General features: G+C 68.9%; 217 protein-coding genes, 5 tRNA genes and 2 pseudogenes (2 of these 224 cut by a window edge). 99 read left to right on the forward strand and 125 right to left on the reverse strand.

Going from position 1 to position 230686, the window contains the following annotated elements; translation table 11 throughout:
• Positions 1–2522, reverse strand: the 5' portion of a protein-coding gene (locus IT184_01325) for a c-type cytochrome (GenBank protein MCC7007436.1). Its footprint begins 184 nt before the window's first position; 2522 of the gene's 2706 nt are visible here — the first part of the coding sequence; it begins with the start codon at positions 2520–2522; the stop codon falls past the left edge of the window.
• A gap of 126 nt (positions 2523–2648) precedes the next feature.
• On the opposite strand from IT184_01325, the gene IT184_01330 reads away from it, so the two are divergent.
• The 7 genes from IT184_01330 (at position 2649) to IT184_01360 (ending at position 11604) form a co-directional block, all read left to right on the forward strand.
• The gene (locus tag IT184_01330; protein MCC7007437.1) at positions 2649–3548 is read left to right on the forward strand and encodes a sugar phosphate isomerase/epimerase; all 900 of its coding nucleotides are present in this window, start codon (positions 2649–2651) and stop codon (positions 3546–3548) included.
• A gap of 261 nt (positions 3549–3809) precedes the next feature.
• Positions 3810–5354 carry an aspartyl protease family protein gene (locus IT184_01335; GenBank protein MCC7007438.1) on the forward strand — a complete coding sequence of 515 codons (1545 nt, stop codon included), beginning with the start codon at positions 3810–3812 and terminating at the stop codon, positions 5352–5354.
• A 351-nt stretch (positions 5355–5705) separates the two neighbouring features.
• The gene (locus IT184_01340) at positions 5706–6689 is read left to right on the forward strand and encodes a DmsE family decaheme c-type cytochrome (GenBank protein ID MCC7007439.1); all 984 of its coding nucleotides are present in this window, start codon (positions 5706–5708) and stop codon (positions 6687–6689) included.
• Positions 6690–6700: 11 nt separating this feature from the next.
• Entirely contained in the window at positions 6701–8962 is a 2262-nt protein-coding gene (locus IT184_01345) for an MtrB/PioB family outer membrane beta-barrel protein (protein MCC7007440.1), read from the forward strand.
• A gap of 16 nt (positions 8963–8978) precedes the next feature.
• Entirely contained in the window at positions 8979–9341 is a 363-nt protein-coding gene (locus IT184_01350; GenBank protein ID MCC7007441.1) for a cytochrome c, read from the forward strand.
• Positions 9342–9359: 18 nt separating this feature from the next.
• Positions 9360–10685 (forward strand): NapC/NirT family cytochrome c, encoded by a 1326-nt coding sequence (locus tag IT184_01355; GenBank protein MCC7007442.1) that lies wholly within the window; start codon positions 9360–9362, stop codon positions 10683–10685.
• Between the two features lie 79 nt (positions 10686–10764).
• Positions 10765–11604 carry a hypothetical protein gene (locus tag IT184_01360; protein ID MCC7007443.1) on the forward strand — a complete coding sequence of 280 codons (840 nt, stop codon included), beginning with the start codon at positions 10765–10767 and terminating at the stop codon, positions 11602–11604.
• On the opposite strand, the gene sthA is transcribed toward IT184_01360, so the two are convergent.
• A complete protein-coding gene (gene sthA / locus IT184_01365; protein MCC7007444.1) occupies positions 11594–13042 on the reverse strand; it encodes a Si-specific NAD(P)(+) transhydrogenase in 1449 nt (482 codons plus the stop codon). The two genes, IT184_01360 and sthA, sit on opposite strands and share 11 nt — an antisense overlap.
• 73 nt (positions 13043–13115) lie before the next feature.
• Here sthA and IT184_01370 point away from each other — a divergent pair, with 73 nt between their 5' ends.
• Positions 13116–13994 (forward strand): cycloisomerase, encoded by an 879-nt coding sequence (locus tag IT184_01370; protein ID MCC7007445.1) that lies wholly within the window; start codon positions 13116–13118, stop codon positions 13992–13994.
• 115 nt (positions 13995–14109) lie between these two features.
• Here the strand turns inward: IT184_01370 and IT184_01375 are convergent.
• The 3 genes from IT184_01375 to der form a co-directional block, all read right to left on the reverse strand.
• Positions 14110–14186 (reverse strand) — tRNA-Pro (locus IT184_01375).
• A 66-nt stretch (positions 14187–14252) separates the two neighbouring features.
• Positions 14253–14762, reverse strand: coding sequence for a MerR family transcriptional regulator (locus IT184_01380; protein MCC7007446.1), 510 nt, complete (start codon positions 14760–14762; stop codon positions 14253–14255).
• A gap of 27 nt (positions 14763–14789) precedes the next feature.
• Positions 14790–16142: a ribosome biogenesis GTPase Der gene (gene der / locus IT184_01385; GenBank protein ID MCC7007447.1), complete on the reverse strand. Its 1353-nt coding sequence runs from the start codon at positions 16140–16142 to the stop codon at positions 14790–14792.
• Between the two features lie 95 nt (positions 16143–16237).
• Between der and IT184_01390 the strand changes: the two genes are divergently transcribed.
• Together IT184_01390 and IT184_01395 are read left to right on the forward strand one after the other, a co-directional pair.
• Positions 16238–16519, forward strand: a complete 282-nt coding sequence (locus tag IT184_01390) for an integration host factor subunit beta (GenBank protein MCC7007448.1) — start codon at positions 16238–16240, stop codon at positions 16517–16519.
• A 68-nt stretch (positions 16520–16587) separates the two neighbouring features.
• Positions 16588–17487 carry a site-2 protease family protein gene (locus IT184_01395; protein ID MCC7007449.1) on the forward strand — a complete coding sequence of 300 codons (900 nt, stop codon included), beginning with the start codon at positions 16588–16590 and terminating at the stop codon, positions 17485–17487.
• Positions 17488–17586: 99 nt separating this feature from the next.
• Here the strand turns inward: IT184_01395 and priA are convergent, their stop codons facing one another.
• The 9 genes from priA to IT184_01440 are packed head-to-tail and all read right to left on the reverse strand — an operon-like array spanning position 17587 to position 27638.
• Complete coding sequence (gene priA / locus IT184_01400) at positions 17587–19818, reverse strand: primosomal protein N' (GenBank protein ID MCC7007450.1); 2232 nt, start codon at positions 19816–19818, stop codon at positions 17587–17589.
• A complete protein-coding gene (locus tag IT184_01405) occupies positions 19796–20548 on the reverse strand; it encodes a uracil-DNA glycosylase (protein MCC7007451.1) in 753 nt (250 codons plus the stop codon). Before IT184_01405 ends, priA begins: the two co-directional genes overlap by 23 nt.
• The gene (gene coaBC / locus IT184_01410) at positions 20545–21759 is read right to left on the reverse strand and encodes a bifunctional phosphopantothenoylcysteine decarboxylase/phosphopantothenate--cysteine ligase CoaBC (protein MCC7007452.1); all 1215 of its coding nucleotides are present in this window, start codon (positions 21757–21759) and stop codon (positions 20545–20547) included. Before coaBC ends, IT184_01405 begins: the two co-directional genes overlap by 4 nt.
• Before the next feature lie 2 nt (positions 21760–21761).
• Positions 21762–21956, reverse strand: coding sequence for a DNA-directed RNA polymerase subunit omega (locus tag IT184_01415; GenBank protein MCC7007453.1), 195 nt, complete (start codon positions 21954–21956; stop codon positions 21762–21764).
• Positions 21957–21958: 2 nt separating this feature from the next.
• Positions 21959–22627, reverse strand: a complete 669-nt coding sequence (gene gmk, locus IT184_01420) for a guanylate kinase (GenBank protein ID MCC7007454.1) — start codon at positions 22625–22627, stop codon at positions 21959–21961.
• Positions 22617–23495 (reverse strand): YicC family protein, encoded by an 879-nt coding sequence (locus IT184_01425; protein MCC7007455.1) that lies wholly within the window; start codon positions 23493–23495, stop codon positions 22617–22619. Before IT184_01425 ends, gmk begins: the two co-directional genes overlap by 11 nt.
• Before the next feature lie 37 nt (positions 23496–23532).
• Complete coding sequence (locus tag IT184_01430; protein MCC7007456.1) at positions 23533–25293, reverse strand: ATP-binding cassette domain-containing protein; 1761 nt, start codon at positions 25291–25293, stop codon at positions 23533–23535.
• Positions 25294–25308: 15 nt separating this feature from the next.
• A complete protein-coding gene (gene galE / locus IT184_01435) occupies positions 25309–26337 on the reverse strand; it encodes a UDP-glucose 4-epimerase GalE (protein ID MCC7007457.1) in 1029 nt (342 codons plus the stop codon).
• Positions 26334–27638 (reverse strand): UDP-glucose/GDP-mannose dehydrogenase family protein, encoded by a 1305-nt coding sequence (locus tag IT184_01440; GenBank protein MCC7007458.1) that lies wholly within the window; start codon positions 27636–27638, stop codon positions 26334–26336. Before IT184_01440 ends, galE begins: the two co-directional genes overlap by 4 nt.
• 137 nt (positions 27639–27775) lie before the next feature.
• Between IT184_01440 and IT184_01445 the strand changes: the two genes are divergently transcribed.
• Genes IT184_01445 through IT184_01475 form a run of 7 tightly spaced genes read left to right on the forward strand, consistent with a single transcriptional unit; the run spans position 27776 to position 35456 of the window.
• Positions 27776–28891 (forward strand): glycosyltransferase family 4 protein, encoded by a 1116-nt coding sequence (locus IT184_01445; GenBank protein MCC7007459.1) that lies wholly within the window; start codon positions 27776–27778, stop codon positions 28889–28891.
• Positions 28884–29981, forward strand: a complete 1098-nt coding sequence (locus IT184_01450; protein MCC7007460.1) for a glycosyltransferase family 4 protein — start codon at positions 28884–28886, stop codon at positions 29979–29981. Before IT184_01445 ends, IT184_01450 begins: the two co-directional genes overlap by 8 nt.
• Positions 29978–30784: a glycosyltransferase family 2 protein gene (locus IT184_01455; GenBank protein MCC7007461.1), complete on the forward strand. Its 807-nt coding sequence runs from the start codon at positions 29978–29980 to the stop codon at positions 30782–30784. The genes IT184_01450 and IT184_01455 overlap by 4 nt, the downstream gene beginning before the upstream one ends.
• A 33-nt stretch (positions 30785–30817) precedes the next feature.
• A complete protein-coding gene (locus tag IT184_01460) occupies positions 30818–31936 on the forward strand; it encodes a glycosyltransferase family 4 protein (GenBank protein MCC7007462.1) in 1119 nt (372 codons plus the stop codon).
• A complete protein-coding gene (locus IT184_01465) occupies positions 31929–33074 on the forward strand; it encodes a glycosyltransferase (GenBank protein MCC7007463.1) in 1146 nt (381 codons plus the stop codon). The genes IT184_01460 and IT184_01465 overlap by 8 nt, the downstream gene beginning before the upstream one ends.
• Positions 33068–34504 (forward strand): undecaprenyl-phosphate glucose phosphotransferase, encoded by a 1437-nt coding sequence (locus tag IT184_01470; protein MCC7007464.1) that lies wholly within the window; start codon positions 33068–33070, stop codon positions 34502–34504. Before IT184_01465 ends, IT184_01470 begins: the two co-directional genes overlap by 7 nt.
• Positions 34505–34523: 19 nt before the next feature.
• The gene (locus IT184_01475) at positions 34524–35456 is read left to right on the forward strand and encodes an SDR family oxidoreductase (GenBank protein MCC7007465.1); all 933 of its coding nucleotides are present in this window, start codon (positions 34524–34526) and stop codon (positions 35454–35456) included.
• 33 nt (positions 35457–35489) lie between these two features.
• Here IT184_01475 and IT184_01480 read toward each other — a convergent pair whose 3' ends face one another.
• From IT184_01480 to IT184_01510, 7 genes are all read right to left on the reverse strand, one after another.
• Positions 35490–36062, reverse strand: coding sequence for a CDP-alcohol phosphatidyltransferase family protein (locus IT184_01480; GenBank protein MCC7007466.1), 573 nt, complete (start codon positions 36060–36062; stop codon positions 35490–35492).
• A gap of 9 nt (positions 36063–36071) precedes the next feature.
• Complete coding sequence (locus IT184_01485) at positions 36072–37427, reverse strand: tetratricopeptide repeat protein (protein ID MCC7007467.1); 1356 nt, start codon at positions 37425–37427, stop codon at positions 36072–36074.
• Positions 37424–38710, reverse strand: a complete 1287-nt coding sequence (hflX, locus tag IT184_01490) for a GTPase HflX (GenBank protein MCC7007468.1) — start codon at positions 38708–38710, stop codon at positions 37424–37426. Before hflX ends, IT184_01485 begins: the two co-directional genes overlap by 4 nt.
• Positions 38707–39306 (reverse strand): threonylcarbamoyl-AMP synthase, encoded by a 600-nt coding sequence (locus IT184_01495; protein ID MCC7007469.1) that lies wholly within the window; start codon positions 39304–39306, stop codon positions 38707–38709. The genes hflX and IT184_01495 overlap by 4 nt, the downstream gene beginning before the upstream one ends.
• A gap of 14 nt (positions 39307–39320) precedes the next feature.
• Positions 39321–40121, reverse strand: coding sequence for an SAM-dependent chlorinase/fluorinase (locus tag IT184_01500; protein MCC7007470.1), 801 nt, complete (start codon positions 40119–40121; stop codon positions 39321–39323).
• 47 nt (positions 40122–40168) lie between these two features.
• Complete coding sequence (locus IT184_01505; GenBank protein ID MCC7007471.1) at positions 40169–40729, reverse strand: hypothetical protein; 561 nt, start codon at positions 40727–40729, stop codon at positions 40169–40171.
• A gap of 107 nt (positions 40730–40836) precedes the next feature.
• Complete coding sequence (locus IT184_01510; protein ID MCC7007472.1) at positions 40837–41343, reverse strand: polymer-forming cytoskeletal protein; 507 nt, start codon at positions 41341–41343, stop codon at positions 40837–40839.
• Positions 41344–41478: 135 nt separating this feature from the next.
• Between IT184_01510 and IT184_01515 the strand changes: the two genes are divergently transcribed.
• A complete protein-coding gene (locus tag IT184_01515) occupies positions 41479–42642 on the forward strand; it encodes a cysteine desulfurase (protein MCC7007473.1) in 1164 nt (387 codons plus the stop codon).
• A 1-nt stretch (position 42643) separates the two neighbouring features.
• Positions 42644–43708 carry a tRNA 2-thiouridine(34) synthase MnmA gene (gene mnmA / locus IT184_01520; protein MCC7007474.1) on the forward strand — a complete coding sequence of 355 codons (1065 nt, stop codon included), beginning with the start codon at positions 42644–42646 and terminating at the stop codon, positions 43706–43708.
• Positions 43709–43762: 54 nt separating this feature from the next.
• Here mnmA and trxB read toward each other — a convergent pair whose 3' ends face one another.
• The 4 genes from trxB to IT184_01540 all read right to left on the reverse strand — a co-directional run bounded on the left by trxB (position 43763) and on the right by IT184_01540 (position 47636).
• The gene (trxB, locus tag IT184_01525; protein MCC7007475.1) at positions 43763–44686 is read right to left on the reverse strand and encodes a thioredoxin-disulfide reductase; all 924 of its coding nucleotides are present in this window, start codon (positions 44684–44686) and stop codon (positions 43763–43765) included.
• An 18-nt stretch (positions 44687–44704) separates the two neighbouring features.
• A complete protein-coding gene (gene trxA, locus IT184_01530; GenBank protein ID MCC7007476.1) occupies positions 44705–45034 on the reverse strand; it encodes a thioredoxin in 330 nt (109 codons plus the stop codon).
• Positions 45035–45063: 29 nt separating this feature from the next.
• Complete coding sequence (glgA, locus tag IT184_01535; GenBank protein MCC7007477.1) at positions 45064–46533, reverse strand: glycogen synthase GlgA; 1470 nt, start codon at positions 46531–46533, stop codon at positions 45064–45066.
• A gap of 92 nt (positions 46534–46625) precedes the next feature.
• Positions 46626–47636, reverse strand: a complete 1011-nt coding sequence (locus IT184_01540) for a D-alanyl-D-alanine carboxypeptidase (GenBank protein MCC7007478.1) — start codon at positions 47634–47636, stop codon at positions 46626–46628.
• 464 nt (positions 47637–48100) lie between these two features.
• On the opposite strand from IT184_01540, the gene IT184_01545 reads away from it, so the two are divergent.
• Positions 48101–48310, forward strand: a complete 210-nt coding sequence (locus IT184_01545; protein MCC7007479.1) for a hypothetical protein — start codon at positions 48101–48103, stop codon at positions 48308–48310.
• 83 nt (positions 48311–48393) lie between these two features.
• Positions 48394–49296, forward strand: coding sequence for a site-specific DNA-methyltransferase (locus IT184_01550; protein ID MCC7007480.1), 903 nt, complete (start codon positions 48394–48396; stop codon positions 49294–49296).
• Between the two features lie 91 nt (positions 49297–49387).
• Here IT184_01550 and IT184_01555 read toward each other — a convergent pair whose 3' ends face one another.
• Genes IT184_01555 through IT184_01565 form a run of 3 tightly spaced genes read right to left on the reverse strand, consistent with a single transcriptional unit; the run spans position 49388 to position 52006 of the window.
• A complete protein-coding gene (locus IT184_01555; GenBank protein MCC7007481.1) occupies positions 49388–50716 on the reverse strand; it encodes a VWA domain-containing protein in 1329 nt (442 codons plus the stop codon).
• On the reverse strand, positions 50604–51365 hold the full coding sequence (locus tag IT184_01560) for a hypothetical protein (GenBank protein ID MCC7007482.1): 762 nt from the start codon (positions 51363–51365) through the stop codon (positions 50604–50606). The genes IT184_01555 and IT184_01560 overlap by 113 nt, the downstream gene beginning before the upstream one ends.
• 2 nt (positions 51366–51367) lie before the next feature.
• Positions 51368–52006, reverse strand: coding sequence for a hypothetical protein (locus IT184_01565; GenBank protein MCC7007483.1), 639 nt, complete (start codon positions 52004–52006; stop codon positions 51368–51370).
• Positions 52007–52149: 143 nt separating this feature from the next.
• On the opposite strand from IT184_01565, the gene rocF reads away from it, so the two are divergent.
• Entirely contained in the window at positions 52150–53073 is a 924-nt protein-coding gene (gene rocF, locus IT184_01570) for an arginase (GenBank protein ID MCC7007484.1), read from the forward strand.
• 179 nt (positions 53074–53252) lie between these two features.
• On the opposite strand, the gene IT184_01575 is transcribed toward rocF, so the two are convergent.
• Together IT184_01575 and IT184_01580 are read right to left on the reverse strand one after the other, a co-directional pair.
• Positions 53253–53327: transfer RNA gene (locus IT184_01575), tRNA-Lys, on the reverse strand.
• 42 nt (positions 53328–53369) lie between these two features.
• The gene (locus IT184_01580; GenBank protein ID MCC7007485.1) at positions 53370–54131 is read right to left on the reverse strand and encodes a DUF4159 domain-containing protein; all 762 of its coding nucleotides are present in this window, start codon (positions 54129–54131) and stop codon (positions 53370–53372) included.
• Positions 54132–54260: 129 nt separating this feature from the next.
• Between IT184_01580 and IT184_01585 the strand changes: the two genes are divergently transcribed.
• The 4 genes from IT184_01585 (at position 54261) to IT184_01600 (ending at position 58878) form a co-directional block, all read left to right on the forward strand.
• A complete protein-coding gene (locus IT184_01585) occupies positions 54261–54935 on the forward strand; it encodes a response regulator transcription factor (protein MCC7007486.1) in 675 nt (224 codons plus the stop codon).
• 85 nt (positions 54936–55020) lie between these two features.
• Positions 55021–56448, forward strand: coding sequence for an HD domain-containing protein (locus IT184_01590; GenBank protein MCC7007487.1), 1428 nt, complete (start codon positions 55021–55023; stop codon positions 56446–56448).
• Entirely contained in the window at positions 56445–58544 is a 2100-nt protein-coding gene (gene ppk1 / locus IT184_01595) for a polyphosphate kinase 1 (GenBank protein ID MCC7007488.1), read from the forward strand. Before IT184_01590 ends, ppk1 begins: the two co-directional genes overlap by 4 nt.
• Positions 58545–58686: 142 nt before the next feature.
• Positions 58687–58878 (forward strand): hypothetical protein, encoded by a 192-nt coding sequence (locus IT184_01600; GenBank protein MCC7007489.1) that lies wholly within the window; start codon positions 58687–58689, stop codon positions 58876–58878.
• Between the two features lie 120 nt (positions 58879–58998).
• Here the strand turns inward: IT184_01600 and IT184_01605 are convergent, their stop codons facing one another.
• From IT184_01605 to IT184_01630, 6 genes are all read right to left on the reverse strand, one after another.
• Positions 58999–62361: a TonB-dependent receptor gene (locus IT184_01605; GenBank protein MCC7007490.1), complete on the reverse strand. Its 3363-nt coding sequence runs from the start codon at positions 62359–62361 to the stop codon at positions 58999–59001.
• A gap of 168 nt (positions 62362–62529) precedes the next feature.
• Positions 62530–65799: a TonB-dependent receptor gene (locus IT184_01610; protein ID MCC7007491.1), complete on the reverse strand. Its 3270-nt coding sequence runs from the start codon at positions 65797–65799 to the stop codon at positions 62530–62532.
• A 100-nt stretch (positions 65800–65899) separates the two neighbouring features.
• Entirely contained in the window at positions 65900–68287 is a 2388-nt protein-coding gene (locus IT184_01615; protein ID MCC7007492.1) for a TonB-dependent receptor, read from the reverse strand.
• Between the two features lie 320 nt (positions 68288–68607).
• Complete coding sequence (locus IT184_01620) at positions 68608–68850, reverse strand: DUF4926 domain-containing protein (protein ID MCC7007493.1); 243 nt, start codon at positions 68848–68850, stop codon at positions 68608–68610.
• Between the two features lie 3 nt (positions 68851–68853).
• A complete protein-coding gene (locus tag IT184_01625) occupies positions 68854–69186 on the reverse strand; it encodes a hypothetical protein (protein MCC7007494.1) in 333 nt (110 codons plus the stop codon).
• Between the two features lie 7 nt (positions 69187–69193).
• Positions 69194–69442, reverse strand: a complete 249-nt coding sequence (locus tag IT184_01630) for a type II toxin-antitoxin system ParD family antitoxin (GenBank protein MCC7007495.1) — start codon at positions 69440–69442, stop codon at positions 69194–69196.
• A gap of 427 nt (positions 69443–69869) precedes the next feature.
• Here IT184_01630 and IT184_01635 point away from each other — a divergent pair, with 427 nt between their 5' ends.
• The 5 genes and pseudogenes from IT184_01635 (at position 69870) to IT184_01655 (ending at position 76593) form a co-directional block, all read left to right on the forward strand.
• Positions 69870–71423: an ankyrin repeat domain-containing protein gene (locus IT184_01635; protein MCC7007496.1), complete on the forward strand. Its 1554-nt coding sequence runs from the start codon at positions 69870–69872 to the stop codon at positions 71421–71423.
• 450 nt (positions 71424–71873) lie between these two features.
• Positions 71874–72743 (forward strand): hypothetical protein, encoded by an 870-nt coding sequence (locus IT184_01640; GenBank protein MCC7007497.1) that lies wholly within the window; start codon positions 71874–71876, stop codon positions 72741–72743.
• A gap of 50 nt (positions 72744–72793) precedes the next feature.
• Positions 72794–73897: a hypothetical protein gene (locus IT184_01645; GenBank protein MCC7007498.1), complete on the forward strand. Its 1104-nt coding sequence runs from the start codon at positions 72794–72796 to the stop codon at positions 73895–73897.
• Between the two features lie 1070 nt (positions 73898–74967).
• Positions 74968–75528 (forward strand): annotated as a pseudogene (locus IT184_01650) (recombinase family protein).
• Positions 75529–75756: 228 nt separating this feature from the next.
• Positions 75757–76593: a zinc ribbon domain-containing protein gene (locus IT184_01655; GenBank protein ID MCC7007499.1), complete on the forward strand. Its 837-nt coding sequence runs from the start codon at positions 75757–75759 to the stop codon at positions 76591–76593.
• Here the strand turns inward: IT184_01655 and IT184_01660 are convergent.
• A tRNA-Glu gene (locus IT184_01660) sits at positions 76553–76627 on the reverse strand. The two genes, IT184_01655 and IT184_01660, sit on opposite strands and share 41 nt — an antisense overlap.
• A 268-nt stretch (positions 76628–76895) precedes the next feature.
• Here IT184_01660 and pstS point away from each other — a divergent pair.
• The 4 genes from pstS (at position 76896) to IT184_01680 (ending at position 80164) form a co-directional block, all read left to right on the forward strand.
• Positions 76896–77933 (forward strand): phosphate ABC transporter substrate-binding protein PstS, encoded by a 1038-nt coding sequence (gene pstS, locus IT184_01665; GenBank protein MCC7007500.1) that lies wholly within the window; start codon positions 76896–76898, stop codon positions 77931–77933.
• Positions 77934–77940: 7 nt separating this feature from the next.
• Positions 77941–78891 carry a phosphate ABC transporter permease subunit PstC gene (gene pstC, locus IT184_01670; protein MCC7007501.1) on the forward strand — a complete coding sequence of 317 codons (951 nt, stop codon included), beginning with the start codon at positions 77941–77943 and terminating at the stop codon, positions 78889–78891.
• Between the two features lie 35 nt (positions 78892–78926).
• Complete coding sequence (pstA, locus tag IT184_01675; protein ID MCC7007502.1) at positions 78927–79763, forward strand: phosphate ABC transporter permease PstA; 837 nt, start codon at positions 78927–78929, stop codon at positions 79761–79763.
• Between the two features lie 116 nt (positions 79764–79879).
• Positions 79880–80164 (forward strand): hypothetical protein, encoded by a 285-nt coding sequence (locus tag IT184_01680; protein MCC7007503.1) that lies wholly within the window; start codon positions 79880–79882, stop codon positions 80162–80164.
• A gap of 40 nt (positions 80165–80204) precedes the next feature.
• Here IT184_01680 and IT184_01685 read toward each other — a convergent pair whose 3' ends face one another.
• Entirely contained in the window at positions 80205–80789 is a 585-nt protein-coding gene (locus IT184_01685; GenBank protein ID MCC7007504.1) for a hypothetical protein, read from the reverse strand.
• 64 nt (positions 80790–80853) lie between these two features.
• Between IT184_01685 and IT184_01690 the strand changes: the two genes are divergently transcribed.
• Positions 80854–81288 carry a BrxA/BrxB family bacilliredoxin gene (locus IT184_01690; GenBank protein MCC7007505.1) on the forward strand — a complete coding sequence of 145 codons (435 nt, stop codon included), beginning with the start codon at positions 80854–80856 and terminating at the stop codon, positions 81286–81288.
• Positions 81289–81383: 95 nt separating this feature from the next.
• Here the strand turns inward: IT184_01690 and IT184_01695 are convergent, their stop codons facing one another.
• Positions 81384–82745 carry an adenylosuccinate synthase gene (locus IT184_01695; GenBank protein MCC7007506.1) on the reverse strand — a complete coding sequence of 454 codons (1362 nt, stop codon included), beginning with the start codon at positions 82743–82745 and terminating at the stop codon, positions 81384–81386.
• A 137-nt stretch (positions 82746–82882) separates the two neighbouring features.
• On the opposite strand from IT184_01695, the gene IT184_01700 reads away from it, so the two are divergent.
• Positions 82883–84016, forward strand: a complete 1134-nt coding sequence (locus IT184_01700; protein MCC7007507.1) for a hypothetical protein — start codon at positions 82883–82885, stop codon at positions 84014–84016.
• Positions 84017–84043: 27 nt separating this feature from the next.
• Here the strand turns inward: IT184_01700 and rnc are convergent, their stop codons facing one another.
• Positions 84044–85033 (reverse strand): ribonuclease III, encoded by a 990-nt coding sequence (gene rnc / locus IT184_01705; protein MCC7007508.1) that lies wholly within the window; start codon positions 85031–85033, stop codon positions 84044–84046.
• Positions 85026–87128: a SpoIIE family protein phosphatase gene (locus IT184_01710; GenBank protein MCC7007509.1), complete on the reverse strand. Its 2103-nt coding sequence runs from the start codon at positions 87126–87128 to the stop codon at positions 85026–85028. The genes rnc and IT184_01710 overlap by 8 nt, the downstream gene beginning before the upstream one ends.
• A gap of 56 nt (positions 87129–87184) precedes the next feature.
• Between IT184_01710 and IT184_01715 the strand changes: the two genes are divergently transcribed.
• The gene (locus tag IT184_01715) at positions 87185–88339 is read left to right on the forward strand and encodes a PLP-dependent transferase (protein ID MCC7007510.1); all 1155 of its coding nucleotides are present in this window, start codon (positions 87185–87187) and stop codon (positions 88337–88339) included.
• 44 nt (positions 88340–88383) lie between these two features.
• Here the strand turns inward: IT184_01715 and IT184_01720 are convergent, their stop codons facing one another.
• On the reverse strand, positions 88384–88716 hold the full coding sequence (locus IT184_01720) for a divalent-cation tolerance protein CutA (protein MCC7007511.1): 333 nt from the start codon (positions 88714–88716) through the stop codon (positions 88384–88386).
• 56 nt (positions 88717–88772) lie between these two features.
• Here IT184_01720 and IT184_01725 point away from each other — a divergent pair, with 56 nt between their 5' ends.
• The 10 genes from IT184_01725 (at position 88773) to IT184_01770 (ending at position 99418) form a co-directional block, all read left to right on the forward strand.
• On the forward strand, positions 88773–89171 hold the full coding sequence (locus IT184_01725; protein MCC7007512.1) for a septum formation initiator family protein: 399 nt from the start codon (positions 88773–88775) through the stop codon (positions 89169–89171).
• Positions 89172–89188: 17 nt separating this feature from the next.
• Entirely contained in the window at positions 89189–89848 is a 660-nt protein-coding gene (locus IT184_01730) for a DedA family protein (protein ID MCC7007513.1), read from the forward strand.
• Between the two features lie 76 nt (positions 89849–89924).
• On the forward strand, positions 89925–90404 hold the full coding sequence (locus tag IT184_01735) for an Rrf2 family transcriptional regulator (protein MCC7007514.1): 480 nt from the start codon (positions 89925–89927) through the stop codon (positions 90402–90404).
• A gap of 240 nt (positions 90405–90644) precedes the next feature.
• Positions 90645–91898 (forward strand): hypothetical protein, encoded by a 1254-nt coding sequence (locus IT184_01740; GenBank protein MCC7007515.1) that lies wholly within the window; start codon positions 90645–90647, stop codon positions 91896–91898.
• A 31-nt stretch (positions 91899–91929) separates the two neighbouring features.
• The gene (locus IT184_01745; GenBank protein MCC7007516.1) at positions 91930–92940 is read left to right on the forward strand and encodes a sulfate ABC transporter substrate-binding protein; all 1011 of its coding nucleotides are present in this window, start codon (positions 91930–91932) and stop codon (positions 92938–92940) included.
• Positions 92941–92984: 44 nt separating this feature from the next.
• A complete protein-coding gene (gene cysT / locus IT184_01750) occupies positions 92985–93767 on the forward strand; it encodes a sulfate ABC transporter permease subunit CysT (GenBank protein ID MCC7007517.1) in 783 nt (260 codons plus the stop codon).
• A gap of 5 nt (positions 93768–93772) precedes the next feature.
• Positions 93773–94669: a sulfate ABC transporter permease subunit CysW gene (cysW, locus tag IT184_01755; GenBank protein ID MCC7007518.1), complete on the forward strand. Its 897-nt coding sequence runs from the start codon at positions 93773–93775 to the stop codon at positions 94667–94669.
• Positions 94669–95727 (forward strand): sulfate ABC transporter ATP-binding protein, encoded by a 1059-nt coding sequence (locus IT184_01760; protein MCC7007519.1) that lies wholly within the window; start codon positions 94669–94671, stop codon positions 95725–95727. Before cysW ends, IT184_01760 begins: the two co-directional genes overlap by 1 nt.
• Positions 95728–95957: 230 nt before the next feature.
• Positions 95958–98564, forward strand: coding sequence for a TonB-dependent receptor (locus IT184_01765; GenBank protein ID MCC7007520.1), 2607 nt, complete (start codon positions 95958–95960; stop codon positions 98562–98564).
• Positions 98565–98641: 77 nt separating this feature from the next.
• Entirely contained in the window at positions 98642–99418 is a 777-nt protein-coding gene (locus IT184_01770; protein MCC7007521.1) for a metallophosphoesterase, read from the forward strand.
• Positions 99419–99451: 33 nt separating this feature from the next.
• Here IT184_01770 and IT184_01775 read toward each other — a convergent pair whose 3' ends face one another.
• The 6 genes from IT184_01775 to IT184_01800 form a co-directional block, all read right to left on the reverse strand.
• A complete protein-coding gene (locus tag IT184_01775; GenBank protein MCC7007522.1) occupies positions 99452–100156 on the reverse strand; it encodes an ABC transporter ATP-binding protein in 705 nt (234 codons plus the stop codon).
• 16 nt (positions 100157–100172) lie between these two features.
• Entirely contained in the window at positions 100173–100949 is a 777-nt protein-coding gene (locus tag IT184_01780) for an ABC transporter ATP-binding protein (protein MCC7007523.1), read from the reverse strand.
• Positions 100946–102055 carry a branched-chain amino acid ABC transporter permease gene (locus IT184_01785; protein MCC7007524.1) on the reverse strand — a complete coding sequence of 370 codons (1110 nt, stop codon included), beginning with the start codon at positions 102053–102055 and terminating at the stop codon, positions 100946–100948. The genes IT184_01780 and IT184_01785 overlap by 4 nt, the downstream gene beginning before the upstream one ends.
• Before the next feature lie 7 nt (positions 102056–102062).
• Positions 102063–102962, reverse strand: coding sequence for a branched-chain amino acid ABC transporter permease (locus tag IT184_01790; protein MCC7007525.1), 900 nt, complete (start codon positions 102960–102962; stop codon positions 102063–102065).
• Positions 102963–102971: 9 nt separating this feature from the next.
• Complete coding sequence (locus IT184_01795) at positions 102972–104144, reverse strand: ABC transporter substrate-binding protein (GenBank protein ID MCC7007526.1); 1173 nt, start codon at positions 104142–104144, stop codon at positions 102972–102974.
• 82 nt (positions 104145–104226) lie between these two features.
• Positions 104227–106659, reverse strand: a complete 2433-nt coding sequence (locus IT184_01800) for a hypothetical protein (GenBank protein ID MCC7007527.1) — start codon at positions 106657–106659, stop codon at positions 104227–104229.
• A 254-nt stretch (positions 106660–106913) separates the two neighbouring features.
• Here IT184_01800 and IT184_01805 point away from each other — a divergent pair, with 254 nt between their 5' ends.
• From IT184_01805 to IT184_01815, 3 genes are all read left to right on the forward strand, one after another.
• Entirely contained in the window at positions 106914–108608 is a 1695-nt protein-coding gene (locus tag IT184_01805; protein ID MCC7007528.1) for a lactate permease LctP family transporter, read from the forward strand.
• A gap of 40 nt (positions 108609–108648) precedes the next feature.
• The gene (locus tag IT184_01810) at positions 108649–110298 is read left to right on the forward strand and encodes a hypothetical protein (GenBank protein ID MCC7007529.1); all 1650 of its coding nucleotides are present in this window, start codon (positions 108649–108651) and stop codon (positions 110296–110298) included.
• 211 nt (positions 110299–110509) lie between these two features.
• A complete protein-coding gene (locus tag IT184_01815; protein ID MCC7007530.1) occupies positions 110510–111448 on the forward strand; it encodes a VWA domain-containing protein in 939 nt (312 codons plus the stop codon).
• Positions 111449–111562: 114 nt separating this feature from the next.
• Here the strand turns inward: IT184_01815 and IT184_01820 are convergent, their stop codons facing one another.
• From IT184_01820 to IT184_01830, 3 genes are all read right to left on the reverse strand, one after another.
• Positions 111563–111712 carry a lmo0937 family membrane protein gene (locus IT184_01820; protein ID MCC7007531.1) on the reverse strand — a complete coding sequence of 50 codons (150 nt, stop codon included), beginning with the start codon at positions 111710–111712 and terminating at the stop codon, positions 111563–111565.
• A gap of 133 nt (positions 111713–111845) precedes the next feature.
• A complete protein-coding gene (locus tag IT184_01825; protein MCC7007532.1) occupies positions 111846–113210 on the reverse strand; it encodes a M23 family metallopeptidase in 1365 nt (454 codons plus the stop codon).
• Between the two features lie 75 nt (positions 113211–113285).
• Complete coding sequence (locus IT184_01830) at positions 113286–113942, reverse strand: hypothetical protein (protein MCC7007533.1); 657 nt, start codon at positions 113940–113942, stop codon at positions 113286–113288.
• 20 nt (positions 113943–113962) lie between these two features.
• On the opposite strand from IT184_01830, the gene IT184_01835 reads away from it, so the two are divergent.
• Positions 113963–114388 carry a hypothetical protein gene (locus tag IT184_01835; protein MCC7007534.1) on the forward strand — a complete coding sequence of 142 codons (426 nt, stop codon included), beginning with the start codon at positions 113963–113965 and terminating at the stop codon, positions 114386–114388.
• Positions 114389–114411: 23 nt separating this feature from the next.
• Positions 114412–115386, forward strand: a complete 975-nt coding sequence (locus tag IT184_01840; protein MCC7007535.1) for a TIM barrel protein — start codon at positions 114412–114414, stop codon at positions 115384–115386.
• Positions 115387–115742: 356 nt separating this feature from the next.
• Here IT184_01840 and IT184_01845 read toward each other — a convergent pair whose 3' ends face one another.
• From IT184_01845 to IT184_01865, 5 genes and pseudogenes are all read right to left on the reverse strand, one after another.
• Entirely contained in the window at positions 115743–116165 is a 423-nt protein-coding gene (locus IT184_01845; GenBank protein ID MCC7007536.1) for a LysM peptidoglycan-binding domain-containing protein, read from the reverse strand.
• Positions 116166–116203: 38 nt separating this feature from the next.
• Positions 116204–116752, reverse strand: a complete 549-nt coding sequence (locus tag IT184_01850) for a DUF937 domain-containing protein (GenBank protein ID MCC7007537.1) — start codon at positions 116750–116752, stop codon at positions 116204–116206.
• Between the two features lie 506 nt (positions 116753–117258).
• Positions 117259–117536, reverse strand: a pseudogene (locus IT184_01855) (HigA family addiction module antidote protein).
• Positions 117537–117935: 399 nt separating this feature from the next.
• A tRNA-Met gene (locus tag IT184_01860) sits at positions 117936–118012 on the reverse strand.
• 100 nt (positions 118013–118112) lie between these two features.
• The gene (locus IT184_01865; protein MCC7007538.1) at positions 118113–118286 is read right to left on the reverse strand and encodes a hypothetical protein; all 174 of its coding nucleotides are present in this window, start codon (positions 118284–118286) and stop codon (positions 118113–118115) included.
• A 143-nt stretch (positions 118287–118429) separates the two neighbouring features.
• Here IT184_01865 and IT184_01870 point away from each other — a divergent pair, with 143 nt between their 5' ends.
• The 5 genes from IT184_01870 to IT184_01890 all read left to right on the forward strand — a co-directional run bounded on the left by IT184_01870 (position 118430) and on the right by IT184_01890 (position 126904).
• On the forward strand, positions 118430–118645 hold the full coding sequence (locus IT184_01870) for a hypothetical protein (protein ID MCC7007539.1): 216 nt from the start codon (positions 118430–118432) through the stop codon (positions 118643–118645).
• 250 nt (positions 118646–118895) lie between these two features.
• Positions 118896–119702, forward strand: coding sequence for a DUF1194 domain-containing protein (locus IT184_01875; GenBank protein MCC7007540.1), 807 nt, complete (start codon positions 118896–118898; stop codon positions 119700–119702).
• Positions 119703–119819: 117 nt separating this feature from the next.
• Positions 119820–121409 carry a hypothetical protein gene (locus IT184_01880; GenBank protein ID MCC7007541.1) on the forward strand — a complete coding sequence of 530 codons (1590 nt, stop codon included), beginning with the start codon at positions 119820–119822 and terminating at the stop codon, positions 121407–121409.
• A gap of 191 nt (positions 121410–121600) precedes the next feature.
• Positions 121601–126001 (forward strand): hypothetical protein, encoded by a 4401-nt coding sequence (locus tag IT184_01885; GenBank protein ID MCC7007542.1) that lies wholly within the window; start codon positions 121601–121603, stop codon positions 125999–126001.
• 102 nt (positions 126002–126103) lie between these two features.
• Positions 126104–126904, forward strand: coding sequence for a hypothetical protein (locus IT184_01890; GenBank protein ID MCC7007543.1), 801 nt, complete (start codon positions 126104–126106; stop codon positions 126902–126904).
• Positions 126905–126991: 87 nt separating this feature from the next.
• Here the strand turns inward: IT184_01890 and IT184_01895 are convergent, their stop codons facing one another.
• From IT184_01895 to icd, 9 genes are all read right to left on the reverse strand, one after another.
• Positions 126992–127546 (reverse strand): dCTP deaminase, encoded by a 555-nt coding sequence (locus IT184_01895; GenBank protein MCC7007544.1) that lies wholly within the window; start codon positions 127544–127546, stop codon positions 126992–126994.
• 3 nt (positions 127547–127549) lie between these two features.
• Positions 127550–127744 (reverse strand): DUF2905 domain-containing protein, encoded by a 195-nt coding sequence (locus tag IT184_01900; protein MCC7007545.1) that lies wholly within the window; start codon positions 127742–127744, stop codon positions 127550–127552.
• A gap of 14 nt (positions 127745–127758) precedes the next feature.
• On the reverse strand, positions 127759–128175 hold the full coding sequence (gene ndk / locus IT184_01905) for a nucleoside-diphosphate kinase (GenBank protein MCC7007546.1): 417 nt from the start codon (positions 128173–128175) through the stop codon (positions 127759–127761).
• Between the two features lie 67 nt (positions 128176–128242).
• Positions 128243–129283 (reverse strand): 2-oxoacid:ferredoxin oxidoreductase subunit beta, encoded by a 1041-nt coding sequence (locus tag IT184_01910; protein MCC7007547.1) that lies wholly within the window; start codon positions 129281–129283, stop codon positions 128243–128245.
• A gap of 2 nt (positions 129284–129285) precedes the next feature.
• Positions 129286–131124: a 2-oxoacid:acceptor oxidoreductase subunit alpha gene (locus tag IT184_01915; GenBank protein MCC7007548.1), complete on the reverse strand. Its 1839-nt coding sequence runs from the start codon at positions 131122–131124 to the stop codon at positions 129286–129288.
• Between the two features lie 57 nt (positions 131125–131181).
• A complete protein-coding gene (gene sucD / locus IT184_01920; protein ID MCC7007549.1) occupies positions 131182–132060 on the reverse strand; it encodes a succinate--CoA ligase subunit alpha in 879 nt (292 codons plus the stop codon).
• An 85-nt stretch (positions 132061–132145) separates the two neighbouring features.
• Positions 132146–133306, reverse strand: a complete 1161-nt coding sequence (sucC, locus tag IT184_01925; GenBank protein MCC7007550.1) for an ADP-forming succinate--CoA ligase subunit beta — start codon at positions 133304–133306, stop codon at positions 132146–132148.
• 386 nt (positions 133307–133692) lie between these two features.
• The gene (mdh, locus tag IT184_01930; GenBank protein ID MCC7007551.1) at positions 133693–134634 is read right to left on the reverse strand and encodes a malate dehydrogenase; all 942 of its coding nucleotides are present in this window, start codon (positions 134632–134634) and stop codon (positions 133693–133695) included.
• Positions 134635–134668: 34 nt separating this feature from the next.
• Entirely contained in the window at positions 134669–135886 is a 1218-nt protein-coding gene (icd, locus tag IT184_01935; protein ID MCC7007552.1) for an NADP-dependent isocitrate dehydrogenase, read from the reverse strand.
• Positions 135887–136102: 216 nt separating this feature from the next.
• Between icd and kdsB the strand changes: the two genes are divergently transcribed.
• The 7 genes from kdsB to IT184_01970 all read left to right on the forward strand — a co-directional run bounded on the left by kdsB (position 136103) and on the right by IT184_01970 (position 142964).
• Positions 136103–136900: a 3-deoxy-manno-octulosonate cytidylyltransferase gene (gene kdsB, locus IT184_01940; protein ID MCC7007553.1), complete on the forward strand. Its 798-nt coding sequence runs from the start codon at positions 136103–136105 to the stop codon at positions 136898–136900.
• A gap of 4 nt (positions 136901–136904) precedes the next feature.
• Complete coding sequence (locus tag IT184_01945; protein ID MCC7007554.1) at positions 136905–138581, forward strand: CTP synthase; 1677 nt, start codon at positions 136905–136907, stop codon at positions 138579–138581.
• Positions 138578–139417, forward strand: coding sequence for a 3-deoxy-8-phosphooctulonate synthase (gene kdsA / locus IT184_01950; GenBank protein ID MCC7007555.1), 840 nt, complete (start codon positions 138578–138580; stop codon positions 139415–139417). The genes IT184_01945 and kdsA overlap by 4 nt, the downstream gene beginning before the upstream one ends.
• A 2-nt stretch (positions 139418–139419) precedes the next feature.
• Positions 139420–140391: a KpsF/GutQ family sugar-phosphate isomerase gene (locus IT184_01955; GenBank protein ID MCC7007556.1), complete on the forward strand. Its 972-nt coding sequence runs from the start codon at positions 139420–139422 to the stop codon at positions 140389–140391.
• A 144-nt stretch (positions 140392–140535) separates the two neighbouring features.
• A complete protein-coding gene (locus IT184_01960) occupies positions 140536–141084 on the forward strand; it encodes an HAD hydrolase family protein (GenBank protein ID MCC7007557.1) in 549 nt (182 codons plus the stop codon).
• Positions 141085–141088: 4 nt separating this feature from the next.
• The gene (locus IT184_01965; protein ID MCC7007558.1) at positions 141089–142324 is read left to right on the forward strand and encodes a tetratricopeptide repeat protein; all 1236 of its coding nucleotides are present in this window, start codon (positions 141089–141091) and stop codon (positions 142322–142324) included.
• Between the two features lie 16 nt (positions 142325–142340).
• Entirely contained in the window at positions 142341–142964 is a 624-nt protein-coding gene (locus IT184_01970) for a dephospho-CoA kinase (protein MCC7007559.1), read from the forward strand.
• Between the two features lie 85 nt (positions 142965–143049).
• Here the strand turns inward: IT184_01970 and IT184_01975 are convergent, their stop codons facing one another.
• Genes IT184_01975 through pilM form a run of 13 tightly spaced genes read right to left on the reverse strand, consistent with a single transcriptional unit; the run spans position 143050 to position 155460 of the window.
• Positions 143050–144009: a bifunctional 5,10-methylenetetrahydrofolate dehydrogenase/5,10-methenyltetrahydrofolate cyclohydrolase gene (locus IT184_01975; protein ID MCC7007560.1), complete on the reverse strand. Its 960-nt coding sequence runs from the start codon at positions 144007–144009 to the stop codon at positions 143050–143052.
• A 9-nt stretch (positions 144010–144018) separates the two neighbouring features.
• Positions 144019–144660, reverse strand: a complete 642-nt coding sequence (thiE, locus tag IT184_01980; protein MCC7007561.1) for a thiamine phosphate synthase — start codon at positions 144658–144660, stop codon at positions 144019–144021.
• 3 nt (positions 144661–144663) lie between these two features.
• Positions 144664–146043, reverse strand: a complete 1380-nt coding sequence (gene accC, locus IT184_01985; protein MCC7007562.1) for an acetyl-CoA carboxylase biotin carboxylase subunit — start codon at positions 146041–146043, stop codon at positions 144664–144666.
• A gap of 3 nt (positions 146044–146046) precedes the next feature.
• On the reverse strand, positions 146047–146529 hold the full coding sequence (gene accB / locus IT184_01990; GenBank protein MCC7007563.1) for an acetyl-CoA carboxylase biotin carboxyl carrier protein: 483 nt from the start codon (positions 146527–146529) through the stop codon (positions 146047–146049).
• Positions 146530–146532: 3 nt separating this feature from the next.
• Complete coding sequence (locus tag IT184_01995; GenBank protein MCC7007564.1) at positions 146533–147648, reverse strand: aminopeptidase P family protein; 1116 nt, start codon at positions 147646–147648, stop codon at positions 146533–146535.
• Positions 147649–147656: 8 nt separating this feature from the next.
• Positions 147657–149303: a tetratricopeptide repeat protein gene (locus IT184_02000; protein ID MCC7007565.1), complete on the reverse strand. Its 1647-nt coding sequence runs from the start codon at positions 149301–149303 to the stop codon at positions 147657–147659.
• A gap of 32 nt (positions 149304–149335) precedes the next feature.
• Positions 149336–150601, reverse strand: coding sequence for a PKD domain-containing protein (locus tag IT184_02005; protein MCC7007566.1), 1266 nt, complete (start codon positions 150599–150601; stop codon positions 149336–149338).
• Between the two features lie 32 nt (positions 150602–150633).
• Positions 150634–151293, reverse strand: coding sequence for a hypothetical protein (locus IT184_02010; protein ID MCC7007567.1), 660 nt, complete (start codon positions 151291–151293; stop codon positions 150634–150636).
• A 2-nt stretch (positions 151294–151295) separates the two neighbouring features.
• Complete coding sequence (pilQ, locus tag IT184_02015; protein ID MCC7007568.1) at positions 151296–152711, reverse strand: type IV pilus secretin PilQ; 1416 nt, start codon at positions 152709–152711, stop codon at positions 151296–151298.
• Complete coding sequence (locus IT184_02020; GenBank protein ID MCC7007569.1) at positions 152708–153175, reverse strand: hypothetical protein; 468 nt, start codon at positions 153173–153175, stop codon at positions 152708–152710. The genes pilQ and IT184_02020 overlap by 4 nt, the downstream gene beginning before the upstream one ends.
• Entirely contained in the window at positions 153172–153759 is a 588-nt protein-coding gene (gene pilO / locus IT184_02025; GenBank protein MCC7007570.1) for a type 4a pilus biogenesis protein PilO, read from the reverse strand. The genes IT184_02020 and pilO overlap by 4 nt, the downstream gene beginning before the upstream one ends.
• Positions 153760–153763: 4 nt before the next feature.
• Positions 153764–154399 carry a PilN domain-containing protein gene (locus IT184_02030; GenBank protein ID MCC7007571.1) on the reverse strand — a complete coding sequence of 212 codons (636 nt, stop codon included), beginning with the start codon at positions 154397–154399 and terminating at the stop codon, positions 153764–153766.
• Positions 154396–155460 (reverse strand): type IV pilus assembly protein PilM, encoded by a 1065-nt coding sequence (pilM, locus tag IT184_02035; protein ID MCC7007572.1) that lies wholly within the window; start codon positions 155458–155460, stop codon positions 154396–154398. Before pilM ends, IT184_02030 begins: the two co-directional genes overlap by 4 nt.
• 265 nt (positions 155461–155725) lie before the next feature.
• Here pilM and rplM point away from each other — a divergent pair, with 265 nt between their 5' ends.
• The 10 genes from rplM (at position 155726) to IT184_02085 (ending at position 161751) form a co-directional block, all read left to right on the forward strand.
• Positions 155726–156160, forward strand: a complete 435-nt coding sequence (gene rplM, locus IT184_02040) for a 50S ribosomal protein L13 (protein ID MCC7007573.1) — start codon at positions 155726–155728, stop codon at positions 156158–156160.
• 1 nt (position 156161) lies between these two features.
• The gene (rpsI, locus tag IT184_02045; protein ID MCC7007574.1) at positions 156162–156554 is read left to right on the forward strand and encodes a 30S ribosomal protein S9; all 393 of its coding nucleotides are present in this window, start codon (positions 156162–156164) and stop codon (positions 156552–156554) included.
• Between the two features lie 71 nt (positions 156555–156625).
• The gene (gene rpsB, locus IT184_02050) at positions 156626–157399 is read left to right on the forward strand and encodes a 30S ribosomal protein S2 (GenBank protein MCC7007575.1); all 774 of its coding nucleotides are present in this window, start codon (positions 156626–156628) and stop codon (positions 157397–157399) included.
• Between the two features lie 165 nt (positions 157400–157564).
• The gene (gene tsf / locus IT184_02055; GenBank protein ID MCC7007576.1) at positions 157565–158167 is read left to right on the forward strand and encodes a translation elongation factor Ts; all 603 of its coding nucleotides are present in this window, start codon (positions 157565–157567) and stop codon (positions 158165–158167) included.
• Between the two features lie 128 nt (positions 158168–158295).
• On the forward strand, positions 158296–159015 hold the full coding sequence (locus IT184_02060; GenBank protein ID MCC7007577.1) for a UMP kinase: 720 nt from the start codon (positions 158296–158298) through the stop codon (positions 159013–159015).
• A gap of 39 nt (positions 159016–159054) precedes the next feature.
• On the forward strand, positions 159055–159624 hold the full coding sequence (gene frr / locus IT184_02065) for a ribosome recycling factor (GenBank protein ID MCC7007578.1): 570 nt from the start codon (positions 159055–159057) through the stop codon (positions 159622–159624).
• On the forward strand, positions 159521–160816 hold the full coding sequence (locus IT184_02070) for a threonine synthase (GenBank protein MCC7007579.1): 1296 nt from the start codon (positions 159521–159523) through the stop codon (positions 160814–160816). The genes frr and IT184_02070 overlap by 104 nt, the downstream gene beginning before the upstream one ends.
• 77 nt (positions 160817–160893) lie before the next feature.
• Positions 160894–160969: transfer RNA gene (locus IT184_02075), tRNA-Ala, on the forward strand.
• Positions 160970–161111: 142 nt separating this feature from the next.
• Positions 161112–161423, forward strand: coding sequence for a nucleotidyltransferase family protein (locus IT184_02080; GenBank protein ID MCC7007580.1), 312 nt, complete (start codon positions 161112–161114; stop codon positions 161421–161423).
• Positions 161410–161751 carry a DUF86 domain-containing protein gene (locus tag IT184_02085; GenBank protein ID MCC7007581.1) on the forward strand — a complete coding sequence of 114 codons (342 nt, stop codon included), beginning with the start codon at positions 161410–161412 and terminating at the stop codon, positions 161749–161751. Before IT184_02080 ends, IT184_02085 begins: the two co-directional genes overlap by 14 nt.
• Positions 161752–162102: 351 nt before the next feature.
• Here the strand turns inward: IT184_02085 and IT184_02090 are convergent, their stop codons facing one another.
• Together IT184_02090 and IT184_02095 are read right to left on the reverse strand one after the other, a co-directional pair.
• A complete protein-coding gene (locus IT184_02090) occupies positions 162103–162399 on the reverse strand; it encodes a hypothetical protein (protein MCC7007582.1) in 297 nt (98 codons plus the stop codon).
• Between the two features lie 292 nt (positions 162400–162691).
• A complete protein-coding gene (locus IT184_02095; protein MCC7007583.1) occupies positions 162692–162892 on the reverse strand; it encodes a hypothetical protein in 201 nt (66 codons plus the stop codon).
• Between the two features lie 81 nt (positions 162893–162973).
• On the opposite strand from IT184_02095, the gene lolA reads away from it, so the two are divergent.
• Positions 162974–163660, forward strand: a complete 687-nt coding sequence (gene lolA, locus IT184_02100; protein ID MCC7007584.1) for an outer membrane lipoprotein chaperone LolA — start codon at positions 162974–162976, stop codon at positions 163658–163660.
• Here the strand turns inward: lolA and murA are convergent.
• The 5 genes from murA to nagZ are packed head-to-tail and all read right to left on the reverse strand — an operon-like array spanning position 163648 to position 169280.
• On the reverse strand, positions 163648–164910 hold the full coding sequence (gene murA, locus IT184_02105) for a UDP-N-acetylglucosamine 1-carboxyvinyltransferase (protein MCC7007585.1): 1263 nt from the start codon (positions 164908–164910) through the stop codon (positions 163648–163650). The two genes, lolA and murA, sit on opposite strands and share 13 nt — an antisense overlap.
• The gene (murB, locus tag IT184_02110; GenBank protein MCC7007586.1) at positions 164910–165851 is read right to left on the reverse strand and encodes a UDP-N-acetylmuramate dehydrogenase; all 942 of its coding nucleotides are present in this window, start codon (positions 165849–165851) and stop codon (positions 164910–164912) included. The genes murA and murB overlap by 1 nt, the downstream gene beginning before the upstream one ends.
• A gap of 3 nt (positions 165852–165854) precedes the next feature.
• On the reverse strand, positions 165855–167252 hold the full coding sequence (gene mpl, locus IT184_02115) for a UDP-N-acetylmuramate:L-alanyl-gamma-D-glutamyl-meso-diaminopimelate ligase (GenBank protein ID MCC7007587.1): 1398 nt from the start codon (positions 167250–167252) through the stop codon (positions 165855–165857).
• Position 167253: 1 nt separating this feature from the next.
• Positions 167254–168207: an LD-carboxypeptidase gene (locus tag IT184_02120; protein ID MCC7007588.1), complete on the reverse strand. Its 954-nt coding sequence runs from the start codon at positions 168205–168207 to the stop codon at positions 167254–167256.
• A complete protein-coding gene (gene nagZ, locus IT184_02125; GenBank protein MCC7007589.1) occupies positions 168198–169280 on the reverse strand; it encodes a beta-N-acetylhexosaminidase in 1083 nt (360 codons plus the stop codon). The genes IT184_02120 and nagZ overlap by 10 nt, the downstream gene beginning before the upstream one ends.
• Positions 169281–169325: 45 nt before the next feature.
• Between nagZ and IT184_02130 the strand changes: the two genes are divergently transcribed.
• Positions 169326–169532 (forward strand): hypothetical protein, encoded by a 207-nt coding sequence (locus IT184_02130; GenBank protein ID MCC7007590.1) that lies wholly within the window; start codon positions 169326–169328, stop codon positions 169530–169532.
• On the opposite strand, the gene IT184_02135 is transcribed toward IT184_02130, so the two are convergent.
• The gene (locus tag IT184_02135; protein ID MCC7007591.1) at positions 169495–169896 is read right to left on the reverse strand and encodes a helix-turn-helix domain-containing protein; all 402 of its coding nucleotides are present in this window, start codon (positions 169894–169896) and stop codon (positions 169495–169497) included. The two genes, IT184_02130 and IT184_02135, sit on opposite strands and share 38 nt — an antisense overlap.
• 13 nt (positions 169897–169909) lie before the next feature.
• Positions 169910–170605: a thiamine phosphate synthase gene (locus tag IT184_02140; protein MCC7007592.1), complete on the reverse strand. Its 696-nt coding sequence runs from the start codon at positions 170603–170605 to the stop codon at positions 169910–169912.
• Positions 170606–170664: 59 nt separating this feature from the next.
• Between IT184_02140 and IT184_02145 the strand changes: the two genes are divergently transcribed.
• Complete coding sequence (locus IT184_02145; GenBank protein ID MCC7007593.1) at positions 170665–170811, forward strand: hypothetical protein; 147 nt, start codon at positions 170665–170667, stop codon at positions 170809–170811.
• A 58-nt stretch (positions 170812–170869) separates the two neighbouring features.
• Here the strand turns inward: IT184_02145 and IT184_02150 are convergent, their stop codons facing one another.
• From IT184_02150 to IT184_02220, 15 genes are all read right to left on the reverse strand, one after another.
• Positions 170870–171469 carry a ribonuclease HII gene (locus tag IT184_02150; protein ID MCC7007594.1) on the reverse strand — a complete coding sequence of 200 codons (600 nt, stop codon included), beginning with the start codon at positions 171467–171469 and terminating at the stop codon, positions 170870–170872.
• A gap of 33 nt (positions 171470–171502) precedes the next feature.
• Positions 171503–171847: a 50S ribosomal protein L19 gene (gene rplS, locus IT184_02155; protein MCC7007595.1), complete on the reverse strand. Its 345-nt coding sequence runs from the start codon at positions 171845–171847 to the stop codon at positions 171503–171505.
• 5 nt (positions 171848–171852) lie between these two features.
• The gene (gene trmD / locus IT184_02160) at positions 171853–172605 is read right to left on the reverse strand and encodes a tRNA (guanosine(37)-N1)-methyltransferase TrmD (GenBank protein ID MCC7007596.1); all 753 of its coding nucleotides are present in this window, start codon (positions 172603–172605) and stop codon (positions 171853–171855) included.
• A 5-nt stretch (positions 172606–172610) separates the two neighbouring features.
• On the reverse strand, positions 172611–173141 hold the full coding sequence (gene rimM, locus IT184_02165; protein ID MCC7007597.1) for a 16S rRNA processing protein RimM: 531 nt from the start codon (positions 173139–173141) through the stop codon (positions 172611–172613).
• A 10-nt stretch (positions 173142–173151) separates the two neighbouring features.
• Positions 173152–173394 (reverse strand): KH domain-containing protein, encoded by a 243-nt coding sequence (locus IT184_02170; GenBank protein MCC7007598.1) that lies wholly within the window; start codon positions 173392–173394, stop codon positions 173152–173154.
• On the reverse strand, positions 173391–173663 hold the full coding sequence (rpsP, locus tag IT184_02175) for a 30S ribosomal protein S16 (protein ID MCC7007599.1): 273 nt from the start codon (positions 173661–173663) through the stop codon (positions 173391–173393). Before rpsP ends, IT184_02170 begins: the two co-directional genes overlap by 4 nt.
• Before the next feature lie 18 nt (positions 173664–173681).
• Entirely contained in the window at positions 173682–175037 is a 1356-nt protein-coding gene (gene ffh, locus IT184_02180; protein MCC7007600.1) for a signal recognition particle protein, read from the reverse strand.
• Positions 175038–175285: 248 nt separating this feature from the next.
• Positions 175286–176530, reverse strand: a complete 1245-nt coding sequence (locus IT184_02185) for a bifunctional 3,4-dihydroxy-2-butanone-4-phosphate synthase/GTP cyclohydrolase II (protein MCC7007601.1) — start codon at positions 176528–176530, stop codon at positions 175286–175288.
• Entirely contained in the window at positions 176527–177156 is a 630-nt protein-coding gene (locus tag IT184_02190) for a riboflavin synthase (protein ID MCC7007602.1), read from the reverse strand. Before IT184_02190 ends, IT184_02185 begins: the two co-directional genes overlap by 4 nt.
• Positions 177137–178207 carry a bifunctional diaminohydroxyphosphoribosylaminopyrimidine deaminase/5-amino-6-(5-phosphoribosylamino)uracil reductase RibD gene (gene ribD, locus IT184_02195; protein ID MCC7007603.1) on the reverse strand — a complete coding sequence of 357 codons (1071 nt, stop codon included), beginning with the start codon at positions 178205–178207 and terminating at the stop codon, positions 177137–177139. The genes IT184_02190 and ribD overlap by 20 nt, the downstream gene beginning before the upstream one ends.
• Entirely contained in the window at positions 178204–179142 is a 939-nt protein-coding gene (ftsY, locus tag IT184_02200; GenBank protein ID MCC7007604.1) for a signal recognition particle-docking protein FtsY, read from the reverse strand. Before ftsY ends, ribD begins: the two co-directional genes overlap by 4 nt.
• Positions 179142–180164 (reverse strand): NAD(P)-dependent glycerol-3-phosphate dehydrogenase, encoded by a 1023-nt coding sequence (locus tag IT184_02205; protein ID MCC7007605.1) that lies wholly within the window; start codon positions 180162–180164, stop codon positions 179142–179144. The genes ftsY and IT184_02205 overlap by 1 nt, the downstream gene beginning before the upstream one ends.
• Before the next feature lie 27 nt (positions 180165–180191).
• Positions 180192–181460, reverse strand: a complete 1269-nt coding sequence (locus tag IT184_02210) for a competence/damage-inducible protein A (GenBank protein MCC7007606.1) — start codon at positions 181458–181460, stop codon at positions 180192–180194.
• Positions 181460–181918, reverse strand: coding sequence for a phosphatidylglycerophosphatase A (locus IT184_02215; GenBank protein ID MCC7007607.1), 459 nt, complete (start codon positions 181916–181918; stop codon positions 181460–181462). Before IT184_02215 ends, IT184_02210 begins: the two co-directional genes overlap by 1 nt.
• Positions 181915–182898 (reverse strand): RDD family protein, encoded by a 984-nt coding sequence (locus tag IT184_02220; GenBank protein MCC7007608.1) that lies wholly within the window; start codon positions 182896–182898, stop codon positions 181915–181917. The genes IT184_02215 and IT184_02220 overlap by 4 nt, the downstream gene beginning before the upstream one ends.
• Between IT184_02220 and ftcD the strand changes: the two genes are divergently transcribed.
• The gene (ftcD, locus tag IT184_02225; GenBank protein ID MCC7007609.1) at positions 182897–184705 is read left to right on the forward strand and encodes a glutamate formimidoyltransferase; all 1809 of its coding nucleotides are present in this window, start codon (positions 182897–182899) and stop codon (positions 184703–184705) included. The genes IT184_02220 and ftcD overlap by 2 nt on opposite strands.
• Positions 184706–184742: 37 nt before the next feature.
• Here ftcD and IT184_02230 read toward each other — a convergent pair whose 3' ends face one another.
• From IT184_02230 to IT184_02250, 5 genes are read right to left on the reverse strand one after another with little or no spacing between them, the layout of a single operon-like run.
• Entirely contained in the window at positions 184743–186116 is a 1374-nt protein-coding gene (locus IT184_02230; protein MCC7007610.1) for a sigma-54-dependent Fis family transcriptional regulator, read from the reverse strand.
• A 9-nt stretch (positions 186117–186125) separates the two neighbouring features.
• The gene (locus IT184_02235; GenBank protein ID MCC7007611.1) at positions 186126–188414 is read right to left on the reverse strand and encodes a HAMP domain-containing protein; all 2289 of its coding nucleotides are present in this window, start codon (positions 188412–188414) and stop codon (positions 186126–186128) included.
• A gap of 4 nt (positions 188415–188418) precedes the next feature.
• Positions 188419–188964 carry a DUF4390 domain-containing protein gene (locus IT184_02240; protein ID MCC7007612.1) on the reverse strand — a complete coding sequence of 182 codons (546 nt, stop codon included), beginning with the start codon at positions 188962–188964 and terminating at the stop codon, positions 188419–188421.
• Positions 188961–189419 carry a transcriptional repressor NrdR gene (nrdR, locus tag IT184_02245; GenBank protein ID MCC7007613.1) on the reverse strand — a complete coding sequence of 153 codons (459 nt, stop codon included), beginning with the start codon at positions 189417–189419 and terminating at the stop codon, positions 188961–188963. The genes IT184_02240 and nrdR overlap by 4 nt, the downstream gene beginning before the upstream one ends.
• The gene (locus tag IT184_02250; protein MCC7007614.1) at positions 189416–190474 is read right to left on the reverse strand and encodes a flippase-like domain-containing protein; all 1059 of its coding nucleotides are present in this window, start codon (positions 190472–190474) and stop codon (positions 189416–189418) included. Before IT184_02250 ends, nrdR begins: the two co-directional genes overlap by 4 nt.
• Before the next feature lie 68 nt (positions 190475–190542).
• Here IT184_02250 and IT184_02255 point away from each other — a divergent pair, with 68 nt between their 5' ends.
• From IT184_02255 to groL, 5 genes are all read left to right on the forward strand, one after another.
• The gene (locus IT184_02255; protein MCC7007615.1) at positions 190543–191628 is read left to right on the forward strand and encodes a hypothetical protein; all 1086 of its coding nucleotides are present in this window, start codon (positions 190543–190545) and stop codon (positions 191626–191628) included.
• 30 nt (positions 191629–191658) lie between these two features.
• Positions 191659–192552: a phosphoribosylaminoimidazolesuccinocarboxamide synthase gene (locus tag IT184_02260; GenBank protein ID MCC7007616.1), complete on the forward strand. Its 894-nt coding sequence runs from the start codon at positions 191659–191661 to the stop codon at positions 192550–192552.
• Positions 192553–192564: 12 nt separating this feature from the next.
• The gene (locus IT184_02265) at positions 192565–192777 is read left to right on the forward strand and encodes a histidine kinase (GenBank protein ID MCC7007617.1); all 213 of its coding nucleotides are present in this window, start codon (positions 192565–192567) and stop codon (positions 192775–192777) included.
• A gap of 170 nt (positions 192778–192947) precedes the next feature.
• A complete protein-coding gene (groES, locus tag IT184_02270) occupies positions 192948–193238 on the forward strand; it encodes a co-chaperone GroES (protein ID MCC7007618.1) in 291 nt (96 codons plus the stop codon).
• 38 nt (positions 193239–193276) lie between these two features.
• Positions 193277–194899, forward strand: coding sequence for a chaperonin GroEL (groL, locus tag IT184_02275; protein MCC7007619.1), 1623 nt, complete (start codon positions 193277–193279; stop codon positions 194897–194899).
• A 177-nt stretch (positions 194900–195076) separates the two neighbouring features.
• Here groL and IT184_02280 read toward each other — a convergent pair whose 3' ends face one another.
• Complete coding sequence (locus IT184_02280) at positions 195077–195928, reverse strand: energy transducer TonB (GenBank protein MCC7007620.1); 852 nt, start codon at positions 195926–195928, stop codon at positions 195077–195079.
• Between the two features lie 181 nt (positions 195929–196109).
• On the opposite strand from IT184_02280, the gene IT184_02285 reads away from it, so the two are divergent.
• Positions 196110–196262 (forward strand): twin-arginine translocase TatA/TatE family subunit, encoded by a 153-nt coding sequence (locus IT184_02285; GenBank protein ID MCC7007621.1) that lies wholly within the window; start codon positions 196110–196112, stop codon positions 196260–196262.
• A gap of 6 nt (positions 196263–196268) precedes the next feature.
• On the opposite strand, the gene rnr is transcribed toward IT184_02285, so the two are convergent.
• The 5 genes from rnr to gatB form a co-directional block, all read right to left on the reverse strand.
• Entirely contained in the window at positions 196269–198539 is a 2271-nt protein-coding gene (rnr, locus tag IT184_02290) for a ribonuclease R (protein MCC7007622.1), read from the reverse strand.
• A 98-nt stretch (positions 198540–198637) separates the two neighbouring features.
• A complete protein-coding gene (locus IT184_02295; GenBank protein ID MCC7007623.1) occupies positions 198638–199042 on the reverse strand; it encodes a hypothetical protein in 405 nt (134 codons plus the stop codon).
• Between the two features lie 57 nt (positions 199043–199099).
• Positions 199100–200335 carry a DUF4147 domain-containing protein gene (locus IT184_02300; protein ID MCC7007624.1) on the reverse strand — a complete coding sequence of 412 codons (1236 nt, stop codon included), beginning with the start codon at positions 200333–200335 and terminating at the stop codon, positions 199100–199102.
• Positions 200336–200387: 52 nt separating this feature from the next.
• Positions 200388–200714: a hypothetical protein gene (locus IT184_02305; GenBank protein ID MCC7007625.1), complete on the reverse strand. Its 327-nt coding sequence runs from the start codon at positions 200712–200714 to the stop codon at positions 200388–200390.
• Between the two features lie 55 nt (positions 200715–200769).
• Positions 200770–202212: an Asp-tRNA(Asn)/Glu-tRNA(Gln) amidotransferase subunit GatB gene (gene gatB / locus IT184_02310; GenBank protein MCC7007626.1), complete on the reverse strand. Its 1443-nt coding sequence runs from the start codon at positions 202210–202212 to the stop codon at positions 200770–200772.
• 90 nt (positions 202213–202302) lie between these two features.
• Here gatB and IT184_02315 point away from each other — a divergent pair, with 90 nt between their 5' ends.
• The 12 genes from IT184_02315 to IT184_02370 all read left to right on the forward strand — a co-directional run bounded on the left by IT184_02315 (position 202303) and on the right by IT184_02370 (position 217078).
• Positions 202303–203319: a SpoIID/LytB domain-containing protein gene (locus IT184_02315; protein MCC7007627.1), complete on the forward strand. Its 1017-nt coding sequence runs from the start codon at positions 202303–202305 to the stop codon at positions 203317–203319.
• 40 nt (positions 203320–203359) lie between these two features.
• Positions 203360–204007 carry a sigma-70 family RNA polymerase sigma factor gene (locus IT184_02320; GenBank protein MCC7007628.1) on the forward strand — a complete coding sequence of 216 codons (648 nt, stop codon included), beginning with the start codon at positions 203360–203362 and terminating at the stop codon, positions 204005–204007.
• Entirely contained in the window at positions 203994–204599 is a 606-nt protein-coding gene (locus tag IT184_02325) for a hypothetical protein (GenBank protein ID MCC7007629.1), read from the forward strand. The genes IT184_02320 and IT184_02325 overlap by 14 nt, the downstream gene beginning before the upstream one ends.
• 37 nt (positions 204600–204636) lie before the next feature.
• On the forward strand, positions 204637–205827 hold the full coding sequence (locus IT184_02330) for a 4-hydroxy-3-methylbut-2-enyl diphosphate reductase (GenBank protein ID MCC7007630.1): 1191 nt from the start codon (positions 204637–204639) through the stop codon (positions 205825–205827).
• Between the two features lie 83 nt (positions 205828–205910).
• Complete coding sequence (locus IT184_02335) at positions 205911–206396, forward strand: hypothetical protein (protein MCC7007631.1); 486 nt, start codon at positions 205911–205913, stop codon at positions 206394–206396.
• Between the two features lie 64 nt (positions 206397–206460).
• The gene (locus IT184_02340) at positions 206461–208044 is read left to right on the forward strand and encodes a TolC family protein (protein MCC7007632.1); all 1584 of its coding nucleotides are present in this window, start codon (positions 206461–206463) and stop codon (positions 208042–208044) included.
• 21 nt (positions 208045–208065) lie between these two features.
• Positions 208066–209433: an efflux RND transporter periplasmic adaptor subunit gene (locus IT184_02345; GenBank protein ID MCC7007633.1), complete on the forward strand. Its 1368-nt coding sequence runs from the start codon at positions 208066–208068 to the stop codon at positions 209431–209433.
• A 57-nt stretch (positions 209434–209490) separates the two neighbouring features.
• Complete coding sequence (locus IT184_02350; protein ID MCC7007634.1) at positions 209491–212619, forward strand: efflux RND transporter permease subunit; 3129 nt, start codon at positions 209491–209493, stop codon at positions 212617–212619.
• Positions 212620–212627: 8 nt separating this feature from the next.
• Positions 212628–214460 carry an efflux RND transporter periplasmic adaptor subunit gene (locus IT184_02355; GenBank protein ID MCC7007635.1) on the forward strand — a complete coding sequence of 611 codons (1833 nt, stop codon included), beginning with the start codon at positions 212628–212630 and terminating at the stop codon, positions 214458–214460.
• A gap of 39 nt (positions 214461–214499) precedes the next feature.
• Positions 214500–215297, forward strand: a complete 798-nt coding sequence (locus IT184_02360) for an ABC transporter ATP-binding protein (GenBank protein ID MCC7007636.1) — start codon at positions 214500–214502, stop codon at positions 215295–215297.
• Between the two features lie 17 nt (positions 215298–215314).
• A complete protein-coding gene (locus IT184_02365; GenBank protein ID MCC7007637.1) occupies positions 215315–216529 on the forward strand; it encodes an ABC transporter permease in 1215 nt (404 codons plus the stop codon).
• A 108-nt stretch (positions 216530–216637) separates the two neighbouring features.
• Complete coding sequence (locus tag IT184_02370; GenBank protein MCC7007638.1) at positions 216638–217078, forward strand: hypothetical protein; 441 nt, start codon at positions 216638–216640, stop codon at positions 217076–217078.
• A 45-nt stretch (positions 217079–217123) separates the two neighbouring features.
• On the opposite strand, the gene folK is transcribed toward IT184_02370, so the two are convergent.
• The 9 genes from folK to IT184_02415 all read right to left on the reverse strand — a co-directional run bounded on the left by folK (position 217124) and on the right by IT184_02415 (position 224558).
• Positions 217124–217669, reverse strand: coding sequence for a 2-amino-4-hydroxy-6-hydroxymethyldihydropteridine diphosphokinase (gene folK, locus IT184_02375; GenBank protein ID MCC7007639.1), 546 nt, complete (start codon positions 217667–217669; stop codon positions 217124–217126).
• Positions 217670–217732: 63 nt separating this feature from the next.
• Positions 217733–218230 (reverse strand): hypothetical protein, encoded by a 498-nt coding sequence (locus IT184_02380; GenBank protein ID MCC7007640.1) that lies wholly within the window; start codon positions 218228–218230, stop codon positions 217733–217735.
• On the reverse strand, positions 218227–218589 hold the full coding sequence (locus IT184_02385; GenBank protein MCC7007641.1) for a TraR/DksA family transcriptional regulator: 363 nt from the start codon (positions 218587–218589) through the stop codon (positions 218227–218229). The genes IT184_02380 and IT184_02385 overlap by 4 nt, the downstream gene beginning before the upstream one ends.
• 77 nt (positions 218590–218666) lie before the next feature.
• Positions 218667–221222, reverse strand: coding sequence for an ABC transporter permease (locus tag IT184_02390; GenBank protein MCC7007642.1), 2556 nt, complete (start codon positions 221220–221222; stop codon positions 218667–218669).
• Positions 221219–221911, reverse strand: a complete 693-nt coding sequence (locus IT184_02395; GenBank protein MCC7007643.1) for an ABC transporter ATP-binding protein — start codon at positions 221909–221911, stop codon at positions 221219–221221. The genes IT184_02390 and IT184_02395 overlap by 4 nt, the downstream gene beginning before the upstream one ends.
• Before the next feature lie 46 nt (positions 221912–221957).
• A complete protein-coding gene (locus tag IT184_02400) occupies positions 221958–222683 on the reverse strand; it encodes an arylesterase (protein ID MCC7007644.1) in 726 nt (241 codons plus the stop codon).
• 9 nt (positions 222684–222692) lie between these two features.
• Entirely contained in the window at positions 222693–223622 is a 930-nt protein-coding gene (locus IT184_02405) for a paraslipin (GenBank protein MCC7007645.1), read from the reverse strand.
• Entirely contained in the window at positions 223619–224062 is a 444-nt protein-coding gene (locus IT184_02410; protein MCC7007646.1) for an NfeD family protein, read from the reverse strand. Before IT184_02410 ends, IT184_02405 begins: the two co-directional genes overlap by 4 nt.
• A 1-nt stretch (position 224063) precedes the next feature.
• Positions 224064–224558: a DinB family protein gene (locus IT184_02415; protein ID MCC7007647.1), complete on the reverse strand. Its 495-nt coding sequence runs from the start codon at positions 224556–224558 to the stop codon at positions 224064–224066.
• 134 nt (positions 224559–224692) lie between these two features.
• Between IT184_02415 and IT184_02420 the strand changes: the two genes are divergently transcribed.
• Both IT184_02420 and IT184_02425 read left to right on the forward strand, forming a co-directional pair.
• Positions 224693–226690: a DUF1080 domain-containing protein gene (locus tag IT184_02420; GenBank protein ID MCC7007648.1), complete on the forward strand. Its 1998-nt coding sequence runs from the start codon at positions 224693–224695 to the stop codon at positions 226688–226690.
• Between the two features lie 100 nt (positions 226691–226790).
• On the forward strand, positions 226791–227327 hold the full coding sequence (locus IT184_02425) for a cytochrome c3 family protein (GenBank protein ID MCC7007649.1): 537 nt from the start codon (positions 226791–226793) through the stop codon (positions 227325–227327).
• A 15-nt stretch (positions 227328–227342) separates the two neighbouring features.
• Here IT184_02425 and IT184_02430 read toward each other — a convergent pair whose 3' ends face one another.
• The 3 genes in view from IT184_02430 to IT184_02440 are tightly spaced (each overlapping or abutting the next) and all read right to left on the reverse strand, a layout consistent with a single transcriptional unit that may run on beyond the window.
• Positions 227343–228557 (reverse strand): alpha-hydroxy-acid oxidizing protein, encoded by a 1215-nt coding sequence (locus IT184_02430; protein ID MCC7007650.1) that lies wholly within the window; start codon positions 228555–228557, stop codon positions 227343–227345.
• Positions 228554–229609 (reverse strand): alpha-hydroxy-acid oxidizing protein, encoded by a 1056-nt coding sequence (locus IT184_02435; protein ID MCC7007651.1) that lies wholly within the window; start codon positions 229607–229609, stop codon positions 228554–228556. The genes IT184_02430 and IT184_02435 overlap by 4 nt, the downstream gene beginning before the upstream one ends.
• Positions 229606–230686, reverse strand: the 3' portion of a protein-coding gene (locus IT184_02440) for a hypothetical protein (GenBank protein MCC7007652.1). 20 nt of this gene lie beyond the right edge of the window; 1081 of the gene's 1101 nt are visible here — the last part of the coding sequence; the start codon falls outside the window, past its right edge; it ends in the stop codon at positions 229606–229608. The genes IT184_02435 and IT184_02440 overlap by 4 nt, the downstream gene beginning before the upstream one ends.

The raw sequence follows: 230686 nt of genomic DNA on the forward strand, positions 1-230686 counted from the left end.
CCGAGAGGTGGCATCAGACCGATCGCTCCCTCTTTGCCGTTCAACAAGACCCGAACCGGGATCCGGGAATCGGCGAAGGCGATCGCCGATCCGACGAGCGGCGGCGCGAGGCGATCCTGACCGCGCCCGTCAGGCTGATGGCAGGCCTGGCAGGCGTTCCGGTAAACCTCACGGCCGCGTTCGAATCGGGCCTGTTCGACGGCCGTCAACGGGCGACCGGCGACGGACGATGGCCCGCCGGCGAGCTTGCCGGGCCATTCGACACGGCCGAGAAGCGCCGCGGCCCTCGGCGCCAGCGGATCCGGAGACTCGATGGCGAGCGTCGTCAACGATTGAGGCGCGGCCCGCAGGCGCAGCGGTGCGCTGCCGCGTCCGGCCGCCGGAGCGGACGTCGCGGCCTGCTGCGCTTCGCGGACGCCGGGAAACGCGTACGACCCGCCCGGACCGCCTCGTGCGCCGGGGCAGGTCGGGCACGGCGGAGCGGGCGCCGGCGGTCCACCACGCCGGGCCGCGGTGCCCGGCAAGGCGCCACCGATGAGCGCGACCTCGGCACCGCGCAGCAGCGCCGTCCGCGACCACGACGTCAGCGACGCGCTGGCGATCCGATCGAACAGCCGCGTCACGTCCTCCTCCCGGCCGCTTCGCGCCACCGTCGCGGCGAGCATCGTCACGGCGGCCGATCGTGCCGGCGTGTCGCTGCCGGCCAGCAGCTCATCGGCGATCGCCAGCTCGCTGCCGGCGGCTCCGCTGAGCGCGACGTCCACGATGATGGGATCGGTGCCATAGCGCGACAGCACGTCCGCGAGCGCGCGCGCCTTGTCGGCGCCCGGCATGGCGCCGAGCGAGGCGGCCACCTGCTGCCGCACCATCCAGTCGTCATCGGCGACGCGGCGCCGTACGGCGTCGCGCACCCGCGTCTCTCGAGGATCGGCGAGCCAGCGCTCGGCCAGGCGCAGCGCCGATGCCCGCACCTCGCGAGACCGATCGTCGAGCGCGCGGACCACGACGTCCGGCGCGAGACGATCGAGTCCTTCCAACGTCCACAGCGCGTGCAGGCGCGTGCGCCAGTCGCCGGCCGTCGACGCAAGTGCCGCAAGATCCGACGCCACCGCAACGGCCCGCCGCTCGACAATCAGACGCTGGGCGGTTTCGCGCCACCACGCGTTCGGATGCGACAGCATCTTCACCAGCGCCGAGGCCGACGCCGTCGCCAGGCCGGTCGGCTCGGCGCGGCGCGTCGTGTCGTGGACGACGCGATAGATGCGCCCCAGGCCGATCGGGGTGTCGAGCTGCTTGCGCACGATGTAGTCGCGCAGGTAGGTCGTCGTGGACGACTTGTCCTGAATGACGCCGCGATACATGTCCACGACGTAGAGCGTGCCGTCCGGCGCGTTCGCGAGGTACACGGGCCGGAATCGCTCGTCGGTCGACGCGATGAACTCGGCGCGCGCGTACGCCTTCTCGGCGCGCAGCAACGCGCCGGTGTCGCTCAGCACCAGGCGGCTCACCAGGTTGGCCGCCGGCTCGGCGACGAACGCGTTCCCGTACAGCTCGGCCGGCAGCCGATCGCCGCGGTAGATGAGCGGCGCGCAGACGGCGGTGAAGCGCGCGAGGGTGCCGTCCGGCCGGTCGATGCCGAGCTGGTACGCGCGGTTCGTGCCGGGGGTCGGCCGCACGGGCCACACGTCGTTCAGCGCGTCGTTGTCGATCGCGAGCGACTCGTAGAGGCCTCGCGTGCGGAGCAGCGACGCGTGGCGCGCGTAGTACTCGGCGGGAACGACGTCGACGTGCAGGGCCGACTCGTTCGTGTTCCGGTACATGCGGCCGGCGTCGTCCTGCGTGACGCCCCATTCGCCGCGCAGCGGAATCCTTCGAATCTCGAACCGCCCGTTGCGCCGGCGCAGATCGATCTCGGCGCCCGACGTGTGCAGCCAGTTGTCGAGGCCCCAATAGAGGCCGTTGGCGTTTCCTTCGACGCTGCCTTCACGGCGGCCGTACTCACGCGTGACGATGTCCTTCACGTCGGCGCGCAGATCGTGATTCGTGTCGCGCATCCACCAGAGGATGCCCGGTTCGGCGACGAGCACGCCGTCGTCGAGCACCTTCACGCCGCGCGGCACCGCCAGTCCATCGGCGAACACCGTGCGCCGATCCATCCGGCCGTCGTGATTCGTGTCTTCGAGCACGACAACGCGTCCGATCGGGTCGAGGTTGGGTTCCGGCGCGTCGAGCGTCCGGACGAACCCGGTCATCTCGACGACCCACAGCCGGCCTTCGAGGTCCCAGTCGATGACGGTCGGATCCTGGACGAGCGGCTCGGCCGCGACGAGCTCGAGACGATAGCCCGGCGGAAGGGAGAACGTCTTCAGCGCGTCGGCGGGCGACAAGGCCGGCGAGGCCTCGCCGACGGGCTGCACGCCGGGCGGCCAGGTGCGTGCCGGCGAGGCGTCCTGCCCGATACCTCGCGCGAAGGTGCTCGTGACGAAGACGGCGACGGCGAACAGTCGAACGGAGAGCCTCACGGCATGGCACCTCGCGGAACGGGCAGCCTGGAGTCCAGAGAATACCAATTCTCGCGCCGATGGCGGCGGGCGGACGGTGTAGCATCATTTCCGCCGGATCGTCCGCCGGCCGTCGAGGAGAGCGCTATGACACGCCGATGGTTTCTCACCGCCGCTGGCACGGCCGTGGCCGCTACCGCCGTCGGGCCGCGCGCCCAGAGCGCATTGCCGCCGGCGCGCACGGCGCGGTTCCGCACGGGGCTCGTCGCCTACTCCTTTCAGCGAGCGCTCCAGTCCGGACAGATGACGTACGAAGACTTGATCCGGCTCGCGGTCGACACCGACATCGACGGCATCGACATGACCGTGTACTGGCTGCCGAGCCTCGACGACAAGTACCTGCTGTCGCTTCGCCAGCTCGCGTATCGCAATCGCGTGGAGATCTACAGCATCGGCACGCGCGTGCAGCTCTCGCAGCCGACGCCAGACCAGCAGGCCAAGCAGCTCGCCGACCTCGCGAAATGGGTCGACGTCGCCCAGAAGCTCGGCGCGAGCCACATCCGCGTGTTCGGCGGACAGAAGCCCGCCGGTGCCACGCTCGAGCAGGCGATCGCGTTCGCGGCCGACACCTTGCGGAAAGGCGCCGAGCACGCGGGCTCGCGCGGCATCACGCTCGGCGTCGAAGACGATGGCGGGATCACGGAGTACGCGAAGGAGACGATCGCGATCGTCACGGGGGCGGGATCGCCCTGGGCCGGCATGAACCTCGACATCGGCAACTTCCGGCCGCCGCGCGTCTACGAACAGATCGAGCTGTCGATCCCGCACGCCGTGAGCACGCACATCAAGACGACCGTCGCGCTCGACGACGGCAGCGGGCGCGCGCCGTTCGACCTGGATCGCGTGTACCGCATGTTCGCCGCGCACGGCTACCGCGGCTACATGGGGCTCGAATACGAGGCCGGCGGAGAGGACCCGGCGACGGCCGTACCGCGCCATCTCGGCCAGCTCAGGGCGCTGGCGGCGAAGTACTCCCGGGCGTCCTGATACCTGCTCGGCGCCTGCTCCGCCCGGCACGACCGGGCGGGCCGCCTCGGGCACCGCGATGTGCCGGCGTGGCCAGCCTGCCGCGGGCACGCTGGCGAGGAGACGTTTGCCTCCCGGCAGACGGCAGGCCAGGCCCACGACAGCGCGGAGCCTCCGCCGCGCATCATCGCTCGAAGCTCGAGATGGGCCGCCCCGCGACGGCGGCGATGCGCACAAGACCGGGGCAACGCGCCGCCAGGCGCGGGTATACTGCTCGCTATCATGAAAGCTGCCCAAACGTTCGCGTCCGTCACTGGACGTCTGCGGCGTCGAGGCGTCGGCCCGCGCGCCTTGATCGTTCTGGCCGTGCTCGCCGCCGCGGTCGCGGTTCCGGTGGCGCAGACGCCCTTGGAACGCGCGCAGCAGGATAGCGAACGCGGCGACCGCATGTTCGCCGATGCGAAGTACCGCGAAGCGTTCGACGCCTACAGCAAAGCGGTCACGACGACCGATCGTCCGGCGGCGATTCGGGCGCTCAAAGGCATGATCAAGGCCGCGTTGCGGCTCTCCAGTTTCCGGCTCGCCCGGTCGCAGGCGGAGGTGCTCCGGGCATCGACGGGCGACGCCGAGTCGCTCACGCTCTACGGCGATGCGCTCTGGGCGGATGGGCTGTTCGACGAAGCCGAAGGCGCGTACGACACCGCGCTCGAGCGGTTCCCTTCGTCGTCGCGCGCGCACTTCGGCCTGGCACGATCGCTCGCGGCCCGCGGCCGGCTCGCCGAAGCGCTCGCGGAAGCGGAGCGTGCGATGGTGATGGATCCCGTCGACTCCGATCCCGTCGTGCTCGCCGGCGAGCTGTACGAGCGGCTGTACCGGTTCGACGATGCGGCGCGGATGTACGAGCGGTACGTGGCGATGCTGCCCAAGCGCCTTCGCAACGACAACAACGTCGCGGCGATGAAGATCAAGCTCCTGCGGAGCTTCGACGGCCGCGTGCCGGCGCGGATCGACGACGAAGCGACGGCCCCGCTCCACACGGTGCCGTTCACGCTCAAGAACAAGAAGATCATCCTGCGGGGCACCTTGAACGGCAAACAGGTCGAGATGGTGCTCGACACCGGCGCCGAGCGAACGGCCATCACCCGCGCGATGGCGAACCGCACGAACATCCATGGCATCGCCGAGACGATGATCACGGGCGTCGGCGCGCCCGGCGTGCGGCGGTTGTCGGTGGCGCGCGTCGACGCGCTGACGTTCGGCACCCTCACCGTGCGCGACTTCCCGGTGTCGATTCGCAAGGACAACATGCCGGGCGTACCCGACTGGCAGAACGAGACGTTCTCGCCGATGTCGCTCGGCCTGTCGATGGTGATCGACTACCGCCGCCAGGAGGTCACCTTCGGCCGGCGGCTGCCGGACGACTCGGCGGAGTTCACGCTGCCGATGCGCGTCTATCGTCTCCCCATGATCCGCGGGATGCTCAACGACAAGCAGCCGGCCTACTTCATCGTGGACACCGGCGGCGAGCTGATGTCGATCAGCACCGATGTCGCGACAGCGCTCGCGATGGCGCCGCGCCGCAAGATCCCGTTGAAGGTCTGGGGTGTGACCGGTCTGGATCGCGACGCGTTCCTGCTGCCCGGCGTGGACCTGGACTTCCAGGACATCGCGTATCGCCAGCAGGGCGTCGCCGTGTTGAACCTGCGCGCCCCGAGCGTGCTGCTCGGGTTCCAGGTCGGCGGCATCCTCGGGCACCGCTTCCTCAGCGGCTATCGCGTCGCCATGGACATCCAGCGCGGCGAGCTCCGCCTGCAGCGGTCGAACTGACGCGTCGCGTGCGGAACGATGAGTCGCGGACCGGCTAGAGTTCGCAACGCGAATCTCACGCGCCGGTTCGTTCGCGCTTCCGGTACTTCATTGCCGACCAACGTCGTCGCCATTTACAGGGTGGCGAGGGCATCGTCTACACTGCTGCGAGTGACGCGCCGCCTCCGGACGAAGGCGCCGGACGCTTCGCGTTTCTCGTTTGGACTCCCCCTCCAGTCCACGTCGGGCCGCGTCGCGCGATGACGCGCGTCGATCGGTCGCGAGGATCTGGCCGGGGCACGGGTCTTGCTCTTTGCGTCGAGCGGCGTGCTCGAAGCTGCCCGAAAGCCGACAGGGGCGGGAAGGGACGGTATGAGCAACAAGCTCGTCAGACTCAGCAGGAAGGCGTGGTGGGCGTGCGCGATTCTCGTCTGGCTCGCCGCGCTCGTGAGCGTGCAGGCGGACGATCGGGCCCCACGAGGGCCGGAAAAGTCCGCAGCCGCCCAGAATCCTCCTCAGCAATCACCGGCCGCCGCCGGCCCCGACCAGTACGTGGGCAACGAGTCCTGTCTCGGCTGCCACGACGAGGCGCGTGAAGGGTACGAGCGCAGCCTGCATCACTTCGGCAACGATCGGCGCACTCCTGCAGCGGATCGTGGCTGCGAGACGTGCCATGGGCCGAACAGCCGGCACGCCGACGATCCGGACCACGTGCCGCCGACGCGGGATCTCAAGACGCTCCCGGCCGACGACCTCAACGCGATCTGCACCACGTGCCATAGCCGCGGCGAGCACGCGCTCTGGGACGGCAGCGAGCACGAGCGTCGCGACGTGGCGTGCACGGCCTGCCACAGCATGCACAGCGCCAAATCGGAAGAGGGCTTCCTCAAGGGACGGACCGAGATGGAGACCTGTGCCACCTGCCATCGCGACAAGGTCGCGCGGCAGGATCGGTCGGGGCACATGCCGCTGCGCGAGGGCAAGCTGGCGTGCTCGAGCTGCCACAACCCGCACGGGTCGACGAACGTGCGGCTGCTCCGCACGGGGGACTCGATCGCCGAGACCTGCACCTCCTGTCATGCCGACAAGCGCGGGCCGTTCCTGTACGAGCACGCGCCGAGCCGTGACGGCTGCGTCACCTGTCACGATCCGCACGGTTCGTCCAACGAACGGATGCTCGTCGTGAAGACGCCGATGCTGTGCCAGCGCTGCCACGTCGCGACGCGGCATCCAAGCACGATCTACGACCAGGCCCTCATCAACACCAGCGTGCGCGTCTACGCGCGATCGTGCGTCACCTGCCACGCGAACATTCACGGCTCGAATCACCCTGCCGGGCGATTCTTCATCCGGTGACGGGAGGTCGTATGCGCATCCGTGCTCTGCTCCTCACCATCCCGATCGCGCTCGTGCCCGCCGTTCTCGTGGCGCAGGCCCCCACCCAACCGCAGCCCGCGGCGCCGGCCGGGCCAAGCGCGCAGGCGCCCGGCGGCGCTGCCGCGGCGGCGGAGGAAGTCGACGAAGACGCCCTGCCGACGACGTACGGCACGGTCGACTTCGGCGTGCGAACGACGAGCCTGTCGGGTCCGGACCGTGGCGCGCGCTATGAGCGCTATCGCGATCTCGGCGATGGGCTCTTCCTCGACCGCGGCCGGTACAGCACGCAGCAACGCGGCTGGCTCGTCGATCTCGGCACCGACCACCTCGGGCGCAGCGATCAGCGGTTCACCGGCCGCATCGTCCGCCCGGGCCAGGTGAAGATCTGGGCCGGCTGGGATCAGATTCCCATGCTGATGAGCCGGACGACCCGGACGCTCTTCACGGCGAGCTCGCCGGCCGGCGTCCTCGAGATCCCGAACGAGATCCAGTCGGCCGTGCAGGCCCAGCCCGCGTCGCTCGCCGGATTCGTCCAGAACGCCAGGCAGTTCGATCTGAAGTCGCAGCGGCACATCTTCACCGGCGGCGGCCAGTACATCGCCACGAGCGGCATCACGATCACCGGCAACGTCCGCCAGATCAACCGCGACGGCGCCGTCCCGTTCGGCGGCTCGTTCGGCCACAGCCAGGTCGTCGAGACGCTGGCGCCGGTCAAGCACCAGACGACCGACTTCGACTCGAACGCCGAGTACCAGCGCGGCAGCCTGCTCGTGCGCGGCGGCTACACCGGATCGTGGTTCCGCAACGACGTGACGTCGCTCACGTTCGACAACCCGTTCCGCGTGACCGACATCTCGACGGCCGGCTCACGAGGACGGGCCGCGCTGGCGCCGAGCAACTCCTTCGTCGGCGTGAACGGGATGGTGTCGTACAAGCTGCCGCGGCGCTCCCGCGTCACCGCCACCCTCTCGGCCGGGAGCCTGACCGACTCCGGCGCCGCGTTGCTGCCGATGACCGTGAACACCACGCTCGCGACGGTCGCGCTCGCTCGGCCGACCACCGAAGGCAAGGCCAACACCTCGTCGGTCAACCTGGCGTTCACCTCGCGACCGACGCGCACGGTCGACGTGGACGTGCGGTACCGCACGTACGACTACGACAACCGCACGCCGGAATTCCTCGTGACGCAGCGCGTCGGGTTCGACTCGGGCATCTCGAGCGTCACGAATCCGGCGCTGCAGCTCACCGAGCCGTTCGGCGTGAAGCGCGAGACGTTCGACGCCGACGTCCGGCTGGTGCCGATTCGCGCCTTCTCCGCCGGCGTCGGGTTCTCGCATCAGCGCGAGGAGCGCACGCACCGCATCTTCGAGCGGACGGACGACAACACGATCCGCTTCTCGGTCGACTCGATCGGCAATCGGTGGGTGACGCTGCGGTCGAAGTACGAGCACTCGCAGAAGCGCGGCGAAGGCAACGTGGCCGAGATCGCCGCCGAGCTGCTCGCCATCGGCGAGCAGCCGGGCCTGCGGCACTTCGACATCGCGTCGCGCAATCGCGACCGGGGCACGATTCAGCTCGCGCTCACACCGCTCAGCACCATGTCGGTCAACGCGTCGGTGGCCGCCGGCAAGGACGACTACCTCGAGAGCCTGTTCGGCCTCCGCGACAACAGCCATCGGGTGTACACGACCGGTGTCGACTTCGCGCCGTCGGAGTACGTCACGGCAGGCCTGTCGTATTCGTTCGAGCAGTACAAGTCGCTGTCCCGATCGCGGCAGGCGAACCCGGGGGTGCAGTTCGACGACCCGTCGCGCAACTGGGCCACGAACACGACGGACCGGGCACACTCGGTCATCGCGCATCTCGAGCTGCTGCAACTGGTGCAGAATCTCGACGTGCAGGTGTGGGCCGACCACAGCCGGACCCGCGGGCTCTATCGCTACACGACCGGGGCCGTCGTCGATCGGACGCTGCCGGAAGAGGTGGTCGTGCCGACGTCGCTCCCCGATCCGACGCAGCTTCCCCCGGTCACGAGCGGCCTGACGCGAGGTACTATCGATGTGACGTACGCGCTCTCGGAGCGATGGAGCGTGGGGCTGTCCACCTGGTACGAGCGGTATCGCGTGCGGGATTTCAGTCTCGACGCGGAAGCGCTGTCGCGGCTCGATCCGGCAGGCGCCCTCTTGCTCGGCTACCAGTACCTGCCCTACACCGCGACGACCCTCTGGGGGCGCGCCATCTACAAGTTCTGACGGAGGAGCGAACGACATGACGCGAACACTGGGAGCAGTTGCGGTGGCCGTGGCCCTGACCGGCGGCACGGTCTTCGGCCAGGCGCCCGATCCGAAGCTCGTCGATCAGGGCAAGAAGCTGTACGCCACGTACAAGTGCGACAAGTGCCACATGATCGGCGGCAAGGGCAGCAAGAAGGGCCCGCTCGACGGCGTCGGCGCCAAGCTCTCTCCCACGGAGATCCGGCAGTGGCTCACGCATCCAGCCGAGATGGAGGCGAAGCTCGAGAAGCCGCCCAAGGGCACCGACTCGATGGCCAACGCGCTGAAGACGAAGAACATCGAGCCGGCCGAAGTCGACGCGCTGGTCGCCTACCTGCGCACGTTGACGAAGAAGTAGCGGCCAGACGAGGACGCGATGACGCCAGACGACGCCCGAGACTCGGTGCCGAGGCTCGCCCGCAATCCGGTCTCGATCGCCGGCGCGTGGCTCACGACGCTGAGCGTCATCGCGTTCTGCGCCTACGTGGCGCTCGAGCAGTTCGGCCTGCTGGCGTCGCCCTACGCCGGGCTGTTCGGCTTCGTGTTCGCTCCGGCGTGCTTTCTCTTCGGTCTGCTGCTGATCCCGATTGGCATCGGGATCGAAGGACGCCGCCGGCGCCGCGGGCGCGCCGCCTGGCGATGGCCCGCGATCGATCTTTCGGACGCCCGCACGCGCACGGTGCTCGTGGCGATCGCAGGATTGACGATCATCAATCTCGCCATCGTGTCGGTGGCGGGCGTCGGTCTCGTCCACTACTCCGAGTCCAACGAGTTCTGCGGGGGACTCTGCCACGTGCCCATGGAGCCCGAGGCCACCGCGCACGAGCAGAACGCCCACTCGCGGGTGGACTGCGTCGCGTGCCACGTCGGCCCCGGCGTGAGCGGCGCCGTGACGGCGAAGATGAACGGCACCAGGCAGCTCTGGGGCGTGATCACCGGCAACTATCACCGGCCCATCCCGTCGCCGCGCGAGCGGATGCCGGTGCCTGGCCAGACCTGCAACCGTTGTCATGCGCCCGTGGCGCCGGACCGCACCGTGCAGCGCGTCTTCCGCGAGCACAAAGACAACGAGACCAGCAGCGAGATCACCACCACGCTCCTGATGTACACGGGCAAGAACCACTGGCACGCCAGGCCGGACGTCGTCGTCGAGTTCGCCGCTGAAGCCGACGACCTGAAGACCATTCCGTACGTCAAGGTCACCGAGAACGGCAAGGTGACCGAGTACTTCGCGGAGGGCGTCACGGCGCCCCCGCAGGGTCGGCCGCTCGTCCGCATGGACTGCGTCGACTGCCACAACAGGCCGGCACACACGCTGGCCCAGACGCCGGCCCAGGTCGTCGACCAGGCGATCGTGCGCCGCGAGATCGACACGGCCCTGCCGTTCGCCCGGAGCGAGATGGTCGAGGCGCTCGGCGCGGAGTACCCCGCCGGCACGGACGCGAGGCAGGCCATCGCCGCCAGGCTCACCGAGAAGTTCGGCACGAGCCCCGCGGCGAAGCAGGCGGTGGCGGTGGCGATCCGGCTCTACTCCGAGCACGTGTTCCCTCGCATGAACGTCACGTGGGACACGTACACGAACCAGCTCTTCCACATCGACGACACGGGCTGCTTCCGCTGTCATACCGACGAGCACAAGACGAAGGACGCCGAGCCCAAGGTGGTGCGACAGGATTGCGATCTCTGCCATCTCGAGCAGTAGCGGGCGCACGCATCGCCGCACGCGCGCCTCGCAGAGGCCGCATGGTCACCGGGCGTAGGGAACGTCGTTCGCGCGCCCTATGCACGCCGTAATCGGAGGCCTCGGCAAGTCCGGGACGACGGCCCTCTTCTACGCGGTTCGTGCAGGCATGCCGCCCGGCACGCGCTATCTCTTCGAGCCGACGACGTATCGTCCGACATCGGCCACGCACGTGCTGGCCAAGATCCTCGCGCAGCGCGGCGTGAACTGGCGCTCGTTTCGTGGCTTCGACCGCAAGGTCGTCATCCTCAGGGATCCTCGCGACCAGCTCGTCAGCTTCGTGCTGTACGCCGTGTACAACCACCCGAGGCCGCTGACCGACGCGGAGGCCACCTCCCTGCTCGATCTGCTGGCGCAGAAGGAGCGGGACGGCCGGAGCGTGCCGTTTCGGCGCATCTCCGAGGCGGTCGAGCGCATCACCCGCGCGGACCATCGCGCCGTGCTCGGCGAGCGGTACGCCCTCTGTTGCCGTCATCTCGAGGAGGACCCCGGCTTCTTCAGGGTCCGCTACGACGACTTCCTGGCGGGCCGCACCGAGGCCCTCGCCGACTACCTCGGTGTCTCCGTCGCCCATCGAGTCACGGTGCCGCCCTCGCTCCGGCGCGTGGAACGCACGAAGGGCACGGGCGACTGGCGCAACTGGTTCACGCCGGAAGACGTCGCGCACTTCCGCCCGGACCTTGCCGGCGTGATGCGGACGTTCGGGTTCGAGGATGCCTGGGACCTGCCCGGCACGCCCGCCGTGTCGCCGCAACACGGCAGCGACTATCTCCGGCGCTTGATCGACGCCCAACGAGAGCGCACGCGGTGGTCGTCCCGCTGGAAGCGCGGCATGGCGAGGCTCGCGCGATGGGCGCAGGACCGGATCGTCAGCTCGTAGCAGGCGCGGCCGCGTCCCGCGCACGTTCGGCAAGGCTCCGCCGTTGCTCTTCGGCCAGCGCCTTGAGCGCGGCATGCCGGTACATGTCCGACAGCGTCGGGTAGTTGTACGGCATCTCCGCGATGTCGTGAGCCGACGCCCCTGACCTCAGAAACGCCTCGCCGATGTGCACGAGCTCGCTCGCGCCGCTCCCCACGAGGTGCGTGCCGGCCAGCTTGAGCGCCGGCCGCTCGAAGATCAGCTTGAGCATGCCGCCCGATTCTCCGAGGATCTGCCCGCGCGGGTTCTTCTCGTACTGAGCCCGGCCGATGACGTGGTCGGTCCCGTTCGCGATCATCGCTTCCTCCGTCTCCCCGATGTAGGCCACTTCGGGGATCGAGTAGATCGCGAACGGCAGCACCTTGCTGCGGCCCTTTGGCCCGGGAATGCCGAGCGCGTGCCGCATGGCCTGCCGTCCCTGCTCCATCGAGGTGCTGGCGAGCGCCGGGTAGCCGATTACGTCTCCGACGGCGTAGATGTGCGGGTGCGTGGTCTGGTAGTGCTCGTTCACCGTCAGCAGCCCGTACTTGCCCGGCACGATGCCCAACGTGCCAAGGCCCAGGTCGTTCGTATTGCCGTCACGGCCGACGCAGTACAGCAGCACGTCCGCCTCGAGCTCGCGGCCGGACTGGGTCGAACACCGCACGCGCGGGGGTGTGCCGCCGATCCGATCGATGCGCGCGTAGCGATCCGACGAGATGAACGTGATGCCGAGCCGTTGCAGCTCGGTCGTCAGCGCGCCGACGATCTCGCGGTCGAGGTATGGCAGCAGCCGATCGCGCGTATCGACGAGCGTGACCGCGATGCCCAGCGCCGCGAAGATGCTCGCGTACTCGACGCCGACCACGCCCGCGCCGAGAACCGTCATCGTCCTCGGCATGCGCGGCAGGTGCAAGATGGTTTCGGAGTCGAACACGGTCTCGCCGTCGAACGGCACGTCGTCGGGCCGGTTCGGACGGGAGCCGGTCGCGATGACGAAGACACCGGCGGTGACCGAGCGCGTCTCGGCGCCGCCCGGCGGCGTGACGGCGATGGCGCCGGGACCGGCGAACCGGCCATGGCCCTTGATCACCTCGACGCCGTATCGCCGGAGCGATTCGTTGATCGACTCGAGCTCCTGCTGCACGACGGTGCGCTCGCGGAACATGAAGTCCGCCACCGTCAGCTCGGGCCCGACGTCGTAGCGGATGCCGTGAAGCCGGTGCCTCGTGAGCTGATAGAAGAAGACTGCGCTCTCACGAAGGGTCTTGGACGGCAAGGTGCCCCAGTTGACCCGGTTTCCGCCGACGGCGTGCGCACGCTCGATCACGGCGACGCGCTTCTGCGCCCGCGCCGCCTGGATGGCGGCTCTCTCTCCCGCCGGCCCGCACCCGAGCACGACGACGTCGTAGTGCGACATCGATGGTCCCTCGCGCCCTGCATTGTATCGGGCTCTGGCGATCGCCTGGCGCAGTACAATCGCCGCGCCCACGATGATGCGCCGGTCTCTCGCCGCGTCGCTTCTCGCCGTCGCGTGTCCAGCGCTCGCGCTGCTGGCCGTCGGCCAGCCGCCCGCTCGCGCGCAAGCCGCGTCCTTCACGCTGGTCGCCGAATTCGCCGCGCCGGAGGCAGGACAGGGCGTCGCGGTCGATCGCGATTCGTTCTACGCGGTGGACAGCCGCGCGATCGCGAGGTACGACAAGCGGACGGGGACCCGCCGCGCGCGCTGGCAGGAAGAAGCCGACGGGCCGATCACGCACTTGGACGGCGCGGTCGTTCTGGATGGGCGGCTGTATGCGGCCCACTCGAACTACCCGCAGTGGCCGATGACGAGCTCGCTCGAGATCTGGGACGCGGCCAGCCTGGCCCACATCGGAAGCCGTAGTTTCGGCATCAACTGGGGCTCGCTCACCTGGGCCGACTTCCACGACGGTGCCTGGTGGATGACGTTCGCGAACTACGATCAGCCGGTCGGGCCCGACGGCGCGCCGTACGGCCGCACGGCGGCGACGCAGTTGATCAAGTTCACGTCCGACTTCCGCATGCTCGAAGGCTGGGTCCTGCCGAAGGCCGTGCTGAGCCGTCTCGGCGTGATGAGCAATTCGGGGGGCTCGTGGGGTCCGGACGGGTGGCTCTACCTGACGGGTCACGATCCGGCGGAGGTCTACCGGATGCGCCTGCCCAAGGCCGGCTCCGTGCTCGAGCTGGCGGACATCGTGCCGCTGCCGATTCGCGGACAGGGACTGGCCTGGGATCGCACGTCGCCCGGCGTGTTGTACACGACGTTCCGGGCGACCGCGGAGGAGCGCCGCGCGGGAGGCGGCAACAAGGTCCGCGTGTTTCGAATGACGAAGGCCGCGCCGGGTTCCTGACGCGACGCTGTACCCAGGCTCGCCGTACGGCTGAAACCCAGGGCGCTTGGACCCACATCGGGGCCGATGAACGACAACGGCCCGATCGACGACGTCGAATCAGGCCCGTGTTTATTGGTCGGGATGCCGAGATTCGAACTCGGGACCCCTTGACCCCCAGTCAAGTGCGCTACCAGGCTGCGCTACATCCCGACCCACGAACCCATTGATCTTATCCCACGCGTGGACGGATCGCATCCGACGTCGGGCACATCGGGCTCATCGGCGCGACACCTTGGCCTTCGCTGTTCGGCTGGCAGGCTTGGCTTTCGCGTGAGGTCTGACCCGCCCGCGCTCAGCGGAGCGCGCCGGCCGGGGTTCGCTGGCATCCGGCGCATCGCCGGCGAGCCCGGCACCGCCGGACAGCACGTTCAGCATCCAGTGCAGATCGCGGCGCACCTGCTGCAGTTCCTGCCGGAGCGCTTCGTCGGCGAGCGCCGACATGTCGGCGTCGGCGTCGGGCGCCGCCTGCGGCAGCAGCCCTTCCTCGGCCATGCGGCGGCGCGCGCCGGCGAGCGTCAGCCCGTCCACGAACAGCAGCCGCTTGATGAGCAGGACGCGTTCGACGTCGCCGCGTCGATAGAGACGCGGCCCCTGGGACGTCTTCGACACGCCGAGGTCGGGGAACTCGGCTTCCCAGGTGCGCAACACGTACGGCTGCAGCCCGGCGAGCTCGCAAACTTCCTGCGCTCTGAAGACCGGTCGGTTCGGAATCTCGACGCCGTCCACGTGCGCGGCCGAGTATAACAAGCCGGACTACGCCTTCGTGCGGGTTCTGCGGCGGACTTTCAGCCGGATCGGCGTCCCGACGAAGCCGAAGGCCTCCCTGAGCTGGTTGACGAGGAAGCGTTCGTACGAGAAATGGAACTCCGTGGCGACGTTCGTGAAGAGCACGAACGTCGGCGGTTCGGTGCCCGTCTGCGCGCCGTAGAGGATGCGCACTTCCCTGCTGCCCTTGCTCGTCGGAGGGTGCGCCGTGGTGACGGTCTCGAGGAACCGGTTCAGGTCGGCCGTCGAGACGCGCCGTTTTCGGGCCTCCGCCACCTCGTCGACGAGCTCCATGAGCCGCGGCGTGTGCTCGCCGGTCAGCGCCGAGATGTGCACGATCGGCGCGTACTCGAGGAACTTCAACTGGAACCGCAGCCGGTCGTCGAAGGCGCGCACCCAGTCCTGCCCGCGGCCTCGCACGAGGTCCCACTTGTTGACGGCGATGACGATCCCGCAACCGGCCGCTTCGGCCTCGCCCGCGATGGCACCGTCACGATCGCTCGCCCCTTCGGTCGCGTCGATGACGAGCACGACGACGTCGGCCGCCGCCATGGCGCGCCTGGAGAGCACGACGCTGACCGCCTCGACCTGACCGGCAGCGGCCACGCGCCCTGGGCGGCGGATGCCCGCCGTGTCGAGCACGCGGAACTGACGTTTCCGCCAGCGCAGCACCGACTCGACGGCGTCCCTGGTCGTGCCGGGCAGGTCGCTGACCATCATCCGCTGTTCGCGCAGCAGGCGGTTCACGAGCGATGACTTGCCAACGTTCGGACGGCCGACGATGGCGATCGCCGTGTCGTCGGGCGCCGCCTCGGCGGCATGCCGGGACGCCGCCGGGAGGCGGCTTCCGACCTCATCGAGCAGTTCGTACACGCCGTGGCCGTGCTCGGCGGAGATCTCGAACGCCGGCTCGAATCCCATCCGGTAGAAGTCGACCACGTTCCCCTGCGAGCGCCGGTCGTCGGTCTTGTTGATCGCCAGGAGCACCGGCTTACCTTCCGCACGCAGCCGGCGGGCGATCTCCTCGTCGCCCGGTACGAGGCCCTCGCGCGCATCGAGCACGAAGACGACCAGGTCCGCCGCAGCCAGCGCCTTGAGACCGTGCTCGACGACCTGGTCGTGAAGCGGGTCGGTGGTCGCACCGAACAGCCCGCCGGTGTCGACGAGCGTGAACGGACGGTCCTTCCAGGCGGCCGCCGCTTCGATGACGTCCCGCGTCGTGCCCGCGACCGGCGCCACGATCGAGCGGCGCCTGCCGGTAATCCGGTTGAAGAGCGTAGATTTGCCGACGTTCGGTCGGCCGACCAGCACCACGCTGGGGCCCTGCGGGCGGCGCGCCATCGCCCGCAGTGTACGCCACAAGCGAGAGGGGCGCGACTTGACAGGCTAAGTATGTTTCTTTATCGTCACTTACAAGGATTCCGGCGTCCTGGCTCATGATCAAGGTCGATATCGTCAACGAAGTGTCGCGGCTCGCCGACATCACCAAAGTCAAGGCTGAACTGGCGGTCGACGCGGTGTTCGACGCCATGCGCGCGTCCATGATGCGCGGCGAGCGGATCGAGCTGCGCGGCTTCGGCGTGTTCCAGGTCAAACCTCGCAAGCGCGGCATCGGCCGAAATCCACGGACCGGGAAGGAAGTGCGGATTCCCCCTGGACGGACGATCCGGTTCAAGCCGGGCAAGGAGCTCCAGAACATCGGCGGTCCACCGGAGTGACGGACTTCAGGCAGTCCGAGCCCGAACGTCGCCTTCCGTCGTGGGACGGTTCCCCAGGATCGCCCGGCGTGCCCGACCCCTTCGCCTGGATTCCAGTGCGCCGGCGGAAGTTCCAGCACCCGTACGGCCGGCATCTCGTCTTCTTCCTGCTCACGCTGTTCACGACGTCGTTCACGCCCGCCTGGATGGCGCTGTTCGCCGGCCTCAACCCGTTGCCGCTGTTCACGTGGCCGGTCTTCCTCAACGGCCTCTGGTACTCCATCCCGGTCCTGCTGATCCTCAGCGCGCACGAGTTCGGGCACTACTTCGCGTGCCGGCATCACGACGTCGACGCGACGTTGCCCTACTTCCTGCCGGCCCCGCTGCCGTTGACGGGGACCTTCGGCGCCGTGATTCGGATTCGCGAGGCGTTCCCATCGAAGCGGGCGCTCTTCGACATCGGCGTCGCCGGGCCGCTCGGCGGCTTCGTCGTGCTGGTCCCGCTGCTCTATTGGGGCATCACGATGTCGCACGTCGGCCCGGCTGGCGACGGCGGCCTCACCCTCGGCGAACCGCTGCTCTGGAAGTGCCTCGAGTGGTTACATTTCGGGGTGCTGCCCGACGGTCAGGACGTGTACGTCCATCCCGTCGGGTTGGCCGCATGGTGGGGCATGCTCGCGACGGCGCTCAACCTGCTGCCGTTCGGTCAGCTCGACGGCGGTCACATCATGTACGCGAGCGTCGGCCGCCGGGCCACGCTCCTCTCGGCGCTGACGCTCGGCGGCGTGGTGGCGCTGGCCTTCGGTTCCTCGAGCTGGGTCTCGATGGCCGTGATGATGACGGTGATGGCCTTCATCTTCGGCTTCCGCCATCCACGCATCGTGGACGAGCACGAGCCGCTCGATCGCCGCCGGCAGGTGGTCGCGCTCCTCGCGGCGTTCGTCTTCGTCATCTGCTTCACGCCCGTCCCGATCGAGATACTCCAGTAGCGGCCCTTCGCTTGGGCCTGTCGGCATGCCGCACGCGCCGACTCCGGCCGTCGAGCCCTCACAGCGCAATGCCCAAGGGACCCAGGGTCCACGCAAGCATCAGAGCACGGAGACCGGATCGACGTCGACGACGACGCGCCGGCGGAGATCGGCGCGCGCGTCGAGAGCGGTCTGGACCGCCCGTCGCATCGCGGCCCGGTGGGTGCCCTTCACGAAGAACTGCACACGGTACTCGTCTTTCACCTTCGACACGGGCGCGGGCGCCGGACCGAGCACCCGCGCGCCGGCCTGCCGCGTGCGGTTCGCCACGTCCGCCGCATCGCGCATCGCGGCGTCGAGCGTCCGCCCCTTGACCACCACGTTGATGAGCGACACCGCCGGCGGGTACTCGAGCGCCCGGCGGAACTCGAGCTCACGCTCCAGAAACGCAGCGTAGTCCTGATGCGCCGCTGCGACGACGCTGTAGTGCTCCGGATAGAGCGTCTGCACGATGGCTTCGCCGGCGATCTCGCCGCGGCCGGCGCGGCCGACCACCTGCGTGAGCAGTTGAAACGTCCGCTCGCTCGCGCGGAAATCGGCGAGCCCGAGGCCGACGTCGGCCGAGACGACGCCGACGAGCGTGACCGCCGGGAAGTCGTGCCCCTTGGCGATCATCTGCGTGCCGATGAGGATGTCGACCTCGCCGAGCGCGACCGAGCGCAGCACGCGCGCGACGGCGCCACGGCGCCGAATCGTGTCCCGATCGACGCGCACGATGCGCGTGCCCGGGAACTGCGCCTGCAGGTCGGCGTGCAGACGCTCCGTGCCGAACCCGGAGTGCTCGAGGAACTCGCCGCCGCACTGCCCGCAGTTTGTCGGAACGGCCGCGCCGTAGTTGCAGTAGTGGCACCGCGCGCGGCGCGCGGCGCGGTGATACGTGAGGTTCACGCTGCAGTGCGGGCACTCGAGCGAGGCGCCGCACTGGCGGCAGAAGATCACCGTGGCGAACCCGCGCCGGTTCAAGAGCACGAGCGACTGCTCGCGCCGCGCCAACCTGGCGGCGAGCCCGTCCAACAGCGCCTGGCTGAACGTGACCATCGTCCCCTGCCGGGCGACCTCGCGGCGCATGTCCACCACGCGGACCGCCGCGAGCGGCCGGTCCAGGACGCGGCGCGTCAGACGCACGATCGCGTACCGTCCAGCGCGGACGTTGGCCATCGACTCGAGCGACGGCGTCGCCGAGCCGAGCACGACGAGCGTGCGCTCCATCCTGGCGCGGACGACGGCGACGTCGCGAGCGTGATAGCGCGGCACCTCGTCCTGCTTGTACGAGCCTTCGTGCTCCTCGTCGACGACGATCGCGCCGAGCCGATCGAGCGGCGCGAACACGGCCGACCGGGTGCCGACCACGATGTCGACATCGCCGCGCCGGATCCGGTGCCACTGATCGTGGCGTTCGCCGCTGGAGAGCCCGCTGTGCTGGATCGCGACGCGCGGGCCGAAGCGCGTGCGAAAGAGGCCGGCGAGCGCAGGGGTCAGCGCAATCTCGGGCACCAGCACGAGCACGCGGCGGCCGCCGGCGAGCAGGTGGGCCGCGAGACGGACGTAGATCTCGGTCTTGCCGCTGCCCGTCACGCCGTGGAGGACCGACACGTGGAACGCGCGGCGATCGGCCGCGGCGGTCAACTCGGCGAGCGCGCCAGCCTGCTCCTCCGTCAGCCGGCGGTTGGAATCGACGTCCGCGCGAATGGCCCACGGGCCGTCGTCTTCCGCTGAGGCGGCCTGGAACGGGTCGCGTTCCACGACCTCGGAACGGACGGACGCGAGCCCGCGACGCACGAGCGTGCGAATCGTCGCCGATGTCACACCCGCGCGTGCCAGCGCGGCCAGTGATAGTCCTGCCGGCTGTTGCCGCAGGATGTCGATCGCCTGACGCTGTCGCGCGCCGGCGAGCGGACCGTCGGCATCGCCGTGGAGCGTGACGATGGAGGCCGTGCGGAACGCGCGGCCGCCCTCACGCCGCGCCGCGGGTGGCATCGCCACGGCCAGCGCATCACCGGGCCCGGACGCGTAGTACTCCCCGACCCACAGCGCGAGGTCGACGATGGACTCGGGGAGGAATGCGCCGGCGTCGAGCACGGCGCGCACGTCGCGGAGCGCGGCTTCTGCGGGCGGCGCCGCGGCAGCATCGACAACGCACCCGACGACCCGCCGGCCGCCGATCGGCACCTCGACCCTGGCGCCCTTGACCGGCATGGCGGCGTCCTCGGGCACGCGATAGCTGAGCAGCCCGAGCCCCGGCACCGGCACCGCGACCGCGATGACGCGGTCAGTCTGCGGCGAGGAGCGCACGCACCTGCTTCATGTCCTCCCAGACGTCCCGTTTCCTGTCCGGGCTGCGCAGCAGGAAGGCCGGGTGGAACGTCGGGATGAGCTTCGAGCCGCCGCGGTAGTCGTACATCCGTCCTCGCAGCCGCGAGATCGGCGCGTCGGTCTGCAGCAGCGTGTGCGCCGCGAACGTGCCGAGCGCGACGATGACCTTGGGCTGCACGATGTCGATCTGCCGGAACAGGAATGGCTGGCAGGTCGCGACCTCGACCGGCTCGGGGTTCCGATTGCCGGGCGGACGGCACTTGATGACGTTCGCGATGTACACGTCACCGCGCGACAGGCCGATCGCCTCGATGATCTTCGTGAGCAGTTGACCGGCCCGTCCGACGAACGGCTCGCCCTGGATGTCTTCGTCGGCTCCCGGCGCTTCGCCGACGAACATCAGCCGCGCGCCGGGATTGCCGGTGCCGAACACGACCTGCCGCCGGCCGAGCCGGTGGAGCACGCAGCGCGTGCAGTCGCCGAGATCGTCGCGGACGGCCTTCAGCGCGAGCGCCTTGTCCACGTCCGCGGCCGTCGCTCCAGGCGCACCGGTCCCAGCCGACGAGCCGGCGTCGTCATCCTGCTCCTGATGACCGGTGGTCGTCTCGACCTCCGCTCGTTCGCGCCATGTGCGATCGCGTGAGAACCCGGCCACGCCGAGGTCGGCGCACCAGCGCAGATGTTCTGCCAGCACGTGCCGATCGTTCATCGGGTCAGCACGGCAGCCGGCGAGCCAGCCAGCAGCCTCTCGAGACGATCCATGAGAGCGCGGGCCACGTCCATCTTGCTCATCAACGGCAGCGCCTCGATGTGATCGGGCGCCACGAGCGTCACCTGGTTGGTCTCGACCTCGAATCCGGATCCAGGCGCCGTCACGTCGTTGGCGACGATGAGATCGACCCGCTTCGAGAGGAGCTTGCGACGAGCCGCCTCGACGGGGTCGCCCGTCTGCGCGGCGAACCCGACGAGAACCGGCCGCCGGGCGTCGCCGCGCTGGCGGCTCACATCGGCCAGGATGTCGGGCGTCCCGCGCAACTCGATCGTGAGGGTGTCCGTCTTCTCGATCTTCGAGGTCGATGGTGTCACGGGCGTGAAATCGGCGACGGCGGCTGCCATGATCACGGCATCCACGGCGCCGGCTCTCGCCATCACGGCCTCGTGCATCTCGTGGGCGCTGCGCACGCGAACGACCTCGCCGGCTTCCGGCAGAGCCATCGCCGTCGGACCGGCCACGAGCACGACCTCGGCGCCGCGCTCCTGCGCCGCCTTCGCGAGCGCGATGCCCATCCGGCCGCTCGACCGGTTGCCGATGAAGCGCACCGGGTCGAGATCCTCGACCGTTGGGCCGGCCGTGACGAGCACGCGTCGTCCTTCCAGGGATCGGCGCGTCGCGAGCACACGGTCCACGGCGGCGACGATGTCCTGAGGCTCAGCCAGCCGGCCTTGGCCGATCCAGCCGCACGCCAGGTAGCCCTCGCCGGGCTCGACGAACCGCACGCCGCGCGCCTGCAAGGTCTCGACGTTGGCTCGCACGGCCGGGTGCTGCCACATGTTCGTGTTCATCGCCGGGGCCACGACGACAGGCGCGCGGGTGGCGAGAAAGAACGCCGACAGGAAGTCGTCGGCCAGGCCGGTCGCGAACCGGGCGAGGGTGTGCGCCGTGGCGGGGGCGACGAGCAGCAGGTCGGCGGCCGACGCCAGCGCGATGTGTTCGATCGCCGCGTTCGCGCCCGGCGCGAACTGATTGGTGATCACCGGCTCGCGCGTGATGGCTTCGAACGTCAGCGGACCGACGAACTTCCGCGCCGAGCGCGTGAGGATCGCCTGCACGCGATGTCCGCGCTTCTGCAGCAGCCGCGCGACCTCGACCGACTTGTACGCGCCGATGCCGCCGGTGACGCCCAGCGCGACGAAGGCCATGGCTACGCCGACGGCGATGGAGGCTCGACCTTCGTCACCCTGCCGGCGGCCACTTCCTGGAGAGCGCGACGGGCCGGCTTGGGCGACCCTTCGATCTTCGGCACGCAGCCTTCCAGCAACTGCCGCGCACGGGCGGACGCCACGGTGACGAACTCGAACGAATTCCTCGGACGGGTGGTCGGACGCGAACTCTCCATCTTCACTGCTCCTCGGACGTGCCAGGGGCCGGCGGCTCCAGCACGCCAAATGTCTGCACGATGCGGCGAATCACGTCGATCCGGCGCGACCGCCGCGCGCGCTCCGCGGTGACGATGGCGTCGATCTCGGCCACGCACCGCTCCAGATCGTCGTTGACGACGACGTAGTCGTACTCGTCGACGGCGCCCACTTCGGCCCGGGCCGCGGCGAGCCGGCACTCGATCGCGGTCTCCGAGTCCTGATTCCGGCCGCGCAGGCGCCGCGTGAGCACTGCGTAGGACGGCGGCAGGACGAAGACGGCGACCGCTTCGGCCGCCCGGCTCCGCACCTGCCGGGCGCCCTGAACGTCGATGACGAGCACGAGGTCGTTGCCGGCCGCCAGCGCGGCTTCGGTGTCGCGCCGGGACGTGCCGTACAAATTCCCGAAGATGTCCGCCCATTCGAGGAACTCGTCGCGGCGGATCATCTCCTCGAACGCGTGCCGGCTCACGAAATTATAGTCGACGCCCTCGACCTCTCCAGGGCGCGGCGCCCTCGACGTGTAAGAGCGCGACCGGTGCAGCCGCGGAAACCTCTCGACCAGCCGGGCGACCACCGTCGTCTTCCCGGTGCCGGACGGCGCCGAGATGACGAACAGCAGCCCGCGTGCGGCCGGCGGCTCATTCGACATTCTGGACCTGCTCGCGCACGCGCTCCAGCTCCGCCTTGGCGGCGACGACCGTCTGGGTTGCGGACGCGCCCTCGACCTTGGAGCCGATCGTGTTGAGCTCGCGGTTCATCTCCTGCACGAGGAAATCCAGCTTGCGGCCGCAGGGCTCGTCGGCGCCGACGAGGGCGCGCCAATGATCGAAGTGGCTCCCCATCCGGACGAGCTCCTCGTCGATGTCGGAGCGCGCGACGAACCGGACGATCTCGCGGGCGGTCGCGCTGCTGTCGCCGGTCAGATCGGGAGGCAGCGCGGCGAGCCGCTCCCTCAGCTTCAGCTCCAGGTGCTGCTGCGCCACCTTGGCGTCCGACGCGATCTGGCTCACGAACGTCTGGAGCGTCTCGAGCCGCGCCGCGAGATCGGCCGCAAGGTACGCCCCCTCCTGCTCGCGCATCCTGACGAGCGCGTCGACGGCTTCGATGACGGCCGCCTCGAGGAGCGCAGTGAGCGCGGCCGAGACTCCCCCGGCGGCATCGGCCCGGACGCGCACCTCCACGGCGTGAGGAATCCGCAGCACGTCGCTCGCCGTCAGCGGGCCGACCGCTACCCCGCGCGACCGCGCACGCTCGAACGCCGCGGCAGCGCGCTCCACGAGCCGCTCGTCGAGCACCAGCTCGCGCTCGACCGGCGTCGACGTCTCGGCCGCGACGCTCAGCTCGACCCGGCCGCGCGCCAGCTTCTGCTGGACGAGGGCTTTCAACGTCGGCTCGATCGACGCCAGCGCCGACGGCGCCTTGATCAAGGCATCGAGGAATCGGTGGTTCACCGACTTGATCGTCACCTGCACGGCGTCCTGTGGAGTCTCGCGCCGCACGGCTGCAAACCCTGTCATCGATCGAATCACGTCCGCTTGCTCCTCCCGTGCCGCTTCAGCGCACGTCGCTCACGACCACCCGGTCCGCATCGTCGAAGGTCTGCAGCGCGTGGAGCTTCGCGTAGACCCCGCCGTCTCGCGCTACCAGCTTCTCATGGGTCCCGGATTCGACGATGAACCCGCCCTCGATCACCAGGATGAGATCGGCGCGCCGAACGGTGGACAGCCGGTGCGCGATCACGAACGTAGTGCGGCTGCGCATCAGGTTCGCGAGCGCGTCCTGGACGAGCAGCTCGGACTCGGCGTCGAGCGAGGACGTCGCTTCGTCGAGGATCAGCAGCGGGCAATCCTTGAGGATCGCGCGCGCGATCGCGAGCCGCTGACGCTGTCCGCCAGACAGCCGCTGCCCGCGCTCGCCGATCCGTGCCTCGTAGCCGTCCGGAAGCTGCTGGATGAACTCGTGCGCGTGGGCGGCGCGCGCCGCCGCTTCGACGGCCGCGCGCGGTGCCTCCGGCCGGCCGTACGCGATGTTGGCGGCGACCGTGTCGTCGAAGAGCACGGTTTCCTGCGTGACGAGCGCAATCTGGCCGCGGAGCGAGGCCAGCGTGACGTCGCGGATGTCGATGCCGTCGATGAGGATCGCGCCCTCGATCACGTCGTAGAACCTCGGAATCAGGTTCACGAGCGTGGTCTTGCCGGCACCGCTCAGCCCGACGAGCGCCACGACCTGGCCGCCGCGGACGACGAACGACGCGTGCTGGAGCGCGAACCCGTCCGGGCGATCGCCGTACGCGAACCCGACGTCGCGGAACTCGACGCTGCGCTGCATGCGCGGCAGCACGAGCGCGCCCGGCTTCTCGTGCACCTCGGTGTGCGTGTCGAGCATCCCGAAGATGCGCTCGGACGCCGCGATCGCCTGCTGGATGCTCGCGTTCACGCGGCTCAGCTTCTTGACCGGCTGGTACATCATGAACGCCGCCGCGAGAAAGGCCCCGAATTCCCCGCCGGTGAGCGAGCCCTCGTTCACCCGGCTCGTTCCGTACCAGAGCGCGCCGACCGCCGCGATCCCGCCGATGAACTCCATGAGCGGCGGAAGCCCGGCCAGCGAGGCCGTGATCCGCAGGCTCGTGTGGTAGAGCCGCTCGGTCGCGGCGGCGAAGCGGGTCGACTCGCGCCCTTCCGCGCCGAACGCCTTGACGATGCGGTGGCCGGCGAAGCTCTCCATCGCGAGGTGCGTCACGGCTTCCAGATCCTGCTGCCCCCGCCGTGTCGTTCGCCGGACCCGTTGCCCGAGACGCACGAGCGGATAGACGACGAGCGGCGCGGCGACGAGCACGACGAGCGCCAGTCGCCAGTCGAGCACGAACAGCAAGCCGGCGAACCCCACGACGGCCAGCGACTCGCGCGCGAGGTCCGCCAACGTCTCCGAGACCGTCGTCTGCACCTGGTTGACGTCGTTCGTGATCAGCGAGACGAGCTGGCCGGACGAACGGCCGGAGAAGAACGCGGCCGACTGGCCCAGGATGTGGCGATGCAGCGCGTTGCGGAGATCGCGCACGACGCGCTGGCCGACGTCCGCCATGAGAAACGTCGAGCCGTAGCTGCCGACGCCCTTGAGGAAGTACGCGAGCACGACCTGGCTGCCGACGAGGGCGACGGCCTGCACGTGGCCTTCGTTCAGGCTGTCGAGGACGTCCTTGATGAGCCAGGCCGTGTAGGCGGAGCCGACCGCGTACACCGCCATGGCGAGAAGCGCGATCGCCGTCCGGCCCCGGTACGGCCGCGCGTAACGAAGCAGCCGGAGGAGCGAGGTCACTCCCGGCTCGTGCGCTCAGCGCGTCGCGTCAGACGTCGTCGCATACCCATCGGGATGTGTCGCGTGCCAGCGCCAGGCGGTACCGACGATCTCGTCGAGGTCGAACCTCGGGCGCCACGCCAGCTCTCGCGCGGCCCGATCGCTCGCCGCGACGAGCCGCGCCGGATCGCCCGGCCGCCGAGGCCCATGATCGTGCGGGACGGGCCGGCCCGCCGCCTTCTCGACGGCCTTCAGCACCTCGAGCACGGACATCCCCGTTCCGCTGCCGAGATTGTAGGCCCTGGACGGCTCGCCCGCATCCAGGCGCCGGAGGGCGGCGACGTGGGCCTCCGCCAGGTCGGTCACGTGGACGTAGTCACGGACGCAGGTGCCGTCCGGCGTCGGGTAGTCCTCGCCGAACACGGTGAGCCGCTCGCCGCCGTGCACGGCGGCAATGGCTCGCGGAATGAGGTGCTCTTCCGGCTGGTGATCCTCGCCAAGATAGCCATCGGGGTCGGCGCCGGCGGCATTGAAGTATCGCAGGGCGGTCCACCGGATGCCCGCCGCGCGCTCGATGTGCGGCAGCGCGTGCTCGACGGCGAGCTTGGTCTGGCCGTAGGCGTTGATGGGCCGCTGCGGGTGCTCCTCGTCGAGCGTTTCGTGCAGCGGCTCCCCAAACGTGGCGCAGGTCGATGAGAAGACGAACCTCGAGACGGCCGCCCGGGCCATGGCCTCGAGGACGTTGAGCGTACCGCCGACGTTCGTCCGGTAGTACTTGAAGGGCTCCCGCACCGACTCGCCGACGAGCAGCCTGGCGGCGAAGTGCATCACCGCTTCGGGCCGCGAGGCGGCGATCGCGCGATCCAGCGCCCCGGCGTCGAGGATGTCGCCCTGGACGAACGAGACGGATCGCGCTGGATATTGATCGGCGATGCGTTCAATCGCCTGCTCGTGGCCGGCCGACAGGTCGTCGTACACCACGACCTGATAGCCGTCGGCGACGAGGAGCTTCACTGCATGGCTGCCGACGTATCCGGCGCCGCCCGTGACGAGGACCACACTCATGGACGTCCAATCGAAGCGTAGGTGAACCCGAGTGCTCGGATCTGCTGCGGATCGAAGATATTGCGCCCGTCGAAAATGACCGGCGTCCGGAGCAACCGCTTCATCTTCGAGAAGTCAGGCTCGCGAAACTCGTTCCACTCGGTCACGACCAGCAGGGCGTCGGCGCCCGCGAGCGCGTCGTAGGCGTTCTTCGCGTAGGCAATCCGGTTCTTGAAAATGCGCCGGGCGACGGGCATCGCCTCCGGGTCGAACGCGCGGACCTTCGCCCCGCGAGCCAACAGCCCCTCGATGATCGGCACGGCCGGCGCTTCGCGCATGTCGTCGGTGCGCGGTTTGAACGACAGGCCCCAGACGCCGACGGTCTTGCCCCTCAGGCGCTTCTTCCCGAAATGCTGGTCCACCCACTCGAGCAGCTTCAGCTTCTGCTGCTTGTTGACGCCCTCGACGGCTTCGAGGATGCGGAACCGGTACTTCCGGTCCGACGCGAACTTGACGATCGCCTGCACGTCCTTCGGGAAGCAACTGCCGCCGTAGCCGACGCCCGGAAACAGGAACGCGGGACCGATGCGCTTGTCCGACGCGATGGCCTGCCGCACCTTGTCCACATCGGCGCCGAACCGTTCGCAGACGTTGGCGATCTCGTTCATGAACGAGATGCGCGTCGCCAGCATGGCGTTCGCCGCGTACTTGCAGAGCTCGGCGCTCGCCGGATCCATCACCATGATCGGAGCACCGGTCCGCGTGAACGGCCGGTAGAGGTCGCGCATGGCCTCGGCCGCCTTGGGGTCGGTCGTGCCGATGACCACGCGGTCGGGCTTGAGGAAGTCTTCGACCGCCGCTCCCTGCTTGAGGAACTCCGGGTTGCTGACCACCGCGCATGCGTGAGTGCTCTCACGCGTGATGGTCTCGTGCACCAGCTCGGACGTGCCGACCGGCACCGTGCTCTTGTCCACCACGATCTTGTAGCCGTTCATGGCCCGCCCGATATCGCGAGCCGCGGCCAGCACGTGCTGCAGATCGGCGGATCCGTCTTCCCCCATCGGCGTGCCGACCGCGAGGAACACGACGTCCGCGCGCCTCACGGCATCCGGGAGCGACGTCGAGAACGCCAGCCGCCGTTCGGCGTAGTTCTTCCGAACCAGCTCTTCGAGACCCGGCTCGTAGATCGGAATCTTTCCCCGCTTGAGCAGACGAATCTTCGCGGCATCCTTGTCGACGCAGACGACGTCGTTTCCGGTTTCCGCGAAACATGCGCCGACGACCAACCCGACGTACCCCGTGCCGATGACCGCTATCTTCATGCAGCGACGCCCTCCGCGTCGAAAAACTCCTCACCGTAGCATGCGTCAAAAAATCCTGTCAATCGATTGAACGGCAAGGAGTTGCAGTGTGCAGCGATGGGCATCGGTGCTGCGTGATAGCATCCGCGGAGCCTGCCGTGCGCATCCTCGTCGACTACCGACCCGCGCTCCGGGAGCGGACCGGCGTCGGCGAATACATCCATCAGGTGGCGACCGCGCTCGTCGCAACGGCTCCGGCCGGCGAAGAGCTCGTGCTCTTCTCGTCCTCGTGGAAGGATCGCGTGCCGCCGGATGCGCTTCCCGGCGCACGCATCATCGATCGGCGGGTGCCGGTTCGTGTCCTCAATACCCTCTGGCATCGCGCCGAATGGCCGCCCGTCGAATGGCTCGGCGCCTCGGCGATCGACGTGTGCCAGTCGGCCCACCCGCTGCTGATGCCGGCCAAACGCGCGGCGCAGGCCGTGATGGTGCACGATCTGGACTTCCTCGACCACCCGGAGCGCACGCGCGCGGAGATCCGCCGCGACTACCCCGCGCTCGCGCGTCGGCACGCCCATCGCGCCGACAGGGTCGTCGTCGTCTCCGAGCACACCGCCGGCGAGGTGGAGCGCCGGCTCGGCGTGCCGCGATCGCACATCACCGTGTGCCAACCCGGTACTCCCGGGTGGCGACGACGCGATCGGGAGCCGGCAGAGGGCGGGTACATCCTCTTCCTCGGCACGCTCGAGCCGCGAAAGAACGTCCGCGTCCTGCTCGACGCGTACGAACGCCTGCTGGCGCGATGGCCTGCGGCACCACCTCTCGTGCTGGCGGGACGGGCTCGACCCGACGCCGCGCCGCTCGTCGCGCGGGCGACGGCCGGTCCGCTGGCCGGCCACGTCGAGCTGCCGGGGTACGTGCAGCCGGACAGGCGCCTGGCGCTCTATGCCGGCGCTCTCGTCTTCGTCCTTCCCTCGCATACGGAAGGGTTCGGGCTCCCGGCGGCCGAGGCGATGATGGCAGGCGTGCCGGTCATCGCGGCCGATCGAGGCGCGCTCCGCGAGTCGGTCGGCTCGGCAGGCTGGCTCGTGGATCCGGACGACCCGGACGCGCTCGCGCACGCGCTCCACACGGTGCTGACCGACGCGAGCCGGCGACGTGTCATGAGCGATGACGGACGCCGGCATGCCGAGCAATTCACGTGGGAGCGCACCGCCCGTCATCTTCGCGAGGCGTGGCAGCTCGCCCTCGAGCACCGGCGACGGCGTGGCTGAGCGCCGGCTGCACCTCGCCGTGGATGGACGCGAGCTCGTCGGCTATCCGACGGGAGTCGGACGGTATCTCTGGAACGTCCTGCATCAGTGGACGGTGGCGGCGCCGATCCGCCACCGCATCAGCGTCATCCTGCCGCGGGAACCCGGAGACGCCCCGCGGCGCGAACTGCCAACGGTGGATTGGCACGTCGCGGCCGGAACGGGGGGCACGCTCTGGGAGCAGACCAGCCTCCGGCGAGTCCTGAAGCGCATCGACGCGGACGTGCTCTTCGCCGTCGGCTACACTGCGCCGCTCCTGACCGTTTGTCCATTCGTCGTCGTCACGCACGACGTGTCGTTCATGGCGCATCCGGAATGGTTCGGGTGGCGGGAAGGGCTGCGCCGGCGGCTGTTGACCTCGGCGTCGGCACGGGCCGCCCGCACGGTCTTGACCGTCTCGGAGTTCTCGGCTGCCGAGATCGTGCGGCACATCGGCATTCCACGCGCGAGGCTGCGCCTGGCGTCGCCGGGCGCGCCGGCGATCGTCCAGGCTCCGCCGCTTCCTTCGCGCGAGCGCATCGTCCTCTTCGTCGGGTCGATCTTCAATCGCCGGCGGGTCCCGACGCTGATCGACGCGTTCGCAAAGGTCTCGTCTGCCGTGCCGGACGCCCGGCTCGTGCTGGTCGGCGACAACCGCACCATGCCGGCCATCGACGTGCGCGCACATGCGGCCCTCCGCGGCGTCGCGCCACGCGTCGACTGGCGCCAGTACGTGACCGACGACGACCTGCAGCGCCTCTACGCGAGCGCGCGCGTGTTCGCCTTCCTGTCGGAGTACGAGGGCTTCGCGATGACGCCCATGGAAGCGATCGCGCACGGCGTGCCCGCGGTGCTGCTCGACACGCCGGTCGCGCGCGAGATCTACGGGCCGGGCGCGTGCCTCGTGCCCGACGATCTCGATCGCATCAGCGACGCGCTGATCTCGCTCCTGACCGATGACGCCGCGCACGCCGCGGCGCTCCAGGCCGGCCGTCAGCGGTTGACGCGCTACTCGTGGGCAACGACGGCGGCGGTCGTCCTCGACGCGCTGGAACAGGCGGCCGCCGGATGACGCCCACCGCCGACGTGCTCATCGTCAGCTACAACACGCGCGAGGACCTCGGCCGCTGCCTCGCGTCGCTCCACGAGCACCCGCCGCGCCATCTGGCGCGGACGATCGTGATCGACAACGCGTCCACTGACGGCAGCGTCGAGGACGTCGGGCAACGATGGCCGGACGTCGAGATCATCGCGCTCGAGCGCAACGCCGGGTTCGCGGCGGCGAACAACGCCGGCATCCGCCGCGCGACGGCGCCGCTCGTGCTGCTGCTCAACAGCGACACCGTGGTGGCCGCCGGGGCCATCGACCGGCTCGTCGAGCGGCTGGAGGCGACGAGAGCCGTCGCGGCCGGTCCCCGGCTGATCGACGGTCGCGGACGTCCCGAGGTGTCGTTCGGGCCGATGCTCTCGCCATGGGGTGAAGCGCTCCAGATGCTGCGCGTCCGGCTGGCGCGCGCCGGCTCGCCGGCCGCGCAGCGCTACATCGATCGGCTCGTGGCTCGCGAACGTGTCGTGGACTGGGTGAGCGGCGCGTGCCTGCTCGTGCGGCGCGCCGCGGCGATCGACGCCGGCCTGCTCGACGAGCGGTACTTCATGTACGAAGAAGACGTCGACTTCTGCGCGGCTCTCCGCGCCCGCGGCGGCAGCGTGCTCTTCACCCCCGCGTCGGAGATCGTGCACCTCCGGGGTCGATCCGCGGCGCGCGCCGGCGCCGCGATGCGCCGCGTGTACGATCGCAGCCATCTCGCCTTCTACGAAAAGCACCTGCCGGCCTGGGCGCCGATCCTGCGCCTCTGGCTGCGAATAAAAGGGTGAGCGCTCGAACCGCCCCCGGTACAATCAGGCGACGTGCGGATCGCCATCGACGCCCGCAAACTCCACGACTACGGCATCGGCACGTACGTCAGGAACCTGCTGCACTGTCTCGCGCGGCAGAACTACGACGACGAGTACCTGCTGCTCTGCCGGGAACCCGACGTCGGGTACCTGCGGGCGCTCGCACCGCAGTTCAACCCGGTTCCCGAATGGGCCGGCAACTACTCGGTGCGCGAGCAGTTCAGCATCCCGATGGCGCTCCGGCGCCTGAAGGTCGACCTGTTCCATGCGCCGCACTACGTGGTCTCGCCGCTCACGCCCACGCCGTTCGTCGTCACGATCCACGACTGCATCCACCTGCGTTTCCCGCAGTATCTGCCGAACCGCGTCGCCCCCGTGTACGCGCGCGGAATGATGACGATGGCCGCGCGCCGCGCGCGGCGGGTGTTGACCGTCTCGAACGCGTCGAAACAGGACATCCTCCACTACCTGCGGATTCCTGCCGACAAGGTCGAGGTCGTCTACAACGCGCTCGACACCCGGCTGGCCACGCCACCGACCGGCGACGACATCACGCGCGTGCGCGAGCGGTTCCAGTTGACGGCGCCGTTCGTGCTCTACGCCGGCAACATCAAGCCGCACAAGAACGTCGACCGGCTCATCGAGGCGTACTCGATCCTGCGACGCCGCGGCGTGACCGACGTCCGGCTGCTCATCATCGGCGACGAGATCTCCAAGTACCCGAACCTCAGGCGGCTCGTGCACCGGTTTCAACTGCACCAGCACGTGCGGTTCCTCGGCTTCGTGCCGGAGGCGACGCTCGCGGTGCTGTACCGGCTCGCCGCCGTCTTCGTCTTTCCGTCGCTCTACGAAGGCTTCGGTCTGCCGCCGCTCGAGGCGATGGCGGCGGGCGCCCCGGTCATCACGTCGAACGTCTCGTCGTTGCCGGAGGTCGTGGGAGACGCCGCGCTGCTGATCGATCCGATGGACGCCGGAGCGCTCGCCGACGCGATGGCCCGCGTGCTCAACGAACCGGGGTTGCGCGCCGATCTCATCCGGCGGGGCCACGATCGCGTGCGCACGTTCTCGTGGGACCGGTCGGTGAGCCGCATTCATCAGGTCTACGAGGAACTGGCGGGCGCGCGTGCCTGACGCGGCGGCCGACGCGAGCGTCCCTTCCGTGGCGGGCCGTGTCGTGCTCGTGCACGACTGGCTGACCGGCATGCGCGGCGGGGAGAAGGTGCTCGAGTCGCTCTGCCGGATCTTTCCCGAGGCGGACCTTCTGACCCTCGTGCACGTCAAGGGCGCCGTCTCACCGCTCATCGAGGCTCGCCGGGTCCGAACGTCGCTCGTGCAGCGGCTGCCTTGGTCGGCGCGGCTCTACCGCCAGTACCTGCCGGTCTTCCCTACCGCCATCGAGTGCTTCGATCTGGACGATGTGGCGCTCGTGATCTCGACCAGCCATTGCGCGGCCAAGGCCGTCGTGCCGACCGGCCGCGCGCGCCATCTCTGCTACTGCCATTCGCCGATGCGCTATGCCTGGGACCAGTTCGACGCGTACTTCGGGCCCGACCGCCTGGGACGGGCCGGCTCGGCGCTCGCCCGCCCGGTGCTCGCCTGGCTCGCCCGCTGGGACCGCGCGACGGCGCCGCGCGTCGACCGGTTCGTGGCCAACTCCCGGTTCGTTGCGGGGCGGATCCGCCGGTACTATAATCGTGCGGCGTCGATCCTCCATCCGCCCGTGGACGTGGCGTTCTTCACGCCGGGCGCGGCGCCGCCGGAGTCGTATTTCCTTGTGGTCTCGGCCCTCGTGCCCTACAAGCGCATCGACGTCGCCATCCAGGCGGCCGGCCGTCTGGGGGCGCGCCTGAAGATCGTCGGCAGCGGCCCCGATCTCTTGCGCCTTCGCGCAATCGCCGGCCCGACGGTGGAGTTCATGGGCCCGGTCGACGACGCCACGCTGCGGGATCTCTACCGCCAGGCGCTGGCCCTCGTGCTGCCCGCCGAGGAGGACTTCGGCATCGCGCCGGTGGAATCGCTGGCCTGCGGCCGGCCGGTCATCGCGCTCGGCCGGGGCGGCGCGACGGAGACCATCGATCCGGGCGTGACCGGCCTGCTCGTCGCAGACCAGACGGCCGGCGCGTTCGCCGAGGCGATGCAGCGGGCCGCCGCCCAGGAGTGGCCGGCCGACCGGCTCGCCGCGCGCGCCCGGGCGTACGCGCCCGATCGCTTCGAGAGCGGGTTCCGGCTGGCCGTCGCCGACATGCTCGCCGCGCCGCGCCCATGTTGAGACGGCACAATCGCCTGCTCGTCGCCATCTACGTGGTGGCGGATCTCATCGCGGCGTTCGTCGCGTTCACGGCCGCCTATCTCGTCAGGTTCGTGAGCGGCCTGATGGCCGTGACGCAGCCGCCGCCCCCGTTTCTTCGCTACGTCGGGTTCGCCGCCTTCGCGGCGCCGCTCGTGGTCCTGGCGTTCCAGGTCCAGGGGCTCTATCGGCTCCGCCGCGGCCGGACGCGGATCGACGACTTCTTCGGCGTGCTGGTCGGCACGCTGCTCGCGACGCTGCTCGGCGTGGCCGGCACGCTCTACGTGAACACGTACCACCTCAGCCAGGCGCTGAAGGCGCAGGGCTTCCTCGAGGTCTCACGGCCGGTCTGGGCGCTCTTCGTGCTCTTCACCGTGGTGTTCACGTACGCGTCGCGCGAGATCGTGCGCGATCTGCTCCAGCGCCGGTGGCGGGCCGGGATCGGCCTCCGGCGCGTGCTCATCGTCGGCGCGGGGGATCTCGGCGCGATGGTGGCGGATCGCATCCTCGAGCACCGCGAGCTGGGGTTCGTGCTCGTCGGCTTCGCGGACGACCGCTTCGGCACGGGCGACCTGGTCGGCTGCCGCGGGCTGCCGCTGCTCGGGGCGGTGCAGGACATCGGCGAGATCTGCGCGCGCGAGCACGTGGACGACATCTACGTCGCGCTGCCGATCGAAGAACACGTCAAGATGCTCGGCGTCGTGGAGGTCGCCTCCCGCGAGTGCATCAACGTGCACGTCGTCCCCGACCTGCTGCAGTTCATCGCGCTGCGCGCGCGGCTCGAAGACCTGGACGGGCTGCCGCTCATCAGCGTCAACGACGTCCCGCTGCGCGGGATGAACAGCGTGCTGAAGCGGATCGTGGACGTCACGTTGTCGCTGACCGTGCTGGCGACCTGCCTCGTTCCCGCCCTCTTCATCGCCTGGCTCATCCGCCGCAGTTCTCCCGGGCCGGCCTTCTACAAGCAGATCCGGATGGGGCTCGACGGCAAGCCCTTCGCCGTCTACAAGTTCCGATCGATGCCGGTCGACGCCGAGGACGCGAGCGGCCCGATCTGGGCCCGCGAAAACGATCCGCGCGCCACGCGCATCGGCCGCTGGTTGCGCCGCCACGACTTCGACGAGCTGCCGCAGTTCTGGAACGTGCTCAAGGGCGACATGTCGATCGTCGGGCCGCGGCCGGAGCGGCCGTTCTTCGTCGAACAGTTCAAGCACCGCATTCCGCAGTACATGCTGCGCCACAAGGTCAAGGCCGGCATCACCGGCTGGGCCCAGGTCAACGGCTGGCGCGGCAACACCTCGCTCGAGAAGCGGATCGAATTCGACCTGTACTACATCGAGAACTGGTCGCTGAGGCTCGACTTCAAGATCATGTGGCTGACCCTCCTCCGAGGGCTTCATCGCCTGGCCTAGCCAGCCGGAACAGGACGTCATGAGAATCGTCATCACGGGAGCCGCTGGCTTCATCGGATCGCACCTCACCGAGACGCTCCTCGACCAGGGCCACTCGGTCATCGGCATCGACAACCTGCTGACCGGCGACATCGCCAACATCGCGCACCTGTTCGGACGCGAGTTCATCTTCATCAAGCACGACGTCACGAACTACATCTCCATCGACGGCCCCGTGGACGTCGTGTTCCACTGGGCGAGCCCCGCCAGCCCGATCGACTACCTCGAGTGGCCGATTCCGACGCTGAAAGTGGGCGCGCTCGGCACGCACAACGCCCTCGGGCTGGCGAAGGCGAAGCGCGCCAAGTTCGTCATCGCGTCGACGTCGGAGGTGTACGGCGATCCGCTCGAACATCCGCAGAAGGAGACCTACTGGGGCAACGTCAACCCGGTCGGCCCCCGCGGTGTGTACGACGAGGCCAAGCGGTTCGCGGAGGCCATCACGATGGCCTACCACCGCTATCACGGCCTCGACACGAAGATCGTCCGGATCTTTAACACCTACGGGCCCAGGATGCGCATCAAGGACGGACGTGCCGTGCCGAACTTCATCGCGCAGGCGCTCCGCGGAGAAGACGTCACGGTGTTCGGCAGCGGCGCGCAGACGCGCAGCTTCTGCTACATCACGGATCTGGTGGACGGCATCCTGCGGTTGATGGCGTCGAAGGAGAACGATCCGGTGAACATCGGCAACCCGCACGAGATGTCCATCGAGGCGATGGCGCGCCTCATCATCGAGATGACCGGATCGTCGAGCCGTCTCGTGTTCAAGGACCTGCCAACCGACGACCCGAAGGTGCGGCAGCCCGACATCACGCGCGCGCGCACGCTGCTCGGCTGGGAACCGCGGGTGCCGCTCGAGGAAGGGCTGACGTCGACGATCGAGTACTTCAGGAAGAAGATGGCCGTCTGAGAAGACGGCCGCCCGATCGAACGCGTGGCCGCGTCACTGCCGTGGCTCTTGCTCCGCGCTCGCCAGTTCCCGCGCCACGCGCACGACGTACTCGCCGCCGGAGGCCAGCGTCAGCGCGAGCGACAGATAGACGCCGACGGTCACGAGCAGCGATCGCTCGCCGAGATAGTTCGCCCAGAGCGTGACGACGCCGGTCATCACGAACACGACGGTCGCGCTCTTGCCGAGCATCGACGGGCGGAACGTGCGGCGCTTGACCGCGAGGTTCACCACCGCGACCGTCATCACGATCGCGATGTCGCGGCTGAGCACCAGGATCGTCAACCACACCGGCAGGCGGTTCGCGAACCCGAATCCCGGCAGCGTCAGCATCACGAACATGGCCGTCAGGAGCAGCTTGTCGGCCATCGGATCGAGCCAGGCGCCGAGCGTGGTCGGCTGGCCGAGTTTGCGCGCGAGCAGCCCGTCGAACGCGTCGGTCGCGCCCGCGACCGCGAACGTGAGCAGTGCCCATCCAGGCCAGCCGTAGAACATGAAGAGCACGAAGACCGGCACGAGCAGCAGCCGCAGCAGCGTGAGCTGGTTGGCTGCGGTGAGAACCGCCATACGGAGGAGCTACCTGCCCTGCGCCAGTTGGAGGATGCGATCCACGGCGCCGACCAGCTCCGCGCCGGTCGCGGGCCGAGTGGACTGGAACCGCCCGGCGTCCGATGTCAGCGTCCCCGCCGTCACGGCCAGCGCTGCAGGCCGATAGAAGACGTGGGTCACCGGCAGGTCGGCGAACCTCGGGCGCGCCGCGCGCCACCGCGTGAGATCGGCGGGCCGCCCGGCAGCGGCCAGCTCGACGAGACTCGCGACGACCTGGGCCAAGTCGCCGCGCCGCACGATCGCACGCGGCTGGAAGGTGTGGTTCTCGTAGATGCGCATGACGCCGGCACGCGTCACCGGCGGGATCCAACGTGCGGCCCAATGGTCGCGGACGTCGGTGGCGACCTGCGGCGGACGCTGCGGCGCGTGCTCGAGCAGCGCGGCCAGCTTCACGCCGACGTAGGCCGCCACATCGCCTCTCGTGATCGTCGCAGCCGACGCCATCGTCCTCACGGGCTCCGGCAGATCGGCGGCCGCCGCCTTCTCGCGGAGGCTCGCCGCCTTGGACCGCCAGCCCTCGCGAGGATCGATGGCCGCCGCGCGGCCGTAATAGGTCGCCGCTTCGCCGAGCTTGCCACGGCCCTCGAGCACGCCGGCGAGCAGCGCGAGCGAATCGGCGGCGCCCGGATCGAGCTGGACCAGGCGCCGGGCGTGCTGCTCGGCGCGGTCGAGCGCGTCGGTCTGCTGCTCGAGCTGGACCAGCTCGGCAAGGATCACCGTGCTCGATGGCGAGAGGGCGAGCGCTTCCTCGAGCGTACGCTGCGCGTCGTCGGATCGGCCGGCGAGCCGCGCCGCGCGGCCGCGTTCGATGAGCGTCTGCACGTGCCGGAACCGCACGAGATCGAGGCGGGCCTTCACGCCTTCGCGCCGAGGATCGAGATCGAGGATTCGCTCCAGCGCGGCAATCGCCGCGGCGTCGTCGCCGAGCGCGATCTCGGCTTCCGCCCGGCCAGTCCAGGCCGGAAGGTAGGCGGCATCTGCCGTGATGGCCTCGGCGAACTGCGTGGCCGCCGCCTTGTAGTTCCGTTCGGCCAGCGCGACGTAGCCGAGCCCCGTGATCGAAGGGAAGAACCCCGGCGCGCCCTTCAGCACGGCCTGGAATTCGCGCGCCGCGCGTCGCTCGTCGCCGGCCTGCAGCCACTGCCAGGCCAGGTCGTGCCGCTGCCGCAACGCCGGCGAAACGCGGAGACGCTGGGGCACGACCGGCTCGACGTAGCCGGGATAGCGAGGCGTCAGCGACGCCGGCGGCCGCTTCGGAGCCGATGCGCAGCCGGCGGCGACCAGCACGCTCAGGATGCACGCCGCGCCGAGCCGGCCGCTCATGCCGGCATCCTCGCACGCGTGAATCGCCGCAACAACCTCCGCGGCACGTCAGCCTCGATGGAGATCCGATGGGCATCGGCCACGTGGCTCACGACGCGGGCATGCCGGTACAGCTCGGCGACGAGGTGCCGGTCCTCCTCGCGCCGATCGTCGAACTCGAACTGCACGCGTGCCGCGTTCATCGCGAGCCGCTCGCCGATCGCTTCGATCAGCGGATCGCGACCGATGTCGCACGCGGCCGACACGAAGACGGCCGACGGATGTGCGGCCCGGAGCGCACGCAATGCGTCGTCGTCCACGAGGTCGATCTTGTTGAAGACGTCGAGCACCGGCACGAGATCCGCGCCGACCTCGGCGAGGACGGCCTCGACCGCCGCCGCCCGGCGCTCCCGATCCGGCGCCGACGCGTCGCGGACGTGCACCAGCAGGTCGGCGCGAGAGACCTCCTCGAGCGTCGCATGGAACGCGGCGACGAGCTGGTGCGGCAGCCGGTCGATGAACCCGACGGTGTCGGCGAGCAGGATCTGCCGCGCATCGGCCAGCTTCATCCGGCGCAGCAGCGGATCGAGCGTCACGAAGAGCGCGTTGGAGGCGACGGCCGCTGCGCCCGTCAGCCAGTTGAAGAGCGTCGTCTTGCCGGCGTTCGTGTAGCCGACGAGCGCGACGGTCGGCACATCCGCGCGCCGCCGGCGCGCGCCGAGATAGCCGCGCCGCCGCCGCACTTCGGCGATCTCGCGCTTCAGGCTCGCGATGCGCTGGCGAATGCGGCGCCGGTCGGTTTCGAGCTTGGTTTCGCCGGGGCCTCTCGTGCCGATGCCGCCGCCGAGCCGCGACAGCGCCGCGCCGCTGCCGGCGAGCCGCGGCAGCGTGTACTGGAGCTGCGCGAGCTCCACCTGCAGCTTGCCCTCGTGCGTCCGGGCGCGTTGGGCGAAGATGTCGAGGATGAGCTCCGTGCGATCGATCACGCGCCGGCCGCAGATGGCTTCGAGGTTCCGAGCCTGCGCCGGCGTGATGACGTTGTCGACGATCACCAGACCCGCGTCGTGCTCGTCGCAGGCGCGCGCCAGCATCTCGGCCTTGCCGCGGCCGATGAGCGTCGCGGCGTCTGGCTGATCCCGGTCCTGCGCCATGCGCAGCACCACCGCGGCTCCGGCCGCGCGCGCGAGGCCGGCGAGCTCGTCGAGCGCGACGTCGGGATCCTCGCGGCGGCCGCGCACGCCTAGGCTGACGAGGGCGGCGCGTTCGCTTGGCCGCTCGCCTGACGTCGTGACGTTGCGGGTCATCCCTCGAGAAATGTTAGCACGCGGTCCCAGGCGATCGCGCCCGTCCGAACGAGTTGCGCGGGCGTCATCCGCGCGTCGACGATCGTCGACGGCGCCCCGCCCGCCGTCTCGCCCGCGTCGAGCACGAACACACGCGCATCACGGCCAACCGCGTCCAGATCCGCCGCACGCCGGACCGGCGGCGCGCCGGTGCGATTCGCGCTCGTCGCCGTCACGGGGAAGCCGAACCGCTCGGCCAGCGCGCACGCCGGCGCCGACGCCGGCACTCGGACCGCGACGCTGCGCCGGCCACCGTGGACGAGGCCGCTCACGAGCACCGGTGCATCCACCACGACCGAGAGCGGGCCCGGCCAGAACGCGTCCGCCAGCCGCGCCGTCGCGCGATCGAAGCGGCCGAGGCACGCCTCCGCCTGCGCTCGTGACGCAGCGATCAGCGGCACCGCCATCGCCGGATCCCGGCCCTTGAGATCGAACAGCGCCTGCACCGCCGCCTCCTGCCGCGGATCGACGGCCAAACCGTAGAACGTGTCGGTAGGGTACGCGACGATCCCGCCGGCCCGCAGCCAGTCGACGGCTCGGTCCAGCGCGGACGGCACCGGTGCCGCGCCGCTCACGACGACGTGCGGCGCAGCTCGACGGGGTCGCCGATCCGCACGCCCAGATGCTCGGAGGCATCGGCGGCATTGGCGGCGCACTCGAGGTGATCCGTGCTGCCGAAGAGCGCCGCCACGTCGCCAGGCGCGATGTCCGCGTACGTCGAGACGATGCGCGCAATCGATCGCCCGCCGACCGTCAACCGGAGCGTGCCGACGCCGTCGGTGAGCCTCTCGCACGACCGCCGATCGAGATTCGTGATCACGTTGCCGAACCGATCGATCCGCACGACCACGCCGTGGAGCACCGCGTCGGCCAGCACCGGCCGAGGCAAGTCGAGCATCACGTAGTCGCTGATCGGCCGGCCGAGCGCCGAGAGGTGCACGCCCTTCGACAACCAGGCCGCCGCGGGGGCGAAGCGGTCGCGGCCTTCGAACGTGCGGCTGACCGTCGGGCGCGCGTACCGCCGCTCGGTCAGCTCGACCACCTTCTTCGGCGGCGCCTCCTGGAACACCGCCGTCAAGACACCGTTGTCCGGCGCCACGAATCGCCAGTCGCCGACGTCGGCCGCCATGCCCCGGCGCGACGATCCGACCCCGGGATCCACGACCACGACGAAGATCGTGCCGGCTGGGTAGTACTTGTAGGTGGCGGCGAGCTCGTGCGCGGCGAAGGGCACGTCGTGCACCGGGAGATCGTGCGAGATGTCGACGAGCACGGCGTCGGGGTTGATCGACAGCACCACGCCCTTCAGCACACCGGCGTAGTGATCGCGCGTTCCGAAGTCGGTCAGGAACGCGATCAGCGGCTTGGCCATAGCTGAGGAGATTAGCAGAGCCGCGCTCGGCGGCGCCGTGCCGCCCGCTACGCCGCTTTGCGGAACAGCGTCTCGCGCGTGGCGGTCTTCAGCAGGATCGACTCGGCGACCGACAGCCCTTCGAAGATCTTGTTCAGGTCGCGGTTGACGAGCACGTGACGCTTCAGCGTCGGCGCCGGCGCCGGCCGAAGCCGCAGCGCATCCGGCGCCTCGACAATGAACCGGGTGTGCTGCGAGACGTCGGTCGCCTGCGTGCCGAAGAAGCCGTAGAGCACGCCGCCAGGACGCAGCAACGTCACCAGCCGAGACGCCAGCCGCTGGCTCGTCGGCTTGTCGAGGAAATCGAACACGTCCCAGCAGAGGATGCCGTCGAACACAGCCGGCTCCGTCGGCAGCCGGGTCTCGAAGGTGTCGGCCAGGCTGACCGAGAGCCGACCCGTCGCCTGCTCGTCGATCGGCACGAACAGATCTTCGATCGAGATCCTGCAAGCCAGCCGGTCACCGAAGAACGCGATGTTCTGCCCGATGACCGGCCCGAGATTGAGCAGCGTCGGCCCTTCCACCGGCGCGAGAGCCGAGAGCAGACGCGGCAGGACTTTGCTGGTCATCCTGGGATCGGCGGCAGGCTCCACAGCCGGCGCGGCGAGTGCCGTCGTCCGCCGCGTCGCCCACCCGAACAGCCCCGCCACGGTGCCCTCGTCCTGGAACGAGCGGGCTAGCGTCCCGCCGCAGCCGACACCGGCATCGCCGCCGGCACGGGCTTCGACTCGGCCTTCGGCTCCGCCGGCTTGGCGCCCTTCTGCATGTCGATGCTTCCGCGGAAGTGCGCGCCGTCGGCGATCGCGATCCGCGGTGCCGACAGATCCCCGTCGACCGAGCCGGCATCGCGGATGTCGACGCGCTCGGTTGCCGTGACGTTGCCCTGCACCTCGCCCTGCACGATCACGGCTTTGGCGAAGATCGTCGCCTTGATCTTGCCGTTGGGGCCGATGGTCAGCACGTTCTGACGCAACTCGATCTTGCCTTCGACCTGCCCTTCGATCGTCAGATCCTCGCTGCCGCTGAGATCGCCTTTGATGATGACGCTCTTGCCGATGTTCACGACTTCTCTCTCCTGGTGGCGGGTGGGTTCGACCCGGGGCGCGGCCTCGGGAGTGCTGACCGGATGGGCAGGCGGCGTTGGCTGTGCTGCTGGCCGCACGGACTCGTCACGCTTCCACATGAGTGTTCTCCAAGCGAAAAAACTCCTGGAGGCAGCGGGCCGGGGGACGAACTGGCCAGCCGGGGGAGTTGAACCGCGAGTATACGAAGTGCTGTGGCATGTGTCTAGGCTTGGATCGCGGTGCTACGATGGGAAATCGTGGCGATTTATCTGGACCATAACGCGACCACACGCCCGCATCCGGACGTCGTGGCCGCCATGACCGAGCATCTCGCCTCCACCTACGGCAACGCGTCCTCGATACACAGTTTCGGTCAGCGCGCGAAGTCCGTTATGGACGACGCGCGTTCGGCGCTCGCATCGCTCCTGCAGGCCGAGCCCACCGAGGTCGTGTTCACGAGCGGCGGCACGGAAGCCGATAACCTGGCGATCCGAGGGGCCGCCGACGCGCTCGACGCCACGGGCCGCCGGCACATCGTGACGACGGCCATCGAGCACGAGGCCGTGCTCAATACCGTCAAGGCGCTCGAGCGTCGCGGCTGGACCGCCACCTACCTCAAGCCGGGTGCGGACGGCATCGTGCCGGCGGACGCCGTCCGCGACGCGATGACGCCGGCGACCGCGCTCGTCTCCGTCATGCACGCCAACAACGAGATCGGCACGCTGCAGCCGATTGCCGAGATCGCGCCGCTCGTGCGCTCGCACGGCGCGCTGCTCCACACCGACGCGGTCCAGACCGTCGGCCGGATCCCAGTATCCGTCAGGCGTCTCGGCGCCGACCTGGTGTCGCTCTCCGGCCACAAGTTCGGCGGACCGAAGGGCGTCGGCGCGCTGTGGGTCCGCCGCGGTGTCCGCCTCGTGCCGCAGATGACAGGAGGCCGCCACGAGCGATCGCGGCGCGCCGGCACGGAGAGCGTTCCCGCGCTTGCCGGCCTTGGCGTCGCCGCCGCGCGCGCGGCCGCAGGAGTGGAGCGCTGGTCGCACGTCGCCGCGCTGCGGGATCGTCTCGAGGCTGGCATCATCGCCGCCGTGCCGGGCACGACGATCAACGGCGACGCCGGACGCCGGCTGCCGAACACGACCAACATCAGCTTCGACGGCGTCGAGGCCGAGGCGCTGCTGATCGCGCTCGACCTCGAGGGCATCGCGGTCTCCACCGGATCCGCGTGCTCGTCGGGATCGCTCGAGCCGTCCCACGTCCTGCGCGCGATGAACCTGCCGCTCGCTCGTGCGACCAACGCCCTCCGGTTCAGCCTCGGCCCAGAGAACACGGACGAGGAGGTCGCCGTCGTACTGCGGGTGCTCCCTGGTCTCGTGAGCCGGCTGCGGCGCATCGGCCGCCCTGCACTGGTGCGCTGACATGCGCATCGTCGTGGCGATGTCGGGCGGCGTGGACTCCTCGGTCGCCGCGCAGCTGCTGGTCGAAGCCGGCCACGACGTCGTCGGGCTGTCCATGCAGCTCTACGACCAGCGCGACGGACAGGAGACGTTCGGCAGTTGCTGCAGCCTGGACGATCTGCACGATGCCAGGCGCGTGGCGGCCGCGCTCGGGATTCCCCACTACATCGTCAATTTCGAGGAGCGGTTCCGGCAGACGGTCGTCCGCAACTTCGTCGACGAATACGCCGCCGGACGGACGCCGATTCCCTGCGTACACTGCAACGTCGACCTGAAGTTCTCCACGCTCGTCGAACGTGCGGCCGGCCTCGAGGCGGCGGCAGTCGCGACCGGCCACTACGCGCGCATCGAGTACGACGAAGATCGGCGGCGATACCGGCTGCTCCGCAGCGCGGATCCCGAGAAGGACCAGACCTACTTTCTCTTCGGGCTGACACAGGACCAGCTCGCCCGCGCGCTGTTTCCGGTCGGCCACCTCACGAAGGCCGAGGTGCGCGCCCACGCTGCGCGCGCTCGGCTGCTCGTCGCCGAGAAGCGCGACAGCCACGAAATCTGCTTCGTGCCCGATGGGGATGCGGCCGCATTCGTCGGCCGGCATCTGCCGGAGCCGGCGGTCGAAGGCGCCATCGTCGACTCAGGTGGCCGCACGCTCGGCCGGCACCGCGGCCTCCATCGGTACACCGTCGGCCAGCGAAAGGGGCTCGGACTGTCGGGGGCAGTGCCGCTCTACGTGCTGAAGCTCGACCGCGGCGAGGGACGCGTGGTCGTCGGACCTCGCGAGGAACTCGGCAGCACGACGCTGGAGGCGACCGGCGTCAACTGGATCGCCGGGGAGCCGCCGGCCGGTCCGTGCCAGGTCACCGCCAGAATCCGCCATCGTCACCAGGACGCGCCCGCGACGGTCATCGCAACAGGCGGCGATCGAGCGACCGTGCAGTTCGACACGCCACAGGTCGCAATCACCCCGGGCCAGGCCGTTGTCTTCTACGACGGCAGCGAGGTGCTCGGAGGCGGCTGGATCGCGTGAGAGGGCTCGCGGCGCGACCGCTCGCAGCGGCCACCTGACGCCGCGGGCGGCGATTCAGTGGCCGTGGTGCTCGAGGAAACGTTCGGCGTCGAGCGCGGCCATGCAGCCGGATCCGGCCGCGGTGATCGCCTGGCGATAGATCCGATCCTGCACGTCGCCGCAGGCGAACACGCCGGGGATGTTCGTCTTGGCGCCGCCGTAGGTGAGCAGGTATCCGTCGGGATCCATGTCGAGCTGTCCGACGAAGAGCGACGTGTTCGGCCGATGACCGATCGCGACGAACACCCCCTCGATCGGCAGCGTCTTCTCCGCGCCGGTCGCCACGTCGCGAAGCGTGACCGCCGACACGGCTCCGGCGGCCGCGTCGCTGATCGCCACGACCTCCGCGTTCCACTCGAAGCGGATCTTCGGATTGGCCCTCGCTTTGTCCTGCATGATCTTCGACCCGCGCAGGGCGTCGCGCCTATGCACGAGCGTCACGCTGGACGCGAAGCGCGTGAGGAACGTGGCCTCTTCGAGGGCGGAATCTCCCCCGCCGACGACGGCAATCGGCCGGCCACGGAAGAAGAACCCGTCGCAGGTCGCGCACGTGGACACGCCGTGGCCCATGAGCGCACGCTCTTCGGGCAGCCCGAGCAGCTTGGCCGAGGCGCCGGTCGAGATGATGACCGTTCTCGCCTCGATGACCGCGTCATCGGTGGTGACCCGGAACGGCCGCACCGAGAAATCGACGGTCGTCGCCATGCCGGCGCGCAGCTCGGCGCCGAACCGCGCCGCCTGGTTCCGCATCGCCGACATCAGCTCGGGCCCCATGATGCCCTGCTCGAAGCCGGGGAAATTCTCGACCTCGGTGGTCATCATCAACTGACCACCGGCGTCCAGCCCTTCGATGACGAGCGGAGACAGGTTCGCGCGCGCCGTGTAGAGCGCCGCGGTCAGCCCTGCCGGCCCCGAGCCGATGACGACAACGTTGCGAATGGAGTCGGACACGCGCGGTTAGAGGTGTCGATCGAGCATCTGCTTCAGCGCGCTCTTGTCGACGAGCCCGACGACCTGATCGACGATCTGGCCGCCCTTGAAGAGCATGACGGTGGGAATGCCCCGGACCATGTAGCGCATGGTGATGCTCGGGTTGTCGTCGACGTTGAGTTTGCCGATGCTGACCTTGCCCACGTAGTCGCTGGCGAGCGTGTTGATGGACGGCTCCATGGCCCGGCACGGCCCGCACCACTCGGCCCAGAAATCCACCAGGACCGGCGTGGACGCTTTGAGGACGTCGCTCTCGAAGTTGCCGTCAGTAAACGTCAGGACGTGCTCGGATGCCATGCGACTGTTGTCCTTTCCTTTCGTGCTGATCAGCGCCCGCTCCGGCTCTCCACCGCCAGCCGCGCTCGTCTGTACACTTTGACATATTCCCGGGCGGAGGTCGCCCACGAGTGGTCTGCTCCCATGCCGTTCCGAACGAGCGGCAGCCAGGCCTCTTTGTCGCGAAAGAGGCGCACGGCCTGCCGGACCGCTCGCACGAGCGCCTCCGGCGTCGCGTCCTTGAACTTGAAGCCATTCGCACCGATGGCGCGCGCGGTGTAGGGCTGGATCGTATCGTCCAGGCCGCCGACGGCGCGGACGATCGGAACCGCGCCGTAGCGGAGGCTGTACATCTGGTTGAGCCCGCATGGCTCGAACGTCGAGGGCATCAGGAACATGTCGGCGCCGGCCTCGACGAGGTGCGCGAGCGGCTCGCTGAACCCGATGTGCACGCCGACGCGCGCGGGTTGGCGCGCGGCCCAGTCGCGGAGGAACTGCTCGTACCGAGCCTCCCCGGTACCGAGGAACACCCAGGTCGCGTCGCACTCGGCCAGCCGTTCGCTCGCCTGCTCGATGAGCTCCATTCCCTTCTGCTCGACGAGGCGCGACACCATGCCGATGAGCGGCCGCGCCATCCGGTCGTCCCCCTGGGCGAACCCGAAACGCTCGAGCAGTGCGCGTTTACACGCGGCCTTGCCCTCCAGGTGGTCGGCATCGAACGGCGCCGGAAGGTACGGATCGGTCTGCGGGTTCCAGGCGGCCGTGTCGATCCCGTTCAGGATCCCGACGTAGCGGTCGCGGCGGGCCTGCAGCGCGCCTTCGAGACCGGCGCCGAACTCCGGCTCGAGCGTCTCGCGCGCGTACGACGGGCTCACCGTCGTCACGTAGTCGCTGTACATGATGCCGGCCTTCAGGTAGCTGAGCTGGCTGTAGAACTCGCCGGTATCGATCGTGAACACCGACCATGGCAGTTCCAGCCTCGGCACGACATCGCGGGGAAACAGCCCCTGGTACGCCAAGTTGTGGATCGTGAACACGATGCCGGCGCGGCGTAGCCGCGGGAACCGTTCCGGCAGCACACGGAGGAGCGCGGGCGCGAGGCCGCCCTGCCAATCGTGCGCATGGACGACGTCCACCGGCGTGCCCATCTCGTACTCCGCGAAGTCGAGCGCCGCGGCGCACAGCAGCGCGAAGCGTTCAGCGTTGTCCGGGTAGTCGCGGCCGCCCTGGGTGTAGAACCCTTCGCGATCGAAATAGCGCGGCGCATCGACCATGACGATGCGCCGGTGGCGGTCCGGCTCGGCGACGAGGAACGTGACGTCTTCGGAGACGCTGCCGATCCTGACGTGCCGATGACGTTCGGCGGCGCCGGGCAAGGACACACCGCGATAGCGTGGCAGGACGATGGTGACGTCGTGGCCGAGGTCGCCGAGCGCGGCCGGCAGCGCACCGGTGACGTCGGCGAGCCCGCCCGTCTTGGCGTAGGGCGACACCTCCGACGCCACCATGACGATGCCCAAGCGCGGGGCACGACCTGCGAGACGACGATCAGCCAAGGAACGGAGCCGGGGATCCGGCAGGGGCCCGTCAGCGGCGCGAGGCGCGGCGACGATCAGTCGCGGTTCTGGACGAGCGGCGAGCTGGCCGCATTCAGCAGGTTCGGCACGGTCGCGGCGCGGTTCAGCAGGCCCGACGTCTTCTCCACGGCCCAGTTGAACAGATGGCGCGCCTCGGCGAACCGCAGCGTGCTGTTGGCGGCGCCGAGGACGACGACGGCCAGCGGCGCGCCCTGCGGCACCTGCAGCAACGTCGCCAGGCAGTAGCCCGCCTTCGAAATGAAGCCGGTCTTCCCGCCGATGACGTTGACGCCCTCCGTCCCCAGCAGCCGGTTCGTGTTGTGAATGGCGACGACGCCGCGATTGGTCCGGGCTTCGTACGCCTGCGTGCGCATGATCGGCCCGAGGCGCTCGTCAGACGTGGCGAACGCGATCAGGTGCGACAGGTCGTAGGCTGACGAGACGTTGCGCGCATCCAGGCCCGACGGATCCGCATAGCGCGTGTTGGTCAAGCCGAGGTGCGCGGCCATCTGATTCATTCGGCCGACGAACGCCTCGGTGCCGCCTTCGGACGTGCGGGCGAGCACGCGCGCGGCCGCATTGTCCGACGCGATGAGCGTCAAGTGCAGCAGATCCGAGTACGTCAGCACGTCGCCGGCGCGCAGGTGCGTCGTGGACGCACGCATCACGTCGGCCCGCGTCACCTTCACCGTCTGGGTGAGGTCGGGATCGTCGGCGATGAAGGTCACCGCCGTCATGATCTTCGTGAGGCTGGCGATCGAGCGCTGGTCGTGCGAATTCGCTTCCCAAAGGATGTCACCCGTCTCGGGGTTGTAGATGATCGCTGCCGCGGCCCGGACGTCAGGCACCAAATTGCCGGCGTCGTCGGTCTTGAAGCGCGGCTGTCTCGCTTCCTCGGCCAGACGGGCGGCCGCGGCGCGGCGTGCCCTGGCGAGCGCTGCCGCGCGTGCCAGGCTGGTGCGCTGCGCGCGCTTGGCCGCCGTGACCTTCGCGCCCGACTTCGCGGTCTGCGCTGACGCGGCCGCCGGCACGATCCCGACCAACATCCCCAGAACGCCGGAGACAACCAAGCGATGAAGTCGACGCTGCGCGATCACGACACCTCCAGACGCCTCTTGCTACGTGTCACGGCGTTCTGCCGTCCGCGTGTGCGAAAATCGAGCGAGAAACCCGCGGCTGGATGGTAGCACGCAAGTCCAGCATGCTCAACGAGAAACGGACGCTCACCTCGAGCCGGCAGCGCGCCGGGTTTCAGCTCCGTAATGGCGCCGACAATCCCGGCGCGAAGGATGCCGGCAGGACGCCACGCGAGCCGCCGCGACGGCATCGATCCAAGCGGTTGGTCTCGTCCATCCAAGCCAGGCCCACCCAACCCGCTCCAGCCAGAAATCGGCCGCGCGCCGAAGACTTGATTCGCACTGAACTGCGCGCGAATTCGATCGCGTCGACTCATCGGTCGACGCCAGCCCCAATGGCACTTCGCTTGCAGGACGCTTGCGCGCGAGGCGCTATGAGTCTGGTGAAGCTGCTCGGGTTCACGACGCTGACATGCGGATGCGTGTCGGGACGGTATCGTGAAGTCGGCTCCGAGCGAGAGATTACGTACATCGAAGAAAAGGGCACGTCCTGCGCGCAGACCGGCCACACCCGCAATCAGCCGGTCAGCGCGAACCGCGTCGCTCACGGGTTCACCAACCCGTCGGTCGGCCGGGCTTCCTGAAACCGGGCCGACGGCCGACGCCGTCGTCCGGTCACATCGACCCTCTGTACTTTCGGGCCCCGACGTCCGACAATGGATGACGTATGGCCCTCGTTGCCGTTTCATCGCGCCAGCCTCGTCCTCGGGTCGAGCTCTCCCTCGGCCGCTCGCGCCTCCGGTTCTTCCTTGGCGATTGCCTGGACGTCCTGCCCGACCTCGACGCGCGATCCATCGGCGTCGTCGTGACCTCCCCTCCCTACAACCTGGGCATCCGGTATCGGTCGTACCGGGACGACCTGCCGCGAACCGAGTACCTGAACTGGACCGACCGCTGGCTGCGTGCGCTCTCGCGGGTCATGCAGGAGCAGGGGTCGCTGTTCCTCAACGTCGGCGCCAAGCCGACCGACCCGTGGATCCCCCTGGAGGTCGCACAGGTCGCGAGGCGGTGCTTCAGCCTTCAGAACACGATTCACTGGGTGAAGTCGATCGCGATCGACCGCGAGGCCACGGGCGACGGGATCGCGCTCGATCGGGACGTCGCGGTCGGCCACTACAAACCGATCAACAGCGACCGGTTCGTCAACGACTGCCACGAGTTCATCTTTCATTTCTCGCCGAGCGGCCGGACGCCGCTCGACCGCCGGGCCGTCGGCGTCCCCTACCAAGACCCTTCCAATGCGAAGCGGTGGGCATCGGGCGGCACGGGCCGGCGATGCCGGGGGAACACCTGGTTCATTCCCTACGAGACGATTCAGAGTCGCGATCGCGATCGGCCCCACCCCGCTTCGTTCCCTCCGAAGGTGCCGGAGCAGTGTCTGCGGCTGCACGGGGTGTCGAGGGCCGGCACCGTGCTCGACCCGTTCCTCGGCCTGGGCAACACGGCGATCGCCGCCGCGAAGCTCGGCCTGGATTTCGTGGGGATCGAGCTCGATCCGCAATACCTGGACGAAGCCGCGCGCCGCGTGAAGGCCGCCCTCGACCGGCCGTCCACCCACGCCCAAGGCTGACGCGGCGAACGCGCGGCGGCCTGGCGCGACGATACGGCGGAACTGCTGGGGGAGGCGCGCCCTGACCGCCCGCCAAGCCGGCGCCGGCGGGCTAGCGGCCCTTCGGCCTCGGAATCGTGTACGAGTCGCGGTAGATGAGCTCGCTCACCTCGGGCCGGCTCACCGCGATCTTGATCTGCCGCCGAATCTTGAACGGATCCGGGTTCGACGACGTGTAGCCGATCATGTAGTAGTCGCTGGTCTCGGCGTCGATCCGCTGCAGGCCCTTCTTGTAGTCGTTCGTCTGGCAGATGCAGAACCCGCCGGTTTCTTCGCCGAGCACCCGCAGCGAGTTGGTCTGCGTGGTGATGTAGTCGCGCCAGTCGGCCGGCGTCTGCAGCCCGAGCACGTCGATCGGAATGGAAGACGTCGTCAAGCCGCGCGGGTCGAGCGTGTAGAACACGACGTTGGCCCGGCGCGCCTCCCGCGTGAGCTGCGCGATCTCGTGGACTAGATCGGACTCGGCGAACTCTGTTTTCTGCATGTAGTACTGATCGGCGAGCGGCGTGTCCACGTCGTAGGCCGAGCTGATCGGCCTGTTGATGTAGAGGCCCTGTTCATCGGTGAACTCGGTCGGCGTGTCGGCCGCGCGCTGATACTCGGCCTGGATGCGGGCGTAGCGCCCCTCGCGGAACGGATCGAACGTGTAGCCGCTGCTCACGTAGATGAACGACTTGCGCCGATCGTTGATCTTCGCCAGCTCTTCCATCATGCGGTAGGCCGTCAGGAACGCCGTGTGCGCGTTCTGACGCATCCCTGGCGGACCGGAGTTGCCGTTGCTGCCCTCGTACTTCACCGAGTCGAGGATCTCGTTGATCTTCATGCCGGCGCCGATGACCTTGTTGATCGCTTCGTCGAACCGCCGGCGGCCGAAGTCGTAGGTCGGGTTGATCTCGATGCCCGACGGGCCGGTCGAGACGAACCCGACCAGATCGTTGTCGTGGATCAGCGTGTCGCGGATTTCCTTGAGCGCCTGTTTGATGCGCGGCGTGTCGCTCGTCTGCAGGTGCAGATCGTCGATCAGGATCATGAAGATCCGGCCCGAGACATCGTTCGTCTGCCGCACCTTCGGCAGGATCAGCCCTTCCGAGGCGCGCATCGTCGGCGCGGGTGCGGCGATTTCCGTGAACGTGCGCCCGCCGATCATGCGGATGAACCGCTCGATCTTCTGGGGCACCCCGTCTTCCGTAACGGTGACCTCGGCGGCTCGCAGATCGGGGATGAACTTCCCTTCGCGGTCGCGGACGACGACGTCCGTGGACACGTAGTTAGTGGTCGCCCTGAAGACCGTCCCCGCCTGCTGGGCCGACAGGATGGCCGTCGCCAGCAGCACCGGCATCACGAACAGGCCGATCCCCCTGGCCATCGTCCGAAACTTCATTGACGTCTCCCTCACCGGAGATTATGGCAGACGTTCCCTGCGCCTGGCCCGGCGTTTCCTCGCGGCGCCGCCCGCCCCGCCGGCCGCGGCGACGCTGCGGCAAGGCGGCAAGGATGGCGTCCCAATCGGCGTCGATCGTCGCCGCGGCGGCAGCGGCGGCCCGTTCATCCGGCCAATCGTCAGGGTTGAGACGCGCCAGGCGCGCAATCAGTTCTTGACGCTCTTCCGGCGTCCGCGCCCGGCGTTCCACGCGGTCGCGCAATTCGGCGTACCGGCCGCGCAACCGGGCCGCGCGCTCCGCGCCGAGCGCCCGGCCGAGCGTGGACGTGTCGTCCGAAGGCCTCGGGCGCGGCGGCTCCGCGCGGGCGGCTCGGGGCCCGCGCTCCCGCCAGACGCGCGGGGCAGGCTCGCGCGAGCTCGCCACGTCGCGGCTGAGCCCCTGCCAGTCGAACGAGATGTCAGGATGGGTGTGTTCGAGCGCCACGCGCGACTCGTCGTCCAACGGCCGACGGCCGACGGTCACATGGGCCGGCGTGCGGAAGAGGTACAGGACGCGGGTCGGCCCCGGGCCGCCGCTGCCGCGATACTGGTGCACGACGCAGGTCGTCTCGTAGCCCCGCTTGTCGCGCGCATAGCGGATGGACGGCACGCCTACCTCTTACGTTTGGCGGCCGGCTTGGCTTTCGCCTTGGCCGGCGTCCGGCCCTTGACCGCGGCCTTCGCCCGGGCAGCCGGACGGGTCGCCGGCCGCGGCCTGGCGGCGACGGGCCGCCGCTTCTTCGACGCAGGCGCAGCCTTGGCTGGCTTCTCTTTCTCTACCGCGCCGTTCGGCGCTCTGCGGGGCGCGGCGCTCTGCCGTGCCGCCGACGGGCTCTCGTTGTAGACCTTCACGAGGTCGAACCCGTCGCTCGCGGGACGGTACGTCCAGATCTCGCTGACGCGGGCCTGATTGGCTTCACACAGCCGCTTGGCGGCCTCGTAGAACGAGACCGGGATGTACAGATGGAACGGCACGCGGGCGCGCGAAAAGTGGACCCACTGGTAGAGCGCCTCGAGGTTGTTCGTCGACTCGCCGCTCTCGACTTCCACGATGAGCGCCAGCTTCCGTCCGTCCGTGAGCACGAGGTCGGGATAGAGCGTCTGGGGCCCGATCTTGACGGGGGCCAGTTGCTCGTCGCCCACGTTCACCGCGACGTTGAATTTTCGCTTGCCTTTGTACCGGGCCTGAAGGTGTCGGATGAGGCGGTCGTGCTCGAGCTGCTCACGCACGGGCCGGACGAGAATGGACACGCAGCCTCCAGGTGGTTAGGTCGACCGCCCGATCATATGTCAAGCTACCTCCGGACAGTGACATACGAGCGACGGTATCCTAACACTATCTCTGACGTCTACATACTGTCCGCGGCCCCCGTTTCACGCCATAATTTCGCTCCGTGACCACGAATCTTCGCCGCACGGTCCACGTCCACGGCGTCCCGCTCGACCTCGGCAGCGGCCGGCGCGGGGTCGACATGGGGCCGTCGGCCGTCCGCATCGCCGGGTTGGGCGACCGGCTCGCCGCCCTCGGGTTCGTCGTCCAGGATCACGGCGACCTCTTGACGCCGATCCCTGAAACGCAGGCGGAAGAGGACCCGCGGAAGAAGTACGTCCATCAGATTGCCGCCGTCTGCCGCGACCTGTACCGCGCGGTGCAGCGAAGCCACGAGGCCGGGGCCCTGCCGATCGTGATCGGCGGCGACCACTCCCTCGCCGCCGGCTCGGTCGCCGCCTCGGCCGATGCGCACGCCGGACCGGCGTCGTCCATCGGCGTGCTCTGGATCGACGCCCATGGCGACATGAACACCCCGGCCACGACCCTGAGCGGCAACGTCCACGGGATGCCGCTCGCCGCGCTCGTCGGGGGTGAGCCAGCCGAGCTGTCGGGCATCGGACGCCGCTCGCCCGCCGTCTCTCCGGATCGGGTCGCCATCGTCGGCCTGCGCAACCTGGACGAGCAGGAGAAGCAGCGGATCCGCGACTCGGGCATCCATGTGTTCACGATGAAGGACATCGACCGGCACGGCATCGCTTCGGTCATGGAACGCGCCATCGATCTCACGTCAGCCGGCGGCGCCGGCCTGCACGTCTCGCTCGACCTCGACGTGTGCGATCCGACGATTGCGCCCGGCGTCGGCACGCCGGTCAAGGGCGGCCTGTCGTATCGCGAAGCGCATCTGGCGCTCGAAATGGTCGCCGATGCCGGCCTGCTCCTTGCGCTCGACATCGTCGAGATCAATCCGATTCTCGACGTCCGCAATCAGACCGCGATTCTCGGCACCGAACTGGCACTCTCGGCGCTCGGCGCGAAGATCCTCTGACCCGGTCGCCATCCGTGCCAAGGGCGATCGGGCGAGACCGAGTCGCACCCGCAGTCGAGGTGGGCCACAGCTCGCAGTGTGCCGACCTGCGCCCGGCGCCGCCGGCCGGTCGTGTGCCTATCGTGTGCCTGCGGTAGGGTGCCGGGAGTGGCGCGTCGCGAGATGAGGCCGTCTGTTGTTGGTGGGCCGCGCAGGGATCGAACCTGCGACCCTCTGGTTAAAAGCCAGGTGCTCTACCACTGAGCTAGCGGCCCCGCCGACGCGCTCATTGTACTCGGGACCGACATCACGTCCGGTCAGTGCAGCATCGCGTAGACGAAGTAGTTCACGCCGAGCTTGTAGGCATCGTTCGTCGTGTCGACCGGGAACATACCTGAGCCGGACCACTCCCAGTACTCGGCGATGTCGTTGTTGTAGTTGACGAGCGCGAGCATCCGCTTCGACGGGTCGTTGTCCTCGAACACGCCGTAGTACTCCGGGCGCACGTTCACCGTCGGGTGCGGCAGCGTGACGGCCGGCAGCTCGAAGAACGCGTGGAAGATCGGGTGGGAATGGTCGAGCGGGATGAACTGCGCGTCGGGCAGCACCCGCAGGAACTGCTGCTCGAAGTTCGTCCACTGCTCCGCCTCGAAGTCGTCGAAGACGATGAAGCCCCCTTTGAGCAGGTAGCTGCGGAGCTGCTCGGCGCCGGCGTCGGTGATCCGCCAGAAACCCGGCTCCCACAGGTACAGGATCGGATTGCGGAAGATCTCCGGATCCTCGAGGTCGAAGACGTTGCTCGTGTGGAGGTTCGGCGCGAGCGAGGTCAGCGCGTCGAGGATCAGCGGAAGGTGCGTGTCGGCTTGCGGATAGTCGTGGTTCCACGCCGACGACCAGCCGCGGCCGAAGCCGCCGAGCGCCCCGCCGTACCGGATGCGCGTGAACGTGAAGCGGCCGTTGTACGGCTGGTTGACACCGACCGCCGACGGACGCACGCCGCCACGCTGCGCGAGGACGTCGGCGGCGGCGAGCACGAGGCAGAGTGCCGCCACCCAGGGCACGCGCCGGCGGGAGGTCATGCGTCAGCGTCGCACGGCCGGGCCCCCAGGCTCAACCGTCGCGTTACGCAGATTTAACGGGGTCGTGATGGCCGGGAAACCCGTGCGCGTCAGACTACGGGCGTGACGACGGAGACACCCCGGGCCCGCGTGCTCGTGGTCGAAGACGAACAGGACATCGCGCAGCTCATCAAGCACACGCTCGAGCGCCAGGTGATGGCGGACGTCGACATCGCGTCCACCGGCGAGGCGGCGCTCGCCCACGTGCGGACGCAGCCGCCGGATCTGATGATCCTCGACCTGAACCTGCCGGTCATCGACGGCACGGAGGTCTGCCGCCTCGTCAAGACCCGGCCCGCGACCGCGCACGTTCCGATCATCATGCTGACGGCGCGCTCGTCGGAAGCCGATCAGGTGGCCGGGCTGGATCTCGGTGCCGACGACTACGTGACCAAGCCCTTCAGCCTGCGCGAGCTCGCGGCCCGCGTCCGCGCCGCGCTGCGCCGCCGGCACACGAAGGCGTCCGGTGCCGCGGCCAGCTATCACGGCCGGCACCTGCAGGCGGACTTCGATGCCGTCCGCGTGGCTGTCGACGGCGCGCCCATTCGGCTGACGCGGCGCGAGTTCGAGCTGCTCCGCTGCCTCATCGAGAACAAGGACCGCGTGTTGTCACGCGACCGCCTGCTCGAGCGCGTGTGGGGATACAGCCACTTCGTCGAGACGCGCTCGGTCGACGTCCACGTCGGGCGGCTTCGCGCCAAGCTCGGCGCGGCCGCCGGCCAGATCGAAACGGTCGTCGGCCTCGGCTACCGTTTCGTCGAGTAGTCCGGTTCCCGATACAATCGCCTGGGTCCGTTCGCCGACCCTCGGCCGGCCAGGGTCGGCGCCTGATACTCGCACCGGTCGCGACATGACGTCACCTTCCAGTCCGGTTCCCGTGGCGGTCCTCGACATGGGCGCCAGCGCCATCCGGTTGATCATCGGCGAAGCGGGGCCGAAAGGGCTCGTCCGGGTGCTCGAAGACGCGTCGCGCGGCGTCCTGCTCGGACGCGACGCGTTCTCGACCGGCGTCATCCGATCCGAGACCGCCGACGCGGCGCTCTCGGCGCTCGAAGGGTTCCGGACGCTGCTCGGCGATTACGGCGTCGAGCGCGTGCGCGCCGTGGCCACGAGCGCCGTGCGTGAAGCCCGCAACGGCGACGTCTTCCTCGATCGCGTGAAGGCGCGGACGGGCCTCGTCTTCGAGGTGATCAACGAAGCCGAGGAGAGCCGGCTCGTCTACCTCGCGGTGCGCGATCGGCTCGCGAAGCACGGCGCGTTCAAGGGCGCGTGGACGCTGCTCGCGGAAGTCGGCGGCGGCAACACCGACCTGACGCTGCTGCGCCGCGGGCGCCCGAACCGATCCGGTGTGTACGCGCTCGGCGCGATCCGGCTGCGGCAGCAGCTCGGCCTGTCGCGGCACACGCCCGATCTTCGCGCCAGCATGCTCAACCGCTACATCGCGCACATCGTCGACGAAATCCGGGTCGACATCCCGCTGCACCGCGTCACGCACGTCGTGGCGATCGGCGGCGACGTGCGGTTCGCCGCCGTCCACGTGCTCGACCGCGACTTCACCGACGGCGCGCCGCTCGACGTGCCGCGCGACCGGTTCCTCGCCTCGCTCGTCGTGTGCGACGCGTCACTGCGGCTCGGCGCGCTCATCGATCTCGCCGTGCCGGGCGGACGGCTCGGCGCCGAGGACTTCGAACGCCAGGTGCTCGCGAGCGCCGATGCCGTCGGCCAGAAGTACAAATACGACCGCGCCCACGGCATGCACGTGGCTCGGCTCGCCGTCCAACTCTTCGATCAGCTCGGCGAGGAGCACGGGCTGACGCCGCGCGACCGGCTGCTGCTCGAGGTGGCGGCGCTGCTCCACGACGTCGGGCTCTTCATCGGGCTGCGCGGACACCACCGGCACTCGCAGTACGTCCTCTCGGCGTCGCAGATCTTCGGGCTGTCCGACATCGAAACGCAAATCGTCGCCAACGTCGCCCGCTACCACCGGCGCGGGCTGCCCGACAAGAGCCACCAGGCCTACATGGCGCTCGATCGCGAGGATCGGATCATCGTCGGCAAGCTGGCGGCGATCCTTCGCGTCGCCAACGGCCTCGACGCCGAGCACCTCCAGAAGGTCCGCAGCGTGACGCTCACGCGGCGCGATCACACGTGGCTGCTGGACCTCGAGAGCACGGGCGACACGACGCTGGAGCGCCTCGCCTCGACGGCCAGGACCGATCTGTTCGTCGAGACGTTCGGCCGCCGGCTGCTGGTACAGGAGCGTGGGGTGGCGGGATGACGTCGACGAATGGTCGCAACGCCAGCCTGTTCATCAATCGGGAGCTGTCCTGGCTGGCCTTCGACGAGCGTGTGCTCGGCGAGGCTGAAGACGAGACGGTGCCGCTGCTCGAGCGCCTGAAGTTCGCGTCGATTGCCGCGGCCAACCTGGACGAGTTCTTCATGGTCCGGGTCGCGAAGCTCAAACGCGCCATCGAGGACGACGACGTCCGGCCCGATCTGGCCGGCATGACGCCCGCCGAGCAGCTCGCCGCGGTACGCAACCGCGCGCGGACGCTGATGGCGCGGATCTACACGCTCACGAGTGACGTCTTGCTGCCGGCTCTCGCCAGCGAGGGCATCCGCATCGTCGCGTGGGACACCGTTGCGCCGCCCGAGCAGGCGGCCCTGACGTCGTTCTTCCGCGACGCCGTGCTGCCGGTCCTCACGCCGTTGGCGGTCGATGCGTCGCGCCCCTTCCCGCTGCTGTCGTCGCTGAGCCTGAACCTGGTGCTGCTGCTCGAACCGGGAGCGGACGACACGCAGCCGCGGCTGGCGGTCGTACAGGTGCCCGCGGGGCTCGCGCGGCTCGTGCGCGTGCCCGGCGCCGACGGCCCGACGTTCGTGCTGCTCGAAGACATCGTGCGGGCATCGCTCGCTCACCTGTTTCCCGGACAGCCGATCCGCGAGGTGCGGTGCATCCGCTTGAGCCGCGACGCAGAGCTGGAGCTCGACGACGAGGGGGGCCGCACCCAGCTCGAACAGGTCGAACGCGAGCTCCGCCGGCGGCGGCGCAGCGACATCACGCGGCTCGAAGTCGATGCCGACGTGTCGGTCGAGATGCGGGACATCCTCGAAGACCGCCTGGACATCGAGGCCGAGGAAGTGTTCCTCATGCCCGGGCCGCTGGACATGCGGCTGCTCATGGGCCTCGTCGACCTTCCCGGATGCGACCGGCTGCGCGAGCCCGCCTTCGTGCCGGTGAACCCGCTCGAAGACGACGCCGATGTGTTCACGGTGCTGGACCAGCGCGACGTGCTCCTGCACCACCCGTACGAGTCCTTCGATCCGGTGTTGGCGTTCGTCGCGCAGGCGGCACAGGACCCGGACGTGCTAGCGATCAAGCAGACGCTGTACCGCGCCACGCCGGGCTCCTCGCTCATCGAGAGCCTCCGACGGGCCGCCGAGCGCAACAAGCAGGTGACCGTCGTCGTCGAGTTGACCGCCCGCTTCGACGAAGAGCGCAACATCCAATGGGCGCGCGCGCTCGAGGAGGCCGGCGCGCACGTCGTGTACGGCGTCCGCGGCTACAAGACCCACGCGAAGATGTGCCTCGTCGTTCGCCGGACGCCCACCGGGCTTCGCCGCTATCTCCATCTCGGGACCGGCAATTACAACGAGCGGACGGCCAGGGTGTACACGGATTTCGGGCTGATGACGAGCCGGCCGGCGTTCTGTGAGGACGCGTCCGCGGTGTTCAACGCGCTCACCGGGTATTCGGATCCGCCGCAACTGCACAAGCTCGCGATGGCGCCGACCGGACTCCGCCAGCGGCTGCTCAGGCTGATCCGGCGCGAACAGCGGTTCGCGGAGAGCGGCCGCCCGGCCGCGATTGCGGCCAAGGTGAACGCGCTCGTGGACGAGCAGGTGATCCTGGCCCTGTACGAAGCGTCAACGGCCGGTGTCGACATCCTGCTATGCGTGCGCGGCATCTGCGCGCTGCGTCCCGGCGTGCCCGGCGTGAGCGAGCGGGTCCGCGTCGTGTCGCTCGTCGATCGGTTCCTCGAACACTCGCGCATCTACCGCTTCGAGAACGGCGGCGATCAGGAGGTCTACCTGGCGAGCGCCGACTGGATGACGCGGAACTTCGACCACCGGATCGAGTTGATGTTCCCGATCGAGCATTCGGACCACCGCCGTACGGTCACGGCCGCGCTCGACGCGATGTTCCGGGACAACGTCAAGGCCTATCACCTCGATGCGGACGGCACGTACCGTCGCCGGGCTCGCGCGCGGGATCAGCCGCCGTTTCGCGTGCAACAGGCGTTGCTCGAGGACATCAGCCGCATGGCGGACACCGCGCGGCAGCGGGCGGGCGTCTCGCTCCAGCCGCGCTGACGCGCACGGCCGCGTGATCACCGGGACGTTACATTCGCGTTGCACGCGGATGCTATTGATCCGTCCGACGCCAATGACTGCTCAACACAAGCACCGTGAGGCCTGGCTGCGCCGAACCGCGCGATCCCGCGGCTATCGGGTCGTGCCTTCCCCACGTCCGGCAGAAACTGGTCAGCTCGGCTACCTCGTCATCGATGTCGAGCACGACCGGATCGTGCTGGGCGCCAGCCCCACGCTGTTCTCCGCGAGCCTCGATCACGTCGAGCACTTCCTCATGGACGGCCCGGCGCCCCGCAAACGCCGCCGGATCTTGCCGCCCGACGACGCCGCTTAGCTGACGGATCGCGCAACCGGCCGCCACCTCGCGGCACGGCCTTACCTCCCCACTTCACGGCGCGTACAAAGCATGGGGCGTCCCGAAGGACGCCCCACCGGAGTCGCCGGATCTTCCTGACTAGAAGTTGAGACGGAACGCGAACTGCCCCTGTCGCGGCGTGCCGAGCCCGACCGTACGGCCGACCGTTCCGGTCAACTTGCCGAACGTCCCGGCGGCGGCCGGTGTGTACGCCTGGCCGGGCTGCAGCCGATTGGCCTCCGTCAGCGAATCGTTCGGAATCGCCTGAGGCAGCGTGCCGACCGGGTTCGAGAAGTTGACGGTGTTCAGCACGTTGAAGATCTCGGCCCGGAACTCCACGCTGCGCCCGCCGCCGAGCGAGACGCGCTTGGCGAACACCAGATCGAGCTGCGAGAAGCTCGGACCGTGAATCGAGTTGCGCTCCAGGTTGCCGAACTCGCCCGGCGCGGGCGTCGCGAAGGCCGCCGGATTCAGGAACAGCGTGCCGCCGTCCTCGATGAACGGGTCGACGCCGGGCACGAGGTCGGGACGACGCACGTTGCGCGACGATCCGCCGCGGGGCGTGTTGATGATGGCCACGCGCCCCGCCGCCGGGTTCGCGAAGACGTTGCCCTTCGCGTCCCGGTAGACGACATCGGGGCGAACGATCTGCACGGGCACTGGCAGCCCGCTGCGGGCGTTCATGATCCAGCCGACTTCCCAGTCGCCGAGCAGGGTGCGGAGCAGCGGGCTCGCGTTCTGCCCGAACGCCTTGCCCGTCCCATACGGCAGCTCGTAGAGCACGCTGAAGTTGAACGTGTGCCGCACGTCGAAGTTGTTGTAGCCGATGTCGTAGTCGAACTCCTCGAGCGTGCGCGCGTTGTTCGCCGCGGTCTGTGCCTCGTTCGATCCGGCGGTGTTGCCCCGGCTGCGGCCGAACGTGTACTGCACGTTGGCGGAGAGCCCCTTCTGAGCGCGCTTCACCAGCGAGAACTGGAGCGCCTGGTAGCTGTCGCGGCCGCCGCTGGTCTTGTAGTCGATCTCGGCGTACGGGTTCTGCACCGAGACGATCGTCCCGTTCGCGTCGCGCACCGGAATCGAGAATTCGCGGACGACCAGCGCCGCCTTCGTCGGATCGGGGTTCGTGATCACGTCGACGATGTTGTTCGCGACGCTCCGGAGGAACAGGTTCCGGCCCTGGCTGCCCACGAACGCCGCGGTCACCGCCATCCGGCCCGGCAGCTCGCGTTGCACCGAGGCCGTGTACTGGTAGACCGTTTCCGGGATCGAGTACTCGTTCGCGTAGGCGCGCGGCTGGTACGACCGCGTGTTCACGTTCTTCTCGAAGTTGGCCGCGATGGCCGCCGTGTCGACCGGAAACGATGCGTTGCTCACCGTCGAGCTGACGCGGTCGCTTTCGACCGGTTGAATCTGATCCTCCGTCTGGCCCGGGCCGACGAACACGCCGATGCCCGACCTGAAGACCGTCTGCTCGTTCAGCGCGTAGGTGAACCCCACGCGCGGCTGGAACGCGTTCTTCTTGGTCTTGAACAGGGGCGTCGTCGGCGAATCGATCGCGCCGGTGTCGATGTTGAACTTGACCACGAGGTCGCGCGTTTCCCGGAGCGGCGTGTAGTAGTCGTACCGCAGACCGTAGTTGAGCGTCGCCTTTCGGCCGACGCGCCACTCGTCCTGCGCGTACGCGATGTAGTACTCCTGCCGGACGTTGCGTGCCCCCGCCGCACCCTTGTTGAACGGGCTCGGCGCGCTCACGTCGCCGAGGTACTGCACGCTCGACGCCTGGTTGTTGAGGAACGCGGAGAGGTTCTGAAAGGTGTAGGTCGTGCCGCCCAGCCGGTCCGTCGACATTCGAATGGCGCGGAACTCGCCGCCCACCTTCAGCAGATGCGCGCCGCGCGCCGTCGTCAGCGCGTCGATGATCGAGACCGTGTACGGATCGTACGGCTGCCCGCGGCCGTTGGTCGCACTGTTGGCCCGGACGAGGCCGCCCGGTACCGCGATGCCGGAGCTGGCGCCCTGCCCCGCGATGCCGGTGTTCGCCACCGAGCCGCTGAGGTTGAGCACGAGGCTCCCGAAGTCGATGCCGTTCACCACCGGCGCGATGCCGTTGATGCGCGTCGGCGCCGCGTTGTAGCCGACCTTGAACTCGTTCGTCGCGACGTTCGAGAGCGTGCCGTTCAGGCTGAACACGGCGTTCGTGGGATTGGCGGTGATCTCGACGCGCCGGCCGGTCACGCCTTCGGGCTGCACGTTCCGTCCCTGATCGTGGAAGACGCGCACGTAGGCGAGCCATCGGTCGCTCAGCTTGACGTCGAGCCGCGCGCTCGTCGCGTGCTCCCTGACGTCCTGCACGCCCTGCAGTTGCGCGATGTCGAAGTCGGGATTGGCCGATGCTCCTGGCAGAATCACGGCGTCGGGCGCGAGGAAACCCGGCCGGAGCTGGCGGATCGCCGGCACCGCGCGGTTCCAGGCCGCATCGCTCGGCACGGCTTCCACGAAGTTCACGCCCGCGCGAAGGCGGTATTCCTCGTAGCTCACGAAGAAGAAGGCGCGGTTGCGGGCGAGCGGTCCGCCCATCGACGCGCCGAACTGGTGCTGGTTCAGCAGCGACTTCGGAAGGCCCGCGGCCGTATCGAAGTAGTTGGGCGCGTCGAACCGATCGTTGCGGTAGTACTCGAAGAGCGATCCGCGGAGCGCGTTGCTGCCCGACTTGGTGATGACCGTGACCTGCCCGCCGGTGCCGGTGCCGTACTCGGCCGGGTAGTTGCTGGATTCGACGCGGAACTCCTGGACGTTCTCGAGACTGGCCTGCAGCTTGAACGGCGTCGGCACCTCGCCGTTGAGGTTGCCCGGCGCCGCGTCGATGATCGACGACCCTTCGACGCCGTCGTACCGGATGGCGTTCTGCTCGAGCGCGCGGCCGCTGAATCGCACGTCCTGCCAGGTACCGGTGCCGGAGTTCACGGCTCCCGGGGCCTGAAGCGTCAATTGCGACATCTGCCGACCGTTGATCGGCAGGTTCTGGACGTCCCGCTCGTTCACGTTCACGCCGAGACGGGCCGAGCTGAGATCGATGGGCGCGATGTCGGCGGTGACGGTCACGGACTCCTTCACGCCTTTCGGCTGCATCGTCAGATCCAGCGCGAACTCCTGCGCGGCCGACAGCGGCATGCCGTGGTACTCGAGCGGCTCGAAGCTGCCGAAGGTGACCTTCAACGTGTAGACCGACGGCCTGAGATTCGCGAGCACGTAGCGGCCCTTCTCGTTCGAGGTCGTCGTGCGCACCTCGCCTGTCTTCTCGTTCGTCGCGGCGACGGTGGCGCCGGCCACGGCGGACCCGGAGCTGTCGAACACGGAACCGGTGAACCGGGCATCGGACTGGGCTCCAAGTTGCGGGGCCACGGCGAGCCAGCCAACCGTGGCCAGCATCACGGACACCGCGAGCCGCAGGTGTCGTCGCATTGTCGTTCTCATGGAATGGCGTTCTCCTCGATGACGGTGAGTCAGCATCGAGAAGCACTGTAGGAAGACCGTGTAACGAGGGTGCGACGCGGGCGGGTACGTACCGTTAATTGTGAACGTCCGTGAAGAACGTCGCGTGCGTCGTCACCGATCCATCCGCGATGGAGGCTAGAAGAGAAACCGCAACGCGCCCTGCATCTCGCGGGCGTTCTTCGCGCTCAGGATGCGCCCGAACGTCGAACTGCCGAAGACCCGGTTGGGCAGATCGAAGTTCGTTCGATTGAGGAGGTTGTAGGTCTCCCAGCGCCATTCGATCGTGCCGTGGCGCGTCCGCCAGCTCTTCGCGACGACCAGATCCACGTTGGCATAGCCGGGGCCCGTGACGCTGTTGCGCGGCGCCGAGCCGAACGTGTACAGCGCGGGCAACGCGAACGCGTCGGTGTCGAACCACCGCTCGGGCGTCCGCTGACCGCCGGGCAGATCGGGGTCGCGCAACTGGTCCGGGCGCTGTGCCGGACCGGCGCCGACGTTCGCTCGGTCGACGCCGAGGTTCACGGTGAACGGTGCGCCAGAAAGCGCCGTCGCCGCCGCGCTCACCCGCCAGTTTCCCAGGACGGCCTCGCGCCATGTCCCCCGCGCGGGGGACGGCAGCTCCACCGTGGCCGTCGCAATCAACTGATGACGGCGATCGAAGCTCGATCGCGCCCACTCGCCGCCCGTCCCGAACACGTTGCGGACGTCCTGCGGCACGTTCGCTTCCGCTTCCGTTGCCCCCGGGCTCGACGCGTCGTCTTTCGACGATGACCACGTGTAGCCGACGGTGAAGGCGAACCCGCGCCGGAGGGGCCGTTCCGCCTTGACCGTGACGCCGTGATAGATCGACTTGCCGTCGAAGCGGATCGCGGTGATCCGGCTCAGCGCGGGAATCGGCCGGCGCGCCTGGATCGGTCCGGGGCCGGGTTCCGGGACGTTGCGGACCGTCGCGTTGTCGGCGCCGAGCGTCCAGGTGCCCATGTAGAAGACTTCCGTCAAGAGGCCGGGCCGCCACTCGTACTGCACGCCGCCGCTCCACGTCTGGCTGTACTCGACGTTGTAGTCGTAGTCCATGATGGACGCGCCGATCGTGCCGGTGGCGTTCGCGGTGAGGATGTCGCGGGTGCGATAGAGCGGCACCTTGGCATCGGCCGGCACGTCCACTTGCTTCGTGAAGAAGAACGGCAGATTGCGGGCGAACGCGGCCTGCACCGAGTACGCCCACTGATTCAGGAACACGCCGTAGCCGCCGCGCACGACGCCGCGGCCGTCGTCGAGGCTGAGCGCGAACCCCGTGCGAGGCGCCAGGCGCACGGCGCTCGGATCGAGCAGTCCCCTGCCCCATCCGAGCGCAGCGGTCGTCGTCGCCGGAATCGGAACGAGCGGCATGAGGGCGGCGCCGCTCTGGTGAACCGTGCCGGCGTCGTCGCTCGCGACGACGAATCGGCCACCCGGCACCGACAGATCCACCGTGGACAGCCGGTTGTTCACGTCGTACATGTGCTGGTTGAACTCGTACCGCAGGCCTAGATTGACGGTCAGGTTCGGCCGGACCTGCCAGTCGTCCTGGGCATAGGCGTGGAACCAGTTCGTGCGGCCGTCCTCGTCGCCACGCCCGATCCCGGACGTCGCGGACGCCGGGTAGCCGAGCAAGAAATCCGCGAGCGCGTTGCCGCTGAACTGCCCCGTGTAGGTGAAGGCACCGCGAGCGGCGTCCGGCTGTTCAGGCCGCAGCCACAACCGGAAGAAGTAGGCGCCGACCTTGAGCCGGTGACGGCCGCGATCGAACGAGAGATTGTCGTAGAGCTCGACGTGCTGGTTGTTCCGGGCGACGAACGACGTCGGATCGCCCATCGTGCTGTACAGCCCGGCGGTCGAGATCTGCGGGTAACCGACGTCCCGGGGATCGCGCGTGACGCCGATGAGCCCAGTGCCGCCCGCGAAGTCCACGCCGCGGTTCACGCTCTGCTGACCGCCGCGCACGCGCATCCAGCCGAATCGCGCCTCGTTCAGCATCGCGCCGCCGATCACCCGTGCGTGGCTGACCGCCAGGTTCCGGGTACGCGTCGTCAGCGTCCGGCCGAATCCCGGCACGAGCGCCTCCTGGAGCACGCTCGTGCCGAACGGCTGCCGCTCGTCTGCATCGAACGTGCTGAACCGGACGAAGAGCGAGTCCGCGTCGGATATCCGATGATCGATCCGGCCGCTGATCTGATGGACGTCACGCTCCAGCGCCTCGACCGCCGCGAGGTTCTGGCTCTCGCCCGCGGCCGTGGGCAGGGGCACGTCACGGAGGAAGGTTCGCGCGATCGGATCGAGGCGATCGAGCGGAATCCGGTTGCCGGCGAACGGCAGGCAACTGCCGCCCGCAACGATCGTCTCCGGATCGCAGATGGGCGCGCTGCCCGCGAAGTTGCCGTCGCGCGCGGCCAGCGACGGCACCGAGAACGTTCGCGTCAGGGAGCGCTGCAGGTGCTGGCCTTCATAGCTGCCGAAAAAGAACGTGCGGCTTCGCACGATGGGCCCGCCGAAGGAACCGCCGAACTGGTGCTGCCGCAGCGGCGGCACGGCCTGGCCGGCCGGCAGAAAGAAGTTCGGCGCGTCGAACGCATCATTCCGGTAGAACTCGAACAGGGTGCCGCCGATCGTGTTCGTGCCGGCCTTCGTCGCAACGTTGATCAACGCCGACGCCTTGCCGCCGAACTCCGCCGGGTACATGGACTTCTGGATCTTGAACTCCTCGATGGAATCGACCGAGGGACTGATCACCAGGTTGTTGAACAGCTCGTCGGTGACCTTGAGGCCGTCCAGCAGGTAGATGTTGTGTCCCGAGCGCTGCCCGCCGACATTGGGGAGAGGGCCCGCCTGCTGCAGCGCGTCGCCGCGCGTCCCGCTCGGCGGCAGCACGACCGAATCGCTGAGCTGCGCCAACGCGAGGAAGTTGCGGCCGCTGATCGGCAGATGCAGGACCTCGCGCGTGCCGATGACGTCGCTGATCTCGGCATTGGCGGTCTGGAGGAGCGGGACGTCCGATGCCGTCACGGTGACGTCTTCCGCTCTCGCTGCAGCGGCCAGCACGATCTCGAGCTGGAGGGTGCGGCCGATCTCGAGCGGCACACGTGTCGTGCGCGGCTGAAACCCGCTCATCGAAACCGTCAGCTCCCATGCCCCGATTCTGAGGGCCGGAAGGAAGAAGCGCCCGTCGCGATCGGTCGTGCGCGACGCGACGGTGCCGCTCGCCGCATGCGTGGCGGTCACGATCGCGCCGGGGACGACGCCTCCCGTCGCGTCGCGCACCAGCCCGCTGATCTCGCCGGTGTTCGTCTGCGCGGCTGCGCCGGCGAGCCCGTTCAACCACAGCACGAACAGGGCGCAGAGCCCGCGAGAAACTCTTCGATGCCCCATCGTCGGACGCCTCGGTGTGTCGGGCAGAACGCCCGGACATTCTACGCCACGAGTGCGAAGACCAACCACACCGCGCCGGGTTGCGCGACGGCAGCGACGCTCAGAACTGCAGGCGCAACACGGCTCGCACGGTCCTGGGCAGCGTCGGATGCGTGTGGATGTCGTCGACGCCGGCGGCCGGCTCTCCCCTGAGACGCGACGTGTAGAAGTAGTCCACGTCGCTGGCCCTTGCGTTCAGCACGTTGAACGCGTCGAAGACGACATGGACGCGCGGCGTCAGGTGATAGCCGATCTGCGCGTTCACGAGACTGGTGGCCTTCGATCGCACGCTGTCGTCCTCGATCAAGGGCCGCGGTCCGAAGTAGCGGAGCCGGGCGCTGCCGAAAGCGCCGCGCGTCGTCTCGACCGTCACGCCGAGCGACGCCACGACGCGCGCCGCGCCGGGAATCCGAATCCCCGCCGGGTCGTCGTCCGTGAATCGCGCGTCCGACCAGGCAAGATCGGCGTCCGCGGTCAACACAGAAGACAGCCGGAGGTAATTGGTCCACTCGATACCGTGACGACGGCTGGGCCGACTCGCTTCGGTGGTGCCGGCGTCGCCGATGAAGAGCAGCTCCGATGCGAGGTCGAGCCGCCAGATCGCGACGGTGGACTGGAGCCGCGGGATCGCGATCGTCCGAATGCCCACCTCGCTTCCCGTGGCACGAACCAGGGGCGTCACGGGCTCGACCGCGTCACCCGACGACGGGTCGCGCGTGATCGTCGCGCCTCGTGCATCGTTGCTGTGGTGTCCTGTGCCCGCGCTCACGTAGAGCTCCGTCTTCCGCCAGGGCCCCAGGATGACGCCGCCCTTCGGGCTCACGAGCGTGGAGGCGGCCGTCCCGGAATTCGCCGGATCGTCGGCATCGACGCGAAAACGATACGCGTCCAGCCTGAGGCCCGCCGTGGTGCGCAGCCAGGGCAGCCAGCGCAGCTCGTTCGTGACGAATGCACCGGCCGATGTCTGCGCGACCGCGTCCTGCCGCGTGACGCCGATACGCCGGCGTGCTGCGGTTCGGAACAGGCCGACGAGAGGAACGTCGTCGTGGCGGATCTGAACGCCGTACGTGCTTTCGCCGGTACGCCCGGCCCAGCGCACGCGGCGCGTCTGCGTGACGCGCCCGCCGGTCACCCATCGCCGGTCGGCCTGCTCGAACTGATCGCCGCGATCGAGATCCTCGAGGAAGTAGGTGAAGTTGGAGAACAGGTTCAGCCGATAACGTGACGCGTAGGCGGTCGCGCGAGTGAGCGTGGTCGCTGACGTGCGCTGGAACTCCGCCACCGCCGCGTAGCGCGCCGTTTCTCCGCCATCCGTCGTATCGACGGTCCCGAACCGCGAGAGCGTCCCATCGGCAATCGCGCGATCCGGCACCTGGTCGGTCGAGTTCCAGCGGCTGCGGTAGGCCATGCCGGTGAGCGAGAACGCATTCTGCCCATTCCCCTGGCTGTAACGCAGCACTGCGTTGACCTTGCGATAGTCATCGGGCAGCGCCCACGGACCGTCGTGGTGATTCACTTCCAGCGCGCCGAGCAACGTGCCGCGGCCGACGCGCGGAGACGCGGCCAGCAGCGCTCTAGACCAGCCGTCCTGACCCGCGCTCATGCTGGCAAGAGCGTGCGGCAGGACGTTCGCGTAGTTGATGTTCGCCGAACCGGCGGCCGCGAAGTCGCCGTCCTGCGCGTCGTAGGGCCCCTTGCGGAATTGCACGCCGGTGACGAGCTCGGGAATCAGGAAGTTGAGGTCCGAATAGCCCTGGCCATGGGCATGCGTCGGCAGGTTGATCGGGAGGCCGGCCACGGTCGTCGCGAAGTCCGTCCCGTGATCCAAGTTGAAGCCACGCAGGTAGTACTGGTTGGCTTTGCCCTCCCCGCTGTGCTGGCTGATGATGACGCCCGGCACGGCCTCGAGCACCTCACCGGCGCGCATGATCGGCCGTGCGGCGATCTGCCTCGCCGTCACCGCTCCCTCGCTCGCGGCCGTGGCGATGCCGACGAGGCTCTCTTCCGGATGCGGCAGATCCGCGAGATTGCGAAACGTGTCGGCCGCCGTGACGACGACCGCCGCGTCGAGCGCGAGCAGCATCGTCACGTCCACACGGGCGGGAGCCGTCGCGGAGACCGCGACGCCGCGTCGCCGCACGTCCGCGAAGTTCAGGAACTGGAAGGTGACGACGTATTGCCCGGCCGGCACTCCGGCGAACGCGTAGCGGCCGGACGCGTCGGTCACCGTGACCTGCGTCGTCCTCCGGTCGGTCGAGGTGACCTGCACCGAGACTCCGGATAGGACGGCGCCGCTCTGGTCGAGCACCTGGCCCGACAGCGGTGGAACGACCGCCTGCGCCGCGGCCGCCGTCACGACGACAGCACTCAGGAGGACGAAGACGAAGGCACGGAGAGCTGAGCGGTCCCTGCGAAGGAACGGCACCGCATCCAGACGATCGATCACCATCACACTCACTCCGGCGGCTATCGTCTCACGAGCATCAGCCAGACGATGCCGTGCGGAAGCACTTCTGCCGACGGTGCTGGGCGAAACAGCGTCCTCGAGGCGATCAGGCATGCTGCGCGCCGAAGCGAGCGTTACGTTTGAGCAGCAGTAATCGGCATTGCGGCTGGCGGATCAGTGGGCGCACCGCTTACGGCACGCTGCTCTCAGGGTTGGTTGGTGCAGTATGGTGGCGTCCCCAATTTGCGTGAGTTGGAACCAGCTCCGCTGGTGGTTGAGGGCGGTTGACGGCCTGAGACGCGCGGCGTGACGGCTTCGGTGGCTCAGGCAGAGAGCTGCCGGACGGCTGGCCGATCCGCTGCCGTCGGCTGGCGAAGGGCGCTCGCGGGAAGCGTGGCCACGGCCACGGTGTTGCCCGCCATGTCGAAGAACTCCACCGAGTAGCCCTCCTCGCTGACGCCCGGCACGGTGTGGCGCTCCACAACCGTGCCGATGTCGCCGGCGCGCACGCCGTGCTCGGGGACGTCCAGGGTCAGAACTACGTCGCCGTACATGTCGAAGGGCATCGGCTACCTCGGGTACATGGTAATGAATCGGGGCACGTCGGCTCCAGTGTCGATCTGCCAGACCGAGCAGAAGAGCACCGCCCTGCCTCTGGGCGTCGTGATCGGCCCCTCAATCTCGTAGACGACACCGTAGGCGTTCGTCGAAGTGCCGGTCACGTCAAGGGACAAGTGCTGCGTTCGCAGGTCGGCTTCGAGCGCCTGCGGATTCTCGGATCGATATCCGAAGCTCAGGAGGAGCCTGGCCTTCGCGGCACCTCGCCTGTGCGACAGGTTGAGAAGGTACCCGGTGAGCTTGTCCGCTGCGATGACCGCTCTCTCAGCATTCGGTACCTTCACTGCGACCTCACAGGCCGGCGAACAAGGCGTCGATCTCGTCCTCGGTCTCGAGTTCAATCACGCGCCCGGCAGCGACATCCTCGTAGCCGCGGTCCAGAGCATCCTTGAGCCGCTCACACTTAACAGCCACGACCTCGTCTCGCACCTGCATGAGGCGCAGGGCATCGGCGACGACCTCCACCTCGGTGCTGTAGTGGCCTTCCTCGGCCTTGCGGCGAACGAGAGCTTCGAGGCTCTTGGGAATTGCGATGTCCATTGTGCGGCTCTCCACGCACTACGCCCCAGTCCGAGGCTGTTGCCCCTCAAGGCGTGAACCTGACCATTATGGACCCGTCTGCCGGGCTTGCAGATGTCGGAGACCACGCCCGGCACGATTCAGTTGTGGAACGGGATCCGAACGAGGCGGGCTCTGATCTGGACGCACCGGCAGGGCCGGACATGCGGTCGACACTTTCGGTAGGACGGGCGCTTGGTGCCGGCCGATATGCAGTGACGCTTGGCCACCACGCATCAGTGCTTGACAGCGTCAGCGACCGTCCCGGACACTGTCGGGAGCGCGCTCTGGGGCGCCTCCTGTCCGCGGCAAGCGAGTTTGCTCCCACCCAACGTGTTTCTTCACAACTCGAACCTTCTTCCGGCCTGAAGGTAAGCGGACGCCAGGCATCTCACGGAAGGAAGGTCTCATGAGCACTCTCGAAAACCTCAGGAAGTCTGCGAGGCGATGGCTGAAGGCGTTGCGCGCGGATGATGCCGACGCGCATGCTCGCCTTGAACGTGCACATCCGAATGCCCCTTCCCCTCCTGCTCTGCGCGAGGTTCAGCACGCGCTCGCACGGGAGCACGGCCACGAAAGCTGGGTCGATCTTCGGCGGGCTCTCGATGACGGCCGGCGCCGCGGGGCCGCCACACCCGATGCCGATCAGTACGACGCTGTAGCCAAGGATGTCTTGGCGGTGTACCAGACCGGTGACGGTGCAGCGATTCAGCGCCTACAGGAGCGATTCCGAAGACCCGTAACCTGGGAAACCTTGCGCGCCGAAGTCGATCATCAACTCGAGCAGTTGCCCGATTCGTTGAGACCCAGCGCCGGACTGTCCCTGGCGGACATCAGGCACTTCATGGCCCGGTCCGCCGGATTCCAGAACTGGGCATCGTTCTTGGACGCGTTGAGGCTTGACGGTGAAGAGTCAGAGGCCAACGCACGAGCGGCTGTCGTCGTGCCGCGACAATCCGATCCGGGACCGTCCGGCATCCTCCAGCCTGTCGAGCTCCGAATTACGCTGCCGATGGAACTTCAAGGTGGCAAGTACACGATGACGACCGACGTGTGGAACATGCTTGCGGCAAGCCGCGCGGGTGATCTCGAAAGGGTCAAGTTGCTTGTAGCTGCTACGCCGGGGCTGGTTCGCTGCGAGCACAACTACATGCCTCCGCTTCACCTGGCGGTTCGCGAAGGTCATAAAGATCTCGTGGGGTTTCTACTGGAAAGAGGTGCGTTCGACCCCGAACACGTGACGTATCCGTACAACGAGAAGCTGCTCACAATCGCCGAGGATCGGGACTACGCCGAGATCGCCCGGCTGTTGTGCCAGTATGCAGGCACACCATCAACAGCCGACGGTGAGGCCGTTCACGGCGTTGGCACGATTCAGTTCCCAGCCGACGACGACGTGAATCGGCTTGAGAAGCTCGTTGCTGCGAACGCGCTCAGCGCGGTTGAGAAGCTCCTGGAGCGTCGGCCCGAACTCGTTCACTACGAACTTGCGTGTTGGGCGGAGGGAGTTCTGAGCACGCCGGCGAACCGCGCGTTTCGACAGATGCTCGAGCTGCTGCTTCGCCTCGGAGCCCGCGTGCCGGATGTCGCCAAGTGGGGCCGGGCATACTACTTCAAGCACTATGACATCGCAGCGTTTCTCTTGGAGCGAGGCATGAATCCGAACCATATGAACTGGCATCGCACGACGTTGCTGCACGACATGGCTTGGGAAGGAGACGTCCGCAAGGCGGTGTTGCTGCTGGATAGCGGTGCGAATATCGATGCCGTCGATGACGAGTTCCGATCAACACCGTTGGGCATTGCTGCGCGAGGGGGCCGACTCGAGGTTGTCAGGCTGCTGCTGGACCGCGGAGCCGATCCCAACACAGCTGGCGCGTCATGGGCGACGCCATTGGCTTGGGCGGTGAAGAAGAAGCACTCCGACATCGCCGCGGTGCTACGCTCGGCTGGAGCTCGGTGATGAGGTCAGGTGGGCAGGCTGTGAGTCTGCCCACCTACAGCGGTTGCCGCCCGCGTCTTGTCGGTTCGGCACGGGCAATTTGCGGCATGGCCTTGCGCTGAACCGCGGGGAATCGATAAGTGGTCCTCGCCGGCTCGTCGCCGGGCACTTGCCGTGCCCGCGAGTTGGGCGTATAAGATTCGAAGCAGTCTGCTGGTCGGCTGCGGCCCGTCACGGTGCTGATGGCACGCGGGCCGAACTCATCGCTCGGTCGCCCCAGCGGTCCCGAGCCCGGGTTCCACAGACCACGCCCTGAACGTCGCGCGGCGCAACGCCCCGAACGCTCAGCGCCTTCTTGAATCGCCCCGCGCCGTCACGGCCCGGACGCCTTCACGGACAACTCAGCGTAACGCCTTGCTCGCTTGCCGAGCCGTATCTCGGCGAAGCCGAGCGAAGGCTGGGAGGACAGCCATGTTCGACGCGCGAGATGACGCACGCGACCGTGATGCGCCGGAGGACCGCCGCGAGCGTGTGTACGACGAACGGGACCGCGACGATGACCCGCGCGAGACCCTGATGCGCGACCTCGATCTGCCGCGCGGCGAGGAGCGCGAGCTGGTCGCGGTCCGTGACCGCGTCTACGAGCTGGGCGGCGAGGACAGCCGCACGCTGGCCACTGTCGGCGCCTTCCGCGTCGTGCCCGAACACGACCTCGACATCGACCACGAGACGTTCGAACACCTGCACGACGAGGGCCTCGTCGAGCCGGTCGAACTCGGTGACGACGCGCGCGGCTTGACGCTCACACGGGAGGGCTGCGAAGTGCTCGACTCGCATTCACTCGATCGCGGGGACGAGCCGACACAGGACTTCTACGCGGGCATCAGCCGGGAACGCGAACTCGACCACGACTCGAACCTCTATGCGACGTACCGCCAGGAGGAAGCCCGGCTCCGCGACGAGCACGGCGGGCTCGATATCCGCCGCGTCGTCCTCGAGCAGGACCTAAAGCGCGAATACCAGGAGTTCCTGCAGGAACACAACCTCGGCCGCTCCGACGGCGATGGCCGCCCTGATCGCGACGAGCACGAGATTCGCGAGTGGGCACGCGACCACGACTTGCCGTACTTCGGCGGGCAGGTCCACTTCCCGGACTACCGCATCGAGTACGAAGTGGACGGGCGCGAGCACCACCAGGACGTCGAGCTGTTCACGGAGCATTACCGCGGCGCCCATGCCGCGAGCCACGCGCAGACCGGCTTCCGCATCTATGTTGTCGGTTCGCGCGGTGGCGGTGGGCGTTCCGGGCCGCATCCGCGTCTGATGGAGGAATTCCTGTGACACACGAATATCCTCGTCACGACATCGACGACAGCGTCACCCGGACACGGGTGAACGCGCTGGCCGGCCTCGGATTCACCGAGCGACAGCGCGAGTTCCTCGTGACCGTGATGGTCCACTCCGGCTGCTTCCTGGAACGGCAGTACTGCGCGTTCACGGGCACGGTGCGCGGCCAGAACAGCCGCGAGTTCATGGCGCGCCTCGTGGCCCGCGGTTTCGTCCGTGCCATCGAGCCGGGACCGGTTCGGCGAGGGCGGCTGTACCACGTCCACCACAAGCCGCTCTACGAAGCGGTCGGCCAGGCCGACAACCGGAATCGACGACTTCGAACCATCGGCCGCATGGTCGAGCGCGTAATGATCCTCGACGCGATTCTGGGCGACCGGCGCTGCTGGTGGCTGAGCCCCGCCGATGACAAGTGGAAGTTCTTCTGTCTGAGACGCGATAACCACCTGCGCCCGGAGGACTACCCGCACATCGCCTTCGGGACGGGCCGGCAGCGGACGATCCGCTGCTTCCCCGACAAGCTGCCTATCGGCGTCGATAAGAACGACGGCGACCGTCTGGTCTGCGTGTACCTCGTGAACCGGCGCCTGTCGGTGGACTTCCGTCAGTTCCTGATTCGACACCTCGCCCTGTTGCGTTTCGTGCGCACGTGGACGATGCGGCTGCTCGTCCCACGCCGCTTCAGGAAGGCCGTCGCCCTCTACAAAGCCGCCCTCCGCGAAGAACTCTGGACGCCGATGAATCCCAGCGTCAGCAAGATGCTGGAGACCTACTTTCCCGAACGTCAGGCGCGGGGAGAACACCTTAGCGATCCGGACGATCGCTACATCCGGGACGAGTTCCGAAAGCAGGGGATGATGAAGATCCAGGCGCTCTATCGAGCGTGGAACCGACAGGGCGACGGCGTTCTCTGGCAGGCCCACTCGACCACCCTGCGCGACGATCACTCGCACGGCTGTTCGGCAATCGAAGTCGAACTGTTGAACCGCCAATATCTCCAGCTCACCGGCACGATGGACCGTGACGTGTGGGCCAAACGGGGGGCCAAGCGAAAATCGCGTCAGCTCGGCCCCCCGGTTTCGGCGCCGTCTCCAAGCTCTCTCTCACCTCTGGTTGGCGATGAACACGAACCGCAGGCAACTGCTTGACACGGCGTCCGTTGCCGCGAGTCAGGTAGCGAGGCGGCGCTCTGTGCCGGCTCGCCCGAGAACGTCGGTGCCGATGTCACAGCACCAACGATGGCGTGAACGACCCCGCCGCCGTGCCCGGCACCTGACCCCAGCGCACCCTGACGGGGTCGTTCACGCCATCGTTGGTGGTGTCCCGTGTCGCTGTCCGCATGTCCAGTTCGTGCAGGAGAACCGCGCCGCCCGCGTGTCCCCTCTCTTGCCCAGATGCGAGCGTAGAAGTGAGTATGCGCCTAGCGCCGCGATCGGTTCGCGCACCGGCCTGGTTCTTCAGCAGAACACGGGCTCGTCTTGTGCTCAGATCGAGCCGCGCCACCATCGCGCAGATGATGCTGGTGCCGTGCTCGGCGTCGTCAATGCTCTCCGCTTCGCTTCGACCCGACCTGTGGGCCGGGCCTTCGGGCATTGACGACGCCTGTGCGCGGCACGGATCGGCAATGGCGCGATGGTGACCACTGCGACGGTCGCTCACACGAGGTTGACGAAGACCGCACGCAGGCGTATGGTGGGCTCATCACTCCAGTGCAGCCAGGCACTCCTCCGGTTCGCCACAACGGCATCCGGAGCGCACATTCGGCCGACGCTCCCAGGGCACGGTTTCGAGCGCACCATCACGACATCGCAGTCCGTAGTCACGCTCTTGGTGGCGCCGCGTTCCCAGGACCGCGCGTCGTCAGGAAGCCGCGTTCATCAGCGGCATGATCGAGCCCTGGTTCGACTGAACGCACGATAGACGGTCACGTCATCGACGCCACCGTCGCCGCTCGGAGCGCAGCTCCCGCGGATCGATGCCGGCACAGCCCGCATCCGCGCTCACCACAACGGCGCGTCGACCGCCACATCGACGCATCGGGCGCGCCACTCACCCAATCACCAATCGCGTGCGAGTGGGGGACGCCATGGAAGTGCCCGAAGGTGCGGAACTCGTTCCGGAACCGATCTCGATTGCGCACTGCCGCGAACTGCTCGGCGACGAAGCCGACGCACTGACCGACGACGAGGTGCGCGACGTCGCGCGCCACGCGGAAGCGATGGCGCGCGTGCTGATTGCCCTGGCCCTGCAGGACGCCGGATTCACTGACCGCGATGCCGCGCAGACGTACCTTGCCGCCGGCGGGCGATGGACTACGCTGACCGAGATGATCGGCGCGGTGATCTACGTTCGCGTCAGCACGAAGGAGCAGACCGAGAACCTCAGTCTGCCGACCCAGCTCAAGGCGTGTGAGGAATACTGCCGGCGGAACGGCCGCGAGATCCGCGAGCGCTTCCACGAAGAGGGCGAGAGCGCCAAGACCACGGACCGCAGCCAGCTCCAGGCGCTGCTGAAGTACTGCCGAACGCACAAGGGCCGGGTCCACTTCGTGGTCGTCTACAACCTCACGCGCTTCGCGCGCGAGAAGTACGACCACTTCGCGCTCCGAGCGCACCTGCAGTCCCTGGGGATTTCTCTACGGTCAGCCACTGAGCCGATCGACGACACCTCCACCGGCAAGCTGATGGAAGGTGTGCTCGCCGCGTTCGCGCAGTTCGACAACGACGTGCGCTCAGAACGCACGCTGGCCGGCATGAAGGCTGCGCTGTCGCTTGGGCGCTGGACCTTCCAGGCGCCACTCGGCTACCTGAACGCGCCGAAGTGGTCCAAGAGCAGTCTCGTGCATGATCCCGTGCGCGGTCCGCTGGTGCAGCAGGCGTTCCGCGATCTGGCTTCGGGACAGTTCACCGCACAGGAAGTGATTCGCCGCGCCACGGACGCGGGTCTACGAACGCGGCGCGACCGTCCGCTCTCACCGCAGACCTTCGGCAACATGCTGCGGAACCGCATCTACGTCGGCCACATCGAGAGTCCTGAGATCGCCGTGAGCGCACGGGGCGACTTCGAGCCCCTCATCGACGAGGCGATCTTCTACCGGGCGCAGGCCGTCCTCGATGGTCGCGTGCCGGTGGCTGCGGCACGCCGGCGAAATCATCCTGACTTTCCGTTGCGCGGCTTCGTGCGCTGCGAAACCTGCGGGCGCCCGCTCACCGGCAGCTGGTCGAAGGGGCGGAACGGCCGCTACGCCTACTACCACTGCCCGCGCCGATGCCGTGCGGTCAACGTCAGCAAGGCCGCACTCGAAGGCGCCTTCGTGGACGAACTTGCACTGCTACAGCCGACGCCTGGCTACATGCGGCTCGTCAAGGATCGCGTGCTTTGCGTGTGGGAGCAGGAGTGCGCCGCCGCCCGAGACCGAACCGCTGAACAGGATCGGCGGCTCAAGGCCGTCCGGTTGAAGCTCGATCGACTCGACGAGGCGATCCTGTACTCGGAATCGATCGACCTCGACACCTACGGCCGCCAGCGCGACAAGCTCCGCGAGGAGTTGACGTTGTCGAAGATCGATTACCACACCGAGGCCGTCGAGGAACTCGACGTAGAAGGCATCCTGGCCTTCGCAGAACGCATCCTGCCGCGTGCCGCGGACCTCTGGGTCCAGGCGTCGCTCGACTACCGCCAGCGATTGCAGCAGCTGTTCTTTCCTGAGGGGATTGCGTACGACGGAAGTCGATTCAATCGAACCGGCGTAACCGCGCCGCTTTTCAGATACTTGGAGCCCGACGAACAGGCCGAATCAAGTTTGGCGTCCCCATCGGGAATCGAACCCGAGTCTCGGCCTTGAAAGGGCCGCGTCCTGACCGCTGGACGATGGGGACGCTCGTCGATCGCGCGCCAGCCCGTTAGCGTACCACAGCCCTTCGCGCCGCCGCGCCCGCCAAGCTCCATCGCGCTGCCGACGCGCGGCGACGATTTAACGCAGCCGTAACAGCGGAGACTCGCTCGCGAAACGTGCTCCGCCTACGCTCCTTCCGTAGGCTCGTGCCTCTCATGAGCCGGCCGAAGTTCCGATGGACGCGAAGACAACGGCGTGGCCCGCCTGCACGATGCCGCCGTCGACGACCGACAGCTCCGAAGGACACTGACATGCTCAGGCTCATCACCAGACAGCGATGGCGAGCGGCGCTAGCCGCTTCGGTCGCCGCGCTGTCGGGCATCGCGCTCGCCGCCCAGCGCGTGCAGATCAACGGCGCCGGCGCGACCTTTCCGTACCCGCTCTACTCGAAGTGGTTCAGCGAGTACAACAAGATCGCGCCGAACGTGCTGATCAACTACCAGTCGATCGGGTCGGGCGGCGGTATCCGCCAGCTCACGAATCAGACGGTGTTCTTCGGCGCCACCGACGGCCCGATGACCGACGAACAGCTCCTTGCCGCCCCCGGCCGCGTGCTGCACTTTCCCACCGCCCTGGGAGCGGTCGTTCCGGCGTACAACCTGCCCGGCATCTCGCACGAGCTGACGTTCACCGGTGCCGTGCTCGCCGACATCTTCCTCGGGAAGATCGCGAAGTGGAACGACGCGGCCATCCGAACCTTGAATCCGGGCGTGGCGCTGCCCCCCACCGACATCACCGTCGTCCACCGCTCGGATGGCAGCGGCACGACGTACGTCTGGGTGGACTACCTGTCGAAGGTTTCTCCTGAGTGGAAGAAGCGCGTCGGAACGGCGACGGCCGTCAACTGGCCGGTCGGCCTCGGCGGCAAGGGCAACGAGGGCGTCGCCGGGCTCGTCAAGCAGACGCCAGGAGCGATCGGCTACATGGAGCCGGTGTACGCGACGCAGAACAAGCTGGCGTTCGGCGCCGTGCAGAATGCGGCGGGCGTTCCGGTGAGGGCGTCCGCGCCATCGGTGACCGCCGCTGCGGCCGTCGCCAAGATGCCGGCGGACTTCCGCGTTTCGATCACGAATGCGCCCGGCAAGGATGCCTACCCGATCGCGTCGTTCACGTGGCTGCTGCTGTTCGAGAGCCCGAAGGATCGGGTCCAGGCGAACGCGATGGTGGACTTCATGCGCTGGGCGCTGACCGACGGTCAGAAGTTCGCCGCCGGCCTCGGCTACGCGCCGTTGCCCACGGCCGTCGTCGCGCTCGAGCTGGAGGCGCTGAAGAAGATCGCGACCCGGTGAGCCCTCGATGCCGCGACTGCACCGCATGAGCGATCGCGCCTTCCAGACGACGACCGGCGCGTTCGCGCTCGCCATCATCGCCATCGTCGCCGGCATCGGTTACGTCCTCTGGACCGAGTCTGCCCTCTCGATCCGGGCATTCGGGTTCGCGTTCTGGCGCACGAGCCTCTGGGATCCGGTGTCGGGCGAGTTCGGCGCGCTCCCGTTCATCTGGGGCACGTTGTACTCGTCGACCCTTGCGCTGTTGATTGCGGCGCCCGTCGCGCTGGGCATCGCGATCTTCCTCACCGAGCTCTGCCCGGCGCCGCTGCGCGGTCCCCTGGTCTTCCTCACGGAGCTGCTCGCCTCCATCCCCTCCATCGTCTATGGCCTCTGGGGCGTCTTCGTCCTGGTCCCTGCGGTTCGGGCCGTGCAGCTCGCGTTGCCGGATGGGATCCGGACCTTGCCGCTTTTCAGCGGGCCGCCGGTCGGCGTGAGCATGCTGGCGGCCAGCCTCGTGCTCGCCATCATGGTCGTGCCCTACACCTCGTCGGTGGCGCGCGAAGTCCTCAGAGCGGTGCCTGCCGCGCAGCGAGAGGCGGCCTTCGCCCTCGGGGCGACGCGCTGGGAGGCGACGCTCGTGGCCCTCCGCTACGCGCGGATCGGCATTGTCGGCGCGATCATGCTCGGGTTCGGACGGGCGCTCGGCGAGACCATGGCGGTCACGATGGTGATCGGCAACAACCCGCAGGCGGTGTGGTCGCTGTTCGCTCCGCAGTACACCATGGCGGCCGTGATCGCGAACGAGTTCACCGAAGCGGCGGACGACCTCCACCTGCACGCGCTCGTCGAGATCGGCCTCGTGCTCTTCGCGATCACGCTGATGGTGAACGTCGCCTCGCGGGTGCTGATCTGGCGCATGACGCGCGAGCAGGTCCGGCGACCACCAGCGATTGTGCCCGTCGAGGCGCGGCCGTGATCACCCGCGACCAGCGGCGGCGGGCCCTGTCGGCGATGATGTCCGTCTTCTGCCTCGTGGCCGTGCTCGTCGCGCTGGCGCCGCTCGCGATGATTCTGTTCTTCGTCGTGAGCCAGGGCGTGGGCGCGATCGACGTCGCATTCTTCACCGAGACGCCCCAGCCAGTCGGCGAACCGGGCGGCGGCATGGCGAATGCAATCGTCGGCACGCTCATTCTGTGCGGGCTCGGCGCGCTCTTGGCGATTCCGGTCGGCGTGCTGAGCGCGGTCTACATCGTCGAGTCGGGCGGATCGCGCGTGGCGTCGGCGGCACGCTTCGCGGCCGATACGCTCAACGGCGTGCCGTCGATCGTGATCGGCATCTTCGTGTACGCGATCGCGGTGCTGCCGGCCAAGCCCTGGCCGTTCGAGGACATGAAGTTCTCCGCGCTCGCCGGCGGCCTCGCGCTCGGCGTGATGATGATCCCGATCATCACGCGCACGACGGAAGAGCTCCTCCGCCTGGTGCCCGCGGCGCTGCGGGAAGGCGCGCTGGCGCTCGGCGCCTCACGGGCGCGCACGGTGTTCACCGTCGTGCTGCCCGCCGCTCTGCCAGGCATTCTGACCGGCATTCTCCTGGCGCTCGCGCGCATCGCGGGCGAGACGGCGCCGCTCCTGTTCACGTCGTTCAACAACCGGTTCTGGTCGACCGACGTCACCCAGCCGATTGGCTCGCTCACCGTGCAGGTCTACACGTACGCCATCTCGCCGTACGACGACTGGCATCGGCAGGCCTGGGCCGGCGCGCTCGTGCTCGTCGGGCTCGTGCTGTGCTGCTCGGTCTTCGCCCGCGCCGCGACGCGCCGCCTCGAACGCATGCACGTGGGGCGATAGGCTCGGCAGCAGGTTCGCGATCCGGCGGCCGGACGAGCGCCTCGAGGATGGTTGCCGACGCTCGGGATGCGCTATCGTGTGGGGCTGTATGTTGCTCACAAGGAGTGTCTGCCGACATGTCCGCGCGCACCGCGCCAGCACTTGCCGCCCTCGATAGGTTCTTGCCCCAGATTGCCGTCCTGTCACCCGGCAGCGCGCGAGACCGGCTCCAGCAGGAGACCGAGGCCCTGCGCCGTGCCGTTGCCGCGTTTCACATGGAAGCGATTCGATTCCGGATGTACAACGTCGATCGGCTCGTCCGCGCGCTGGGCGACGGCGTCGACCTCCGCGGTCTGTTCGACGACGTCCGTCGCGAGCTCGAGCACGCGGGATTCCATACGCGGTCTCACGCCGCGCCATAGGTGACTGAGCCGGCGGCCGCGTCATCCGCGCGGTCCGTCCCTACAAATTCAGCGTGATGTCGAACGTGCCGCCGTCCGGACGGCCAATCATGAGCAGCTCCGGCCGGAAGCGCGGGTCTCGGGCGTTCAGCGGCTGGTTGGGAAAGAAGATCGCCGTCCAGAAATCCGACTTCCCCGGGATCCGAACGCGCACGCCGATGTGCGGCGCCCGCCCGGATGTCGCGCCGGGCACGATCGTCGTCAACCGGTAGCGCCCATCGGCATCGGTCAACTGACGACCGCGAAACCGAGAGCCGACGGCGTCGTATCGCCCCTGCGGATCGGCGTGCCAGAAGTGGAGCTCTGCCCCTTTGATGCGCCCGCACGTGGTGCCGCTGACCGTTCCCTGCAGCGTCAAGGGCGTGCCGTTCACCCCGGCCTCGAGCAGCGACGTCCGGAGCGGTGCCCCCTCGCGATACGTGTTGTCGCGCGGCACGGCCGGCGTGAGCCGGGCGTCCGGCGCGCACGGTGGGGCGGACGAGCCGAACTGGTCGAGCCCCTGGCCGGTCAGCGGGGCGACGCGACCTGCCACCAGGCACGCCATGGCCGTTCCGAGCCGGGCCACGAAGTCACGACGGGTGCGCATGTAGAATTGCATAGTAGCAGGGGCGGGACTGGCATCCGCCAGCCGGCCCCCTGGAGGTCATCACATGCCGTATCCGGAGTATCTGATTGCGCCCATGCGTCACGAACTGACCCAGCTCGGGTTCCAGGAGTGTCGGACCGCAGCCGACGTGGACAACGTCGTCAAACAGCCGGGCGTCGTCATGATGGTCGTCAACTCGGTGTGCGGGTGCGCGGCCGGCAAGGCGCGGCCGGGCATCGCGATGGCGCTGCAGCATCAGCCTCGGCCGGATCACGTCGCGACCGTGTTCGCCGGCGCCGACATGGAGGCCACGGATCGGGCGCGCGGCTACTTCACCGGGTTCGCGCCGTCGTCGCCATCGATCGCGCTGCTGAAGGACGGCAAGCTCGTCTACATGGTCGAGCGGCGGGACATCGAGATGCGATCGGCCGACGCGATCGCCGACCTGCTCACGCTCGCGTTCGACGAACACTGCGGCGCGCCGGCCGGCGCCCGCTGACGCTCGGAACTGGTGAGTGGTGAGCCGCGACTCACCACTCACCCCATCTCTCGCGACTCGCCGCTGCTTCGAGAGCTTCCTCTCGAGTTTCGCGACTACTCCGTCCCGTCTCCGCTTCCCAACCCGAACCCGACCGTGTCCTCGGGCACGCCTTCTTTGACCGACCACTCTGCGGCGATCGAGCCCTCCCGGAGAATCGTCTCGGAGCGTTCCGAGCCGGTCGAGATGATGGCCGCCGGCACCTCGCTGATCTCCTCGAGCCTGCGGACGTAGTCGCGCGCTTCGGCCGGCAGATCGGAGAACTTGGTGATCCCGCGCGTGCTCGCACGCCAGCCCGGCATGGTCTCGTAGACGGGCGTGCAGGCGGCGAGCTGCGCGGAATCGCCGGGCATCTCGGTGACGATCTGCCCGGCGCATTGGTAGGCCGTGCAGACCTTCAGCTCCTCGAACTCGTCGAGCACGTCGAGCTTCGTGAGGGCCAGCGCGCTGAGGCCGTTGACGCGCGCCGCGTAGCGGACGGCCACGGCGTCGAACCAGCCGCAGCGCCGCGGCCGCCCGGTCGAGGCGCCGTACTCCTGACCGGTTTCGCGGAGCCGTTCTCCGACGGCGTCGGAAAGCTCGGTGGGCAACGGCCCGCCGCCGACGCGCGTCGTGTAGGCCTTGGCGACGCCGAGCACGGTGCCGACCGCGCGCGGACCGATCCCCAGGCCCGTGCAGACGCCGCCGGCCACGGCGTTCGACGAGGTGACGAACGGGTAGGTCCCGTGATCGATGTCGAGGAGCGTGCCCTGCGCGCCCTCGAACATCATGCGACGGCCATCGAGCATCGCTCGGTGCAGATACAGCGACGTATCGGCGACGAGCGGCCGCAGCCGGGGCCAGACCGTCTCGCACAACATCGCGAACACGTCCTCCCAGCGCAGCGCCACGCCGCCGACGAGCCGGTTGCGCGCCTCCACGTTCTCGCGGATGGCGCTGGCGAGCGGGCCTCCGGCGCTCTGGTCGCGGAGATCGCCGACGCGCACGCCGCGCCGCGCGACCTTGTCTTCGTAGGCCGGGCCGATGCCTCGCGACGTCGTGCCGATCTTCCGCTCACCCCGCCGCGCCTCGGCGAGCAGTTCGATGTCGCGGTGATACGGCAGGATCAGGTGGGCCTTGTCGCTGACGAGCAGCCGGTCGCGCCACTCGATGCCCATGCCGGTCAGCTCGTCGAGCTCCTTGAACAAGGCGACGGGATCGACGACGACCCCGTTGCCGATGACGCAGGTCACGGACGAATGGAGGATGCCGGACGGGATCAGGTGGAGCACGAACTTCCGGCGGCCGACGTAGACGGTATGGCCGGCGTTGTGCCCTCCTTGATAGCGCGCGACGATCGCGAAGTGCGGCGTGAGCAGGTCGACGATCTTGCCCTTGCCTTCATCGCCCCACTGGGCGCCGAGTACACACAGGTTCATGCGGCTAGCATGATACCGTGACGCCGCTGGATCATTGACACCCCTCCCCGCGGTTCTTTAGAGTGGCACTTCGCTCGGCCGCGTGCCCCGATCGGCGCGGCCCTTCCCAACACGCGCGACACTCGAAGGATGCCTGCGTGATCGTCGAACGCCCAGCGCTCGAACGGAGAGTGGCGACGTCGCTCGACGCCGACCGCATCCCGGTGCTGCTCGGCGGCTGCGGCAGCGGCCGCACGTCGCTGCTGCTTCGGCTCGAGCACGAGCTCGGCGCGGCCCGCAGCCAGTACTTCGACATCGCCGCGGCCGCCACGACGCCCGAGCGCGCGCTGCGCGCCGTCAGCGCGTCGGTCCGCTGGCGCCGCGCGGGGAGCGCGGCCGGCGATCCGGCGAGCTCGGCGCGCGCCGCGTTCGACGGGCTCCTCGCGCTCTTCGACGAGGCCGCCCGCAATCACGGGCCGCTCACGTTCCTGTTCGACGAGTTCCTCGACGTCCGCACGTTCGAGAGCTTCCCGGGGCTGCGGCACGTGCAGCGCGAATGGGTCGATCGGCTCGCCCGCAGTCCCGCGCGCTTCGTGCTCTCGTCGCGTTTCACCGCGCGCGTGCATCGGCTGCTGCGCGACGCGCCCGCCCGGTTCGAGGTGATCCACCTGCCGCCGCTCGGCGTGGAAGAAGTCGAGGCGCTGGCCGAGCGGGTCGACGCCGGCCGCCGCGGCTGGGCGGCCGACGTCGCCCCGGCCGTGACCGCGCTCGCCACCGGCCGGGCTGGCGCCGTCATGATTCTGCTCAACTGGCTGGCCTCGGCCGGCAGCGCCACGGATCCAGTGGCCGGCGTGGCTGCGCTCCTCGCTCCCGACGGCCAGCTCACCGCGCGCTGCCGCGAGTCCTACGAGTTCCGGCTCCAGCGGGCGCGCGGCTACGGCGCCCTCAAGGCCATCCTCGGCATCCTCGCCGAGACCGAACCGCTCAACCTGACGGAGATCTCGCAGTACTTGCAGCGCACGCCCGGCTCGACCAAGGACTACCTTTCCTGGCTCGAAGACGTGGATCTCATCACGTCGCAAGGCAAACGCTACTCGTTCGAAGACCCGCTGCTGCGGTTGTACGTCCGGCTCTACGGCCGGCCTGTGCCTCCCACCGATGACGACATCGTGCGCGAAGTGGGCGCCTACGCGCGCGCCCTCCTGCCACAGCCGCGCGTACCGCAGCCCGCCGTCGTGATCGCTGGACCGGCCCAGGAATCGCCCCGCTCCGGGATCATCGAGATCGACTGATCCCGGACGCTGTCCGGGCACGACGGGTCAGGTCGACGCCGCGCCGGGCGAGCCGCCCGTGAGCGCCGCCAACGCTTCGCGCGCGGCCGCCTGCTCGGCGTCTTTCTTGGATCGACCCGTCGCGCGGCCGGCAACAGTGCTGCCCACGAGGACCTCGATGGCGAACTGCTTGCGGTGATCGGGCCCCTCGGCCGCGACCAGCCGGTACTGCGGCAACCCGCGGCCGTGCGCCTGCAGCCACTCCTGCAGCGCCGACTTCCAGTCCTCGGTGAACGCCGCGTCGGCCGCTTGTTCGCCGCCAGCCGCGATGAGCGGCGCGAAGAGCGACGCGATGAACGCACGAGCCGCCTCGATGCCGCCGTCGAGATAGACGGCGGCGATCAGTGCCTCGAACGCGTCGGCGAGAATCGCCAGCTTCTTGCGCCCGCCCGTCTTCTCCTCGCCCCGCCCGAGCAGGACGTACCGGCCCAGGTCGATCTGCAGGGCGAGCCGCGCGAGCGACGCAGACGAGACGATCCCCGCCTTGACCTTGGACTTGTAGCCTTCGCTGTGGGTGGGAAACCGCGCGAAGAGCATGTCGGCGATCGCGAAGCCGAGCACGGCGTCGCCGAGGAATTCGAGCGACTCGTTGTCGATGACGCCCCCCGACGCATCCTCGTGCGCGCGCGATCGATGCGTGAGCGCGTGCTCCAGCAGTCCCAGATCGCGAAACCGGTACCCGATGCGAGCTTCGAGCGGCCCGAGCGTCTCGCTGAGGCGACGCACCTCGGCGGCCGCGGCCTCGTCGAGGTGGGCGGCGATCAGGTCGCGGGCCCGGCCGGCAGCCGGTGCCGCGACACACACGCGGAACTGCGCATGACCGACGTTCAGCGGGAACACGGACGGCGACAGCGCCGACAGCACCGCGGATTCGATGCCGTGCGACGTCAGCAAGCCGCGAACGACCTCGGTCTCGATCGACGACACGCTGCGGAAGACCTCGATCGGCGGCGCCGCGTCCGAGTGCCGCTCAGCCATGGGCCTCCCCGTCAGGCTCGATCCTGAGCACGACGAGGGTCATGTCGTCGTGCGGCTCGGCCTCGCCCACGAACGCTTTCACGTCGCGCACGACGCGCTCGCGGATCGCCGCGGCGTCGAGCGCGGCATGGGCGCGCACGACCCTCGCGAGTGCCTCGTCGCCGAACATCTCGCCGTCCTGGTCCATCGCCTCAGTGACGCCATCCGTGAAGAGCACGATGAGATCTCCCGGCCGGATCGGCCGCGTGTGCTCGTCGAGCACCTGCGCGAAGCGCGCCTCGGCGCCGGGCAGCCGCAGCCCGAGCACCATGCCGTCCGGGGCGATGACCGTCGGCTCGCCCCCTGTGACGACGATCAGCGGCGTGTGCCCCGCCCGCGCAGCGGTCAGGGTCCGCGCCTCGAGATCCAGCACCAGGTAGGTCATCGTGATGAAGCTGCGATTGTCCAAGTGCTCCGCGAGCAGGCGATTCAGCTCGATCAGCAGCCGCCGCGGCGACCGGACGGTCTCGCTCAGGGCGAGCACGAGCCCCTTCAGCTCGGCCATGTAGAGCGCGGCGGACGTCCCCTTGCCCGACACGTCGGCCATCAGCACGGCGAGCTGCCGCGGCCCGAGCTGGAAGAAATCGTAGTAGTCGCCGCCGACTTCCCGCGCCGGCTCGCAGAAGTCCGCGACCTCGACACCCGCCATTTGAGGCGGCCGCACCGGCAAGAGCGACTTCTGAATGTCGCGCGCGATCCGCAGCTCGTCGTCGAGCCGCTGCTTCTCGCGCTGGACGTGCAGCAGGAACTCGATGCTGCTGCTCATCCGGTTGAACGAGTCGGCCAGGTCGCCGAGCTGGTCGCGCGATTCGATCCGGATCCGATGGGCGAAGTCCCCCTGCTGCACCCGCTCCGTGCCGAGGAACAGCTCGTGAACCGCCGACGTGATCGAGCGCGCCAGCATGCCGCCCATGAACGCCGCCGAGCCCTGGATGAGGAGGAACAGCACCCCGAGCGCGATCAGCAGGTTCACGAAGATCGACCACCAGCTCAAGCCGACGGCCGCCTGGATATTGGTCGCCTCGATCGACGCCATGCGATCCGCCAACCGGCCGATCGGGGCGACGACGTTGATCGAGAGCGTGCCGGTGGCGCCGTCCGCCCACCGGGTGCAATCCAGGATGGCGACGGTCTCGCGAAACAGCGACCACGCGCTGCCCGTCGCCGCCGCGCCATCCGGAGGCGCCGGTGCGCCGCAGTCGGGCGCGCTGATGCCTCCAATCGTCGTGCCGGTGCGCTCTTCGAGCTTCGCGAGCACGTCGTCGTCAATCGGAAGATCGACGACGACGAACGTCCGCATGTCGGGCGCCGGGGAAACGGCCCGCACGACGATTCGCGGCTGCGATGGTGACACCGGCATCGGCGTGACGAGGCGGCCCACGAAATCGTGCCGCTTGATCACCCACGCGGGCACGATCGCCGGCGGCGCCGCGTGCTGCCACCGCCCTGCCGAGAGCGGCGTGCCATTCGCCCGCCCAACGACGGCGAGCGACACCTGCGGGTAGCGCGTGACGATCGCGCCATGCGCGGCGTCGATCACCGCCTGGGACGCGCCGGGCGTGCGGCCGATCTCGATGGCCGCGCTCTCCGCGATCTGCTGCACTTCGGCGGTGAGGTCGCGAAGCCCGTCGCCGAACACGTACGACGTGACGGTGATGTACAGCAGCATGCTGCCCGTCAGCGCGAACGCGAGCACGAGCACCAGCGGAACGACCCCGATGAAGATGTAGGAGAGAATCAGCTTGCGCCGGACCCGCCACAGCAGCGCGCGCCGATAGCGCGTTGCGCCGAGCACGACGAGCACACCGCCCGCACCGATCGCCGTCAGCGAGACGACACGGCGCAGCAGCTCGAGAAAGGCCGGAAGGATGACGAGCTGGCGCGCGACGGTCAGGATCAGCAGCACGACGACCGACAGCACGAGCAGCCGGCCGGGCAGCGAGTGCAGCAGCGCGAGCGAGTAGTGCGACCGCGTGGGCAACGCGGCGGTCGGGCTATCGGGCGCTTCCTCCGTGTCCCGGGGCATGTAGCTGAAGCGCGCGAGCAGCCGTCTCACTGGAATTCGACTGGAGCCGGCGCAATCATAGCAGAGTCATCCGAGGCCGATCCGACATGAAACTCCCGCCTTCAGCCAGGTTCTCCACGCGGTGCATTCACGCCGGTCAGGAGCCCGACGCGTCCACCGGCGCGATCATCACGCCGATTTTCCAGACGTCGACCTACGTGCAGGAGGCGTTGGGACGGCACAAGGGATTCGAGTACGCCCGGACGCAGAACCCGACGCGCGCTGCGCTGGAGGCGAACCTCGCCTCGCTCGAGGGGGGCGTGGCCGGCTTCGCGTTCGCCTCCGGCATGGCCGCGATCGACGCCGTGTTCTCGCAACTGGCGACCGGCGACCACGCGATCGTCACCCGGAACGTGTACGGCGGTACGTTCCGTCTGTTCGAGCGCGTGCTTCGGCGCACGGGACTCAGCTTCTCCTACGTCGACACCGCCGATCTCGATGCGACGCATCGGGCGTTCACCCCCACGACGCGGATCTTGTTCGTCGAGAGCCCGACCAATCCCGTGCTGCGGTTGACGGACCTCGCCGCCGTCGCCACGCTGGCGCACGCACGCGGAGCGCGCCTGGTCGTCGACAACACGTTCGCCAGCCCGGCGTTGCAGCGTCCTCTCGAGCTCGGCGCGGATCTCGTGCTGCACAGCACGACGAAGTACTTGAACGGCCATAGCGATTCGATCGGCGGCGCCGTCATCGCGGCGCGCGAAGACGACGTGGAGTGGCTGCGCTTCATTCAGAACGCTGCCGGCGCGATCCTGAGCCCGTTCGACGCCTGGCTCGTGCTTCGCGGGACCAAAACACTGGCGTTGCGGATGGCACAGCACTCGGAGAACGGCCTCGCCGTCGCCGAACACCTCAGCCGGCATCCGAGGGTCCGGCGGGTCCACTATCCGGGTCTGGCGAGCCATCCACAGCACGATCTGGCTCGACGTCAGATGCCGAACGGCTGGAGCGGCATGCTCTCGTTCGAGCTCGGGTCGTTCGAGGACGCGAGAGCGGCCCTCGACCGATTCCGCCTGTTCGCGCTGGCCGAGAGCCTGGGCGGGGTCGAGAGCCTTGCCGGTCATCCGGCGTCGATGACGCACGCGTCCGTCCCGCCCGACGAGCGGGCCGCGATCGGCATCTCGGATGCGCTGATCCGTTTGTCAGTCGGCGTCGAGGACATCGACGATCTCATCGCCGATCTGGATTGGGCACTTGGCTGACGCGCCAGTCTCGGGTCGCCGCGGTTCCTGGAGCAGCCCGCGTCTCACGATTCCGCCTTCGGCCCGACGTTCTGGCCGACCCATTTCAGGTACTCCTCGCTGCCGTCCACGACCGGGACGACCAGGAACTCGGGCACGTCGTACGGATGGCGATCGTTGAGCAGCTCCCAGAGCGCATCGACCTGATCCGACGTCGTTTTGATCAGCAACTGCTGCTCATCGTCGGCTTGCGGGACGCCTTTCCACGTGTAGATCGATCGGATGGCCGGCAGGATGTTCACGCACGCCGCAAGCCCGCTGCCGACGATGTCCTGGGCGAGCTGGGAGGCATCGAAGTCCTTCGGCACCGTGGTGAGGGCCAGTACGAAGTCGCTCATGGACGTATTTTCCTCTTATCCACGCCCCGAAAACCTGCTACAAAGATCTGCGCATCATGGCGTCACCCGACGAAGCCGCTGCCGTGCCCCGCGTGAACGATCGCGCGGCTGCGCGGCGGCATCTGCGCCGTCAACTCGTCCGGGATCGGTGGCGGCGCTACCTCAGCGCCGGCCTCGCGGTCGCGCTCTGCACGCTGCTCGTGAACGCCATCGTGGGCGACAACGGCTACCTGGCGGCCGTGCGGCTCAGGGCGGAGGAGGCCGAGCTGGCGGCTGCCGTCGCGGGGCTGCGGCGGGAAAATCACCGGCTTCAGGCCGACGCGCAGCGGCTCAGAACCGATCCCGCTGCGCTCGAAGAGACCGCGCGTGCCGAGCTCGGCCTGCTGCGCCCCGGTGAAACGTTGGTCGTCATCCGCGACGCCGCACCCGCGGACACCGCCGGCACCGGCCGCTAGCCCTCGGATCACATTCTTTGTCCACGCTCATCGACCTGTTCCTCCATCTCGACGAACACCTGCTGGAGTTCGTGGGCACGTACGGAGCCTGGGTGTACGGCCTCCTCTTCGCGATCATCTTCGCGGAGACGGGCCTGGTCGTCACGCCGTTCCTCCCCGGCGATTCGCTGCTGTTCGCCTGCGGCGCGCTCGGGCAGGTCGGCGTGCTGAACCTGCCGCTGACGGCGGGCCTGCTGTTTGCCGCGGCCGTCGCGGGTGACGCGGTGAACTACGCCGTCGGCCGCCGGGCGGGACCGCGCGTGTTCAGCGCGCACGACACGGACAGCCGTCTCCACCGGCTGCTCAACCGCGAGCACCTCACGAAAGCCCATGCGTTCTTCGAACGCTACGGCGGCAAGGCCGTCGTGCTCGGCCGCTTCGTGCCAATCGTGCGGACGTTCGTGCCGTTCGTCGCCGGCGCCGCCAGCATGACGCCCTCGGCGTTCGTCTTCTACAACGTCACGGGTGCCGCGCTGTGGGTGGGCCTCTGCGTGGGCGCCGGTGTGCTGTTCGGCAACATTCCCGTGGTCCGGGACAACTTCTCGCTCGTCACGATCGGCATCGTCTTCGTCTCGGTGCTCCCGATCGCGATCGAGATCATCCGCAACCGGCGCCGATCGAATCCGACGGCGGCGTAGCCGGCCGAGCGCGTCATCGCCGGAAGTGGCCGGTGCAGCCGCCGATCGGCGATACTGGCTCGACGGTTCGCGCCCCATGCTCACGAGAAAATCCAAGTACGGCATCAAGGCGGTGCTCGCGCTCGCCGAACGGCAAGGCGGCCAACCGGTGCTCATCGCCGACGTCGCGGCGAAGCACCGGATTCCGATGAAGTTCCTGCAGGCGATTCTGCTCGACCTGAAGCGCCACGGCATCCTGCAGAGCAAGAAGGGCAAGGGGGGCGGCTACTTCCTGCGCCGCGATCCTCACGACATCACGGTCGGCGAGGTGATCCGCGTGCTGGACGGCCCGCTCGCCCTCGTCCCCTGCGTCAGCCAAACGGCCTACCACCGCTGCGAGGAGTGCGTGGACGAAGCCACGTGCCGCGTGCGCTGGATCATGCGCGAAGTGCGAGACGCCACGGCCGGCATTCTCGACCGCACGTCGCTGGCGGAGCTGAACGCGCGCGGCCGTGCGACGCCGCGGCGCCGCACGGCGGCCCGCGGTCGAGCCGGCAATAGTCTATTGACACGATAGACTTTGACGTCTATTCTCGTTCCGTGACCTGCTCGCTGCTCCCGGTCTACTGTTGCTGTGCCACGCCGGCGGCCCCCCGCTGCGCGTGTACCACGCCGACGGCTGGCCGATGAGCGCGCACCGCACGTAGCACCCTCCGCGCCTCACGCCCAGCTGCTTCGGCTTCGCGCCCCGCACGACCGTGCGGATTCTCGAGAGGACTGCGTGTACAGAGCACAGAATAGGGACATTTCAGCGTCGTTGCGCCGCCGCGCGCCGGCGGCCATCGTCGCGATCGCCGTGTGTGTACCGGCGTGCCTCTCCGCGCAGGCGGCCGGCCCTTCGCCCGCCGCGGCCGGCTGGCAGAGCGGCGTCGTCGTGCAGTCGACGGACGGCGACAACCGGCTGACCCTCGGCGGCATCCTGCAGGTCGACGGCAGATTCGTCGACGAAAGCTCGACGACCGCCGTCGATACGTTCGCCATTCGGAAGGCCAGGCTCGTCATGGGCGGCCGCGTGGCGAAGTACTTCGAGTTCCGGATCGTGCCCGACTTCGGCAATGGGCAGGCGACGTTGGCGGACGCCTACTTCGACTTTCTCATCTCGCCGGCGCTCAGAATCCGCGCCGGCAAGGACAAGTCGCCCGTCGGCTACGAGTTGCTGATCAGCGACGCGGCGGTGCTCTTCCTCGATCGGTCGTTGTCATCCGGTCTCGTGCCGAATCGCGATGTCGGCATCCAGGCGCAGGGAGACCTCGCCGGCGGCACGGTGGCGTACGCGGCCGGCGTTCTCAACGGCGTGCCGGATGGCACGAGCTCGACGACCGATACCGACACCAACGGCGGCAAAGACCTCGCGGCACGCGTGGCCGTGCGGCCGTTTCGGTCCTTGCCGGCGTGGGGCGGCGCCCTTCGCGGCCTAGGATTCCACCTGGGAGGCTCGACCGGTGAACAGGCTGGGGCGCTGCCGGCGTACCGCACGTCCGGGGGCCAGACCTACTTCGCCTACGCCCCGGCTGGCAGCAGCAGCCCGGCTGTCGTCGCAAGCGGACGGCGCTCGCGCACTGCTCCCGCCGTCTTCTACTACTACAAATCGTTCGGCGCCTTCGCGGAATACGTCCGAACGACACAGCCTGTCGCTCGAGCCCAATCCGTCGTCGACGCCACGAACCACGGATGGGACGTCACGGCGTCGTACCTGCTCACCGGCGAAGCCGCAACGGCCGGGCTCCCCGCGCCTGCGACGCCATTCGATCCCTCGAAGGGGTCATGGGGAGCGCTGCAGATCGTGGCGCGTTGCGCGGCGCTCACGATCGATCCTGCGATCTTCGAGGCCGGGCTCGCGGCGACCGGTGCCAGCCGTCGCGCGCAGCAGTTCACGATCGGCCTCAACTGGTATCCCACAGCGGCCGTGAAGTACTACCTGGACTACGAGCGAACGTCGTTCGACACGCCCGCTCCGGGCGCTCGCCCGACCGAGCACGTGATCTCGTTTCGACTTCAACTGGCCATCTAGCCGACACGAGTCAATGGCAGAACGACACGCGATGGTGATCTCCACAGTGACACGGCTCATGATGCTGACCCTTGCCGGGGTCCTGACGGCCGCCCTCGCGGGCGCGCAGTCGCTGCTGAACGTCTCGTACGACCCGACGCGGGAGCTGTACGCGCAGATCAACGCTGCCTTCAGCCGCTACTGGGAGGGCAAGACCCGGCAGAAGATCACGGTGCAGCAGTCGCACGGGGGCTCGGGGGCGCAGGCGCGCGCGGTGGCCGACGGCCTCGATGCCGACGTCGTCACGCTCGCCCTCGCGTACGACATCGACGCGATCCAGCGGGCCGGCCTCATCAACAGCGCCGCCTGGCAGACGCGCCTGCCGCTCAACAGCGCACCCTACACCTCGACCATCGTGTTCGTCGTCCGCAAGGGCAACCCGAAAGGCATCAAGGACTGGAACGACCTGGTGAAGCCGGGCGTCAGCGTCATCACGCCGAATCCGAAGACCTCCGGCGGCGCGCGCTGGAACTACCTGGCGGCCTGGGAATACGCGAAGCGTCAGCCTGGCGGAAACGACACGAAGGCCCGCGAGTTCGTCGCGGCCCTGTACCGCAACGTGCCGGTGCTCGACTCCGGCGCGCGCGGCGCCACCACGACCTTCATCCAACGGAAGATCGGCGACGTGCTGCTGGCCTGGGAAAACGAAGCCTTTCTGGCGCTCGACGAAGCCAAGGGCCAGGTCGAGATCGTTGCGCCGTCGATCAGCATCCTCGCCGAGCCACCGGTCGCCATCGTCGACAAGGTCGTCGACAAGAAGGGCACGCGCGCGGTCGCGCAGGCGTACCTCGACTTCCTCTACACGCCGGAAGCCCAGGAGATCATCGCGAAGCACCACTACCGGCCGCGCAACGCCGAGGTCGTGAAGAAATACCTCTCGACCTTCGCGCCCATCACGCTCTTCACCATCGACGAAGCGTTCGGCGGCTGGCAACAGGCGCAGAAGACGCACTTCGCCGACCGCGGCACGTTCGATCAGATTTACCAGCCGGGCCGTCGTTGACCGTGCCGACTCGCCACACCGTCATCCCGGGTTTCGGCCTGACGATGGGCTTCACCCTGTTCTATTTGGGGCTCATCGTGCTGATCCCGCTCTCGATGCTGCCGCTCCGCAGCGCCTCGATGGGCTGGGCGGCATTTCGCGAAGCGGTGACCGATCCGCGCGTCGTGGCGTCGTATCGGCTCAGCCTCGTGGCGTCGCTCACCGCCGCGGCCGTCAACGCGGTCTTCGGCGCACTCGTCGCCTGGGTGCTGGTCCGCTATCGGTTTCCCGGCCAGCGCATCGTCGACGCGCTGATCGACTTGCCCTTCGCCCTGCCGACCGCGGTCGCCGGCATCACGCTGACCGGCCTGTACGCGCCGAGCGGCTGGCTGGGCCGGCCTCTCGAGGCCTATGGCATCAAGGTGGCGTTCACGCCGCTCGGCATCACGATCGCGCTCGTGTTCATCGGCCTGCCATTCGTCGTTCGCACGCTGCAGCCGGTCATCGAGGACCTCGACGTCGCGGTGGAGGAAGCGGCCACGAGCCTTGGCGCGAACCGTCTGACGGTTCTGACCAAGGTCATCCTGCCCTACCTCGTGCCCGCGTGGCTGACCGGCTTCGCCCTTGCGTTCGCGCGGGCCATCGGCGAGTACGGGTCGGTCGTGTTCATCTCCGGCAACATGCCGATGCAGACCGAGATCTCGCCGCTCATCATCATCACCAAGCTCGAGCAGTTCGACTACGCGGGCGCCACGGCGGTCGCCGTGATCATGCTCTCGATCTCGTTCCTGCTGCTGCTCCTGATCAATGCGATCCAGCATTGGAGCAGCCGGCGCCTGGCGCACTGACCTCCATGGCGGGCCACGTCCACGCGCACACGTCGAAGCTGCCACCGCCGGCGCGGCAGCTCACCGAGCCGGCCGGCCTGCGGCGGCTGCTCATCGGGATCGTGCTCGTGTTCCTCACGCTGTTCCTGGCCCTGCCGCTGGCAAGCGTCTTCACGGAGGCGTTCGCGAATGGATGGGACGCCTACGTGGCGGCAATCACGAATCCCGACGCGCTGGCCGCGCTGCGATTGACACTGGTCGCTGCCGCGATCGCCGTGCCGGCCAACCTGCTGTTCGGCCTCGCCGCCGGATGGGCCATCGCGAAGTTCCGGTTTCCCGGCCGGAACCTCCTGATCACGCTGATCGATCTGCCCTTCGCGGTCTCGCCCGTGATCTCCGGCATGGTGTTCGTGCTGCTCGTCGGCCGGCAGGGGCTTCTCGGTCCGTGGCTGTTCGAGCACGATGTGAAGATCGTCTTCGCGGTGCCGGGGATCGTGCTGGCCACGGTCTTCGTCTCCTTCCCCTTCGTCGCCCGCGAGATCATTCCGGTGATGGAGGCGACGGGCACCGAGGAAGAAGAGGCGGCGCGCGTGCTCGGCGCCGGCGGATTCCAAACCTTCTGGCGCGTGACGCTGCCCAACATCAAGTGGGGACTGCTCTACGGCGTGATCCTCTGCAACGCCCGCGCGATGGGCGAATTCGGCGCCGTCTCCGTCGTGTCGGGCAAGATCCGCGGCCTGACGAACACGCTGCCGCTGCACGTGGAAGTGCTCTACAACGAATACAACATCCAAGCGGCGTTCGCGGTGGCCTCGCTCCTGACCTTGCTCGCGCTGGTGACGCTCGTGGCCAAGGTCCTCGTTGAACGCCAACTCGAGCGCGCGCTGTCGTCGCAGGACGACACGACCCTCCGGAAGCCGTAATGGGGATCGAGGTCAGGAACGTGACGAAGACGTTCGGCGCCTTCCGGTCGCTCGACGACGTGAGCTTCCGCGTCGCGTCGGGCGAATTGGTGGCGCTGCTCGGTCCTTCGGGGTCCGGCAAGACCACCTTGCTGCGCATCATCGCCGGGTTGGAACGCGCCGATCGGGGCACCGTCCTGCTCGAGGAGGAGGACGCGACGCACCGCACGGCCGGCGACCGCGGCGTCGGATTCGTCTTCCAGCACTACGCGCTCTTCCGGCACATGACCGTCTTCGAGAACGTCGCGTTCGGCCTTCGCGTGCGGCCGCGATCCACACGCCCGTCCGAGGACGTCATCCGCCGGAAGGTGCAGGAACTGCTCGAGCTCGTGCAGCTCGACTACCTCGACAGCCGCTATCCCCGCCAACTGTCTGGCGGGCAGCGGCAGCGGGTCGCGCTCGCGCGGGCGCTCGCGATCGAGCCGAAGGTCCTGCTGCTCGACGAGCCATTCGGCGCCCTCGACGCGAAGGTGCGCCTCGAGCTGCGGCGCTGGCTCCGCCGCCTTCACGAGGAGATCCACCTCACCAGCGTGTTCGTCACGCACGATCAGGAGGAAGCCCTCGAGCTCGCCGACCGCATCGTCGTGATGAACGAAGGGCGGATTGAACAGGAGGGGCGTCCCGAAGACGTCTTCGAGCATCCTGCCACGCCGTTCGTGATGAACTTCCTCGGCAGCGTCAACATCTTCCATGGCCGGGTCGAGAGCGGGCAGGCGCTGCTCGGGCCGATCGCGCTCGACTACCCGGATCACGCCGACGCCACGGCCCGGCCGGCCGCGGGCTACGCCCGCCCGCACGAGCTCGACCTGAGCCGCAGCGACGATGGCGGCGGCCTGTGGGCCACCGTAACCGCCCTGCACACCACGGGCGGCGTCGTCAAACTCGAGCTGTCGACCGACGATGCCCAGGTGATTCAGGTGCACGTCGGCCGAGACGTCTTCCAGGCGCTCGCGCCCGCGATTGGCGAGCGGCTGTACGTCACGCCCCGCAAGCTGCGCGTGTTCCTGTCGGCACACTGATGCGCCCCTTCACCTTCTGCCCGCCGTGTCGTCGCGCGTGGACCGCGTGTCGGTCTTCGTGTAAGCCGCCGGCGGCTGAGAGGTGAGCGCGTAGTTTCCCAGCAGGCTCCTTCCCTCCTCCTCGGCCGTCCGGCTACGCCGCTGTCGTGTGCCGGGCGCCTCGTGCGCCCTCGTGCGGCCGTCATGTCGGCGGCCGTTCACGGGGTCCAGTCGGACCCGCAGGAGAAGAGATGTCGACGACGATCGTGAAGTTCCCGGCGGCGCTGTTGCTCGCGCTGCTGCCCGCGCTCGGGTTCGCCCAGGCGCAACCCCCTTCCCCCACCGGTGCCGTGACGGGCCGCGTGCGTGACTCGCTCGGCGGCGCGATTCCCGGCGCCGTCATCCGCGTCGTGAACGAATCGACGAACACGGCCGTTCAAGCCGTCAGCAGCGACCAGGGCACTTATGAAGTCACCGGGCTGGCACCTGGTGCCTACCGGCTCGAGGCGAATCTGGACGGCTTCGAAACGGCCACGGGACGGTTCACCATCCTGGCCGGCCAGACCGCCACACTCGACGTGATTCTGCTGCCGTCCCGCATTTCGCAGACCGTCGTGGTCACGGCGCGCCGCACCGAGGAGGCCGTCCAGGAAGTGCCGATCCCGGTGTCGGTCGTCGGCGGCGATCTCGTCGCGGACGCGGGCGCGTTCAACGTCAACCGCCTGAAAGAGATCGTGCCGACCGTGCAGTTCTACTCGACGAACCCAAGGAACTCGGCGATCAACATCCGCGGGCTCGGCGCGCCGTTCGGCCTGACGAACGACGGGCTGGAACCTGGTGTCGGTCTGTACATCGACGGCGTCTTCTATGCACGGCCCGCCGCCGCGACGCTCGACTTCCTCGACGTCGAGCGCATCGAGGTGCTCCGCGGCCCCCAGGGCACGCTGTTCGGCAAGAACACGACGGCTGGCGCCATCAACGTCACGACGCGCAAGCCGAGCTTCACGCCGCAAGGGGACTTCGAGCTGAACTACGGCACGTATGGGTACGTCCAGGCGAAAGCCTCGATCACCGGCCCGATCACGAAGAAGATCGCCGGCCGGCTGTCGTTCTCAGGAACGCAGCGCGACGGCCTCATCTTCAACGTCGCGAAGCAGGACGACGTGAACGATCTGAACAACCTCGGCGTCCGAGGCCAGATGCTGGCCACCGTTTCCGACGGCCTGATCCTCACGGTGGCGGCCGACAATACGCGTCAGCGCCCTGAAGGCTACACGCAGGTGGTGGCGGGCGTCGCGCCGACGCTCCGGGCCGCCAACCGACAGTGGAACGCCATCGCGTCGGACCTCCGGTACACGCCGCCGAGCTACAACGCGTTCGACCGGGTGACCGACATCGACACGCCGCTGCGGTCGAGTCAGGACATGGGCGGCGCCTCGGCCAACGCCGACTGGAAGGTCGGTCGCGGTCTCGTGACGGCGACCGTCGCGTGGCGCTACTGGAACTGGGATCCGTCCAACGACCGCGACTTCATCGGCCTGGCCGTGACGCCGGTTTCGGCCGCGCCGTCGAAACAGGACCAGTGGACGCAGGAAGTTCGATACGCCGGCGACATCTCGCCGCGTCTCAACGTGGTCTTCGGCGTGTTCAACTTCCGGCAGGGCATCAACTCCAATCCCTCGTTCCGGCAGGAGCAGGGTGCGGCAGCATGGCGGTTTCTGCTGACGCCGAATGCCGCCGCCGCGACGCCCGGCCTGCTCGACGGCTACGGCTACGACCAGTTCGTGGACTTCTCGACCGTCAGTTCGGCTGCGTTCGGCCAGCTCGAATGGCACGTCACCGACCGGCTGCGCATCCTGCCAGGGTTGCGCTTCAACCACGACAAGAAGCAGGTGGACTTCGACCAGCAGATCTACGGCGGCCTGCAGACGACGAACGCCGCGCTCATCGCGCTGCAGCGCTCGGTGCTGGCGCCGCAGACGTATGCCGCCAACGTGGCCAAGAACGACGTGTCGGGCCAGTTCACCGTGGCGTACAAGGCGAGCGAGCGCGCGCACGCTTTCGCCACCTACGCGAAGAGCTTCAAGTCGGTGGGCCTGAACCTCAACGGCGTTCCGACCGACGCCAACAACGACCCGGTCCTGTCGGCCGCGACGGTGAAGCCCGAGAACGTGCACCATCTCGAGGCGGGTGTGAAGACCGAGCCGCTGCCAGGCGTGACGTTCAACGTCACAGCGTTCGACACGACGATCCGCGACTTCCAGGCACAGGTCGTCAACGCGAACGTCGGCGTGCTGCGAGGTTATCTCGCCAACGCCGAGAAGGTCCGGGTGCGCGGCGTCGAATTCGACGGCAACGCGCAGATTGGCCGCCACGTCTCCCTCTATGGCGCCGGCGCCTACACGGACGGCAAGTACGTGTCGTTCACCGACGCCCCGCCCCCGCTCGAGGACACCGGCGGCCCGCAGGTCAAGGACATCTCCGGATCGCTCCTCCCCGGAATCTCGAAGTGGGCGCTCTCGCTCGGCGGCGAAGTGTCGGCTCCCGGCACGTTTTTCGGCAGCACGGGCGTGTTCTTCGCAGCCGCCGACGCCAGCTATCGATCCTCCTTCTCGTCGAGCCCGAGCGCGTCGAAGTACCTCGTGATCGACGGTTACTCGCTGCTCAACACGCGGGTCGGCTTCCGCTGGTCGGATGGATGGCAGATCTTCGTGTGGGCGCGCAACGTGCTCGACAAGGACTACTTCGAGCTGCTGACGGCGGCACCGGGCAACTCCGGTCTCTTCGTCGGTCAGCCGGGGGATCCACGCACCGCAGGGATCGCGCTGCGCGTGACGATCGGCACGGCGAGGAACTAGACGCGACAGACAGAGCCGGTCCGGGCGTTCGGCGCCCGGACCGGCACGATTGCACGGCGCTCGCGGTACGATACGACGTGCGACCGGTCACGGCATTCGACATCGTCGGCGACGTTCACGGCTGCGCCGACGAACTGCACACCCTCTTGCTGCAACTCGGCTACGCCAAGAGCGATGACGACGGCACGTGGCAGGCGCCGTCGAGCCGGCAGCTCGTCTTCATCGGCGATCTCGCCGATCGCGGTCCCAAGAACGTCCTCGCGCTCACGATCGCGATGGACATGGTGGAGGACGGCGCCGCGCTCTGGGTACCGGGTAATCACGATGTCCAGCTCCAACGTTGGCTCGAAGGCGCCGACGTGCCGCTGCTGTACGGCCTGGACGTGACGGTTCAGGAGCTCGCCCGTGTCACCGAGGGTTTCCGCGACCGCGTCCGCGGCACGCTTCAGGCGCTGCCCAGCCACTACGTGCTCGACAACGGCCGGCTGGTCGTCGCGCACACGGGCCTGCCGGAGGCGCTGCACGGTGTGGAATCGGCGGAGGTCCGCTACCTCGCTGCCTACGGCTTTCTGCCTGGGGCCGCCGATCCGCCGTCGGACTGGACGGCTCGCCACGCGTGGGTCGCGAGCTATGCCGGAGAAGCGGCCGTCGTGTACGGCCACACGCCGCAGCCGCGAGCCGCCTGGGTTCGGAACACGATCGACATCGACACCGGCTGCGTGTACGGCGGCCGGCTCACCGCGCTGCGATGGCCGGAGCGGGAGATCGTGGAGGTGCCGGCGCAGCGCGCGTACGCGGGGCCGGCAGTCAAGAAACGACCGCCAGCCGCGTCAACCGGTGACGACCCGACCTGATGTATCGCGCGCGAGCCGCCTCGCGACGCCCCGTCACTCTCCGAGATACGCCGCGCGCACACGGGGATTGTCGGCCACCTCGGCGGCCGAGCCTTCGAGGATGATCGCGCCGGTTTCGAGCACGTAGCTGCGGTCGGAGTGCTTGAGGGCGGCTCGCGCGTTCTGCTCGACCAGCAGGACCGTGACGCCGGCCGCTTTGATCTCGTCGATCGTCGCGAAGATGGTCTGGCACACGATGGGCGCCAGGCCGAGCGATGGCTCATCGAGCAGCAGGAGCTTCGGCCGCGACATCAGCGCCCGTGCCATGGCGAGCATCTGCTGCTCGCCGCCCGAGAGCGTGCCGGCCCGCTGCTTCTGCCGTTCGCGCAGGCGCGGGAAGAGCGTGAACGCGTGCTCGATGTCGGCTGTGATCCGGGCGCGATCGCGGACGAGATAGGCGCCCATCTCGAGGTTCTCGAGCACGGTGAGGTTGGCGAACACGCCCCGGCCTTCTGGCGACATCGACACGCCGCGGGAGACGAGCGCGTGCGCCGGCACGCCGGTCACGTCGTCGCCATCGACGAGAATGCGCCCCTGCCGGGCCGGCACCAGCCCGGTGATGGCCCGCAGCGTCGTCGTCTTCCCCGCCCCGTTCGCGCCGATGAGCGTGACGACCTCGCCGGGATGGACGACGAGCGACACGTCCCGGAGGGCGTGGATGCCGCCGTAGAACACATCCACGTGCTCGAGCGCGAGAATGGCCGAGCGCGAGCGTTCAGCCACCGCCAAGGTACGCCTCGATGACGTCGGGATTCCGCTGGATCTCCTCGGGTGTGCCGATCGCGATCGCCTCGCCGTGGTCGATCACCTGAACGGTCTCGCAGATTCCCATGACGACCTTCATGTTGTGCTCGACGAGCACGATCGTGAGCTGCCACCGATCGCGCAGCCACCGGATGAGATCCATGAGCTCGCGAGCTTCCTGCGGGTTCATTCCCGCGGCCGGCTCGTCGAGCAGCAGCACGCGCGGCTCGGTCGCGAGCGCCCGGGCGATCTCGAGCCGGCGCTGGCTGCCGTACGGCAGGCTCGTCGCCACCTCGTCGGCGACGCCGTCGAGGTGGAAGATCTCCAGCAGCTCCAGGGCCTTGGCCCGCGCGTCCATTTCCTCCGCGTGATGCCGTCGCGTGCCCAGGACGGCGTCGAGCATTGTCTGGCGGCCGCGCAGGTGGCGCGCGGCCATGACGTTCTCGATGACGCTCATGTCGGGGAACAGGCGGATGTTCTGAAACGTCCGCGCCATGCCGAGCCGTGCGATCTCGTACGGTTTGCGTCCTGCCACCCGGCGTCCATCGAGGAGAATCTCGCCGTCGGTCGGCACGTACACGCCGGTCAGCAGGTTGAACACCGTCGTCTTGCCGGCGCCGTTGGGACCGATCAAGCCGTACAACGCGCCCGGCGGGACCGCCATCGACAGGTCCTTGACGGCGGTCAGGCCGCCGAACCGCTTCGTCACGCGGTCCATCGTGAGCACGGGGGCGTCGACGCGGCTCATTGGTTGTCGGACTCCCCGAGCGTCGAGCGTCGATCGACAGGCCGGTTGCCGGTGTGGCTGCGGTGATCGCTGACGTCCGACAGCACCGTCGGGATCCGCGTGCGCGTGGGCCGCTGAATCCAGCTCCAACCGAACTCGCGGCGGCCCATGATCCCCTGTGGCCGGAAGATCATGAGAAGGATCAACAGCAGCGCGTAGACGACCATGCGCAATCCAGGAAACTGCTGGTCGACGCCGCGCAGCGCCTCGGGCAGGATCGTGAGCAGCGTTGCGCCCAGGACGGCGCCCGAGGTCGAGCCGACGCCGCCGAGCACGATCATCACGACGATCTCGATCGAGCGGACGAAGTTCAGGTTCTGCGGGTTCAGCGGATTCGCGAACAACTGGCCCGACAGCCCGCCGGCCACGCCGGCCAGCGCCGCGCTGATCGCGAAGGCGAGCACCTTGTACCTCGTCGTGCTGATGCCCATCGCTTCTGCGGCGATCTCGTCCCCGCGAATCGTCGACAACGCCCGCCCGAAGCTCGATCCCGCGATGTTGACTACGATGACGACGGTCAGAACGGCCACGCCGAAGATCCAGAAGAAGTTCGTGATGGGAATCGCGTCCGTGAAGCCGGTCGCGCCGCCGACGGCCGGCACGTTGAGGATGATCACGCGGATGATCTCGCCGAACCCCAGCGTGACGATGGCGAGGTAGTCGCCCTTGAGCCGCAGGGACGGAATCCCCACGCCGAAGCCGGCCAAGGCCGCCGCGATCGCTCCCACCGACAAGCTGATCAACATCACGACCGAGCCGCCGATCGGGTCCACGACCCTGCTGCCGAGCAGGCCGGCGATCGGTGCGCCGTGGTAGACGGTCACGTACGTCGCGGTGTAGCCGCCGACCGCCATGAACCCGGCGTGCCCGATCGAGAACTGTCCGGCCAGGCCGTTGATCAGGTTGAGGCTGACGGCGAGCGTGATGTTGATCCCGATCAGGCTCAGAATCCTGGCGTAGTACGGGTTGATGCGGAAGTCGCCGGCGCCGTGCTCGAAGAGCTGGTTGAGAGCGATCAGCGCCGCGATCGTCACGGCGCCTAGCGTGAGCTTCCGCAGCAGGCTCATGCCGCGATCAGACTTTCTCGGTCACGGGCGTGCCGAGGATGCCCGACGGCCGGACCAGCAGAATCACGATCAGGACCGCGAACGCGACCGCATCGCGATAGGTGGAGTACGCCGTGGCGCTGATGCCGGTCTCCATCAGGCCGATCAGCATCCCGCCGATCATCGCGCCCGGGATGTTGCCGATGCCGCCGAGGACCGCCGCGACGAACGCCTTGAGGCCGGTCATCAGCCCCATCAGCGGATCGATCCGGGGAATCGCCAGCGCCACCATCACGCCCCCCACGGCCGCGAGCGCCGATCCGAGCGCGAAAGTGAACGCGATCACGCGATCGGTGTTGATGCCCATGAGCTTGGCGACGTTCAGGTTGTAGGACGTCGCCCGCATGGCCTTGCCGATTCGGGTGCGGTGCACCACGAACTCCAGGCCGAACATCACGACGACCGCCACTGCGATCACGAGCAGGCTCTGGTTCGTCACCTGCGCGCCGGCGATCGTGTAGGTCTCGGACCGGATCATCTGCGGGAAGAAGCGCGGCGACGCGCCGAACACCACCTGCCCGCCGTACTCCAGCAGCAGCGAGACGCCGATGGCGGTGATGAGCGACGCGAGCCGCGAGTGATGACGGACCGGCCTGTAGGCGAACCGCTCGATCACGATGCCCACCCCGGCGCAGACCGCCATGGCACCCATCGTGACGACGATGGTGCCGAGCACGGAGGGATGGCGGTCGAGATCGAGCGCGGTGGCGAGGAAGTACCCGGCGAACGCGCCGAGCATGTAGACGTCGCCGTGGGCGAAGTTGATCAGCCGCAGGACGCCGTACACCATCGTGTAGCCCAGGGCGATCAGCGCGTAGATCGCCCCGAGCGAGAGGCCGTTGATGACCTGCTGAAGGACCGTGTCCATCCGGCGGCGTCAGCTCGGACTGATGGTCGTCTTGTACACGAACTTGACGTCGCCGTTCACGTAGGTGACTTCCTGGATGACGGCCGGTTTGTCGACGTCGCGCCGGGCGTTCATCTTCAAGTGCCCGGTGACGCCGGCGACGTCGGTCGCGGCGAGCGCGTCCCGCAGCGCCTTGCCGTCGGTCGTCTTGGCGCGCCCAATCGCGTCGGCGAGCACCTTGACGGCATCGTACGCGAGCGCGGCGATCGAGTCCGGCTCGCGGCCGAACTTCTCCCGGTAGGCTTTCACGAAGTTCTGGACGATCGGGTCGGGATTGTCGCCGGAGTAGTGGTTGGAGATGTAGGTGTTCTTCAGCGCCTCCCGTCCGTTCTTCAAGGGATCGCCCACCCACCCGTCTCCGCCGAGAATCGGCATCGTCATGCCCAGCTCTCGCGCCTGCCGGACGATGATCGCGGCCTCGGAGTAGTAGCCGGTCGCGAAGACCGCGTCCGGACGCTCCGCCCGGATCTTCGTCAATACGGCGCGAAAATCGGCGTCGCCCGAGCTGTAGCTCACCGGCTCGGTGACCGTGCCGCCGAGCGCGGTGAACTGCTTGACGATCGAGTCGGCGAGCCCGACCGAGTAGTCCTGCTGGATGTCCTTGAGGACCGCGACCTTCCGCGCCTTGAGATCGTTGAACGCGAACTTCGCGAGAACCTCGCCCTGGAACGGGTCGATGAAGCACACGCGGAAGATGTAGTCGCCAACGGCAGTGACGCGTTCGTTGGTCGAGGCGGGCGTGATGAGCGGCACCTGGTAGCGCTGCGCCACCGGCGCGGCGGCCAGCGTGCGCCGGCTCGCGACCTCGCCGATGATCGCGGCGGCCAGGTCCTGCGTGACGAGCTTCGTCACCGCGCTCGACGCTTCCTCGGGTTTGCTCTGATCGTCCTCGACGAGCAGCGTGATACGGCGGCCGCCGAGCAGCCCACCGGCCGCGTTGATCTCTGCGGCTGCCAGCTCCGCGCCCTCGCGCGACGACTGGCCGAACGAGGCGCCGTCGCCGGTGAGCGACGCATACAACCCGACGACGATGTCGCCGGTCGAGCGGCCGCCGCCATCGGACTTGCGTTCACAGGCGGCGATGGCGACGAAGAGAGCCATCGCGAGCAACCCCGCGCGACCGCGGGCGGCGTTCTTCAACATGACGTGTCCTTTGTTCGTCGCCGCCGGGCTCCGGCCCGGCGGGGTGTTTCAGGGCCGGCGGCACGCGCCGGACTCGCGCCGATCACTCCAGCCGATCGAGCAAGCCACGCTGGCGCGACAGCCGCCGCGGCCGATCGCCGGCGAACCGCTCCACCGCCGCGAACATCGACGCCTGATCCAGGTGCGCCTCCGCGATCACGTCCGCCTCGGTCCCGCCGGTCAGCCACTCGTCGCGCTGATCCGAAGTCAGCGAGTACTCGGCGGTGAGCGGGCCCATGTTGCGCAGGGGCCACATCCGGCTCGTCCCCGTGGTCACGAACATCAGATCGTCGGCCGCCTCCGGAGGCAGCACGGCCTGCCGATACGCCTCGGGCTGCCGGTCGAACAGGTCTTCGCTGATGGCCGCGACCACCTTCACGTTGATGCCGGCCTGCTCCAGCTTCGGCAGCACGCTCACGAGATTGAACGTGGAGCTCGACCCCTGCGCCACCACGTAACCGTGCCGCGGACGACCCGGCGCGAAGTCGCGAATCACGTACAGCCCGCGGGACGCCGCCTTCGGATCCGAATCCGAGAACGCGCTCCGATCGGCCACCGGAAAGTCCGGCCGCGCGACCTCGATGACGATGATGCCGACGCGCTTCTCGCGGGCGGCGATCTCCGCCGCCGCGAAGTACCCGGGCGCAACGTCGTTGTAGTCCCAGAAGCTCAGGTTGATGATCTGGCCGCGCGGGAACAGCTTCCAGACCTGCGGCGAGAAGATGCCGAAGTGCGTGCGCGCGTCGGCGGCCGTCTCGGGGCCGGAGTGGCCGGCGAGGATGTGCAGCACGCCGGTGCGGAACCGGCTGTCCTGATTCTGCTGGCTCCAGACGCGCGCCGGCAGGTACATCAGCGGCGTGAACGCTCCGTAGGTACCGCTGAACGCCCAGAGGCCGGCGAAGCGATCCGGATCGAGCGACGCGTTCTGGCTGACCAGACCGATCGCGGTCGACGCGTTGCCGGCTTCCTGGATCGCCGCCTTGAGCCGCGTGCCGAGCGGGTTCTTCTCTGGGTCGTAGTGCCCCCACACGTTTCCGTGCTCGAGGTTGACCGACTCCGACAGATCGGCCGCGATCGTCACGACACGGTTGTTCGTGACGACGTTCAGCCACTTGACGATCTCGGAGATGGCGCGGCGCGCCCCCGCGACCTCGCCGGCCTTGCGGAAGAGCGCGACCTTGACGGTCTTCTCGGCGCCCGAGACGCTGTTGCTCACCGGGACCGTCTGCGGCTCGAGCGGCAGGTTCGCGACCTTCAGCCGCTCGTCGAGGAACGGATCGTGCGAGACGTCGATGCGCAAGGGGAAATCGTCGCTGACCGAGCCGGCGATCTCGACCAGCCGATCGGCCAGCCAGTCGCCAAGCCCGTGCTGGTCGAGCACGGACATCACGACGTCGACGTTCGTCTTGAACTGGATGAGCCGCTCGCGGGTGTCCGTGACGGCGCCGTCGCGGATCCCCTGGAATCTGACACCGTAGCGCGCCTCGAACGTGCTGGCCAGCGCGACGAAGTAGTCCGAGTTCATCTTCAGGCCGTACGGATGGCTCGGATAGCTGACGAGCTGATCGACGCCGTTCGGCAGCTTGCCGCCGACGGCGCCCGGCCAGTAGCCCTTCGTCGTCTTCGCGATCACGATCATCGGACGGCGATCCGAGGCGTCCCAGTGCTCCATCGCCGACAGCGTGCGTACGAGGTCGCCGTACGCATGGCCGTCGTCGAGCGGGAAGACGTTCCAGCCGTACGAGGTCCACTGATCGACCAGGCGGTAGGCCTCGAACTTGCGGTCGATGACGCCGCCGATGAGCGCGTCGTCGATGCCGGCGTTGTTGTTCGAGAAGAGGATGCGGAGGCGTTTGCCGACCTTGAGCGCGAGCGCTTGGGTCTTGAGCTCCTGGGCGTGGCCCGCGCACATCGCGAACTCGCCTTCGAACGCGATGACCTTCGGCGCGTCCACCGGGGCGCCGACGATGTCCCAGAACGCCGCTTTGCCGGCGGCGGCGGCGATGCCGACGCCCGACGGTCCGCCGTTGACGTCGTTGGTCTGGTCGGTCGACTCGATGTGCCCCGAGAGGGCGCGGATGCCCCGGCCCTTGGCCTGCGCGAAGAGCGGATGGTCGGCGAGGCCGACGTCGGCGAGCAGCGTCTCGAGCGCGCCGGCGCCGCGGCGGAAGCCAACGGAGTCGACGGGCAGCATCGCCACGTCCGGCGCGACGTAGTAGCGTGCGTGGCCCGTCTGCTCGTACCTGCGGGCCATCGCCTGGCCCATGATCATCCAGAGCGCGTAGCAGGTCGGCGCGCAGTGGCCGGCGGCGAGCATGAACTTGTCCGCGAACGGGTGCTTGGGCCGGCGGTAGTCGAACCGCAGACCGCCGAGATCCGGGCCGGCCAGGTGGGTCGCGACGTTGAACGGCGTGTAAGCCAGCGGACCGCCGAGGTGCCCCGTCTGCGCGTAGTTGCCGAGCAACACGAGCTGCATGCAGGTCAGATAGCCGACGTCTTCCAGTCGCCGTCGATCGGCCGGACTCAACGTGCTTGCTGCGGCCGATGCCTCGACACTCATCCGAGCTCCACCTTTCTCCACGCGCCGGGCGCGATCCGGCTCGTTATTCTAGTCAGGGTTCCCGTCGTTTCGCCACCGGCCGCGGGCGCGCCGCGCCGATTTCCCTATAATGCTCGCGCGCCGCGACACGTCCATCTCGGGCGTCGTGCGCTCGGGAGTCGATCGACACCATGTGGCAGCACAACTACGCACCGATGGCCGGCAGCATCGCGGTGTCCGCGCTGTTCGCCTCGATTCCCGTCCTCGTCCTCTTCTACATGCTGGGCGTACGGCGCAAACCGGCGTGGATGGCGGCGCTCACGGCGCTGGGGTCGGCGTTGGTCGTCGCGCTGTTCGTCTACGGCATGCCGGTGCCGCTGGCCCTGCTGTCCACGGTGTACGGCGCGGCATTCGGCCTCTTCCCGATCGCCTGGATCGTCTTCAGCTCGATCATGCTCTATCGGCTGGCGGTGGACACAGGGAAGTTCTCGATCATCAAGGACTCGGTCGGCGGCCTCACGACCGACCGGCGGCTGCAGGCGATGTTCATCGCCTTCTCGTTCGGCGCGTTCATCGAAGGCGCCGCCGGCTTCGGCGCGCCGGTGGCCGTGTCGGGCGCGATGCTGGCCGGCCTCGGCTTCTCGCCGTTCTACGCCGCCGGCATCTGCCTGCTGGCCAACACCGCACCGGTGGCGTTCGGCTCGATCGGCATTCCGGTGACGACCCTGGCGAACGTGACCGGCATGGACGTGCTGCCGTTGAGCGCGATGGTCGGCCGGCTGTGCGCCATGATCTCGGTGCTCATCCCCGGCTATCTAATCGTCGTGATGGCAGGTCCGAGGAAAGCGCTCGAGGTCCTGCCGGCGATCGTCGCGTGCGGCGTGTCGTTCGCCGGCGTGCAGTTCTACGTGTCGAACTACATGGGCCCGGAGCTCACCGACATCATGAGCTCGCTCACGTGCATCGCCGTGATGGTGCTGGTGCTCAAGATCTGGAAGCCGAAGAACATCCTGCGCCTGGACGGAGACACGCCGGCGAGCGCGGTCGCGCACACCCACACGGGCCGTGAGGTCTTCATGGCCTGGGTGCCGTACATGATGCTCGTGGCGTTCGTGCTCGCCTGGGGCGAGCCGTCGATCAAGCCGAGCATCAACCGGCTGGCCGATCGGCTCGTGCCCGACAGCCTGCCGATCGTCGCCGGCACCGGCACGCTCGGCGACCGGCTCATGGTGCCCGGCCTGCACAACATGGTGACGCGCGTCCCGCCGGTGGTGCCGAAGCCGGCACCATACGCCGCTCTGTACGAGCTGAACTGGCTCAGCGCGTCGGGCACGGCGTGCTTCCTGGCCGCGATCGCCGCCGCGGTCGTGCTGCGCGTGAGACCGCGCCAGGTCGTCAACGCCTACAAGGCCACGTTCTCCCAACTGAAGATGTCGATGGTGACGATCGCCAGCATGCTGGGGCTCGCCTACCTCATGAACTACTCGGGCATGACCTCGACGCTCGGGCTCGCGCTCGCCGAGTCCGGCGTGGCGTTTCCCTTCTTCAGCGCCGTGCTCGGATGGCTTGGCGTCTTCCTCACCGGCAGCGACACGTCCGCCAACGCCCTGTTCGGCAATCTTCAGGTCGTGACCGCCAACGCGTTGCACTTGAATCCGGTGCTGACGGCGTCCGTCAACTCGGCGGCGGGCGTCATGGGCAAGATGATCTCGCTGCAGAGCATCGCCGTCGCCGTCGCCGCGACCGGCATGACTGCCGCGGACGAGAGCCGCCTCTTCCGATTCACCATCAAGCACAGCGTCCTCTTGATGGCGATCATGGGGATCATCTCGACGCTCTTCGCCTACGTGTTTCCGGGATACGTTCCGACTCTCACCCCAAAGTAGCAAGGAGGTCGCAATAGCGAGGCGCGTCGGCTCGAGGCGAGTGATCGCGATCGGCCTGGCCGTGGGCTGCGTGGCGTGCGGGAGCGGCACGCCGCCGCAGGCGGCTCCTCCAGGAGCGGCCGGTACCTCGTCAGCTACGGCGTCGCCGCCCGGCTTCGGCAATCACCACCATCCGATCCGGACGTCGATGCCGGCAGCGCAGGAGGCATTCGACCGGGGATTCGCGCTGGCGTTTGGGTTCAACCACGAAGAAGCCATCCGATCGTTCCAGCGCGCCGCCGAGCTCGACGCCGCCGCGCCAATGCCGCACTGGGGCATCGCCTGGGCGCTCGGCCCGAACTACAACCTCGACATCGACGATCCCCGATCGAAACAGGCGTTCGACGAGATTCAGCGGGCCCGATCGCTCGCCGCCCGCGGGTCGGAGGACGAACGCGCGTACGTCGAGGCGCTCGCGGTCCGCTACTCGGCCGATCCGAAGACGGATCGCGCCGCGCTGGCCCGGAAATACAGCGCGGCGATGCGTGCGCTGTCCGAGCGCTACCCGGACGATCTCGACGCGGCGACGTTGTACGCCGAGAGCCTCATGAACCTGCGTCCCTGGAAGCTCTGGACGCTCGACGGCCAACCCGCTCCCGACACGCCGGAGATCACGCGAGTCCTCGAGTCGGTGCTCGCCAGAAACCCCACGCATCTCGGCGCGAACCACTACTACATCCATGCGACCGAGGCGTCGCGTTCTGCCGGCGTCGCGCTGGCGAGCGCGATGCGTCTCGAAACGCTCGCGCCGGCCTCGGGCCACCTCGTGCACATGCCGGCGCACGTGTACGCGCGTATCGGCGACCACAACGCGGCGGCCCGCGCAAACCTCGCGGGTGCCAACGCCGATCGCGAGTACGTCAAGACCGCCGCGGCCGACAGCTTCTACGCGATGGTGTACTACTCGCACAACCTGCACTTTCTGACCGACTCGCACATGATGCAGGGTCGTCTGGCCGACGCGCGCCTGAGCGCCGGCGAGCTGGCGGATCGCCTGATGCCGCACGCGGGAATGATGCCGATGATCGAGTCGATGGCGGTGGCGCCCATCTCTGTGCTGCTGCGCTTCGCGCTCGACGATGAGGTGCTCGCGGTGGCGGAGGCACCGGCGGATCGGCCAGTCATGCGTGCCTGGCGGCACTACGCCCGAGGTGTCGCGTTCGCGCGCAAGCGACAGCTCGCCGAGGCGGACGCCGAGCGGCAAGCGCTCACGAGAGCCATCGCCGCGGTGCCAGAGTCGGCGCTCTTCGGCGGGACCGGGCTCGAGAGCGCGCGATCGATCCTGCAACTGGCCGGCACCGTGCTCGATGCGAGAATCGCGGTGGCCCACGGCGACCACGAGCGGGCGATCGCGCTCTGGCGCATCGCCGTGGCCGGCGCCGATCGCGTGGCGTACGACGAGCCGCCGATCTGGTACTACCCGATGCGTGAGTCGCTCGGCGCCGCGCTTCTCGTCGCCGGCAAACCGTCCGAGGCCGAACGGGTGTTCCGCGACGACCTCGAGCGCCACCCGCGCAACCCTCGATCGCTCTTCGGGCTGCATCGCGCGCTCGTCGCCAGTCAGAAGCTTGCCGACGCCGCGTGGGTGCAGCGCGCGTTCGACGACGCGTGGAAGGACGCCGACACGACGCTATCGATGGACAAGTACTGAGCGCGTTTCAACTCCTGGGGGGGGCGCCGGACGGCCACCTCACCTGGCGCGCAGGCGACGCCCGTGATCACGCGCTTCGGGCCGAGCATCACGTGGGGCTGTCCGGCGACAGAGCCCGCTCGCCGAGTCCGAGACGCACTCCAGGAGTGGCGCTCACTGCCCTGCTACCACCGGGCACTCCGCGATGTGCTACTTGTGGAGGGAGAGCATCATGACGCGACTCCTCCTAGCTTCCTCGCTCACCGTGGCGGGACTGGCCATGACAGCGGCACAGGCGCAGGCGCCGCTGTTCCGCGCCACCAGCGAGATGGTGCCGGTCTTCGTCACCGTCACGGATCGGGACAACCGGCTCGTCACGACGCTGACTCGTGAGCAGTTCACCGTCCTCGACAACGGCAGAGCCCAGCCGTTGACGATGTTCGACAACTCGCCGCAGCCGGTCCGGCTGATCCTGATGCTCGACATGAGCGGCAGCATGACGGGTAACCTGCCGATCCTTCGCGAGGCGAGCGCACAGTTGTTCTCCCGGCTCCGGCCGGACGACGACGTGCGCCTGGGCACGTTCGGGAATCGCATCGAGATTACCGACGTGTTCACGAACGACCGTGCGGCCCTGCTGGCCGCGCTGCCGCGGGAGGTGGAACCGAACGCCCCGACGCCGCTCTGGCGAGCGGTGGACCAAGCGATCGGCACCTTTGGCAACGAATCCGGCCGGCGCGTGGTGCTCGTGCTGAGCGACGGCAAGGATGCGCCGATCATGCGTTGGGGCCAGAAGTTCATCGGCCAGCTCGACGTCGTCGATCGCGCGCAGCGCGAAGACGTGATGATCTACAGCGTCGGGTTGCGCAGCCGTTCGGGGCGGCCGGCCTTTGCGCCGCCGGGTGGCGATTTGCGCCAGATGATGATCGACGATCTACCGGATCCAGGGCTGGGAACGGCAGCCGAAGCGACCGGCGGCGGATACTTCGAGATCGGTCCGCGCGACAACCTCGCCGCGGCCTTCGCCCGCGTCGCCGACGAGCTTCACAGCCAGTACCTGATGGGGTTCGCGCCGGTGCAACGTGACGGCAAGCTGCACAAGCTCGAGGTCAAGGTCGCGGCGAAGGATCTCGAGCCGCGCACCCGGAAGAACTACCGCGCACCAAAGTAAGGTGACCGCGGCCGGCGCGCCGATCCCGGACGATATCCGGGACCGGTCGATCCGGCACGGCCACTGATGGTCGCGAGCGGCCGCGACGGTCGCGGCCGCTGCGGCGCGATGGCGTCAGAGTGTCCGTCGCCCGCTCACGAGGCCCACGAGAGCCAGCACCACCGCGACGACGAGGAGCACGTAGATGAAGTTGCCGAGCGTGTAGCCGCTCACCAGACCGAGCGCCCACAGCACCAGCAGGACGACCGCAAGCGTATAGAGCACAACCGCACCTCCTGCGCCTGGAACTGAGCAGGAAATGTGCCATCTCGAGCATCGGATTGAGACGCTCGTACGCCGCAGGCGAGCGGCAACGTTGGAACGACAAAGGGCACGCCGGGAAAGCGTGTGCGCGATGCTACTTGGCCATTCGCAGCTTGCGCAACACGCGATCCTCGATCCAGTGCGGATCCCACCACTCGATCGGATTCACCATCTCGCCATTCACGAGCATCGTGAAGTGCAAGTGGTCGCCGCCGGCCAGTCCCGTCATGCCGCTGCGGCCGAGGCGTTGCTCCTTCTCGACCATCACGCCCGGCTGAACCTCGACGGCCGAGAGGTGCGCGTAGAGCGACTGCACCCCCATGCCGTGATCGAGGACGACGCAGTTGCCGTAGATGCCGAGGTCGCCGGCAAACAGCACCTGACCGCGGTTGGCGGCCACGATCGGCGTTCCCGCGTACGACGCGAGGTCGAAGCCGAGGTGCACCTGGCGATCCACCTCCCGGCCCTGGTAGAGGTACGTGCGCTGGTCCGCGAAGGCGGATTCGACGGCCGAATTGGTGAACGGATGGAAGACGACGCCGCGCCACAGCATTTCAGGCGACGTCTTGGAGGCGAACGATCGAATCTTCTCCGCATTGGCTCGGCGCAACTCACCGTTGACGGCGAGGAACTGCTCCAGCAGCGGTCCGGCCGGCTTCATCTCACTGGCGCCCGAGAGGATGGCCGGCACGACGCGCTCGAGAAAACGATCATCGAGCACGATCCGGCTCGCCTTGAACGGCTTCGGAAAGGCGCGGGTGTCGAACGCGGCCTCCGCGGCGTTGCCGGCCTCGTCGCGAGCGAACACGCGAATCGGCGCATCGATCGGCTGGTTCCAGAGCAGCGCGAAGAACGCGATACGGACCGCAGGGTCGGCGATCGACACGCCATCGACCGTCGCGCCCGAGGCGGGGAATCCTGGGTACTCCCGCTCGCCCACGCGAACGCCAGACGAAACGTCAGCCGGCTCGGCGCGGTACACGACCATCTCGGCGCCGCCGAGATTCACGTAGTGATGGGTCGAGAGCACGCCAATTCTCGGACGCTCGAGGCGCACCTGCACGTCCTTCGCGACCGAGGCGCGCACGCGGCGCAGCCCGAACAGCACGGGCCTCGACGCCGTGACGAGGAGGCGGGCGGGACCGGACTGCAGGCTACTCACTTTGCCTCGGCCGATCTCCGTCTTGACGATGACGCGATCGGCCGCAGCCGTCACGGCCGACGCATCCGCCAGCGACACAATCGGCGTCGTCGCGCCACCCTGTTCGAATGTCACCTCGAGTGACGACAGCACGCCGCCGGGAGTCCCGATCTCGACGTCGACCGGCGTCGCGGCGCCGACGAAACGCTCCGGGCGCGAAATGACGATCGAGGGGCCGTCGACGAAGCCCGCCGCGGCGTAGGCACCACCGACGAGGACGATCGACACGATCAGTAGTGCGACCAGCTTGCGCATCATCCCGTAGATGATAGCTGGCCACGCGCGACGAACGTTCACGCAAGAGCGCCGAGCCGCGTTCGTGCGCCGAGCTCGCTAGAAACGCAACGCGACGACGACGCCGGTGCGGAAGATGTACTTGGGACCGGCGTTCCCCGTCATGACGAAGCGGAACGCTCCAAACGGCTGCAGCGTCCAGCCGTCGGATACGTGAAGGCTGACGCCGCCACCGCCTTCGAACGCCGATGCCAACGACGAGCGGCCTTCGGTCGTTGCGAGATCACCAGGCTGGAGGCTGTATCCGGCAGGGACGTTCGGCAATGCGATCGGTCCACGCGTCGTACCGCCGTGCCGCATCAGCCCCAGCGAACCCCACACGAGCGGCCGGGCGGTCCTGTCCGCGACGCCGAACGAACGCGACAGCCGCGTCATGACGAACGTCGCCGTGCCTTTCCACCGCACGGTGTAAGGCAGCGGAACGAGACGTCCCGCCGGATCGACGGCGACGGCCGCGGCGTCGAGGTCGCGAACATGACGAACGCCTTCGACGATGACGCCGAGGGCCAACGACGCGGTCGCGTGGTACTCGATCCCGATCGCGCCACCAGGGCCCGCGCCGAGAAACCCCTCATCTTCCGTGATGTGCGCCCATTGCAGCTCGCCCGCCAACGCCAGCTTCCCGTCGCGGGACTGCGCCGTCGCAAGCGTCGGCAGCAGCACCGCACAGAAGACAGCGCCGATTCGCAAACGCATGGCGGAGTCTACATCGAGCGATGGGCAACGAGGCGGCGTTCGCGGTGCGGCGCGCTACTCACTATGAGCACGTCACTGCCCTTGGACCTCCTGAGAGGGCCTTCCTCGCAAATCGATATCTTGGTACGCATGGCACCGTGCTTGCTCTACAGGAACGCGAGTGCCCTGTGGGCACGGCGATTAACGTCGTGTTCGTGCTGGGGAGCCAGGACATTCATCAGGCCCGTCGAAAGACGGGCCTTTTTCTTTTTCCGCCGACGTCCGCGCACGATGGGCTGCGGCGACGACGGCGCGCAACAGGGATCGTCGCCTCGATCGCGCACACACGTCAGCCAACATCCCTCGCGCTCTATGTGAGGCGGCAGCGCACGAACGCAGGGTCGCGCTTCGCGCGCGACCCGGGCATCTGGCGCAATCGTCGCGGTTTGCTCGAACGCGTGGCATAATCCGCCCACGCCGGAGGGCCATCATGCATCGTCGAACGTTCTTGTTCGGAGCAGCCGCGGGTGTGGGCGCGGCATCTACACTCGGCCGCGTCGTGCTGGCGGGTCAGGCGCCGGCCCAGGGCCGGGCAGGCGGCCCTGGGCGCATCGGCGGTCCCGCCCAGGTCTCGGCCGACAAGCTCGCGCGGGTCTCGTTGATGACCTTGTGTTTCGACGACACGCTGCGGACGCCGTGGACGGCCAACCCGACGCCGGAACAGACGATGACGATCTTCGATCTCCCGAAGATGTACGTCGACACCTACGGCGTTCGGAGCATCGAGTATCAGCACCGGCACCTCGCCGCGCCAGATCCCGCCACGGGTCCGATCGACGGCGATCCCGCGATCTTCCGCGAGTTGAAGGCGCGCCTCGACGAGCAGAAGGTCCAGATGAGCCAGATCAATCTGGAGTTCGCAGACCAGAACATCTCGACATCCGATGCCGCGAAGCGCCAGCAGGCGATCGACCGCACGAAGAAGTGGATCGACAACGCCGTGCTGCTTGGATGCCCGCGGGTGATGGTCAACCAGCAGCAGGCAGAGCTGAATCCGTCGACGCGCGCCCACGCCGTGGCGGCCTGGAAGCAGATGGTGGACTATGGCAGGACGAAGAACGTGAAGGTCTCGGCGGAGACTCGCGGCACCGTCGGCGCCAGCCGCGAGCAGCTCGGCATGCTGCCGTGGGAATTCCTCGCCGGGGTCATCAAGGATGCCGGCGCGTACTCGAACGTCGACATCGGGAACGTCGCGGCGCCCAACCAGGAAGAGCTCAACCGGGCCATCAAGGGACTGTTTCCGAGGTCGTCGGGCAACATGCACGTCAAGTCCAGCCCGAACTGGGACATCGGCGCGACCGTGCGATTCACGGAGAGCCTCGGCTACAGAGGGCTCTATTCGGTGGAAGTCCGCACGCATCCAGCCGTGCGGATCGTCTACAACGCGATTCTCGCCAACCTGTAGATCGATCCACGCCGGGCGGCTGCGCGGTCGCGGCCGTCCGGTGTCTTCACCGCCCGAACAAGCGGCTCAGAAACGACGACCGCCGCTTGCGCTCGCACTGACAGCGCTGCTCCATCGGCACGCCGCGCAACGCCTCCTCGATGTGCTGTCCGCACCCCGCCCACGTCGGCTTACCGCATTTCGGACACTGCACTCGCTGACACATCGCGTTCCTCCGCGCCCCCACGGTCGAGTGTACGGGAACCGCACGAGATCTTCGTCGCGCCCGCGTGTTCGTCGTGTGAGGTTCGGGCGACGCAAGATGACGTTCCGACCCGCGCGCGATTCCGCGCGCGGGTCCGGCACGATGCGGCGCGCTACGGTAGACGCAGCACCTGCCCAGGCTTGATCTTGTTCGGATCCGACAGTTGATCCTTGTTGAGCTCGAAGATCTGCATGTAGGCGTTCGCGCTGCCGAGGTGCGCCTTGGCGATGGCGCTGAGCGTATCGCCCGGTTTGACCGTGTAGGTCTTCTGCGCGGGCGCCGCCGCTGGAGCTGGCGCCGCGGCCGCGGGCCCGCCGGTCACCTGGATGTCGGCAACGATATCCCTCTGCCAGGTCGGAATGGTCTTGATGGCATTCCAGATCTCGTTCTTCTCGGCTTCGGTGGCGACCGTGCCCTTCCAGTGGAGCTTGCCGTCGCGTTCCTCTGCGTTTCCGTGGAACTTCCCCTTGGCGGTTTGAATGGCGTAGCTGTACATGTCTCGCAGGCTCATGGAGACCTCCTGTCTTGCGCCCATGTGATCGAGTAGCAGTGCGGAGCCATCCGCACCCATCCTCACGACTTCATGAAGCGTCCGATCATCGACGTCACGTCGTCCACGATCGAACCGTCGCGGTTTCTGTCGAGCAACGGCGTCAGCATCGCCGCAATGCCAGCGCTGCCGGCGCCAGCCGGCAGCCCATGACTGCGGCCAGCCTGCTTGGAGAACGCGCCCATCATCAGCGCGGCTGCGAGCGGCAACATGCGCTTCAGCACGTCGGTGCCGACACCGGTTTCGGCGGCAGCGCGGCTCGCGACCTCGCGGCTCACCTCCTTGCTGCCCAGGATGTGGCCGAGGATGCCGTTCCCCTCGCTGACAGCCGCCTGCTGACCCAGGATGGCAGGATTGTCGAGGAAGCGCGCGTGATTGCCGGACGCGAGCGCGGCCGCCAGGCTGCTGAGTCCGTCAGTCTGGCCGAGATTGCGCTGGACGCCGGCGGCGAGCGCGGGAAGCAGCGCCGACAGCGCGTTCGTCGTCTGCTCACGCCCGAGACCCAGTTGCGCGCCGAGCTGCTGAACGGCGGCGCCGCTCTGCGCGTTGACGATGGCGTCGAGGATATCCATGCGACCTCCTTGCAGCGCGAGCGCTGGGGGATCATCACTCTACGCTCGTTCGCCGAGCATGTCGACCTCTCCATTGGCGCGCGTGGCCGAAAGCCCGCCTCCACACATCGCTCAACGCTACGAGGCGCGCAAGGCCGGTGTCGTGGGCTCCGGGCAAACGTCTGCTCGCATTTGATTCGCGGCCTCATCCGACGGAAGGCTCTCGGTAGTCGTCGCCGCGCCCGAGGCCGACGTGCGCACTCGATTGCTACTCCTCGGTGTGAGCGTCATCCCGTTGAAGTGGAGGGGACGCGTCAGGTTCCCCTGCTGCCGGCACCCCCGCTCCACCGCATGGCGGTATCGCCACGCGTCAGCGCGATGCGTCTTTCGCCGCGCCGCCCGGTTCAGCCATTCGGCAAGCTGGTCCGCCACCATCTCGGCCGGGTCATGTTCGCCAGCGCGGCCTGGAGCTTCTTCTTCTCGCCGGTGACCACATCGCCTGCTTCTTGACGATGCGCTCTGGTCGCTCATGCGCTCGGCGTCATCGCCCGCTGCGCATGCCACAGGTCCGAGGCGTTCTGGAGGTTCAACCACGACAGCGCATCGGTCCCGAGCAGTCTCGCGAGCCGCAGCGCCGTGTCGGCGGTGATGCCGCGCTTGCCACGGTCGATCTCGTTCAGCCGGTTCAGCGGAATCCCACGCGCGCCGCGGCCTCGGTTGGCGAGAGCGCCCGGGGCTTCAGGAACTCTTCGAGGAGCATCTCGCCGGGATGCGTTGGCGGTCGGTTCGTTGGCAGCAGCATCATCCCCGTCCTCTCGTCAGTGATCGTCCTCAACGCGCACCTCGTAGGCGTCCCCCTCCTCGAAGCGGAACGTCACGTGATACTGGTCGTTGATCCGAATGCTGTGGCGCCCTTCTGGTCGCCATCGAGCGCGTCTTGCCGGTTCGCCGGCGGGTCCACGAGGAACGACGGGACGGCGGCGTTCACGCGTTCCAGCTTCCGCTGAATCACCCGCCAGAGCGATGCGGGCAGCCGAGCGATAGGCCACCGAGGCGCTCCGAGGCATCATCGACGCCATCGTCATGACGCCGACGGCGATGGGCTCAGCATCGAGCTGAAGGGCAATCTGGCGGCCACGCTGTTGGCCGCCATAAATGCGAAGAGGTCGCCAGGAACTGGCGACCTCTTCGCTGCAAGTTGAATTGGTTGCGGGGGCGGGATTTGAACCCGCGACCTTTGGGTTATGAGCCCAACGAGCTACCGGACTGCTCCACCCCGCGTCGAGATTCCTATCGTAGTGCACACACCGTCGCGGGTCAATGGCATGGCGAGCGTCTCTCCCTTCGACGCTCGAATGCGATCCAAGCAGGTCACGAGCAGTCAGGCCGTCGCCTTGCCGTCAGAATTCAGCTCGACTCCCGCGTGCAGGTCGGCACTGACTGAGCTCGCAATCGCCGAGAATGCGTGAACCTGGCGCAAACTCGGCGCGGTGAGCCTGCGATCGTCGCGTTCGTGATGGACAGCATCGGGTTCAGCAATCATCACGTGCGCCATACGGGCCGACCCACCCCCGCCACGAGCCCTCGGCAGACTTCGTGTGCCTGCTATCGCGCCCTCCGGATCACTCGACTCGCAACGCGACCGCAGGATTGATCCGAATCGCACGCCACGCTCGACCGGCAGTTGCCGCCACGACGGTGCCCCACGTTCCGGACGCGCTCGGTGTGCCGAACGACAACCAGCCGTTCGCGTCGGCGCGGCCGCGCCGACTTCGGCAAACGCTTCGAGACCCGCAACGCGCGACGTCGGTCGAGGTCGCGATGAGCGAGAAGAAGCGCCGCGAGACGTGGCCAAGCATGGGCTACGAGCAGGCTCGTCGGGATCAGGTCGCCCCACGTGCCCGTGAGCTCTGATCGGACGATGCGAAAAGCCGTGCAGACAAAAGGCTGACCACCGAAGACCTTCCAGGCGGGCTGGCGATCAAAATCACACGGCTGAGCGGCAGAGATCTCAAAATCGTGCATGGCATGCGAATCGCTATCATGCTGCCGGACTCCCCAGGGGTTCGACGGAGGATACATGCGCCGGTTCTTGTCGATTGGTCTCGCCGCCGCGGCGGTTTTCGTGGCCGGAGCTCGTCCAGCGCGCGCGCTGCCGGTTGGATTGGAGCTGGCCCTCGTCATCGATGCGTCGACGAGTATCAGCTCGACTGATTTCGCGCTACAGAAACAAGCCTACGTCGATGCCTTCAGCCCGGGTGGCGTCGTGTACAACTTCGTCAACAGCGGCCTCGGCACGCTCGCGGCGTCGGCGTTCATTTTCGGCGGCAACACGGGAGGCGGGCTGGCGCTCGCGACGCAGGTCGCGAGCTGGACGGGCATCAGCAACGGGGCAGAATCGGCGGCCTTCGCCGCCGCGCTCAGCAGTGGCCTGACCCAGCCGGGCTCGGTGGCGTTCGGCAACACGAACATCGGCGCGGCGGTGAACCTCGCGACCGGTAGCTTCGCCACGAACGGTTTCGAAGGTCTCCGGCTGACGATCGACATCTCGAGCGACGGCCTGCAGAACCTGCCACTCGATGGAACCGGCCCCGGCGGGGCCTGCCCATCCCCGGGTGGGCCCTCCGGCGATTCCCCGGCTTCGGATCCCGATTGTGTCGCGATCGTTCAGAACGCTCGCAACGCCGCGGCCGCCGCCGGCATCACCATCAACGCGCTGGCCATCCCCGACGTCGGAGCCGGATCGGACAACCTGACGGGCGCGTTCCTGTCGTCGTACTACACCGCGAACCTGATTACACCTGGTGGATTCGTGGTCATCGCCGAAACCCCGGAGCAGTTCGCGACGACGCTGAACTCGAAGCTGCAGGCGGAGCTGAGTGCCGTTCCCGAGCCCGGCACGCTGCTGCTGTTCGGCTCCGGAGCCGCGATGATGTTCCGCCGGCTCCGCAACCGCCGTCGCGACAGCTAGCCGAATCGAGCACGTTCTGAGGGCGGCGTCACACGACGCCGCCCTTTTCTTTTTCGCCTCCGCATCCAACCGAAACCCGGCGCAGCGCGTAGGATGGTCTCTTCGTCAAGCATCCACATGCCTGCTCGGCGCGTCATCGTCGCGTTCGCGCTCCTCCTCGTCACCGCCGGCGCCGCCCTGGCGTGCGCCGCGGCCGTGGCTTCGCTCTACTGGCGCGCCGAGCACGACGCGCCCATCATGATGTACGCCGCCCGGCTCGTCGCCCACGGCGCGGTGCCCTACCGAGACTTCTTCGACATGAACGTGCCCGGCACCTACTTCCTGCTCGCCGGCGCCGCCAGCGTGTTCGGGTGGGAGGATCGGGGCTTCCGCCTGTTCGACCTGCTCTGCCTGTGCACGCTCGCCCTCTCGACCGTCGTCTGGATGCGCCGGGTCGGACGCCTGCCTGCCGCGGCCGCGGCCGTGGGATTCGCGCTGTGGTACCTCAACGCCGGCCCCAGGCTCAGCCTCCAGCGCGAGTATCTCGGGCTCGTGCCCGTCACGCTGACCTACGCGCTGGCGGCGATGCGGTCGAGCCGATACCTCGCGGCACGCGTTGGCGGTGTCGGACTGCTCGCCGGCACGGCGATGCTGATCAAACCGCAGTTCGTGCTGCTGGCCCTTCCCGCGCTCGGCCTTCTCACGGACGGCCCTCCGCTCGTGCGGCGCCTGCTCCTGTTCGGTGCCGGCGCTCTGCTCCCGATCACGGCGGCAGCCGCCTACCTATTCGCAACCGGGGCATTGAGCCCGTTCCTCGACATCGCGTCGAACTACTGGCCGCTCTACACCCACATGACCGGCGATTTCGAGCCGATTGCCGGCCTGGGCCGATGGCTCTACATCGTCAAATCGACGGTAGACGGCCTGAGCGTCTTCATGACGCCCCTCGCCGTCGTCGGCGTGGCCGCAGCCGCCGAGCGAGGCACCGAGCGGCCGGCGCTTCGGGCGATGGTCGGGCTGCTCGCCGCGGCGGCGGTCTACCCGGCGATCGCTGGCCAGTTCTGGACCTACCACTGGATCCCATTCCAGTACGCCGCGATCTGCGCGGCTTCTTTGGCGCTCGAGCCCGCCCGCGCGGTCACACCGGGATGGCGCGCCGCGGTTCCGGCGATCCTCGTCCTGTTCATGCTGACGGGCCAAGCGATCACCGCGGCAGATCAAGTGCGAGGTGCCTGGCTCAGCGGCGGCAGGAGGCCGCCTCCCAAGGGTGGGCTGCCCGACGAGATCGCCACGTTCCTCGGCGAGCGGCTGCGACCGGGCGACACGGTCCAACCGCTCGACTGGACCGCTGGCGCGGTCCACGGCATGCTCCTCGCGCGTGCCCCGCTGGCCACACGGTTCCTCTACGATTTCCACTTCTACCATCACGTGAGCACGGACTACATACAGCGCCTCCGCCGCGAGTTCCTGCTCGAGCTCGCCCAGAGGCCGCCGCGGTTCGTCGTCGAGATCACGACCGAAGACAAACCGTGGCCGCGCGGCCGCGACACGACGCGCGAGTTCCCCGAATTGTGGGCGCGGCTCGCGGGCGCCTACGCGGTGGTGCTCGAGCGGCCAGCGTTTCGAATCTACGAGCGCGTTGAACGAACGCCCGACTCGGCCGGTGGGCCCGGCGTGGGCATCAGTCTTGCTGAGACGAAGAGGCCGTTTCGCTTGGCGACACGCTGACGCGGCCGGCCATCGAAAACATCGGCCTTCCGCTCGTTGAGGCTCGGACTGGGCGTCGTGAGCGGCGCCAATTGTCGCCCGTACGCATGACTTCGAACGCATTCCCGATCCGTCTTCATCATCTGCCGACGTCGCGTCGGCCGCGCTCGCGCGCCACTCGGCTCGCCCGAATCGCTCTCGCCGCTCTCGGCATGCTGGCCGCGGCGCGGCCCGCGCTCGCGCAGGTCGAGGTCTGGACGCAGCACAACGACAACGGCCGCACCGGCGCGAACCTCCAGGAGACCCAGCTCACCGTTTCGACGGTCAACACCGGCCAGTTCGGCCGGCTGTTCAGCTACTCGGTCGACGCCGACATCTACACGCAGCCGCTCGTCCTGCGCAACGTCACGATTCCCGGCAGGGGCACGCACAGCGTCGTGTTCGTGGCGACGACCAACAACTCGGTGTACGCGTTCGACGCCGACGACAACCTGGGCCCGAACTCGCAGCCGCTCTGGCACGTGAACTTCAACAACCCGGCCGCCGGCGTCGTGCCCGTGCCCGCCGCCGACGCCCAGCCGCGGCCCAACATCCGCAGCCCCGGCCCCATCGGCATCATGGGCACGCCCGTGATCGATCGCGCGACCGGGACCCTGTACGTGGTCGCCCGAACGAAGGAAACCACCGGAGGCTCGACGGCGTATCGCCAACGCCTCCACGCGCTCGACGTCTCGACAGGCGCCGAGAAGTTCGGCGGTCCGACGCTGATCCAGGCGACCGTGTCGGGCAGCGGCTACGACCAGACGAACGGCACGATCACGTTCAATCCGCTGCGGCAGAACCAGCGCATGGCCCTCGCGCTCGGCAACGGCCTCGTGTACATCGGCTGGGCGTCGCACGGCGACGCCGACCCGTATCACGGCTGGCTCATGGCGTACGACGCGGCGACGCTGCAGCAGGTCGCGGCCTTCTGCGTCACGCCGAACGGCTCACAGGGCGGGATCTGGCAGTCGGGCCAGGCGCCGGCCATCAGCGATGCCGGCGAGGTGTACGTCACGACGGGCAACGGCACGGTGGCGGTCACCGGTGCAGGGCGCGACTACAGCGAGGCGGTGCTCAAGCTGAGCCCGGCCCTGCAGGTGCTCGACTACTTCATCCCGGCGAACTACGCGGCGCTCAACGCCGACGATCTCGACTTCGGATCCACCGGTCCCCTTCTGATCCCCAACACGAGCTACGTTCTGGGCGCGGGCAAGGCCGGGCAGTTCTTTCTGCTCAACACGGGCGCGCTCGGCCGGTTGACCAGCAACGACGCAGGCGCCGTCCAGCGATTCCAGGTGACGGGCCCCGGTCATCACGGAGGCTCCGGACACATCCACGGTAGCCCGGTGCATTGGCAGGACGCCACCGGCGGCAATCTCTACGTGTGGGGCGAAGACGACCGCCTCAAGGCCTACCGGCTGAATGGCTCGACACTGACGACCACGCCGACGAGCCAGAGCCTCGTTCAGGCGCCGCCGGGCATGCCGGGAGGGTTCCTCAGCTTGTCGGCGAGCGGCTCGGCAGCCGGCTCGGGCATCGTCTGGGCGTCGTTGCCCCTTGCCGCCGACGCCGAGCTCGCCGTCGTGTCGGGCGTACTTCGCGCGTTCGACGCGAGCGACCTCACGCGGGAAATCTGGAACAGCGAACAGAACGCGGCGCGCGATCGCCTGGGTAACTTCGCCAAGACCGTGCCGCCGACGGTGGCGAACGGGCGCGTGTACATGGCGTCGTTCTCCAATCGCCTGCACGTGTTCGGTCTGCTCGACTCCTACACCCCGCCGACCGGCGGCGAAATCCTCGGCCAGGGCGAGCCGTCCGCCGCGCCCGCAGATCTCACCCAGGCCGGAGCCTGGGATTGGGTGCAGTGGCCGGAAGGCAATCGCAAGGCCACCGGCGGCGCACAGATCAGCCCGTTCACGCCCGTCGGCGGCGGCACCGTCCAGTCGTACATCAACGATCCTCGTACCGTCTCGTGGTCGGACGGGGCACCCGCGCAGGTCGGCAGCAACACGAGCGGCGTGTTCATCTCGTCGGTGGGCAATGGCTTCATGGTGACGGCACCGGCCGATGCCGTCGAGCGCACGCTGAAGCTCTACGTCGGTGGCTGGCGATCGCGAGGCCAGCTCACGGCCGAGCTCGCCGACAACTCGGGCGCGCCCTACACCGATGCGAGCTTCTCGTCGGACACCGGGCCCTACGATGCCGTGTACACGCTCAGGTACAAGGCGGGCACGGCCAGTCAGATCGTGGTGAGCTGGACGCAGCAGTCGGGCTCGGGCAACGTGACGCTCCAGGCGGTCGCGCTGGCCGGCCCGCTGCCCGCAGTGCCGGGCACGCCGGGCGGCGTCACGGCAACCGACGGCACGTCCGGCGCGGCCGTGGACGTCACGTGGAACCCGGTCGCCGCCGCATCGAGCTACACGGTCTATCGCTCGCCGACGGCGGGCGTCCAGGGCACAGCGCTCGGCACGGTGTCGGCGACCTCGTTCTCCGACACGACGGCGGCGCCGAGCACGACCTACTACTACAGCGTCACGGCCACGAACGTCGCGGGCACCAGCCAGCCGTCCACCCAGGACGCCGGCTATCGAGCGACGGGGCCCGCCGCGAGCGCGCAGCTCACCGGAAGCGTGCTCGCCGTGACGTCGCCCGTCGATCTCGCGGCCGTCGGCACCAGGGATTGGGCACGTTGGCCGGGGTCGGACCGCAAGGCAGGCGGGACGGGCGAGATCGGCACGTTCGCGATCCTGGGTGCAGGCGGCGTCTCGAACTACGCGAACGATCCTCGCACCATCCAATGGTCGGGCGGCACACCCACGGCCGCGGGCTCGAGTCAGGCCGGCGTGTTCAAGACGGGCGCGGGCACCGGCTTCAGGCTCTCGGTCCCGGCTGACGAGGTCGTGCGGACGATGTACGTCTATGTCGGCGGATGGCGATCGACGGGCCAGCTCACGGCACGGCTGAGCGACGGATCGGCGCCCGACTTCGTGAGCGCCCCGGTTGGGAACGTGAGCGGCCAGTACGATGCCGCATATGCCCTGACCTATAGCGCCGCGCCGGGCCAGCAGATCGTCATCTCGTGGCTCCAAGCGTCCGGGCCAGGAAACGTCACGCTCCAAGCGGCCGCGGTCGCCGGCGCCGACGCTCCGAATCCCCCACAGAGTCCATCGGGCGTGAGCGCCAGCGACGGGACGGCCACGACGGTGGCCATCACCTGGGCAGCCGTGAGTGGCGCGGCAAGCTACACGGTGTACCGGTCGGCAGTGGCCGGCGTGCAAGGTGACGCCATCGGCACGTCCACGGCCACCGCGCTCGTCGACACGTCCGCCGTGGCTGGCACGACCTATTTCTACGGCGTCACCGCGTCTGGTCCGGGAGGCACGAGCGCGCTGTCGGGGCAGGATGCCGGGTCCGCGGCCGCACCACCGCCTCCCCCGCCGCCACCTCCACCTCCACCTCCGCCTCCGCCACCTCCGCCGCCGCCAGGCACTGGCTCGCTCACGGGCGCGCTGCTGTCGTCCGGCACGCTGGTGAACCTGACGAGCGTGGGCACGAGCGATTGGGCCCGCTGGCCAGGCTTCGACCACAAGAACACGGGCCAGAACCAGATCAGCAACTACACGGTCGTCGGTTCGGGGGCCGTGAACACGTACACGAACGACCCGCGGACGATCAGTTGGAGTGATGGCGCGACACCGGCCGGAACGAGTCGAAGCGGCCTGTACAAGTCGGGCGCAGGCACGGGGTTCCGCATCACCGCCCCCGCCCGCAGCACCACGCGCACGCTCATCGTCTACGTCGGCGGCTGGAACTCGACGGGGCAGCTCCAGGCGCACCTGAGCGACGGCTCGGCGGCCGACTACACGAGCGGCCCGGTCGGTACGTCCAGCGGGCAGTACAACGCAACTTTCTCCCTCACCTACTCCGCAGCGGAGGGTCAGGTGCTGGAAGTGTCGTGGGTGCAGGCGTCGGGCGGTGGGAACGTGACGCTGCAGGCCGCGTCGTTGGCCGACAGCCAGCCAGCGGGCGTCACGGGCGAGCTGTCCGTCAGCGCCATCCCCGTGAGCCTCACGATCGACCTGTCGGGCACCGGCACGATCGACTGGGCTCGCTGGCCGGGCTATGACCACAAAGCCGACGGCGGCGGCTCGATCTCCACGTTCCAGGTCGTCGGCAGCGGGCCGGTGACCGCCTACACGAACGACGCGCGGACCCTGACATGGTCGGGCGGCACGCCGACGACCGCCGGCTCCAACCGGAGCGGCGTCTACAAGACGGGCGCGGGCACGGGATTCCGGATCACGGCGCCGGCCGACGAAACGAGCCGGACGCTGACGCTCTACGTGGGCGGATGGAACTCCACCGGCCAGCTCAGCGTGCAGCTCTCGGACAACTCCGCGCCGATCTACACGAGCCCGGCTGTCGGCGGTGCCGGCCAGTACGACGCTGCCTATGTCGTGACGTACCGGTCTGGACCAGGCCAGCAGTTGGTCCTCACGTGGACCCAGGTGTCCGGAGGCGGCAACGTGACCCTCCAAGGCGCCGCGCTGGCCACCGCCACGGCACCCTGAGGCCTGAGCCGCCGCGATCCCAAGAAAGTCGGGAATTTCGCCGGCGCTCTGTCGGCACCGCCCCGGTCCGGTGTAGACTCCGCGCCCGGAGGGGGACTCCACATGAAACACGTCGTGACCGCGTTCGTTCTGCTAGGGGTGTGCACGGTCGCCGCAGAGGCTCAAGACCGTTCGCACTGGGGAGCCGCTGCCGGCTTCATCCCGAAGTGGGAGACCGGCGGATCGTTGAAGGACTTCGAGAACCTCGTGATCAACGAGGACAGCCTCGGGATCTCCGGCTCCGAGTTCCGCATCGGTATCGTCCGCGGGCGGCGTCTGTCGGGCGACTGGGGCGTCTCGTTCGTCCGCCGGGCGTTGGACAAAGGCGACACGGTCACGCAGTCGGACGGCTACGGGTGCCAGGGCGGCTCGACGGGTTCGTCCGCGCCCTTCATCCTCGCGTGCACCGGCGACAACTCGGAGGTCACACCGGGCGATCTCCGAATCACGGGTGTCGAAGTGAACAAGTTCTTCTCGTTCGTGACGATTGCCGAACGCGTGCAGATCGGCATCAACATCGCGGGCGGCATCGGCAAGGGCGACGGCAGCTACAGCACGCGTTCCTTCCACACGACGTTCACCTGCACCTTCCCCCCGGGAAAGTTCCCGGACTACGGCCCGGACAGCGACCCGTGCACGGGTGGGGTCAAGTCGAAAGAAGTGACGACGCCGACCGGCACCGGGACCGAGCCCTTCGGGCGCATCCTGAATTACGAAAAGAATTTCATCCCGCTCGGCAAGGTCGAGGTCGGCGTCTCGGTCATCGTCGTACCCCAGCTCAAGATACGGCTCAGCGGAGGCATGGACTACCCGGGGATGAGCACGGTCGGAATCACGGGCCTGTTCTTCTTCGGATCGGAATAGAACGGTGAGGCGTGCGAGGCTCGTGGCGGTTCAGTTCAGACGGCTGCCAGGGGCTTCGCCGCGCAGCCGCAGGCCGGCGTGGCGTTGTCAGATCTTCGGCAGCGTCACGCCGGACTGTTTCAGGTACTTGCCCTTCTTGTCGCCGTACGACCGCTCGCACACCTCGTCGCTCTGCAGGAAGAGCACCTGCGCGATGCCCTCGTTGGCGTAGATCTTCGCCGGCAGCGGCGTCGTGTTCGAGATCTCGAGCGTGACGAAGCCCTCCCATTCCGGCTCGAAGGGCGTGACGTTCACGATGATGCCGCACCGCGCGTAGGTCGATTTGCCCAGGCAGATCGTCAGGATGTCGCGCGGGATCCGGAAGTACTCGATCGTCCGGGCCAGCGCGAAGGAGTTCGGCGGCACGATGCAGACGTCCGACTTGATGTCCACGAACGACCGCGGGTCGAAGCTCTTCGGGTCGATGACGGTGTTGTTGATGTTCGTGAAGACCTTGAACTCGTCCGCGACGCGGATGTCGTAGCCGTAGGACGACAGCCCGTAGGAGACCACACCTGCGCGAACCTGGTCGTCGACGAACGGCTCGATCATGCCGTGCTCGAGCGCCATCCGGCGAATCCATCTGTCGGCCTTGATCGGCATCGCTCACCGCCGCAGCAGCATCCCGATCACCGACAGCACCACGCTGACGACGATGCAGGTCATGAGAGGAAAGTAGAACGTCGAATTGCCGCGCTGGATCCGGATGTCGCCCGGCAGCCGGCCGAGCGGCAGGCCCATCTGCACCAGCAGGCCGGCCACCACCAGGACAACGCCCACGGTTATCAGCGCGCGCCCCATGGCATCGGCCCGCGTCAGAGCTCCATGCCGCGGAAGAAGTACCCGAGCTCGAACGCCGCCGTCTCGGGCGCGTCCGATCCATGCGTCGCGTTGAACTCGATCGACGTGCCGAACTCCTTCCGGAGCGTGCCGGCGTCGGCTTTCGCGGGATCCGTCGCGCCCATCAGGGCCCGCCATTTCTGGATCGCGCCCGATGCCTCGAGCACCATCACGATGCACGGCCCGGACGACATGAAATCCGTCAGGCTGCCGAAGAACGGCCGCGCCTTGTGCACGGCATAGAAGCCCTCGGCGTCCCGCTTGGACAGGTGTGTGAGGCGCAGGCCCCGGACGACGAAGCCGGCCTGCTCGATGCGCGCGAGGATCTGTCCCGCTTTCTGCGCGCGGACGGCGTCGGGCTTGATGATGGCGAAGGTTCGCTCGGTGTTCATATCCGGGCGATCTTACATCGAAGACAGGGCGGTTCCGATCTCCGGCCTGCCGCCAGGACCGCCGCCGCTACCGCAACGCGTCCATCAGCTCGTCGAGCGCGGCCTTGGGCGGACGCACGCGCGATTCCGGCAACGTCGCGAGCGGCTCGTCGACGAGGTTCAGCAGGTCGAGGAAGTCGTCCTTGTCGGGCTCGATGTAGATGACCCCCGTGGCGAACTCCCCGCGCCGCGCCGTCTCGTGCAGGAGACGCATGGCGCTGAGCTTGTCGGACGGGTTGTAGTCCGGCGCCACCTTGCGGAGATAGAGCTGCGAGCCGTCGTGCATGCGCACCGCGGTGGTCGAGCCGGGCTCGTACTCGACGGTGATGTCCTGGAAGTACGGCACGAAGCTGATCTCGCCGAGCGGCTCCTCGTGGTCCTTCACGTACGCGTAGCTCTTCGTCGAGCCGTCGTGATCGTTGAAGGTGACGCACGGCGAGATCACGTCGATCATCGCCGTGCCGCGGTGCGAGATCGCCGCCTTGAGCACCGACAGCAGTTGCTGCTTGTCCCCTGAGAACGACCGCGCGACGAACGAGGCGCCGAGCTCCATCGCCAGCAGGCACGTGTCGATCGGCGGCAGGTCGTTGACGACCCCGTTCTTGGCCTTGGAGCCGAGGTCGGCGGTCGGCGAGAACTGCCCCTTGGTGAGCCCGTAGCAGCCGTTGTCCTCGATGATGTAGATCAGCGGGACGTTGCGACGCATCAGGTGCACGAACTGTCCGATGCCGATGGCGCCCGTGTCGCCGTCGCCGCTCACGCCGATCGCGAGCAGCCCGGCGTTCGCCAGCATCGCGCCCGTGGCCACCGACGGCATGCGGCCGTGCACCGAGTTGAACCCGTGCGACGGATTGAGGAAGTACGCGGGGCTCTTGCTCGAGCAGCCGATCCCCGAGAGCTTCACCACGCGCTTCGGATCGACGCCCATCTCGAAGAACGCGTCGATGATGCGCTCCGAGATGGCATTGTGCCCGCAGCCGGCGCAGAGCGTCGTCTTGCTGCCTCGATAGCTGGAGACGTCCAGGTTGATGCGGTTGGTCTTGCGGGGAGCGACAGGGGTCTCGGCCATGGCTAGCTGCCCTTCTCCTGCTCGAGGACGCGGTCGGTGATGCTGCGGGCGTCGATCGGCAGCCCGTTGTAGTGCAGCACGCTCCGCAGGCGGACGGCGTGGGCGGCCTCGCCGTCCGTGAGCAGCAGGCTGAGCATCTGATGATCCCGGTTCTGCTCGACGACGTACACGCGATCGTGCCGGCGGATGAAGTCGTCGACCGCCGGCGTGAACGGGTACGCCCGCAGCCGCAGATACGACGTGTGCAGGCCGGCTTCCTCGCGGAGCTGGTCGCGCGCCTCGTCCACCGCCCAGTGGCTCGATCCGAACGCGATGATGCCGACGCGCGCCTTCGGATCCAGCTCCACGATCGGCTGCGGCACGAGCGTGCGGGCCGTGTCGAACTTGCGTGCGAGCCGATCCATGTTGCGAACGTAGTCGTCCGGCCGTTCGCTGTACGCGGCCATCTCGTTGTGGCCGGACCCGCGCGTGAAGAATGCCGGCCCGCCCATGCCCGCGATCGTCCGCCAAGGAACGCCGTCGCCGTCGACGTCCTTGTAGCGCCCCCAGGAGGCGCCCAGCTCGCGCAGCTTGGCCTCGTCGAGGACCTTGCCACGGTCGATCGGCTTCTCCGGGTAGGCGAACGGCTCGGACATCCAGGTGTTCATCCCGAGATCCAGGTCGCTCAGCACGAACACGATCGTCTGGAGACGCTCGGAGAGATCGAACGCGTCCATCGCCATCTCGTAGCACTCGGCCACCGACGCGGGCAGCAGCAGCACGTGCTTCGTGTCGCCATGCGAGTTGAAGGCGGCGAACAGCAGGTCGCCCTGCGCCGTGCGGGTCGGCAAGCCGGTCGACGGGCCCACGCGCTGCACGTCGAAGACGACCGCCGGCACCTCGGCGTAGTACGACAGCCCCGCGAACTCCGACATCAGGGAGATGCCCGGCCCCGACGTGGAGGTCATCGACCGCGCGCCAGCCCAACTGGCCCCGATCACCATGCCGAGCGACGCGATCTCGTCCTCCGCCTGCACGATCGCGAACGTCGCCTTGCCGGTCGCCTTGTCCATGCGGTACTTGCGCATGTAGGAGATCAGCGTCTCGGGCAGCGACGAGGACGGCGTGATGGGATACCACGCGACGACGGTCACGCCGGCGAACAGGCAGCCCATCGCGCACGCGGCGTTGCCTTCGACGAGGATCTGGCCGGCGGTCTTGTTCATCCGCGCAACGCGATAGGGGTCGCGCTTCGTCAGGTGCTCGGCCGCCCAGGCTTTGCCGGCCTCGAGCGCCGCCTGGTTGAGCGCCATGGCCTTGGGCTTCTTGCCGAGCTGCCTGGCGAGCGCCTGCTCCATCTCCTTGATGTCGATCGAGAGCAGCTCGGCGAGAATCCCGTCGTAGATCATATTCTTGACGAGACGACGCAGCTTCGCGTCGGAGCAGACGCTGGCGACGATCTTGTCGAACGGGACGGGGTAGAACGTGAGGTCGTCGCGCAGCGCGTCGAGCTTGAGCGGCTCGTCGTACACGACGGCGCGGCCCGCATCGAGCGCGAGGACGTCGTCTTTCGCGGTCTCGGGGTTCATCGCAACGAGGAAATCGATTTCCTTCTTCCGGGCGATGTACCCGCGATGGTTGGCGCGGATGGTGTACCAGGTCGGCAGGCCCGCGATGTTCGACGGGAACAGGTTCTTGCCGGAGACCGGGATCCCCATCTGAAAGAGGGATCGCAGCAAGACGAGGTTCGCGGTCTGACTGCCGGACCCGTTGACGGTGGCGACCTGGATGGTGAAGTCGTTGACTACCGAAGCCTCAGACTGCTGGGGTTCGGTCTGACTGGCCGGGGACGGTACGCTCATGCGGTAGGGCACGCTGGTCGTCAAAAGGGCCAGCGCACGATCCCGTTCAGTATACCGCTATCGTCTGGCGCCCAAGGCCTCCTCGGTCGCTCGCCCGATGTCCGACGGGCTGGCGACGACGCGCACGCCGGCGGCACGCAGAGCCGCCATCTTCTCGGCGGCGGTGCCCTTTCCTCCCGCGATGATCGCGCCCGCGTGTCCCATGCGCCGCCCTGGCGGCGCCGTCTGTCCCGCGATGAACCCGACCACGGGCTTCGTCACGTGCACTTTGATGAAGTCGGCGGCGAGCTCCTCAGCGTTGCCGCCAATTTCTCCGATCAGCACGACCGCCTCGGTGTCCGCATCGGCCTCGAAGAGCGTCAGCGCGTCGATGAACGACGTGCCGATGAGCGGGTCGCCGCCGATCCCGATGCACGTCGTCTGGCCGAGACCGAGCGTCGTGAGCTGGTGGATGGCCTCGTAGGTGAGCGTGCCGCTCTTCGACACGATGCCCACGCGGCCTTCGCGGCAGATGTGGCCCGGGATGATGCCAGCCTTCGCGCGGCCGGCCGAGATCAGACCGGGACAGTTCGGACCGATGAGCCGCATCCGTGAGCGACGGACGAACGGCATCGCCCGCAGCATGTCGAGGACGGGAATGCCCTCCGTGATGCACACGGCGAGGTCGAGGCCGGCATCGGCCGCCTCCATCACGGCATCGGCGCCGCCGGGAGGCGGCACGAAGATCACCGACGCGTTCGCACCGGTGGCCCGCACGGCGTCCGCCACCGTGTTGAACACCGGCCAACCTTCGTGCGTCGTGCCTCCCTTGCCGGGCGTGACGCCTCCGACGACGTTGGTCCCGTAGGCTTGCGCCTGCTTCGCGTGAAATGTCCCCTCACGGCCCGTCAGCCCTTGGACGATGAGCCGCGTCGATCGATCGATGAGTACTGCCATTGGTTGTCTGCTTCTTCTCAGCGCGCCGAAGGCCTCTCTCCAACGCTCACGGCGCCTGCCTTCTCGCGATGCGTGCCCTCGCCCGTCAGCCTCCGAGGGCGACGACGCGCTCGGCGGCCTCGGCCATCGTGTCGGCCGTCGTGAAGTTGAGGCCGCTATTGCGCAGCATCTCCTTGCCCAACTCGACGTTGGTGCCTTCCATGCGGATGACGATCGGCACGCGCACGCCCAGATCCTGGACCGCCGCGATCACGCCCTGCGCGAGAACGTCGCACCGCAGGATGCCGCCGAAGATGTTGATCAGCACGGCTTTCACGCTCGAGTCGGACATCAGGATGCGGAAGGCGTTCTTGATCTGCTCCGCGCTGGCGCCGCCGCCAACGTCGAGGAAGTTCGCCGGTTCGCCCCCCGCGAGCTTGATGATGTCCATCGTCGCCATGGCGAGGCCCGCGCCGTTGACCATGCAGCCGATCGTGCCGTCGAGCTTGATGTAGTTCAGCGAGTGCTTCGACGCCTCGATCTCCAGCGGATCCTCCTCGGAGAGATCGCGCAGCTCCTTGATGTCGGCATGACGATAGAGCGCGTTGTCGTCGAAGGTGAGCTTCGCGTCGAGGGCGATGAGATCCCCGCCGGCCGTGACGATGAGCGGGTTCACCTCGACGAGCGACGCATCGGTGGCGATGAACGCCTGGTAGACGGCCTGCATCAACCGCACGGCCTTGCCGACCTGATCGCCGGTCAGGCCGAGCGCGAACGCCAGGGCGCGCGCCTGGTAGGCCTGCAGCCCGAGCCCGGGGTCGATCGCGGCCTTGAAGATCCGTTCGGGCGTGTCCTCGGCGACCTTCTCGATCTCCACGCCGCCATCGGGACTGGCCATCATCACGGCGCGTTCGCTGGCGCGGTCGACGACGAGGCCGAGGTACAGCTCGCGGGCGATCGCCAGCCCCTCTTCGATCAGCACGCGTCCGACGACACGCCCTTCGGGGCCGGTCTGATGGGTCACGAGGCGCATGCCCAACATGGCCTGCGCGGCCGCCGCAGCGGCATCGGCGCCCTTCACGACCTTGACACCGCCGCCCTTGCCGCGCCCCCCCGCATGGATCTGCGCCTTCACGACGACCGTACCGCCGCCGAGCTCCTGGGCCGCGGCGCGCGCCTCCTCGGCTGCGAAAACGACCGTCCCGCGCGGCACCGGCACGCCGAACTTCCGAAGGATGTCCTTTCCCTGATGTTCGTGAATCTTCATCGGACGCGGAGTCTACCGGGAATGCACGTCAGTGGCAAACTCGCCGCGCAGCCGCGCAGATGTACACAGCACCACACAGTGGCCGACGACGGCGGAGAGGAGCGGGAAGGACCGAAAACTCGAGCGGCGATGCGTCAGAAGCGCGGGCGATCGCGGTGGAGCGACACCACCGATTGCCACACGCCCACGGCGATCAGCACGCACCCGACAATGCTGACGAAAGGCACCATGACCGAAATTCCCGGACGACGATAGTGCAAACTGTGTGCCTCGTCCGGCAAATAGTCAAGGACGAAAACGGGGACAGCGGAGACAGATTTCCGCTGCCCGTTTTGTTCGTGGGTGTCGATTCCGACAGCTCGGACGCTGCCGGACACAAACCTTGCCTAGACGCCGATCACCGTCGTCAACTCCTTGACGGCAGCAGCCGACTTCATCAGCGCCCGGTGCTCATCCGGCGTGAGCGTAATCTCGACGACTTCTTCGGCGCCGCCCTTCCCGAGCCGGACCGGCACGCCGAGGAACTGGTCGCGGACGCCGTACTCGCCTTCGAGGAACACCGAGCACGGCAGGACCATCTTGCGATCGCCGAGGATCGACTCGACCATTTGCGCCGCCGCGGCGCCGGGCGCGAACCACGCGCTCGTGCCGACGAGCTTCGTGATTTCCGCCCCTCCATTGGCCGTGCGCGTGCAAATCTCGTCGAGCTTCGCCTGGCTCAACCGCCCCATGGTGACCAGCTCCGTGAGCGGAATCCCCGCGACCGTAGAGTAGCGCGGCAGCGGCACCATCGTGTCGCCGTGGCCACCCAGCACGAACGCATGGACGTTCTGCACCGAGACGCCGAGCTCCATCGCGATGAACGTGCGCGCCCGCGCCGAGTCGAGCACGCCCGCCATGCCAACGACCCGCTGGCGCGGGAAGCCGCTCAGCCGGTACACGGCCTGACACATCGCGTCGAGCGGATTGGCGACCGGCACGATGACGGCATCCGGCGAGTACTTGACGACCTGTTCGGTCACCGTCTGCATGATCTTGTAGTTGACCTGCAGCAGGTCGTCGCGGCTCATGCCCGGCTTGCGCGGGACGCCGGACGTGATCACCACGACGTCCGAGCCCGCGCTCGCCGCGTAGTCGTTCGTGCCGATGACCCGCGTGTCGGACCCGTCGATCGGACACGCCTGGAAGATGTCGAGCGCGATGCCGGCGGCCTTCTCCGCCGCGATGTCGACGATGACGACGTCGGCCAGGCTCTTGACGGCGATCGCGCGCGCGACCGTCGCGCCGACGTTGCCGGCGCCTCCCACAACAGTGACTCTTCGATTCATCTCGAGCTCTCCAATGGCAAGGGGCGTGCGCCCGCTACATGTGGCGGATCATCGCGGTGGCGAACTCCGACGTCTTCAGCTCGGTCGAGCCGGAGATCAGCCGCGCGAGATCATAGGTGACCTCTTTGGCCGCGATCGTCTTCTCGAGCGACGCGATCACGAGATCGGCCGCCTCGGTCCATCCGAGGAAGCGCAGCATCATCTCGCCGGACAGGATCACCGATCCGGGATTGACGCGGTCCTGTCCCGCGTACTTCGGCGCCGTCCCGTGGGTGGCCTCGAAGATCGCGTGGCCGGTCATGTAGTTGATGTTGGCGCCGGGCGCGATGCCGATACCGCCGACCTGGGCGGCGAGCGCGTCCGAAATGTAGTCGCCGTTCAGATTGGGCGTCGCGACCACGTCGTACTCCGCGGGCCGCGTCAGAATCTGCTGCAGGAACGCATCCGCGATCACGTCCTTGACGACGATGCCGCTCGGCAGGGCGCACCAGGGGCCGCCGTCGATCTCGGTCCCGCCGAACTCGCGCTTCGCCAGGGCGTACCCCCAGTCGCGGAAGGCGCCCTCGGTGAACTTCATGATGTTGCCCTTGTGGACGAGCGTCACGCTCTTCCGCTTGTGCTCGACCGCATACTCGAGCGCCGCGCGGATCAGCCGTTCCGAGCCTTCCCGGGAAATGGGCTTGATCCCGAGGCCGGTGGTGTCGGGAAACCGGATCTTCTTGTACAGCTTGGGGAATGCGCCGGCGAAGAGCTTCTTGAACTCCTCCACTTCCGGCGAGCCCTCCTTGAATTCGATGCCGGCGTAGATGTCTTCCGTGTTCTCGCGGAAGATCACCATGTCGACGAGGTCCGGGCGCTTCACGGGCGTCTCCATGCCGCCGAAGTACCTCACGGGGCGCAGGCAGACGTACAGGTCGAGCTCCTGGCGCAGCGCGACGTTGAGCGAGCGGATGCCGCCGCCAACGGGCGTCGTGAGCGGCCCCTTGATGCCGACCAGGTACCGACGAAACGCGTCGAGTGTCTCCTCGGGCAGCCAGTTGCCGGTCTGGTTGAACGCTTTCTCGCCGGCGAGCACTTCCAGCCACTCGATGCGGCGTGTGCGGCCGTACGCTTTCTCGACGGCAGCCTCGAACACGCGCACGCTCGCGCGCCAGATGTCCGGTCCCGTGCCATCGCCTTCGATGAACGGGATGATCGGGTGATCCGGCACGACGAGCCGGTCCTTCTGTCGTTGAATCGCTGTCGCTGACATCGTCTCTCCGCTCGAACGCGTTTTAGGTCACGTCCCTGTTCGCCGTTACAGGTTCTTCACAGAAACTGTGGAAAACTTTGTGGAAAACTCTGCGCCCCTGGGGGAATTGTCGAGAGTTTCCGCTGACGGGAACGGATTGCACCAACCTGGTGCGACCCTCGCGCTGCGACAGCACATTATAGGACGCGCGGCGACGCGGGTCGCAGCGCGGCGGCCATGCTAAGATTTGCCGTGCCCGTAGTCACGCCGTCTGGACTGGCACCGTCCTTCCGTTCTGCTCGCGTCGTCGCCATCATCCCCGCCCGGTATCGTTCGACGCGCCTTCACGCGAAGGCGCTGGCGCTCATCGATGGGCGGCCGATGGTGGAACACGTGTACCGCCGGGCGAGCGAGGCCCGCACGGTCGACGCCGTGCTCGTCGCCACCGATGACGAGCGGATCGCGGACGTGGTGGCGTCGTTCGGCGGAACCGCCGTGATGACGCGACCCGATCACGCGAGCGGCACGGATCGGCTCGCGGAAGTGGCAGCCGCGCTCGACAGCGATCTCGTCGTCAACGTCCAGGGCGATCTGCCCTTTCTGCCACCCGAACCGATCGATGCGACGGTCGCGCTCGTACGCGACACGCCGGCGCTCGTCATGGGCACCCTCCGGCGGGAGATCACGGACGTGCGGGAGTTGCTCGCCCCGTCGGTCGTCAAGGTCGTGGTCGACGAGCACGGCGCCGCGCTCTACTTCAGCCGCGCGCCGATCCCCTTCACGCGAGAGGGCCAGCCGACACCGCGGCGCTGGAAGCACCTGGGGCTGTACGTCTACCGCCGGCAATTCCTGCTCCGCTTCGCGGCGCTCCCCTCGACACCGCTCGAGCGCGCCGAGAGCCTCGAGCAGTTGCGCGCGCTCGAGCACGGCTATCGGATCGGTACCGTCGAAACCACGATCGACACCGTCGAGATCGACACGCCAGACGACCTCGACCGCGCGCGCTCGCTCGCGGCCGCGGGTCAGGCTCCATGACCCCATGACGCACACCGAACGCTCCCGACCGGTCAAGTACATCTTCGTCACTGGCGGCGTCGTCTCCTCGCTCGGCAAGGGGTTGGCCGCCGCGTCGATCGGGTGTCTGCTGGAGGGCCACGGCTACAAGGTGGCGCTGCAGAAGTTCGATCCCTACATCAACGTCGATCCCGGCACGATGAGCCCCTATCAGCACGGGGAGGTGTACGTCACGGACGACGGCGCGGAAGCCGACCTGGACCTCGGGCACTACGAGCGGTTCACCAACATGGTCGCCACGCGGAACCACAGTTGGACGACCGGCAAGATCTACCTGTCCGTGATCCAGAAGGAGCGCCGCGGCGAGTACCTGGGCCGCACCGTGCAGGTGATCCCGCACATCACCAACGAAATCAAACAGGCCATCAGGTCCGCGGCGCAGGACGTGGACGTGCTGCTCGTGGAAATCGGGGGCACGGTGGGCGACATCGAGAGCCTCCCGTTCCTCGAAGCCATTCGGCAGTTCCGGCAGGACGTCGGCCGGGACAACGCGCTCTTCATCCACCTGACGCTCGTGCCGTACATCGGCTCGGCTGGTGAGCTGAAGACGAAACCAACGCAGCACAGCGTGCGCGATCTCCGATCGATCGGCATCCAGCCGGACGTGCTCCTCTGCCGGACCGATCGGCCACTCGACCGCGATCTCAAGCGCAAGATCGCCCTCTTCTGCGACGTGGACGAAGATGCAGTCATCACGGCGCGCGACGTCGCGAGCATCTACGAGGTGCCGCTCAGCCTGGCGGGCGAGGGCCTCGACCGCATCGTCCTGGATCGGCTGCGGCTGCCGCAGACTGAAGCCAGGATGGACGCCTGGAAGGAGCTCGCGGAGCGCATCCGCAACCCGAAGGACGAAATCACGCTCCACTTCGTCGGGAAGTACACGGAATACGAGGACTCGTACAAGAGCATCAACGAAGCGCTCGCGCACGGCGGCTTCAAGCACCGGCTGACCGTCCGGCTCAAGTACGTCGAAGCCGAGGCGCTCGAGGACGCCGACGGCCCCCGCCTCCTCGAGGGCGCGGTCGGCATCCTCGTGGCGCCGGGATTCGGCGATCGCGGCAGCCGCGGCATGATGATCGCGGCCGAGTATGCTCGGACGCGGAAGATCCCCTACTTCGGGATCTGCTACGGGTTCCAGTGGGCCGTCGTCGAGTACGCGCGCCACGTCTGCAGCCTCTGCGACGCGGATTCGACGGAAGTGAACGAGCTGGCCCCCCACAAGATCATCTACAAGCTCCGCGATCTGCTCGGCGTGGACGACCTCGGGGGGACGATGCGTCTGGGGAGCTACGCCTGCCGTCTGTCGCCGGATTCGCTCGCCTTCAAGCTGTACGGCGAGGAGATCGTCCACGAGCGGCACCGCCATCGCTACGAGTTCAATCCCGAGTACGAGAAGGTGCTCGTCGAACACGGCCTCCGCATCGTCGGACGTTCGCTGGACGGCAAGTTCGTCGAAGTCGTGGAGCTGCCGAGCCATCCGTGGTTCGTCGCCGTGCAGTTCCACCCCGAGTTCCACTCCAAGCCGCTGCGGCCGCACCCGCTGTTCGCGGGGTTCGTCGAGGCGGCGTACCGCCGCAAGATGGCGGCCGAAGGGCTGCCCGCTCCCGTCGCGGCGGTCGGCGAGCGGCGCGCGCGGTCGTGATCGCCGTCCCGGTCACCGAGACGGTCGTCCTTGGACGCGGCGCGCTCGTGCTCATCGCGGGCCCGTGCGTCATCGAGAGCGAAGCCCACGCGCTCGGGCTCGGCCAGCGCATCGCCGCGACGGCCCGGGCGGCCGGCGTGCCGTACATCTTCAAGGCATCGTTCGACAAGGCGAACCGGACGTCGGCGGCCTCCTTTCGCGGGCCTGGCCTCGAGGCCGGCCTCGAGATCCTCGGCCGCATCCGCGACGAGCTCGGCGTGCCGGTGCTCACGGACATCCACGAGGCCTGGCAGGCGCCGCGTGCCGCCGCGGTCGTCGACGTGCTCCAGATTCCGGCGTTCCTGAGCCGGCAGACCGACCTCATCACGGAGGCGGCGAGAACGGGCCGCGTCGTCAACATCAAGAAGGGGCAGTTCATGGCGCCGCTCGACATGAAACACGCCATCGCGAAGGTCCGAGCCGCGGGCAACGACCGGGTGTTCGTGACCGAGCGCGGCACGTCGTTCGGCTACAACAACCTGGTCGTGGACATGCGCGGGTTTCCGATGATGCGCGCGCTCGGCGCACCCGTGGTGTTCGACGTGACGCACAGCCTCCAACTGCCCGGCGCCGGCGACGGCGTGAGCGCGGGGCTGTCGGAGTACGTCGAGCCGCTCGCCTCTGCAGGGGTCGCCGCAGGCGTGGACGGTGTCTTCCTCGAAGTGCACGAGGCGCCGGAACGGGCCAAGAGCGACGGCCCGAATGCGCTGCCGCTCGCCCGGCTCGCGCCGCTGCTCGAGCGGCTCGTCGCGCTGCACGCCGTCGTTCAAGGCCGCACGACTGCCGGCCAACGATGACGATGCCGGGGGACCGCGACACGGCCGCGTTCGCGCGGAAGGTGCTGGAGACCGAAGCGAAGGCCATCCTCGGCCTCATTCCACGGCTCGACGGCCAGTTCGATCGCGCGCTCGATCTGCTCGAGCACTGCACGGGTCGCGTGATCGTGAGCGGCATGGGCAAGTCGGGCATCATCGCCCGGAAGATCGCCGCCACGCTGTCGAGCACCGGCACCTCCGCCGTCTTCCTTCACGCTGCGGAAGCCGTGCACGGCGACCTGGGGGTCGTGCAGGCGAACGACGTCGTGCTCGTGCTCTCCTACAGCGGCGAAACCGAAGAGCTCGTGCGCCTGCTCGAGGCGATTCGACGCATCGGCGCCCGGCTCATCGCCCTCACCGGTACTCCCGCGTCGACCCTGGGCCATGCCGCCGACGCCACGCTCAGCTCCGAAGTCGCCGAAGAAGCGTGCCCGTGGAACCTTGCCCCCACGGCGAGCACGACCGCCGCGCTCGCGATGGGCGACGCCCTGGCGATGGCGCTGGCTCATCGCAAGGGCTTCAACCACGAACAGTTCGCGCACCTGCACCCGGGAGGCCGCCTCGGCAAACGGCTGATGCGGGTCGGCGCGCTCATGCACGGCGGCGCGGCGCTGCCCGCGGTGGCGCCCGACGCGCTCATGCCGGACGTCATTCACGAGATGTCGAGCAAACGCCTGGGCATGACCTGCGTGGTCGACGAGCACGGGCGGCTCGCCGGCATCGTGACGGACGGCGATTTGCGCCGGCACATGACGCCCGGCTCGAATCTGCTGGAGCGGCAGGCGCGAGAGATCATGACGCGGCTGCCGGTCACGATTCACCGCGACCTCATGGCCGTCGAGGCGCTCCGCGTCATGGAGGCGCGCAAGATCACGGCGGTCGTCGTCGTCGACGCGTCGAACGTCGTCGAGGGCGTCGTGCACCTTCACGATCTCTGGCGCACGCAGATGTTCTAGTGCGTTCGCCGCGGCATCGCGTCGTCGGATTCTGGGGCCGTGAGCTCTGGCGTGAGGCTCCACGGATCGGCCGCCGGCGCTGACGGCTCAGGACTCGACGTGGCTTCGCCGCAGGCTGCGCACCAACGGATTCCATTGAACGATATGGCTGGACCGGCTTCCCGCGAAGAACTCGACATCCGTGCGCGCCGCGTGCGCTTGCTGCTGCTCGACGTGGACGGCGTGCTGACCGACGGCACCGTCCACATCCACGCGGGGCAAGGCGAATCGAAGGGGTTCTTCATCCGCGACGGCGCGGCCATGGCGTGGGCACGCCGCGACGGTCTCGAGATTGGATTGCTGAGCGGCCGGCCGTCGGATGCCACGGTCCGCCGCGCGAGCGAGCTGGGCCTGACCATCGTGTGCCAACCTGGCCCCGACAAGCGCCAGGCGTATGCGGATATCCTGACGGGATGCGGCTGCGCGGACGAAGAGACGGCCTACATGGGCGATGATCTGCTCGACCTGCCGGTGTTGCAGCGGGTCGGGCTGTCGGCCGCGCCGGCCGATGCGGTCGACGACGTGCGGTCGCGCGTGCACTGGGTGAGCGCGTATCCCGGCGGCCGCGGCGCCGTGCGCGAGTTGATCGAGCTGATCCTGCGCGCGCAGGGCCGATGGGACGGTCTCGTGTCGCGCTTCCTGGACCGCGGCTGATCCGATGCAAGAGTACGGCGGCGTGCTCGGCGTGCTCGTGGCGTTGCTCGTCGGTCTCGCGGCCGGCAAGGCCTGGGAGCGCTACAAGCTCGTGGAGGGCCGGTGGATCGATCGCCGTCGTCTCCGTCAGTCGCCGCATTTCATTCTCGGGCTCAACCACCTGGTGGCCGGGCAGGTCGATCTCGCGATCGAGGAGCTCGAGCGGGCCGCGGCGCTGGATCCGAGCGCGCTCGAGATCCGGCTGGTGCTCGGCAATCTGTACCGCGAGAAAGGTCAGACCGGCCGGGCGATCCAGGAGCACCAGGCGCTCGTCCAGCGCCCTCGGCTCAACAAGGTCGAACAGGCCAACGTGCTGCTCTGCCTCGGGCTCGACTACCGACGTGGCGGTTTCGTCGATCGCGCGGTCGCGGTCTTCACCGACGTGCTGAAGCTCGATCCCGAGAACGAGTCGGCGCTCATCAACCTGGAGAAGCTGCAGGAGGATCAGCACCAGTGGCAGGAGGCGTACGTCACGCGGCGCCGCCTCGCCCGCATCGCCGGCCCGCCCGATCAGCCGCGCTCGCAGCGCGTGCTGGCCTTCCTCGAGAACGAGCTCGGCCTGCAGGCGCTCAAGGAAGGGCGGCTCGACGACGCGGTGCGACGGTTCGAAGCGGCGATCGACCTCGACGCCGCGGTCGTGCCGGCGTACCTGCATCTCGGGGACGCGCAGTCCACGCGTGGTGAGGTCCAGGCCGCCATCGCCACCTGGGAGCGGGCCATCCAGGTGTCGATCGATCGCGCGCACCTGGCGCTCAGCCGTCTCGAACGAGCGTACGCGGCGCTGGGACAGCCCGAACGCTTTGCCGACCTCTGCCGGCGGCTCATCGCGAGCGCGCCGCGCGAATGGCGCGCGCGCATCGCCCTGGCGCAGCACCTGTCGAGCCGCGGACGTCCCGCGCAGGCCGTCGAGCTGCTGTTCGAAGCGCTCGAACACAATCCGCACGCGCTGGCGATCCACCAGGCCGTCTGGGCGACGCTCTCGGCGCTCGACCTCCCGAAACACCTGGTCGTGCGCTACATCGAAGTGACCCGACAGTCGGTCTTCTACCTCGATCCACACGTGTGCCTGAAGTGCCGGTACCGGAGCACGGAGCTCATCTGGCAGTGCCCCCATTGCCACGAGTGGGACACGTTCGTGGAAGACCGCATCGCCCCGGCCACGGACCTCGAGTCCGAGATTCCGCCCATCCTGGCGCAGTGACGTGGCCGGCCGCGTGATTCGCGTCGCGCTGACGGGCGGCATCGGCACGGGCAAGTCCTACTGTCTCGCGCGCTTCGCGCACCTCGGCGCACCGGTGACGAGCGCGGACGCACTCGCACGCGACGCCGTGGCTCCGGGCTCGCGCGCGCTCGCGGCGATCGTCCAGCGATTCGGCGCGGGGATATTGGCGCCTGACGGCACCCTCGACCGTAACGCGCTCGCGCGCATCGTCTTCCACGACGCGCACGCGCGGCGCGATCTCGAGAGCATCGTGCATCCGATCGTCTACGCTCGCGTCCGCGACTGGTTCACGACGCTACCGGTTGCCGGCCCGGACGCGGCCGCGCCGGCGGATGTCGGGATCGCCGACATCCCCCTGTTGTACGAAACCGGCCACGAGGTGGACTTCGACCGCGTCGTGGTCGCCGCGTGCGCGCCGGCGACGCAGCTCGCGCGCGTCGCGGCACGCGGGGGGATCGGCGCCGGGGAGGCGAACGCGCGCATCGCGGCACAGTGGCCAATCGACGCCAAGCGCGCGCGCGCCGACTACGTGATCGACACGGACGGCTCGTTTGCCGACACCGACCGGCAGGTGGAAGAGGTCTGGAACGCCCTGCGACATGAGCCGCGTCCGGCCTGACGGACGGCCGGCCTCGCACCGGCGCCGGTCACGTCGTCCATTCTCCGAGGAGATTCCGAGGAGAGCGGCACGCCGCGTGCACCGCTCAGACCTCGACGTCGCCGCGCCGATGGCCGAGGCCGTGGCTCGCCTCGCGCGCCTGCGCCGCGGCGAGCGTGTTCTTGAGCAGCATCGCGATCGTGAGCGGCCCCACGCCGCCCGGCACCGGCGAGACCGCGCCGGCGACGTCCGCGACGGAAGGGTGCACGTCGCCGACGACCGTGCTTCCCTTTCGATCGAACGCCGCAACCCGTGAGCTGCCCGCCCCGAACAACGCCACGACCGTCTCGCGGACGCTCGTCGGCGTGGTGCCGACGTCCACGACGGCCGCACCCCGCCGCACCATCGGCGCGGTGATGAATCCGGGCCGCCCGATGGCGGACACGAGGATGTCGCCCTGCCGGGTGATGCTGGCGAGATCCATCGTCTTCGAGTGACAGATCGTGACGGTCGCGTTCCGCTGCAGGAGCAGCAGCGCCATCGGCTTGCCGACGATGTCGCTCCGTCCGACGACGACGGCGTGGCGGCCGTCGATGGCGACGCCCTCTCGATCGAGCAGCTCGATGACGCCGGACGGCGTGCAGGGCGCCAGCGTCGCGCGCCCCTGGACGAGCCGGCCGACGTTCGCGGGGTGGAACCCGTCCACGTCCTTCTCCGGATCGATGGCGTCGAACACGGCCTGGGCCCTGCCCATGTGCGAGGGCAGCGGCGACTGCACGAGGATGCCGTCGCACGCCGGATCGCGGTTCAGCCGATCAACGACCGCGAGCACCTCGTCGAGGCGCGCCACGGCGGGCAGCCGATGAACCGAGACGCGCAGGCCGGTCTCGGCGCCCGCCCGTTCTTTGGCGCTGACGTACACGTGCGAGGCGGCATCGTCGCCGGCAAGGACGATGCCCAACGACGGAGGCCGCCCGGCGCGACGCGTGAAGTCGGCCACCTGCGGCTGGAGTTCGGCACGGATTGCGGCGGATGCCGCGGTGCCGTCGAGACGACGAGCTGCCATGTGTGTACCTCAGCGCGACGCCAGCGCGCGCAGGAACGCGCGCGCCTGTCGCTCGGGATCGGGCCCGATCAAGCCTCCGGCCACCGCGACGGACGCGGCACCAGCGTCGAGCACGGCCCGCGCACATGCCGCCGTGATTCCGCCAATCGCCACCACGGGAACACCACGCGGCCGCGCGATGCTGGCCGCGGCGGCGACGCCCTCGAGCCCCACGATCGGATCAGGGCGATCCTTGGTCGTCGTCGCAAACACCGGACCGATCGCGAGATAGTCGATCGGTGTCTCGAGCGCGGCGGCCGCCTGTGCCGGCGTGTGCGTGGAGACGCCGACGAGGGCCGCGTCGCCGACGACCTGCCGCACGTCCCTCGGGGCGAGATCATCTTGGCCGACGTGCACGCCCGACGCACGGGCGAGGGCCGCGATGTCTGCCCGGTCGTTGACGATGAGGGTGATGCCGGCCTCACGCGCGCGCGCAGCCATCGCGTCCGCGAGATCGAGCAGCGCGCCGCTGGCCATGGTCTTCGCGCGGAGCTGCACGAGCTGGATGCCGGCTCGCAGCCAGCCGTCGAAGAGATCGAGCGAGGCGAGCCCGTACCTGGCTGCCGTATCCGTGTCGAGGATCGCGTACAGGCGTGGAAGCGGCTGGCGCACCCGTCAGGCGCTCTCGGCGAGCGGCGCGGCGCTGGCGGCCTTCTTCTCCGGCATGAACCGGTCCATGAAGCTGGTGCTGATGCGCGCCGCGACGAAATCCGGGTCCTGCAGGATGCGCAGGTGGAGCGGAATCGAGGTCTTGATGCCGTCGACGACCGTCATCTCGAGCGTGCGTCGCATCCGCGCGATGGCCTCCTGGCGGTCGCGGCCGTAGGTGATGATCTTGGCGATGAGCGAATCGTAGTACGGCGAGACGGTGCACTCGGAGTGGGCGTAGGAATCGACCCGCACGCCCGGGCCGCCCGGCACGGAGAACGCGTGGATCACGCCAGGGCTCGGAACGAACGTCTCGGGATCCTCGGCGTTGACGCGACACTCGAGGGCGTGACCGGTGATCTTGATGTCGCTCTGCTTCACGGAGAGCCGCCGCCCGGCCGCCACGAGAATCTGCTCCTTGACGATGTCCACGCCGGTCACGAACTCAGTGACGGGATGCTCCACCTGAAGCCGCGTGTTGACCTCGAGGAAGTAGAACTGGCCCTGCGGGTCCAGGAGGAACTCGAACGTGCCAGCATTCGTGTACTGCACGGCCCGCGCGGCGTCCACGACCGTCGATCCCAGCTTCCGCCGCTGCTTGGCGGTCAGCGCGGCCGATGGGGCCTCCTCGATGAGCTTCTGGTGCCGCCGCTGCACGGAGCACTCGCGCTCGCCGAGATGAATCACGTTGCCGTGGTGGTCCCCCAGCACCTGGATTTCGATGTGACGCGGCGACTCGACGTACTTCTCGAGATAGACGTCGCCGACGCCGAACGCCGACTCGGCCTCGCGCATCGCCGTGCGAAGCGACTTGGCGAGCTCGTCCTGATCACGCACGACGCGCATGCCGCGCCCGCCGCCGCCCGCGACGGCCTTGATGATCACCGGGTAGCCGAGCTCCCGGGCCACCTTCAGGGCCTGATCCTCGCCGCTCACCGGCCCGTCGCTGCCCGGCAGCACCGGAACACCGGCCTTCTTCATCGCGCGGCGCGCGCGGGCCTTGTCGCCCATCAGCCGGATGACGTTCGGGTACGGGCCGATGAACTTGATGTGGCAGGCCTCGCAGACCTCGGCGAGATACGCGCTCTCGGACAGGAAGCCGTAGCCGGGATGAATGGCATCCGCCCCCGTGATCTCGGCGGCGCTGATGATCGCCGGCACGTTCAAGTAGCTGTCGGCACTCCGAGCCGGGCCGATGCAGACGTCCTCGTCGGCGAACCGGACGTGCAGCGAGTGCTCGTCGGCCTCGGAATAGACCGCGACGGTCTTGATGCCGAGCTCGCGGCACGCGCAGATGATGCGAAGGGCGATTTCCCCGCGGTTCGCGATCAGGATCTTCTTGAACATGGGTCAGCTGACTTTGATGGCGAACAGCCGGTCGCCGAACTGGACCGCCTTGCCGTTCTCGACGTAGACCTTGACGATCTCGCCGTCGCAGTCGCTCTCGATCTCGTTCATCAGCTTCATCGCTTCGATGATGCAGAGCACCTGGCCCTTGGCCACGCGGTCGCCCACCTGAACGAAGGGCGGGGCGCCGGGCTCGGTCGCCGAGTAGAACGTGCCGACGATCGGCGACTTGATCACGCCGAGATCGACTGCATCGGCCGGCTCCGGCTTCGCCGGTGCGGCGCCCGTCGAGGCGCTGGCCGCGGGGACCGCCACCGGAATCGCAGCCGGCGCCACGGCCTCGTGAGGCGCCATGATCACGCCGTGCGCGATCTCGCGGCCGGCTTTCCGGACGCGAAGCTTCAGGCCGTCTCGCTCGAGCTCGAACTCCGCCAGGTCGTGCGCCCGGACCAGCTCCAGGAGCTGCTTGATGTCCTCGAGGTCCATGCGTCAGATCACCAGGACCTGTCGGGGGATGTCCGTGAGGACATCGCATCCATGAGCCGTCACGAGCACGTCATCCTCCAATCGCACGCCACCCTGGCCTTCGACGTAGGCCCCGGGCTCAATCGTGAACACCATGCCGGCCTGGACGACCTCGTCGGTCTCCGGATCCGGTCGGCCGATTCTCGGCGCTTCGTGAATCTCCAGGCCGAGACCGTGTCCGGTCGAATGCGGAAATGCCTGGCCCAGCCCTCGGGATTCGAGGGCGTCCCGGGCTGCCGCGTCGATCGCTGACGTCAGCACGCCCGGACGGACGCTCGCGAGCGCGGCCGCATGCGCGGCGTCCACGGCAGTGAGGAGCGCGCGCGCCTCGGGTCGGACCTCGCCAATGGCCGCCATGCGCGTCAAGTCGACGCAGTATCCGTCTAAGACGCCGCCAAAGTCCAGCACGACGAGGTCGCCGCGGGCGAGTGCCCTATTGCCTGGCCTCGCGTGCGGATGGGCGCTATTCGGTCCGGATGCGACGATCGTCGGAAACGACGGACGCTCGAATCCCGCCGCCAGAATGGCCGCGTCGATCCCGTCGGCGACTTCCCTCTCGGTCCGACCAGGCCGCAGAATCTCCCTGAGCGCCGCGACCACGGGCCGCAGGGTCTCGCCGCCTTTTCGGAGCACGGCCGTCTCGGCGGCATCCTTGATCATCCGCTGGCGTTCGACGACCTTCTCAAGCGGAATCCACAGGACTTCCGGCGCGGCTCGCTGCCAGGCGGCTGCCGTCGAGACCGTGACGTGCGCGCTCTCGAATCCGACGCGGCGAAGGCCGAGCTTCTTGACGATGTCGCCAAGCGTCAGGTCGTACCGGCGCTCGACGCGTTCCACCTCGAGCTGCGCCAGCCGGCCGGCGCGAATATCCTCGCGCGTGACGACATCGTAGCGGCCGTCGACGATCAGGATGCGTTGTCGTGGCGTGATCAAAACCAGGCCGGCCGAGCCAGCGTAGCCGGTCAAGTACACGAGGTTGAGCGGCGTCGAGACGACGAAACCGTCGAGAGTCTCGGCCCCGAGGCCACGTTCGAGCGCGTGCAGGCGTCCGGTCCAGGCCGGCTGCGGGCGTTCGTCCATCGAGACGATTACGCCACAGACCTGGCGTCGAGTTCCAGTCGCCGGGCGTGAGCCTGCCGGGAGAATCGGGTCAGCGCCGCCAATACGGCCTGCGTTTCGCGGTCGCGCGGCCGTCCGATGTCGTTGACGAGCGGGATCGGCATGGCGACGAAGGCCGGCGCGTCCCCGTGGGCGCCCGATGGCACCAGAGCCGCCGTGGCGCTCGATTCGGGCAGCACGGAACCGACGACGCCGGGCACGAGCTCGAGCACCGGCAGTGCAGACGTCGCCGGGAGCACGGCTGCTGGCGCTTCGAAGGCTGGCGCGAGCTCGAGGACGTCCATGACCTCGCGCGCCGGCGGCAGATCTATAGCAGCCTCCTTCAGCCGTTTCTCGATCTGCTCCTCTTCTGTCTCCACATCCGCGCGCGTGCCGGGCCGAGCGGCCCGGATCTCGAGGTCACTTTCAACCTGTGCGTGACCGGCGAACGCAATGCCGAGGGGCACGGCCGCGGCAAGGCCGTCTTCGAACGCCACGGGCAGCAGAGCCAGTTCCGAACCGGCCGCATTCACCTCCGCGGCGCCGGACGGTTCCTCCTCGAGATGCAGGGGGCGCTCGGCGTCCATGTCAGCCGCCGTGGCCGGCGATGCCGGCGCCGCGGCCTCCAGAATCGGGACGTCGCCGAACGTGGGCGGCTCGAGCTTCAGATCCGCGAAGCCGGAAGCCTGCAGCTCGGCGATGAGCGTGTCGGGGCCGGCCGTATCGTTGGTCAGCTCCAAAGCCTGCGGGACGACCGGATCGAAGGGCTCCGCGGAGAATGCATCCGCGAGCACCTCGAGCTCGAGATCGGCGGACGCCGGCAGCGTGACGATCGCCTCCTGCTCCACGACCTTGTCGCGCCCATCGTCTGCGGCCGCCTCGACGACGAGCGGGGCTGCGTCGCTGTGCCCGGCAAGGCCGTCCCACTGGAGCGACGTCGGCTCGACGCCATCGCTAGCCGCGAGCGAGATCCCTTCGAACTCGGGCGCGATGGCCTTCGCGGCCTGTTCGACGTAGGCGGTCTTCTCGGCGGGCGAGCCGAGACGAAGGTCCTCGCGGGCCGACATCACGGCCGATCCAAGGTCGACCGGCAATCCATCGGCGGCAGACAACGGCCAGTCGGTCGCCGGACGGGTGGTCGTCTCGAACTCCACGGGCGCGTCGGCGGGTGCCGAGACGTCGAAGTCCGCCAGCCTGATGGGCTCGTCGAGCGATGCAGCGGTCGCGAAGATCGAACTGATCGGCAGATCCGGATCGGCGGCGGCGATCGCAGGCGGATCGTCTTCGGCGGCGGGCACCTGGTGCCAGCTCGCATCGGCAGCCTGTGCGATGTGCTCGCTGCGGTCGTGCAGCTCGGCCAGCCCGCGAATCGCAGCGAGGTTGTCCGGCGCGCGCCGCAACACCTGCTCGAGCTCGGCACGCGCCTCGTCGTAGCACCCTTTGTCGAGCAGGGCCCAGCCGAGCGTGACGCGGGCCGAGAGCAGCGTCGGAAACTTCTTCAAGCCGTCGCGGCACAGCGTGATCGCGCGATCGAGATCGCCTGCCCGACGGAAGCGTTCGGCGATCCCGGCAAACGCAGCGGTGTCTTCCGCCGGCACCTGCCGAGTCCTGTTGAGCAGCAGCCCTCCGCCCTTCATGCCGCGCTGGTCCCTTTCCTGTCGCGCGGCCGCTAGGGCGTCACGCTGACGGTCTTCGACGTAATGCCGGTGGCGCCCGCACTGTCGGTGACGGTCAAGACCACCGTGAAGGTGCCTGGCGCGGCGTAAGTGTGCGCGGGCGCTGCCGCCGTCGACGTCGTGCCGTCGCCGAAGTCCCACGCATAGCCCGTGATCGTCCGTCCGGCCGGTGCCGTCGACAGCGATCCGTTGAACGTGACGGCCGTCACGCCCGCGGTGGCGGTCGGCGGCGACACCGAGAAGTCGGCCTTGGGTTTCGCCGTCTCGATCTTGATCGTCTTCGACACGGCGGTGTCCTGCCCCGAATCGTCGGTCACGTGGAGGACGACGGTGAAGGTACCGGGCAGCCCGAAGGCGTGCGTCGCCGTGACGCCGGTGCCGTGCGGCGTCCCGTCGCCCCAATCCCAGTCGTAGCCGGAGATGTGGCGTCCGGCGGCCGCCTTCGACATCGTGGCGTTGAAGTTCACCGCCTGGTCCACGATCGGCTCGGTCGGTGAGAAGGTGAAGTCCACGGTGGGCGCGGTCGCCGTGCCGACCTGCACGTCCTTCGTCGCGCTCGCGACCCTGCCGGCATCGTCCGTCACGGTGAGGACGACCTTGTAGGTGCCGGGGAAGTCGTACTGGTTCGACACGCGCACGCCGTTCGCGCTGCCGCCATCGCCGAACGTCCACCTGTAGGAGACGATCTCGCCGTCCGGATCGGTCGAGGCCGACGAGTCGAAGAGCACCTCGTCGTCTTCGCGCGGCGTCGTCGGCGAGAAGAAGAAGTCGGGTACGGGCGCGCCGGGCGCGGTGGTCGGCGGGAGGATCACGCCGGGCCTGGTGAGCCGGATCGCGACGGTGCGGGCCACAGCGCTCGCGTAGTCGCCGCCGACGGGGGTGACGGCGACCGTCACGATCGTGTCCTTGGTCACGGTCGCGGGCGGTGCGGGGGGCGCCTGGTAGACGATCGACGCGCGGCCGTCCGCTCCGGTCGAGACCGAGCGGTTGGACAGCGTCCCGAAGTCCATGGCGACGCCGTCGACGAGCATCTCGGCGCGCACGGTCGTTCGGACGGGCTGGCTGTTGCCGTCGCGGGCGACGATCTCGATCGTGGCCTGCGAGCGGCCGTCCTGCGTCACGACGTCCGGTGTCGCCGAGACGGCGAGCGACAGGCCGAGTTCCGACGGCCCGCTCAACGCAGGCGGCGCCTGCTTGTCGAGCGCGCACCCGGCCGCGGCGGCCAGCAGTCCCAGCACGATCAATCGTCTTGTCAGCACGTCAGTACTCCACACGGCGGATCGCCCGCGCATCACTCCGGGTCCGCCCAGTCGGCAAAGTTCACGCTGATCTGCCCAACGACGCTGACCTCACGCCCGGCCTGGTCCTCGCCGTAGAAGGTGACCTCGGCGATCGTCGAGATCGCGACCGCGCCGCCTTGGTGACGCAGCGCGATGAGCGGGGCTTCGAGCTTGGCCTGTGCCCGCACCAGCACGAACGTCCCGGCGGCGCCGGTGCCGTCGACGGTGACGGTCATCGCGCCGTCGAACTCGTACGGCACGTGCACGCCTTGCGTATTGCGATCGCGCTCCGATCGCACGAACCGCACGTGGTAGCGGCGCACGGTGATGAAGTTCGTGGTGGACGGCGTGGTCGGCGAGTCGGTCGCGCCCGGATCCTTCAGCGCCAGGCGGAACGCCACGCGCCCGACGTCTTCGAACACGCTCCCCTTCGTCTGCACGTCCGAGGTCAGCGATCCCTCGAAATCCTCGCCCGTCCCGGAAGCGGCTTCGAGCTGGTCGACGATCAGGTACGCAGGCGACTGGCCCGCGAGCTGGCCCGCCGTGCACGCCGGCACGACCATCGCCGTGCCGAGCATCAGGGCGGCCCAGAGCCGGCGGCCGTGTCGGCGTCCGCGGGCCGCGCCTTCCGGCCGGCCGCCGCGCGGAACTGAATCGAAGTCGGATGGCATGACTACCCTCGGATGATGCGCGGCGTGATGAAGATCAGCAGTTCCTGGCTCTCGCTGCGGTTGTCAGTCCGCTTGAACAGCCAGCCGAGCAGCGGCACGCGCCCGATGCCCGGCGTCTGATCGATGTTGGACGTCTCGGTCGTCTGCAAGATGCCGCCGATCACGGTCGTCACGCCGTCTCCCACCTGCACCTGCGTTTCGGCGCGTTGCGTGTTGATCGACGGGTTGCCGTTGACGGCCCGGCTGAAGTCCGGCGTGCCGTTCTCGAGGACGATGCGCAGGATGACGGTGTTGGCCGCGGTGATCTGCGGCGTCACGTTCAGTTTCAGCGCCGCGTCGCGGTACTGCACCGTCACGGTGTTGTTGGCCACCGTCTGGAACGGCACCTGGAAGCCCTGCGTGATCTCCGCCTGCTTGTTGTTCTGCGTGGTCACGCGCGGCGTCGACAGCACCTTGGCCTTGCCGTCGTGTTCGAGCGCCGAGAGCGCGACGTCGAGGCTGAACGCGCCGTTGACCGCGCCGAGCGACAGCCCCAGCGCGCTCGCGGCGCCGGTGACGGGCAGATTGACGGCCGTCGCCGTGCGCTCGAGCGAGGACGCGCGGGCATCGTTCGGGCCCTGCGACACGTCACCGGACTGCTGCACGCGGCCGCCGACCGTGCCCCGGTTCGGGAACCCGAGCGGCGACGTGTTGCCGAGCTCGGGCGCCACGCGGCCGTTCGCCCCCCACTGGACGCCGAGCGCCTTCGCGGTATCGCGGTTCGTGCGCAGAATCTTGGCCTCGATCTCGACCTGCGGCTCGGCACGATCGAGGTCGGCGATGAGCGATTGGATGTCCTGGATGCTCCGCGCCGTGTCCTTGATGATGAGCATGTTCGTGCGGTCTTCGACCTCGACCGATCCGCGGTCGGACACGAGCCGCGCGGCCTCGAGCAGCGCCTTGATCTTCGCCGCCTCCGCGTAGTTCAACCGCAGCCGCGCCGTCTCCAGATCGGGCACCGCCTCGCCCGCCCGCTTCTGTTTCGCCTCGTCGTCCAGCTCCCGCGTTCGTGCTTCGCGCGTGAGCACGCGCAGCACGGTCCCGTCGAGCTGGTTCGTCAGGCCGCTCGACCGCAGCACCACGTCCATGACCTGATCCCACGGCACCTGGGTGAGCTTGAGATCGACCGTGGCGTTCGTCGGCACGCTCGGGTCGATGACCAGGTTGATGCCGCCGATCTCGGACAACTGCCTCAACACGGCGCGCAGGTTCGCTCCCTGGTAGTCCACGTCGATCGGCGTGCCGCTGAACTGCCGCAGCACGTTCGCCTGCGGTGCCTGGGGTGCGGCGAGCACCGTCATCGGGCCGGCGCTCTCGCCCGCCAGCGCCCCGGCCACCGCCAGCGTGACGCCGAATCCCCAGATGCGCATGTTCCTCATCGGACTTCCTCTCCTTGCGGACGCAGCGGCTTGCGCACCTCGGTCGGCGTGCCGCCGGATCGATCGCTGAAGACCACGCCGTCGCGGTCGATGCTCACGACCGTCGCGTCGATCAGGCGGTCCTTCACCCTGGTCACGAACGACTGCCGGCCCGGCGACTCCAGAATCGCGAGCATCGTGGTGCCGTTCCGGACGACGCCCTTGACGACGACGTCGGCGAGCGAGAGGCCGGCGAGCCCGGAGCGAGGACGGCCGTCGGCCGGTGTCGCGGCGCGCTTCGACAGCACGAGGCTCCCGAACGGGTCGCGCCGCCCGCCATCGTCGTATCCCGTGACGACCTCGCCCACGCGGCTGCCGACCGGAATCGACGCGGCCGGCGCGGCGATCGGCAGCGCCGTCGCGGAGGTTTGCGCGGCGGCGATCGACGGCATGGCCAGCGCGAGCACGAGCACGGCGGTTTTCATGGACGTTCTCCCGGAAGGTCGGCGAGGTCCGGCTGGAAGACGAACGTGGTCGCGAGAAACGACGCGCTGATGCTGCCGCGCCCGGCCGACTTGGTCTTCGTCTTCAACTGGAGGTCCGACACGGACATCAACCGCGACATCGTCGCCACGCGATCGAAGAAGCGGCCGAGGTCGTGATAGGTGCCCTCGAGGCCGAGCTGAATCGGCCACTCGGTGTACTGCGCCTTGGCGACGATCGGCTTCGGCGCGAAGCTCGCGATGTCGAGCTGCGAGTCGCTCGCGAGCTGATGGAGGCTGCGCAGCACGTCCTGCGGGTCCTTCTCGGCCGGAATCACGGCTTCGGTTTCCTTCAGCGACAGCTCGAGCGCGCGCACTTCCCGCTGCACGGCCGGAAGCCTCATGGCCACGAGCTGCGCCTTGCGGACTTCGCCTTCCACCGTGCCGAGCCGCGTCCGTGCCGCGGTGATCTCCGCGTCGGCCGGGCCGAGCAGCACCTGCCACGCGGCCCCGACCGCCATCACGCAGAGCACGACGAAGACGATGAGCTGCGAGCGGGATGAGAGTTCGTGAAGGCTTTTTGCCACTGGCTCATGCTCCCGGACGGGCAACGGCGGTGCTCACGACGGCGCCTGGCGCGCGGGCGTGTTCCGCGGTGTTGGGCAGTGACGGCGCGGTGAGCTCCCCCTTGACGCTGAACCGCACGACCGTCGTTTCTTCAACGGCCTCCGTGCTCGTCGTCAGGATCTCGACGGGACGCTGGAAGACGCCGGAGTTCTGCATGCCCTCGGCGAGGTCGGTGACGGCGGTGAGCGTCAGCGCCCGGCCCTCCACCTGCACCGTCGTGCCGGCCTGTTTGACCTCGAGCAGCCACAGGCCGTCCGGCAGGGTGAGGCTCAGCGTCTCGAGCAGCGTCACGGGCGCGCGTTTCGCCGCTTGGAGCCGTGCGATGACCGCAAGACGCTCGGTGAGCTCCGTCTTGCGCGCGGTGACCTTCTCGACGAGCTTGGCGGCGTCCTTGAGGCGCACGAGCTCGGCGTCCGCGGCATTGATCCGGCGATCGATATCGGCCTTGACGCTGCTGAGGTAGTACCACCAGCCAGCGACGCCGACGGCCGTCACGACGAGCATGGCGAGGCCGATCGCCGCCGATCGCTGCTCTGCGGGAATCCAGACGCGCGGCGGCTTGGCACCAGGCGTGGTCGAGAGGAGGTTGACCTTGATCACCGGTCGCCCTCCTGCCGCATCGCCAGGCCGACAGCGACCGCATATGCCGGCCCGCTCGCATCGGCCGCGGCGCCACGGCTCGGCCGCGTCACGCGGCGGAAGGGATCGAAGACCTCGACCGGCGCGCCGAACTCCGCCCCGAGCAGCTCCGTGAAGCCAACGGCGTCACAGGCGCCGCCCGAGACGACCACGCGCGAGATCTTCTCGATGGGCGCGGTCGCTCGATAGAAGTCGATCGTGCTGCGGACCTCCGCGACGAGCCGCTGGCTGGCCTGCCGCAGCACCGCCGACACCTGCTCGGGCGGCAGGTGCGCGGGCATCTGGCCGTGGAGCATGCGCTTGGCGGCGAGGTCGTCCGTGCCGACGGCGGCGAACTCGCGCTTCAGCGCCTCGAGGTGCAGCCCACCGCCCACCGCGATGTCGCGGGTGAACACGGGCTGGCCGTGCTCGAGCAGGCAGACGAGCGTGAGCGCCCGTCCGACGTGCAACAGCACGGCGAGCTGGTCGTCGCGCTCGGGGTAGTTCATCCGGTACGCGTTGGCCAGCGCGAACGCCTCGATGTCGAGCACCACCGGCCGTCGTCCGCTCTGGACGACGATGCCGGTGCGGTCGTCGATGCGATCGCGCTTGGCGGCGACGAGCAGCACGTCGAGCGCGTTGCGGCCCGCATCGGTGCCGATCTTGACGACCTGGTAGTCGAGCTGCACCTCGCTCAGATCGAAGGGGATGTACTGTTCGGCTTCCCAAGGGATGGCCTCGGCGAGCTCGGCGTCCGTCATGCTGGGCAGCGACAGCCGTTTGACGATCACCGAGTGACCGGCGAGCGCGGCCGCGACGCGCGCTCGTCGCAGGCGCAGCGAGTCGAGCAGGCTGCTGACGACCTCGCTCACGACGGTGGGATCAGAGGCGCCCTCGCGCGCGGCGTCGTCGGGCACCGGCGCCTCGCCGGCCGAGACGAGCGACCAACCGGCACGGCTGCGCCGCAGCACAACGGCCTTGACCGCGCTTGAACCGATGTCGAGCCCGACGATGGGCGAACGGAAGGCAGAGCCGAGTTGCATGCCGGCTGGTCACAAGGCAAGGCAGGTGCCAAGACACCGCGAAGCCGGCTCTCGCGAGCGTCAGCCAGGGGCTGGCGGGCTTGCGTGGCGCGACAACGCTCGATCGGATCGACACTTGTCGACTGCCGCACAGTTCTGTAAGGCTGTGGATCGCGCGGCCGTCGTCGAGCGCGACCGCGTTCGACCGGCCTGAAGATTGACTTTTTCGCGATCCCCTCGTATCATCTGGGTTTGCCGTTCTTTGAATTCGGCTGAAAGGGTACGAATGGTCACGGGCAAGACCACTGCCGCTCGGACGGACACGCGACAGTGGCACCTCATCGATGCGGACGGCCGCGTGCTGGGACGAGTCGCCAGCCAGGCCGCGCGCCTGCTGCAAGGCAAGCACAAACCGACCTGGAGCTCGTTCCTCGATCAGGGTGATTTCGTGGTGATCGTGAACGCCGGCCGCGTGCGGCTCACCGGCCGCAAGGAAGATCAGAAGCTCTACCGCTACCACAGCGGCTACGAAGGCGGCCTCCGGGAAGAGCGCGCGAAGATCGTGCGCAAGAAGAACCCCGCCCGCATCGTCGAGGAAGCCGTGCGCGGCATGCTGCCGAAGAACAAGCTGGGGGAAGCGATGTATCGCAAGCTCAAGGTGTACATCGCGGGCGATCACCCTCACGCGGCGCAGAAACCCCAACAGTTCGAGGTCGTGTAACTTGGCTACGACGCAGTACTACGGCACCGGCCGGCGCAAGACGTCCACCGCCCGCGTGTTCCTTCGGCCCGGCTCGGGCCAGATTACGGTCAACCACCAGCCCATCGAGACGAGCTTCCCCACCGAGACGCACCGGCTGAACATCCGGCTGCCGCTCGTGGTGACGGAGACCGCCGAACGCTTCGACGTCGTGGCGACGACGATGGGCGGCGGCGTGTCGGGCCAGGCCGGCGCGCTACGGCTCGGCATCGCGCGGGCGTTGCTCGGCTACAACGACGAGCTGCGCGCGGCGCTGCGCAAGGCAGGGCTGCTCACGCGCGATCCGCGCGCCAAGGAACGCAAGAAGTACGGGATGGCGGGCGCCCGCAAGCGCTTCCAGTTCAGCAAACGGTAACGGCAGCGGCGCCGTCCTCCTGGGAGGGCGCAGGGCCTCGACGAGGCTCATTGAGAAGGAGACGACCCAGCTTGAGTGCGATCGCGTTGAAGGACTTGTTGGAGGCCGGCGTGCACTTCGGCCACCAGACGAAGCGATGGAACCCGAAGATGAAGCCATACATCTTCGGCGAGCGCAACGGGATCTACATTCTCGACCTGGGCCGCACGGCCAAGCTCCTCCGCGAGGCCATCGAGTTCGCCACCACCGTCGCCGGTCAGGGCGGCACGATGCTGTTCGTCGGCACCAAACGCCAGGCCCAGGACGCGATTTTCGAAGAAGCCCAGCGCTGCCAGATGTTCTACGTGAACCAGCGCTGGCTCGGCGGCCTGCTCACCAACTTCTCGACGATTCAGCGCAGCCTGGCGCGGCTGCGCGAGCTCGAGGCGATGACCACCGACGGCCGGTACGAGACGCTGTCGAAGAAGGAGATCGCGCGGTACGACAAGGAACGGCGCAAGCTGGCCAAGAACCTGGACGGCATCCGCGGCATGTCGCGGCTGCCCGACGCCATCTTCATCGTCGACACGAAGCACGAGCAGATCGCCGTCGACGAAGCGCGCAAGCTGAAGATCCCGGTGATCGGCGTCGTGGACACGAACTGCGATCCGGACCAGGTCGAATACGTGATCCCGGGCAACGACGATGCGCTGCGGTCGATCCGGCTGTTCGCGGCCGCGATCGCCGACGCCGTGCTCGCCGGCCGCGGCCTGGCCGAATCGGCCGGCGCCGCCGAGACGAAAGTCGCGCCCGTGCCGCAGCCGCCGGTATCGCAGCCCGCGCCGCAGGCCGCCACTCCGGCGTAGCCGCTCGATCCGTCCTCCACGTCACGTATCAACCCAGGCGCCGGCGGCGTCCGTGCTGCCGGCCGCCGACAGAAGAGTCCGAGCACCGGGCATCGCCCGGCGATCGTTCAGCAGAACGCGGGCTGCGCCCGAGGCGCCACGCCCGCTTCCCCATCGAGAGGGACTATGGCCGCAGAGATTACCGCCGCACTCGTGAAGCAGCTTCGCGATCTGACCGGCGCGGGCATGATGGAATGCAAGGCCGCGCTGCAGGAGTCGGGAGGCGACATCGAGGAGGCCCGCACGATTCTCCGGAAGCGCGGGCTCGCCCAGGCCGCCAAGAAGACGGGACGGTCGACGACCGAAGGCCAGATCTACGCGTACATCCATGCCGGCGGCAAGGTCGGCGTGCTCCTGGAACTGAACTGCGAGTCCGACTTCGTGGCGCGCACCGACGACTTCCAGACGCTGATGAAGGAGATCGCGCTGCAGATCGCGGCCGCCAGCCCCCAGTACGTGCGGCGCGAGGACGTGCCGGCCGAGGTGCTCGAGCGTGAGCGCGCGATTTACCGCGCGCAACTGCAGGACGCCGGCAAGCCGGCGCAGGTGATCGACAAGATCATCGACGGCAAGCTCGGCAGCTTCTTCGAGCAGGTCGTGCTCGTCGATCAGCCGTCGATCCGCGATCCGAAGACGACCGTCGGCCAGATGCTCCAGGCTGCCATCGCCAAGCTCGGCGAGAACCTCAACGTCGCCCGCTTCGTCCGGTTCAAGGTCGGAGAACAGTAGAGAACGCTCGTCGTCCTGAGCGGCGGCGGCGAGTTCCGATTTGAGCCCTGGGTGCTGAGTCGCGCGTGGACTCAGAAGTCAGGACGCCCAACTCGGAACTCGACCCTTCCCTACTATAATTGCCGTTCGTGCCGAGTCCCGCCTTCTCTCGCGTCCTGCTGAAGCTCTCCGGCGAAGCGCTCATGGGCGATCAGGCGTTCGGCATCCACCCGCCGACGGCCACGCAGATCGCCCGGGAGATCGGCGACGTTCAGCAGCTCGGCGTCCAGATCGGCATCGTCATCGGCGGCGGCAACCTGTTTCGAGGGCTGGCGGCGAGCGCCCGCGGCGGGATGGACCGGACGACCGCCGACTACATGGGCATGCTGGCCACGGTCATCAATGCCCTGGCGCTGCAGGACGCGCTCGAGCAGGTTGGCGTCACGACGCGCGTCGTGACCGCCATTGAAATGCGGGCGGTGGCCGAGCCGTTCATCCGCCGCCGCGTCCTGCGCCACCTCGAAAAAGGGCGTGTGGTCGTGTTCGCGGCCGGCACCGGCAATCCCTACTTCACCACGGACACCGCGGCAGCCCTGCGCGCCATGGAGATGCGGGCTGAAGTGATCCTGAAAGGGACCAAGGTGGACGGCATCTACACGGCCGATCCCATGGTGGACAAGAGCGCCAAGCGCTACGAGACCATTCCCTACCTGGAGGTCATCGACCGGCAGCTCAAGGTAATGGACTCGACGGCGATCACGTTGTGCATGGACAACAAGCTGCCGATCATCGTGTTCAACCTGAGAGAGCCCGGGAACCTCCGGCGGGTGATTCTCGGCGATCCGGTCGGGACGACCGTCACGGCCTGACGAACGATGCGGCAGCCGGTAAAGGCAAGGGTGTAGGTGATGGACGTCAACGACATCAAGAGCCTGGGCGTCGAAGTGAAGAAGCGCATGGACACCGCGATCGAGCACGTCCGGCGCGAGATGGCGGGCCTGCGCAGCGGCCGCGCGTCGGTCAACCTGCTGGATCCCGTGCAGGTCGAGGCGTACGGAACGACGATGCCCCTGAATCAAGTTGCGTCGCTGTCGATTCCCGAGCCGACGGTGATCGCAGTGCAGCCGTTCGACGGATCGCTGCTCCACCCGATCGAGAAGGCGATCCAGAAGAGCAATCTCGGGCTGAACCCCACGACCGACGGCAAGGTCATCCGCGTGCCGGTGCCCGCGCTGACCGAGGAGCGGCGCAAGGAGCTGTCCCGGCTCGCGCACAAGTACGCCGAGGACGGCCGCAACGCCGTGCGTCAGGTCCGGCGCGACGCGAACGATCGGCTGAAGAAGCTCCTCAAGGAGCACAAGATCTCGGAAGACGATGAGCGGCGGGCGCTCGACGACGTGCAGAAGATCACCGATCAGCACGTGGCGCTCATCGACGACGTCCAGAAGAAGAAGGACGCAGAGCTGCTCGGCCGGTAGCGTGCCTACGTTCTTCTCCCACCTGGAGTGCTCGGTACCGTGCGGTGCCGGCCCCTTCGATCCGCGGCAGCGCCACCAGACGTGCACGTGCGGCGCGCCGCTGCTCGCGCGCTACGACCTGACGGCCGCGCGGCGATGGCCGAAGTCGTCGCTCGCCGGCCGCGATACCTCGCTCTGGCGCTACCAGGAGATCCTGCCGCTCTTCGAGAGCGACAACGGCGTCGATCCGCCGGTGTCGCTCGGCGAGGGGTGGACGCCCCTCCTGCGCACACGGCGGCTCGGCAAGGCGCTCGGGCTCGACCGGCTGTACGTGAAGGACGAATCCGCGAATCCCACCGGCACCGTCCGCGCGCGCGGCATGGCGACCGCCGCGACGCGCGCGCTGCACCTCGGCGCCCGCGTGCTCACGATGGCGACGGCCGGCAGCGGCGCGCCGGCCATGGCCGCGTACGCCTCGCGAGGCGGCCTCGATGCCCGCGTCTTCATGCCGCGTGATGCGCGCCGGCCGTTCGTCAAGGAGTGCGAGCTGGCGGGCGCGGTCGTGACGCTCGTGGACGGCCCAGCGACGAGCGCCGTGGCGCATGCATCCGATCGCGTGGCGACGTCGGGCTGGTATCACGTGACCGCGTTTCACGAGCCGTATCGGCTCGAAGGCGAGAAGACCCTTGGTTACGAGCTGGCCGAGCAGTGCGGCTGGCAACTCCCCGACTGGATCGGCTGCCCGGTCGGAGAAGGCACGGCCGTCGTGGGCCTCTGGAAGGCGTTTGCCGAGATGGCGGCGCTCGGCTGGATCGATCCGGTCCGCCGGCCGCGCCTCGTCTGCGTGCAGGCGGCTGGCTGCGCGCCGCTCGTCCGCGCCTTCGGCGCCGGCGCCGAGAAAGCGGTGGCGTGGGACCGGCCGCAGACGATCGCGGACGATCTGCGGATTCCCGACACGTCGGGAGACGCGCTGGCGCTCCGCGCAATCCGCGAGAGCGGCGGCGTCGCCACGGCGGTCGGCGACGCCGAGATGATCGCCGGCGTGAAAGAGTGCGGTCAGACGGAAGGGCTGAGCGCGTCGCCCGGCACGGGCGCCGTCGTGCACGCCCTGCGCGTGCTGGCCAGCGAAGGCCAGATCAAACCGCAGGAAATCGTCGTCGTCCTCAACACCGGCAGCGCCACGCGGTACTTGGATGTGCTCGCGGGCAGTTGACGACCTCACGTGTTAGACTGTGAGGTCGTTGCCTGCCGTGCGGACGCCATCGTACGCACGGCGGACACGCCACGAGTGGGCGGCTAGCTCAGCTGGGAGAGCGCCGCGTTCGCAACGCGGAGGTCGCGAGTTCGAGCCTCGCGCCGTCCACCAAATAGACTTTCACAGAATCAGCGTGTTCGAGGGTATAGCCGAGAAGCTGGTCGAGGTACCAGCTTCTGTCGGGGGCGCCTTGGGGTGCGGGTGCCGAGGTCAGCGGGCGTCGCTTCACGCTCGGGTCGGTCGAGGGCGTATCATGGCCATCGTGAGCCCTCATCTGGTCATCGACCGCGGCGCGGTGACGGCGTTCTGCCAGCGGCACCGTATCGCGCGACTGGCGCTCTTCGGCTCGGCACTCCGCGACGACTTCGGCCTACATAGCGACGTCGATGTGCTGGTGGAGTTCCAGCCAGGTCATGTTCCTGGACTCAACTTCGTCAGTATGGAGCGCGAGCTGTCTGCGTTGTTCCAGGGGCGCCGGGTGGACCTCGTCACGCCAAAGTTTCTGAACCAGCGGATCAGAGAACAAGTGCTGCGGGAGGCCGAAACGCTGTATGTCGCCGCGTGATCTCGTCTACGTCGGGCACATGCTCGACATGGCGAGGAAGGCGGTGGCCAAGGTCAAGAATCTTCCCCGCGAGACCTACGACACCGATGAGAACCTGCGCCTCGCCCTCATTCATCTCGTTCAGGTGATCGGCGAAGCGGCCCGCCAAGTGTCACGCGAGTTCGCAGCGGCCCATTCCGAAATCCCTTGGGAGAACATCGTCGGGATGCGCCACAAAGTCGTGCACGACTATCTCGGCGTGGACGAAGACATCGTGTGGCAAGTCGTCACTGCGGATCTCCCGAAGCTCGTCAAGGCGCCGGAACCGCTGGTTCCACGGGCGTCTTGAACCCGAGATACGGGGCTAGCGTGTCAACACGACGGTATCCCCGGGAACCATAGCTCGCCCCGAGAACACGAGTTGATTCTCACCACGCTGGGCGCGCGTCGGGGAACGGCGTGGTCGTCTGGGACGGGGAGTGGGCGTGATCCGAATCGGTGGCGCCGGTGTGTCGGAAGCCCTGGCACGTGATGCCGCGGCTCTCGCTTGGACGGCACGCCAGCCCCGTATCGGCGCCGGTCCGCACGTCCACGCATCGACCAGCCCTCCGCGTCGTGCATCGATTGCGAATGAGATAGGGCTACATGTGCGCGCGGCAGACGGCGCGCTCGACCAGGATCTCGGATCGACGCGCGCGCGTCAGCCAACGGGAATCGCTTCGATGTCCTGGCGCAGCGCCTCCAACGCCGCGGAGACCTGCCGGTGTTCCTCGGCTGTCAAGGCGAGCAACGGCAGGAACGCGACCACCGTGTCGTAGGCGGCCTGTGCCTGGCGACGACTCCAGTGCCGGTTCTCACGATCGTGCGGCGCGGTGCGCGCCAGGCCGGCGAGCGTCGAACCCGCGGTCAGCTCGGCCCACAGAAACTGCAGTCCGCCCGACTCGAATCGACCATCGAGCTCGTCGTCCACCAGAGACGGGTTGCGGTCGTGCCCCATCGCGCGCTCCCTCGCGCTCGCGCGCGTTTACGCACTAGGAGAGCAATCACCGTTCCGGCCGGTCACGCCGGTGCCTCGGGCATTTCGTCAGCCGCGGACGTGCTGGGCCGCGCCAAACGCACCGGACCCCCTGTAATCGCTACCCGCCGCCATTCAGCGGCTGGTCGACTCCGCCCGCCGGCCCGACGCGAGCGCAGAGCCGTTTCGCGGTGCCTTGGCGCAGCTCGACTCGACTGCGGCGGGCGCTCATCCGCAGGCTCGGCCGCCGCGTCAGGGCGCGCGGCGGCAGGCACTAAACCGGCGCCTGCTCCAGGATGGCCTTGACGGCCGGATCCTGCGCGGCGGTGAGCGCCGCCGCCCGTGCGTCCTTCTTCGAGTAGCCGGTGCCTTTGGCAACGATGGGACCCGTCGGGCGTTTCTGATCGTCGAGGCCGACGACCTCGCACATGATCTTGTCGTCTCGAATGGCGCGGTATCTGACGATGTACTCCACGACGGCATCTTATAGGACCTCGGTAGCCGCGCCGAGCTCCGGAGCGCGCACGGCCCCTGGACGGGCTGCTAGACTGGCCCTATGGGTCCAACCCGACTCACGTTGACGGTCCTGCTCGCTGCCGCGTCCAGCGTGCTGGCGCAGGCGCCACCGGCGGCTGCCGATCTCGCGGCGCGCATCCAGGCGCGCTACGCGTCGGTCCGTGACTTCACCGCCGACTTCACGCAGACGCAGACGAGCGCGATCAGCCGCGGCACCTACGTCGACCGCGGCAAGGTTGCCGTCAAGAAGCCGGGCCGCATGCGGTGGGTGACGAGCACCGGCAGCCGAAGCGAGCTCGTGGCCGACGGCTCGCAGCTCTACTTCTATCTGCCGAAGGACAAGATCGTCCAGGTGAGCCCGATGCCGAAGGACTCGCAGGCGTCGACCGCGCTGCTGCTGCTCGCGGGCCGCGGCGACCTCACGAGGGACTTCACGCCGGATCCCGACGTCGAGCGCGGTCCGAACGACTGGCGCCTCACGCTCATGCCGGCCGCGCCGCAGCCGGATTTCAAGACGCTGACGCTGGCCGTGGACCGGTCGTCGCTGCAGCTTCGTGGGCTGACGGTCGTGGACGCCCAGGGCGGCGTGCAGCGCTTCGAGTTCTCGAACCTGCGCGAGAACCAGGGTCTTCCGGACTCGACCTTCGCCTTCACCATTCCCAAAGGCGTCGAAGTGCGCCGAGCGGGAACGCAAGGCCAGCCGGCGCGGCCGGCTCAGGTGCCGTAGCGCACGACGTCCGCGCCCAGGCTGCGAAGCCGGTCCACCAGGTCTTCGTAGCCCCGCTCCACGGTCTCGATCTCCAGGATGGTGCTCTCTCCTTCGGCGACGAGCGCCGCCGCCACGAGCGCCATGCCGGATCGGATGTCGCGGCTGTCGAGCGTCCGGCCTCGCAGTTTCGTCGGACCGGTGACGATGATCCGGTGGGGATCGCACAGGAACAGATCCGCGCGCATGGCGCTCAACTGCTCGAGGGCGAAGAGCCGAAGCTCGTACATCCAGTCGTGCACGAGCGTGGCACCGGCGGCCTGCGTCGCCAGCACGGTCACGAGGCTGACGATGTCGCTCGGGAAGGCCGGCCAGAGCCCGGTGGTCAGCCGCCGCATCCCGACGAGCTGCGACGGACGCACGGCGAAACGCTGATCCGCCAGGTCGAAGTCGAGCCGCATCTCGGCCATCACGGCGGCGATGGGCTCGAGGTCTTCCGCGCACGCGCCGGTGATCTCGACCTCGCCGCCCGTGATCGCCCCGACGACGCCCCAGGACGCAGCCTCGATGTAGTCGCCGCGCAGGGTGTGCGTCGCGCCGCGGAGCCGGCCGGGCGGGTCGATGCGAATCGTCGACGTGCCGATCCCCTCCACCCCGCAACCCATGCTCTCGAGAAACGTGCAGAGCTCGGCGACGTGTGGTTCGCATGCGGCGTTCCGGATCTCGGTCGCGCCCTTCGCCAGCGCGGCGGCGAGCAACGCGGTCTCGGTGCCGGTCACCGACGCTTCGAGCAGGTACATCGACGCACCCGTCAGCCCGGATCCCGCCTCGAGCGTGTAGCCGGACGGCGTGTCGACGAGGCGTGCCCCCATGGCAAGGAGCGCGCGGACGTGCGTGGCGATCGTCCGCCGCGCGGGGAAGTCGCCACCGGGAGGTGCCAGCACGGCGCGGCCCATGCGGCCCAGCAGGGCGCCCAAGAGCAGCACCGAACCGCGCAGCCGCCCGGTGAGCGCCGCATCGGGAGAGGCCGACACGATGTCGCCGCACGTGACGCGCAGCGTCGACGTCCCCTCCCCTTCGACCGATGCGCCGATCGATCGCAGGAGCGCGCTCATCACGGCGACGTCTCGAATCCGCGGCACGTTGCGCAGCTCGCAGGTGTCGGTCGTCAGGAGCGTCGCGGCGAGGATCGGCAGCGCGGCGTTCTTGTTGCCGCTCACCGCCACTCGCCCGGACAGGCGCCGGCCGCCGCGCAGTGCAAGTTCCGCCATCAGGACCTCCCGAGCCAGACCACTTCGTCGCGCAGCACGACGCCGAAACGCTCCCGCACCGCGCGGCGCGCGGCTTCGACGACCGCGCGCACGTCGGCCGCCGTCGCCGTACCGTCGTTGACGACGAAGTTGGCGTGACGGTCCGAGATGCTGGCGCCGCCCACCCGGAAGCCTTTCAGCCCGGCCCGGTCCACCAGCGCGCCCGCCGAGGCCGGCAAGCCGGGCGGCACGCGGTCGCGGTCCGGATCGGGGTTCTGGAAGACGCAGCCGGCGCTTGGCGCGGCCAGCGGCTGCGTCCGCTTCCGGAACGCGAGCGATGCCCGCGCCGTTGCCCTGAGCGTCTCGGGATCGCCCGGCCGCACGGTGAACTCCGCCCACACCGCGATCTCGCCTGAACGCTGCAACCGGCTGGAGTCGTACCCGAAGTCCATCGCGGCGGCGTCGATCACCACCTGGCGCCCGTCGCGCGAGAGCACCATCACGCGCCGCACGAGATCGCCGATGTTGCGCCCAGCCCAGTGGGCGTTGCCGTGAATCGCGCCGCCGACCGTCCCCGGCGTCCCGGCCCATGCTTCTAGGCCAGCGAGCCCACGTCCCACCGTCCAGCGCACGAGCCCGTTGATCGTCGCGCCGGCCTCCGCCCTGACGGCATCGGCCGACGGCTGCGTGATGGCCGCGAGGTTCAGCCGCACGACGACGCCGCGGATCCCCTCGTCGGGCGCGACCACGTTCGAGCCGCCGCCGAGCAGCGTGAGGGGAACGTCCGTCGACGCCGCCAGCTCGACGATGCGCGTCAGCTCCTCGATCGTGCGAACCTCCGCGAGCCGATCGGCCGGCCCACCCACGCGAAAGGTCGTGAGCGTCGCAAGCGGGACGTCCGCGCGCAGCCGCTCGAAGCCGAGCCACTCCCCCGCCGCGGCATCGAAGCGCTGCAGATCCATCGGTCAGCGGGCGAGGGCCTCGAGCAGCCGTGCGTGCAGCCCATCGAAGCCGCCGTTGGACATGACGATCACGAGGTCGCCGTCACGCGCTTCCTCGGCAATCGTCTCCGCAATCCTGGCGGCCGTCGAAACGTGCCGTGCGTGCACGCCCGCGGTCGTCACGGCCGCGACGAGATCCTCGACCGACAGCCGCTGGTCAGGCGGAAGCGTGCCGCGGAAGACGTCAGCGATCACGATCTCGTCCGCACCGGATTCGGCGAACGCCCGGGCGAAGTCGTCCTGGAAGATCCGGCGGCACGATGTCGCGGATCGCGGCTCGAACACGCCCCAGACACGCCGGCCGGGATACGACCAGCGGACCGCCCGCAACGTTTCGAGAATCGCCGTCGGATGGTGTGCGAAGTCATCGAAGACCGACACACCACGGACGACGCCTCGGAGCTCGAGCCGGCGTTTGACGCCGGCGAACGAGCGCAGCCCCTTCTCCATCGCATCGCTCGACAGCCCGACGGCATGACCGACGGCGATGCCCGCCAGGGCGTTGCGCACGTTGTGGACGCCAAGGAGCGGCGACTCGAACCGGCCGAACGGTTCGCCACGATGCCAGACGTCGAACCGTACTCTCCCCTCCGCGGCCTCGATGGCGGAGGCGCGCCAGTCGGCCTCCGCCGCCAGCCCGAACGTCTCGACGCTCGAACGCGCGAAGGGAATCAGGCCGGCGGCTTCGGCGCTGTCGATGCCGACGAGCACGCGGCCATGCTGCGGCACGAGCGTCAAGAGCCGGCGAAAGGCCACGCGCAGCGATTCCATGTCGGGGTAAATGTCGGCGTGGTCGTACTCGAGGTTCCCGATGACGGCGACGTCAGGCAGGTATTTCAGGAACTTCGCCGTCTTGTCGAAGAACGCGCTGTCGTACTCGTCGCCCTCGATGACGAAGTCGCGTCCGCTGCCGAGCCGGTAGCTGCCGTCGAAGTTGCGCGCGATGCCGCCCACGAGCACGCTGGGATCCAGTCCCCCGGCCGTCAGCAGCCACCCCGTCAACGCGGTCGTCGTCGTCTTCCCGTGGGTGCCGGCGATCACGATCGAGTGCGCCTGCCAGAGGAACTGCTCGCGGATGACCTCCGGCAGCGACATGTACCGGATCTTGCGATCCAGCACGTTCTCGAGCTCCGGGTTGCCGCGTGACACGGCGTTGCCAATCACCACCACGTCGAGCTCCGGCGTGATGTGCGCCGCATCGAATCCGTCGAACACGCGCACCTCTTGGCGCGCGAGATACTCGCTCATCGGCGGATACATGGCGTGATCCGATCCTTGGACGTCGTGGCCACGAGCCCTGAGCATCAGCGCCAGCGTGCCCATTGCCGTGCCGCAGATCCCGATGAAGTGAAAACGCGCCATGCTACTCTGCCGCCGCTTCTTCGAAAATCACGCGCGGCCGATGCGGCGCGGCGACGACCCGCACCTCGACGCCGAGCGGGATGCTCACGAACGGCACCACGGTGTGGCCGGACGGAAACCCGAACAGCACCGGGCCAGGAAACGCGTCGAAGAACTCGGCGATCACCTCGCGGCCGGTGATGCCGCCGCCGGGCTCATCGCACCGCTCGAGCGCGCCGACCACGACGGCGGATGCGCCCGACAACCGCCCCGCATGGGCGAGCTGCGTCAGCAGCCGCCGGAGCCGGTACGGCCGCTCGCCGACCTCCTCGCAGAACAGCACGTATCCGGCGGGCGGGTCGAAGGCGTACGGCGTGCCCAGCGAAGCGGCGAGCTGCGTGAGCGTGCCGCCGAACATCGCGCCCGACGCCTCTCCGGATCGCATCACCTCCAGGGCCGGCGACGACTGCTCGCCGAGCGGCGTCGGCCCGAGGCTCGCGACGAACGACCGCGGGTCGTACGCCTCCTCGCCTCGCGACAGCCGGCCGTCGATCATCGCACCGTGGACGGACGTGACCCGGGCATGCGTATGGAGATAGGCATGGAGCGACGTGATGTCGCTGTAGCCGACGATCGCCTTGCGCGCGCGGGCAATCGCGTCGGCGTCGAGCCATGGCAGCAGCTCGGCGCTGCCGTATCCGCCTCGAATGGCCACGACCGCCGCGGTCCGGTCATCCGCGATCGCGCGCATGAGCTGGGCGGCGCGCCGCTCGGGCGTGCCGGCCACGATCGGATGGCGGTCGAACGCGTCTTCGTCGACGAGCGGCTCGAAGCCGAGGCGCCGGAGCTCCGCGAGCCCGGCCTCGAGCTCGCGCGGCTCGAAGGGACTGGCGGGCGCGACGAGCGCGATGCCGGCACCCCGCGGGACCCCGCGGAACTTCGTGAGCCCGCCGCGCGTCGTCGGCGTCAGCGCCACGCAGCCATGTCCCGGGCGATGGTCTGGTGTTCGAGCGCCCCGACGCGATCGAGGCCGGCGCGCGCGCGGCGGGCCGGCGCGAGAAACCGTGTCTTGGCCCTCGCCTGCCTGCCGAACGCGTCGTCGACGCGGTCCGTCGTCAGCCGGCCGGACTCGGCCGCGTAGATCAGCGCCTCGAGCGCTGCCACCTGCTCGTCGACCGGCGCGTTGCACAGCAGCACGACGTCGCAGCCCGCCTCGATCGCGCTCACGGCCGCCTCCGGTCCCGGCATCTCCGCGGTGACGGCCTTCATCCCGAGGTCATCGGTCATGACGAGCCCGCCGAAGCCGAGATCGCGCTTGAGCAGGCCGCTGATCAGGCGCGACGACAGCGTGGCCGGGCGACGCTCGTCGAACGCGGGCATCAGCAGGTGCGCCGTCATGATCGCCGCCACGTCTTCGGCGATCGCGCGTCTGAAGGGAACGAGCTCGACGGCGTCGAGGCGCCGGCGATCGTGCTCGACCACGGGCAGCGCCTCGTGCGAATCGACGCTCGCATCGCCGTGACCCGGAAAGTGCTTTCCACACGCGGCAATGCCGGCCTCCTGCAGGGTCCGGATCACGACGGCGCCGAGGCGGGCGACGTCATCCGCTCGATCGCTGATCGCCCGATCGCCGACCACGGGATTGGCCGGGTTCGTGAGGACGTCGAGCACCGGCGCGAAGTCGAGGTTGATTCCCACGGCGTCGAGCTCGGCGGCGAGGGCTTGCGCGAACCGGCGGGCAAGCGTCTCGTCGCCGCTGTGCCCGAGCACGCGGGCGGGCGGCCATTCGGTGAAGGGCGCCGTCAGCCGTGCCACGCGGCCGCCCTCCTGGTCGACCGCGATCCACAGCGGCCAGTCGCCGGCGAGCGCGGCGACCTCGCGCGACAGCTCGGCGAGCTGCAGCGGGTCGCGGACGTTGCGCCGGAAGTAGACGACGCCGCCGAGATCGAACGCTCTGGCGAGCTCGCGCAGGCTGTCGGGCACGGACTCGCCGGTGAAGCCCACGATCGCCAGGCGGCCGACATGACGGCGGAAATCGCGCAGCCACATGCGGCGCCATTATAATGCGCGGGTCGAAACGCCTTGGACGCGCGCGTGGACCCGCTCGACGAGATCAAACGCCTCTACTTCGCGACGACGCGCGCGACGATCGATCGCGACGTGCGCCGCGCGATCGACTGCCTCAAGCAGATGAAGACGCCCGACGAGCGGGACCGCGCCGCCGTCTACATGAGCGGCCTGGCCGAGATGCGGCGCGAATGGGCTAAGGGCGCCGGGCCCACCAAACGACCGCGACGATGACCACGAGGACGACGAGCGCGAGCACCGCGCGCAGGGCACGGATGGCGAGCCGCTGGCGCGCGAGGAAATCGCGATCGTCCTGGCTGATCTCGGCGCGAATCGCGCCGCGCTCGGCCGCCTCGCGCTCGCTCTCCTCCAGCCGCGCCTGGAAGGCCGTGACCGTCTCGTCAGGATCGGCACCGATCTCGAGGGCGTAGGCCCGCACGAACGCTCGCCCGAAGATCCCGCCCGGAAGGCGCGAGTAGTCGTTGCGCTCGAGCGCCTCGAGCGTGCCGACGGAGATCTTCGTGCGGGCGGCGATCTCGCGCAGCGATACGCCCTGCGCCTCACGCGCGCTCCTGAGCCGGAATCCGAGATCGTCCATCGACATCTCCATCTCACGCAGCCGCGGCCATGGCCGCCGTCAACTCCCGCACGGCCCGACGGACGCCGAGCGCGCCCGCAACCGATCCTTCAGGAAGGAACAGCCGGATGCCGGCGACGCCGATGGCGCCCGCCCGCGCGCAGGCTGCCGCCTGGACCGGCGTCTCGATGCCCCCGATTGCGATGACGGGCGCACGCGACGCCGTGACCGCGGCGGCCAAGCCGTCGAGGCCGACCGCGCGATGGCCCGCCGGCTTCGACGCGCTCGGGAACACCGTACCGAACAGCGCGTAGTCCACGTCGTCCTCGAGGCCGCGCGGCTCGCCCGCGTGGACGGATCGTCCCAGAACCCAGGATGGGCGCAACTGGCGAATCCGATCGGCTGGTGGCGAGCTGGCGCGCAGGTGCACGCCATCGGCCGACGCCACGATCGCGACGTCCGCGCGGTCGTTGACCAGCACGAGCGTCGCGGCCGCCCCTTTGCGCAACACGATCCGCCGCACGAGCGCGGCGAGACTCGCGGCCGCGAGGTCGGGCTCCCGCACCTGGACCATCCCGATGCCCTCCGCGATGGCGTCGTCGATCAGGGCTTCGAGCGCCGTCAGCGCCGCGGCTTCGGTCCGGGCGTCCGGTGTCAGTTGCCGCCGGTCGGTGACGAGGCAGACGACCGGAGGCGTCAGCCGCGCAGGATCACCTGGACGGACGGGCATCCGACGATCCACGGTCCCCGAACAGGCCACGGGCCTCGCGCAGCCCGCCGACGAGCGTCATGAAGCCGATCAGCACGACGGCCCAGCGGACGATCGCGGTCGACATCCACACCGCCATCCAGGGAACGGCGGCCGCGAAGAAGTTCCGCCTCCACCAAGCGGTCCACGGCGCCCAGATCAGCAGCAGGCCCGTCTCGATGAAATAGAGCGCGATGATCAGACGGGTGATCAGCGCGATGACGAGACCTCCATGCCGGTGTTCGATTAGTCCTGCATCGTATCAAACAGCGACGGCGGCCTGAACGAGCGGCGGTGCACCGGCGAGTACCCATAGCGGCTCATCGCGTCGAGGTGTTCGCGCGTCGCGTAGCCCTTGTGCCGGTCGAACCCGTAACGGGGATCGCGCTCGTGCAGCGTGTTCATGTGCCGGTCGCGGATGACCTTCGCGAGGATGGAGGCCGCAGCGATGGCAGTGCAGCGGCGATCGCCGCCGGCGATCGCCCGCTGCGGCATGACGAGATCCGGGATGCGGAACGCGTCGACGATCACGAAGCCGGGAAGCGGCGCGAGCGCCATCACGGCGGCGCGCATGGCGTGCAGCGACGCGCGGTGGATGTTCAGCCGGTCGATCTCGTCCGGCTCGACCATCGCCACGTGCCAGCACACGGCGGCGTCCACGATCTCTGCGAACAGCCGATCGCGCTCCGCCGCGGTGAGCAGCTTCGAGTCCGCCACGCCCGCGACGTACCGATCGGGACGCAGGACGACGGCGCCGGCGGCCACCGGGCCGGCCAGGCAGCCCCGGCCGACCTCGTCCACGCCGGCCACGTGCGCGAACCGGGCGCGGCGGATGTCGTTCTCGATGGCGCGCGACGCCACGGGCGAACCTGCCGGGCGCTAGGCGCGCTTCTGTTCCTTCATGCGCGCGGCCTTCCCGCGCAGGTCGCGCAGGAAGTAGAGCTTGGCCCGGCGGACCTTGGCGCCGCGGACGACCTCGATCCGATCGATCGTCGGCGAGTGCAGCGGGAAGATGCGTTCGACGCCCTGGCCGAACGAGACCTTGCGCACGGTGAACGTGGCCCGCGCGCCGCCGCGATGCATGGCGATCACCGAGCCCTCGAACACCTGGATGCGCTCCTTGTCGCCCTCGCGGACCTTCACGTGCACGCGGACGGTGTCGCCAGAACGCATGGCGGGCCGCTCGGTCAGGTGGCCTTGCTCAACAGCTTCGATCGCCTTCATGACAGTCACTCCTCGGAAAAATGTCCGGCGGCCTTCCTGATCCGCTCGAATTCCCGCCGCTCCTCGTCGCCGAGCGCCGCCGGATCGACGAGGTCCGGACGCCGCGCTGCGGTGCGCCGCAACCGCTCGCGGCGACGCCACTGCGCGATCTGGGCGTGGTTGCCCGAGAGCAGCACGTCCGGCACCACGCGGCCGCGAAACTCCGCCGGCCGCGTGTAGTGCGGGTAGTCCAGCCAGGGCCCCGCGAACGAATCCTCGGCGACCGATCCCGCGTCGCCGACGGCGCCCGGCACCAGCCGGATGGCGGCATCGAGCAACACCATCGCCGGCAGCTCGCCGCCGGTGAGCACGTAGTCGCCGATCGAGACCTCGTCGGTCACCAGCGCCTCGACCACGCGCTCGTCCACGCCTTCGTACCGGCCGCAGATCACGATCAGCCTGGGCTCGCGGCTGAAGCGCTCCGCCACGGCGTGCGTCAGCCGGCGCCCCTGCGGCGACATCAACACGACCGACGTGGCCGGCCCGTGCTCGGCCTGCACGGCCTCGACCGCGCGGAACATCGGCTCGGGCTTCATCACCATCCCGGGCCCGCCGCCGTACGGCACGTCGTCGACCGTCCGGTGCCGATCGCTCGTGTAGTCGCGGAGATCGCGCACCGTGACGTCCACCAGCCCCTTCGCGCGAGCCCGCGCCACGATGCCCTCCGCGAGGATGGCCTGCACCATCGCGGGAAAGATCGTGATGACGTCCACCACCATGCGGGTCAGGCCTGCTTCCGGTTCAGCTCGATCAACCCATCTGGCGGGTCGATCCTAATCATCCGCGCGCCGACGTCCACCGACCGGCAGATGGCGTCGACGAAGGGAATCAACGGTTCGCCGGCGGCATCGAGCACCAGCATCGGCACGCCGGTCGCCAGATCGACGCGAGCCACCTGCCCGATCCGCTCGCCGCGCACGGTGACGACCTCGCATCCCACCAGCTCGTGCACCCAGAACGTGCCGGCCGCAAGCGGCTGCAGGGCCGATTCCGGCACGCGCAATTCCACGTTGCGCCACGCCTCGGCCTCGTTCATCGTCTCCACGCCGCCGAACGCAATCACCCACCGCCCTTGGTGCGGCCGGCTCGAGGCGATCTGGAGTGGAACCACCCCGGCGGCTCCCTTCGCGTACAGCGTCGCGCCCGTTTCGTACCGACGCTCCGGGAAATCCGTCTCCGGCGCGACGAGGACCTGCCCGCGATGTCCCTGCGGACGGACGATCCGCCCGACGACGACCATCGCGTCCCAGTCCACGGGCTCGCGGCTACTCGTCGTGGAAATCGACCACGACCTTGCGGCCGTCGAGCTCACCGGCCGCGGCGGCCAGCGTACGCAGCGCCGTGGCGGTCCGTCCTTCGCGTCCGATGACGCGTCCGAGCTCGCCGGGCGCCATCCTCAGCTCCACGACCGTGTTGCCTCGCCGCTCGGCTTCGGTCACCTCGACCTCCGCCGGCCTGGCCGCCAACGCACGGGTGACGACCTCGACGACGTCGCGCGCGCGGCTCACGAGGCGGGCGCAGCCTCGGCCGCCGCCACCGCAGGCGGGGGCATCCGCGCGATCAGCGTCCTCACGGTGTCGCTCGGCGCGGCGCCCACCGACAGCCAGTGCGCCAGCCGCTCGCGATCCACCTGGACGCGCTCGGGCCGGGTGCGCGGGTCGTAGTGCCCCAGCACCTCCACGAACCGCCCTTCGCGCGCGGTCCTGGCTTCCGTTACCACGATGCGGAAGAACGGCCGGCTCTTCGAGCCAGCCCTCCGCAGACGAATCGCTAACATGCCATCTCCTTTTGCTGACTACGCCTTGCCTCTGAGCATCTGCATGAGCCGCTGGCGGCCCTTGCGGCCGCCACCCATCGACGTCATCGCCTTGAGCATCTTGCGCATCTCGACGAACTGCTTGAGCAACCGGTTGACGTCCTCGACCGTCGTGCCGCTGCCGCGCGCGATCCGCTTCCGGCGGCTGCCGTTGATGAGCGAATGATTCCGGCGCTCGGCCGGCGTCATCGAGCAGACGATCGCCTCGACACGCGTCAACTGCCCATCGTCGATCTGCGCGCGCTGCTCGTTGAGCTGCTTCATGCCGGACAGCCCCGGGATCATTCCGAGGATCTGGTCGAGCGGGCCCATCTTCTTGATCGTGCGCAACTGGTCGCGGAAGTCGTCGAGCGTGAAGTCGTCGAGGCGCGTCTTCGCGGCGAGGCGCTCACGGCTCTCCTCGTCGATCGCTTCCTCGGCACGCTCGATGAGCGACAGCACGTCGCCCATGCCGAGCATCCGCGAAACGAGCCGCTCGGCGTTGAACGGCTCGAGATCCTGCAGGCGCTCGCCGACGCCGGCGAAGGCAATCGGCACGCCGACGACGCCGACGACCGAGAGCGCGGCGCCGCCGCGCGCGTCGCCGTCCATCTTCGTGAGCACGACGCCGGTCGTGCCGACACGGTGGTTGAACTCGCCGGCGCTCCGGACCGCGTCCTGCCCCGTCATCGCATCGGCGACGTACAGCCGGTCGGTCGGCTGCACGGCCTGCGAGATCGCCTCGAGCTCGCCCATCAGCTCGTCGTCGATGTGCAGGCGCCCGGCCGTATCGACGATCAGCGTGTCGAAGCCGAGATTGCGCGCCGCGGCCAGCGCCCCGGCCGCGCGGACGACCGGATCCATTTCCCCCTCGGGATCGTGGACCCGCACACCGGTCTGACCGGCCAGCACGGACAACTGCTGGATGGCGGCTGGACGCCGCACGTCGGTGGACACGAGCATCGGATGACGGCCCTGTTTCGCCAGCAGCCTCGCAAGCTTCGCCGACGTCGTCGTCTTGCCCGATCCTTGCAGCCCCAGCATCAAGACGACGCGCGGCGTCCGGTCCGCGGGCGGCAAGCCGCCGGCGGCGTTGCCGAAGAGCGCCAGCATCTCGTCGCGGACGATGCGCACCACGTGCTGCGCCGGCGTCAGGCTGCGCAGCACCTCGTCGCCGACCGCCTTCGCCCGCACCCGCTCGATGAACGCCTTGACGACGCGAAAGTTCACGTCGGCTTCGAGCAGCGCCATCCGGATCTCCCGAAGCGCGGCATCGACGCTGGCTTCGGTCAGCCGGGCTTCTCCCCGCAGGGACTTGAAGACGCCTTGGAGGCGGGAGCTGAGGGACTCGAACATGGTGCTCGGCGCGACAGCCTGGAGACGGCGTCCATGGCCGGACGCCTTGCCCCAAGCGCAAACGCTTATCTTAGTGGAGTTTGCCGGACCGCTCAAGGCTGAAGTCCGGCCCGTTCGCCTCGACTCGGCCCAGCCTTGATGCCCAGTGCCGCCGATGCCCGGGCTGCCAGGTGGCGGCCATCCGAATGGGCAGGTGGCACGCCGGCAGCCCCGCAGCGCCGCGCGTCGGACGCGGAACGGGCCGACCGCTACACGCCGGTCAACGTGTGCCCGAGCTTGTCCTTCTTCGTCTTGAGGTACCGGCGCGAGAACTCGTTGGACGGCGGGATCTCGATCGGCAACGTCTGCACCACCGAGAGGCCGTAGCCCTCGAGCCCGACGAACTTCCGCGGATTGTTCGTCAACAGGCGCATCGTGCGCACCCCGAGGTCCCGGAGGATCTGCGCGCCGATCCCGTAGTCGCGCTGGTCGGCCTTGAAGCCGAGCCGCTCGTTGGCCTCGACCGTGTCGAGCCCCTGGTCCTGCAGCTCGTACGCGCGGAGCTTGTTGGCGAGGCCGATGCCCCGCCCCTCCTGATGGAGGTACAGCAGCACGCCCCGCCCCTCGGCGGCGATCCGCTTCATCGCCGCGTGCAGTTGGGGCCCGCAGTCGCAGCGCAGCGATCCGAAGACGTCCCCTGTCAGACACTTGGAGTGGACGCGGACCATGACGTCATCGCCGTCGGCGATATCGCCCCGGACGAGCGCGACGTGCGACTCGCCGTCGATCGCGCTCTCATAGCCGTAGACGGTGAACGGGCCGTAATCGGTGGGCAGTTGCGCGACCGCCACGCGACGCACCTGGCGCTCGGTCCTGATCCGGTATCGGATCAGATCGGCGATCGTGATCATCGGCAGGCCGTGCTTGCGGCCGAACTTGGTCAGCTCGGGCACGCGCGCCATCGTGCCGTCGTCGTTCATGATTTCGCAGATGACGCCGGCAGGTTCGAGGCCGGCGATGCGCGCGAGGTCGACGGCCGCCTCGGTGTGGCCGCTGCGCACGAGCACGCCGCCGGCGCGCGCGCGCAGCGGGAAGACGTGCCCGGGCCTGGCCAGATCGCGCGAGGTCGTCTCGGGCGCGATCGCGGCCTGGATCGTCCGCGCGCGATCGGCCGCCGAGATGCCGGTGCTCGTGCCTTCACGCGCGTCGATCGAGACGCAGAACGCCGTATCGCGCCGCGTGGAGTGCGCGGCGGCTTCGAGCGGGATCTCGAGCTGGTCGAGCCGTTCGCCCGGCATCGCCAGACAGATCAGCCCGCGCCCGAACCTCGCCATGAAGTTGACGGCCTCCGGCGTGACCTTGGAGGCCGCCATCGTCAGATCCCCCTCGTTCTCGCGATCCTCGTCGTCGACGACGATGATGATCTGGCCGTTGCGGAGGGCGTCGATCGCCGCGTCCACGGTGGCGAACGAGGCGCGGCGCGGGCGGCGGGCGAGTTTCAACGGGGTGCTCATCGGGGAGGCTCCATGGCGAGCACGCCGGCGGCCGCCGGCGTCGCGGTGCTCAGCAGCCGCGCGACGTACTTGCCGAGCACGTCGGCTTCGAGATTGACGACGTCACCACGGCTCGCCTGCTGCAAGGCGGTGTGAGTGAACGTGAACGGCACGATCTGGATGCCGATGGCCGACGACGTCAGCGTCGCGATCGTGAGGCTGATCCCGTCGACAGCGATCGAACCTCTGGGGATCACGTAGGGCTGCAGCGGCGCCGGGACGTCGATGTCGAGCCAGAAGCCGTCGCCGTCGGGCCTGAGCGCGGCAATCCGGCCGGTGGCGTCGACGTGGCCGAGCACGAAGTGCCCTCCGAGGCGCGCGTCCGCTCGCAGCGGCCGCTCCAGGTTGACCAGCCGGCCCGCAGTCAACCGATCGAGCGACGTGACTTCGAGCGTCTGCCGCGATACGTCAGCGCAGAACCCCGCGTCGTCCACGTCGGTCGCGGTGAGACAGACGCCGTTCACGGCGATGCTGTCGCCGGGACGCAGGTCCGCTGCGAGCGCGGTCGCAATCCGCAGCCTGCGGCCGCGCGACGTGCCGTCGCTGCGCTCGACCCGTCCAATCGCTTCAATCAGTCCCGTGAACATCCGTTTCCACCAGCAGGTCGGGCCCGAGACGGCGGGAACGCGACGCGGGAAGGTCCGGCAGTCCGTTCGGCACGCCATGGTCGAGGACAACGGGCGTCCTGACGACCTGCACTCGATCGACGAGCCCCGCCTGCCACAGAGCACGATGCAAACGAGGGCCGCCTTCGACCAGGAGCGACACGACGTCGCGCGCCGCGAGACGCCCGAGCACGGTCCCGAGATCGACCGTGTCGAAGGGCTCGACCGTCACACCGGCCGAGGACAGCCGGCGAAAGTGGTCCGGCCGGCTGGCGACGGTTCGGGTGCTCACCACCATTATGACCGGCCCTGCATCCAGCGTGGCGAAGACACGGGCCGTCTCCGGCACGCGGCCGCGCCAATCGACGATCACCCGCGTCAGCGGTCGGGATCTGTAGGCCTCGCGCGCCGTCAGCACTGGATCGTCGACGAGCACCGTCCCGGCACCGACCGCGATGGCGTCCAGAGCCGCGCGCTGGCGCTGAAGGTAACGGTCGGCCTCCCGGCTCGTGAGCCCGATGCGGCGATCCGTCCGGCCGACGAACCCGTCGGCGGACACCGCTACCTTCGCGATGACGAAGGGCCGATGTGCGGTGACCCAGGTGGCGAACGGCGCGTGCTCTCGCGTGGCCTCGTCCGCGCCAGGTCCGATCGACACGTCGACACCGTGGGCGCGCAGATACTCGAATCCGGCGCCGCGAACCCTGGGATTGGGATCGGCGATCGCCGCCACGACGCGCCGGATGCCCGCGGCGACGATCCGCGCGACGCATGGCCCCGTCCGTCCGGTGTGCGAGCACGGCTCGAGCGTGCAATAGAGCGTGGCGCCCGCGGCGGCGCCACCGGCACGCGCCAATGCGACGATCTCCGCGTGTGGCCCACCGGCCGGCTTCGTCGTGCCCTGGCCGACGACGATGCCCTCTGGGGAGACGATCACGGCGCCGACGTTGGGATTCGGCGTGGTCCGGCCGCGGCCGCGCTCGCCCAGCAAGAGCGCGCGCTCCATGAAGATCGCGTCGGCCGGCGCGATCACCACGTCTCGCTGAACAGCGCCTCCACGTACGCGGCCGCATCGAACGGCGCGAGATCGTCGATCCCCTCGCCCACGCCGACGTACCGGATCGGCAGCTTCAACTCGTGCGCGATCGCGATCGCGACGCCGCCCTTGGCGGTGCCGTCGAGCTTGGTCAACACGATCCCGGTGGCGCCGCTCGCCGCCTGGAACTCACGGGCCTGCACGAGCCCGTTCTGCCCGACGGTGGCATCGAGCACGAGGAGCACCTCGTGCGGTGCGCCGGGCAGCTCGCGGCCGACCACCCGCCGAATCTTGTCCAGCTCGGCCATCAGATTGGATCGCGTGTGGAGGCGGCCGGCGGTATCGACCAAGAGCACGTCGATGCCCCGCGCCTTGGCCGCCGTCACCGCGTCGAACGTGACGGCCGCCGGATCGGCGCCGGCCTGGGCGCGGATGAGACCGACGCCCGCGCGCTCCGTCCAGATCGCCAACTGCTCCACCGCCGCGGCCCTGAACGTGTCGGCCGCGCAGACCATCACCGACTGGCCGCGGTTCTTGTAGTAGTTCGCGAGCTTGCCGATGCTGGTCGTCTTGCCCGTACCGTTGACGCCGACGACGAGGACGACGTGCGGGCGCGCGTTCGCGTCTGGCGTCTGCGGCACATCGGAGAGCATGCGCAGGATCACGCGTTGCACGCGGTCGCGCACGGCGCCGCTTCGATCGCGCTTCACCTCGTCGACGATCCGTTCGGTCGCAGGCAGTCCGACGTCCGCGATCAGCAGCGCGTCTTCGAGCGCCTCGATCGTGTCGATCTCGGCCGGCCGGCCGCGCGAGGGCGTCCCGCGCGCCGGCGCCGCGGCTGTGCCGGCCTCCTCGGCCGGCCCGAGGCGTTCCCTGATCTGCTGCGCGGTCTTCGCGAGACCGGCGCGAATGCGCGACAGAAACGACGCCATCAGGCGGCTCCGTCCCGTTCGCCGCGCTGGCGACGGAGCATGAGGCGGCCGACGGCGTCCATCGCCGTCTGCCGGCCGGCGAGCACCTCCGCCATCTCGCACGCGATGGGCAGTTCCACCCCGCGCCGCTCGGCCAACGCCAGCGCGGCGGCCGTCGTGTTCACCCCTTCGGCCACCATCCGGGTGCTCGCGAGAATCTCGGCGAGCGGCCGGCCGCAGCCGAGCTCGACGCCCACGTGGCGATTCCGGCTGAGCGCCCCGGTGCACGTGAGGACGAGGTCGCCGAGGCCGCTCAGCCCCGCGAGCGTCTCGCGGCGCGCGCCCATGGCGCACGCCAGCCGCGAGATCTCGGCAAGCCCGCGCGTGACGAGCGCGGCGAGCGCGTTGTGCCCGAGCGCCGCCGACTCGACGACGCCGGCCGCAATCGCGATGATGTTCTTCAGCGCCGCTCCCACCTCCACGCCCGTGACGTCGTCCGATCCGTAGAGCCTGAAGTACGAACTTCGAAACTCCTCCTGCACGGCGCCGACGGCGTCCGCGTCGGTCGAGGCGGCCACGAGCGCGGTCGGAAGACCGCGCGCGACCTCGGACGCGAAGCTCGGTCCCGAAAGAACGACGACGGGGTGCCGGCCGGCTGTCTCCTCGGCGACCACGTCGGACATCCGCTCGAACGTCTCGGGCTCGAGTCCCTTGACCGCGCTGACGAGGACGGCGCCGTTCGGAATGGCCGGAGCCGCCGACCGGACGACCGCGCGCAGGCCGTGCGACGGCACGGCGAAGATCACGAACCGCGCGCCGGCGAGCGCGCGTGCGAGGTCCGCGTCCGGACGGAGCGTGTCGGGAAAGCTGACGTCAGGTAAGTAGGTCGGGTTCGCCCGGCGCGACGCCATCTCGGCGACCAGGTGCGGATCGCGTCCCCAGAGACGCACGTCGTAGCCCGACGTGCCCAGGTGCACGGCGAGCGCGCTTCCCCAACTGCCGGCGCCCACCACCGTCGCGCGATGGCTCGAGTCCAAAGGCATGCTGCCCCATTCTAGACCCCGCTCGTTTCAGGCCTGCTGGAGCGACTGCCGCACCATCTCGAGCGCGGCCGACGTCGCGTGGCGACGAATGGCGTCACGATCGCCGGGAAAGGCGTGAGTCCTCGCGAGCGGATCGCCGCCGGCCGACGTGGCCAGGGCGACGACGACGGTGCCGACCGGTTTCTCGGCGGTGCCACCCGCCGGGCCGGCGACGCCGGTGATTGCCACGCCGACGTCCACGCCGAGCGCCGCGATCACGCCGCTGGCCATCGCGCGCGCCACCGGCTCGCTCACGGCACCATGCGCGTCGATGAGCGTACGCGGCACGCCGAGCTGCGCAACCTTGACGTCGTTGGCGTAGGCCACGATGCCGCCGACGACCCAGGCCGAGCTGCCCGGCACCTCTGTCAACCGTCCCAGGAGCGTGCCGCCGGTGCACGACTCGGCAGCGCCGATACGCCACCCGCGGCGCCGGAGCGCCTCGCCGACCACCGCTTCGAGCGTCCGGCCGTCGGTGCTGAAGACACACGGTCCGAGTGCGGCGACGAGCGCGGCGACGCCCTCGTCGAGGCGGCGACCGAGCCGATCGACGTCTGCGCCCGCGGCCGAGAGATTCAACTCGATCTGCCCCGGCGTCGCGAGAATGGTCGTCGTGATCTCGACCTCTTCGTCTCCGAGCGCCGAGTAGATCGGATGCGTGATCTCCTCCACTTGTGACTCGGACCGGCCTGTCGTCTTGATCGCGCGGCGCAGCACGCGGCGTCCGCCCGTCCGCTGCTCGAGCCACGACCGCAGCTCGGCCTCGAACATCGGCTTCAGCTCGCGGGGCGGTCCTGGAAGGAGCACGACCAGCCGATCGTCTGCGTCGAGCAGCAGCCCCGGTGCGGTGCCGTTCGGATTCGGAAGCACGCGCGCACCGCGCGGCACCTGTGCCTGCCGGCGGTTGATCTCGGGCATGCGGACCCCGCGCCGATCGAACCGCGCGCGGATAGCGGCGAGGATGGCCGCGTCTTCGTCGAGCGGCCGGCCGAGCACCTCTGCGACCGCCTCTTTCGTGACGTCGTCGGCGGTCGGTCCCAGGCCGCCCGTCGTGATGACGAGATCGACCCTGGCGAGCGCCCCCCGGAGGATCGTCGCCAGCTCGGCGCGATCGTCGCGGACGATCGCTTTCGCACGAACCTCGATCCCGAGCTCGTTGAGCTGGCCGGTCAGGAACAGCGAGTTGGTGTCGATGCGGTGCGGCGTCAGCATCTCGGTGCCGACCGCGATGATCTCCGCCGTGCGGACGAGCGCCATCACGCGACCCCGAGGGCCAGGTACGAGACGCCCCGCAGCAGCACCCACCCGAGCGCACCAGCGGCCAGGTCGTCGGCCATGATCCCCCACCCGCCGGGCAGCGCTTCCAGGCGGCGCACCGGCCACGGTTTGACGATGTCGAACAGTCGGAAGACGAGGAATCCCAGGATGGCTCCGGCGGCGCCGACGCCGAGCAGCAGCACGGTCACCAGTTGCCCGGCGACTTCGTCGATGACGACCTGGCCGGGATCCTTTCGCCGGAAGTGCAGCGCCGCGCGGCTGGCCGCCCACACGCCTGCCGCGCAGACGACGATCACGAGCGTCACCTGGGCGGGCGCGCTCCAGTGTCGAGTGAACCAGTAGAGAGCGATGCCGACCGCGGATCCAGCGGTGCCGGGCGCGACGGGGACGAAGCCTGCGCCGCCGGCGGTCGCGATCAGGACCGCCAGCCGCGTCATGCGCGCACGACGCGCGTGTGCGTCAGCCGATCGTGCAGCGCGCGTTCGTCGCCGATCAGCGCCGGGATGAAACCCACTCCGAAGAGCAGGACCGACGGCAACGTCAGCACCGCCCGGAAGGCAGCCTGCCTCGTGCTCACCGCCGAGACCGTGTCTTCCTCCTCGCTCACCACGCGGATGCCGAACGCCATCTTTCCGAGCGTCTGCCCGCCGAACGCGGTGAACATCAAGAGGTATCCCGCGCCCACGAGCAGGAGGAATGCCGCCGTCGGCGCGATCGGCAGCACGGACACGCGCGCAAGGGTCAGATCGCACCATCGCAGCGTGATCCACACGACGGCCGACGCCATCGTGCCGAGCAACAGCGCGTCCACGGCGGCCGCGGCAGCTCGCGCCCCCGCGCCCACCTTCCGTTCACCGGCGATGTCGGCCGAGCCCTCAGCGTACGCGGATCCGGAATCGGCCCGGTGCTCGAGACGCTGCAAGTCTTCGAGCAGATCGCGGTCGAACGGCCCGAGCTTCTTCATCTCGGACGGCGTCGGCGTCGATCGCGGACGCTGCACCGCGTCGGCTGCCTTTCGCCGCACGGCGAGCGGTGGACGAGGATCGTTCGGGACCTTGACGAGCGGCTCCTCGCGCTGGACAGCCGGTTCCGACTCTTTGGCCGTGAGGGCCTTGACGAACAGCGGCAACTCCGTCGTCGGGGCCGGCCTCGGCGGTGTCGGCGCGGCCGGCGGCACGGCGGCCTTGGCGGCCGGCGGAAGTGCGGCGCCGCTCACGGCTCGATCGGACGTCGGTTCGTCGAAGGACGGTTGCGCCGATGCCGGCCGAAGGTCGAGGTCGGCGAATGGTCCGTCGCCGGCCTCCGGGGCGCGAATCAACACGTCCGACTGCTCTTCGGCCAGCGAGAAACTGAAGCCGCAGTTGCGGCAGCGCGGCTCCGGTTCAAAGCTCAGGTAGTGGCACTTCGGGCATTTCATGGGCGTCGTGATTCGGCGGAGTCGTCGCCACGTCCGGTGGCGAGCAGCAACTGCTGGATCTCGGTCCTCAGCCGGTCTGCATCCGGCCGGGCGGGGCCATCGGCGTCGACGCGGTCGAGCGCGCGCAACGCGTCGGCCAGCCGCCCCCGCGAGTACAGGGTCCGCGCACGCACGAGCGCGACGTCCGACGTGGAAAGCACCGGCAGGGCCGCCGGCCTCGTCGCCGCCGCGAGCGGCAGGGTCGCGGACTCGTTCGCGAACCATCCCCGCGCGCGCGACACGGCCAGCCATCCCAGCACCAGCACGCCGGCGCCCGCCGCGATCATCGCGGCGGCGGCGGCACGCGACGGCCGCCGGCGGACCGGCACCGCGTCCACGACCGCGAGCCGAGGCCGATCGGCCGGAGGCCGCGCGCGCTCCATCCGCTCGAGCCGCGCGCGAAGCTCGGCGGCGCGGTCGTCGTCGCCGGCGGCGGCGACCGCGCGATCGAGCAGATCCCGCGCCGCAACGGTCTTCCCTTCCGCAAGCAGATCCTGCGACGCCTGGATCATCTCGTCCGCTCGCCGCTGCCGCTCGGCCACCGCCGTACGCGCGCGATCGATGTAGGCACGGGCTCGCGCGTGCGATCGGTCCAGGAACAGCACGCGCGTCCAGAGATGGATGGCGTCTTCGTAGCGGCCCGCGATGTACTGATCCAGGCCCTCGACGAGCAGTGCCTCGGTCCGGCTGTCGCGGTCGGCAGCCTCGACGAAGGGCGACTCGAGGCGACGGAGATCGGGCATGCGCAGTGGTGAGCGGATTATACCGGCCCGCGGCCTTCGGTACAAGCCGTCCGCCGCTCGCGCGCGGCCCTGTGGTAGAACTCACGCCGGTGACGTGCGTCGAATCCGTCCCCAACGTCAGCGAGGGTCGCGATCGCGCGGCGATCGAGGCCTGTGCCGACGCGATCCGATCGAGCGGTGCCTGTCTGCTCGACGTCAGCAGCGACGCGACCCACCATCGAAGCGTCTTCTCGTTCGCCGGCAGCCCGGCGCAGGTGGCCGCCGCCGTGCTGGCCCTCTTCGACACCGCGGTGGCCGCGATCGATCTCCGTCGCCACACCGGGGCGCACCCGCGAGTCGGTGCCGTGGATGTCGTGCCGTTCGTCCCCATTGCCGGCGTCACGATGGCCGAGTGCGTGACGCTCGCGCGCGACGTGGCGAGAACGGTCGCGGCGCGCCATGACCTGCCGGTGTTTCTCTACGAGGCCGCCGCCTCGACGCCGGCTCGGCGCGATCTCGCCGAGATCAGACGAGGCGGGCTCGATGGTGTCGCGACGCGGCTCGGCGATCCCGCGTGGGCGCCAGACTTCGGTCCGGCCCGGCTGCATCCCTCCGCCGGCGCCGCGGTCATCGGCGCACGCGCACCGCTCATCGCGTTCAACGTGCAGCTCGCGTCGCGAGACGTCGGCGTCGCACGGCGCATCGCGCGGGCGATCCGGACGAGCTCCGGCGGGCTGCCCGCGCTGAAGGCGATGGCCGTGGATCTGCCGACGCTCGGGCTGGTGCAAGTCTCGATGAACCTCACCGACTTCATGCGGACGTCGATCGTCGACGCCTTCGACGCCGTCGCACGCGAGGCGGCACGCGCGGGCGTTCCGATCGTCGACAGCGAGATCGTCGGACTGGCCCCGGCGGCAGCACTGACCGCTGCGGTGGCTGCGCACGTCCGGCTGCGGCACGACGCCGAAACGTTCGTTCTCGAACGCCGGCTCCACGATTGCGGCATCCGCGCCGACAGCCTATCGGCCGCTTCCCGGCCGAACTAGCGCGCGTTCGACATCGGCACGGCGTCCCTGCGAGCCGTCAGGTGCTCGCGTCGTCCTTCTCGCGCGCCGGACCGATGCCGAGGCTTCGCATCTTCTTGTAGAGGTGGCTCCGTTCGAGACCCAGCACGTCGGCCGTCCGCGAGATGTTGCCGTCGAACACCGACAGCGCGCCGAGGATGTAGGCCCGTTCCCAGGCTTCGCGCGCGTCGAACAGCGGCAGGATGCTGGCGGCCGGCTCCGATCGCGCGCGGCCGGCCACTTCGAGGAACGGAAGATCCGCGGCCGCCACGACGTCGCCCGGCACCATGATCATCAGGCGCTCGATCGCGTTGCGCAGCTCGCGGACGTTGCCCGGCCACGCGTACGCGCGGAGCACGTCCACGGCGTCCGGCGAGAACACTTTCGGCCGCCGGCCGTACTCGCGCGAGAACTCCGCCACGAAATGTTCCGCGAGGCGGATGACGTCGTCGCCGCGCTCGCGCAACGGCGGCACGTGGATCGGGATGACGTTGAGCCGGAAGTACAGGTCCTCGCGAAACGTGCCTCGCCGGATCTCGTCGACGAGATCCTTGTTGGTGGCGGCGATCACGCGGACGTCGACGCGCACGCTCGTCTGCCCTCCCACCGGCTCGACCACTTGTTCCTGCAACGCGCGCAGCACCTTGGCCTGCGTCTTCAGGCTCATGTCGCCGACTTCGTCGAGGAAGAGCGTGCCGCCGTTGGCCAGCTCGAACTTGCCCCGCCGATCGGCGACGGCCCCCGTGAACGCACCCCTGGCGTGGCCGAACAGCTCCGATTCGATCAGCTCCTCCGGAATCGCGGCGCAGTTGACCTCCACGAACGGTCCGCCGCGGCGATGGCTGAGGGCGTGAACCTGCCGGGCCACCAGCTCTTTGCCCGTCCCGTTCTCGCCGGAGATCAACACTCGGCCGTTGGACGGCGCCGCCATCGCGATCTCTTCCCGCAGCCGCTGGACGACCCGGCACTCCCCTACGATGGTGTGCCGCCGATCGACCCGCGCCCGGAGCACGAGGTTCTCCACTTCGAGCCGCCGTTGGCGAAGGGCGTTGCGCACCGACAACACGGTCTTCTCGAGCGAGAGCGGTTTCTCGATGAAATCGAACGCTCCGAGCTTCGTCGCCTTGACCGCCGACTCGATGTTCGCGTGGCCGGAGATCATGATCACCTTCGCGTCGACGTGGCGCTCTCGCAGCCGCTCGAGGGTGACGAGCCCGTCCATGCCCGGAAGCCAGATGTCGAGCAGGACCACGTCCACGCTGCGGCGCGCGAGCTCGTCGAGGCAGGCTTCGCCGCTCGCGACGGCGTCCACCGCATATCCTTCGTCGCGCAGCACGCCGCCCAGCGACGCCCGCACGCCCGCTTCGTCGTCGACGATGAGGATGGATGACACCGGAGTCCGCTATGCCTCGGGCAGCTCGATGGTGAACGCCGTGCCGGACGGCTGCGCCGAGCTCACCTCGATGCCGCCGCCGTGCTCGACGACGATGCGGCGGACGATGGCCAGACCGAGCCCGCTGCCGCGGCCCTTCGTCGAGTAGTACGGCATGAACAGTTTGTCACGGTCGGCGGCCGGCACGCCCGGCCCGTTGTCCGCCACGACAAGACGCACGACGCCGTTGCGCGCGTCGTGCGCCGTCGTCAGCGTGATCGCGGGCGGAGCACCGCCCGGCCTCGGCGCGGCGGTCGGCCCACCGAGGGCTTCCATGGCGTTGTCCACGAGGTTGATGACGACCTGCCGGATCTGCTCCGCGTCCATCCTGACGGCCGGCAGCACGGACGCGAGGCGCACGTCCACCCTCAGCGTCCCCTGCTGGAGCACCGCGGCGTACAACGCCAGCGTCTCGCTCACGAGGCGGTTGAGGTCCGCCGGCAGGAGCCTCGGCGTGCGCAGCCTCGCGAACTGGGCGAACTCGTCCACGAGATTCATCAGCACGCCGACCTCCGTGACGATCGCGTCCGTGCACTCGGCGACGAGCGGTCCGGTTGGAGACGGCGCGCCGCTCAGGTGCCGGCGGATGCGTTCCGCGCTGAGCTGGATCGGCGTGAGTGGATTCTTGATCTCGTGCGCGAGACGGCGCGCGACGTCGCGCCATGCCGCGACGCGCTGCGCGCGGATGAGCGGCGTGACGTCGTCGAGCACGATCACCGCGCCTTCCGGGCGGCCGTCGTCGCCGGAGAGCGCGGTGGCGGCCGCCGCGAGATGCACCTCGCGGTCGTCGCGCGCGAGCGTGATTTCCCGTACGGCGCTGCCGCCCTGTTCCCGCACGCCGTCGACGAGCGGCTTGAGCGGCAGCAGGTCCTCGCGATTGAAGACGGTCGACGCGAGCTGGCCGATGCTGGACGGATCGAGACCGAGCAGCCGCTCGGCGGCGCCATTGACGGTGAGGATCCGTCCGACCGCGTCGAGCGAGATGACGCCGGTCGCGACCCGCTCGAGAATCGTCTCGATGTAGCGGCGACGGGCGTCGACTTCGTGGTTCTTCCGCTCCAGCGCGAGCCGCGACTGCTCGATCTTCTCGCGGCTCGTCCGCAGCTCGGCAGCCATCATGTTGAAGGACTCGACGAGCGCGCCGAGCTCGTCGCCGGTTTCCGGCTCGAGCCGCCAGTCGAGCTGGCCGGCGCCGATCGCCCTTGCGCCTTCCGCCAGCAGGTGCACCGGCCGCGTGATCCGCTTGGCGAGGTACAGGCCCAGCCACGTGGCGCTCATGAGGATGAGCAGGCTCACGGCGAGGAAGACCGACTGGTAGATGCCTTGAATCGGCGCCTTCAGGACGCGCAGGCCCTGATAGCTCTCGTACGCGGCGGTCGCGCGCACCGCGTGCGTCCGGATCGCGGGCCCCACGAGCTGCGACACGACGACGATCCCGACGACGCCGTCGCCGTCGAGCACCGGCACGGCCGATCGCAGGAGCGAGCCGCCGGTGTTCAGATCCTCGGTCTGCGTTTCCTCGTGGCCGGACGCCACGGCGCGCGCGGCGAGCCGGTCGGCGGTGGCGTGCACGATGTCGTTCGGAAGCGTCGACTGCGCCGAGAACACGAACGCCACGTCGGCCGCCCGGCCCGGCTCGAGCACGGTGCGGTACACCTCGACCATGCCGTCGCGCAACGTCTTCGGGACGTCTTCGACCGCCGCGCCGATCGCCGCGATGTCGCCGGCCGACAGGGCCGCGGTGGGCAGGCTTCGCGCGAGACGCTGCGCCCGGACCGTGACCTCCTGCTGCCGCTCGTCGTAGTACTGCCGCGCGATCCGCTGCGCCGACTCCAGCACCTCGTCCACCGGCTCGCTGAACCAGCGCGCGGCGCTGTCGCGGATGATCTGGCTGCCGCTGATCAGCACGAGCACTGCCGGCAGGATGCTCATGGCGAGCAGCGCGGCCACGAGCTTGGCGCGAAACCGGCCGAACGGCGCGGCCTGTCGCTGCTCGACCCACAGCTTCAGCAGGCTCCGCGCGAGGACGAACCCGAGCGCGAGCAACAGCACGAGGTCGACGGCGAGCAGCGAGTACAGCAGGACGTCGGTCAGCAGCGGGGCCGCGATCTGGTTCGACTGGCCGGCGAGCCAGAAGAGCGCCGCCAGCACGGCCACGAGCAGCAACCCGGCCAGCAGGAGCAGCCGCGGGCTGTCGAGCCATCGCCGGCGGGCGCCCGCGGGCACGAGATCGGGAGCCGGCGTCGCCCGCAGCGTCATCGCGTCAACGGACGAACGTGAACCCCGCCCGCCCCGACGTGATGCCGCCGGCCCACGGCCAGAGCGTCATGGTGCGCTTCGGGCTGGTCTGGAGGCTGACGCGCACGTAGTACTCCGCGTTGGGCTCGAGCACGGTGTCGATGCCGAGCGGCACACGATCGAACGTCGTCAGCCACGCCTTCAGCGCGGCCACGTCCTGCGTGCGATCGGACCACACCACGCGCCCATCCTCGTACTTCGACACGAAGTACACGCCGGTCAGGTTGTCGAACTTCACGGACGAGGCGACGACGACGCGGGCGATCGTGCGGTCGAACCAGACCGTCGACGGCCGCCGCAGCTCGACGTCGAAGGTGAAGGTCACGAGCAGGCCGCTGCGGATGACCTCCCGCACGTCCTCGTCGAACGCGGAGGGAACGCTGAAGGAAGCCGACACGCGGCCGTCGGCGACGACGGGCGTCACCTCGATCGGCTGGATGGCCGCCGCCAGGCCGCCGCTGCCGGCGAGCAGCGCCAGGACGGCCGCCATGCATCGACGTGCGGCGCTCATTCGCGCGTCCGGAGCAGCTCGTTGAGCTCGTGCTTGAACTCGTCCACGTCGCGGAAGTTCCGGTACACGGACGCGAACCGCACGAAGGCCACCTGATCGAGCTGCCGCAGCTCCTTCATCACGTACGCGCCGATCTCCTGCGCCGTGATCTCGCGTTCGGGCTTCTCCTGCAGCACGCCTTCGAGCCGGTCGGCGATCGCCTCGAGGGCGGCGACGCGGACAGGACGCTTCTCGCAGGCCTTGAGCAGCCCGCCGACGAGCTTCTGCCGATCGAACCGCTCGCGCCGGCCATCCTTCTTGACGACCATGTACGGGATCTCGTCGATCCGCTCGTAGCTCGTGAAGCGGCGACCGCAGCCGAGGCACTCGCGCCGGCGGCGAATGACCTCGCCCTCCTTGCTCTCGCGCGAGTCGACGACCTTGTCGCCCAGATGCGCGCAGTACGGGCACTTCACCGCGGGATCTCCGGCGTACCGGGCCCCTCGGCGCCGGTCTCCCGTTCGGCGACGGTCTTCATCTGCTTGAGTCCCCCGAACGTGAGGCCGTCCTGCCACATGTAGACGAGCCCGAGCAGCGTGACGGGAACGAACGACACGAGGTGCAGCACGATGGCAGCGGCGCCAGCGGCATCCGCGGGCGCGTGGAAGAACTGCGTGAGCGCCAGCAGGTACATGGCGTGAAAGCCTCCCGCGGCACCAGGCGTCGGCGCCGCGACCCCGACGGCCACGTACCCTACCACCAGGAACGAGCCCACGAAAGGCATCGACAAGCCGAACGCCCAGGTGACGCAGGCCATGCCCAGCGCGATCGAGAGCCAGAGCGGCAGGGACCACAGCAGCGCCAGCGTCAGATGCCCGGGACTGCGCATCACCTGCAGCCCTTCGGTGAAGGTCCGAACGATCGTAGCGATCACGTGGCCGGCGCGGCCAGGCAGCCACGCCGTGAGCCGGCCCGCCCAGCGGCCGAGCCGCTCCGGATGGCCCGCCAGCACCGACAGCACGCCGAGCCCGACCACCGAGACGACGGCGGCCACCAGCCCCGCCGCGCGCGTCTCCGGACCAATCTCCACGCCGGAGCTGACGATCGCCAGCCCGAACAGGAGCATGACGGTGGACAAATCGAGCAGGCGCTCGACGATAACGGTGGCAAAGGCGGCGGTCGGATCGAACCCTTCGCGCCGAGCCAAGAGATAGGGCCGCAGGACCTCGCCGACCCGGGCGGGCATGAGGAAGCTCGCGGCGAAGCCGACGACCGTCGCGCGAAACGCCTGGCGGAAGCTCGCGCGCCCGATGGGCTGGAGCAGCACCTGCCAACGCCAGGCGCGAAGGGCGTAGGTTTGAAACGTCACCACGACGCCGCCGGCGATCCAGCGAACGTCGCTGCCGAGCGTCGCGTGCCAGGCTTCCTTCAGGTTGATGCTGCGCAGGAACAGCGTGACGAGGCCGACGGTGAGCGCGGCGATGAGGACGGCGTGCCAGGGAAATCGGCGCGGAGCTGGGGAGGACGACATTAAACGACGCAGGACGTTCGTATTATAAGATTGCCGGCAAGTCCATGGGAAAACGCGAGTTAGTCCTCGTGTTGCTGTTCGTGGCGGCTGGCGTGGTCGCCTGGCGGTTCACCGCGCCGCCGGCGCCCTCGCGCGCGCCTCGGCTCTCCTGGACGGCGTTCCGTGATGCGTTGCGCCCTGGCGGTCCCCGGCCCGCGGGGTCGGCATCGGCGACCACTCGCGGCACCATCACCGTCGCGGCCGCGACCACCGAGGTACGGCTCTCGAACATCGCCCGTCTCCAGGCGACCGGCGAGGATCGGGACGACATCGCGTACGAGCTGACGGTGGACGCCCTCGCTGCGACGGACGAGGCGGCGCGCGACGCGGCGCGTTCCGCGACGCTCGTCGAGGACCGCGTCGGCGCGGTGCTGGCGCTGCGCCTCGATCGGCCGGCCGGTGCGCGCGCGACCGCCGGACTCATCGTGCGCCTGCCTTCGCGGCTCGCCCTCCGCACCGACGGCGGATCCGGAACGGGACGCGTCGAGATCTCCACGCTGGCGAGCGTGCGGCTCGAGTCGATCGTCGGCGACGTCCGGATCGCGGACATCGCCGGAGGCGTGAGCGGATCGCATCGCAACGGCGAGCTGTCGATTGCGGGCGCAGAGGCCGTGCACCTGTCGCTCGTGTCGTCGAACGCCGAGGTGCGCCGTATTCGCGACGGCGTGACGGCGACGGCTCGCAACGGCCGGCTGCTCTTGGCGGAGAGCGACGGGCCGATCGAGCTGGACGTCACGAACGAACACGCGACCATCGCGCAGGCGGCAGGCTCCATCCACGTCCTCGGCTCGGGCGGCACGCTGCGGATGGACTCGCCGGCGGCGCCCGTCACGGTCGACGTGCGCGGCATGGCGATCGATCTGCGGCTCGCGCGCGCGGTGCCGGTCGCGCTCCTGACGGCCGATGCACCGATCCACGTCGCGCTGATCGGGCCGCCGCCCGTCACGCTCGACGCGAGCGCGAGCGACGGCGGGCACGTTCGCGTCGCGTCGCTGCCCATCGCCGTGCAGACGACGGGCGCCGAGATGCGCGCCGCGCACACGTTCGGCCACGGCGCCGCGACCGTCGCGCTGCGCAACCGGCGCGCGGACATTGTGATCGACGAGATGAAGTGATAGGCTTCCGCTTCTTCGCGAAGCCCGCAGATGAGCGCCGTTCTCCTCGAAACGAACTGCCCTGACTTGACGCTCGCGCGCCGCGGTAAAGTGCGCGACGTGTACGATCTCGGCGAGCAGTTGCTGATCGTCGCCACGGATCGCATCTCGGCGTTCGACTACGTGCTCGGCTCCGGCATTCCCGACAAGGGCAAAGTGCTCACGCAGTTGTCGGCGTTCTGGTTCGATCAGCTCGGCGGGCGCGTGCCGCACCACTGCCTGTCGGTGGACGTGGACGCGTTTCCGGCCGCGACGCGGCCCTATCGCGACCAACTGCGCGGGCGTTCGATGCTGGTGCGCAAGACGGCGCCGCTGCCGATCGAGTGCGTCGCGCGCGGCTACCTCTCGGGCTCGGGGTGGAAGGACTACCAGCGCACGCAGGCGGTGTGCGGCCACGTGCTGCCGGCCGGCCTTCGCGAGTCGGATCGGCTGGCCCAGCCGATCTTCACGCCGGCGACGAAGGCCGAGAGCGGCCACGACGAGAACATCAGCGAGGCCCAGGCGGCCGCGATCGTCGGCGCGGCGCTCGCGACGCGGCTGCGCGACATCACGCTGGATCTCTATCGGCTGGGCGTCGAGTACGCGGACGAGCGCGGCATCATCATCGCCGACACGAAGTTCGAATTCGGAATGGCGGGCGACACGCTGCTCCTGATCGACGAGGTGCTGACGCCCGACTCGTCGCGGTTCTGGCCGAAGGACGCGTACGCGCCCGGCCAGGCGCAGCCGAGCTTCGACAAACAGTACGTGCGGGATCACCTCGAGGCCATCGGGTGGAACAAGCAGCCGCCGGTCCCCACGCTGCCCGACGACGTGATCGCGCGGACGCGAGAGAAGTACCTGGAGGCGTACCGGCGCCTCACCGGACGCGATCTCCGGGCCTGAGGCGGTCGGCCGATGCTGCGTGACGATCTCGCCGCGCTGATCCAGCAGATGCTGGATCGCGGGATTCTGTTCGACGACGCGCAGCGCGAGTTCGAGCGCGTGTTCATCGCGCGGGCCCTGGCCAAGACGAACTACAACGTCTGCAAGGCGGCGAAGATCACCGGGCTCCACCGCAACACCCTGAGCCGCAAGATCACGGCCTACAAGATCCGGAAATCGGCCTGAGCGCGCGCGCGGCCGGCCTTGACCGTCGCCGTTTCTTTCCTCTATATTTGGCAGTCGGACACCGTGAGTGCTAACAGTCCGTGGTACGGACTGCCAGGCGCCGCACACGCTTTCAGCCCCGCCGCCCAGCGCCTCGCGGGCGGCCGTCGGCCTGCGGAGAGAGGACCATCATGAAGGTGAGACCACTGCACGACAGAGTCATCGTCGAACGCATCGAGGAAACGGAACAGAAGATCGGCAGCATCATCATCCCGGACTCGGCCAAAGAGAAGCCCCAGCAGGGCAAGGTGATCGCCGTCGGCAAGGGCAAGGTCGAGAAGGACGGTCGCGTGACCCCGCTCGACGTGAAGCCGGGCGACATCATCCTGTTCGGCAAGTACTCCGGCCAGGAAGTGAAGATCGAAGGCGATGAGTTCCTGATGATGCGCGAGGAGGAGATCCTCGGCGTCATCGAGCAGTAGGTCGGCGGCCCGCGGGTCGCCCTTTCAGGAGTTCAGCAATGGCGAAACAGATTGTGTACGGAGAGGACTCGCGGCAGTCGATCCTCCGCGGCGTCAACGCCCTGGCCGACGCGGTCAAGGTGACGCTCGGACCGAAGGGCCGCAACGTCGTGATCGACAAGAAGTTCGGCTCGCCGACGATTACCAAGGACGGCGTCACGGTCGCCAAGGAAATCGATCTGAAGAACACGCTCGAGAACATGGGCGCGCAGATGGTCCGCGAGGTGGCGAGCAAGACGTCCGATACCGCCGGCGACGGCACCACCACCGCGACCGTCCTGGCGCAGGCGATCTACCGCGAGGGCCTGAAGATGGTCACCGCCGGCGCCAACCCGATGGAGCTCAAGCGCGGCATCGAGAAGGCCGTCGAGGCCGTCACGGCCGAGCTCAAGAAGCTCTCGAAGCCGGTGAGCGGAAACATGATCGCGCAGGTCGGCACCATCTCGGCGAACAGCGACGAGACGATCGGCAAGATCATCGCCGAGGCGATGGAGAAGGTCGGCAAGGACGGCGTCATCACGGTCGAGGAAGCCAAGACCATGGAGACCTCGCTCGACGTCGTGGAAGGGATGCAGTTCGACCGCGGCTACCTGTCGGCGTACTTCGTGACCGACCCTGACCGGATGGAGGTCGTCCTCGAGAACCCGGTGATCCTCATCCACGAGAAGAAGATCAGCTCGATGAAGGATCTGCTGCCGCTCCTCGAGCAGGTGGCGCGCGGCGGCCGTCCGCTCCTCATCATCGCGGAGGACGTCGACGGCGAGGCGCTGGCGACGCTCGTCGTCAACAAGCTGCGTGGCACGCTGCAGGTCGCGGCCGTGAAGGCGCCCGGCTTCGGCGATCGCCGCAAGGCCATGCTCGAGGACATCGCGATCCTCACGGGCGGCCGGGCCATCACGGAAGACCTCGGGATCAAGCTCGAGAACATCAAGCTCGAGGACCTCGGCAAGGCCAAGAAGGTGACGATCGACAAGGACAACACGACGATCGTCGAGGGCGTCGGCACGAAGGCGGCCATCGAGGGGCGCGTCAAGCAACTGCGCACGCAGATCGAGGAGACCACCTCGGACTACGACCGTGAGAAGCTGCAGGAGCGGCTCGCCAAGATCGTCGGCGGCGTCGCCGTCATCAAGGTCGGCGCGGCGACCGAGACCGAGATGAAGGAGAAGAAGGCGCGCGTCGAGGATGCGATGCACGCGACCAAGGCGGCCGTCGAGGAGGGCATCGTGCCCGGCGGCGGCGTGGCCCTACTCCGCTGTGCGAAGGTGCTCGACGGCGTGAAGCTCGATCACGATCAGAAGGTCGGCGCCGACATCGTGCGCCGGGCCGTCGAAGCCCCGCTCCGGTGGATCGCGACCAACGCGGGGGTCGAGGGGTCGATCGTCGTGCAGAAGGTCAAGGAAGCGAAGGAAGTGTCGTTCGGCTACAACGCCGCGACCGACACCTACGAGGACATGGTGAAGGCCGGCGTCATCGACCCGACCAAGGTCGTCCGCTCGGCGCTGCAGAACTCCTCGTCGATCGCGGCCCTGCTGCTCACGACCGAGGCCATGGTCTCGGAGATCCCCGAGGAGAAGAAGGAACCGGCCTCGCCGGCTGGCGGCCCGGGCGGAATGTACTGAGTCGCTCCGCCAGGATCCAGGAACACGACACGGCCCGGCCGATCGACCGATCGGCCGGGCCGTTGTTATTTCACCGTCCGTGCGCGCGCGCCGACAAGCGAGCGCAGCCCGGCTCGGTGCGCTCGCGCGGTTCCGTCGATGAAGCGATGGGGGCGGCTCGAGACGAGCGCTCGCGGCCTAGAAGATCCGGAACGACAGCTCGAGGTGGGCGCGGTACGGCACCGGCTGCCCCTGCTTGTCGATGGCGGGCTGGAAGAGCCACATGCGCGCGGCTTTCATCGCCTCCTGATCGAGCCCGGTCGAGGCATCGAGGGACTTGACGACGCGCACGTCGCCGACCGTGCCGTCTTTCAGGATGATGATCTCCAGCAGCACTTTGCCCTGGATCTTGGCGCGCATCGCCTCCGTCGTGTACTTCGGCTGGACTTCCTTCAGCGCGATCGGGCCCTTCACGCCGCTGCCCGGACCGTAGACGCCGTCGCCGAATCCGCCGCCGGTGCCAGGCCCAACGCCGCTGCCGCGGCCCGCGCCGAGCCCCTCACCGCGGCCGCCCCCGCCATAAGCCTGGAGCGAGATATTGGAGGCTCCGGTCGCCTGCATCACCTGCGCATTGGGGGTGACGATCGGCGCACTCAGCGTCGGCGGCGCTACCGCGGGCGGCGGCACCTCAATCGGAGGCGGCGTGAGAGGCGGAGGATCCGGCGCCTTGTGCTCGGCCACCTGCATCGGCTTGGGCGGCGCGGGTGCGGGGCTGCCGCCTCCTCCGCCGCCAGGACCAGGATCCGGCAGGAAGACGAACGTCAGGATCTCGTTGGGCGCCTGGAGCGGATTCGACGGCGAAATCGCGAAGGCCGCGATGATGATTGCGAGGAGAATCGCGTGCAGGACCATCGACGCGCCGAGGCCGGCGCCGAGCCGGCGCTCCGGCCTGGTTTCGAACGTCGAATTCGCGGCAAGCCACCCGCTCGACACCACGCCCGGCCCGGTCACGGTCGGCGTGTTCCCTTCTCCGGTCGTCGGCGCAGTCATTGTGATGTCGGGACCCGTCTCAAACAGTATACCCACCCCGCGAACGGTTCCCTCTCTATTGGACGCCTGACGCCGGTCGCGCGTGTTGTGCTTAGGACGCGGGACACGGGCCGCCGGCCGTGGAACGCTCGCGGGTGCTAGAATCACTGGGCCGGCGCGTCATGTCCGGCAGGAGTGCGTCATGCGCCTGGGCATCCCCGAGCTGCTCGTCATTCTCGCGATCATCGTGCTGATCTTCGGCGCGAGCCGCCTTCCCGAGCTGGGCAAGGGCATCGGCAAGGGCATCAAGAACTTCAAGGAAGCCACCCGCGAAGGCGGCGACAAGGACGCCTGACGCCCGCTAACGTCGGCGGCGTCCGCTGCCCGCCTTCTTGCGGGCCCGCTCGCGTCGCCCCGGCCGGCTCTTCCCGCTCCGTTTCGGCGTCTCGGTGGCCGCCGCCGGCCGCCTGGTCCGCTCACCGGTTCTGCCCCGCCGCACGCTCTCGAGGATCTCCGAAATCCCCAGATCGATCTGTCGCCGCTCGAGATCGACGCGGATGACCTGCACCGTCAGCCGATCGCCCAGCCGATAGACGCGACGCGTGTGCTCGCCGCGAAGAATGTGGGCCGCCTCCACGAACCGGTAGTAGTCGTCGGCCATCGTCGAGACGTGGACCATGCCTTCGACGAAGTGCTCCACGAGCTCGACGTAGAGGCCGAACGCGCTCACGCCGGTCACGTAGCCGTCGAACTCGTCGCCGACCTTGTCGGCCATGAACCGGACTTTCTTCCACTGGACCAGCTCGCGCTCGGCGTCGTTCGCGCGACGCTCGCGTTCCGAGGTGTGCCGCGCGACTTCGGGCAGGTCGTCGGACAGCTCGCTGCGGCGCTCGTCGGTCGGACCGCGGCGCGATTCGCGGAGCGCACGGTGCACGACGAGGTCGGGATAGCGGCGGATGGGCGACGTGAAATGCGTGTAGGAGGCGGCGGCCAGCCCGAAATGGCCGACGTTCGCCACGTCGTACCGCGCCTTCTGCATCGTCCGCAACAGCAGGAAGGCGATCGGCTTCTCCTCCGGCGTGCCTCGCAGCCGATCGATCAGCTTCTGGAAGTCCTTGGGCTCCGGGCGATCGGCGGTGCGCGAGAGCGAGTGGCCCAGCGTCGAGATGAACTCCTCGAACGTCTCGACCTTCGCCGGATCGGGATCCTCGTGGATGCGGTACAGCGCCGGCATCCGGGCCTTCTCGAGGTGCGACGCGACCGTCTCGTTGGCCAGCAGCATGAACTCTTCGATGATCCGGTGCGCGACGTTGCGTTCGGCCGCGACGATCGCCTCGACCTGGCCCTCGTCGTCGAGCACGAACTCCGACTCCTGGAGATCGAAGTCGATCGATCCGCGCCGGCGCCGCCGGCCGTGGAGGATCTCGAAGAGCTCGTGCATCCGCTCGAAGATGGGCACGAGCTCGTGGTACTGCAGCATCACGTCCGCGTCGCGCTCGGTCAGGATCGCGTTGACGGCCGTATAGGTCATGCGCGCGTCGCTGTGAATGACGCCGTCGTGGATCTCGTACCGCACGATGGCACCCGAGCGCCGCTCGATCTCCATGAGGCAGGACTGCACCAGCCGATCGACGTGCGGGTTCAGGCTGCAGAGCCCGGTCGCGAGCTCTGACGGGAACATGTGAACGGCACGATCCGGGAAGTACACCGACGTCCCGCGCTCGTAGGCTTCCGCGTCGAGCGCGCTGCCCTCGGCCACGTAATGCGCGACGTCCGCGATGTGCACGCCGAGCCAGAAGTTGCCGTTCGGCAGCCGGTCGATCGAGATCGCGTCGTCGAAGTCGCGCGCGTGCTCGCCGTCGATCGTCACGGTGGTCCACTGGCGGAAGTCCGTGCGTCCGGCGAGATCGCGCTCGCGGACCGCCTGCCCCAGCCGGCGCGCCTCGGCGATCGCCGGCTCGCCGTGCGTATCCGGCAGGTTGTACTTCCGGATGATGACGGCGGTGTCGACGCCGGGCGCGTCGAGCGAGCCGAGCACCTCGATGATCCGGCCCAGCGCCGGGCGCGTCGGCGTCGGCCACCGCGTGATCTGCGCGGTCACCATCTGGCCCGGCTCCGCCCCGTGCGTCTCGCCGTCCGGCACGAACATGTCGATCAGCAGCCGGCGATCGAATGGCACGACGAACCCGCGGCGCGCGTCGTCGATCTCGTAGCGCCCGACGATGCGCTCGGCGCCGCGCTCGAGAATGCGCAGGATGCGCCCTTCGGCACGATCACCGTCGCCGCCGTGCTCGATGCGCACGACGACGCGATCGCCGTGCATCGCCTGGTTGAGGTTGTTGCCGGCGACGTAGATGCTGGCCGGCGCGCCGTCGGCTTCGGGCTCCACGAACGCGAACCCTCGCGGGTTCGTGGAGACCCGCCCGACCACGAGGTTCATCCGGTCGGGCAAGCCGAACCGCTGCCCCCGGATTTCGATCAGCGAGCCGGCGTTGACGAGCGACCGCAGGTGCCGCCGGAATGTCGCGCGCTCCTCGCGCGGAATCCGCAGCAAACGCAGCAGCTCGCGGGCCGTGGCCGGATGATCGGCCCGATCACGAATCAGCCGGAGGACATCCTGTTCCGAGTGCACGCGAGCAGTCTAAGGCATCGGGACATCCGCCCGTCGGCTGCCGCTCGCTCCGATCGGCGGACCGGCTCAGAGCGGCGGCCGACGCGGCTGACCCGGTGCTATCCGCCGGCCTTCGTGAGCGCCTCGAAGGCCTGATCGGCGGCGAAGTGGGCTTTCGTTTGATCGAAGGCGGCTGACGCCTGTTGGGCATCGCTGAGATGCGTGATGGCGATTTCGAGCCGCCCCGCTTGATCGACCAGGCCCATCTGCCGGAGCTGGGCCTGGATCTGCCCGATCAGATCGCGCGAGCGCTGGAACCGCTCGACGGCGTTGCCGAAGTTGCTCTGGTAGAGGCTCACGCGGCCGTCGAGCACCTGGGCCCGCGCTTCCGCGAACTCGGCGCGCATCACCGTCCGCTGCTGCTCGAGCTCGAGCGCGGAGCGTCCCGACGCCCCTGCCATCCAACCCGCCCCGGCCGCGACGACGAGCGAGAGCAGCAGGATCCCGATGAGCTTCAAGGACATGGGCCAAATACTACGCGACTTCCGAACAGCCGGCGCCCGGAACCCTGGTCTCGCCGCTCAGCGTGCCTGCGGTAGCAGCACGACCTGGAGGTCGCCGACGTTCGTCCCCGTCGGTCCGGTGCGGATGAGGCATCCGAGGCGGTCGAGCAGCGGGTAGGCATCGTTGCGGTCGAGCGCATCGGCAATGGTGGCCGCCGCACCTGCGCCCAACTGCTGGACGGTGCCGGCGTCGACGAACGCGCCGGCCGCGTCGGTCGGGCCGTCGACGCCGTCGGTGCCGATGCTGGCGAGCGCGGCTGGCGCGAGCCCGGCGAGCAGTTCCATCGCCGCGATCGCGACTTCCTGGTTGCGTCCACCCCGGCCGTGGCCCTTCACCTTCACGGTGGTTTCGCCCGAAGTGATGAGACAGTGCGGACGCTCGAGCGTTCGCACGCGATCGACCAGATCGCGCCCCGCGTGACGCGCCTCGCCGATCGTCGGCGCCTTGACGAGCGTGACGTCGTATCCGAGGCGACGGGCTACCTCGGCAGCGGCGCGCATGGCGTCGTGACGCGAGCCAACGATCCAGTACGCCGCCTGCCGCAGCCTGGGATCGCCGGATGGCACCGGTCCTTCCACGCGGCCCGCCTGGCCGGCCTCGAGATGCCTCATCACGGCCGGAGGCAACTCGCCACGCAGGGCGTGTCGATCGATCACCCGGAGCGCGTCGGCGAACGTCGAGTCGTCGGCCGACGTGGGGCCCGACCCGATCACCCTGGGATCGTCTTCGACGGGTGTGCAGACGTCCGAGATGGCGAGCGTGATCGACCGTCCGGCGCGCGCCGCGAGCTGGCCCCCCTTCACCGCCGACAGATGGCGGCGGACGACGTTCAGCTCGGCGATGTCGAGGCCGGCGCGCAACAGCCGTCGCGTCGCCGCGAGCTTCTCGTCAATGGTCAGACCGGGTGCCGGCACGGCCAGCATCGCCGACGCGCCCCCGGAGAGACAGACGAGCAGCAGGCCGCCGGCGGCTCGCGTGTCGTCGGCGAGGGCCAGCGCCGCGCGGCCCGCAGCCTCGCTTCCGGCAGACGGCGTCGGATGGGTGCCGGCATACGCCTGCCAGCGCGCGGGCAACGGCGCGTCGGCAGCGGCGGTCATCACGCCTGCGGCCATGCGCCCGCCGATGGTTTGATCAACCGCCGTCGCCATCCCGACGGCCGCCTTGCCGGCGGCCACGACACGAACGGCGCGTTCGCGGCCGAGCGTCTCGTCGATGTCGACGAGGGCGCGCGCGGTCAGACGACGAGCGTCCACGGCTGAAACAGCCGCCGAGACGATAGCCGAGAGGTGCTGACGAAGGACGGTGCTAATGGAGGGTGTGCGGATCGGTCCAGGCGGACAGTTTCGTGACGGTGTCGATCTGCCGTAGCAGCTCGCCGATCTTCTGACAGGCGTCGTCTCGCTGGCAGAGCGAATCCAGATTGGCCATGACCCGGCTGATGGCGTCCTCCACCTGGGTGATCGCCGTATCCGAGAAGTACTCGCGCTGCTGCTCGAGGCAGCGATGGTGTTTGAGGAACTCTTCGCGGAAGAACTCGGCGAGACAGCTACAGGCGGATCTGCGACTCAAACCGTTCAGACCTGAAACGTCGACGGAAGTCGGACGACTCTTCAAGGCCATCAGCAGGAGCACTTCGAGTGTACTTGCCTGCCGTACCTGTGTCAATCGAGTATCGAATCAGGGTGCCTCATGCCGAGAGCCGCTGCTTCAGCAGATCGGTGACGACCTTGGGGTTCGCTTTCCCGCCGCTCGCCTTCATCACCTGGCCCACGAGGAACCCGAGCGTGTTGGTCCGGCCAGCGCGGTACTGCGCGACGGCATCGGGATGCCGGGCCAGCACATCGTCGGCCAGGGCAGCCAGTGCAGCGCTGTCGGCGATCTGCGCAAGCCCTTCGGCGTCGATGATCGCCTGGGCGCGCTGGCCGGTCGTCCACATCTTGTCGAACACGTCCTTCGCCACCGTGCTGCTGATGACCCCACGCTCGGCCGCGACGATGAGCTCGGCCAGCGCGTCGGCCGGGACCGGCACGCGGGCCATGTCGTCTTCGCCGAGGTCCTTCAGCCGGCGGCGTATTTCGCCCTGCATCCAGTTGCTGGCGGCCTTGGCGGGCGCACCCGCCCCGACGACGGCCTCGAAGTAGTCTGCCCCGCCGTCGAGGAGCCGTACGAGCAGGTCGGCGTCGTACTCGCCGAGCCCGTGCGCCGCGACCAGCCGCTCTTTGCGCGCTTCAGGAAGCTCGGGCAGGGCCGTGCGAATCTCGGCGATCCAGGCCTCGGGCACGTCGAGCGGCGGCAAATCGGGCTCCGGGAAATAGCGATAGTCGTGCGCTTCCTCCTTTCCGCGCATCGGCGTCGTCTCGCCGGTCTCGCTGTCGAAGAGCCGGGTCTCCTGGTGCACGTGCCCGCCGCGCGACAGGACGTCGATCTGGCGATCGATCTCGTACGCGATCGCTTTCTGGACGTAACGGAACGAGTTGACGTTCTTGATCTCGGTCTTCGTGCCGAGCGTGGCCGACCCCACGGGCCGCACGGAGACGTTCGCATCGCAGCGCAGGCTGCCTTCTTCCATGTTGCCGTCGTTGGCGCCCACGGCGACGAGAATCTCTCGCAGTCTCGAGAAGCACTCCGCGGCGTCCGCCGCCGAACGCAGCTCGGGCTCCGTCACGATCTCGATGAGCGGCACGCCGCTGCGATTGAAGTCGAGCGAGGTCGTGCGCGCCGAGTCCGGCAGCCCATGGTGGAGCGACTTGCCGGCATCCTCTTCCATGTGAATCCGCGTGAGGCGGATGGCCTCCTGCCCGGCCGGCATCGGAATGGCGCCGCCGCGGGCGAGCGGCAACTCGTACTGGGAGATCTGGTATCCCTTCGGCAGGTCGGGGTAGAAGTAGTTCTTGCGGGCGAACACCGACCGCGGCTGGATGGCGCTGCCGAGCGCGAGCGCGACGCGGACGGCCAGCTCGACGGCCCGGCGGTTCAAGACCGGCAACGCGCCGGGCAGCCCGAGGCACACCGGACAGACCTCGGTGTTCGGCGGCGCGCCGAAGGCCGTGGCACATCCGCAGAAGATCTTGGTTGCGGTCGAGAGTTGCGCGTGGACTTCCAGGCCGATGACGGGTTCGAACGCGGACATCGGCACATCTTATTCCCGGACCGCCGCGTGATCGTGCGCGTCGCCCCTGCGGTGTGTCGAGCCTGGCGTCACCGGCCGATAGGCGGATCAGTGCGTGCTCTCGCTCCATGCCGTCGCGTGCTCGTCGCCGTGCTCGCCGTGTCGACCGCCGCGTGCATCGGCCCTCGCACGCCCGCGCCGACTCGATCCGCGCCGACCATCCCGGAGACCGTCCGCGTCAAGACCGGCGGCCGTATCGTGACCGTCCCGTTCGAGAGCTACGTGCTCGGGTCCGCGCTCTCGGAGGTCTCTCCAGTCGGCGAGTCGCCCGACGCAGCGGCCCGCATCTTCGCCGTGCAGGCGATCGTTGCTCGCACGTATGCCCTGGCCCACCTGGGTCGCCATCGCGAAGAGGGCTTCGACCTCTGCGACACGACGCACTGCCAACTGTACGAACCGGCGCGGATCAGGACCTCGCGGTTCGCCGACCTCGCGCGGCGCGCCGTCGAGAGCACGCGACACACCATCCTTTTGTACGACGGGCGTCCTGCCGACGCCGTCTACCACGCGGACTGTGGCGGCCATACGGCGTCAGCCGATGCGGTCTGGGGCGGCCGGCCCGTCGCCTACCTCACCGGGGCCGATGACGACGTCCCCGCGGCGGCGCACCGGACGTGGGAGTACGCCGTGTCGGCCGCGCGGCTGCAGGCGGTGCTCGGCGACGACGCGCGGACGCGAACGGGGGGGCGGCTCCAACGCATCACGATCGCGACACGGGACGCCAGCGGGCGCGCCGACACGGTGGAGATTCGAGGGCAACGCGCCGCGACCGTGAGCGCGACGCTGTTTCGCGCCATTTTGGCCCGGGCCTTCGGCGAGCGGTCGATCATGAGCACGCGCTTCTCGCTCGCGCAACAGGGACCGGAGTACCGGTTCACCGGAACCGGCTTCGGTCACGGCGTCGGCCTGTGCCAGATCGGGGCCGCGGCACGTGCCCGCCGAGGAACGCCCGCCGAGATGATTTTTGCGGCATACTTTCCAGGAACCCGTCTCACGGCGATTGGCACGAGCGGCCGGGCCGCCACCGACGGGCCGCTGCCGTTTCCCGGCCTGGTGAGATCCCCGTAAACGCCCGCTGATTTGTGACGTAACTATGGCAGGAGACTCCATGAGCGGTCGGGAAGAAGACGCCCGGGTCGCCGTGGAGATCAAGGCGCTCCAGGCGGGCGGCCGCCTGGCGGAAGCGCGCGAGCGCTTTGCCGAGCTCATCGGCCGGCATCAGCGGCGCGCCGTCAGGATTGCGCTGCATTACTTGCGCAATGCCGCCGACGCCGACGAGGCCGTGCAGGACGCCTTCGTGAAGGCCTACATGCACTTCGGGACGTTTCGTGAAGACCTCCCCTTCGAGGTGTGGTTCACGCGCATCCTGATCAATGGGTGCCTGGATCGGCTGAAGGCGAGGCGGCGGAGGGAACGCTGGATCGCGCCGGCCTCGGTCGACGCGTTCGGGACCGAACGGGATCCGGCGGAGTACCTGCCGTCGCGCGGGCCGAGCCCCGAGGACCAGGTGCTCTCGTCCGAGCGGCGCCGCCAACTGCTCGGCGCGCTGTCCAAGCTTCCGGAACGGCAGCGGCTCGTCTTCACGCTGAGCCATCTCGAGGGGCGATCGTCGCGCGACGTGAGCGCGATGACCGGGCTGAACGAATCGACGGTGCGGGTGCATTTGTTTCGGGCGATCCGCCGGCTCCGGACGCTGTTGAACGTCCCGGCGCCGGCAACATCGTCCAGTGGGAGAAGTAGCCATGCGGCTCGTTGATGCCATCCTCCGCCAGGGTCACCTCTCCGAGGCGGCGCTCGTGGACGCGCTGATCACGGGTGAGCGCCCGGCGCATCTCGACCAGTGCGACATCTGCGGCGAGCGCGCGCTGGCGTTCGGCCGCGGCCTCGACGCCATTCGATTTGCCGCGACGACCGCGGCCGACGAGCTGTTCCCGCCCGACCGGCTCGCCGGGCAACAGGCCCAGATCCTGCGGCGGCTCGAGCAGCTCGACGAGCCCGCCAAGGTGATCGCGTTTCCGGCCGCCCCCGCGGCGATGCCCCGAGCCGCGTCGCGGTATCGGGTGGCCCCGGGCTGGCTTGGCGTGGCGGCCGCGGCCGGGCTCATCATCGGCGCCATCGGCGGACACGGTACGGCCAAGCTGTCGAGCCGGCCGTCGCCCCAGGCTCCCTCGAGCGTCGCCAGCGAACCGGCGACAGGTCAGCCCGCAGAGGCCGATCGCGGGAGCACGGCGAACGCCTCGGTGTTCGACATGGATCTGGAATCGTTCATCCCGGAGCCGCTCGGCGCGATCAACGAGCTGACGCCCCGCACGACCGTCGCGGTGAGGCTGAGCGCCTCGGCACGATGAGAACGCGGTAGAATGAGGGGATGCCCGACCGCGCGCAATGCCGTCCGTAATCTTCCGCAAAGGGCTGAATCTCAAGGACGAGGTCGCCGGCGACCTGGCTGCCGCCTATCACAGCCAGATCGTGGAAACCGTGCAGGCGAACGGCTTCCTGCACGAGCGTGGACGGCTGACGCTTCATCTCGCCCGCGAGTTCGGCTTCTGCTACGGCGTCGATCGCGCGGTGGATTACGCCTACCAGACCCGTCGCCGGTTCCCCGACCGGCAGGTCTACCTCACCGGCGAGATCATCCACAACCATCACGTCAACGATCGGCTGCGCGCGCAGGGGATCCGCTTCCTGAGCGATCCCGGCGAGCACTGGAGCCGCCTCGGTCCGGAGGACGTCGTCATCCTGCCGGCCTTCGGCGTCGCGGTCTCCGACCTCGTCGCGCTCGAACGGCAGGGCTGCACGCTCGTCGACACGACGTGCGGCTCCGTGTTGAACGTGTGGAAGAACGTCCGCCGCTATGCGGAGGACGGCTTCACGTCGGTCATCCACGGCAAGGTGCACCACGAGGAAACGCGCGCGACGGCATCGCAGGCCACGCGGACGCCGGGCGCCCACTACCTCGTCGTGCGCGACGAAGCCGAGGCGGCCACCGTGTGCGACTTCATCCGTCGCGGCGGCGACGGTCCGGCGTTCGTGGCGGCATTCGGCGACGCCGCGTCGCCCGGCTTCGACCCGCGTCGCGATCTCGTCCGCGTCGGGTGCGCCAATCAGACCACGATGCTGATGAGCGAATCGCTCGCGATCGGCGAGATGTTGCGCAGGGCGATGGCCGATCGGTACGGCGCGGCGGCGCTGCCGGATCACTTCCGGGCCTTTGATACCATCTGCAGCGCCACCCAGGAGCGCCAGGACGCGGTCATGGCGCTGCTCGACGAGCACCAGATCGACCTGGCGGTCGTGGTCGGCGGCTACAACAGCAGCAACACTTGCAACCTCGCTCGCATCTGCGCCGAGCGTGTCCCGACGTTCCACATCGCCGATCCGGGGTGTCTGCTGTCGGCCCGCGAGATTCGGCATCGGCCCATCGGCCTGCCCTCGACGGCACAGGTCGGCGAGATGGTGACGGCGGGGTGGCTGCCGCCCGGTGCGGTCTCCATCGGCTTGACGGCTGGGGCCTCGACGCCCAACAGCGTGGTCGGCGAAATCATCGAACGGCTCGAATCGCTGACCATTTGGTAAACACTCGCGGCATTGGGAGCGTATTTTCGGGCGTGATTGGCCGTCAGTTGCTCTTCACAGAATTGTCACGAATCGCGGGCGCCGTGCTGTCCGTCTCATTGATCATCGGCGGGTCGCCGCTGGCGGTGGCGGCGGCCCTTGCCGCACGTCCTCATCAGGGACAGGCGCCGCCCGATCGGTCTCGGGACCTCGGCCAGGCGCCGTTCGGCTGGCAGTGGTGGAACGACCCCAACGTCAAGTCGGATCTCAAGCTCAGCGACGAGAAGGCCAGGGTCATCGAGGGGATTTTCCAGAAGCGTCAGGCCGAGGCCAAAGCGTGGTGGGAGCAGCTCCAGAGGGAGCAGGATCGGCTGACGCGGATGACGCGCGAACGGGTGGCCGACGAAGCGACGTACGCGCTTCAGGTCTCCAAGGTGGAGACGCTGGCCGCGCGGCTGCGCGAGGGCCGCACCCTGATGCTCTATCGCATCTACCTCGAGTTGCAGCCGGAGCAATTCAAGAAGCTGCAGGACTTGATGGACCGCCGCCGAGACGGCGGCCGCGGGCGAGGCGCCGACCCGGGGCGTTGACGATGCGGCTGGCCGGCGGTCGCCGGCACACCGTGGTTTCAGTTCTTTCAGGAGTGAGAACGGCATGATGAACGTGCTTCGGAAGGCGAAGGTCTGGACGCTCATGGGAGCGCTGTCCGTGGGTGCGCCGGCAGCCGCCCAACCACAGCAGACACCCGCCCCGCCGCCCGATCGCTATGTCGTCGGCCAGGCCAGGCCGACCGTCGATCCCGGAGGCCGGCTGCTCGACATGACGCTCGAGGAGGCCATCCAGATCGCGCTCGAGAAGAACCTGGATCTCAAGGCGGCGCGCCTCACGCCGCAGGCCGTGGACTATCAGTTGCAGGCCGCGCGCGCGGCCTTCAACCCGCGGCTGACGAGCAACTACCAGTACAACAACCAGAAGGCGCCGAACAACAGCACGCTCGAGCCCGGCCTCACGACGCTCACCACGCTGCGGCAGAACTTCAACGGGGCGATGACCCAGTCGCTGCCGTGGTATGGCGCCACGGCGGGCCTCACGTTCAACAACAACCGCACCGCGACCAACTCCAGGACGACGGTGTTGAACCCGAGCTACGGTTCGAACCTGCAGGCGAACTTCTCGATGCCGCTGCTCGCCGGGTTCCTCACCGACCAGACGCGCAACACGATCAAGACAACGACCATCCAGCGGCAGATCGAGGACGTGCGGCTCGTGGCGACCATCGAGAACACCAAGGCCAGCGTGCGCACCGCGTACTGGAACCTGCGGCAGGCGATCGAGCAGATCGAGATTCAGCGGCGCGCGCTCGACCTGGCCAACCGGCTGTATCAGGACAACCGGATCAAGGTCGAGATCGGCACGCTCGCGCCGATCGACACCGTCCAGTCCGAGGCGCAGGTGGCTGCCGCCGAGCAGCAGTTGCTCAACGCCGAGATCGCCTGGCGGACGGCCGAGCTGAACTTCAAGCGCCTGCTCGTCAGCGGTCCGGAGGACGAGCTCTACAGCGCGACGATCAACCCCACCGAGCAGGCGGCCGTGGCGCCGCGGACGGTGGACATCCCGAACGCCGTGCGCACGGCCATCGCCGAGCGGACCGACCTCGTGCAGTCGCGCAAGAACATCGAGATCTCCGAGCTGGGGCTCACGCTGAGCAAGAACCTGACGAAGCCGCAGCTCGACTTCTCGTCCTTCTACACGCTGGCCGGCCAGGGCGGACAGCGGCTCGTGCAGGGATCGAACGATCGGCTGCCTGGCGGGTACAAGGACGCGCTCTCGCAGATCGGCAACATCACGAATCCGACCTGGAACATGAACTTCACCTTCACCTACCCGCTGGGCATGGCGGCAGCGAAGGCCAACTACGCGCGGGCGCAACTGCAGTTCGATCAGTCGCAAGCGCAGCTCAAGGCCCAGGAGCTGACCGTGTCGGCCGACGTGACGAACGCGGGGCTCGCCGTCGACAACACGTACAAGCAGTACCTGGCGGCGCAGAAGTCGCGCGAAGCGTCGGAGCGCAACGCGGAAGCCGAGCAGACGCGCTTCGACGTCGGCATGTCGACCAACTACAACGTGGTGCAGGCGCAGAACACCCTGACGCAGGCGCGCCTGAGCGAGCTGCGGGCCATCATCAGTTACCTGAACGCGATCGCCGAGTTCGAGCGGGTTCAGCGCGTGGGCCGCTAGTCGGTCTCCGGTCGGAGTCGCATGCGTAAAGCTCTCGTTGGTCTCATCGTCGTTGCGGCGCTCGGTGGCGGCGCCTGGTGGTATCTCAGCCGCGGCACGGAAGCCGGCGCCACGGCGCCGGCGAGCGGCGGTGCGGCGGCCGGCGGCCGCGGGGGCGCCGCGGGAGGGCGCGGCCGCGGCGCGTCCATTGCCGTCGAGACGGCGGTCGCCAGCCGCCACGCCATCACCGACTACATCACCGTCGTCGGCAACCTGATCGGCGAGACGACGGTCGACGTCGTCCCGCGCGTCGCCGGCCGCCTCGAATCGGTCCCCGTGAAGCTGGGCGATCGCGTCACCAAGGGGCAGCTCATCGCGAAGGTCGAGGACCGGGAGCTGCGCGAGCAGGTCAATCAGTCGGAAGCGAACATCGAGGTCAACAAGGCGACCGTCACGGCGCGCGAGAACGATCTCAAGGTCGCGCAGAACGTGCTCGACCGCGCGGTCACGAGCTACGAGCGCGGCCTCGTCTCGAAGCAGCAGCTCGAGGACGCCGAAGCGCGGTACAACTCGGCGGCCTCCCAGGTGACCGTCGCGAAGGCGCAGCTCTCGTCCACCCAGGCGCGGCTCGACGAGCTGAAGATCAATCTCGCGAACACGAACCTGCTGTCGCCGATGGACGGCGCCATCAGCCGCCGCAATCTCGATCCCGGCGCCTTCGCCGGCATCAACACGGTCGTCGTCTCGCTCGTGGACATCGGCACCGTGCGGCTGATCGCGAATCTCGTGGAGAAGGATTTCAAGCGCGTGCTGCAGGGCGCGCAGGCCGTCGTCGAAGTGGACGCCTTCCCCGGCGAGCAGTTCACGGGACGCGTGTCCCGGGTGGCGCCGGTGTTCGACCCCGCCACGCGCACGGCCACGATGGAGATCGAGATTCCCAACCCGGGCTTCCGGCTCCGGCCGGGCATGTACGCGCGGGTGCGGCTCGTCGCCGACCACAAGCAGGATGCGCTGACCGTGCCGCGCAACGCGGTCGTCGACATCGACGGCCGGCGCGGCGTGTTCCTGATCGGCGAGGGCAACGTCGCCAAGTTCCAGCCGGTCACGTCCGGCCTGTCGGACGGCGAGCGGGTGGAGATCCTCGAAGGGTTGGGCGACGGCACGCGGATCATCACCGCGGGGGCGCTCGCATTGCGCAACGGCGATCGAATCACCCTGATCGGCAACGAGGGTCGGGGCCGCGGGGGCCGGAACGGCCGCGCGGGCGGCGCCGAGAACGGCGCGGCGGCCGCGCCGCCTGCGGCCACGGCCGGCGACGTTCAGCCCACCGGCACGTCGGGCGCCGACGGCAGCCGCCGCGGCGGTCGCGGCAGCGGCCGCCGCGGCGACGCCGGCGCGAACGCACAGTAGAGTGGCGGCGCGGCGCCTGCCCGCCGCGCGGAGCGTGAGTCCAAGGAGTTCACCGGTATGAGCATTCCTCGAGTCGCCATCGAACGTCCCGTCACGATGTTCATGATCTCGGCGGTCATCGTGCTGCTGGGCCTGCTCTCCCTCTGGCGTCTGCCAGTGGACCTCATGCCCGACGTGAGCTACCCGAGCGTCACGGTCCGCGTGCAGTACTCCGGCGTCGGCCCGGCCGAGATCGAAGAGCTGATCGTCCGGCCGCTCGAGCAGAGCCTCGCGGCGGTGCCGGGCCTCGAGCAGATCAACTCGAGCGCCAACGAGGGCAGCGCCAACGTGCAGTTGAACTTCGCCTGGGGGACGAACCTCAGCGAGGCGGCCGACGAGGTGCGCACCCGCATCGACCGCGTGCGCGGCCGGCTGCCCGAGGATGCCGATCCGCCGTCGATCTTCAAGTTCGACTCCTCGTCGCAGCCGATCATCAGCCTTGGCGTCGAGGGCGACTTCGATCGCGTCACCCTGCGTGAGATCGCCGAGTACGAGCTCGTGCCCCGGTTCGAGCGCGTCGAGGGCGTGGCGGCCGTCACCGTCATGGGCGGGCTCCGCCGGCAGATTCACGTCGAGCTGTCGAAGGAGAAGATCACGGCGCTCGATCTGTCGGTCGACCGCGTCGTGCAGGCCATCCGGACCGAGAACCAGAACATCCCGCTCGGCGAGGTCGACGAAGGCGACACGACCTACCTGCTGCGCAGCCAGGGGCAGTTCCAGAACCTCGACCAGATTCGCGACCTCGTCGTGCTGACCAAGAACAGCGTGCCGGTCTACCTGCGCGACATCGCCGACGTGCGCGACACGACGGAGGACGTCCGGTCGTTCCAGCGCATCAACGGCAAGCCGGGCGTCCGCATGCAGATCACGAAGCAGTCGGGCAAGAACACGGTCGCGATCGCCGCCGCCGTCCGCAACGAGATCGAGCGCACGAACCGCGAGGTGCCGAAGGTGCGCCTGTCGGTCATCAACGACCAGTCGAAGTTCATCGAGCGGTCGATCGCCTCGGTGCGCGAGCACGTGTACATCGGCTCGTTCCTCGTCGTCGGCATCATCTTCCTGTTCCTGCGGAACCTGCGGGCGACGTTCATCGTCTGCCTCTCGATTCCGATTTCCGTCATCGGGACGTTCGCGCTGCTCTACTTCGCGGGCTTCACGCTGAACACGATGACGTTCGGCGGCCTGGCGCTCGGCGTCGGCATGATCGTCGACGCCTCCATCGTCGTGCTGGAGAACACGTTCCGCCACATGGAGAAGGGCAAGTCCCGGATGCAGGCGTCGATCGACGGCAGCGAGGAGGTCTGGTCCGCGATCCTCGCGTCGATCCTCACGCACATCGCGGTGTTCGTGCCGCTGCTCTTCCTGACCGGCGTCTCGAGCGTGCTGTTCGTGCAGTTGTCGGTCGTGGTCATGTTCTCGCTCGCGATGTCGCTGTTCGTCGCGGTGACGATCGTGCCGGTGCTCTGCTCACGGCTGCTGTCGCTGCCCGTCGAAGCGCACGAGCGCCGGGGGATGACCGGCAAGCTCTTCACCGCCACCGAGCGGCTGCTCGAGCGGATGGACGACAAGTACCGCGCGATCATCCACACCGCGCTGCAGCACCGGCCCACGGTCATCGGCGCGTCGGCCGGCCTGACGCTGCTGGCCTTCCTGATCCTGCCGACGATTCCGAGCGAGATGCTCCCGCAGACCGACGAGGGCGAGGTGCAGGTCACGGCCCGCCTGCCGCCCGGCACGCGCATCGAGCGCAGCGAGGCCATCGCGCTGCAGATGGAGGAGATCGTCCGCGCGAACGTGTCGGAAGCCACGACGATCATGAGCAACGCGGGCGGCGGCGGCTTCGGCCCCGGCGGCGGCGGCAACTCCACGGCCAGCGTCACGATTCAGCTCACGCCGCGCACCGATCGGCAGCGCACGAGCGACCAGATCGCCACCGACCTGCGGCGCGTGCTCACCGGCCTGCCGGGCGTGCAGATTTCGACGCGCGCCTCGGGCGGCAACCAGCAGCTCACGCGGCTGCTGAGCGGCGGCGGGGGCGACAGCCGCCTGGCCGTCGAGATCCGCGGCAACGACCTCGATCAGGCCAAGCGGATCGCCGACGACGTGCTCGCGGTGGTGCGGGAGGTGCCGGGCATCGCGAACCCGCAGCTCGGCCGCGAAGAGGGCCGGCCGGAGCTGGCCATCCGCGTCGATCGGCCGAAAGCCGCGCTGCTCGGCCTCTCGGTCTCGGGCGTGGCCAACACGATCCGCACGAACATCAGCGGCACGCAGGCAGCCCTGTTCCGCGAGCGCGGCCAGGAGTACCCGATCATCGTCCGGCTGCGCGAAGAGGATCGCGAGCGCTCCGAGTCGGTCAACGGCGTGCTGATCAGCACGCCGCAGGGCCAGGTGCTCCCGGCGCGCACGGTGCTCGATCTCAACCCGCAGTCGGGCCCGACGCAGATTCAGCGGAAGAACCAGCAGCGCATCACGCGCGTGAACGCGGAGCTCGACGCCGACGCGACGCTCGGCGACGTGGTTCGCGACGTCCAGTCGCGCCTGCCGCAGCTCGACGTGCCGCAGGGCTTCACGGTCGGCTTCGGCGCCGAAGTCGAGCAGCAGGCGCAGGCGTTCCAGCAGTTGCAGGTGCTGCTGATCCTCGGCGTGCTGCTGGTCTACGCCGTCATGGCGTCGCAGTACGAGTCGCTGCGCGATCCGTTCATCGTCATGTTCTCGGTGCCGGTCGCGGCGATCGGCGTCGTGCTCGCGTTGAAGCTGACGTCAACGGCGTTCAGCCTGCAGGCGTATATCGGAGTGATCATGCTGGCCGGTATCGTCGTGAGCAACGCGATCCTGCTCGTGGACTACACGAACGTGCTGCGCCGGCGTGACAAGCTGCCGCTGCGGGAAGCGGTCGAGCTGTCGGGCCGCACGCGGCTGCGGCCGATTCTGATGACGTCGATCGCCACCATGCTCGGGCTCGTGCCCATGGCGCTCGGCATCGGCGAGGGCGCCGAGCTGCAGGTGCCGCTCGCGCGCGTCGTCATCGGCGGCCTCCTGGCGTCCACGCTCGTGACGCTGGTGCTCGTGCCGGCGGTCTACACGTTGTTCGAGGAAGGGTTCCGGGGCGGGCGTCACGAGGCGCACTCGACTCCCGAGCAGGCCTAGTCACCTATATGAAGAAGCTGATCGCGGGTCTCGTGCTGTTGGCGGCCGCTGGGGGCGGCGCCTACTACTACTACACCTACGGCAAGACCGAGGAGAAACCCCAGGTCGTCCAGGCGACCATCACGCAGGGCACGATCATCGAGCAGGTCCAGGCGACCGGTACGCTCGAAGCGTGGCGGACCGTGCAGGTCGGGCCGCAGGTGTCGGGCACGATTCAGTGGCTCGGCGCGGACTTCAACTCGATCGTCCGCGCCGGTGAGACCATCGCCCGCCTCGACCCCTCGTTGCTGCAGACGCAGGTCGACATCCAGACCGCCAACATCGAGCGGCAGGAGACCGAGATCGCCAGCCAGCGGGTGCAGCTCGAGGACGCGCAGCGCAACCTCGCGCGCACCAAGGAGCTGTTCGAGAAGGGCCTGGCGAACCAGACGCAGCTCGAGCAGGCGGAGCTCACGGTGAAGACGCGGCAGGCGCAGATCGCGTCGGCGGACAAGCAGCTCGTGCAGGCGCGGGCGAACCTCTCCCAGGCCAAGCTGAACGTGTCCTACACGGAAGTGAAGGCGCCGATCGACGGCGTCGTCGTCAACCGCCGCGTCGACATCGGCCAGACCGTGCAGTCGAGCATGAACATCACGCCGTTCTTCGACATCGCGACCGATCTGCGGGCGCTGCGGTTGTCGGCGCAGGTCGACGAAGCAGACATCGGCAAGGTGCAGCCCGGCATGCCGGTGGCCTTCACGGTGGACTCCTACGCCGGGCAGACGTTCCAGGGCACGGTCAGCGCGGTGCGGCTGAACGCCTTCACGCAGAACAACGTCGTGACCTACCCGGTGTGGATCGACGCGCCGAATCCGGATCTCAAGCTGCGGCCGAGCATGACCGCGACCGTGCGGATCCGTATCGCCGCGGCCGAGAACGTGGTGCGCGTGCCGAACCAGGCGCTCAGGTTCCGGCCGACGAACGACATCTACACGGCGCTCGGCCTGACGCCGCCGCCGCCCACGGCGGGTGGACGCGGCCGCGGCGGACGTGAGGGCGGCGCGGTGAACGGCGCCCCCGAGACGAACGCCTCGCCCGCCCAGGGCGGCCAGCGGCAGCAGATGGCGGCCAATCGGGCCGGCACGCGCGGGCAGGCAGCGGCCGGCGATCCGCAAGCCCAGGGCCGCGAACAGCGGCAGGCGCCGGCGCAGGGCGGCGAGGGCCGAGCGAATTCTGCCGGCGGCCGCGGCGGCTTCGGCGCGGGCGAAGGTCAGGGCTTCGGGCGCGGCCAGTTCGCGAACCTCTCGCCTGAGGAACGGCAGCGTCTGCGCGAGCAGTTCGGTGGCGGCCGCGGCGGCAACGGCCAGGGCGGCCGCGGCGGCGCCAACGCCGGTGGCTTCCAGGGCCGGCGTGGCGGCAACGCGCAGAACGTCGCGGCCGCGGCGCCCCAGGGCCGGAGCCTCAGCCGTTCGGGCGCCGATCTTCCGCCGCTCGAGGGCGCGAGCAAGATCGACGAGCTCTTCCAGCCGACGCCGCAGCGGATCACGCCGGGCTCGGTGTGGACCTGGGATGAAGCCGGCAAGAAGCTCACCGAGATCCGCGTCACGACGGCGTTGACCGACGGCCAGTTCAGCCAGCTCGTCAGCGGCGATCTCAAGCCGGGCCAGCAGGTCGTGACGAACGTGATCGTCCCGATCAGCCAGGCCCAGCGGAACCAGCAGAACAACATCTTCGGCAACCAGGGCCGCGGCGGATTCGGCGGCATGCAGCCCGGCTTCGGTCCTGGCGGCATGCCCGGCGGCGGCACGCCTGGTGGCGGTGGCGGCGGCAATCGCGGCGGCGGCGGCCGCGGCGGCGACTAACCGCGCGGCGGCGTCGGCGACCTGTTGGAAGAATCACGCATGTCAGTGCCCGTCATTCGCGTCCGTGACCTGACGAAGGTCTACAAGATGGGCGACCACGAGGTCCGCGCGCTGCGCGGCGTGTCGCTCGAGATCAACACCGGGGAGTTCGTGGCCGTGACGGGTCCGTCCGGCTCCGGCAAGTCCACGTTCATGCACATCGCCGGGTGCCTCGACCGGCCGACGAGCGGCTCGTACGAGCTCGACGGGCGCGACGTCTCACGCCTGTCGAAGGACGATCTGGCCGCCGTGCGGAACCAGAAGATCGGCTTCGTGTTCCAGGGCTTCAACCTGCTCTCGCGCACCTCCGCGCTCGACAACGTCGAGCTGCCCCTGCTCTATCGCACGAAGGATCAGCTCAAGGCGTCCGAACGGCACCGGCGCGCGATCGAAGCCCTCGACGCCGTGGGCCTCGGCCAGCGGCACCATCACACGCCCAACCAGTTGTCGGGCGGCCAGCAGCAGCGCGTCGCGATCGCGCGCGCGCTCATCACCGAGCCGTCGATGCTGTTGGCCGACGAGCCCACCGGCAACCTCGACACGCGGACCAGCATCGAGGTGATGGGCATCTTCCAGAAGCTCAACAAGGAGCGCGGCATCACGGTGCTGCTCATCACGCACGAGATGGACATCGCCGAGTACGCGACGCGGCTCATCCGCTTCCGCGACGGCCGCGTCGTCGCCGATCACCCCGTGCTCCACCGGCGCAATGCCCAGGACGAGCTGGAAGCCCTGCCGCCGCCCGAGCCCGATCTGATTCCGCCGCCGCCCGAGCCGGCCGCAACCGCCGCCCACTGAGGCGCGAGAGAGAGCCCATGTCGATCTTCATGACCATCCGGATTGCCCTGAAGGCGCTCGCCCGCAACAAGCTGCGGACGGCCCTCACGATGCTCGGCATGATCATCGGCGTCGCCGCCGTCATCGCGATGGTCGCGCTCGGCACCGGCGCGTCGAACATGATCGAGGAACAGGTCAAGACCGCCGGCACGAACCTGATCACCGTGCTGGCGGGCAGCTTCAACCAGGGCGGTGTGCGCGGCGGCGTCGGCACGGCCAGCCGCCTGATGCCCGAGGACGCGCAACTGCTGCGCGACCTGCCCGAAGTGCAGTACGTGGCCGAGAGCGTCAGCACCCGGCTCCAGGTGATCTACGGCAACCAGAACTGGAACACGAGCGTCGAGGGCACGAACGTGGATCTGCCGGCCATCCGCTCGTGGCCCGTCAAGTACGGGACGTTCTTCACCGATGAAGACGTCCACGCCGCCGCGAAGGTCGTCGTGCTCGGCTCGAACGTCGCCAACACGCTCTTCGGCGAGAACGTCGATCCGACCGATCTGCAGATCCGCGTCCGCAACCAGGTCTTCCGGGTGCTGGGGGTGATGTCGTCCAAGGGCGCCGGCCAGGGCGGCATCAACATGGACGACCAGGTGTTCGTCCCCTACACCACCGTGATGAAGAAGCTCACGGGATTCCAGAACATCCAGCGCATCTACGTCTCGGCCGCCGCGGCCGACCTCGTGGACACGACGGCCGCGGCCGTGACCGCCGCGCTCCGTACCGCGCATGGCACGGCGGCCGGCGAGGACGACTTCACCGTGCAGACGCTCGAGGACATCGTCGCGCTCCGCACGCAGACCGCGAGCACCATGACCAACCTGCTCGCCGGCATCGCCGGCGTGTCGCTCGTCGTCGGCGGCATCGGCATCATGAACATCATGCTGGTGTCGGTCACCGAGCGCACGCGCGAGATCGGGCTCCGGCTCGCCATCGGCGCGCGTGGCTTCGACGTGCTGCTGCAGTTCCTGATCGAGGCAATCGTGATCAGCATCGTGGGAGGTACCTGCGGCATCGCGCTCGGCTACCTGGTCTCCGAGCTGCTCCGCATCTACCAGGGCATGGCGGCGTCCGTGCCGATCAACGCCGTCGTCATCGCCGTGGGATTCTCGGCCGCCGTCGGCATCTTCTTCGGCTTCTACCCTGCCAGGAAGGCGGCAGGCCTCGATCCGATCGAGGCGCTCCGGTTCGAGTAGCCGGGCGCGAACGAGTTGGCCGGGGGCATTCGCCCGCCGGTTTGTCATGGTAAGGGAGCTCATATGCGACGTGTTACAGCACTACTCGGCGCCACGGCGATGGTCTTGATGACCATCGCGGTCTCGGCGCAGACGAACTTCGCGGGCAAGTGGGTCATGCAGCCGTCGGCGGACGCCGCGGGCGGCGGCGGTGGCGGGCGCGGCGGACGCGGCGGGCTCGGCCAGGAACTGACCATCACCCAGGACGCCGGCGCGCTCACGCTCGAATACGTGGGCGGTGGCCAGAATCCGGCGCCCGTGAAGCTCGTCTACAAACTGGACGGCAGCGAGAGCAAGAACATGATGATGGGCCGCGGCGGCCAGACGGAACAGGTGTCCAAGGCCGCCTGGACCGGCAGCACGCTGACCATCACGACGACGACGCAGTTCGGCGAACAGAAGCGGACGCTGTCGCTCGACGGCGGCAACCTCGTGATCGAGACGTCGGCGCCCGGCCGCGATGGTGGCCCGGGCATGTCGGTCAAGCAGACGTACAAGAAAGCGTCCTAGCACCGGCCGCTTTCGGGTCCTCCACGGCGCGTGGGTCGTTTCGGCTCACGCGCCGTTCCTCTGTACGGCGAGGTCGTCGAGCAGCACCGAGACTGTCCGGCCCGTCACGGGATCCACCCAGGCCGGATCGAGCTCGGCCATCGGTTCGAGGACGAACCGGCGCTCGCGCAGCCGCGGGTGCGGAACGACGAGGTCTGGCGTGTCGATCCGCTCGTCTCCGTAGAAGAGCAGATCGAGATCGAGCGTTCTGGCTCCGCGATACGAACGGCGCTGCCTGCCCCGCTGCCGCTCCAGGCCCTGCAGCCGACGGTGCAGCTCGAAAACCGGGAGCGTGGTCTCGCCGGCGACGACGGCGTTGAGGTAGTCGGGCTGCGGGTCCGGCACGCCCACGGGTGCCGTTTCGCGGATGGACGAGGTGCGGAGATTGTCGAGCATCGTCTGGAGGGCGTCGATCGCCCACTCCAGGTGCCCGCGCCGGTCGCCCACGTTGGACCCGAGGGCGATCCACGCCGTGACCTTCGCGCTACGCAGGGCCGACTTCTCTGGATGTGGTGCTGGATTGCCTGGATGTCGTTCCGACTGGTCGATCATGAGTCGTGAGTCGGTGCCACGTGGCCCACTCATGACTCACGGCTCACCACTCGAAACTGCCGGTCACTGCCCCAACCAGCGCACCGGCAGGACGCCGTCGCCGGTGCCTGGCGAGCCGGGGCCGTTGGCGCGCCGCCCCAGCAGGTCCTCGCGGCCGGCCACCATCAGGTCGAAGAAGCGCTTCTGCTCGAGCGTCTCGCCGAGGACGACCTGCATCATGTTGCGGTGGCGCGCGTTCGCAACGTCCGAGAGACGCGGGCGCCAGCGGGCCACGAACGCCGCCGTCTCCCTGGCGTCCTCTGCCACGAGCGGCATGAAGTCCGGCTTTCGGCCCTCCGCCGTGACGCTTGGCTCGCCCACGGCTTCTGGCGTGCCGCCGAGCTCGGCGATGGCCGCCTCGAGCCATGCCAGATGCGCGTCCTCGCGGCCGATCACGTACTGGTAGGTGTTGTTGAAGTCGTAGTCGCTGACGAGACGCGCCACGGCCACGTGGCGCTGGCGCAGCGCCAGCTTCTCGCGGTGGAACTCGCGGAGGATCGAGAGAAGGACGTCGGCGCTCACGCGTTCTGCTTCTGTTTGCAGGTGATGCACACCCGCGTCCAGGGGATGGCCTCGAGGCGAGCCGGCGCGATCGGCTCGCCGCAGTCGCGGCAGATGCCGTAAGTGCCCTTCTCCATCCGGTAGAGCGCCTCTTCGATGGCCTGCAGGATCTTCGCGTCGGTCTGCTTCAGCTTCAGTTGGATGTGGACTTCGTTGTTGCCGCTGGCCTGATCGGCGAGGTCCCCCTGCCGGCTGTTCACGTCCATGGAGGCGGGCAGCGGCCGCGTGCCCGTCGATGCGGCGAGGATCTCGCCCCGCTTCTGGATCAGGGCCTCTTTCAGGGTGGCGAGGAATGCGGCGTCGAGCTGCTTCTCTGGCATGGGCACGGTCCGGGAAAAGCTCCCGGCACAACTGAGTCATCTTATCAAATACGCCCGCGGTGCGACGCGGGGGCGCCTCAGCTCCGGAGCGTCGCGAGAGGCTTCTTGACCAGCACGTCGAGGCTGGCCGCCACGCCGACGAGGCACACGACGGCCGCCGCGGCGAACACGCCGGCGCCGAGCAGCGCGGCGTCCGGGCGCCACTCGATGTCGAAGAGGTACACGGCCAGGCCCCAGGAAAGCGCGAGCGCGCCGATCGCCCCGAGCAGGCCGGCCAAGGCGCCCAGCATCGCGTACTCGATCGCGAGCATCGTGGTCATCAGGCGGGTGCTCGCGCCGAGCGTGCGGTAGATCGCCGCGTCGTACTGGCGCTGGAACCGCGTCATGACGATGGCGCCGGCGAGAATCAGCGCTCCCGAGGCGAGCGTGACGGCGCCGACGACCGTCACGCCGAAGGTGACGTTCGCCAGCACGTCTCGCACCGAGTCCAGGATGTCTCGGACGTTGATCAGCGAGACGTTCGGGTGGCTCTTGACGACGTCGCGCTGCAGGCGGCCCCTGGCCGCTGGGTCGTCGACGGCCTGCAGGAACCCCACGTAGTTGTGCGCCAGGCGCTCGACCGCCGGCGCGGGCCGGAGCACGAAGACGAACCCGCCGTTCTGGGAGTTCTCCCACGCCACCGCGCGCACGCTGCCGACGCGGGCCGTCAGCCGCTGTCCCGCCACGTCGAACGTGATGACGTCGCCGACCGTCAGGTGCGCGTCCCTGGCGATCTCGCGCTCGACCGACACCTCCGTGTCGGCGCCGGCGGCGCTCTCATCTGGCCCGAGCGGGCCGGGCCAGAACGTCCCGGCGAGCAGGCGTTCGTTCGGCTCGAGCTCGCTGCGGAACGTCATGCCGAACTCGCGCGACAGGCCGCGCACTTCCCGCACCGCATCGCGGTCCCTGAGCTGCGCCTCCCGACCCTCGACGGCGACCACGCGCCCTCGCATGAGCGGCGCGATCCGCGCGGGTGACCGGAGAAACGGGCGGACCACCTCGCGAAGGCTGGCGACCTGATCGGCCTGCACGTCGATCACGACGAAGTCCGGGGAGTTCGGTCCCACCTGGTCGGACAGATGAGCGAGCAGGTTGCCCTGCAGCGCACGGATGCCCAGCACGAAGAAGCAGCCGAGCCCGACCACCATGAGAATCGCCCGGGTCTGGTTGCCGGGCCGCCCCAGGCTGATCACGGCGTGGCGCAGCGCGAAACCTCCGCGGCTGGACAGACGCCTGGCGGCTCGAATGAGCAGCCGGCTCGCGACGTCGAGCACGCACGCGACCGCGGCCAATCCTCCCGCGACGAACAGCCCCGCGCGAACGGAGTGGGCTTGCCACATCGCGACGAGCACGAGCAACAGGCCCACGCCGAACGCCGCGCCGACCGTCCGCCAGTCGCGCCGCTTGGTCACGGCCGCCGTGCCGGCACGCAGCAGCAACAGCGGCTTGACCTCTCTGATCTCGAGCAGCGGCACGAGCGCGAACAGGAGCGACACGAGGAGGCCGACGGCGACGCCCTGCACCGCGGCCGATGGCGTCACCGACACGCCCGCGACGCCGAAGGACGCGAGCGCTTCCGCAGGGACGAACGCGAGCGCCGCGGCCGCCAGCGCGAGCCCGATGCCGCCGCCCGCCGCCGCGAGCGTGAGCACCTGCAGCACGTAGATGCTCAACACCCGGCCCGAGGTCGCGCCGATGCACTTGAGGATCGCCACGCTCGGCATCTTCTGCTGGACGATGACGCGCGTCACGCTCCAGACGCCGATGCCGCCGAGCACGACCATCGCGAAGCCGACGAGGCTCAGGTAGTTCTCGGCCACGTCGAGGTTCTCGCCGATGCGATCCTCGAGCGTCCGCCAATTGCGCACGCCGACGGCTTCCTGCCGCAGAGCCGTCCGGAGCTCGGCCGTGAGCGGCGCCAGCGCCGCTTCGTCCTCGATCTTCGCCAGCCGCTGGTAGGTGGCCCGGCTGCCGAAGCCAAGGAGCGACGTGGCCTCGAGGTCGGCGAGATCGACGAACACGCGCGGGCCGAACGCGATGCCGTTGCGCTGCGCGCGTTCGCGCGCGATCGTCCCGCGGATCGTGAACCGCTGTCCCGCCATGCGGATCTCATCGCCGACGGCGACCCCGAGCGCCGCGAGCAACTCCGGCTGCACCAGCGCCCCATGATCTTTCAGGAGCGCGTGCGAGTACGGTCGGCCGCCGTCGAGCTCGATCGATCCGTAGAACGGGTACGCCGCCTCGACGCCGCGCACCTCCACGAGCTTGACCTGATCGTTTCCCTGCCCCTCGCCCGGCGATGCCATTGTCTGCGTGTCGACGACGCTCGTCGTGGCGCGAACGGCCGGAGCCGCCGCCAGCGCCGCGTCGATTTGCGCGCCGATCGGGCCGGTCATTGGACGCGGCGACTGGAGCACGAGGTCCGCACCGAGCAGGCTCCGTGCCTCCGACGTGAGCGACACCCTGACCTGCTGGACGACGCTCCGCAGGACGACGATCGCCGCGACGCCGATGCCGACGCAGATGAAGAAGAACGCCAGCCGCGACCAGGACGACCGGACTTCGCGCCACCACATGCGCAGGACGAACGTCATCGCGTGGAAGCCTCGGCCTTCAGGATCCGATGCTCGACGACGCGTCCATCCCTGAGCGCGATCGTCTCGTCGGCCAGCGCCGCGAGGTCGGGATCGTGCGTCACGAGCACGAGCGTGCAGCCTCGCCGGCGATTGATGCCGACGAGCAGGTCGATCACGTGCCGGCCCGTCACGCTGTCCAGGTTGCCGGTCGGCTCGTCGGCGAGCAGCACCGCCGGATCGTTCGCGAGCGCACGGGCGATCGCCACCCGCTGCTGCTCGCCGCCGGACAACTGCGATGGATAGTGGTGAGCCCGGCCGGTCAGCCCGACGTCCTCGATGAGCTGGCGCGCGCGCTCGCGCGCGCCGGCCACGCCCGCGATCTCCATGGGCACGAGCACGTTCTCGACCGCCGTGAGCGCCGGCAGCAGGTGGAAGAACTGGAAGACGATGCCGATCTTCTCGCCGCGGACGCGCGCGAGCGCCTCCTCGCCGAGCGCCGTGATGTCGACACCGTCCACGCGCACCCGGCCGGTCGTGGGCGCATCGAGGCCCGCCATGAGACCCAGCATCGTCGACTTGCCGCTGCCGGATGCGCCGGTGATGGCCACGGTTCGCCCTCGCGCGATCGTCAGCGTCGTCGGATGCAGGATCGTGAGCGGTCCCGCTCCGCTGCTGACCGTTCTGGACACGTCGACGAGCTCAATCATGCGTGAACCTGGAAGGGCGCCTCGGCGACGGCGGCTCGGCCGCGCGCTACCGGGCGGACGGCGGCAGTTGATCGATGATGTCGCGCAGGCGCGGATACAAGAGCGCGGCGATCACGCGCGCGCCCTCGGCCGTCGGGTGTACACCGTCGGCCTGCACGAGCTCCGCATGGCCGATGACGCCCTCCAGCAGGAACGGCACGAAGGCAATGGACGGATACTCGCGTCGCAGGCGGCTGAACACGCCCCGGAACCCGGCCTGGTAGTCCTCGCCGAGATTGGTCGGCGCGAGCATGCCGGCCAGCAGCACGGCGACGCCGCTCGCCTGCGCCCGGTCGATGATCGCCGCAAGGTTGTCGTGCGTCTGGGCCACCGTCAGGCCGCGCAGGGCGTCGTTGCCGCCGAGCGCGACGACGAGCACATGGGTGGCAGGGGTCAACAACTGTTCGGCACGGCGCAGCCCGCCGGCCGTGGTGTCGCCGCTGATCCCGCCGTTCAAGACCTCGACCTCGCCGTATCCCTCGGCCGCGAACATCTCCTGGATTCGCGCCGGGTACGCCTCCTGCGCAGGCAGCCCAAAGCCGGCGGTCAAGGAATCGCCGAGGAAGGCGATCACGATCGTCTTGTCCGACGGGACGCTGCCTTGCGCCACCGGCCCCTGCGTCGTCAGCGCGTCGGGAGGCGAGGGACTGGAGCCGCCGCAGGAGGCGGCGAGCGCGGTGGCGCCGAGTGCCAGGACGGCCAGAATGACGGAGGACGACCGGCGGAAACGCACGTCCTGATTCTACGACGCCGGTTTGCCCTGGTTCTGGAACACCCGCATGGCCAGCGTGATCATCGACGCCACGTCGGCGACGTTGGCCGGCACGACCACCGTGTTGCTCTCCTGGGCGAGATTGCCGAACTGCTGCACGTACTGTTCGGCCACGCGCAACTGCGTGGCCTCAAGGCCGCCTGGCAGCCGGATGGCGTCGGCGACGAGCCGGATGCCCTCGGCCGTGGCGTTCGCCACGGCCAGGATGGCGTTCGCCTGGCCCTCGGCCTCGTTGATCTGCTGCTGGCGGCGCGCCTCCGAGGACTTGATGACCTGCTGCTTGTCGCCTTCGGCCGTGTTGATGACCGCGTCGCGCTGTCCTTCCGACGTCAAGATCACCGCGCGCTTCTCGCGCTCGGCCCGCATCTGCTTCTCCATCGCGGCCAGCACGTCCTGCGGCGGCGTGATGTTCTTGATCTCGTACCGCAGCACCTTGACGCCCCACGGTTCGGACGCCTTGTCCAGCTCGGTGACCACCGCGGCGTTGATGTTGTTGCGCTCCTCGAACGTCTTGTCCAGATCGATCTTGCCGATCTCGCTGCGCAGCGTCGTCTGCGCGAGCTGCGAGATCGCGAACCCGTAGTCCGCGATGCCGTACGACGCCCGCTCGGGGTTCAGCACCTTCATGTAGAGGATGCCGTCGACGCCGACCTGCACGTTGTCGCGCGTGATGCACACCTGCGCGGGGATGTCGAACGCCGCTTCCTTCAAGGAATGCCGGTAGCGAATCGTGTCGACGAACGGCACGAGGATGTGGAATCCGGCCGACAGCGTCTTCGAGTACCGGCCCAGGCGCTCGACGACGAAGGCGCTCTGCTGCGGCACGACGACCGCCGTGCGGACGATGACGATCAGCACGAACAGCGCGAGCGCGACCAGGGCGATCAGCGTTCCGGTCATATCTGGGCTCCTTCAGGCTCCACGTGCAGCATCAGGCCATCCACCGCGATGACCCGTACGCGAGTCCCGCGCGTCAGCGCGATCACGCCGAGGTTGCGGGCCGACCACGCCGCCCCGCGCAGCTCGACCCGTCCGACCTGGCCAGGCGCGAGGTACTCCTCCGCGACGCCGACCTCGCCGACCAGTTGATCGATCGGCCGGCCCTTCGAGTCGGGCTGGAGCGTGCCGAGCAGCCGCTTCCGAAACAGCACGAGGAGCAGGACCGACAGCAGCGAGAACCCGAAGATCTGCAGCCAGAGCGGGCCCGCCGTCCCAAGGCCGGCCAGCAGCCCGATGACCACCGCCGCGATGCCGAAGAAGATGAGATAGAAACCGCCAGGCGTCGCGATCTCGCCCACCATGAGCGCGAGGCCGAGCAGCAGCCAGTGCCACCAGAGCATCTCAGGCCCCCTGCAGCTTGACGGTCGTGATGAACTGGCCGGCGTGGCGCGCCGTGTGCTCGGCCCCGTGGAAGAGACAGCCGATCACCGTGGACGGCAGCCCCAGCCGCCCGACGCGACGCTCGTCGAGGACGGTCGCCGGATCGGTCTGGCGCAGTTGCGCCAGCGCGCGATCGACCGCGTCGTGAACGAGCCGCGCGAGCGCCGCGCCGTCGAGCTCGGGATGCGGCACGGCCTCGGCCTTCGCCGCGGCGCGCTGCACGTCGTTCAATGCCTCGCCGCGGGCATAGGTGAACAGCCGGTCCAGCGCGCCGGCCATGTGCAGCAGGTGGAACCCGGCCGATGCCGCGCCGTTCGTCGCCCACAGGCGATCGAACGGGACCATGGCCGCCAACGCCTCGACATCGTCTCGCGCCTGCAGCAGCGCGTGGGCCGCCGGCTGGAGGATCGGCGGGATCCTTTCGACCGGACCGGAGAGCCAGGCTTCTGTCGACATGCGCGGATTATACCGGTGCCGGCCGATCCGCCTTCCCGGCGCTCCGGTAGAATCGTCGGGTTGACGTGCTCCCCCGAGTCGCGGGTGTCGGCGACAGCCGAGGCTCGGGTCGCGAGCGGCGGAGGACTCAGGTCATGAGAATCACTCGATTGCTGACGACCGGCGCGTGCGCCGCGGCGTTGCTCACCGGCGCCCTCGTGTCGCTCGACGCGGCGGGCCCGACGTTCCGCCCGGACGTCGTCTTCCGCGGCTCGACGCTGGCCGGCTGGACGCCGATTGGGCAGGCCGACTGGAAAGCGCAGAACGGCGAGATCGTCGGCACGCCGAAGTCGGCCGACGGTGGGTTCCTCGTGCTCGGCACCCCGTATCAGGACGTCGCGATCTTCTCGAACGTGACGTGCGCCGGCGGCTGCAAGGCCGGGATGCTGGTGCGCGCGGAGAAGACGGCCGACGGCGGCATGAAGGGCGTGTTCGTGTCGATCAGCGACGGGGACCTCGGCTCGTACGCGGTGACGATCGACGCGCAGGGCAGGATCACGAACCGCACCAAGCTCGGCACCGCGCAGGCGGCGCCCATCACGCAGCGCGGCGCGACCGGCGGCGCACCGCCGGCACCGGCCGGTGCGGCGGCCCAGGGCCGCCCGGCGGGCCCGCCACAGATGCCGCCCGGCGTCGTGCTGCCCGACCTGATGAGCCGGCCCGCCGGCGAATACAAGGCCGGACAGACGAACAACGTCGACGTGACGATGGCGCTCAACAACATCACGGTGCGCTTCAACGGCGGGTCGCTCGGCGCCGCTGGCGGCGCGACCGAGGACGCCATGGGCAAGTACGGCCCGATCGCGCTCTGGGTCGGCGGCACGGCGCCGGCGAGCTTCAAGGACGTCGCCTACGCGGATCTCAACGCGCGCCCCTTCGAGGCCGAGAAGGTCTCAGCCAACTTCCGCGCGCGCCGGCTGAGCGAGTTCTACTACTCGTATTCGACCGCGATCGCAGACTTCAACCGCGACGGCCATCAAGACGTCGTCGCCGGTCCCTACGTGTACTACGGCCCCGACTTCTCCGTCGGCCGGCAGTTCTACGCCGGGATCACCTACAACCCGACGAGCGAGTGGCCGGTCGCCGCGATGGTGCAGCTCGCGCACGACTGGACGGGCGACGGCTGGCCCGACGTGCTCAACATGAGCGGCAACGCCGGCAACGGCGTCGGCACGCTCTTCGTCAACCCGAAGGGCGAGAACCGCCGGTGGGACTCGTTCGTCGTGATGCAGCCGCCCGACGGCGTCATCGGCAACGAGGAGACGCTGCTCAAGGACATCGACGGCGACGGCAACCTCGAGATCATCCACACGGGCCAGAACACGCTGCGCTACTCGAAGCCGGATCCCGCCAACCCCACCGGGCCGTGGAAGGTGACGACGATCTCCGAGCCCGGCCCGTGGGGCGTGAACATCAGCCACGGGATGGGCGTCGGCGACATCAACGGCGACGGCCTGATGGACTACACGATGGCCTACGGCTGGTGGGAGCAGCCGAAGAAAGGCAGCGGGCAGACGCTGTGGAGCTGGCATCCGGAGCCGTTCGGCCGGTGGGGCGCCTCGCAAGGCGGCGCCGGCGGCGCGGAGATGGGCATCTACGACGTCAACGGCGACAAGCTCAACGACGTCGTCACCGTGCTGGAAGGCCACGGCTTCGGCATCGCGTGGTTCGAGCAGAAGCGCGACGCCGGCGGGAAGATCACGTTCGTCCGCCACACGATCATGGACTCGGCGCTCGACAAGAACGCCGGCAACGTGTGGTTCACGCAGCCGCACGCGGCGACCTTCGCCGACGTCAACATGGACGGGCTGCCGGACATGATCGTCGGCAAGCGGCACCACTCGCACTTCCAGTACGCCGATCCGGACAATTGGGGCATGCCGGTGCTGTACGTCTACAAGACGGTACGCAACCCGAAAGCGCCGGGCGGAGCCGAGTTCGTGCCGGAGTTGATCTCGAACCGTTCGGGCGTCGGCTCGCACATCAGCGTGGCGGACCTCAACAAGGACGGCACGCCTGACATCACGGTCTCGGGCGCGAGCGGCACGTTCGTCTTCTTCAACAACTACAAGAAGCCTGCGGCGGGACGGTGAGACCACGGCAAAGGGCAAAGGGCAGAGGGCAGAGGGCAGAGGGCAAAGGTAAAGGGGAAAAGAGGGAGAAGGGCTAAGGGGAAAGGGGAAACCCTAACGGATGAGCCGAGTTCGCCGGTCGCTGATGTGCTCGTGGGCCGCGGTGGCGGGTGTTGCGTGGGCGTCGGTTGCGGCGCAGGGTCCGCCCGTCGTCGAGTTCCGCCCTCCCCCGCCGCCCGAGCAACCGATCGCCTACAGCCACCGGACGCACGTCGCGCTGGGGCTCGCCTGCACGAGATGTCACGACGGCGCGACGTCGGGCGGCCGGGCGAACATCCCGGCCGCATCGCTCTGCTTGACGTGCCATGCGACCGTCAAGGCCGACAGCGCCGAGATCCAGAAGCTGGCCGCGTTCGAGGCGCGGCGGGAGCCGGTGCCATGGAAGCGGGTCTACCGGCTGCCCGACTTCGTGTACTTCGAGCATGCCCGCCATCTCAGCGTGTCTGCCGACATCACGTGCGAGACCTGCCACGGCAGCGTCGAGGACATGGCCGTGACGCAGAAAGTGAAGGACACGTCGATGGCCGCCTGCGTGCAGTGTCACGCCGAGCGTGCCGCGCCGACGCGGTGCGACTCCTGCCACGAATCGAAAGGCTAGAAGGGTTCCGGGAGGCTACAGGAATCTCGTTCGCACGAGCTTGGAGTCGATGTCGGCGCGCGTGCGGCAGCCGGCGTGCGCGGCGGCGGCGGTGAGCTCGCGCTGGACGAGCCGCAGCACGCGCTCGGCGCCCGCCGCGCCGAAGGCACCAAGCCCCCAACGCGTGACACGCCCGAGCAGCACGGCGTCGGCGCCGAGCGCCAGCGCTTTGAGCACGTCGGCCCCGCGGCGATAGCCGCTGTCGGTCAGCACCGGTCCCCGCCGGCCTACCGCGCTGACGATCTCGGGCAGCACTTCGAGCGCCGACGGACCGTAGTCCATCGATCGCCCGCCGTGATTCGACACGACGATCGCGTCCGCCCCGTGGTCGAACGCCAGCCTCGCGTCGTCTGCGTTCATGATCCCTTTGACGACGAGCGGCACCTCGATGAGCGGCCGGATCTCCTCGAGATACGGCCACGAGTACCAGAGCCGCACCGGGTTGACACGATAGCGGGCGGCGCCGCGCGGCGGCGCCCCGGAAGGAGCCGGCCGCGGCGCAGGCCGCGGGCTGCCGCCGAGATTGCGATCACGCTGCGTGCGCTCGTACCATGACGCCTGCTGATCGACCGTGACGACGATCGCCGTCGCGCCTGCGGCCTGGAACCGCGCCAGCCATTCCTTGCCGATGTCACGGTCCTGCTGCGGATAGAACTGGCACCAGAACCCGCCGGGCACGGCCGCAGCCACCTTCTCGACCGGCACGCTCGAGTTCTGACTCAGGATGAAGAGCGTGTTCGCGGCGGCCGCGGCGCGCCGCATGCCGACTTCCCCATCGGGGTGCACCGGGACCTGAAAGGCCGTGGGCGCGACGAGGAGCGGGAACGGCAGCGTGGTGCCGAAGAGCGTGGTCGTGAAGTCCACCCTGGGTGGATCGACGGGTGGACGGGGCACGAGGTCCACCCACTCGAACGCCCGGCGATTACGTTGGAGCGTGAACTCCGATCCGTCGCCGTGCGCGGTGTAGTCGTACACCTGCTGGGGCACGTTCGCGAACATCAGCGGCTCGAAGTCGAACGCCGTCTGCAGCTCGTCGAGGCCGGGCAGGCGGCGATGCTCGGCGATCGGCCGCGGATCGAGCTGCGCGCCAAGGCCGACGCCGAAGAGCGGCGACGCCGCCACGTACGCCGCCAGGCGGCGCAGCGCGTCGCGGCGCTCTGGGCTGCGCAGCCAGCGATCGTCCGCCGTCATGTCTTGTGGATCCTGACCATCGACGGCTCGAGCGCCTTCACGGTGGGCGCCCCGGCCATGCACATGTAGCGCGCGAGCTCGAACTGCAGCAGCTCGAGGACCGTCGTGACGCCAGCATCGCCATAGGCGGCGAGCGCCCACATGATGGGGCGCCCCACGAGTACGGCGGCCGCTCCGAGCGCGAGCGCCTTCAGCACGTCGGTACCGCGCCGGATGCTGCCGTCGAGCAGCACGGGCACGCGCCCGCCGACTGCCTCGACCACGCGGCTCAGCGCCTGGATGGGCGCGTCACGCGGCGGTCCCGCCAATCCGCCGTAGTTCGACACGACGATGCCTTGCACGTCCTGTTGGAGCGCGATCCGAGCCGCATCCGGCGTCATGACGCCTTTGACGATCACCGGCACGCCGAGGTCGCGCTTCACGCCGGCGAGCAGATCCCAGTCGCGCGTGCTCGCCAGCGCCGAGGCGCGTGCCGCGCCCGCCGGCCAGGTCGTGCCGATCGTGACGCACACCACCCGACATCCCGCGCGCACGGCCTGTTGCGCTCTGGCGCGCGCGCCATCGTCGGTCGCGAAGACCTGGAACCACAGGGGCGCCCCGGCCGCCGCCAGCGTCTCGATCGGCACGCTCGAGCGGCTCGTGACGACGACGGGCGTGTGCGCGTGCGCGGCGCCCTCGACCGTGGCGCGCTCGCCGTCAGGGTGGAACTGTCGCTGCTCGGCGATGGGCGCGACGACGATCGGCGCGTAGAGCACGTCGCCGAACAGGGGCACGCTCAAATCGAGATCCGTTGTCGGCACCATGACGCGCGGGCGCAGCGTCATGCGATCGAAGGCGAGACGATCGCCGCCCGCGATCCGGGCGTACAGGGCCGTCGAGAGCGCGCGCCACGCCTGCGCCTCGAACTCGAGCACGTTGACGAGATCCGCCGCCGGCACCGCGCGCGCCAGATCCTCCTGGTTGGCCGTCTCGCGGCGGATGGTCCCGACGCCAGAGCCTTGGGCGGCCGCCCGTTCGAACGATCGCCTGCGCGCGATCCGGCCGCCGCTCATCGGCCGTTTGCGTCGGGACGCGCAAACGGTCCGACTTCCGGCTGTCCCTGGGTATTGGCGAGCGATCCCAGCTCGGCCGCCGCGCCACGCGCAATGGCGGCCAGCTCGCTGGCGGCCTGGAAGCAGGTGAAGTCTGGCCGATCGCGCCACGCGAGCGGTCCGCACAGCCGCACCCCCGCCTTGATCGCGGCATCGTGGACGATGTTGATCGCTCGTTCGTAGTCGGGCGACCGCTGCGCGTAGCCCGTGAAGTTGCCCAGGTCCGTGCTCGCCGCGAACACCGCCGTCACGCCAGGCACCTTGGCGATCGCGTCGGCGTTCTTGAGGCCCTCGAGCGTCTCGATCATGAGAATCAGCACGAGGTTGTCGTTGATCGTCTGGCGGTAACCGCCCGGCACGCCGCCCCACATCTCGGGACCCAACGCCTGGCCGCCGCCGTTGCTGCGGCGGCCGAGCGGCGGAAAGTACGCCCAGTTCCTCGCCTGGATCGCTTCCTCGACGGTATCGACCGTCGGCACCACGAGCACGAGCGCGCCCGCATCGAGCGCGTGCTGGATCTCGCGCTCGTCCGTGTAGGCCACGCGCACGCCTGGCACCGCCTTGGCGCGCGAGCATCCATGCCACATGTCGGCGGCCTGCTGCCAGTCGCGCGGGCCGTGCTGCATCTCGGTCCAGATGAAGTCATAGCCGGCATTGGCCATGGCGCAGTACACCGCTTGATCGGTCGACGCGAACAGCGTGCCGCCCGTGACCTTCTGCCCCTGGATCATCTTCAGCTTGACCGGGTTCCAGATCTTCGCGCCGGCAGGCGGAGCGAACGCCGGGCCGTACTTCCAGGTCGCGGGATCGAACGGCCCCTGGTTGACGGCACCGGGCGGCGCGCTCGTCAGCGCCTTGCTGTCAGCACCCGCCGGGGCCGCCAATGGAAACGTGAGCGTGCCGGCGTTCGGGTTGTTCGCGTAGGGATCGATGCTCGGTTGGCCGGCGCCAGACGGCGGCGCCTGAGCCGGCGCGGGCGCTGGCGCCGGGGCCTGCGCGGCCGGCATCGCGGCACCGGCCGCGAGACAGAGAAGGACG

This window comes from Acidobacteriota bacterium (genome assembly GCA_020853395.1).
Lineage (GTDB): Bacteria > Acidobacteriota > Vicinamibacteria > Vicinamibacterales > SCN-69-37 > JADYYY01.

Coding starts and splice junctions, on each gene's coding strand:
- murB (MCC7007586.1), bottom strand. CDS start 165,851: ATGGATCTGCAGCGCTTCGATGCCGCGGCGGGGGAGTGGCTCGGCTTC.
- IT184_02340 (MCC7007632.1), top strand. CDS start 206,461: ATGATGAACGTGCTTCGGAAGGCGAAGGTCTGGACGCTCATGGGAGCG.
- IT184_02425 (MCC7007649.1), top strand. CDS start 226,791: ATGAGCCGAGTTCGCCGGTCGCTGATGTGCTCGTGGGCCGCGGTGGCG.
- IT184_02320 (MCC7007628.1), top strand. CDS start 203,360: ATGAGCGGTCGGGAAGAAGACGCCCGGGTCGCCGTGGAGATCAAGGCG.
- IT184_02330 (MCC7007630.1), top strand. CDS start 204,637: ATGCCGTCCGTAATCTTCCGCAAAGGGCTGAATCTCAAGGACGAGGTC.
- galE (MCC7007457.1), bottom strand. CDS start 26,337: ATGAGTGTGGTCCTCGTCACGGGCGGCGCCGGATACGTCGGCAGCCAT.
- rplM (MCC7007573.1), top strand. CDS start 155,726: ATGGTCACGGGCAAGACCACTGCCGCTCGGACGGACACGCGACAGTGG.
- IT184_02385 (MCC7007641.1), bottom strand. CDS start 218,589: ATGCCAGAGAAGCAGCTCGACGCCGCATTCCTCGCCACCCTGAAAGAG.
- ftcD (MCC7007609.1), top strand. CDS start 182,897: ATGGGCGTCGTGATTCGGCGGAGTCGTCGCCACGTCCGGTGGCGAGCA.
- IT184_01695 (MCC7007506.1), bottom strand. CDS start 82,745: ATGAACCTGTGTGTACTCGGCGCCCAGTGGGGCGATGAAGGCAAGGGC.
- IT184_01895 (MCC7007544.1), bottom strand. CDS start 127,546: ATGCCGATCAAGGCCGACAGATGGATTCGCCGGATGGCGCTCGAGCAC.
- IT184_01800 (MCC7007527.1), bottom strand. CDS start 106,659: ATGCAGCTCGTGTTGCTCGGCAACTACGCGCAGACGGGGCACCTCGGC.
- IT184_01555 (MCC7007481.1), bottom strand. CDS start 50,716: ATGAAGTTTCGGACGATGGCCAGGGGGATCGGCCTGTTCGTGATGCCG.
- pilQ (MCC7007568.1), bottom strand. CDS start 152,711: ATGAGGAACATGCGCATCTGGGGATTCGGCGTCACGCTGGCGGTGGCC.
- IT184_02220 (MCC7007608.1), bottom strand. CDS start 182,898: ATGAAATGCCCGAAGTGCCACTACCTGAGCTTTGAACCGGAGCCGCGC.
- IT184_01510 (MCC7007472.1), bottom strand. CDS start 41,343: ATGTGGAAGCGTGACGAGTCCGTGCGGCCAGCAGCACAGCCAACGCCG.
- lolA (MCC7007584.1), top strand. CDS start 162,974: ATGGGTCCAACCCGACTCACGTTGACGGTCCTGCTCGCTGCCGCGTCC.
- sucC (MCC7007550.1), bottom strand. CDS start 133,306: ATGAAGATTCACGAACATCAGGGAAAGGACATCCTTCGGAAGTTCGGC.
- IT184_01865 (MCC7007538.1), bottom strand. CDS start 118,286: ATGGCGCACGTGATGATTGCTGAACCCGATGCTGTCCATCACGAACGC.
- IT184_01965 (MCC7007558.1), top strand. CDS start 141,089: ATGCAAGAGTACGGCGGCGTGCTCGGCGTGCTCGTGGCGTTGCTCGTC.
- IT184_02185 (MCC7007601.1), bottom strand. CDS start 176,530: ATGAGCACCCCGTTGAAACTCGCCCGCCGCCCGCGCCGCGCCTCGTTC.
- IT184_02085 (MCC7007581.1), top strand. CDS start 161,410: ATGTCGCCGCGTGATCTCGTCTACGTCGGGCACATGCTCGACATGGCG.
- IT184_01340 (MCC7007439.1), top strand. CDS start 5,706: ATGAGCAACAAGCTCGTCAGACTCAGCAGGAAGGCGTGGTGGGCGTGC.
- IT184_01605 (MCC7007490.1), bottom strand. CDS start 62,361: ATGCGACGACACCTGCGGCTCGCGGTGTCCGTGATGCTGGCCACGGTT.
- IT184_01840 (MCC7007535.1), top strand. CDS start 114,412: ATGCATCGTCGAACGTTCTTGTTCGGAGCAGCCGCGGGTGTGGGCGCG.
- pstA (MCC7007502.1), top strand. CDS start 78,927: ATGATGTCCGTCTTCTGCCTCGTGGCCGTGCTCGTCGCGCTGGCGCCG.
- pstS (MCC7007500.1), top strand. CDS start 76,896: ATGCTCAGGCTCATCACCAGACAGCGATGGCGAGCGGCGCTAGCCGCT.
- IT184_01550 (MCC7007480.1), top strand. CDS start 48,394: ATGGCCCTCGTTGCCGTTTCATCGCGCCAGCCTCGTCCTCGGGTCGAG.
- IT184_01635 (MCC7007496.1), top strand. CDS start 69,870: ATGAGCACTCTCGAAAACCTCAGGAAGTCTGCGAGGCGATGGCTGAAG.
- ndk (MCC7007546.1), bottom strand. CDS start 128,175: ATGAACACCGAGCGAACCTTCGCCATCATCAAGCCCGACGCCGTCCGC.
- IT184_01780 (MCC7007523.1), bottom strand. CDS start 100,949: ATGAGCCGCGTCGACGCCCCCGTGCTCACGATGGACCGCGTGACGAAG.
- IT184_02205 (MCC7007605.1), bottom strand. CDS start 180,164: ATGCCTTTGGACTCGAGCCATCGCGCGACGGTGGTGGGCGCCGGCAGT.
- IT184_01685 (MCC7007504.1), bottom strand. CDS start 80,789: ATGCGCACCCGTCGTGACTTCGTGGCCCGGCTCGGAACGGCCATGGCG.
- ftsY (MCC7007604.1), bottom strand. CDS start 179,142: ATGGCGTCGTTTCTGTCGCGCATTCGCGCCGGTCTCGCGAAGACCGCG.
- IT184_01680 (MCC7007503.1), top strand. CDS start 79,880: ATGTCCGCGCGCACCGCGCCAGCACTTGCCGCCCTCGATAGGTTCTTG.
- IT184_01785 (MCC7007524.1), bottom strand. CDS start 102,055: ATGAGCCTGCTGCGGAAGCTCACGCTAGGCGCCGTGACGATCGCGGCG.
- IT184_01795 (MCC7007526.1), bottom strand. CDS start 104,144: ATGTTGAAGAACGCCGCCCGCGGTCGCGCGGGGTTGCTCGCGATGGCT.
- IT184_02285 (MCC7007621.1), top strand. CDS start 196,110: ATGCGCCTGGGCATCCCCGAGCTGCTCGTCATTCTCGCGATCATCGTG.
- IT184_02415 (MCC7007647.1), bottom strand. CDS start 224,558: ATGTCGACAGAAGCCTGGCTCTCCGGTCCGGTCGAAAGGATCCCGCCG.
- IT184_01955 (MCC7007556.1), top strand. CDS start 139,420: ATGCCGGGGGACCGCGACACGGCCGCGTTCGCGCGGAAGGTGCTGGAG.
- IT184_01815 (MCC7007530.1), top strand. CDS start 110,510: ATGACGCGACTCCTCCTAGCTTCCTCGCTCACCGTGGCGGGACTGGCC.
- IT184_01885 (MCC7007542.1), top strand. CDS start 121,601: ATGCTGGCCGCGGCGCGGCCCGCGCTCGCGCAGGTCGAGGTCTGGACG.
- IT184_02140 (MCC7007592.1), bottom strand. CDS start 170,605: ATGCCCGTCCGTCCAGGTGATCCTGCGCGGCTGACGCCTCCGGTCGTC.
- IT184_02420 (MCC7007648.1), top strand. CDS start 224,693: ATGAGAATCACTCGATTGCTGACGACCGGCGCGTGCGCCGCGGCGTTG.
- IT184_01995 (MCC7007564.1), bottom strand. CDS start 147,648: ATGGACGAACGCCCGCAGCCGGCCTGGACCGGACGCCTGCACGCGCTC.
- IT184_01500 (MCC7007470.1), bottom strand. CDS start 40,121: ATGGCCAAGCCGCTGATCGCGTTCCTGACCGACTTCGGAACGCGCGAT.
- IT184_01845 (MCC7007536.1), bottom strand. CDS start 116,165: ATGGGCGCAAGACAGGAGGTCTCCATGAGCCTGCGAGACATGTACAGC.
- IT184_01415 (MCC7007453.1), bottom strand. CDS start 21,956: ATGGAGAGTTCGCGTCCGACCACCCGTCCGAGGAATTCGTTCGAGTTC.
- IT184_01975 (MCC7007560.1), bottom strand. CDS start 144,009: ATGGCAGCTCGTCGTCTCGACGGCACCGCGGCATCCGCCGCAATCCGT.
- IT184_02250 (MCC7007614.1), bottom strand. CDS start 190,474: ATGTCGTCCTCCCCAGCTCCGCGCCGATTTCCCTGGCACGCCGTCCTC.
- murA (MCC7007585.1), bottom strand. CDS start 164,910: ATGGCGGAACTTGCACTGCGCGGCGGCCGGCGCCTGTCCGGGCGAGTG.
- IT184_01630 (MCC7007495.1), bottom strand. CDS start 69,442: ATGGACATCGCAATTCCCAAGAGCCTCGAAGCTCTCGTTCGCCGCAAG.
- IT184_01690 (MCC7007505.1), top strand. CDS start 80,854: ATGCCGTATCCGGAGTATCTGATTGCGCCCATGCGTCACGAACTGACC.
- IT184_02405 (MCC7007645.1), bottom strand. CDS start 223,622: ATGACCGGAACGCTGATCGCCCTGGTCGCGCTCGCGCTGTTCGTGCTG.
- IT184_02350 (MCC7007634.1), top strand. CDS start 209,491: ATGAGCATTCCTCGAGTCGCCATCGAACGTCCCGTCACGATGTTCATG.
- ppk1 (MCC7007488.1), top strand. CDS start 56,445: ATGACGTCGACGAATGGTCGCAACGCCAGCCTGTTCATCAATCGGGAG.
- IT184_01335 (MCC7007438.1), top strand. CDS start 3,810: ATGAAAGCTGCCCAAACGTTCGCGTCCGTCACTGGACGTCTGCGGCGT.
- IT184_01715 (MCC7007510.1), top strand. CDS start 87,185: ATGAAACTCCCGCCTTCAGCCAGGTTCTCCACGCGGTGCATTCACGCC.
- rplS (MCC7007595.1), bottom strand. CDS start 171,847: ATGAAGGCGATCGAAGCTGTTGAGCAAGGCCACCTGACCGAGCGGCCC.
- IT184_02430 (MCC7007650.1), bottom strand. CDS start 228,557: ATGACGGCGGACGATCGCTGGCTGCGCAGCCCAGAGCGCCGCGACGCG.
- IT184_01350 (MCC7007441.1), top strand. CDS start 8,979: ATGACGCGAACACTGGGAGCAGTTGCGGTGGCCGTGGCCCTGACCGGC.
- IT184_01760 (MCC7007519.1), top strand. CDS start 94,669: ATGGGGATCGAGGTCAGGAACGTGACGAAGACGTTCGGCGCCTTCCGG.
- IT184_01405 (MCC7007451.1), bottom strand. CDS start 20,548: ATGAACGATCGGCACGTGCTGGCAGAACATCTGCGCTGGTGCGCCGAC.
- IT184_02435 (MCC7007651.1), bottom strand. CDS start 229,609: ATGAGCGGCGGCCGGATCGCGCGCAGGCGATCGTTCGAACGGGCGGCC.
- IT184_01580 (MCC7007485.1), bottom strand. CDS start 54,131: ATGACCTCCCGCCGGCGCGTGCCCTGGGTGGCGGCACTCTGCCTCGTG.
- IT184_01330 (MCC7007437.1), top strand. CDS start 2,649: ATGACACGCCGATGGTTTCTCACCGCCGCTGGCACGGCCGTGGCCGCT.
- IT184_02210 (MCC7007606.1), bottom strand. CDS start 181,460: ATGGCGCTCGTCCGCACGGCGGAGATCATCGCGGTCGGCACCGAGATG.
- IT184_01390 (MCC7007448.1), top strand. CDS start 16,238: ATGATCAAGGTCGATATCGTCAACGAAGTGTCGCGGCTCGCCGACATC.
- icd (MCC7007552.1), bottom strand. CDS start 135,886: ATGTCAGCGACAGCGATTCAACGACAGAAGGACCGGCTCGTCGTGCCG.
- IT184_02280 (MCC7007620.1), bottom strand. CDS start 195,928: ATGACTGCGCCGACGACCGGAGAAGGGAACACGCCGACCGTGACCGGG.
- IT184_02000 (MCC7007565.1), bottom strand. CDS start 149,303: ATGAAGGGCGGAGGGCTGCTGCTCAACAGGACTCGGCAGGTGCCGGCG.
- IT184_01590 (MCC7007487.1), top strand. CDS start 55,021: ATGACGTCACCTTCCAGTCCGGTTCCCGTGGCGGTCCTCGACATGGGC.
- IT184_01890 (MCC7007543.1), top strand. CDS start 126,104: ATGAAACACGTCGTGACCGCGTTCGTTCTGCTAGGGGTGTGCACGGTC.
- IT184_01425 (MCC7007455.1), bottom strand. CDS start 23,495: ATGACAGGGTTTGCAGCCGTGCGGCGCGAGACTCCACAGGACGCCGTG.
- IT184_01505 (MCC7007471.1), bottom strand. CDS start 40,729: ATGACCAGCAAAGTCCTGCCGCGTCTGCTCTCGGCTCTCGCGCCGGTG.
- IT184_01480 (MCC7007466.1), bottom strand. CDS start 36,062: ATGGCGGTTCTCACCGCAGCCAACCAGCTCACGCTGCTGCGGCTGCTG.
- IT184_01830 (MCC7007533.1), bottom strand. CDS start 113,942: ATGCGTTTGCGAATCGGCGCTGTCTTCTGTGCGGTGCTGCTGCCGACG.
- IT184_01615 (MCC7007492.1), bottom strand. CDS start 68,287: ATGGTGATCGATCGTCTGGATGCGGTGCCGTTCCTTCGCAGGGACCGC.
- der (MCC7007447.1), bottom strand. CDS start 16,142: ATGGCGCGCCGCCCGCAGGGCCCCAGCGTGGTGCTGGTCGGCCGACCG.
- IT184_02070 (MCC7007579.1), top strand. CDS start 159,521: ATGAGCGGCGGGCGCTCGACGACGTGCAGAAGATCACCGATCAGCACG.
- IT184_01805 (MCC7007528.1), top strand. CDS start 106,914: ATGTGGCAGCACAACTACGCACCGATGGCCGGCAGCATCGCGGTGTCC.
- mpl (MCC7007587.1), bottom strand. CDS start 167,252: ATGGCGCGTTTTCACTTCATCGGGATCTGCGGCACGGCAATGGGCACG.
- pstC (MCC7007501.1), top strand. CDS start 77,941: ATGCCGCGACTGCACCGCATGAGCGATCGCGCCTTCCAGACGACGACC.
- tsf (MCC7007576.1), top strand. CDS start 157,565: ATGGCCGCAGAGATTACCGCCGCACTCGTGAAGCAGCTTCGCGATCTG.
- IT184_01620 (MCC7007493.1), bottom strand. CDS start 68,850: ATGCCCTTCGACATGTACGGCGACGTAGTTCTGACCCTGGACGTCCCC.
- IT184_01790 (MCC7007525.1), bottom strand. CDS start 102,962: ATGGACACGGTCCTTCAGCAGGTCATCAACGGCCTCTCGCTCGGGGCG.
- IT184_02345 (MCC7007633.1), top strand. CDS start 208,066: ATGCGTAAAGCTCTCGTTGGTCTCATCGTCGTTGCGGCGCTCGGTGGC.
- groES (MCC7007618.1), top strand. CDS start 192,948: ATGAAGGTGAGACCACTGCACGACAGAGTCATCGTCGAACGCATCGAG.
- IT184_02080 (MCC7007580.1), top strand. CDS start 161,112: ATGGCCATCGTGAGCCCTCATCTGGTCATCGACCGCGGCGCGGTGACG.
- IT184_02010 (MCC7007567.1), bottom strand. CDS start 151,293: ATGCCATCCGACTTCGATTCAGTTCCGCGCGGCGGCCGGCCGGAAGGC.
- IT184_02135 (MCC7007591.1), bottom strand. CDS start 169,896: ATGGACGATCTCGGATTCCGGCTCAGGAGCGCGCGTGAGGCGCAGGGC.
- IT184_01345 (MCC7007440.1), top strand. CDS start 6,701: ATGCGCATCCGTGCTCTGCTCCTCACCATCCCGATCGCGCTCGTGCCC.
- sucD (MCC7007549.1), bottom strand. CDS start 132,060: ATGGCAGTACTCATCGATCGATCGACGCGGCTCATCGTCCAAGGGCTG.
- IT184_02190 (MCC7007602.1), bottom strand. CDS start 177,156: ATGTTCACGGGACTGATTGAAGCGATTGGACGGGTCGAGCGCAGCGAC.
- pilM (MCC7007572.1), bottom strand. CDS start 155,460: ATGCAACTCGGCTCTGCCTTCCGTTCGCCCATCGTCGGGCTCGACATC.
- IT184_01725 (MCC7007512.1), top strand. CDS start 88,773: ATGGCGTCACCCGACGAAGCCGCTGCCGTGCCCCGCGTGAACGATCGC.
- cysW (MCC7007518.1), top strand. CDS start 93,773: ATGGCGGGCCACGTCCACGCGCACACGTCGAAGCTGCCACCGCCGGCG.
- IT184_01610 (MCC7007491.1), bottom strand. CDS start 65,799: ATGGGGCATCGAAGAGTTTCTCGCGGGCTCTGCGCCCTGTTCGTGCTG.
- IT184_02090 (MCC7007582.1), bottom strand. CDS start 162,399: ATGGGGCACGACCGCAACCCGTCTCTGGTGGACGACGAGCTCGATGGT.
- IT184_02365 (MCC7007637.1), top strand. CDS start 215,315: ATGTCGATCTTCATGACCATCCGGATTGCCCTGAAGGCGCTCGCCCGC.
- ffh (MCC7007600.1), bottom strand. CDS start 175,037: ATGTTCGAGTCCCTCAGCTCCCGCCTCCAAGGCGTCTTCAAGTCCCTG.
- rnc (MCC7007508.1), bottom strand. CDS start 85,033: ATGGCTGAGCGGCACTCGGACGCGGCGCCGCCGATCGAGGTCTTCCGC.
- IT184_01545 (MCC7007479.1), top strand. CDS start 48,101: ATGAGTCTGGTGAAGCTGCTCGGGTTCACGACGCTGACATGCGGATGC.
- groL (MCC7007619.1), top strand. CDS start 193,277: ATGGCGAAACAGATTGTGTACGGAGAGGACTCGCGGCAGTCGATCCTC.
- accC (MCC7007562.1), bottom strand. CDS start 146,043: ATGTTCAAGAAGATCCTGATCGCGAACCGCGGGGAAATCGCCCTTCGC.
- trmD (MCC7007596.1), bottom strand. CDS start 172,605: ATGGTGGTGGACGTCATCACGATCTTTCCCGCGATGGTGCAGGCCATC.
- gmk (MCC7007454.1), bottom strand. CDS start 22,627: ATGTCGAATGAGCCGCCGGCCGCACGCGGGCTGCTGTTCGTCATCTCG.
- IT184_01355 (MCC7007442.1), top strand. CDS start 9,360: ATGACGCCAGACGACGCCCGAGACTCGGTGCCGAGGCTCGCCCGCAAT.
- IT184_02020 (MCC7007569.1), bottom strand. CDS start 153,175: ATGAAAACCGCCGTGCTCGTGCTCGCGCTGGCCATGCCGTCGATCGCC.
- IT184_01475 (MCC7007465.1), top strand. CDS start 34,524: ATGAGAATCGTCATCACGGGAGCCGCTGGCTTCATCGGATCGCACCTC.
- IT184_01745 (MCC7007516.1), top strand. CDS start 91,930: ATGGTGATCTCCACAGTGACACGGCTCATGATGCTGACCCTTGCCGGG.
- IT184_01825 (MCC7007532.1), bottom strand. CDS start 113,210: ATGATGCGCAAGCTGGTCGCACTACTGATCGTGTCGATCGTCCTCGTC.
- IT184_02325 (MCC7007629.1), top strand. CDS start 203,994: ATGCGGCTCGTTGATGCCATCCTCCGCCAGGGTCACCTCTCCGAGGCG.
- IT184_02390 (MCC7007642.1), bottom strand. CDS start 221,222: ATGACGTTCGTCCTGCGCATGTGGTGGCGCGAAGTCCGGTCGTCCTGG.
- IT184_01910 (MCC7007547.1), bottom strand. CDS start 129,283: ATGGCCGAGACCCCTGTCGCTCCCCGCAAGACCAACCGCATCAACCTG.
- IT184_01440 (MCC7007458.1), bottom strand. CDS start 27,638: ATGAAGATAGCGGTCATCGGCACGGGGTACGTCGGGTTGGTCGTCGGC.
- folK (MCC7007639.1), bottom strand. CDS start 217,669: ATGATCGACCAGTCGGAACGACATCCAGGCAATCCAGCACCACATCCA.
- gatB (MCC7007626.1), bottom strand. CDS start 202,212: ATGTCCGCGTTCGAACCCGTCATCGGCCTGGAAGTCCACGCGCAACTC.
- IT184_01735 (MCC7007514.1), top strand. CDS start 89,925: ATGCTCACGAGAAAATCCAAGTACGGCATCAAGGCGGTGCTCGCGCTC.
- IT184_01850 (MCC7007537.1), bottom strand. CDS start 116,752: ATGGATATCCTCGACGCCATCGTCAACGCGCAGAGCGGCGCCGCCGTT.
- cysT (MCC7007517.1), top strand. CDS start 92,985: ATGGGCTTCACCCTGTTCTATTTGGGGCTCATCGTGCTGATCCCGCTC.
- IT184_01455 (MCC7007461.1), top strand. CDS start 29,978: ATGACGCCCACCGCCGACGTGCTCATCGTCAGCTACAACACGCGCGAG.
- trxA (MCC7007476.1), bottom strand. CDS start 45,034: ATGGCATCCGAGCACGTCCTGACGTTTACTGACGGCAACTTCGAGAGC.
- IT184_01960 (MCC7007557.1), top strand. CDS start 140,536: ATGGCTGGACCGGCTTCCCGCGAAGAACTCGACATCCGTGCGCGCCGC.
- IT184_01485 (MCC7007467.1), bottom strand. CDS start 37,427: ATGAGCGGCCGGCTCGGCGCGGCGTGCATCCTGAGCGTGCTGGTCGCC.
- IT184_02295 (MCC7007623.1), bottom strand. CDS start 199,042: ATGTCCTTGAAGCTCATCGGGATCCTGCTGCTCTCGCTCGTCGTCGCG.
- IT184_01370 (MCC7007445.1), top strand. CDS start 13,116: ATGATGCGCCGGTCTCTCGCCGCGTCGCTTCTCGCCGTCGCGTGTCCA.
- IT184_01360 (MCC7007443.1), top strand. CDS start 10,765: ATGCACGCCGTAATCGGAGGCCTCGGCAAGTCCGGGACGACGGCCCTC.
- IT184_02240 (MCC7007612.1), bottom strand. CDS start 188,964: ATGAGCGCCGCACGTCGATGCATGGCGGCCGTCCTGGCGCTGCTCGCC.
- IT184_02235 (MCC7007611.1), bottom strand. CDS start 188,414: ATGACGCTGCGGGCGACGCCGGCTCCCGATCTCGTGCCCGCGGGCGCC.
- hflX (MCC7007468.1), bottom strand. CDS start 38,710: ATGACCCGCAACGTCACGACGTCAGGCGAGCGGCCAAGCGAACGCGCC.
- IT184_01835 (MCC7007534.1), top strand. CDS start 113,963: ATGGGCAACGAGGCGGCGTTCGCGGTGCGGCGCGCTACTCACTATGAG.
- IT184_02355 (MCC7007635.1), top strand. CDS start 212,628: ATGAAGAAGCTGATCGCGGGTCTCGTGCTGTTGGCGGCCGCTGGGGGC.
- IT184_01720 (MCC7007511.1), bottom strand. CDS start 88,716: ATGAGCGACTTCGTACTGGCCCTCACCACGGTGCCGAAGGACTTCGAT.
- accB (MCC7007563.1), bottom strand. CDS start 146,529: ATGGACCTCGAGGACATCAAGCAGCTCCTGGAGCTGGTCCGGGCGCAC.
- IT184_01540 (MCC7007478.1), bottom strand. CDS start 47,636: ATGTTGGTCGGGATCGTGCCGGCGGCCGCGTCAGCGCAGACCGCGAAG.
- IT184_02260 (MCC7007616.1), top strand. CDS start 191,659: ATGAGCGCCGTTCTCCTCGAAACGAACTGCCCTGACTTGACGCTCGCG.
- IT184_02265 (MCC7007617.1), top strand. CDS start 192,565: ATGCTGCGTGACGATCTCGCCGCGCTGATCCAGCAGATGCTGGATCGC.
- IT184_01880 (MCC7007541.1), top strand. CDS start 119,820: ATGCCTGCTCGGCGCGTCATCGTCGCGTTCGCGCTCCTCCTCGTCACC.
- IT184_01640 (MCC7007497.1), top strand. CDS start 71,874: ATGTTCGACGCGCGAGATGACGCACGCGACCGTGATGCGCCGGAGGAC.
- IT184_02360 (MCC7007636.1), top strand. CDS start 214,500: ATGTCAGTGCCCGTCATTCGCGTCCGTGACCTGACGAAGGTCTACAAG.
- sthA (MCC7007444.1), bottom strand. CDS start 13,042: ATGTCGCACTACGACGTCGTCGTGCTCGGGTGCGGGCCGGCGGGAGAG.
- coaBC (MCC7007452.1), bottom strand. CDS start 21,759: ATGGCCTTCGTCGCGCTGGGCGTCACCGGCGGCATCGGCGCGTACAAG.
- kdsB (MCC7007553.1), top strand. CDS start 136,103: ATGCTAAGATTTGCCGTGCCCGTAGTCACGCCGTCTGGACTGGCACCG.
- IT184_01470 (MCC7007464.1), top strand. CDS start 33,068: ATGTTGAGACGGCACAATCGCCTGCTCGTCGCCATCTACGTGGTGGCG.
- frr (MCC7007578.1), top strand. CDS start 159,055: ATGGACGTCAACGACATCAAGAGCCTGGGCGTCGAAGTGAAGAAGCGC.
- IT184_01945 (MCC7007554.1), top strand. CDS start 136,905: ATGACGCACACCGAACGCTCCCGACCGGTCAAGTACATCTTCGTCACT.
- IT184_01900 (MCC7007545.1), bottom strand. CDS start 127,744: ATGGGGCGCGCGCTGATAACCGTGGGCGTTGTCCTGGTGGTGGCCGGC.
- IT184_02410 (MCC7007646.1), bottom strand. CDS start 224,062: ATGCTCTGGTGGCACTGGCTGCTGCTCGGCCTCGCGCTCATGGTGGGC.
- IT184_02395 (MCC7007643.1), bottom strand. CDS start 221,911: ATGATTGAGCTCGTCGACGTGTCCAGAACGGTCAGCAGCGGAGCGGGA.
- nagZ (MCC7007589.1), bottom strand. CDS start 169,280: ATGTGGCTGCGCGATTTCCGCCGTCATGTCGGCCGCCTGGCGATCGTG.
- IT184_02145 (MCC7007593.1), top strand. CDS start 170,665: ATGAAGCCGATCAGCACGACGGCCCAGCGGACGATCGCGGTCGACATC.
- IT184_01765 (MCC7007520.1), top strand. CDS start 95,958: ATGTCGACGACGATCGTGAAGTTCCCGGCGGCGCTGTTGCTCGCGCTG.
- IT184_01915 (MCC7007548.1), bottom strand. CDS start 131,124: ATGAGCGTACCGTCCCCGGCCAGTCAGACCGAACCCCAGCAGTCTGAG.
- IT184_02370 (MCC7007638.1), top strand. CDS start 216,638: ATGACCATCGCGGTCTCGGCGCAGACGAACTTCGCGGGCAAGTGGGTC.
- IT184_02215 (MCC7007607.1), bottom strand. CDS start 181,918: ATGACGCGGCTGGCGGTCCTGATCGCGACCGCCGGCGGCGCAGGCTTC.
- rpsP (MCC7007599.1), bottom strand. CDS start 173,663: ATGTTAGCGATTCGTCTGCGGAGGGCTGGCTCGAAGAGCCGGCCGTTC.
- mnmA (MCC7007474.1), top strand. CDS start 42,644: ATGCGCATCGTCGTGGCGATGTCGGGCGGCGTGGACTCCTCGGTCGCC.
- mdh (MCC7007551.1), bottom strand. CDS start 134,634: ATGAATCGAAGAGTCACTGTTGTGGGAGGCGCCGGCAACGTCGGCGCG.